The organism is Bacillus sp. KNSH39, from assembly GCF_052656585.1.
Genome location: NZ_JBQXYO010000001.1, coordinates 3,053,906 through 3,260,000 on the forward strand (window position 1 = coordinate 3,053,906; position 206,095 = coordinate 3,260,000).

The window sequence follows — 206,095 nt, forward strand, 5'->3', positions numbered from 1 at the left end:
AATTCTATCTTCATTCCATTCGAAAACAGCAACCATTATCCTTTTTTAGAAGAAGCTGCTCAGTTTACTTCTACTACTCAAACATTTTATAAATCGTTAGTACCATTATTATTAAGAAAACCTAAACACTGATAAAAAGCTCATAGCCTCTATACGACTATGAGCTTTTTTCAAAAGAAATATTTCACACTAAAAACAACTAAAAAAACAAAAGAAATAACCACTAAACCCACATCAAGTAATACCGACTTTTTATCTCTATCTTTTAAACTTACCTTAGAGCTAGAAATGCTTTTAATTACCCAAAAGATCGCAAAAAAGAACCAACCGAAATGATCATTCGTAGAATCTTCATCATAAAACATTTGTATTGCACCAATAATCAATAAGATAAGTACGATATTAGTTCCAATCTTTAAAGTCTTATTTGATTTATTATCTTTTAATATATCCCCCAACATATAGCTCGCTCCCTATGCTCTCCTCTGTTTTGTTTCTCTTTACATTTTAACACGAATTACCTATTTCTTCCTTTTCATTCGAATAACATACAAAAAACCTGCCAATTACTCGGCAGGTATATTACACGTTAAAACGATAACCAGCTCCCCATACTGTTTCAATATATTGCGGGTGAGCAGGATCTCTTTCAATTTTTTCACGTAGCTTTCTAATATGAACGACAACAGTTGCTAAATCACCAGCAGAGTCTAATCCCCAAATGCGTTCAAATAGCTGTTCTTTATTTAATACTTGATTTGGGTTTGTGACAAAGAATGTTAATAAATCAAATTCCTTCGTTGTAAATGCCACTTCTTCATTGTTTATAAAAACTTTTCTCGCCCGTTGATCGATAGAAATTCCGTGGATGTATAGCGTATCACGTTGCTTACTTACATTTCCTGATAATCTTTCATAACGAGAAATATGTGCTTTTACTCTTGCGACTAATTCACTCGGGCTAAACGGCTTCGTTATATAATCATCCGCTCCTAATCCGAGTCCGCGAATTTTATCTATATCTTCTTTTTTTGCTGAAACAAGTAGAATCGGAATATCTTTTACAGCACGTATTTGTTTACAAATTTCGAATCCGTTCATTTTCGGAAGCATAATATCTAAAATAATTAAATCATAGTCTTCTTGCAGGGCTATTTGTAAACCTGTTTCTCCTGAATGCTCTACATCAACTTGGAAATCATTAATTTCTAAATAATCTCGCTGTAATTCTGCAATACTTACTTCATCTTCTATTAATAAAATTCTTTTCAATTTACTCACCACATTCCTCTACTTTTTCCAATGAGAAGAAAATGCTTGTGCCTTTACCAAGCTCGCTTTCCGCCCAAATTTTCCCGCCATGTTCTTCAACAATTTGCTTCGCTATTGCTAAACCAAGTCCACTTCCACCTGTGCTAGAATTCCGCGATTGTTCTGCACGATAAAAACGTTCAAAGATATAAGGTAGCGTATCAGATTCTATACCTGATCCATTGTCCATCACTTTCACAATAACTTTATTATTATTACTCGATACTGTTACAGTAATTTTCTTCTCTTCTTTATCCATGTATTTCACACTATTATGAATTAAATTTGATATAACTCTATTTATCTTTTCGCAATCAGCCGTTACATATAGTGGTGATGCATGTAATTGCAAGTTAACTTCTATACCTTCTTTACTTAAATCCATTTGCATCTCTTCGATTAACTCTTGCATAAACATATTTAATTCAACCGTTTCAAACTGAAAGGGAACTCGATTCAAATCGAGCTTCGAAAACAAAAAGAGTTCATCAATGAGTGTGTCCATATGTTTTGCCTTCGTATGGATAGTTGTTAAATACTTATCCATTTTTTCTGGCGTATTTGCTACTCCGTCCTTTATTCCTTCTACATATCCGATAATTGATGTAATCGGTGTTTTTAAATCATGAGAGATGTTTGAAATAAGCTCTTTTCGATTTTCTTCATACTGTGTTTGCATCTCTATCGATTCTTTTAATCTCTTCCTCATTTCCTCAAATCCTTGATTTAATTGCCCTATTTCATCGTGTGATGTAACTGGTATTTGAAAATCTAAATTTCCTTCTTTAATTTTCTCCGTTGCGCCTTTCAATACAAAAATTGGTTTTATTACACTTCTTGAAACGAGGTAACTTAATAATCCAATGAGTAAAATGGCTAGTAGTAAGAGAGATACAAATAAGATTGGAAATAATTTTTGTGTAAGATCTACAAATGAACTTTGCTTTTTTAATACAAATATACTTCCCTCTTCTTCCTGAGGAAAATAAAAATCAAACTTTACATATCGATAAAATGTATCGCCTAGTTCCGTTGTACCACGACTATTAATATTTGCTGATTCAAATTTCGGAAGGGCTTCTTTTAAAGATACACTTTCAAATACGTTTGAAGCATATGAAAGTGTTTCTCCTTTTCTTACTACTATTTTCACACCCTCTTTTTCTATTGCTGAGACAAACGACTCATCTAACAATTGAGATTGATGCTGTTTAGCTGCTGACTTCAACTCAAGATAGGCATTCTCTTCTTCTGGTGTAAGCGGCTTTTGAATGTAAGAACTTTTATAGAAATTTTTCACTGCTTCCAAGTCACCTGTTATCGAAAAAACGATTAAAAATCCCGCGACTAATATAAGCGTAATGGAAACGAGGATAACAGCAATATAAGAAAATAAAAACCTTGTTTTAATAGACATATCTTAAATCCTCACTTTACCCCGCATTAACGGGCAGTAAGATCCCGACCTCAAAATTCAGAGAAAGCAAAGAAGTTAAGTGGGGGATCAACTGCCCATAAAAGCCCGATTGGTTCAACTAATAATCAGTGGGGGATGAACAAAACCCCCACTGATTAAAGTTTCACTTTATCAAACCTTATTATTTATAAGCATAAAAATATATGTTCAATTACTCAAGCGATTTTATAGTAATTTTAGCGTCAGTTTATAAAAATTTAATGTTCCTATTTTACAGTTGAAATTAGGAGGTTGAAATTCCATGTTCAAAAAAACATTCAGTATGATATGTTGCGTAATTTTTTTACAAGGATGCTCGCAAGAACAAGAAGTAAAAAAGGAGATGACAAACATGGAGACTGCACTACTAGCAGCTACTGAAAAAAATGAAACGAATACTGTTATATCTTTACTAAAAAAAGGCGCAAATATAAATGCGACGGATAGTCAAGGACGCACTCCGCTTATGATTGCTACATACAAAAATGATGTAAAAACCGCAAAGGCGCTTATCAAAGCCGGTGCGGACGTAAATATTCAAGATGACATGAAAAATAATCCCTTTCTATACGCCGGTGCGGAAGGTTACTTAGACATTTTAAAACTAACAATTGATGCTGGTGCAGATCCTACGATTACAAATCGTTACGGCGGAACAGCTCTTATCCCAGCTTCAGAACATGGCTATATTGACGTCATAAAAGAACTCCTCACTCGAACAAATATTGATGTAAATCATGTAAATAACCTGGGATGGACAGCTTTAATGGAAGCCATCGTACTAAGTAACGGAAACGAAACACAGCAACAAGTCATTCGCCTTCTTATTGAGCACGGTGCAGATGTAAATATTCCAGACAATGATGGTGTTACCCCGCTAGAGCATGCTCGCGCTCATCACTTTGAGGAGATAGAGAAGATTTTGTTAGAAGGCCGTAAGTAAAAAGCTAATTTTTGCCTTCCTCCCCCACCCTATGCTACATTTAAGCCGTTACATTAATATTAATAGGGTGGGAATAAACATGAACAAACCTAAAATTGGGATGATTGGACTTGGAAGTATTGCGCAAAAGGCCTATCTTCCAACACTTACAAAAGAAACTGATTGGAATTTTGTAGGGGCGTTTACACCTAACGCAGAGAAAAGAAAACAAGTTTGCCAGCAATACCGAATTCAAGACTTTCATTCTATTGAAATGTTAGCTTCGGAATGCGATGCAATCTTCGTTCATAGTTCAACTGCATCGCATTATGAAATCGTTTCTGAACTTCTAAAAAAAGGGATCGACGTTTATGTTGATAAACCGCTAGCAGCTACAGTGGAACAAGCTGAGCAACTAGTCGAGTTAAGCGAGAAGTATAACCGAAAATTAATGGTCGGATTTAATCGCAGATTCGTTCCTATGTATGTCGCTGCCAAAGAACAGGCTAATGATATTTCATGGATTCGAATTGAAAAGCATCGTACAAATAAAGTCGGGCCATATACGTACGACTTCACTATGTTAGATGATTATTTACACATTGTAGATACCGCTCGCTGGTTAGCTAATGATGACCTTAACGCCGTTCACAATATGATGCAAATCAATGAAAAGAATGAACTTCTTTACGGACATCATACATATACAACTCCAAGTGGACTGTTACTTTCTACTGCAATGCATCGCCATGCCGGTACAAATTTAGAACAAATTGAACTTGTAACGCCAGGGAAAATCATTCGCGTAAAAAATATGAATACATTTGAAATTGAACAGGAAAACTCAGTTTTACAAAGTGGTTCCCCATCATGGGATACGACGTTAAAACAACGTGGTTTTGAAGATGCTGTTCATCATTTTATTGAGTGTGTACAAGGCGATACAAAGCCTGTTGTAGATGGATTAGAAGGATTAAAAACGCAGCAAATGCTACAATCTTTACTAGATGATGTAAACAAAAATTAAAACGGATACATTTTTCAGAATTTACTTTCATTCCCATTCCCTCTTTATTTCTCTCGTAAATTTCTATAGAATATGTTGATAGGAATTATAAATTTCATAATGAATCGTGGAAAGGATGGGATTAACACATGTGGAACGAGTTTAAAAAATTCGCTTTCAAAGGGAATGTCGTTGATTTAGCTGTCGGGGTTGTAATCGGTGCTGCATTCGGTAAAATCGTTAGTTCTTTAGTAAAAGATATCATCACACCATTACTTGGTATGGTATTAGGTGGCGTTGACTTTACAAGTTTACACTTTGGATACGGTAAATCTGCTGTTATGTATGGTAACTTCATCCAAACAATTTTTGACTTCTTAATTATCGCAGCTTCTATCTTTATGTTTGTTAAAGTTTTCAACAAACTAACATCTAAAAAAGAAGAAGAAAAAGAGGAAGAAATTCCAGAACCAACAAAAGAAGAAGAACTTCTTGGCGAAATTCGCGACTTACTAAAACAGCAAAACTCTTCTAAAGATAGAGCATAATTGAACGGATAAAAAGGCATGTCCCCTCGGGACATGCCTTTTCTATATGCTATAACGTTTCCGAATTCATATGAATAAATAAAATAATACCAGCAACCATAAGTACCATAATGCTACCTGCAAATAGTGTAATACCAATAAACATTAAACTTGTGCTCATATCTACTGATACACTTTCAATAAAAATAGAAATTACATACGTGATAAGGGCAATTCCTGCAAGAATACTTCCTGGAACAAATCGCTTTAAACCATTTTGTTTTAACGTCATATATGCAAAAATAGCAGTCATACAAAGCGTAATTATCCAAAGAACGATCATCTCTTTTCCCCCCTCACAAGCCTTTTCTTTCTATTATACATGACATTGCCCTATAATAGTTAAATTTGCACTTATGTGACATATAACAAGGAATAGCCCCATCTATAGCGAAGGCATTATAACATACACTTATACAATAAGGAGGCTTTCATTTGGAATATACTACTACATATAAATTAGAGCTATCCGAACGATTCGATTATGTTACGATTGACTTAGACAAACAGTTTTTTTACATCGAAGTTGTAAATTTACAAAGTAATATAACTGTACTAAAAATATCAATTAACTTGCAAAAAGACGAAATGGTAAATGCAGTCGTACAAAAATACTATCCTGAATACGAATAAAAGCTCACAGCAATCGCTGTGAGCTTTTTTATACTTACTTCGTTGAATCTCTAAATTGGATACGGTGAGGTAAGATAACAGTGTGATCTTCCACTTTTTCTTTGTTCATATACTTTGTTAATAGACGCATTGCTACTGCACCGATATCATACATCGGTTGAACAACTGTTGAAAGCTGCGGACGAACCATTAATGCAAGGCGTGTATTATCGAAACCAAGTACTTCTACGTCAGTTGGTACGTTTAATCCAGCGTCTTGTGCTGCATGGATTACACCTAGTGCCATTTCATCAGAAGATACGAAGATTGCTGTTGGCTTTTCATCATTGCTCCAAAGCTTTTCGAATGCTTCGATACCTGAGTCATATGTGTAATCTCCATCGATTACAAGATTTTCATCATATGAAATACCTGCTTCTTCTAAAGCTTTTTTGTAACCTTGTAACTTCTTCGCGCTTCCCGCTTTATCAATGAAAGGACCAGAGACGAAACCGATACGTTTATGTCCTTGCTCGATAAAGTGCTTCATTGCATCATAAGCTGCTTGTGTATAATCAATATTTACTGATGGCGTTTCATTTTGCTCATCAAATGATGCTGCTAATACAATTGGTACTGGAGATTTTTTAAATTCTTCAATGTGAATGTCTGTAATATCTTCACCCATGAAAACAATTCCGTCCACTTGTTTTCCAAGCATCGTATTTAATAAATGGAACTCTTTCTCTTTGTTTTGGTCAGAGTTACTTAAAATGATGTTATATTTGTACATTGTTGCGATATCTTCAATTCCACGAGCTAGTTCTGCATAAAACGTATTTGAGATATCAGGAATAATAACACCTACTGTAGTTGTCTTCTTACTTGCTAGTCCACGTGCTACCGCATTTGGGCGGTATCCTAAACGATCAATTGCTTCTAATACTTTCTTTCTTGTTGTAGGCTTTACATTTGGGTTACCGTTCACAACGCGTGATACGGTAGCCATTGAAACGTTCGCTTCACGCGCTACATCATATATTGTTACGTTCATCTCATCGCACACTCCTTCTATTTTTGTTATCTATTTTTATGTATCGGTTACTTGAATGAAAAAAAGACATCAACTCTATTTGCAGATGCCACCAATCGTCCCGAGTTCTTCCTTTTACTAATGATACGATAAAAACGCAGGCTCATACAATATTTTCCCGCAAAAGTTTCGAAAAAATTCGCTTCTTTTCTCGTATTTTCGTATTTTTTATGAAAAAAGGGCATTTTTTGTAAAAAAATAGATGTTTCCTTAGTAGAAATCTTATTTTAAGCAGTACGATAGTAAATGAAATTTATATCGGCGATTTTTCGAATATATCGACTGTAACTCGAAATATATCAGCGATTTTCCAAATATATCGACCGCAACTCTAATTATATCAGCGATTTTTTAAATATATCAACTTACCAACAAAAATCGACAATGACAGTCGCTATACAATAGGAGAAAGCTGTTCCAAAATGCCTTTTTGGAACAGCTCATTAAAAGTTTTTATAATTTACTTCCAAATGATTTTAATTCATTCATAAAATCATTGAACTGCGGTATATTCATTTGTTGCGCTGCATCAGATAAAGCTACAGCTGGATCTGGATGTACTTCAGCCATAATTGCGTCTGCACCAATTGCCATCGCTGCTTTTGCAGTTGGTAAGAGAAGGTCACGTCGCCCTGTAGAATGCGTTACATCGACAACGACAGGTAAATGTGTTTCTTTCTTTAAAATCGGCACAGCGGAAATATCAAGCGTATTACGCGTCGCTCTTTCATACGTGCGAATACCTCGTTCACATAAAATAATGTTCCCATTTCCTTTTGCCATAATATATTCTGCCGCATTAATGAATTCTTCAATCGTTGCTGATAGACCACGTTTTAATAATACTGGTTTATTCACAGCACCAGCTGCCCTTAGCAAATCAAAGTTTTGCATATTGCGAGCGCCAATTTGAATAACATCAACGTAATCTAATGACATCTCAATATCATTCGGATTTAAAATTTCACTAATAACAGCCAAATCATATTCATCTGCTACCTGGCGCAAAATTTGTAATCCCTCTAATCCAAGACCTTGAAAATCATACGGTGAAGTACGTGGTTTAAACGCACCACCACGCATTAATTTCAGACCTTGCCCTTTCATTGCTTCAGCAACTTGACGTACTTGTTCATAACTTTCCACTGCACACGGTCCCATAATAAAATGCTGATTTCCGTCACCAATTTTTTCACCATTAATTTCAACAATCGTATCTTCTGTTTTTTTCTTACGAGAAACAAGTAATGCTTTACGATGATCGTCTTCTTGTAATTCTAAACCAGCTTGAAAAATTTGTTTGAAAATATGTTGTAAAGTCGAAGTTTCAAATGGACCATTATTATTCTCTGCAATTAAATCCAGCATATTTCTTTCACGTACAGGATCAAAACGTTTCACACCTTGTACTTCTTTTAAATTACCAACTTCTTGTACGAGACGACCTCTTTCGTTTAGTAACTCTAATATTTGTAAATTAAGTTGATCAATTTCAGAACGTAAACGACCTAATTGTTGTGATGCCATAAGAAAGCCACCTCTTTCAAATTCCTATATGTTACTTTTTTAAGATAATTTATTATAGCTGATACATATACGATTGTCACACGATATACAGCAAGGAATTACTATCAAAAAACATTATATATTTTCATTTAAAATAAAAAAAAGACAGTTTACATACTGTCTTTTTTTACAGGAAGGAAACAAACGGTTTATCACTGTTTTTCTCTTTTATAATAACGGCCTCAATTTTACTCTCGGACTTGATCTGTAATTGTACTTTCGCATCTTTAGGCAATTTGTCTAACATGCCTTGAGCAGCCAATTGGGTAAGAGCCATTAATTCTGTTTTACCGTTATATTTAATAACAATATTCATATTTAATGTATCCATTTGATCTTTCTTATAAGAAACTTTAGCGTTGACTGGAATAAAATCTCCATTAGAAAAACCTTTTATTTCCTTAGCAAAGTTATTTATTTTTGTATTATCTTCTCCATGTGCTTGTGTAAATTCATCAGAAGGATATGAATACGACTTTTCATCGATCGTACTCCAATTTCCAAGGTTCGTATCATTCTTTTGAACAGTAGCACTAGCAATATACGTACCATTTTTTAAAGAACTTGTACTTTCTTGCTTAAAGATAGCAAACGTAATTGGAGATTTGTTATATTTATCATTTTTGTTAATAGCTTCAATAAGTTGTTTAGCAACTTCAGTCCCTTTAGACATAGCCTCTTCATTCGATACACTTGAAGACATAGCTAAGCCAATCATAACACCAGATAAACTTAATTCATTTGAATTCTGTTTTCCGAAATAATCTTGTTCTATAATATTTGTCAAAACTGGCGCTTCTACTTTCGCAACTAGTTCATCAATTAGTTTCTCTGGAATATACTGGTTTAATTGCAGTACGTGACTCTCTGTATCAAATTGCTGCGTTGCAATATTTATTAAACCATTTTCATACTCTGCTAAATCTAATTTAGAATTGGTTTTTATATTAGCTGTATTAATAACCTTTTGTTCTTTTAAAGGAATAACAGTTCTATAATAATCTTTAGAAACAGCAGTTCTCGGAATCATACTTTTTTCTTTTGTATCTTTTTGTATAACTTCATCCTTCTTACTAATCGTATTACTATTGTTACTACAAGCTCCCAGTAATAAACTTACGACTGCGAAGGATAATGCCATTTTCTTCATTACTTAAAACCTACTTTCAACAATCTAGTTATTTAGTTTGAACTATTAATAGTGTACCACTAAATATATTTCAACAAAAACAAAAAAAAGAAGCAAGCACCTTTAGCTTGCTTCTTTTTACTTTATATTCTCTTCTAAAGCATCTTTTTTAATATTCCAATGAGATGTATTCCATACTACCATCCCATCTTTTATGTATAACACTTGCGGTGATTCATGTCTAATACTGTATTGTTCTGCAACACGATTTGACACATCTCTCGCATCTTGTACGTATAAGTAATACGCTGGTACTTCTCTTTCTTCGCTGCAATACGCTTGAAATTCTGTGTATGCACCGTGACTAATTGGGCATGTCGTACTGTGTTTAAAAAGAACATACGGCTCGTTCTTTTCTACTAAGACTTCAAGCTCTTCAATTGTTTCAAGTTTTGTCATATTCATCACGATTCACCTCTCATACGAAATCTAGAGCGTTTCTCTTTCTTTTCAGCTTTTTTCTCAATTCTTTCTAATTTACGCTCTTCTTTTTCAACCTTCTTCTCTTGTCTCGACGCACGGTAATGATTGTATACTTCAATCGCCGCACTGCTCCACTGTACAACTTGCGCTACTTTATCAGCGTTATTTTCAATTTCGTCCGTTACAGAGTCTGATACATTACGAAGCTTCGTATTTAAAGATTGGATTGTCGTTCCAATCCCATCTACACCCGCTACCACTTTATTTAATGACTGTGACTTCTGTTGAATATCATCAGCTAACGCATTCGTTTTATGTAATAATTGCTCTGTCTCTACGCTAATTCCTTGCATTTGTTTTTCTAAACCTTCTAACGTGCTTGCAACGTTTTCTAACGTCTTCTGAACCGATAACAACGTTCTACATACATACACTACTAATACTGCGAAAGCAACCGCGATAATAGCCGCACTTACATATAAAAGAACTTGCATTTCATCACTTCCTTTATCTTTTTCATACTTTCCCCTATTATACAATCATTTTCCGTTTCATTCTAATCCCTATCTCATCATTAGAATTTTCATACTTATTCGTTAACTGTAACATAAATCATTCAACAAATTCCACTAAGTAGGTTACAATAGGAGAGGATACATAATTAGTAGGGAGGCTTTACATATGAAAGATCCACGTATTGAAAAGTTAGCATACAATTTAATTAACTACTCTATCCGCTTACAAAAAGGTGAAAAAGTATTAATTGAAAACTTTGGCTTACAAAAAGAACTTGTAACTGCACTTGTAAAAGAAGCATATGCAGCTGGTGGTTTCCCATTCGTCTCTTTAAAAGATCATCAAGTAGATCGCTCTTTATTAATGGGTGCTACTGAAGAACATTTCGAACAAATCGCTGCATATGAAGCAAGCGTAATGAAAGACATGGACGCTTATATCGGCCTTCGCTCTGGCGATAATATTAATGAACAAGCTGACGTTCCAAGTGAGCGTATGAAAGTTCATGGCCAAACAGTTGGTAAAAAAGTTCATAGAGACATTCGCGTTCCAAAAACACGCTGGGTTGTTCTTCGCTACCCAAATGCTTCTATGGCACAGCTTGCTAAAATGAGTACAGAAGCTTTCGAAGACTTCTACTTTGAAGTATGTAACTTAGACTACGGTAAAATGGATAAGGCGATGGACAGCCTTGTTACATTAATGAATAAAACAGATAAAGTTCGTTTAACTGGTCCTGGAACTGACTTAACATTCTCTATTAAAGACATTCCAGCAATTAAATGCTCCGGTCATTTAAACATTCCAGACGGTGAAGTATACTCTGCACCAGTTCGTGATTCTGTTAACGGTACAGTTTCTTACAACACACCATCTCCTTACAACGGTTATACATTTGAAAATGTACAACTTAAGTTCGAGAACGGCCAAATCGTTGAAGCAACTGCAAACGATTCAGAACGCATTAACAAAATCTTCGATACAGACGAAGGCGCACGCTACGTTGGTGAGTTCGCAATCGGCGTAAACCCATACATCTTACATCCAATGGGAGACATCCTATTCGATGAAAAAATCGATGGCAGCTTCCACTTCACTCCTGGACAAGCTTACGACGATGCATGGAACGGTAACAACTCGAACATCCATTGGGACTTAGTATGCATCCAACGCCCTGAATACGGCGGCGGCGAAATTTACTTCGACGACGTACTAATCCGTAAAGACGGACGCTTCGTTGTAGCTGAATTAGAAGCTTTAAATCCAGAGAACTTAAAATAATAATAAAAACGCTCGGGATTTTTCCGAGCGTTTTTTTTATTAATACTTTAATAACTCTTTCGCCACATCTTCTGGCACTTTAAAACTCATTTTCTTATTTTTCATTTCAACTTCGACATAAGGGACATCTTTATATACTGTCATCGTACCAATTTCATGTAACTCTTTTTTATCTTTACTCGAATCCAATAATTTCGGTGTATCCTCTTGATACATTGTAAATGTTTTCCCTTGCGGAGTATCTAAAGGAGCCGATTGCATTTTCCACTTATCCATTTTCATGACTTCAAACAGCTTTTCAATTTTTTTCTTATCGGTAATTACTTTTTTCTCACTTGAATCAGTAAGTGATTGAATTTCAACTTTTTGTGCCTTTTCTAAGTTCATATCAGCCTTTTCCTTCTTCGCACTACACCCTATTAAAAGAAAGGATGCAGTTAACAGAAGTAAAAATAACATAAGGGCTTTTTTCATTTCTAATCCCCCTAACTACATAGTGCTACTTTTCTCACTTTTTGTTTGCTGAAAATGAAAATAATATAAAAGCGCCACTGCAATAGTACTTATTAATATTGGTATATATAAGGGCAAATCCCATTTCATATATACTCTAGTGCAAATAGCAAGCACCAGTAATATTTCTAAGCAAAACAAAGGTTTTACATATTTCATTTCTTACCCACCATTTCTATTTTCACATGTGGATTTTCTTTTTCGATAAGCGCCAAAAATTCATTCATATCTTGCGGCATCGCAACCATATGTACTTTATATGCATTCGTCGTAATTTCAAGAGACTTTCCGACCTGACGTATAATTCTCACATCTTTTAATACAATATCATCATTTAAAATACCGTACTTTAATACGCCATTTTCTACTTTATGTTTTTTAATAAATACTTCCCAAACGAGTGGTACATTTACAATGAAGCATAAACCCATCCCAATCAACGCTGACATCCAATGCGCTTTATTAGTGAAAAGCATGACAATTGGATATATAAACATAAAAACTAACGTAAGGCAAACGAAAATGACTACTGACTTACTTCTTTGAATTGGAAAGTTCATACCTACACCCCCTAATCCAAATTATACCACTATTTCCATTTTGGTTCATAGAAAAAGGCCATTTCTAAATGACCTTTTACACAATGTACCTATAAAATTTCTTATCTACCTGTAGCACCGGAAAGTTTTTCGGCAACTCGTCTATACTCACACTTTGAAAACCATTCTTTTCATAAAAACGATGTGCCGCTAAAAATTTTACTGTTGTTCCTAAGTAAATATCTTTCAATTTTTTATCCTCAGCCCATGAAATTGCTGTTTGAAGCAACATATGTGATGCGCCCCATTCTTTTCCGCGAAACTCTTTTTGTACGAACATTTTTCTTAGCGCTACTTGATGATTCTCAATATCTAATAAAGCTACTGTTCCAACTACTTTACCATCATAAATTGCTACCCAAAAGTTTCCGTGATCCTTTTGATAGAATGTTTCTATTTCAAGTAAATCAGGTTGCTCTTCTTTCGTAATTGAAACATTATACTCTTTTTGCTGAATATGAACGATAAGATCTACTACTTCCTCTTGAAACGTACTTTCATATGGAACAATACGAATCTTCTCGTTCATCGAATCTCTTTCCATTCTGAAGCTAGTAAACTATATACAGCGATATCATGAAAATGATCATATAGCCATTCTTCATCTCGTAAAATACCATCTAACTTAAATCCTAAACGTTCTGGAATTGCGCGGCTTTTCGCATTTCCAACACCGCACCGAATTTCAATTTTATTCAGCTTTAAATTTTCAAATGCATAGTGAAGTACAGCCTTTACGCTACGCGTCATAATACCTTTCCCGCCAGCATCTTCTGCAAGATAATACCCAAGACTCGTCGCTTTCTTCCCCCAGCTCACTGGATGAATGCCTACCATCCCAACGAGCTTTCCTTTGTAACGTATACCACTTTCAAAACCGTCTCCCTCTGCAAACTTCTTTAACCACATCGGAAAAATTTCATCATAAGCATCAGCAGATTTTGTCCCATCTACCCAAGGGAGCCATTTCCGTAAATGATTACGGTTTTGATCTAATAATTGATATAATTCCTCTTTATGATGTTTTTCTAGTAATTGTAGTTCGATTTCGTCATCTACTCGGAGTGTGAACATGTTTTTTAGTCCCCTTTTTAGTTTTCTTATTATTCTAACACTTAAGGGTGTAAAAAGTTAAATATTAACACTTTTTTGATTTCACATAAAAACACTTACTATATATGATTGATATTTAGATATGAATCATATATAGTTAAAGTATGGAAAAAAATGATAATTTTATAATTCAATTACGTAAAGGTGTTTTTGATCTCGCTATTTTATCCTTAATAGGTAAACAACCTATGTACGGATACGAAATTACAAGTGCATTACAAGAAATCCCTGTATTTCATATCCCCAATGGCTCGATTTATCCTATATTAAATCGAATCACGAAAAACAATTGGGCTGTTTCCTATTGGGAAGAGTCTGGTGATGGCCCAAAAAGAAAATACTATCGCATTACAGACGAAGGGAGAGAAATTTTACATAGTCGCTTACATGATTATGATGCCGTGTATCAAGCTCTAATGTTACTAGCTAAAGGAGAGGATAAAAAATGAACAAGGAACAATTCTTTTCAAATGAACTCATTATTTCTTTCTTACACGATTTTCAGAAAGGTTTAATGAACTTACCTACATCAGCACGCGAACAACATGTGCTAGAAATTAAATCTGATTTATACGAAAATGCATTAAGTAAAGAAAGTGAAGGGATACCATCAGGAGTCATTCCTTCACAAGTGATTGCAGAATTTCTTCCTCCAAAAGAACTAGCAAAGGAAATTGCAGTAGAATATACAGATGTGATTGAAAAAGCACAGCAATCTACGAATACATTTATTAAATACTTTACAGGATTTTCAATTGCTCCACTTGGCGCTCTATCAATACCGATTGTACTTGGTTTTATCAACATTTCAGCTTGCTTGCCATTTTTACTAGCCTTTATCGCGAGCAACATTTGGTTTATTTGTAGAGAAAATCATTGGAATACAAGTCAATTAAAGTTTTTAAAAACAGTTATTTCCTTTAGTACTAGCGTTTTAATTGCCCTTCCATTTGGATTTTTCGCGATTCGAATTATGATAACAAAACAATTCGATCTGTTTTCATTCTATTATTTAATTGGATATGTACTTTTTAGTTTACTATATATCGTTTTCTTAAAACAAAACTATAAAAAGAACAATACGCACCAACATATCAACGCTTTTTAACATATATCTAACACAACAAAAAAGACGCACAGCCAAGCTATGCGTCTTTTCTATTATTTCTCTGCAACTTGAACTTCTTTTACGTAAGCCGCTTCGAATTTTTGGATGTCACCTGCGCCCATGAAAATTAGAACGCCGTTTTTATGTTTCTTTAATACATCCGTTGTTGTATCTGTAATTAATTCTGCACCGTCAATACGCTTTTGCAGATCTTCGATTGTTAATTCACCTTTGTTTTCACGTGCTGATCCGAAAATATCACATAAGTATACTTGGTCAGCTTTGCTTAGGCTTTCTGCGAACTCATCTAAGAACTTTTCTGTACGTGAGAATGTATGTGGCTGGAATACAGCGACAATTTCACGCTCTGGATGTTTTTGACGAGCAGCTTCAATCGTTGCATTAATCTCTGTCGGATGGTGTGCGTAGTCATCGATGATTACTTGCTCTCCCATCGGCTTTTCATTAAAGCGACGTTTTACGCCTTCAAAAGTTGTTAATTGATGTTTTACTGCTTCTACATCAACATTTTCATAATGGCAAAGCGCGATTACTGCTAACGCATTTAATACGCTGTGATTGCCGTATCCTGTAATTTTGAACGTATCATAGTACGTGTTACGAACGAATACATCAAATATCGTACCATCTGTTCTCTTTTGAATGTTGCGTGCTTGGAAATCATTATCTTCTCCAAATCCATAGAAAATAACAGGTACTTTCGCTTGAATTTTTTGAAGTTCTTCATCATCTCCACATGCAATAATGCCTTTTTTCACTTGCAATGCCATCTCTTGGAATGCACTGAATACATCATTGATGTCTGCAAAATAATCTGGATGATCAAAATCAATATTCGTCATAATTGCATAGTCTGGATTATAAGACAAGAAATGACGACGATACTCACAAGCTTCAAATACAAAATACTTACTATTTTCTACCCCATGCCCTGTTCCATCTCCAATAAGGTAAGATGTTGGGTGTGCACCTTGCATTACATGGGCTAACAAACCTGTTGTTGATGTTTTTCCGTGTGCACCAGTTACAGCAACACTTGTGTATTGGCTCATCAGGTCACCTAAGAAATGATGGTAACGATGGACTGGGATGTTTAATTCTTTTGCTGCTACGATTTCTTCATGCGTATCAGGAAATGCATTTCCTGCAATAATCACTTGTCCTTCTTCTACATTATTCTTATTAAAAGGAAGGATCGAGATACTACGCTTTTCCAACGCTGTTTGTGTAAAGAAACGCTTTTCATAATCAGACCCTTGAACAGTATGCTTCATATCATGAAGAATTTGCGCTAATGAACTCATTCCTGTTCCTTTAATTCCTACAAAATGGTAAACTGTCATCTTAAAGAACCTCCAACATTTCGAACTAATACAACGGCCTATCTATAAGACAGTATATGAATCTTTTCTTATTTTGGTAATCATCATACATTTTTGATGTAGTGAAGTTATTCTTTCCCTTCACTTATCAGGATAAACTCGTACGTACTTCTTTATATGTCCATAATAAGTCCATTATAGCAAAAAAGAAGCCGCTATACTATGATAACAGAAAAACTGATAGGGTCAATCACCTATCAGTTTTTCTCTCTTTTACATCTCTTCTCTTTTTTCTAATTGAACACGCTCTAAACGTGGGTTTGGACGATATTTACGACCAGCTTTTGCTTCTGGTTTCCCATTTAGTTCTACATTATCACCAGTAAAGCCAATATTCATTTTTAATAAGCTACTTCCTACCCCGTATATGTCAACAGGTACGTTTTGAGCTTCAAATTCACGAATACGCTTCTCATCAAATCCACCAGTTACAACGATGTCTACATGCTGGAATCCTTCTTCATCAAGTGCTTTACGAAGTGCGAATACAAGCGATGGGTTTACACCACGTGGATCGAATGTTCCAAGTACTTCTGGGTGGCGAATAAAGTATTGATCAATCATCGTGCGGGACGTATCTACACGTACACCTTTTAATGTTGATCCAAATTCACGCGCTACGCGAAGTGCATCTGTAATGACATCATTGTTGTAATCAATTAATACAACTAATTCATCTTCTGGGAATTTCTTATGATATGCTTTTGCCGCTTCCACAACATCACCATTAAACATTTGAATTAATGCGTGAGGCATCGTCCCCATACCACTTTTGCCCCACCATTCATTCATCGCATGCGTCGCTTGTGCGCTCATACCTCCGATGTATGCTGCATAACCGTCACCAGCTTGTTGTGTATAATGATCATCACGGTCTCCCATGAAAATAACTGGTTTTTCTTTATCTACGCTACGCGCAGCTTGGACAACGTTATATACGTTTGTCGCAACCGATGTACGACGAGCTAAAATCCCATCAATGACACCTTCTAAAAATCCGAAATTTTCATAAGGACCATGAATTGTTAACACTGTTTCAAATGGACTAATTTTATCGCCATCTTTTAAAGAGTTAATTTCAAGTTCCTCAGGATTTTTAGCGAATGTTTGTAGCAATGCAATTACTTCATCCGTTCCGCAAAGAACTGCATTTTCCTTTTGGAAAAATTGCATCGTTACAACACTTTTCGGGCGAAATTCTTCGATGATTTCTCTAGTCTTTAAAAAGTAAACGGCAGAGAACCAACCTTCTCCAACACGTTCGTCAAATTTAAATGTTTTATTTGTTAGTCTATTTATTTCACCTTTTAATTTTAATTCAATTTCTTTCATGTCGCTTTACTCCCTACTTTACTATCCAACATTTTCTCTTAGTATACAGCAAAACCGTTTACTATACATTTGTTTCCTGCATAGCGGCAAATTCATCCTCAGAAATAAGGACATCTCTCGGTTTCGTTCCTCTACCTTCAGAAATAATTCCTTGCGATTCCATCTCTTCAATGAGACGTGCCGCGCGATTATAACCGATGCGGAATTTTCGCTGTACAGAAGATGTGGACGCTCCCCCTTGTTCTACAACAAATTGACATGCATCAAGGAACAATTCGTCTTCCGACTCAGCTTGTTCTGTTTTCGCTAATAAATCCTCTTGCTTAAATAAGTAATTCGGCTTCATTTGCTTTTTCACATGATCAACTGTTTTTTCAATCTCATCATCCGATACGTATACACCTTGTACACGAACTGGTTTAGATGTACCGTTCCCTAAGAATAACATATCACCACGGCCAAGTAATTTCTCCGCGCCCCCAATATCAATAATCGTACGCGAATCAACTTGAGATGATACAGTAAACGCAATACGCGTTGGAATGTTTGACTTAATTAAACCTGTAATAACATCTACAGATGGACGCTGCGTCGCTACTAATAAATGAATACCACAAGCACGTGCTTTTTGCGCAATACGACAAATCGCTTCCTCAACATCACCAGGTGCTACCATCATTAAATCGGCTAACTCGTCAATGACAATAACGATATAAGGTAATGTCTCTCCTGGAATTTCTCGCTCACTTACAATCGTATTGTAGCGAGTTAAATCACGAGCACCTGCGTGTGCAAACAATTCATAACGGCGTTCCATTTCCTCAACTGCCCATTTTAATGCAGCTGTCGCTGCTTTTACATCCGTAATAACAGGTGCTACAAGATGCGGAACAGAATTGTATGGTGCAAGCTCAACCATCTTCGGATCAATTAACATTAACTTCACTTCATGTGGTTTCGCTTTATATAAAATACTCGTTAAAATCGCGTTAATACACACACTTTTACCTGAACCCGTTGCACCCGCAATAAGTCCGTGCGGCATTTTTCGAATATCCGTTACAATTGGGTCCCCTGAAATATCAAGTCCAAGCGCAACAGTAAGCGGTGATTCACTCTTTGTGAATACAGGACTTCTTAAAATTTCGCGAAGAAATACTGGCTTGCTTTCTTTATTTGGAACTTCAATTCCAATTGCACTCTTCCCTGGAATCGGCGCTTCAATACGAATATCTTTCGCAGCTAAACTTAACTTAATATCATCACTTAAGTTTGTAATTTTATTTACTTTCACACCTGGGTCTGGCTGTACTTCAAAACGAGTTACCGCTGGCCCTTGCGATACATTAATAACATGTGCGCCAACGTGAAAATTATTAAACGTTGTATCTAATAATTCTTTCTGCTCCTCTAACCATTCTGTATTATCTAACGCTGATTGCTGTGGAATCGACAACAGCGCTAATGGTGGAACAGTATATGTCGGTGGTGTATGCAATACATTTCGCATATCGTTCTCTCTTTGATTTACAACATATGCTTTCTCTTGTACTTCCGTACTTGAAATTGGCTTTTGTACTTGCTCTACCACTACTTGCTGCATTGGTTGCTCTTCCACTTGTGGTTCTGCTACTTGCTGCACTGGGCGCTCTTCCACTTGTGGTTCTACTACCACCTGCTGCACTGGGCGCTCTTCCACTTGTGGTTCTACTACCACCTGCTGCACTGGACGTTCTTCCACTTGTGGTTCTACTACCACCTGCTGCATTGGGTTTTCTTCCACTTGTGGTTCTGCTACTACTTGCTGCACTGGGCGTTCTTCCACTTGTGGTTCTGCTACTACTTGCTGCACTGGGCGTTCTTCCACTTGTGGTTCTGCTACTACTTGCTGCACTGGGCGTTCTTCCACTTGTGGTTCTGCTGCCTCTTGTTGTACTGGCTTATTCTCTACTCGTACATTAGCAGAAGGCTGCATTGCATTTGCTCTAGCTGCATGTCTTTCCATTAATCGTGTTCTATCTTGTTTCAACATAACAACATTAAATGGTACATGGCGTTTTTTCTCACGTTTTGGTTCTTCTTTTTGTACAACTGGTTGCTCTTCTGCGATTGGTGTTTCTTCTACAACTCGTTGCTCTTCTACGACTGGCGCTTCTTCTACAACTCGTTGCTCTTCTGCGACTGGCGCTTCTTCTACAACTCGTTGCTCTTCTGCGACTGGCGCTTCTTCTACAACTCGTTGCTCTTCTGCGACTAGTGTTTCCTCGGCAACTAGTTGTTCTTCTACGACTGGCGCTTCTTCTACAACTGATTGCTCTTCTACGACCGGTGCTTCTTCTACAACTCGTTGCTCTTCTACGACTGGCGCTTCTTCTACAACTCGTTGCTCTTCTGCGACCTGTGCTTCTTCTACAACTCGTCTATTTTCCTCTGTTTCTGCAATTAAAACATTCGCAAAGCTTTGAACATCTTTCTTCGTTTGTTCATCAGCCTCAGCAACATGTATGAATTCACTCTTTTGTTCAATTGCTTCATCTTCTTGCTGAATTTCCTCAAGTGCTACAAATGTCTCTACTACAGGCGCTTTTGTTTCTGCAATCACTTCTGTTTCTTCTGCTTCCGCAATTACTTCCACTTCTTCTGACTCTTCTGTTTCTGCAATTACTTCCACTTCTTCTGACTCTTCTGTTTCTACAATCACTTCTACTTCTTCTGCTTCCGCAATTACTTCCACTTCTTCTGTTTCCATAACTACTTCTTCTGGCTCTTTCGTTTCTGCAATTACTTCCACTTCTTCCGTTTCCGCAATTACTTCCACTTCTTCTGACTCTTCTGTTTCTGTAATTACTTCAGCTTCTTCTGACTCTTTCGCTTCCGCAATTACTTCCACTTCTTCTGACTCTTTCGCTTCCGCAATTACTTCCACTTCTTCTGACTCTTTCGCTTCCGCAATTACTTCCACTTCTTCTGACTCTTTCGCTTCCGCAATTACTTCCACTTCTTCTGACTCTTTCGCTTCCGCAATTACTTCCACTTCTTCTGACTCTTTCGCTTCCGCAATTACTTCCACTTCTTCTGACCCTTCTGCTTCCACTTCTTCAGGTGCCTCTGTTTCCATAACTACTTCTTCAAGCTCTTCCGTTTCTGCAATTACTTCTACTTTTGACACTTCTTCTGGTATTTCCACAATGATTGTTTCTTCAAGTTTTTCTTCTGCTTTGACAATCACTGATTCTTCTGGAGCTTGCTTTTCTACTTCAATAGTAGGTTGTTTTATTTCTGTATTACGTTTAATTTCTTCTGATAATATTGTATCCTCGTGCTCTACTTTAGAAGCTACTAATTCTTCTTGTAGATTGTTTTCGTTTAACACCACTACATCTTTTTCTAGCTTAGCACTTTCCATCTGCTCAGCTACTGTTTTATGAAGTAATTCATCCGCTGAAACTTCCTGCGGTGTACTCATTTCTTTAATCACTTCTTTTTCTTCTACTAAAGGCACTTGGCGTTCAATTTCATAACCGTTTTTCTCTAGCCATTGATCAACTACTGACTTTTCTTCCTTTTTATTCTCTTCATATTGTTGCTCTCCTTGCTGGTTAGCAGCTCTATGACTAGAAGAAGTTGGTACTTGTCCTTCTGAGAAATCAGATAATTTATATCCTTTTTTCTCTAACCATGCATCAACGACTGATTTACCCTCTACAGATATTTCAAGATCTTCTCTTTCTTTTACTTCCTCCTGCTTTTCAACCTTTTTCTCTACTGAAGGACGATTATATCCATAAATTGGCGAAATCATTTCTGTTGGACGAAATGGTCTACGGTTACTCTCTTGCGAAGGTGCAGATGCCTTTTTAACGACAGACTCCCGCACCGGTTCATATTGCACTTCCGGTTCTTCATATGTAGAAACAACCTTTTCCACATACGGTCGTCTGCTTCTTTCCACCTTTATTCCTCTTTGGGCAGTCGGTTCTTCATATGCTACTCCTTGAACAGGTTGTTCTTCAAAGCGATTTACTTCGCTTTCATCCTCTTCATCGAACCCATTATCCGGTACTAAAGGAAAACGGCATTTACCTGCATTCCTACTTGCCATTTGTGCTTCTCTTGCTTCAGTGTAGTGGTTTACACGAGGAATTTTCGGCTGACTTTCAATTTGCTTTGGTACTTCTTTATTCATCGCTGTTTGTTCTTCCTCTTTGTTAAACAGCTTTTTCATCCAATCTAACATGCTTACCACTCTTTCTACTAAATAGTAACATCCTTTATTGTATCAGCATTCGGCAAAAAGTGCAGGTAAAATTAAGCATGTCATATTTATCCACAATATTCTAATTTACGAGTGTTTTCATATGGAAAAACGCAGTCTTACATGTAAGACTGCGTTTAAGCTTTACTCTTCCGATATTCATCTACACTATCCGTTACACTTTGCAATAAAGAATTTACATACTGCGGGTCAGATAATTTTTTATCTTCTTCATAGTTTGACATAAACCCAAGTTCTAATAGTACGCCAGGTACTTTGGACCAATTGAATCCCGAAAGGTCATCCCTGAATTTAATTCCATTTACTTTCACTTGCTGATTTTCTCTCATTTTTTTTACTATCGTTTGAGAGATTTGAAGACTTTCCGCATAAATCTCTTTCGTATACGGACTTCCTTCTGCCGGCGTCAATACAGCGAATCCACTTTGATTCGGATTTTCAGAACCATCTGCATGAAGACGTAAAAATAAATTCGCCTTATGATCATTCGCCAATGTCGCACGTTCTTTATTGCTTATATCAACATCTTGTGACGTTCTCGTCATCAATACTTGCATTCCCTTTGCTTCTAACTTTTCTTTTAATACGAAAGCCATTTCTAATACAAGAACAGCCTCTCTTTTTTTCGTCACAACACCAGTTGTACCATCTGTCACTTTATATTTTTGCGTCGTTGCTCCTGGCCCAATCGGCTCTAAATTTAAATTTGCTTTTTGTTGGTGTCCCGGATCAATAACAACGAGAAACTTTCCTTGTTTTTCATTACTCTCTACTTTTTGTTCATTATTTTGCACCGGTTGCTCTGCTGGCTGTACTGGCGTAGTTTCTTCTTTCTTTTCCTCAGATGATACTTCCTCTTGCTTATGTTCTACTTGCTCATTCGTTTGAATTGCTTGCAATTCTTCGTTTATTTCTTGTTCTTGCTGTTTTTCTACCGGTGCGTCTTCTTTGGTATCTTTGTTTTTCTCTTGTATAGAAGATTTAGTTTCTTTTTTCGGCTGCTCTTGTGAACAACCGGCCATATATATTCCAATGAATGCAATCATGCTCATTATTTTTATATACTTCATACTTCTCTCCCATCACTTTGCACCGGATTCAAAATTTTTCTTATAATTGCCCTATAATCTCATCCATATTTCCAATATAAACTGGCTGCCATTTTTCTGTACCACGTTCTGCAGTATAAACCGGATAAGCGTCATCATCTATATTTACGAAAACTGGATTGCCCATATCCGTTTCATATCCAATTGTAATCCATCCTTCTTGCCACTTTCCGTTTTCTTCACTTATTAATGAATTTTTATGTTTATCGTATCGGTAACCGATTTGTCCTTTTTCTAATTCACTTTCACTAAACACATATATTTCATAAGTACCTAGCTCAATATCTTGCTGTTTTGAAGTTTCAATTCGTTTCAGAAGTTCTGCGATTTTTGGTTGTTGTTTCATAAGTCTATCCCCTTCTATTTTTCTAAATTTTAACTAGATTGTTTATAAAATACAATATAGATTTTGTGAAAAAGGTGACATCCTTATAATATGAATGATTTTTTGAATATATCTGTCAAAACTCTCAATATATCAACAATTTTTCAAATATATCTATCGTAACTCTACATATATCAACGATTTTTCAAATATATCTATCGTAACTCTACATATATCAACGATTTTTTAAATATATCTATCGTAACTCTACATATATCAACGATTCGACACGGAATATCGACTTACCAACAAAAAATGACAAAACAAAAAGAGAGGCTGCCCAAAAGGACAACCTCTCTTTTCTTATATCAATTAAAATTTAAACTCTTGTCCAACTTCAAAGCTATCTTCTAATACAAGAATACCTTTTTCTTGTGGAGCATCTGGAAGCTCTAATTCACGTGCAGAGCAGATCATTCCAGAAGAAGGAACACCGCGAAGTTCTGCTGGTTTAATTAACATACCACTTGGCATTACAGCACCAATTTTTGCAACGACAACTTTTTGTCCTGCATCAACGTTTGGTGCACCACATACGATTTGTAATGTTTCTGTACCGATTTCTACTTTACAGATGTTTAGCTTGTCAGCATTTGGATGCTTTTCTTTTTCAGCTACATAGCCTACAACAAATTTCGGAGAAAGATCTGCTTCTACTGTTTCTTCAAAGCCATTCTTCGCTAAAATTTCGTTGATTTTCTCTACAAGCTCTTTCGTTAATGTAAGGTTGCCTGTTTCTTTTACTTCTAAGTAAGAAGATGCATTAAAGATGTTGAATCCTGCTGTTACATTGCTTTCACGATCATATACGCGTGCAACATCTCCTTTGCGATCAAAAGTACGGTTCTCTAAAGTAATATCTTGTAAGGCAACAATTAAAGTGTCACCAATTCCTTCAAGGTTGTAAAAAACGTTCACTTCGTTCATCCTTTCTCTTTTCCATCTGTCTTCTTCCGATTTTTCGCTAAAATAAAGATTGGTTCAAATTCTCCATCTTCATATACGAATGAAAGTGATGTAATCGGAACATGCCCTTCGGCAAAAAATTTCATTGTCATTTGTGCAATAATATCATAACCGATTTCGTTGACGATATCAGCAATAATTAATACATCTTGGTGAGGAACAGCAACAACCATGTCACCAGAAATCTTTTCACGCATCGATTGTAGTAACGATTCGTTTAAAATACGAGTCGCGTCATACCCATCATTTGTGTTTAAAAAGTAGAATGTATTACCCGCTACTGTGTCTTGTTTAAATTCATAACCTAATGAGCGTGCGTTGAATAATGCCATTTCACGCACTTGCTGTTCTGTAAGTTCTAATTTTTGTAATAGACGCTCATCAATTAGTCGATACGTTTTATTCGAATCTAGCGCGTAGTAAATACGTGTTTCCGCCGTATGATCCGTCATAATAAACGGATTTCCTTCTTCTGCTTGTTTCGGGAAAGAAGTAGAGCGAATAACAGGTAAAATTTTCGCTCCGCTATTTTCTTCTTTATGCATCGCAATTAGCGCTTCTTGTACGTAATAAGCAACTTCTTCAATTGCCTTTTCCTTGTTCACTTCCCATTTTGCCACAACTCCTGGAAGCGATACGTTAATACCTTTTTTGGAGTCTTTTTGTTCAATACGTAAAACTTCTTTCTCACTATCATACTGAAAGTCCCATTCTGGGCGAGATAATTTCTTTATTAACTCATCTTTCATCTTTTTACTTGTCATCTTCATCTCTTTTTTCCTCCCTTCCAAAAAAATAACCTCCCCCGCGAAGGTAGAGGTTGTTTTACAATTCAATTGGCAAATTGCCTTATTTTAAACCTTCAATGAACTCTTCGATTTGTTCTTGTGTTTTACGATCTTTGTTTACATAGCGACCAGTTTCTTCACCTTTATTGTACGCTACAAAGCTCGGAATGCCAAATACGTCTAATTTTACACATAGATCAATAAACTCATCACGATCTACATAGTAAAATGAGAAATCACTATATTTCTCTTCTACTTCTGGCATAAATGGATCTACAAAGCGGCAGTCTGGGCACCATTCTGCTGAGAACATAAAGACTACATTCTCTTCATTTTTTAACTGTTGGAATTGCTCCATGCTTTCTAATGACTTCATCTATATTTCCTCCTCTAACGGGTGCATTTTTCATGTTATAATCTTTCTTTTATACTACCATACATCGCGCACGGTGCAAGGTTTATGCTTGCTTTTTGTCATACTTATATTGCCCAACTAACAACTTAACAACGTGTACAAATAATTCCGTGCGGTCGACATAATCATCTGTAAAAATACCGATAGCACCTTCGTGACTACGAATATCTTTTCGCTGCACAAACTCTTCCATCACTTCGCTTAATTCCTTACCATCTTCAAGAGGTGCTAAAAAATCGTCTGGTAACGTAATACGCGCTCCTCCGGCCACAAATACTTTCCCATCCATTGTTGCTAGCGCGCCCCAGTTACACATAAATAAACCGTGCTCCGTTTTCATTACGCCGCCTTCTAGCCCAATACCAATTGGAGCTTCTCCTTCCTCTAGCGCTCGCTTCGCTCTATTAATCGCTCCTTGCATCGTCTCTTCATCTGAGAAAGGCTGAGCTGATACTCCTGACGGAACAGAAAGAGATGTAATTTCAGCATCTTTCCAAACCTTCTCCACAGCGCCAACCTTCGTTTTATTCTTTGATCCTACTACTACTTTCATTTCGTTCACCTCTATAAAAATTCATCATTCTATTCTAATATCCCTATCAGATACGAATTAAGCATCAACCACTACCACATATCACCAAGTCATCTATTCAGCCTAAAAAAGAAGGTTTTTTCTAGCAACATTACCGTCTTCAAAAACAAAAACAGCCTTCCTCTCACTTCCTACTTGGGGTCTTCATACATCATTCGAACACCAATTAAGCACTGACCATTCCCACTCATGGATGGGTCATCTATTCAATCTAAAAAAAGAAGGTTTTTTCTAACAACATTACCGTCTTCAAAAACAAAAACAGCCTTCCTCTCTTTTCCTATCCAGGGTCTTAATACACCATTCGAGCACCAATCAGGCACTGACCGCTCCCACTCATCGCTGGGTCATCTATTCAAGCAAAAAAAAGAAAGGCCTCTTCAGCCCTTCTTCCTCTCTACGCGTTATTCTTAATTGTCTCTAACGTCGTTTTATCTGTTGTTCTTACAAGCTTCGTAATTAATTCTTTCGCCGCTGCATAATCATCAACATGTAAAATTGAAGCATGTGTATGAACGTAGCGCGCACAAACACCAATTACTGCTGATGGGATACCAGAGTTACTTGTATGTACACGGCCCGCATCTGTACCACCTTGTGAAATAAAGTATTGGTACGGAATGTTGTTTGTTTCTGCTGTATCTAAAATGAATTCGCGTATTCCTCTATGTGTTACCATCGTGCGATCGTAAATACGAAGAAGAGCACCTTTTCCTAATTGACCGAACTGTGTTTTGTCACCAGATGCATCGTTTGCTGGACTTGCATCAAGCGCATAGAAAATGTCTGGTTGAATCATATTTGCAGCGGTTTGCGCTCCGCGAAGACCTACTTCTTCTTGTACAGTAGCACCAGAATATAATGTATTTGGTAATGTTTCGTCTTTTAATTCTTTTAACAATTCGATTGCAAGACCACATCCGTAACGGTTGTCCCAAGCTTTCGCCATAATTTTCTTCTCATTTGCCATCGGTGTAAACGGGCAGATCGGCACGATTTGTTGTCCTGGTTTTACACCAATTTCAATCGCATCTTCATAACTATCTGCACCTATATCAATTAACATATTTTTTATATCCATCGGTTTTGCACGTTGCGCGTCACTTAATAAATGAGGAGGAATAGAACCAACAACCCCAATAACAGGACCATTCTTCGTCATAACTTGTACACGCTGTGCTAATAAAACTTGGCTCCACCAGCCGCCTAACGTTTGAAAACGAAGCATTCCGTTTTTCGTAATTTGCGTAACCATGAAACCTACTTCATCCATATGACCTGCTACAAGAACACGTGGGCCAGTTTCGTCCCCTTTTTTCAGACCAAATACGCTACCTAAACCGTCTTGTACAATTTCATCCGCATATTTGCTTAATTCTTGTTTCATAAAACGGCGTACATCATGTTCAAAACCTGATGCACCTTGTAATTCTGTTAACGTACGAAATAATTGTAATGTCTCTTTATTCACGAAGTCCCCTTCTTTCAAACCTTAGTAGAATACCTCTTTTATTGTAACGAAATTTTCGAAATGTTTCTAGTTTCTTCTTTTTTAGCTGTATTTGCTTTATAATTATTATCGGTACACTATTTTTATTTTATAGAATTGAGGTGAATATATGAGCTGGAAAGGTTTAGTAGCAGGTCTTGGCGTTGGGTTCGCAGCTGGTTATCTCGTTGCAAACAAAGTACAAGAACAATCCCATATTTCTTCAGAAAAAGCATTGAAAATGGTGAAACAAGCATTAAGTCATAAAGGTGAAATTACTGGCTCTTGGGTACATATGGTTCCAGAGACATTTGAAAAATATGATGTCGCATATGAAGTTTATCGCGGCGGTCTTACAACAATGTTAGATGATATACAAGAACGATTTGAATTTTTAGTTGATGCTAAAACAGGTACTGTTTTAGAGGTTATAGCAGCATAAAACGGAGGGTTCCCATTAGGTGAACCTCTTATTTTTTTGAAATTGCGGGTATTGATTAAAATTATATCAGCGATTTTTTAAATATATCGACTTACCGACAAAACCCGACAATAAAAAAGAAGCTGCTCCAATAAATATGATGGAACAACCTCCTATTTTTATGCTTCTATACTCGTTTTCCGTTCTATTTTTTCTACGATATGACCTTCCTCATTCCACTTCACAGCTCGATAATATGCGTCATGGTAAAACGTAAACCATGCCTCTTTTTCAGCACCATACTTCATCCACTTTTGCTTATTTTCAATCGAGGTCATCGGATAATCATCGTATGACATTACCCATAATACATTTTGATGCGCGTGCGTCGGCAATAGGTCTGCTAAATGAAGCATCGTTTCTCCTTGGCTTTCTAAAGCAATAACTGCATGTCCATCACTATGCCCACCCGTATGTGCCATCTTGATTTCATCTGTAATTTCTATTTCTTGCTGGAACGTAACAACTTGATCTACAATTGGCTCCCAATTTTCCTTCCAATATGTATTACGTGATCTAATGTTTGGATTCCTCATTTCATTCCATTCTGTTTCACTTACGTAAACTTTCGCATTTGGAAATGCCGGTACAAGGTGATCATCTTCCCATTTTGTTAGACCAGATGCATGATCAAAATGAAGATGTGTCATCAAGACGTAGTCGATATCTTCAGGCTTTAATCCTAATTTTTCTAATGATTCATAAACCGATGATTCTTCTGTTACACCTTGATTGCGTTTCATCTTCTCATTCAACTTACCGTTTCCTATCCCGGAATCAATGAGCATATTTCCATCTTTTGTTTGCAAAAGTAACGGATCTGTTCGTAAATAAATATGATTTGTATCATTATGTTTATATTTACGTGACCAAAGTACTTTCGGCACGACTCCAAACATTGCTCCTCCATCTAAATGTGTATTCCCGCCTTTTAACCACGTTACTTTTATATCTCCAATTTGTAACTGTTCCATTACACATCCCCCTTTTTAATTAATCTTAACATAAAATTCTGATTATTTTAGGTGTAAAAAAACCTACGCATTACTGCATAGGCTCTGTACGATATTTTGCTTCAACTCGGTAAATACGATGACCTTTACTAGAGAATTTCTCTTCGTATTCAGTCATGATGTTACCTTCAAAGTCGCTGTTATGAAGATCTAAGCTTAAGTACGTTAGTAACATACCATACTCAGCCATACTCATAAGAGAATATTCAAATAAACCTTGGTTATCTGTTTTGAAATGAATTTCTCCGCCTTCTACTAACACTTCTTCGTAATTACGTAAAAATGTTTTATACGTTAAACGACGCTTCGTATGACGTTTCTTTGGCCATGGATCTGAGAAGTTTAAATAAACGCGATCAATTTCACCTTTCGCAAAGAAAACTGTTAAATCTTCAGCATCTTTATTAATTAACTTTAAGTTTGGTAATTCTTCTTCAATTAATTTATCAAGTGCATCTACAACAACACTTGTGAATTTTTCAATTCCAATATAATTAATATGTGGATTCGCTTTCGCCATATCATACATGAAGCGGCCACGACCTGTACCTACTTCAATGTGAATTGGTTGTTCGTTTCCAAATACTTCTTTCCAGCTACCAGCGCGCTCCTCTGGGTTTCCGATTACGATATGTGAATATTCATTAATTCGATCCATTGCATACGGTTTATGTCTTAAACGCATAGATGTTTCCCTCTCTTTACATAGCTATTTTAAAGGAATAATTCCTTCTTTCTTTTTTAATCAATCTACCAAACAAAAAACCAAGTACGTACGAGCACTCGGTCCGTTTCTTTCAAGTATAAGATGTACCATTTTGATAAAAACTACATACAGCATTAAACATTCCATGACGAAACAGCTTTTTCTCTTACATTTGAAGAGAAAAACAATCGAAAGGATGATCCGTTCATGCCAATTAATCAACAACATCAATTAGAAGTGCTGAAAGATATTTTAGTCAACCACCAAAGTGATTGCTGCGGGACAGTTTCAGAATGCGAGCAATTAGAGCGCCTCATTCAATCGTTACTCGCAAACGATAATATAAGTAGTGACGCTAAAACAATGCTAAACGATGTATATTCTTATAGTCAATCGGGTAAATCTTCCTCTAATTTGGACAACCATATTTCCAATAATCAAGAACAACTTACTCAGTGGATTGCTGGAATGGACAATTTTTCTTAAGTATCATTCTGAAGCAAGTAGTTGCTGTAAATATTGATGCCAATATTCAGCTTCTGCTTGCTGTTTTTTTGTTGTATGCCATTGAATAGACAAAATCGTTTGTGCTATCACATACCATCTCATACGCCTAAGCAGCGATTCATCCATTTCAATATCATAGTAACCGAGCCACTCACTCCATTCCTGGCGCGGAATGTACCAATATAATAACATACCGAGGTCTAGAGCTGGGTCAGCAATTACAGCTCCATCCCAATCAATTAAAAACAATTCATCTTCATCCGACAATAGCCAGTTGTTATGATTTACATCACAATGGCATACAACGAATTCATTGTATTCAATAGCTTTTAATGAATCCATTAAATATTGAAGGCCTTGCTGAATTGTTTCATCATCCCTTATATCTCCTCTTAAAACGAGTTGCAGTTGTTGTAATAACTCTTGTGCGTGAAGCGGCTGCTTCCCAAGTCTTTGAATCATCTGTACAAGCGCTTTAGAGGAGTGTATTTTCTTCAACAGTTTCGCAACACGTTCTAGTTTCATATCCTCTGGCTCTAGCTTCTGTCCCGGAAGCCATTTTTGAGCAGAAATTACATCACCATTCGTTACCCTTCTTGTCCAAAGTAATTTTGGAACAATTCCTTCTGCTGACAATACCGCTAAAAAGGGCGATGTATTCCGCTTTAAAAATAACTTCTGTTGTCCGTTTTGCGCAATATATGCATCGCCCGTTACTCCACCAGCCGGTACAAGACTCCACTCTTTTCCTAATAATTGTTCCAACCATTCCATATTCATTACCCGTTAACAAATCCTTATCTTTTATAGTTATGAAAAGAAAAACCGCAACATTTCTACACATGTTGTGGATTCATATATTTTACTGTAAATGAAAAGAAAAATTAGCCTAAGCCAAAAATCCTCTATTTTATTTTACAAAACCTGTCATAGAATGACAACTTATCAAAATCGTCACCTTTGTCAATTCTACATTTATTACATTCTCATCGTCAAGTAGCGATTTGTCACATTATCGTCAATATATACGTGCTAATTGGAGCGAGCTTAAGTTCCTTTCCTCTAAATGAAGAAATTGGCTCTATTTTCGCTTCGTTTTCGTTTACTAACACATGCCACGTTGCTTCTTTCGGAAGTTGCACAGTTTTAGCTTCTAAACCGCTATTAAATAAGACGATAATCTCTTTCCATGGCCCAAACGTTTCTACATGCTCTAGGTGATATGCAAGTATTTCTGTAGATGTTTGTAAAAAAGTCATATGTTTTTTTATAAGGTCTGCGCTTTGTAATCGGAATGCCCCATGCTCTTTACGAATCGCAATTAAACCTTTTATATAGTTAACGGTCTCTATCTCTTTCTCTTTTTGATCCCAATCTAATTGATTGATCTCATCATTTGCATTATAACTATTTTCATTTCCTTTCTTCGTACGATAAAACTCTTGCCCTGCGTGTAAGAAAGGGATGCCTTGTGAAAGAATAACCATTGCGCTCGCTAACAGGTGACGTTTTTTCAAAATCGTTTCTGATTCTTCATTACTGCGCACTAGTTTATCCCACATCGTCATATTATCATGACATTCTACATAGTTAATGCTTTGCGCTGGCTCTAGAAACAGCCCTGTTTCTTTCATACTTAAAAGACTTCCTGCTGCAATATACTGCAAATGATTACAGTCTACATGCCCACCAAATGCAAAACCACGCTTATTTATATGAAATGTACTCCCTTTTATCCCATCACGAAATTGATCATTAAACTGCGCGATATGTGGCATTTTCTTCGCATTATTTAACGTTGCTTTTTCTTTGGCAGGAAGCGGTGTTTGTAAATCCCATCCTTCTCCTAATAACAAAGCATCTCGTTTTATGTTTCGCACTTCTTTTTCTATCATATTCATTGTATCAACATCTAAAATTCCCATTAAGTCGAATCGGAATCCATCGACATTGTATTCAGTAAGCCAATATAAAATAGACTCTACAATGAATTTCCTCATCATTTTCCGTTCAGACGCTATATCATTTCCGACTCCCGTCCCATTAGAAGGCATACCATCTTCACCATGACGAAAATAGTATCCTGGAACAAGCTTTTCAAATGATGATAGCTCTCTTTCATAAACATGATTATAGACAACATCTATAATCACCCTAATACCTTGTTCATGAAATGTTTCAATTAGTTGTTTGCACTCAACTATCCTGTTATACGGATCAGAGGGGTTTGTAGCATAATATCCTGTTGGTGCATTGTAATATAATGGATTATATCCCCAATTATAGGCGGACGAAGGATTCGCCTCATCTACACCACCGAAACAATATAAAGGTAATAGTTCAACATGTGTAACACCTAAATCTTTTATATGAGACAACCCTGTTAATGTCCCATTCCGTCCTGTTGTTCCCTCTTCCATCAATCCTTTATATGTTCCCTTTTGAATTACTCCACTATTTGGATGTATAGTCGCATCACGAATATGCAGTTCATACAATATGGCATCTGTCATTGATTGTAATGTTGGTAATCCCTCTCGTCTTGTTACATTCGTTTTTTCTAAATTGATAACAACACCATGTTTTCCATTTACCGTCACCGACTTTGCATAAGGATCCACAGCTTCGTTCCATATTAAATTAATACAAACAAGAAATGTATAGCGTGCTCCGTCTAAATCACCTTGTAATGTTTGAATCCAAACTCCGTTTTCTCCCCTGTACATTTCATGATCGGTATATTCTTTATCGCTCTTATAAATTCTTACTTTCGCAAGCCTTGCAGTTGGGGCCCATACTTTAAATGTCGTTTCTTCTTTTTGATAAACAGCACCTAAATCTGTACCTTCGTAATAATACTTTTCATCGAAACTTTTTGTTCGAATAACAGCACCTATTTGTAAATCAGTTTCTTCATTCCGTTCATCTCGTACTGTATAATACTTCCCCACATCTAGCGGCTCTTCTATAAAGCACTCATACTTCGTTGCATCTGGAAGCGCAATAGTATGAGCAATCGGTAAATCTTTCACATTACTTCCTTCTTGCAAACGAAATGTCCGACTTGTTCCATACGCATGTGGGAGCAAAATTGTAATTTTATTCATTTCATCTAAATAGGCATCAAATGGACGTTTTACTTTCAACATAAAAAAATCACCATCATTCTCAAAGTTAAAATAAAGTGAAACTTTAATGAGCGAGAAAATTTCTCCATCCTCACTTATTATTAGCCTTCACCAATTAGGCGAGATAAAATGAGCTGCAAATGATAAGGCTTTTCTTATCAACAAGACTCTATACAGTAACTCCATTCTTCTCTATAGTATATTCACCTGCATAAAAAACGTTTTCAACATTCTATTTTTGTAATTTTATTTCAGCAATCGATTTATACTTCGGGGTTTCTTTCACGTGGGATTCGTATAAAGTAATTGTATCTGCTTGAAATGATATTTCAGGCACTTCTTTTATACTTTCTAAACGAAACTTTTCTTCTCCTATCCATTTACGAGCAACGGTAATATGCGGGTGATATGGGCGTGTTTCTAGAGAAAATCCATTTTCTTCACAAATGGCATGTATTTGCTTTTGCAACTGAAACAAATCGTGATTCTCACTTACCTTCGCCCAAAAAATACGAGGCTGATCTTCCCTACCAAACGTTGAAAAACCTTGTAATGTGAACGATAGTTCTTTTGTTTCTGCAATTGTTTTTAATCCATTCTTTATTCCCTCTAATTGTTCCCCCGTTGCACTCCCTAAAAATGAAAGGGTAATATGATAGTCTTCTTTATGTACCCATGAACGAAATTGTAATTCCTCTTGCATATCCTCTTTATAGTTAGACAGCATTTCTTTTATATGATTCGGTAACGTAATTGCGACAAAATAATGCAGTTCCATGTACATCTTCTCCTTCTTTTCTATTGTTGCTTTTCTTTCTTATCTCATTCAGGTAAAAAGAAGCCGCTCTCTAAAATAGAGAGCGGACATTATTTATATATCCATTACTTCGCTAATTCATGAATTGCTTGCGCGTAAATTGCTGTTGCTTTCAATAAGTCTTCAATTTCGATATACTCATCTTTTTGATGCGCAAGTTCTTCTTTTCCAGGGAATAGCGGGCCAAATGCCACACCAGCTTTTAATGAACGAGCATAAGTACCGCCGCCGATTGCTAATAGTTCTGCTTTTTCACCTGTTTGTTCTTCATACACACGTTGTAACGTACGGATTAATACGTGATCTTTATCGACGTGATGTGGGCGAGAATTAGAATAGTCAGCCACTTCAAAACCATGCGTACCAACATATTCTTTCAACTTCACAATTGTTTCTTCAAAGTTAGTTGTAACTGGGTAACGTACGTTTAGCCCTAAGTTACCACCGTTTTCTTTCGTATAAGAAATGCGACCGACATTCACTGTTAACGGACCGCTAATTTCATCTTTGTAAGCAATAGTAGCTTTTTCACCAAAAATATCACCAGTAAATGTTTCTGTTGCAAATGTCGCAAATGCAGTTGCTTTTCCATCAAGTGAAACTGTAGTTAAGAAGTTTGCTAATAATAAACCTGCATTTTCTCCTTTTTCAGGAGTAGATCCGTGCGCTGAAATTCCTTCTATTTGCAACGTCACTGTATTTCCTTCTATAGTCGATTCCCCTATTTTTTTAGCAGTTTGTAAATACTCTTCATATGCTACTGTAAGTGCATTTACATCTTCTCCTGTGATAACTGCTTCTGCAAAATCAGGAACCATATTTAAACGGCGCCCTGAATCAAATGAAACAAGTTCATATGTACCTTTTTTCTCTTCACTACCATTTTGCACAACTTGTATATCAGAAATTCCTTTTTCTGCATTAATAATTGGAAAGTCTGCATCCGGTGCAAAACCAATTGTTGGCATTTCTTCATTTTTAAAGTAGTGATCTACACATTTCCAATTGCTTTCCTCATCTGTTCCTATAATCATACGAACACGTTTTGAAAGAGGTAAGCCTAATTCTTTCACAATTTTCATTGCATAATATGCTGCCATCGTTGGGCCTTTATCGTCAATTGCACCACGTGCAAAAATCTTTCCATCGCGAATATCCGCACTATATGCGGGAGTCGTCCAGCCATCTCCTTCTGGTACAACGTCAACGTGACAAAGAATACCTACTAATTCTTCTCCTTGTCCCATTTCAAGATGACCTGCATATCCTTCTAAATTTTTAGAAGCAAAACCTTCAGCTTCTCCTTTATGTAACATGAAAGATAGAGCTTTTTCTACACCTTCACCGAATGGTGCGCCCTCTTTCGCAGATTCTTCTTCCCATACACTTTTAATTTGTAAAAATTGTTGTGTATCACGAATTAAATCATCTTTTCGTTTTGCAACTTCTTCTGTCCAATTAATCGCTGACATCACGCATCCATCCTTCACTATATTGTTTCTTTCATCATAACAAACAGAAATCTCTTATGCCATACACGAAAACTAAATACCGAACAATTGTAATATTTCAGATATTTCTTATTAGTTTTTCTTTTGTTTTTTCAAAAAAATTTGCAGGAATTTGGCGTTTTACGTAGAATTTTATGTGTTAGTTGACTGACCATATATACAATGTCAACTACCAATATTTTTCTATATGAATATTTGTTAAATTTCTGTAAAATTTAAGTAGATTAAAGCATGAATTTTATCATGTAGAGTACAATGGTAGTAACGACCTTCTTTCCTGAATGGGGTCAAAAAAACTAGTAGAGGAGTGGTTTTCTCTTGAAACCTACAACTACTCGTATGCTAACACGCATTAAATCAATTTATATGTACATCAATGAAAACGGAACGGTAACGACGAAAGACCTTGTAGATGAGTTCGGGATCACACCGCGAACGATACAACGTGATCTAAATGTGTTGCAGTTTAATGAACTCGTGTATAGCCCTTGCCGCGGTAAGTGGACAACAACAGGAAAGAAAGTGAGAATGACCTCATAACGAAAAATAATTGTATGGTAAATAAATACATACCCCTTTCTAATAATTAGAAAGGGGTCTTTTCTGCGCCTATAAAGGTACTACTTTTCAGTATCTACTTGATATGTTTTTAACATTTCTACTTCTTCATCTGTTAGCTCTCGGTATTGTCCAAGTTCTAGTTCTTCATCTAATACTAACGGACCCATCTCTGTTCTCTTTAGGTAGACTACTTTTTTTCCTACCGCTTCAAACATACGCTTCACTTGATGGAATTTCCCTTCCGTAATCACAAGCTCAATTTCAGAAATATCATCGCTTTTCAATATTGTAAGTGCACCTGGCTTTGTTTCATAGCCATCGTCTAAAATAACACCTTTAGCAAATTCTTTTACATCCTCTTCTGTTACTACTCCTGCAACGTGTGCATAATATTTTTTCGGCACATGCTTTTTCGGAGATAATAATTGATGTGATAACTTCCCATCATTTGTTATCAATAAGAAGCCTTCCGTATCGATATCAAGTCGTCCAACTGGGAACGGATCAAAGATTGCATCTTCTAATTCTAATAAATCTATTACTGTTTCATGATTATCATCTTCCGTCGCTGAAATAACACCTTGTGGTTTATGCATCATTAAGTAAACAAATTCTTTGTATTCCACAACTTCACCGTGAATCATAACTTCTTGCTCTTCTACATTTACATGAACTTTCGCATCTTTTACTGGCGTTCCATCAATTTTCACAACGCCATCTTTCAATAATTTCTTTACTTCTTTTCTACTTCCATATCCCATATTTGCTAATAATTTATCTAATCTCACGTTTTTCACCTTCTTTATTTATCATAGAAAAGGGGACGTAATTACGCCCCTCTTGATTTCAACTTTATTTTAAATCTACTACCAAGTTTACGTTGAATTTTATCTAATGCTTCTCCACCAAATACTCTTTCAAGTACTCCTGTGCGAATTGCTAACAATCCGTAAACAAGACCGCCAATACCTGCACAAATCGCAACTGTTATAAGAGCACCAATACGGCCATCAGGCGAAATCATGAAGGATAGAATCCATTGTGATAGTTTTACAGCAACGACCATTATAAGTGTCAGTACTGCAATTTGGAATGTTCTTTTATATACAACACCGAATGAATAGTGTGCGTATTTTTTAATTTGTTGATTTGTGTACCAAACAGAAGCTAAGAAACCAACTGCTGTCGCTAGAATTGCTCCTACTGTACCGAAATAACGAATAAAGATTACGTTACATACAAATTTCAAAATAACGCCCATTATAAGCGCAATAATCGCATGCTTCTGCTGGTTAATACCTTGCAGGATTGCTGCTGTTACTGTAAATAAAGCGAATAACAACGCAACTGGTGCATACCACATTAATACTTGTCCACCTAGTGGATCTGAATCGTAAAACGCAGTATAAATTGGATATGCAAGTGAAGAAATACCGACAACTGCTGGCAATGTTAAAAACATATTTGCCTGGAATGTTTGTGTAATTTGTAATTTCAAATAGCGGTATTGTTTTTCAGTAAATGATTTTGTGATTGCTGGTACAAGCGTTAAACTAAACGCTGTTGCAAGTGATACAGGAATCATAATTAACTTATGCGTCCACATTGTGAAAATACCGAGAGCTCGCTCTGCGATATCACCTTGACCAATCGCCTGCATAATTGAGTTAAATGTCAATGTATCAATTTGTTGATATAAAGGAATTGTTAACCCAATTACAACGTAAGGAATCGCATATGCAAATAACTCTTTAAACAATTGAACGGTGCTTACTGTTGATTCTGGTACAGTTTGTTCAATTAAATATTGATCCAAATATTTTTTACGTTTTAGCCAGTACCAAATTAACACACCGAGTGCTCCAACCGCTGAAACGAACGCAGCAAATGTCGCTACTCCAACTGCTGTTGCAACTGTACCGCCAAGTACTTTAATAACGATAAAACTACCTGCTAATAAAAAGACGATACGAATAATTTGTTCAATAATTTGTGAAACGGTAGTTGGTCCCATAGACTGGTGACCTTGGAAATAACCACGAATTAAACTCGCTGCTGGTACAACAATAAGCGCGAAGCTTACAAGACGAATGATCGTCGTAACTTCTCCTACATTATTGTGTATACTTTGTTTACCAAGCATCGCTTCTGCAAACAATGGCGCCGTCATGTACAGCACTAGGAACGAAAGAACTCCTGTTACTATCATCATAACCATTCCCGAGCGGAACATTCTCCGGCTCGTTTTATAATCGCCAAGCGCATTATATTTGGAAACAAATTTTGAAACAGCAAGTGGCACACCTGCCGTTGCGATACTTAAAAAGATCGTATATGGAATGTATCCATATGTATAGAGCGTTCCGCCTTCTGTTCCTACTAATGCATGAAACGGAAAGACGTAAATCATGCCTAAGAACTTTACTAAAAATGTCCCTAGCGTAACAATAAGCGTTCCGCGCAGAAATTTCGAATCGGACATACAAAAATCCTCCTACATCTACATAAAGTGAAACTATAATTAGTTGGAGACTTCTCTCCTACTCCTTATTAGTTGAACCATTCGAGCATTTACAGGCTAACAGACTCCCTATTTACTTCTCCTAAATCTTGAGGTTTTAGTCTTATCGCCTACAAATGGCAGGATAGTGCTGAACTCTAACTTTTGTATTGTACCACAATTCTCTCATTAAGCAGTACTTCACTCTATTTTTCTTTTAAGGGAAAACATGCTATTCTTTTAGGCAGGAAATGTAGAAAATGAGGTCGATATATTATGCATTATGATGTTATTGTCATCGGCGGCGGTCCTTCTGGGCTAATGGCTGCAATTGGTGCTGCAGAAGAAGGCGCAAATGTCTTACTTCTTGATAAAGGAAATAAACTTGGGCGTAAACTTGCAATTTCTGGTGGCGGACGCTGTAACGTAACGAACCGTCTACCACTTGATGAAATTGTTAAACATATACCAGGAAACGGTCGCTTCTTATACAGCGCTTTTTCTATTTTTAATAATGAAGATATTATTACATTCTTCGAAAATCTCGGTGTTAAATTGAAAGAAGAAGACCACGGTCGCATGTTCCCTGTGTCAAACAAAGCACAATCTGTTGTAGACGCACTTTTAACACGATTAAAAGACTTAGGTGTAAAAATTCGTACAAATACGCCTGTTGAAACGATTGAATATGAAAATGGTCAAACAAAAGCAGTTATACTGCAAACAGGCGAAGTGTTAGAAACAAATCACGTCGTTATCGCTGTTGGCGGAAAATCAGTTCCTCAAACTGGATCTACTGGAGACGGATATGCTTGGGCTGAAAAAGCGGGTCATACAATCACAGAATTATTCCCAACAGAAGTACCTATCCTTTCAAACGAGCCGTTTATACGTGACCGCTCATTACAAGGTCTTGCTTTACGTGATATAAACTTAAGTGTATTAAATCCGAAAGGAAAAGCTATCATTTCTCACAAAATGGACATGCTCTTCACTCATTTCGGCCTATCTGGACCTGCTGCTCTTCGCTGTAGCCAATTCGTCGTGAAAGGACTGAAAAAGTTTAAAACGAATACAATACAAATGAGTATTGATGCATTGCCAGAGGAAAATAGTGAACAACTATTTCAGCGCATGCTGAAACAAATGAAAGAAGATCCGAAAAAAGGAATTAAAAACGTTTTAAAAGGTTATGTTCCTGAACGTTACTTCCTATTCTTATTAGAAAAAAATGAAATTGACGGCAGCGAACAAGCTGGACAAGTTTCTCACGAAAAGATTCGTGCACTTGTGAAAGACTTTAAAGAGTTTACTGTGAATGTAAATGGTACGCAGTCAATTGAAAAAGCATTCGTTACTGGCGGAGGTGTATCCGTGAAAGAAATTAATCCGAAAGAAATGTCTTCTAAATTTACGAACGGCTTATATTTCTGCGGAGAAGTTCTTGATATTCATGGTTATACTGGTGGCTATAATATTACATCAGCCCTTGTTACTGGTAGAATTGCCGGAACGACAGCTGGAGAAAACGCGAAAATGCAGTATTAAAAAAAGAAACAGGGATTCCTGTTTCTTTTTTTTATAGGTACATGAAATTATATGAGCGATTCCACAAATATATCAGCGATTCCGCAACTTATATCGGCTATTTTCCAAATTTATCAGCGATTCTGCAACTTATATCGGCGATTTCCCAAATATATCGACTTACCGACAAGAAACGACAAATATAGGCTCCACTTAACTTCCCATTGCTTTTTTGTTGCTTTATATACCTTAGTACCTTTATATTTTATATTGTTGAATATTTAAAAAAGGGTAAGGGGAAAACAAATGAGAAAAAAAGTCATGATGTCTTTAATGTTAATGACGTTTCTTTCTGCGGTAGAAGGAACGATTGTTAGTACAGCAATCCCTCGTATAACGAGTGATTTGTCAGGCGTCGAACTTGTTAGTTGGGTATATGCAATTTATATGCTTGCAACAGCTGTTTCGACTCCAATATACGGAAAGCTCGCTGATTTATTTGGCCGTAAAAAAGTTTTACTGATCGGAGCTACAATCTTTTTAGTCGGTTCTGCACTTTGCGGAGTCGTTACATCGATGGAACAATTAATCTTCTTCCGCGCGCTTCAAGGTATCGGTGCTGGTGCTGTTATGCCAATCACAATGACGATTATTGGAGACTTATATAGCGAAGCGAAAGACCGCGCGAAAGCACAAGGTTGGATGAGTGCCGTTTGGGGTGTATCCGGTGTTATCGGACCGTTAGTAGGTGGATTTTTAGTTGATTCCCTTTCTTGGCGTTATATTTTCTTCCTAAACGTTCCATTCGGAATTATCGCTTGCTTAATGATTGCAATTTACTACAAAGAATCTATTAAACCTGCTAAGCATCATATCGATTATCTTGGTGCAACAGTCTTCTCATTAAGTACAATCGCTCTACTATATGCATTATTAACAGGTAGCAGTAAGCAAAACTGGGGAGACATGACAATTATCGGCCTATTAATCTTTGCCGCTATTTCATTTATTATTTTCTTATTCATCGAGAAGAAATCTCCGGAACCATTAATTCCGCTAGCACTTTTCTCTAACCGTACATTATCTACGATAAATATATTAACTCTTATTGCTGGCGCAATGATTATTAGTATTACAATGTACCTTCCAATTTGGAGCCAAGGTGTATTAGGGAAAAACGCTACAGAAGCTGGACTTATTTTAATGCCAATTCCTGTTATGTGGACATTTGGCGCTATTTTCTCTGGTAACTTAGTAGGCAAATTAAAAACGAAACAAATCATTTTACTTGGAGCTAGCATTTTATCAGTCGCTACGTTCTTATTATTTACACTATCAACAAATTCACCATCGTTCCTTATTTATGTAGCAGTCGGATTATTCGGCTTAGGAATGGGGCTTGTGACACCGATTTACATGGTAACAATTCAAGCAGCTGTACCAGCTCATACACGCGGAACAGCTGTTGGTTTAAACACATTTATTAATACATTTAGTCAAACGTTAGGTGCTGCAATATTCGGTACAATCTTCAATACGATGATTCACACACGTGGTATTAAAAACCTTGATCTTGTATCTGGCGGACACGGCGGTACTACAGCAAACGTAGTAACCGAATCGCAATCTGCATTAGCATCAAGCGTACACGTCATTTATATGAGCACTTTCGTATTAGCAGTATTTACATTAATTATCGCTTGGCTCTTATTAAAGCCAGCTACACAAACAAGTGAGCAACAATAAAAGGATGACCATTTTGGTCATCCTTTTTATTCTTCATTCTCCACAATATGTTTCAGCATGGATAATTTATTATCCCAAAAACGTTCATAATACGAGAGCCATTGTTGTAATTCTTCTAATGGTTCTGGATGCAAACGATATATCTTCTCTCTTCCGCTTTTTCTTCCACTTACTAAATTCGCTTCTGAAAGAATATGAAGGTGCTTTACAACCGCAGTACGACTCATCGGAAAATGATCCGTTATTTTGGAAATCGGTAACTCTTTGTCACTTAATAACCGTATTACTTCTCGGCGGGTTGGATCAGCAATTGCTTGAAATACATCATATTTCGCTGCTGACGAGGACACTTAGCCTTCGACAACCTTTTTCAGTTTTTCATTTACAATCGCTACCCAACCACCGCTCATTCTATCGCGAATAATAGAGCTCTTCGCATTTGCTTTCGGAAGAATTTCATCAGGATGTTTCCAGCCGCCGTGAATTAACGTAAATTCTGTTTTGTTATCTCCTAAGTCTTTCAAATCAAATGAAACAACCCAGCCATCTGTATCCCATGAGAAAGATAAATGGTTTGGTTCATCAATTTCTAATACTTTACATGGTGATGGCCCAAATGGTGATTGCACATGAAATTCATGTCCTACCTCTAATACAAAATCATTTGGCATAAACCATGACGCAATCCCTTCTGCAGTTGATACTACACTCCATACCTTTTGAATAGACGCGTTAAAAACGATTGTTTGTTTAATATCATTTAATGTATTTTGTTGTTCCATTTTCATTCTCCTTTACTCGGCGTTACAACATAACACCTTTTGGTTATACTTTGATAATATAACACCTTTTAGTTTCATGTCAACGCTAATTCTTTTACTGTTGAGAAATTCTCAACATTTTTTCAACAGGACAAACACCCTCTTAGCATTTCCTCATAATATACTCACAAAGGCAATACAAAATAAAAACTTCTCTCAACATGAAACTCCATCATTCATATTGAAAGAAGCGCCTTACTTATATCATGCGTACTTCGTCTCTCCTCCTTCCCTCAGGGACAATACGCGAGATATGACAAATCAGAAGGAATATGCCCACCATTTGAGTAGGTAGTTATTTCTCTTCTCCTCAACATTTCCTTAGGAGCGAAATGACTACCGACTCACTTTTTTCAAACAAAATAAAAAGGGGTTGAACGCTATGTTCTATTGCATTAACTGCTCTGATATTCACCATGAAAAACATCCAAATGATAAAGTATTCAAAAACGGTTTTTATATTGATCCATTTTTAGGTGATCGTTATCACCTTGGTATGTGTAAAGATGCCCAAAACCATGAAACAGGGGAGCCTCTTTTAACGACAAAGAAATTAGGCACAACCCAATCTATTATGAACGTATTACCGACACATGTTGTCCCAACATAAAACATAAAAAAGAGCTGGGTGAGCCAGCTCTTTTTTATGCTTTATAAACGATCATTGCTGAAAAACAATAAATTTGGTTTTCATCGTCGTTAATAGAAACACCAACTTGATACTTAATATCTACAAAGTTGCTATCATCAATCTTTTTCAAAAACACATTCACAGCGTCTTCTAAGTCTTTTTCGTGACTTTCATCAAATACTTTCACACGAATCATGTTAACACCGTCCTAGATCGCAGCCCTCGGCCGCTTGATTATTGCCACGGTGCGTATCTATGATGCGATAAAACTTTCCATTCTCATATATATATCCGTCTTCTAACACATATTCTTTATCTTCAGTATAGACATAAAACTTACCTATCATAAATTTACTCGTATATAATTCCAAATAATTTTGTCTAAATTTAGCTACAACTTTATTTGTAATATCAATTTTTATTGTGCGCCCCACCTTCTCTCCCTCCTTTGCAAAGAACGGATTTAGGTATATTGTATTAGCGCTTTTACATTTTATGCTTAAAAATAAGTGGATATGCCTTCTTTCTTCACCTGTACTATTTTTCTAAAAAAATCACGATAAATAAGGTCCCAAAAAAAAACATAAAAAAGCACTTTATCTTATTGACTCGAATATAAATATTATGTTATTATATAAAATTTGACATTTTTACATACGTATGCTATCATTAAAAGTGGTTACCACATATGGAGGTGGATGATTTGTTTCAAATTGGTGATAAAATCGTTTATCCAATGCACGGTGCAGGAATCATTGAAGCAATTGAAGAGAAAGAAATATTAGGTACTTCACGTCAATATTGTGTGATACGCATCATTAGTAAAGATATGCAAGTAATGCTTCCGATGGATCAATTAAAAAAATCGGGTATTCGTTATATCGTTGATCGAGGTACGTTAGATGATATACTTCTTGAATTTCAAAACGGGGAGTCAGACCCATCACTCTCATGGAAACAAAGATATACAATGAATATGGAAAAAATGAAAAATGGCAATTTACAAGATAGTGCAGAAGTTGTTCGGGATTTACTTCGCCGCAATAAAGAGAGAGCATTAAATGCGAGCGAAAAACAAATGCTAGATAATGCACGAAAAATGATGATTAGCGAAGTCGCGCTCGTACAAAATGTTACTGAACATCAAGCAACAGAATTTCTTCAAGATACAATTAATCACTAAATTTAAAATAGCTGGCCGCTATTTTTTTTGTAAAAAAAGGACGAAGAGTTTTATCTCTTCGTCCTTTTATATTACCCACGCCCAGCTTGAAACGATGGATATAACGTCATTCCACCATCTGCAAATAGCGTAATGCCCGTTACATAACTCGCCTCTGAAGAAGCGAGCCAAGTTGCTACTGCTGCAATTTCTTCAGGGTTTCCAATATAGCCCATCGGTATCATACTTTCTACGTCAGCACGTTTTTTAGGATCAGCAAACTTTTCTGCATTAATCGGCGTATTAATTGCACCTGGTCCAATATTATTTACTCGAATACCTTTTGGCGCATATTCTAGCGCTAACGTTTCTGTCATCAGTTTAATACCACCCTTACTCGCTGCATAGTGCACAAATAGTGGCCACGGAATTTTCTCATGAACACTAGACATATTAATGACAGAACCTTTAATATCATGTTCTACAAAATATTTAATCGCTTCACGACTTCCTAAAAAAGCACCTGTTAAATTTGTATTAATTACCCTATTCCAATCTTCAAGCGGCATTTCATGCGACGGTACCGCGTTTTCTATCCCTGCATTATTAATCATAACGTCAAGCGTACCAAACTCTTTCACAGCAGATTGAATGAGATTCACAACATCTGATTCGACGGTTACATCACCTTTTACAGCAATCGCTTCGCCGCCTACCTTTTTAATTTCTTCTAACACATCATTCGCTTCTGATTCTCGTGAGCGATAATTAATAACCACTTTCGCTTTTTCCTTAGCAAACCTCACTCCCATCGCTCTTCCAAGACCAGTTGCTGATCCTGTAATAACGACAACTTTCCCTGCTAAATCACTATACATTTCCATACCTCCTTTAACTTTTGGCTATACCTAACATAATTCCGGCTGCGATAATAAAAACAATACCGACAACGATACCCGTTAATTGACGTTTCGTTTTCTTTTCACCTAATATAAGGATCCCACCAAGCGTGGAAATAATAATTCCCATTTGCGATAGCGAGAAACTTGTTGCGACTCCAACACGCGGCTGCGAAATGAATAAAAACATATTTCCAGCTGCCCAAATTAATCCTGGAATAATATTTCGGATTGCATATTTATTAAATGGATGATGTTTAAAGGTAAGCAAAATCCCACCTAACACCATACCAACTGCTTGTGGCAACAAAGCTGACCAACCATCTACGTTAAATAGTCTAATCACTACTACGTAAACTAAATAGCCGACTGTTGAAATTAATAAAATTACGATACCTCTTTTAAAGTTTGCTGCTTGCTCTGCATTCTTTTCTTCTTCACTTTGAAGCGATGTTAAAATAACACCGATAATAATACAAACGAGCGCTAAAATCCCAAGGACGACCGATATTGTCGTGGACCATTCATGAAATACGATAACGCCAAATAAAGTCGTCGCGACTAATTGAAGTCCTGTTGAAATTGGCATCGTCCTCGAAACACCCATTAAATCAATACTTTTCAATTGATTTGCCTGACCAAGCGCCCAAAATAAACCTGACACAACTCCAACTCCGATAACGGTAGGTGTTAATACTGGCTTCATAAAAATATAAACAACAATTGAGAAAATAAGTGCTCCAAACGTTGTTCCGAGCGTTTGACTATACGGTCCCCCGCCCAGTTTTACGTTAAATAGCACAATACTTCCCCAAAATATAGCTGGTAAAATCGCTAAAAATATATCCATCACTCATTACCTTTCTTTACTAAATGCATAGGTTATCACTCTAAGTCATTAGAGTGAGCTTTTATTTTTTCTTTTTCCCGTTCACAAACTTTTTCTGCAATAGCGTCAGAAACATTCTTTTCTCGCTCCACTTTCTTTATCTTTACGTGATCTAAATGGTCTTCCAAAGTAAGCGTAACTTTATCGTTCGGGGGATTATGCGCTCCTTGAAATGTAAGAAATTGTAGCTTCACTTCATACCTAGGAACAAATTCATCTTTCTTGCCGAGACGCTTTATATTTATGACTGAAGCACATTCATATTGATCTTCTGTCACTTGTCTAATAACTGAATAGTACCTATTTGATAATGCACTCTCTAAAAGCTGTTCTCTTGATTCTTTCGCGAAAGAATCACTTGGAGAAGAGAAAAAAGACGCACATAGCATTGTCATAACTACACATATTTTTTTCATAATTCCCTCCTTGTTCTATAGATTAGTGTTCTCAAAACTGCCATAAAAAAACGACTTTCCCTATATAGGAAAGTCGTTTTAATGAATCCAATATTAACCACCGCTCACTGGTGGGATTAGTGCAACAACATCACCAGATTGGACCCTGTCATCTTCATTTGCATATTCTTCATTAATCGCAACCATAATTGGCTCTGAAACTGGTACATTATATTCGTTCGCAACAACATCTTTTAACTGTGCAACCGTAATATTTTCTTTCTCTATTTGTAATTCACTTGTCCCTGCTTCTTCTTGCAAGTGCGCAAATAACAATACTCGAATCATACTTATAGCTCCTTCCCAGGCTCTCCCGCCGGATATGGTGTTTTTTCTAATTGATCACCAATCCATGAGTCACCATCTTCCCAAAACTCCTTTTTCCAAATCGGAACAATTTGTTTTATGCGTTCCATAATATATTCGTTCGCTTCATAAGCCGCTTTACGGTGTGGTGTTGAAACAGCAACAACAACCGCTATATCAGAAATTTGCAACGTACCGATGCGATGTGTAATCGCAACGTGTGTACCTGGCCATTTCTCTTTCACTTCTAATCCGATTTTCTCTAGCATCTTTTCTGCCATCGTTTTATAAGCGACATATTCTAAGTATAATGTACGACGCCCTTTCGTAAACTCTCTAACCGTTCCAATAAATGTTGTAACAGCACCGCATTCACGTCGAATTACTTTCTTCGTTACCTCTTCAATCGAGATTTCTGTATCAATTACTTCATAATATGTATTTGTCATTTCGCACTCCTAACCGTTTGTAAAAACCAGTCTATGTACAACTCTTCTTCTGTTATATGAAATACTTTATATTCTTCTCGTATATTTACTGGGACATCATACCACGTAATAACCGCCACTATATTTTCTACTTTATGTAAAAGCTCAGCATCTTCCGCAGAACGAAGTAACACTACTTTCGGGTAGTTCTCTTTTTTATAGCCCTCTATTAAAATTGTATCCACTTTAAAAAACTCATATAAGCGAATAATTTCTTGCAAGGACCATTTCTTTCTTAGTGAAGAAAGTGAAAGTAATCCAGCACCTTCTACACTACTTACGACAGCACCAGCTTTACGGTGTCTTTCGCTATCTTTTTGCGCTACTTCTGGAAAACCTCCGTGCCCGTGATGTTTAATTGTAGCAACTTTCATTTCGCTTTCGGCTAATGCATGCACAATTTTCTCTACAAGTGTCGTTTTCCCGCTATTTTGATACCCTACTATTTGTAAGATTGAAGGGGCTTCGCCCATGGCCACTCACATCCCTCAGAGTGCTCTAACAATAATACGGATACTTTCATTCCGGTCTCAAATCCTCTCGTTCCTCCGGGTAACACGATAAAAGCATTCGCATCTGCAAGTGAAGATACCGCACTCGATTTATCTAAACCAACCGGCATCGCTTGTAACGCCCCATCCACAATTGTTACGTTCGCTCTTACGAAACGAGTAAATGGATTTGGCTTCGGAAAATCTTTTTGTAAAATAGCATCCGCTCTATATACGTGAGGTTCCTTCGCATACAAATACGTTTTTATAATTGGATGCACAAATAATTCAAAGCCTACATAACAAGCAGACGGATTTCCTGATAAACCAAAGAGTAACTTTCCATCAACTTCAGCTACTGTCGTTACACTTCCGGGCCTCATGGCTATCTTATTAAAGAGTACATTTGCCTGTAATCTTTCATAAATAGCTGGTAAGTAGTCATAATCTCCTACTGATACACCGCCTGTTGTAATTAAAATGTCGACCTCATCCATCGCTGATTGAACAGCTGTAAAACATGCATCTAACTCATCCGCGAGTTGACCATAATAACGAACTTTCCCGCCAGCTTTCATAATTTGAGCTGCGATCATATACGAGTTACTATTTCTAATTTTCCCCGGTTCTAACGGCTCATGTACTTCTAATAATTCACTTCCTGTCGTTACAATACCGACAACAGGCTGTTTTACAACTTTCACCGTGCTATATCCAAACGTTGCTAGTAAGGCCGCAACACCTGGATTAATTGCAACACCTTTCTTAACGAGAACTTGATTTTGTTTTATATCTTCTCCTTTAAACGACACATTGTCACCGTTATTAAAAGGGCGTTTTAACTTCATATATGTTTTCCCGTTCTTCTCAAACCCTTCTGTCAGCTCTAGCATTACGACTGCATTGCAATCTTCTGGAATAGCTGCTCCTGTCATAATGCGAATTGCTTCAAAAGCTCCTACTTCCTCTAAAAAAACGGAACCCGCCCCGATTTCTCCTATTACTTCAAATTCAACTGGATTCTCTTGAGTTGCTTCTTTCGTATCTTCTGCTCGAATGGCGAAACCATCGTAAGGGGAACGATCAAAATGAGGAACGTCATGATCTGAGACAACATCTTCCCCGAGAATTCTCCCGTAACTTTCCGTAATAGAAATTTCTTCTACTTCACCATGCTTCGCATATTTCATTACCCGTTCTACTGCCTCAGCAACTTGAATTGGAATTCGTTTTTCTACCATCGTTTCTCACCTCATATTTGCAATTTTTTTTATCTCGATTAAACTTTATATATTCAATAGAAATTACTTCAAGGAGGAATTCCATGTCTTCATTTACACATTTCAATGACCAAGGACGCGCAAAAATGGTTGATATAAGCGACAAAAAAGCAACCGTTCGAACAGCAATTGCGTGCTCTAGCATTGTCGTTACGAAAGAAATTTACGATAAAATCTCTCACAATGAAATTGGGAAAGGTGACGTATTAGCAGTTGCGCAAATCGCAGGCATTATGGCTGCGAAACGTACTTCTGATATTATCCCAATGTGCCACCCTTTATTATTAAAAGGTGTTGACGTTTCTTTCGATTGGAAACAATCAGAAGAACAATATCGTTTACTCATTGAAGTAAAAGTTAAAACAGAAGGTAGCACCGGTGTTGAAATGGAAGCTTTAACAGCTGCTTCCGCTACCGCTCTTACTGTGTATGATATGTGTAAAGCTGTCGATAAAGGTATGATTATCGGTGAAACGTACTTACTTGAAAAAACAGGTGGAAAAAGTGGAGATTATACGAGAAATTCATAATCCTCTCTCCGTTGAGCCTAAAGGGTTTCCTTTAGGTTCAACCTATATATCTTGCATATAAACTTTTCGCTACATTCATATCATTCGTCCCATGAATGAACGCCCTGCCATCTGTAAATAAAACAAAACGATATTCTTCTACCGGAAATGATAATAAATAAGGTGTCGCCTTTATCTCTACGCTTCTTTGTAAGCGTTTTTTAATTTCTTCTAAATTAAAATTCTTCCGCACACCCGGGCGAATTTGTACTGTATTCCGCCCACATAACACTTCTGTTTTCGTTTGTCCTTCAAATGTTAAACTCGGATATGTACGTAACCTTCCGCAAGATAAACAAGTATCTTTTTTCTGCCTATTCACTTTAAATGCCATCTGTTGATTATTCCAAAGATCAAACGATAACATCGTTTCACGAAGCGCACCAAAGTCTTCTACTAATATTTTCAGCGCTTCCGTAATTTGATGCGCAACTACTAATTGTACTGCCGGTTGTATAATACCAGCTGTGTCACATGTTGCACCGCTCGCTGGATGCTCCATTAAACAGCGAAAACACGGTGTTTTCCCTGGTAAAATTGTATACGTTACTCCGTAGCTTCCGACACACCCACCATATATCCACGGAATATTATACTTTTGTGAAATATCATTAATAAGAAGACGCGTTTCAAAATTATCTGTCGCATCTAATATTAAATCTACATCATTCACTAATTCTTCCATTTCTTGCACCGTTACATCCGTCACAACCGGATTTATTTCCACCTCAGAATTAATCGCTTTTAAATGTTCTGCAGCCGCTATCGCCTTCGGTTTATACTGCTTTGCATCTTCTTCTGTATATAGTTGTTGTCTTTGTAAATTACTCCATTCTACATAATCACGGTCAGCAATCGTTACTTTTCCAACACCTGCTCTAACAATCGCTTCTGCATTTGCCGCACCGAGAGCACCAGCACCAATAATAAGCACATGCTTCTCTCTTATTTTTCTCTGTCCTTCTTCTCCAACACCAGAAAATAATATTTGTCTTGAATATCGCTCCTGCATGCGATAGCCCCCTTTCTTATCCTCCTATATAAGACATTTCGATTTTCGGACGATTTTTTGCACTTTCTTCTGTTCGTTCATCCGAATACCTATCTTTTCTATTCATCCATACATCTTGTATAACACTTAATAACTCCTCATCCGAAAGATTTCCTCTAAGAAGTTCTCTTACATCCAAACCCTCTGTCGCAAATAAGCACGTATAAAACTTTCCATCTGCCGAAATTCTCGCCCTCGTACAAGAGACACAAAATGACTCAGAAACAGATGTAATAAAACCAACTTCAACATTTGTTCCAACGTACCGATATCGCTTCGCAACTTCACCAAAGTAATGCGCTTCAGCTGGCTCAAGTGGATCCATCTTATGAATCATCTCAATCAATTCTCGTTTTGTAACGACTTGATCAAAATTCCACCCATTTGTACTACCAACATCCATAAACTCAATAAACCGAAGCGTGATTCCTTGCTCTTTAAAATACGCAGCCATCGGAAGTACTTGATGATCGTTCATCCCTTTTTTCACAACCATATTTACCTTTACTTCCAGCCCCGCCTCTTTAGCTGCTATAATTCCCTTAATTACCGGTTTCGTATTAATATTTCGACCATTAATATTCTTAAATATGTCGTCATCTATTGCATCTAAACTAACATTCACTCTATGTAATCCAGCTTCTTTTAATGCCTTCGCTTGTTTCGTTAAATGTACAGCATTTGTCGTTAACCCTATATCTATTAGCCCATCAATTTTCACAAGACGTGCAATAAGTTTTGTTAAATCTTTACGAAGTAGTGGCTCACCGCCAGTAATTCTAATTTTTCGTACACCAATGTTAACAAATAATTTTGCCAAACGCTCAATTTCATCAAAAGTTAGTAAAAACTCATCTTTCAAAAAAGCATAATCTGACCCAAATATTTCCGCTGGCATACAATATGTACATCTAAAATTGCAACGATCAATGACAGATATACGTAAATCTTGAAGTGGGCGTCCAAAAAAATCTTTAACCATCTCCTGCATCGCCACCCTCCCTTTCTGCCAAATTTCTTTCTTTTCATTCTATTATAATATATTTTCGAACTGCGATGTTTTTGCTCAAGAGAATAATGTGAAACTTTAAATAATTAGAGGAGATCCACTCCCCTGGTTAACGAGGTTTACTTACAAATACAAAGATAAAAAAACCTTGAAACATAAAAGTTTCAAGGTTTTCTGCTTATTAACTTAATCTAATAATAGTTAGGGTAGCCCCTGGCGTTGCTGTAGATAATGTAGCTACTGCAACTACTCCAAATAACTGTAAGCTAACAGCGGCTCCAGCAGGCAAGTTAGCGATTATTGTTGCACTAAATGAACCAGTAGCCACTGTCGGGGCATTTATCGTTCCCGCAAGCGGACTGCCATTTACAGTTATACGAGAACTTACAAGTAAACCTGCCGTTAAATTAATTGTATAGGCTATATAATAGTTTCCTGCATTCGCAACTGTAAATACAGTATTTCCACCACTAACGGTTATTCCTGGGCCAATATTTTGATTGTTCGGTAACGGTACGTTCGTACCCCCTAATAAAACGGAAATAGCGGTTCCTGATGTATTATTCGCAAACGCATACGTTGCAGTTGTACTAACTCCAGTCGCCCCGGTCGCTCCAGTGGCTCCAGCTCCGGTTGGACCTGTATCTCCAGTTGGACCTTGTGAACCGGTTGCTCCTGTAGCTCCCGTTGGACCTTGGATTCCTTGCGGACCTTGAATTCCTTGGGGACCTTGAATCCCTTGTGGACCTGTCGCTCCGGTTGCTCCTGTAGCTCCCGTTGGACCTTGAATTCCTTGCGGGCCTTGAATTCCTTGTGGACCTGTCGCTCCGGTTGCTCCTGTAACTCCCGTTGGACCTTGAATTCCTTGCGGGCCTTGGATTCCTTGTGGGCCTTGAATCCCTTGTGGGCCTGTCGCTCCAGTTGCTCCTGTAGCTCCCGTTGGACCTTGAATTCCTTGCGGGCCTTGAATTCCTTGTGGGCCTTGTGGGCCGGTCGGACCTATCTCTCCTTGCGGACCTTGTATTCCCTGTGGGCCTTGTGCCCCGGTTGCCCCTGTCGCTCCTTGGATTCCTTGAGGACCTTGTGGACCTTGAATTCCTTGGGAGCCGGTTGGACCTATGTCGCCTTGTGGGCCTTGAATTCCTTGGGGACCTTGTGCTCCGGTTGCCCCCGTTACTCCTTGGATTCCTTGGGGACCTTGAATACCCTGTGGACCGGTTGGACCTATCTCTCCTTGAACACCTTGGATTCCTTGCGGGCCCTGTAAACCCGTCACTCCGGTTGCTCCCGTTGCTCCTGTTGCTCCTGTCACTCCAGTTGAGCCTGTCGCCCCGGTATCTCCTGTTACTCCTGTCGCACCTGTTGCTCCTGTCGGGCCAGGTGGTCCACCTGATGGACCTGTCACTCCTGCCGGACCTGATGGCCCCGTTGGGCCGGTCGGTCCTGCTGGTCCTCCTGACGGGCCAGTCACCCCTGTTGGACCGGTTACTCCTGTTGGACCGGTAGTTCCTTCTCCCGTCGCTCCGGTTGCCCCCGTATCTCCTGTTGCTCCCGTCGGACCTTGCACTCCTTGAATTCCTTGTGGTCCTTGCACTCCTTGTGCACCTGTTGCTCCTTGAATCCCTTGTATTCCCTGCACTCCTTGTGCGCCCATCGGACCTGTTGGACCAATCGCCCCTTGTATTCCTTGCACTCCTTGGGGCCCCTCTGGACCGGTTGCTCCTATTTCCCCTTGTATCCCTTGAATTCCAGTTGCTCCTTGTGCTCCAGTTGCTCCCGTTATCCCTTGCACACCTTGTATTCCCTGTATTCCTTGTGGACCTTGTGGGCCGGTTGCTCCTTGCACTCCTTGAATGCCTTGTATTCCCTGAGGACCCTCTGGACCCGTTGCTCCAACTGGCCCTTGAACACCTTGTATTCCTTGCGGGCCCTGCAGTCCCTCTGGGCCTTCTGGGCCGGTTGGACCTATCTCTCCTTGTATCCCTTGGATTCCAGTTGGACCTTGTGACCCAGTCGGACCTATGTCACCTTGCGGACCTTGGATTCCCTGTGGGCCTTGTGCTCCTGTTCCCCCTGTCGCTCCTTGGATTCCTTGAGAACCTTGTGGGCCTTGAATTCCTTGTGGGCCAGTTGGACCTATGTCGCCTTGTGGGCCTTGAATCCCTTGCGGACCTTGATCTCCTGTGGCCCCCGTTACTCCTTGAATTCCTTGGGGACCTTGAACACCTTGTGGCCCTGTTGGACCTATCTCTCCCTGCACACCTTGGATTCCTTGCGGACCCTGTAAACCCGTCACTCCGGTTGCTCCCGTTTCTCCTGTCACTCCAGTTGAGCCTGTCGCCCCAGTATCTCCTGTTACTCCTGTCGCCCCGGTTGCTCCTGTCGGGCCAGGTGGTCCACCAGATGGACCAGTTACTCCCGCCGGACCTGATGGCCCCGTTGGGCCGGTCGGTCCTGCTGGTCCTCCAGACGGGCCTGTTACCCCTGTTGGACCAGTTACTCCTGTTGGGCCTGTAGTGCCTTCCCCTGTCGCCCCAGTTGCTCCCATATCTCCTGTTGCCCCCGTCGGACCTTGGATTCCTTGAATTCCTTGTGGACCTTGCACTCCTTGTGCACCCGTCGCTCCTTGAATTCCTTGTACTCCTTGCACTCCTTGTGGCCCCATCGGACCGGTTGGACCAATCGCCCCTTGAGCACCTTGCACTCCTTGTGGCCCCTCTGGACCCGTTGCTCCTATTTCCCCTTGTATCCCTTGAATTCCAGTTGCTCCTTGTACTCCTGTTGCTCCCGTTATCCCTTGCACACCTTGTATTCCCTGAATTCCTTGTGGGCCTTGTGGGCCTGTTGCTCCTACCGGTCCTTGAATGCCTTGTATCCCCTGGGGACCCTCTGGACCCGTCGCTCCAACTGGCCCTGGCACACCTTGTATTCCTTGCGGGCCCTGCAGTCCCTCTGGGCCTTCTGGACCTGTTGGTCCTATATCACCCATCGGACCTTGTATCCCTTGAACTCCCTGTGGCCCTGTTTCTCCTGATGGCCCTGGTACTCCTTGTATACCTTGTGGACCTTGATCTCCTGTGGCCCCTGTTACCCCTTGTGGCCCTATAACCCCCTGTATACCTTGTGGACCTTGATCTCCTGTTGCTCCCGTTGCCCCTTGAATACCTTGAACTCCTTGTATTCCTTGTTCACCAGTTACTCCCGTCGGACCAGGAATACCTTGAATACCCTGCGAACCTTCTGGACCTGTTGGCCCAATTGGTCCTTGAATCCCTTGGATTCCTTGCAAGCCCTGTGCTCCCGTACTTCCAGTCGGACCTGTACTTCCCGTTGCTCCTGTTACCCCTGTACTTCCTGTAGCCCCAGTATTCCCCGTTGCTCCAGTCGCACCTGTACTTCCACTCGGTCCACCACCTGGACCTGTCGCACCAGTCGGCCCCGTCGGACCAGGAGGTCCTCCAGATGGTCCAGTTATTCCAGTTGGACCTGTTATTCCAGTCGGGCCTGTTATCCCCTGACCAGTTGCTCCAGTCGCTCCGGTTGCACCTGTATTTCCACTCGGTCCTGGTGTTCCTTGTATCCCTTGTGCTCCTTGTATTCCTTGTGGACCAGTTGCACCCGGTAACCCTTGGACGCCTTGAATTCCTTGAGATCCCTCAGGTCCCGTCGCTCCAATTGGCCCCTGTAATCCCTGTATCCCTTGTATACCTTGTGCCCCAGTCGCTCCCGTTGGACCAATCGGACCTTGTAGCCCTTGCACACCCCCCGGTCCTGTCGCTCCAGTTTCTCCTTGTGGTCCTCTCAATCCTTGTGGCCCCTGCTGTCCTTCTGGTCCAGTTGCACCTATTGGACCAACTGATCCTTGTATCCCTTGCACACCTTGAGGTCCTGTCGGGCCCATCTCCCCCATCGGACCTTGTAATCCTCTTGGTCCTTGAGGTCCTGTTGGGCCTTGTGGACCGGTTGGACCAGTAATCCCTATACCTGTAAATCCAGTTGGAACAGGGGGGAAAGTAGGCCCAATAAGTTCTGGTGGAATTCTAAAATTAGAGCTTAACGAATTTTGCTTCCGATTATTATCACGATTCTTCACACTTTCACCACCTACAAACCGTCTTTTTCATAATAAATAAGCCTCTTCTTAATCTATTTACAAAAATAATTTCCAAGACTATTTTTATTTTAAATAATAAAAACTCCCTTAATTCCTTAAGGGAGTCCTGCAATTGAATCCATATTATCTGTATTAGGGACAGCTTGTGCTATACCCGATGTATTTACACTTTGCCCCATATTTGTTCCTGTTACAGTACCAGCAGGAGTGCCTCTTGTATATGTTGTCGTCACCGAATCACCTGGCTGTAAACAAAGCTTCGTCTCCGTCCCTATTACTGTAACAACATCAACCCAAGTGCACCCCATTGAACCACTATATGATTTCGAAGCAGTAAATGAAGTATCACTCAAATTATCACCGGTAAATATATTCCCAGTGTTATTCACAATAACAAATTCTTTTATATGAGCAGGCATAATTACACTCTACCTTTCCTCTATGAACCTAATGTACGTGTACTTGTTGCTAACGGCGGAAGAAACACTGATGTTCTAATGACTGCTTCTGGCTGTCTTTTCCCATTTAAAAAAACAGCCGCACTCGACCCTCCAGCACCTGCATATACTTTTGCTACAGCTAAAGGCGAGATATCATAACAGTCGCCGACATTAACAGCTCCTGTATTATTCATAATTTTTACTTTACGCAAATTAATCCCCATTTACCCCTCCTCCTTTTTATACTGTATGCAAAAGAAAAAAACTTGAAACAGACTCGTTTCAAGTTTTTAACTATTAACTATTTCGTTTCACCTTCATATTGAAGCATACCGCCAACCATATTCACTGTTTTAAATCCTTGCTCATTTAAATAATGACATACATTTTCACTGCGCATTCCTGAACGACAAATAAAGATATATTCATTCTCTTTATTAAAGAAATCTACTTTATGTGGGATATCGCCCATTTTAATATGTACAGCTTCTGGAATCTTTCCTGCCGCTACTTCTTCATCTTCTCTTACGTCTACTAAAAATAACGTTTCTCCATTTTCTAAACGCTCTTGTACCTCTTCTGTAGTAATTGTTTTAACTTCTGTCATATGTAGTTCCTCCTTATATACAATAAAACCTTTAGTTTCTTTTTCACAAACATTCTCTACCAATTTTAGCACGCAAAAGAAAGAACGCAAAGAATCGAAAAACTATTTCTCAATTTTCTCGCAAAACTTATTCTTTACAAACATAACTCTTGCATTGTATCCTCAATATACTTGTCTTATGAAAGGAGCCAATGAAAATGACACTTTCCCTTTTCATAATGGGCATCATTTTCTTAATCGCTGCAATTATTACTCTTAGTATGAAAAATACTAAAAAAATAAAATCACCCCAAGAAATGTCATTCTTATTTCTATTGCTTAGTATCGCATTCTTCGGTATAGCAATTGCCACATATATTTTCCGTCTACAAATCATGTAAAAAAAGGTGCCTACTACAAACATTGCACCTTTTCCCCATCATTTGTCTTCTAAACAAAACTAGATACTTTCCGATTTAAAAATTCATAAACTTTCTTTTCAAATAAATGAATATCAAATACTCCCGCCATATGCCCATTTATACTTTCTATCTCATACACTTCCGCATACTTCCCTTGTTTTTGCAAAATATCTACCATTTTATAGTTGTAACGAGACGGCTGAAGCAAATCTTGTTTACATGGAATCATAAGTACATTCGCTTCTATGTTAGAAAGAGATTCTTCTAATGAAGAAAAACCATGTGCAATATCATGCAATAAAACTGCCTTTGCAGTATACATCCATGAATTTGCATCTACTAACTCTATACTTCTATATGTCGCTTTATTTATCTCTTTTTCAAATGATGTTAGTGTAGAAAACTTTTCATAAGGTTTTATCTCTATACTATTACGAGGAAATGCCATTTCATAAAAATGCTCATCAAACGCGTTCATAAACATCATTCTATTTGCTAAATGAAGCCCCTTTATCGGCTGCTCTTCTCCATATTTTCCACCTTTCCAACTTGGATCCAGTTGAATTGCTTCAATCGCATTTTGCGCTACGTTTACTGACGTAATAATTGGATTTTGTGGGTTCGTAATAACGCCAATCATCCGCTCTACCATATGTGGATAGTGAACCGTCCATTGTTGTGCAATCATTCCCCCTGCCGACGGTCCAATTACAGCGTGTAACCTTGAAATTCCCATACCTTTTATTAACTCATATTGCATACGAGCTACATCAAGAAATGTAAAAACCGGAAAATCCATAGCATATTCTTCTCCAGTTTCTGGATTAATCGATTTCGGTCCTGTTGTAATCACATATGGATTTCTCACCTGCACATTACAAAGATTATCTGTACATATAACAAAATACTTATTTGTATCAATTGCTTTTCCAGGTCCAATGAGCCCATCCCACCAACCAGACTCCTCATCATGCACTGTATATTTTCCTGCCGCATGACTTGTTGCACTAAAATAATGACAAACCAAAATCACATTTGACCTTTCTCTATTTACCGTACCATATGTCTCGTATCCCATTTGAACAGGAATTTCCCTGCCATTTTCAAACGTAAACCCTTTTAAAACAAACTTCTCCTTTTTTACAATTTGCACAGATTCTCCCTCTTCCCGTTATAGTATGAACTGCTTACTAAAGATTTTTTTCCATGCAAACTAATCTCCTTCTTCTTTTCATAAATAAATGAATAATATACAAAATTAGCCACAAAATAGCACTATATTACAAGATTAAAGAGGGTATACACATGATTTGGAATTGGTTACGTAAGAAAAAAAAATCAAATAAACCAGAAGCAAACGAAACAGATAATCAGGAGCAGCATTCTAACAATGAAGAGGATGATAACAAAGAACAGACTAGAAGTATGAAACATAATAAAGGTAAAAATAGCGAGCAAAAAGATTCTTCTCAGGATAAGCAACAAAGTGCTAAACAAGAGGATTCCTCTCAGGATAAGCAGCAAAGTGCTAAACAAGATGACTCTTCTCAGGATAAGCAACAAAACTCTAAACAGGAGGATTCCTCTCAGGATAAGCAGCAAAGTGCTAAACAAGATGACTCTTCTCAGGATAAGCAACAAAACTCTAAACAGGAGGATTCCTCTCAAGATAAACAACAAGGTGCTAAACAAGAGGATTCCTCTCAGGATAAGCAGCAAAGTGCTAAACAAGATGACTCTTCTCAGGATAAACAACAAAACTCTAAACAGGAGGATTCCTCTCAAGATAAGCAACAAAGTCCTAAACAAGAGGATTCCTCTCAGGATAAGCAACAAAACTCTAAACAGGAGGATTCCTCTCAAGATAAGCAACAAAGTCCTAAACAAGAGGATTCCTCTCAAGATAAACAACAAGTTGCTAAACAAGGTGATTCGTCTCAAGATAAACAACAAAACGCTAAGCAAGATGAACCTTCTCAAAGTAAGCAACAACACTCTAAAGGTAATAGTATTTATGATTTTACGAAACCAGAAAAAGACCGTATCCATTCTTTACAAAATTTAATAAAGAAGCTGAAAAAATCTAGTGATTTTGTGAATTATCATACATCCGACGATGAAACGATGCCTTATTGGATTTCTTACTATCGTCCTTCGCTTGATGGAGAGAAATTACAAAAATATTTAATGCCTACTCTTTTGGAACGACCTAATGCTTCACTAGAAGAGCTGAAAGAACATATTCCAATGAGCGGCATTACAATTACGAACGACTTACAAAAAATTGAGGATATGGTTTTAAAGGGGCATGCGATTATTCAATTGAATCAGCAAGATCAAAAATGTATGCTTGCAAACATTGCAATTGATAATTATCGTGCACCAACCCCTCCTTTAAACGAATCAACTGTTATTGGTCCGCAAGAAGGTTTCGTAGAGGATATTGATACAAACATTAATTTAGTTCGAAAACGTCTTCCTGTTTTAGATTTACAAACAAAAGAAATGATTATTGGCGAGTTTTCAAAAACAAAAGTTGTCATGATGTATTTAGACAACCTTGCTGAAAAAGATAATGTAGATTTTCTAGAAGAGTCATTACGCGCTCTTGAATATGATCAAATTAATGATAGTGCTTATTTACAAGAATTAATGGGTGAAAAATCGATTTTCCCTCTCTATATCAATACAGAACGTACTGATAGAGTTACAAAAGCACTAATTGATGGAAAAATCGCTATTTTTGTTGATGGTTCTCCAAGTGTTTTACTAACACCCGTATCCTATTTTGATTTTTTCATTTCACCAGAAGACTATAACGTCTCCTGGATGTACGCTACATTTTCAAGGATTTTAAGATTAATTGCCGTTCTATTTTCAATTTGCGCTACACCGTTATACGTTGCAGTTTTAAATTATCATTATGAACTTATTCCAAGTGATTTACTTGAAACCTTAATTTTATCAAGAGCACAAGTACCATTCCCACCTTTAATTGAAGCACTCTTTTTAGAACTTGCAATCGACTTACTGAGAGAAGCTGGCGCAAGGTTACCGATGAAAGTCGGGCAAACACTCGGTATTGTAGGGGGTATCGTAATCGGACAAGCATCTGTACAAGCAGGTTTAACGAGTAACATTTTATTAATTATCGTTGCACTATCAGCACTCGCTTCCTTTATTACACCTATTTATAAAATGGGTAATGCGGTTCGATTACTACGCTTTCCTTTTCTTATGTTTGCAGAAATAGGCGGATTGTTCGGGATTTCTCTTGGATTTATCTTTTTATTTACTCATCTCTTTAGACTTACTTCCTTACGTAAGCCGTACGCTTTGTTTTATCCGACAAGGCAACAATCAGTTAAAGATTCTTGGATTCGTTTTCCATTAACAATGATTGATACGAGAGATGTGCAAGCAAGACCACAACATGTAAAAAAAGCAGCGAAAGGAATTTCAACAAAACATAGATCAGATTTTGATGATTGAGAAATGAGGTGCATTGATGAGTAAAGTTCAAGAAAAATATCAAATATCTCCTATCTTTGTTTTCTTCTTAATTCACGGTGCACAGTTTGGTGCTGGAGTTCTCGGATTCGCTCGAATTATCGCAAAGGCCGCTGGATACGACGGATGGATGGGAGTTATAATCACAGGAATTTTCATCCATATTCTTATATGGATGATGTATGTCTTATTAAAAGAAACAAATGGGAATTTAGTTGATTTACATCGGCAAACATTTGGAAAATGGCTAGGAAATGGCATTAGCATCATCTTTATGGCTTATTTTTTAATCGTTAGTATTTCGGTCATCCGAACATATGTTGAAATTATTCAAGTATGGATGTTTCCTACCGCTTCCACCTTTATGTTAACACTCTTTTTATGCTTAGTTAGCTATTACATTATCTCTTCTGGATTTCGTGTAATTACCGGTATTTGCGTCATCTCTGTTGGTGGTACATTAGGATACTTATTTCTAAGCTTATTCGTTTTGAAATATTCACATTGGGATAATTTACTACCTATATTCACACATTCTTTTTCAGACATTTTAAAATCCGCTCAACTGTCAATCTACAGTATGACCGGTTTTGAAATTTACCTCATGGTGTATCCATTTGTGAAAAAGCCTATGCAATCTCATAAATACGCTCAGTTTGGAGCACTATTTTCAAATCTTCTATATTTATTTAGCACCCTTTTAGCCTTTGCATTTTTTAGTGAAAAACAATTGTTAAAAACGATATGGGCCCAACTTTCTATGACCCAAGTCATTCAATTACCATTTATAGAAAGACTCGAATATATTGCAATTTCAGGCTATGCACTCGTTATTATTTCAAGTTTCATCCTCCCTTTATGGGCGTCAATGAGAGGAACACATGAAATATTCCGTGTAAAACAAAGGGGTATTTTAATTGCTTTTATCTTTATCACTCTCATTGTTTCGCAACTTTTAACCAACAGACACGATATTAATAACTTTATTAGTAATGTATCAAAAGTTAGTTTTTGGCTCATTTATGTATACATCCCAATCCTATTTATTATTGTGTGGGTGAAAAGAAAATGGAAAAAATCAAAAGCACAAGCAAATTAATACTTATTTCTTGTATAACATTCTTCAGTCTAATTGGATGTTTACAAAAAAATATTATCGATGATGTACAACTTATTCAAGGAAGCGTTTTTGATGTCGCAAAAGATAATAAAGTAAAAGTGACATTCGTTTGTCCCATTCAGAAAAAAGGAAATAAAGTTCAAGTTTTTGAAGGCAGTGCAAATGCAGTAAAACAAGTAAAAGCAGACACATCTTTAGAGTCTTCTCAACCATTTGCTAGCGGACAAATGCGTGTCGCTCTATATACAATAAGACTTGCCAAAACAGGAATGTCTACTTCATTCGATACATTACTTCGAGATGTGAATATAGGGAACGCTTTATATGCTGCTTTATTAGATGGGAATGGTACTGAACTTTTAAAAGGCAAATATTCGACTTCATACAACGTTGCAATTTATATAAAAAAATTGCTAGAACATAACATGGAGACCGGACCTTTACCAGCGGATAATCTACATATAGGAGCATTTCGCTATTATCAAGAAGGAAAAGACTACTATATTCCCATTCTAAAGAAGCATGGTGATAAAATAAAAATTACCGGAATTGGCCTTTTTAAAAAAGATAAATATATCGGTAAAATTGCGGAAAAAGATATGTTCATATTTAAAGGACTATTAGAGAAACATAAATTAGATTCACATGAATTTAAAACAGATTCTGCGTACGTAATGATTAATAATATTCGTTCTGTTCCAACTTACGATATAAAAATTAAAAACGGAAAGCCTTCTTTTTTCATTCACGTTCGTCTTGATGCACGTATTCAAGAACTATCAAAACAAATTAACTTAGAAAATAACAAGAACACACAAAACATTGAAAAAGATATCCAAAAACAATTAGATAAACAAGCTACTAAGTTAATTAAGCAATTTAAATCTTTAGGCGTCGATCCTCTCGGGCTAGGTGCAAAGTATAAACAACATTATCGCCCATTCAAATTAGAAGAATGGAGACAAATGTATAAAGATGTTCCGGTTCATATAAAATACACCGTAAATATTACAAATTCTGGTGTCATTGAATGAGAAATGATTGAACTCCTCTCTCTAGCATGATACAACGGAGAGAGGAGTTTTTTTATTATCAAATAGAGAGAGAAGATATTTATGGGGGAGCTTATGTCTAAAAAATTAGTAAAGCCTATTTTAAATGGTATTTTATTTCTCGGCGTCTTTTTATTTGCTCATACATACTTAAAAAATGTTTCCTTCACACGTTACTTGCTTGTCGTTATACCAATGTTACTGGTCGGTATTTTTGGCATCGATCTTATTTCATCCCTTTTAATAAAAAAAGAAGAATAACGAGCGAACATCTTATTTCGATAAGATGTTCTTTTCATTTCATAATCACCTTATGTTACAATAAACTTCGGCATAACGTAAGAAAGGATGAAACAACATGACAAACGAAAAAGGTTTAGATAAAGGATACGAACTTGTTGCGAAAATGCATGAAGTATTCGGACATCCTGTGACAAATACTCCAACAAAATTAACAGAAGAACGTGCAAAAATCCGTGCGAGTTTTATGCAAGAAGAGCTAGAAGAATTTCTAGAAGCAACGACTGTTGAAGATCAATATGATGCACTGATTGACCTTATTTACTTTGCATTCGGCACGTTTGCCGAAATGGGCGTACGTCCTGATAAAGGATTCGAAATTGTAAATAACGCAAACATGGCAAAACTATTCCCTGACGGGAAACCTCGATTCCGCGAAGGTGACGGTAAAATTCTAAAACCTGAAGGCTGGCAAGCACCAGAACCACAACTTCGTGCTGAAATTGAACGTCAGCGTCAAGAAGCTGAAAAAAACTGCTAGGATTTCCTAGCAGTTTTTTATTATGTCTTTTTTTCTGGCAATCATTAATGACCCACGTGTCCCGCATGTCCTGCAGCTCCACTAATGCTAGCCGCTCCTGCTGCTGCCCCCGCTCCTCCTGCTCCAATTCCACCTGTCCAAGGAGAAGATTGTTGTTGTTGTTGATATTGCTGATATTGTTGGTGCTGTTGGTGCTGTTGACCTTGGTGTCCATGATGTTGGCCTTGGTGCCCATGATGACCGTGTTGGCCTTGATGACCTTGGTGATGGTGGTGACCTTGGTGTCCATGATGTTGGCCTTGGTGGTGATGTCCATGGTGACCATGTTGGCCTTGGTGAGTTTGATAAAGAACAGCCTGCGGATGCATATGATGGTGGCCGTGGTGATGTACTTGTTGTTGATGATGTCCATGATGGCCATGGTGACCTTGGTGGTGATGGTGGCCATGATGGTGATGGTGGCCATGATGGCCATGGTGACCTTGGTGGTGATGATGTCCATGATGGCCATGGTGTCCATGATGACCGTCGTGGTGGCCATGGTGACCGTAAAAACCTTGTGGATAACCACCTACTCCGCCTGCCACAACACCTACTCCCGGTACCGGAAATCCTGTTTGTACTCCTCCAACGAAAGATGGGAATGTAGTTGGTACGCCTACTGGTACTCCTCCCGCTGCTCCGCCTACAAATGTTGGGATTCCTGTTTGCACTCCAGCTACTGATGATGGAAATCCTCCTGTTAATGTTGGAATTCCAGTTTGTGCTCCAGCTACTGATGTGGAAAATCCTCCAGGTGTTCCACCCATCCAGCTCGGAATTCCGCCATATCCTTGTTGTCCGCCTCCCATTAACATCATTTGTTCATAACTATCCGATCCACCTCCGAAAAAGCCATGTGGTGCATTATTGTCCATCCCTTTCATTCCTTTCACCTCTTCTACTCAATTTAGCCTACCTTTTTTATCATATTTCCTATAGAAAAATAGGTGTTTGTCTGTATTGGAATTCCGCTCTTTTATTTGTACGTATTGGAATAATTGAAAACTTAGACTAGAGTGATCCAGAGATTATTTTCTACACAAAAAAGCTCAGAGTATACATACTCTGAGCTTTTATTTAGAATAAATTAATTTGCAACAACATTAACAAGTTTTCCAGGAACAACAATTACTTTACGAACTGTTTTCCCTTCAATTTGGTCTTGAATTGCTTCAAGTGCAAGTTGTTCCATTTCTTCTTTTGATGCGTCTTTACTCATTGTTAGTTTTGCGCGAACTTTACCCATAACTTGAACAACAATTTCAACTTCATCTTCTACAAGTTTAGACTCATCAAATGTTGGCCAGCTTGCATATGTGATTGTTTCATTGTATCCAAGTTTGCTCCATAGCTCTTCCCCGATATGAGGTGCAACTGGTGCAATCATTTTTACGAAACCTTCTACATATTCTCTTGGAAGTGTTTCAGCTTTGTATGCATCGTTGATGAATACCATCATTTGAGAAATCGCTGTGTTGAAGCGAAGCTCTGCATAGTCTTCTGTTACTTTCTTCACTGTTTGATGGTAAGCTTTTTCAAGCTCTTTATTTGGTGCGTCAGTAATTTTCTCACTTAATTCACCGTTATCTTGAACGAATAGACGCCATACGCGGTCTAGGAAACGACGAGCTCCGTCAAGACCATTTTCAGACCAAGCAATTGAAGCATCTAATGGTCCCATGAACATTTCGTATAGACGAAGTGTATCTGCACCGTGGCTTGCTACGATATCATCAGGATTTACAACGTTACCTTTTGATTTACTCATTTTCTCGTTGTTTTCACCTAGAATCATACCTTGGTTGAATAATTGTTGGAATGGCTCTTTCGTTGGAACTACACCGATATCGTATAATACTTTATGCCAGAAACGAGCATATAGTAAGTGAAGTACGGCATGTTCTGCACCACCGATATAAATATCAACTGGAAGCCATTGTTTTACTTTTTCAGGATCTACAAGTGCTTCGCTATTGTTTGGATCGATGTAACGTAGGTAGTACCAGCAGCTACCAGCCCATTGCGGCATTGTGTTCGTTTCACGACGACCTTTTTTACCAGTCTCAGGATCAACAACATTTACCCACTCGTCAATGTTAGCAAGTGGTGATTCACCTGTACCTGAAGGACGGATGTTTTCTGTTTTCGGAAGAACTAATGGTAATTCCTCTTCTTTCACAGCTGTCATTGTACCATCTTCCCAGTGAATTACTGGAATTGGTTCACCCCAGTAACGTTGACGGCTGAATAACCAGTCACGTAGACGGTACGTTACTTTTTGATTTCCTGCGCTCGTTGCTTCAAGCCATTCAATCATTTTTGCGATTGCTTCTTCTTTATTTAATCCATCAAGGAATGCTGAGTTTACGTGTGCACCATCACCTGTGTACACTTCTTTCGTAATATCTCCGCCTTTTACAACTTCCTTCATTGGAAGATTAAATACTGATGCGAATTCATAGTCACGCTCATCGTGAGCTGGAACTGCCATTACAGCACCTGTTCCGTAAGTTGCAAGAACATAGTCAGCGATCCAGATTGGTAATTTCTCACCGTTTACTGGGTTAACTGCGTAAGTACCAGTGAATACACCAGTTTTCTCTTTCGCAAGTTCTGTACGCTCTAGGTCACTCTTCATTTTTACAGCGTTAATGTAAGCTTCTACCGCTTCTTTTTGTTCTGCTGTTGTAATTTCTGCAACAAGTGCATGTTCTGGAGCTAGTACACAGTATGTTGCACCAAATAATGTATCAGGGCGCGTTGTGAAAACTGTGAATTTCTCGTCTGTACCATCGATGTTGAAGTGTACTTCTGCACCTTCAGAACGACCGATCCAGTTACGTTGCATATCTTTTAAGCTTTCAGGCCAATCAAGCTCATCTAGATCTTCTAATAGACGATCTCCGTAAGCTGTAATTTTTAACATCCACTGTCTCATCGGACGACGCTCAACTGGATGTCCACCACGCTCACTCTTACCGTCAATGATTTCTTCGTTTGCAAGTACTGTACCAAGTGCTGGGCACCAGTTTACAGGTACTTCATCAACGTAAGCTAAGCCTTTTTCAAATAGTTTTAGGAAGATCCATTGCGTCCACTTATAGTAGTTTGGATCTGTTGTATTTACTTCACGGTCCCAATCGTAAGAGAAACCTAATGATTTAATTTGGTTACGGAATGTATTAATATTATGCTCTGTAAATTCAGCTGGGCTGTTTCCAGTATCAAGTGCATATTGCTCTGCTGGAAGACCAAATGCATCCCATCCCATTGGATGCAGAACGTTATATCCTTGCATACGCTTCATACGAGATAAAATATCTGTCGCTGTATAACCTTCTGGATGTCCTACGTGTAAGCCTGCACCTGATGGATATGGGAACATATCTAGTGCATAAAATTTTGGTTTTTCTGTCTCATCTGGCGTACGGAATGTTTTATTCTCTTCCCAGTACCCTTGCCACTTCTTCTCAATTTCTTGATGATTAAAGCTCATGAGATACCCTCCTTGAAATTCTATTTATTTTCACCGCCCAAAATACAAAAAACCTCTCATCCCTAGAAAGGGACGAGAGGTTATAGATTCCCGCGGTACCACCCTAAATTAATGTACAAATATACATTCGCTTAGATCCGTAACGTGGATTAACGGCAATTGCTACTATTAGTTTCACAACTGCAACTCAAAGGCGAGTTCATAACGAAACGTGGATTGACTTGCACCGACCGTCAACTCTCTAAACCAGCTTCTATTACTACTACTCCTTCTCACTGTTATTACACATATAAGTTAAGTGAACTATCCTTCACCTAGTATCTCTTAAGAGCTTACTTAAAGCGAGGACTTCTCGGTTAATCGTTACTCTTAATAACTAACGAATTCATCTTAAGACAGCCGAGCTATCTCCCTTGTTCTAAAGGTTGTTTTATTTAAATATATTCTAAAACATGTTACATGTTCCGTCAAACTAAACTGCAATTTTTTCTTCAACTGTTTCTTCTACTTTTACTCGTTTATCATAAATGCTCGTTGCTATAAGCGCTACTACAAGCATTACCATGATTGCTATAAACAATACTTCCATATTGTATAAATCCACAATTGCTCCGCCAACGACCGGTCCGAACATTTTCCCTACAGTCGCCGCACTATTTACGACACCTTGATAAAATCCTAATTTATCTTTTGGTGCAAGTATATTTGCAATCGTTGGAACCGCAGGCCATACAAATAACTCACCAATTGTTAATGTTACCATCGCAACGAGGAACATCGTAAATTGCTGCGCTTGACTTAACACAATGAATGACGCCGCAAAAATGAAGATTCCAATCATAATTTGCTGTTTTAAAGAACGCTTCATCCAACGAATTAGCATACTAACAAGTGGTTGCGCACAAACAATCATCGCTCCGTTTATCGTCCATAGTAAACTATAGTGACGAAGGCTAATATTCAATTCTTGCATATGTGTTGCAATCGCTCCTTGCCACTGTACGTATGTAACCCAGCATAAAGCATATGCTACACACACGATAAGAAGTGCTTTAAATCCAGGTGTAAGTGACCACCCTTTTTTCGTTTCGACTTCTTTTTGCACTCCTGGCTCTTTCTTGTCTTCCATACCGCGGAATCCAATAAAAGCAATTAAAAAGAAAACAAAGTATAAAATAAAATTCGCTAAGAAAATATAATCAAAACGATACGATGCAACTAATCCACCACATGCTGTTCCGATCGCAATACCAACATTTTGTCCAACGTACATCGCATTAAATGCCCGTCTTCCGCCTTCTGGCCAAACCGTACCAACCATCGCATACATCGATGGGAAGACCATTCCAGAACCGAAGCCGATTAACGCTAGCCATACAACATATAACGGCCAACCGTGGAAGAACACAAGACCTAAAATCGATACAAGTGTAATCACAATCCCTACTAAAGTTGATTTATAACCGCCCCATTTATCAAATAAAACACCGCCGAGCAAGTTTCCGATTACACCAGTAAGCGAATTGATCATTAATACCATTCCGGCCACAGATAAAGATTTTCCTAGGTGATCATGCAAATAAATTGTATTAAAAGGCCATAAAAAAGAAGCACCCGTGACATTAATAATCATCCCAGCTACTAATAGCCATACTTTCCTTGGCATAGTTTCCCCTCCTATTCTATTTTTTTCGTTCATATATATAACAGTAAAATTGTAGTCGTTTTTAAATAGGAAGGCAACTGATTAATAGTTGATGAAATTCAGATAATGGTTCGACGGTAAATGAAATTATACTGATTGCTTCTTGGATTATATCAGCGATTATTAAAATATATCGACTTACCGACAAAAAATGACAACAGTAACAATGTATAAAGAGGCTGCATGAACTTCATGCAGCCTCTTTATACTATCCAACTTCCTTTTCTCGCTTCGCACTTTCTTTAGCGCTCCATTTAAATATTTTATCTAATAAGGAATATATTCTCCCAGATTCTTTCGTTAACAAAGGTCCTAACGATGCTAATATTAAAACATACAAAGCTGAGAATGGTTTAATAGTTGCCATTAAGCCGCCCGCAATTCCAATATTCGCGACGATAATGGAAAATTCTCCGCGTGATACAAGTGTTAAACCGATATTCGTAGAAGCCTTATGCGATAACCCAGCTTTACGCCCCGCAACCATTCCAGCAGTAAAATTACCGATAAGAGTAATGAAAACTGCTCCTAATGCCAACCACACTGCTCCTCCAAGTGAAAATGGGTCTATACTTAAACCGAAGCTGAAAAAGAATATAGCTCCAAAGAAATCACGAAACGGAACAACGAGCTGTTCAATTCGATCACTATGCTCTGTTTCAGAAAAGACGAGCCCCAATAATAATGCTCCAATCGCCTCCGCGACATGAATCGTTTCTGAAAATCCTGCTACAAAGAACAAAATAGCGAATATTACGATAATAAAAATTTCATTGGACGAAATATCTAACATTTTATTTAAAAATCGTGTAGCTTTTCTAGCAACTACAAAGAATAGTAGCATATACCCTACTGCGATTAAAATAGATGTAAGAGCCCCTACAAGTGACGTTGCCCCTCCGAGTACTAATCCTGAAACGACTGATAAATATACGGCTAAAAAGATATCATCAAACATAATGATTCCTAAAATTAGCTCCGTCTCTTTATTACCAGATCTTCTTAAATCAACAATTACTTTCGCAACAATTGCACTCGATGAAATTGTTATGATCCCAGCAATAATTAATGTTTCTAATAAGGGGAAACCCATTATATATCCGTAAAGTAAACCTAATATAAAATTAAGCGATATATGAACAGTTCCCCCAAAAGCAATTGACTTTCCTGATTTAATTAATTTTTTAATTGAGAATTCTAAGCCTAAATAGAATAAGAGGAATATAACGCCAACACGGCCGAGGAAGGAAATAACTTCTCCGCTTTCAATAAATCTTAAATCGATAAGCCCTAAATCTGGGGCATGGGGCCCCACTAGCATACCGAGTATAATGAGAAACGGAATAATCGAGAACTTTAACTTTGCAGCGAGAATAGCTGCAAAAGCGACTAATACTAACGCAGTCCCAACTTCAAAGATTAAAGTATCCATCGATTATGAATCCCCTCCTACTGAAAGCAACTCATTAATAATTCTTTTTACTTCATGTCTTTCACCTGATAGTACGAGCATATCGCCAGCTTCAATGATAGAATCTGGGCCTGGATTAAAGAACTTCTTCATATTCTTTTTCAAAATGGCAATAATCGTTACGTTATATGTGTTTCGGACATGTAAACTACCAATTGTTTTTTGTACGACTGGTGCATTATTTTCCACCTTAAACCACTCAATTGATAATCCTTCAAAGGCCATTTCAATCGTATCTAAAGCTTGTGGTCTATATACCATTCCGCCCAATATAGCTGCAATTTGTCTCGCTTCGGAATCACGAAGAGAGACGCTTGAAATACTCTCCTCATGATCAGCATCAAAATGGTACATTTCTCTTCGGCCATCATCATGAATAACGATAACCATCTTTTCATTACCTTTTGTAATCACTTCAAACTTACATCCAATACCCGGCAGTTCACTCTCTCTAATATTCATATTTTCCGCCTCCTAATTCTTTTAGTTACGGCTTTTATAAATCGACATCAATCTCCGTTTTAAAGGTCTCATCCTTTGAAATACCTAAATACTTTAGCGTCTCTGATGGAGTCGCGTGATGAAAATGTTTTTGCAACAGCGCAATCGCTATCCCTCTTTTGTACGCATGAAATCCGAATGTTTTTCGCATTGAATTCGTTCCGATCTTACCAACAACTCCAACTGCTTCTGCAGCATTATGAATTACACGATACGCTTGTTGGCGCGTAATTGAATTTGGCGTTTTATTAGATTGAAATACGTAATTTTCTCTTTTAACGCCAATAGATTGTACGTAATCTAAAAGCGCTTCTTTTACTTTTGTATTTAAATAAATATCTTGTTTGAATTTTTCATCTTTCACAGGAAGAGTATAAAACTCTTTAACAGTCCCATCTTCATTTAATACATCTTCAAATTTCATGCTAAGTAATTCTGTAATTTTTAATCCTGTGTTAATTCCAATAACAAATAAAAGATAATCTCGCTGGGAGTGCTCTTTTAAATATTTTTTCATAGCCTCAATTTGGCTTATATCTTTTAATGCCTCTACAACTTCCATACATGTATTCTCCTCATCTTATGAACGGTAATTTTCTCATTATGTTGTCCATTTTACCTTATCATGCTATGAGATTTCCATGTGTTATCCATTATTTTCACAATATACTCAGGTGGTTCTGAAAACTTTCAATGTGGAAACTTACGATTGTATAAATACGTTGCGGTAAAAAATGTGGGGATAAAAGTTCAGCATCTTTCTACAGATTGGATTCCTCCTTTCCTTATACAACTACTTCTACTTTTATATTACGTTACTTATTTGCATTATATTATATATTTTAGTAACATTAAAGTGTTTTTTCTGAAAATAATAAAAACCGAGCGTTTTTGCTCGGTTTTTATTATTAATCTTCTTTCGGAAGAACAATTCCTTTATACAATTGAACTGTAATGAAGTAATAAATCGCATAAATAACTACGAAAATTACGATTGGTACCCAAATACGGAAGTACGGATCGATTAAAATAAATCCGAAAATATTCATACCAACTAATACGTGAGCGATACCCACAATTGCTGGGAATAAGAATACTAAGAATAACTCTTTATAAATCGATTTCGTTAATAACTCACGGCGCACCCCGATTTTACGGAGCATTTGATAACGCGTAATATCTTTTGATGCACCAGAAAGAATTTTAAACATAAGACAGCTTGCCATCATTGCTAAGAACGCAATTCCAAGGAAGAATCCCATAAACACTGTTCCGCTCGCAAAGCCGTAGAACATGTCATACATTTGATGTTTACTATTCATTTGTTCAGCTTTTACATTTTTATATTTATCTAGTTGCAACTCGTCAATTTTTTTCCATTCTTTTTCATATGTTAAGAAATCATCTACTTTTCCGATAAATGCTATACCTTCTTTACCATTTATCTCATCGTACATTTTTTGATTTACAATTTTAATTGCATGATCCTGATGTACATAGAATGGTTGGATTGTTCTGAAAGCCTCGTCCCATTCTTGTGGAAGTTCTTTCGCATTCGCATCTTTTTCATTCATTTCTCTAGCAACTGCACCTACTGGTAGTTCCTCTGAGACTTTTTTCGTTTTCACGCCATCCTTCATCGACTTCATATTTTCCATATCTCTTATTACAGGACGATTTTTCTCTAAATCCTCTTTTACATAGTAAACGTATTTATCATCGATTTTGTAACGATATTCATTTTTCTCTTTAAATGTAATACCATTTAAAATTTTCTTTTCTTCAGCCGTTGGATTATGAACTACTGAATCATAAATTTCAAATCCATCAACCATTTTTATAACGTTATTTTTAAACGCCATACCGCCTGAAATTGCACCAGCTCCGAGCGCAACTAACATTGCTACCGTCGCAAGCACCTTTGTTAAGCTATTAATACGGAAATTTAATTGTGCAAATGTAAAAGCGTTAAGTCCTTTTTCACTACGCTTTTTATTACTCTTTAACTTTTTAATAAAGACCGGGAGAAGTGATCCAAACAGCATGTAAGTACCAGCTGTCGTTGTAATTAATGCAATAATGATTCCCATTTCTCTTAGTTTTTCCATGTAAATCATTGATGCATAGCCCATTCCTAATAAAATAACCGCAAGGAATGCAACTACACCTGTCATTTTTCCTTTTACTGCAACACGTTCTGTTTGTGCGTCTGCATGTACAAGTTGCAGGACAGAAATACGTGATAATTTAATACTGTTCATAATTGCCGATAATACAAATAGTGCAAAGAAGAAGATACAAGTAACAGTCATAGATGGCAGATAAAATGCTTTATAGCCTTCACCAGCAAATTCTAATTGTTTCATTAATAATTGACCGATACCTTCTGCAAGTCCTACACCAACTGCAATTCCAATTGCAAGAGACGCGGCGCCTAATACAATTGTCTCAATAAACATAAGTAATGTAACTTTATGCTTTTTTGCTCCTAACATCATATACATACCAAACTCTTTTTGACGAAGAGATAGTAAGAAAGAGTTCGCATACAAAATATAGAAGAACGTTATAATAGCTAGTAAAAATGAACCTGCTTGGAATACAAATCCAATTTGACCAATAGTAGAATTTTCCTTAAGGAAGGCCTCGTTTAACGCTAATGTTTGAAACATATAAAAAATTGAAATGGACATGACAAGACCAACAAGTAAGACGATATAATCTTTCAGCTTACTTTTTAGCCCTGACATGGAAAGTTTAAATAACATGCTCTAGAACCTCCCTTCTTACGCTTTTTGTGTGCCTAAGTCCGCAAGCACATCTAAAATTTCTTTATAAAACTCTTCACGTGTACCGCCGCGGTGAATTTCTTTATATAGCTCACCATCTTGAATGAATAAAATACGCTGACAGTAACTTGCACTGTACGGATCATGTGTAACCATCATAATAGATACGCCTTGATCTTTATTTAAGTTTGTCATCGCATCAAGTAAACTCGTTGCATTTTTAGAATCAAGCGCCCCTGTTGGCTCGTCCCCTAAAATAATTGCCGGCTCATGCACTAAAGCACGCGCTGCTGCCGAACGTTGCTTTTGCCCACCAGATACTTCAGATGGGTACTTTTGAAGTATTTCTGTAATCCCTAACATATCCGCTACTTTCTCGACTTTTGGTCCAATGTTACGTGATGGAACACCTTGCAAGGAAAGTGGAAGTGCAATGTTTTCATAAATAGATAAGTTTTCTAACAAATTAAAATCTTGGAAGATGAATCCTAATTTTTGTGAACGGAAATCAGAAAGCTCACCTTGCTTCATTTTTGTAATATCCGTACCCGCAATTTCAACAACGCCGCCCGTTGCTTTATCTAATGTTGAAATTACATTTAATAATGTCGTTTTACCAGAACCAGATGGTCCCATAATTCCAACAAACTCACCCTCTTGAATTGAGAATGACACACCTTTTAACGCGTGTGATTGGTTCTCACCTTTTTTACCGTACACTTTTTGAACGTTTTTCACGTCTACAACTGGTTTCGTCATATATATCCTCCTACGCTTGTTTTTCCATTACCTATTTTGCGCCTTTTGGAGGTGAACTGCTATTTGTTAACATTACATTTACCTTACACTTTTGTAATATAAAAAAGATAAGTGTGTAAGGTTCGTTGATAAATGAAATTTTATTAGCGATTTCCAATATATATCGGCGATTCGCGAAGGAATATCAACTTTCCGAAAAAGATGAAAATAAAAATGGGCTGTTCCACAAAAAAGGAACAGCCCACTTCTCTCTTTATTTCTTTAAAGGTGTTACCGTCCAATACGTAACAACTCGCCAAATCCATTCTAATGGACCCATTTTAAAGATTTTCATCCAAATTACACTAAACACAATTTGAATTGCATAAATTGCGATACATACATATAACGTCTGCATGTATGTCAAGTTTCCTGCAAAGTTAAATACGCTACCGGCAATTAAAATCATTGCAGTTTGTCCAATATAATTCGTTAACGCCATACGACCGTAGTATTTCAGTGGCGCTAACAATGTTTGAACTGGTTTTAATTGAAGTAATAAAATTAATGCTCCGACATAGAAAGCTGAAATAATTGGTCCCACTGTAACACCAATTTTTAAAAATTGGCCTGCAGCATCCATCGTTCCGTCTTCATTCATCAATATCATATTTACAAATGGGCCAGCAGGCACGTGTCCATATTGATACCATACAGCTGCCACACTTAAAACAAACATAATGCCTGTAAAAATAGCGACTTGCTTTATGTTTTTTGAAAGATTTTCAAATACACGATATTGTCCTGCAGCAAGACCTAATAAAATTAAACCAAGTGGTAATAGTTCTTTAACACCCATTACACTAAAGGCTATTGTCAAAATAAGACCAATTACTAAGTTCACTTGTTTTTTCGCTTTATAAAACGGTAAAACGATTAATCCGCAAATTGCATATAACGTTAACGCTTCTCCAGGCTGAAACATGTAATGAATCAAACCAAATATAAATAATGCAACTACGCGGCGGAAAAATAGAACATATCCATTTTTCCCTTTCGCAATCGCTCTTGTAATGAAGATATAGAATCCCACTCCAAATAAGAATGAGAAAATCGAGAAGAAACGACCTTCTACAAATAAGTATAGAAACCTTTGATAGCTAGCATCTACTGTATTAGGATCTGGAGTTTTAATATTAAGTAGTGCTAAAATATTTACTAAAATAATCCCCAGTAATGCGAAGCCACGAATGTAATCTAACTCATCAATTCGCTTGTTTGTAATATTGTTCCCCATAAAGCAGCTCCTTGTCCAAAATTTAATCCTCCCTTACTCTACTGGAAAAGGACAATTGCAACTATCGGCAAACCTTACAGGAATCTTACATTATTGTCATATAGCAAAATAAAACCAGGTCATATTGCGACCTGGTCTACTCTGATTGTTTCGATTTTTGAGGTTGTCCTTTTTTACTATTACGCTGTTTTACTTGAACAATCGGATCAAGTTCATTCGAAAACTCAGCGTTATGTCCATTTTGCGTTTTTTGTTCTGGGTTATTTTGATCTGAACGTTTCGCCATTACATTCACTCCTTATTAGTGCGGTGTAATAATCATTTGATGTTGCAATTGGCGAATTGCCATACGTGCTCTATTTAACTGCTCACGTTGCTCATCATTCGCATGTTGTTGCATCGTTTGTAAATCGTTATACGCTTGTTCTAATTGCAACTGCGCATCCGAATACTCCATCGTATTATAATGCTCTTGTCTCATACCTTGGTCTAATTGTTCTTTCGCATATTCCACCGCTTGTTCCGCTTGTGTAATATACGATTCAAGTGATTGACGCTCTGCCATAATTGTCCCTCCTTGCTTCAATTCCCCTTTAGTGTGTCCCTTCCATCTGAACCTTATGAGTATGTTATAATGGATTTTGTTTCATTTTGACTCGGCTTAGGAGGGAAAGTAATGAAGGTTCAAAACCCTTTTCCATATACAAACGACAATAAACGTTATCATACATGGAATTATCATTTACGAAATGAATTTGGTGAAAAAATCTTTAAAGTTTCATTAGATGCTGGCTTCGATTGCCCGAACCGTGACGGTACAGTTGCTTATGGCGGTTGTACATTTTGCAGTGCTGCTGGATCTGGTGACTTCGCTGGCGATCGCCGCGATGATGTTATAACGCAATATCATGAAATGAAAGAAAAAATGCGCTCAAAGTGGAAAGATGGAAAATGTATCGCTTATTTCCAGGCGTACACAAATACACATGCACCACTTGAAGTGTTAAAAGAAAAATTCGAACCGCTTCTAGCAGAAAAAGACGTTGTCGGTCTTTCTATTGCGACTCGTCCAGATTGTTTACCGGACGATGTTGTTGAATATTTAGCGGACTTAAATAAACGCACTTACCTTTGGGTTGAACTCGGACTACAAACCGTCCATGAACGTACTGCAAATCTTATTAATCGTGCTCACGATTATCCTTCTTACGTTGAAGGTGTAAATAAATTACGTAAGCACGGCATTAAAGTTTGTTCTCATATTATTAACGGCCTTCCACTTGAAGATTACGACATGATGATGGAAACAGCTCGTGAAGTAGCGAAGCTTGATGTACAAGGAATTAAAATCCACTTACTTCACTTATTAAAAGGAACGCCAATGGTGAAGCAATATGAAAAAGGACAACTCGAGTTCCTTTCTCTTGAGGATTACGTAAGTCTCGTTGTTGACCAACTTGAAATGATTCCAGAAGACGTAATTGTGCACCGTATCACAGGTGACGGTCCGCCTGATTTAATGATTGGTCCAATGTGGAGCTTAAATAAATGGGAAGTATTAAATTCCATTGATGCAGAATTTGTACGCCGCGGAAGCTGGCAAGGAAAATATGCAAATGAGGAGAAACAAAAATGAAATTAGAACGTGTATTACCGTTTGCTCGCTCGCTTCTGCAAACGGCAGTAAAAGAAGGCGATTACGCTGTAGATGCAACTTTAGGAAACGGCCATGACACTTGCTTCCTAGCTGAAATCGTTGGAGATAACGGAAAAGTATTTGGATTTGATATTCAAAAAGAGGCAATTGAAAGCTCAACAACTCGTCTAAAAGAAAAAGAACTTTTCGAACGTACTGTTTTAGTTCACGATAGTCACGATACACTTCTATCCATATTACCAGAAGATGCAAAAGGAAAAGTAACAGGCGCAATTTTCAACTTAGGTTACCTTCCAGGCGGAGACAAGCATATCGTTACAAAACCGAACTCAACAATCTCAGCGATCGAACAATTATTAGAAGTAATGGCACCTGAAGGTATCATCGTCCTTGTTATTTACCACGGACACCCAGAAGGACAAGTAGAACGCGACGCTGTACTTACATTTGCCGAAGAACTAGACCAAAAACAAGCACACGTACTGCGATACGGCTTCATTAACCAGCAAAATAACCCACCATTTATTGTGGCGATTGAGAAGCGATAAAGTGAAACTTTAATCAGTGGGGGCATCCCCACTGATTATTAGTTGAACCAATCGGGCATTTATGGGCAGTTTATCTCCCACCTAACCTCTTTGCTCCAGGCGAATTTTAAGGTGAGAGTTTTACTGCCCGTTAATGCGGGGTAATATATCAACGATTTTTCAATTATATCTATCGTAACTCGGGATATATCAACGATTTTTTCGATATATCTATCATAACTTACAATATATCAACGATTTCTCGGATATATCGATTGTTCGACAAAACATAACAAAAAAAGACGTGCACTCATTGCACGTCTTTTTGTTATTCTCCTATATAATGGATGTAAACATTCTTAAAGGAGACGAAACAATGATCGGAATACTAGCAGGAATGGGGCCAAAATCAACTGGACCATTCATCGATACAGTTGTAGCAGAGTGCCAAACAATATACGGAGCAAAGCATGATATGGACTTTCCTCATATGATGATTTACTCGTGCCCAACACCGTTTTATATGGATCGCCCTATTGATCACGAAGCGATGAAAAAAGCGATTATTGAAGGGGCACAAAAACTCGAGAGTACTGGCGCAAGCTTTATCGCTATGCCGTGCAATACGGCGCATCTTTATTTTGAAGAATTACAGGACTCTCTTTCTATTCCTATTTTGCATATAGTTGATGAAACGTTACAAGCGATTCCTGAAACTGCAAAAAGAGTCGCTCTTCTCGCAACGGAAGCAACTGTTCAAGCTGATATTTACCAAGATGGGATTGCAAAGCGGAATATAGAATACATTCATCATGAAACATGGCAGGAAATGATTAATCAAATTATTACTTGTATTAAATCTGGAGAGATTGAAAAAGCTCACGAATTGTGGAATGCGCTCGTTTTACAATTGAGAGAGGAAGTTGATACCGCCATTATCGCATGTACCGATTTGAATGTGGTGGCGAGTGAGAATTTTGTTGATTCTTCTCAATGTCTTGCGAAAGCGGTTGTTAGGATGTATCTATCAAATACAAAGAAATCTTCATAAACATAGAAAACATCCCTTTTGAAATGTGTTTTATGTTTTATGAAAATCATCCTAAAAACTTTTAACTTTCTTCACAATTCTTTCAAAGTAATCACACTTAATCTCGCTATATTAAATAAGTAGTTATTCATATAGGGAAGGTTAGGGGAACTGAAAGTATGAAAGTAAATCGTTCGCTTCATTACATTTTTTGGCGTTGGCATTTTTATGCTGGGCTTTTTATTACGCCGCTTCTTATTACATTGTCACTAAGCGGAATTGGGTATTTATTTCGGGAAGAGGTTGAGGATTTCATCTATAAAGATTTATATTTTGGGAAGAGCGCTCAAACGGAATCTATTTCGATGTCTGATTCTATTTCCTTAACAGAGAAAAAATATCCACATTATAGCGTGGCGAAAATTAGTGAGTTTAATGGGGATTATAATACGAGACTTACGATTGCAAATGAGTATACTGGGCAACAAAAATATGTGTATTTAGATAGTAATAATCAAATTGTTGGGGATCAAAACGCAAGTGAAACGTTTGCTAATATAATGAGGGAATTACATAGTTCTCTTTTAGTTGGTGGCACTGTCGTAAACTATACTGTAGAACTCGCGGCATGCTGGACAATCTTTTTAATCGTAACCGGATTGTACATGAGTATACGACAATTCAAAAACACACCATCATCCAATAAGCGAGAAAAAGCAAAAAGACGTCATTCTATTATCGGTATTATATTTACAATTCCTCTCTTTCTGCTAGTCGCATCTGGATTGCCATGGTCAGGATTTATGGGGAACCAAATTTATAAAATCGCATCGTCAAATGAATCACTCGGATATCCAAAATTGTACATGGCTCCACCTGAATCAAAGGTAAAAGAATTGCCGTGGGCAACAAGAAAAGAAGCTCCGCCTGAATCAAATTTAAATGAACCGAAAGCAATTTCTGTCGATGAATTACAAAAAGGAATTGAAATAAAGAAGCCATATGTTATTTCACTACCAGCTGATCCGAAAGGTGTATTCACTGTTTCGAAATCGAGCGGTTCTGGTATTACAGGTATGCATGTTGCACCAAATGAAGAGATAACAGCTTACTTTGACCAATATAGCGGGGAGCTCATTTCAAAAACGGACTATCGTGATTATGGATTACTTGCACAATGGTTCACTTACGGTATCCCGCTTCATGAAGGACATTTATTCGGATGGCCAAATAAAATATTATGCTTACTAACGACATTATCTCTACTACTTCTCATTTATTACGGAATAAAAATGTGGTTAGCAAGAAAGCCGAAAGGAAAATTAGCAGCACCTCCAAAACAAAGAGATAAGAAAAGTATATTCGTTTTCTTTATCATGATGGTAATACTAGGCGCTGTCATGCCTTTATTTGGACTATCTGTTTTAGTTATTTTAGCGATTGAACTTCTTATATATGTATTTTCAAAAATACGATCATAATGAAAAGAAAACCACTCTACATGAGTGGTTTTCTTCATCACTGCGCTGTTTTCTTTCGGTACATCTTCCCGTTCCAATAGAAGAATCGTGAAGTGAGGCCTCCGTACTTTACAATGCGCCGTGCCATTTTGTGCATATTCTTTTGTGCTGATACTTTTTGATCTGATAAATAAATACCAAGTAACCCTCGGCTTATAAGGCGATGAAACTTCGCATGAGGCAAATCACCAATGCTCTTCTCCGCTTCTTCTACAAAGTGTTTCATCCGATCTAATATTGCTTGCTCGTTTTCATAATAACTACAGAAATTCAAATCCCCGCCGGCGCGGTCTTCTTCTTGATCAATGAAATAATCAAGTAAGATATGAAGTCCTTGTACGTAAGGGAAGTACCCTTGTCTAATTTTCGCAATATCTTCATCATGTAATTCATCATGAAATGCATATGCTACAAGACAGAAAATTCCAAGTGTAGAACCGGCACATGCTGAAAATTCAAACCAACTCATCTCAGGTAAGTTTTCTTTATGTGCTTCAAACCAATTTTTCAGGCGCGGCTCTCTTTCTTCTAATTTCACGTGTTTATGAATTTGCAAATCACAATAATAACAAGCAAGTTCATGAAGAACAGGAGCAATTTTGTCATAGTGCTTCGTTTTCTTTAAAACATCTTGGCATGTTTCAACAAGTTCATCTAAATAACCACCATCATCTTGATCATCACGATAACGATAATAATTACCGCCACCTTCTACTTCAGGTGATAATGCCATTAACATCGATTCATGCAGTGCGGCAAAATCATTTGGATCAAGTGATGTACTGCGATCACATAAATTATCTAAATAGTCGCTGATCGTTTGATACGCTACGATAAAACGAATACATTCTTCTCGGTGTTCATTTGCTAGCAGAGCTAAAATGCCACCGCCCTCACAATGAAACGTTTTATGCTCAATACTTGCGATTGCCTGACTATGAAGCTCATCATTCGGAATATGGTAGGCACGCTCTTTCCACATCGCTAGCTCATGGTGTACAACCGGAAACACATCACGGTATACTTTCGCCATGAGCGTTATGGGATTACTCGGTACGTTCACTTCTTCCTTCATCTCCTCTATTAAATGTACAAATAATGATTTATTTGTTTGTTTTTACTATATTATTGACATGCATTTCAGTAAATGACTGAATATAACTCAAAATTTCATCACGCTCATACTCATTTAATAACTCGTGATAACAATTCGGCCATTCTTTAAAAGCCTTATCACTTATTTTAACATTATCAAACCAAGTGCGGACACGTGTTTTATCTACAAGTTTATCCTCACAAGCTTGCATTAGCAAGAGCGGAACATCTGGAAAATCATCTATTTTTTTATGAGCGATTTCGATAGACTTAATCAATTCACTATACCAACGTACTGATACTTTGCGCAAGAACAAAGAATCATTCTCCATTGCATCTCTCACTTCGTGGTTACGTGTTGACATTTCCACCGTAAGATTCGTTGCAAATTGCAATTTTGGAGCCACAACATTTAATATTTTTGAAGCAAATTGAAGCGGAGCAGAGGGTCCAGTCACTACCCCTAAACAAGGCGAACTCAAAATAATACCTTCTACATCTTCTCTCTTCGTTTCTTGCATCATACGAATGACAATAAGACCACCCATACTATGACCGAATAGAAAAATAGGTAACCTATACTTTCTTGCTTCTTTCACCCATAGTTTAACTTCCTCTATGTATTCATCAAATGAATCAATATGTCCTCTATTTCTTGAAGTCGTTCCATGTGACGGAAGATCCCCCATCACGACGTGGTAGCCGATATGATTCCACATTTCCGCAACGGCTTCGTAACGTCCGTGATATTCCATTGCGCCGTGCACAATAACAATGACAGCCTTTGCTTCCTCCGCTTCATAATTCCACATACGGCTCTCCTCCATTTCACTCTTTCTCATAATTTGATACACTAAAACTAGTCTCTAGGAAAGGAAGACTTTACATGATATATCCTTACAAAGAAAAAAAACCGAAAATTGCGAGTAGTGCTTTTATCGCTGACTATGTTACGATTACAGGCGATGTTTACGTTGGCGAGGAATCAAGTATTTGGTTTAATACAGTCATCCGTGGTGATGTGTCACCAACGATCATTGGAGACCGAGTAAATGTACAAGACCAATGTACACTCCACCAAAGCCCTCAGTATCCTCTTATCTTAGAAGATGATGTTACAGTTGGGCATCAAGTTATTTTACATAGTTGTCATATTAAAAAAGATGCTTTAATTGGAATGGGATCCATTATATTAGATGGTGCTGAAATTGGCGAAGGAGCTTTTATCGGCGCTGGAAGCCTCGTTTCACAAGGAAAGAAAATTCCACCAAACACGTTAGCTTTCGGTCGTCCCGCGAAAGTCATTCGTGAATTAACAGCAGAAGACCGTAAAGATATGGAGCGTATTCGCACGCAATACGTTGAAAAAGGTCAATATTATAAATCATTACAGAAGTAAATTTCCGCTGCCATAAGATTGGCAGCTTTTTTTATATAAAATCTAACTTTTTCTTTACAAAACATTATTACTCCCTCAACAAAATCTTATTAAAATAAAAGCTAATATCTCCATATATATGTAAACGAGGGAGGAGAATTTTCATGAAGGTCAGTGGATTATATAAAATAGAATGTTACATTTTCAAAGGAATTAATCGCTACTTTGATCAAAAAACATTAAATATCTTTTTCAGCAATATTACTCATATCGGTGGCGCGACTTTCTCCATCGCACTCACACTTTTCTTTTTAATTTTTGCAAAAGGTACTTTACATCAAGCAGCAATTGCAACTGCTATTTCTTTAACAATTAGCCATATTCCTGTACAAATATTAAAAAGATGGTATCCACGAAAACGTCCTTATTTAACAATTCAGGATGCAAAATATCCAGTCCATCCATTAAAAGACCACTCTTTCCCGTCTGGTCATACAACAGCCGTTTTCTCTGTCTTCATTCCATTTATTTGCTATAATCCAAGCTTACTTGCTTTCCTATTACCGTTAGCATTATGCGTCGGTATTTCACGTATTTATTTAGGACTTCACTATCCGTCAGATGTATTCGTCGGTATGTGCCTTGGCACTTGCTCTGGCATCATCTCTTTTTATCAATTCATCCCACTTTTCACATAAAGGAGTGATATGATGAGAGTCGCCATTTTTACCGATACTTTTACGCCACAAGTTAACGGGGTTGCGAAAACGTTAGAGCGATTAACACGATATTTTCAGAAAGAACAGATCGCCTATTCTGTTTTCGCCCCTCAGCATACAGCTGAAGATAATTTTGTAGCGAATGTGAATAAGATGAGAAGTATCCCGTTAACAATATTATATCCAGAATGTCGTTTTTCTTTTCCTACTCCGCGTATTAAACGGGAACTACTTTCCTTTAAACCTGACATTATTCACATTGCCACACCTTTCAACATGGGACTTTGTGGATTGTATTATGCAAAAAAGTTAAACATCCCAGTTGTCGGTTCTTATCATACTGATTTCGATGCCTATTTACGTTATTACAAAATCGAATTCCTCTCCAATATGCTTTGGAACTATTTAAAATGGTTTCATAGTCATATGCAAAAAAATTTTGTACCTTCCTTTGAAACATTACATCAATTAAAAAATAAAGGCTTTCAGACCCTCTCTATATGGGGACGTGGTGTAGATTGCACACTCTTTCATCCAGCTTACAATACAGACCTATTCCGAAAAAAATATAATATTACAGCGAAGTATGTCCTTTCCTATGTTGGACGAATTGCTCCTGAAAAAGATATTGATACGCTGCAACACCTTATCGTTAAAACAGCACATACTCGAAACGATATTCATTGGCTCATCGCAGGAGACGGTCCTCTAGCAACAAGTTTACGTGAAGCTGTTCCGAAAACAAATATCACTTTTACTGGCTATTTACAAGGCGGGGATTTAGCTGAAGCATATGCTTGTTCTAACATAATGGTGTTTCCATCAGCTACTGAAACATTCGGAAATGTCGTACTTGAATCACTCGCATGCGGTACACCTGTTATTGGTGCAAATAGTGGCGGGGTTAAAAATATTATTACAGATGGAAAAACGGGAGTTCTTTGTCCGCCTAAAAATGAAGATGCATTTCTATCATCCATTTATTTTTTATTACAAAATGAAGAAAAACTTGAGCAGATGGGAATAGAATCTTCCTCTTTTGCGAAATCAAAGAGCTGGGATGAGGTCTTTCGTGGCTTGCTTAACCAATATGAAGAAGTCCTTCAGCATAACGCATCAGAGTTGCTTGCTTAAATAGAAAAACTCCCTTCAAAAAACGAAGGGAGTTTATTACATGGTCATAAATTTTAGTTTAATAAATGATACATAAGGTTAAGCATTGTTTTATTTCTATATTAATTATATCAAAAATAAACATAACTAAACAGACTTGTAATAAAAACCCATAAAAATTAATATATGGTTATACAGTGTTTTAACTGTATAATGATTTTAAGAATTCCCCTTAAAATCAACTCACTCACATACCTTTATACAGCAATTGTTCCCCAATTCTGTATATCAAAAAAACCTTTCATTCATTTGAAAGGTCTTTTTGAGCCTGCACATATTCTTCTTTCGTATTTACATTTATAAACCAATCCGCATTCGCTTGTACATCTTCTCCAGAAACATACTTCACATTACATTGTGATAAAAGCTGCCCCATACTTCTTTTTTCTTCCTGAAGTAAAGCATAAATCTTTTCTTTCACGCGGTTATGATACGCCGCAAGTAGCGGTTGTTTTCTTCCATTAATAATAGGTACAACCGCATCATATTCATTGTTCGTTTGCTCTAGTAAAATGGTAAACCATTCATGCGACACGTTTGGTGCATCGCAAGGCATAATAGCGTACCAATCTGCTTCTATGTATTCCATTCCTGATACAATGCCGGCCAGCGGTCCATTCCCTTTATAGTGCGGAATGTCTTCTATAACAGGTACTTGTACGAATTGCTCTACTCGCTCTTTTATATCAGTATGGCTAATTACTACAATGTCTTGCAAAGTATTTCCCATCACTTTCACAATATGCTCAACAAAAGTAGTTCCCTTCCAAATTGCTAACGCTTTCGGCTCACCGAATCTACTCGACATACCACCTGCTAATACAATTCCAGCATACTTACTCATTGGCGATGCAGCTCAAATGTAATATGACCTAATTCCGGTAAAATTAATTTATTCATCGCAAGGCGAACCGCTCCGCTAGACCCTGGCATCGAGAAGACTACTTTGCGCCCAATTGTACCACCAATCGCTCTACTTAACATTGCGCTGCTTCCGATATCTTCTAAATAACTAATCATACGGAACAGCTCACCAAATCCAACAATTTCTTTATCTAATAACGCTGATACTGCTTCAATTGTGACATCGCGTTTCGTAATACCAGTACCGCCATTTGTTAATACAACATCTACATCTTCCTTATGATAACCAGCTAACACTGCTTGCTGAATACTTTCTTTATCATCTTTTACAATTTCATAAGAAGTTACTTTATGTCCCGCTTCTTTTAACAATTCATGTAATAGTTGTCCGCTCTTATCTGTTTCTTCCGTACGTGTATCGGAAATCGTCACGATCTTGCAACGCACTTCTTTTGGAGCTTGTTTTTTATGTTCAGTTACACTCATTTTTTATCTTTCCTTTCTTAAAGACTTTTCTTCATTTTATCATACATACCTTTACACAATTATGTATGAAGCCAATCATGCGCCATGATACAATATAAGTATACTAACCCACAAAAAGGAAAGTGCCCTTTCTTATACTCCTAGACTACACATCTTTAGCTACTCTTTATATTTTCTACATAATAGAATTCAATTTTAAAACTTGTACTAAAAAATAAATTGGAGGTCTACATAGTATGGAACTTTATAAAAAATTAACAACAACATTTATCCTCTTATTCATCGCTTCAATCACTGTCGGCTTTTCCTTAAAAGGCGCAATTCCATACGCTACATTAGTAAGCATTATATTCGCGACACTATTTTTACTAAGTAGTGCATTTTGCGCAGGTAAAGCACGTCAAATGAAAGGTTGATTACATATGTTCCAGAAGAAATCAATCCTTTGTAAATCATGTGAAAAGGAAATACAAAAGGAGGACTTACATTGTTTGAATCAAACCGTATCCAGTTACGAAAGTTTTCCGAAGATGATATTCTAACATATTATAAATGGCATAATGATATAGACGTTATGAGTTCAACTACTCTCACTCTTGATAAACCTTCCCTTCAAGACACAGAAAAACTTTGCCAGCAATTTATTCATTCTTCGGACTCTAAGAGCTATATCATTGAAGAAAAATCTACGCATCTTTCAATTGGTATTACTTCTTTAATTCATATTGATTCGTATAATCGAAACGCTGAATGTATTATTGATATTGGTAACAAGGATTACTGGGGGCAAGGTTATGGGAAGGAAGCTTTCACCTTATTATTGGATTATGCATTTTTAGAATTAAATTTACATCGCCTTTCTTTACGAGTATTTTCTTTTAACGATAGAGCAATTAAATTATATAAATCACTCGGTTTTCAACATGAAGGAACTTGTAAAGAAGCTATATTCCGCAATGGCAATTGGCATGACATTGAACTCTTCGCTTTATTCCAACGTAATTATAAATAAAAAAAGCTTTGCGCTCACCGCGCAAAGCTTTTTTTCATATATTATAGACCAGCTTGCTCTTTTAAAGCTGCTGCTTTGTCTGTACGTTCCCATGATAGATCTACATCAGTACGTCCAAAGTGGCCGTAAGCTGCTGTTTGTTTGTAAATTGGGCGACGTAAGTCTAGCATTTTAATAATACCAGCTGGGCGAAGATCGAAGTTGTTACGAACTAGCTCTACTAGTACGTCTTCAGATACTTTACCAGTGCCGAATGTATCAACTGAAATTGATACTGGTTGTGCTACACCGATTGCGTATGCAAGTTGTACTTCTGCTTTTTCAGCAAGACCAGCTGCTACGATGTTTTTCGCAACATAACGAGCTGCATATGCTGCAGAACGGTCAACTTTCGTTGCATCTTTACCAGAGAATGCACCGCCACCGTGGCGAGCGTATCCACCGTAAGTATCAACGATGATTTTACGTCCTGTTAAACCAGCATCACCTTGTGGTCCACCAATTACGAAGCGGCCAGTTGGGTTAATGAAGAATTTCGTTTCTCCATCCATTAATTCTGCTGGTACTACAGCTTTAATTACGTGCTCTTTTAAGTCGCGATCGATTTCTTCCCATGTAACATCTGGGTGATGTTGTGTAGAAATTACGATAGTATCAACACGTACTGGTTTACCATTTTCATCATACTCAACTGTAACTTGCGTTTTTCCATCCGGACGTAAGTATGATAATGTATCATCTTTACGTACTTCAGTTAAACGGCGAGCTAATTTGTGAGCAAGCGAGATTGGAAGTGGCATTAACTCTTGTGTTTCATTACATGCGAAACCAAACATTAAACCTTGGTCTCCTGCACCAATTGCCTCAATCTCAGCGTCAGTCATTTGACCTTCGCGTGCTTCTAGCGCTTGGTCAACACCCATAGCGATGTCAGCAGATTGCTCATCGATAGATGTTAAAACTGCACAAGTTTCTGCATCGAATCCGTATTTTGCGCGTGTGTAACCAATGCCTTGAATTGTTTCACGAACGATTTTTGGAATATCTACGTAAGTAGAAGTCGTAATTTCCCCCGCTACCAATACTAAACCAGTTGTTACAGTTGTTTCACAAGCTACACGTGCATTTGCGTCTTTTGATAAGATCGCATCTAAAATTGAATCAGAAATTTGGTCACAAATTTTATCTGGATGTCCTTCAGTTACAGACTCAGATGTGAACAGATGACGTTTTTTTGTCATGTGGTAAACCTCCCTACAGTAATTGTATATATTGTACGGAACTCATCCTTAATTTGCCACAAACTGCGACATACATTTATTCTCCCACACAAGCATACAGAAAAACCTTTCCTACTTTACATAGAGGAAAGGTTTAATTTGCTACTTGCATACTGCTTTTTGCCCTTCGCTCTTATCGTTCGAGACCTGTAGCCTCGCACAGGTTTTAGCACCTATTCACCTGTATTTACCACTACAAGTGAGGTTGCTGGGCTTCATCGGGCCTGTCCCTCCGCCAGCTCGGGATAAGAGAGTATCCGTCCCAACCTATACTAAAGAAATGATATTCATTTGTCAATTAATATTCACATTTTCCTGAAAGTTTTTCTCAATACGCCTGAAATGAAATATTAATAGGGAAATAATGCATTCACACAAACAAAAAGAAATAAATAGTATACATTATTTATATAATTGTGTTATACTCTTGTTGGGGATTACGAGAAATATTTCATTAAATGAAAAGGATGGTATATAAATATGAGTACTGTGAATGTCCAAATTGGTTTACACGAATTATTGAACGGAAGCAATGCACAGATTCAACTAAGTGTTCCGCAATTAGTGGAAAAAGTATTAATGCGAAATGAAGGGAAATTAACTTCGACTGGTGCCGTTTCTGCTTCAACTGGAAAATATACAGGACGTTCTCCTAAAGATAAATTTATTGTGAAAGAAGCATCGGTTGCTGACAAAATTGCTTGGGGAGCTGTGAACCAACCGATTTCTGAAGAACATTTTAATAAATTATATACTAAAGTTTTAGAATACTTAAAAGAAAAAGAAGAGTTATTCGTCTTCAAAGGATTTGCAGGCGCTGACCGCAATTACCGCCTACCAATTCAAGTTATTAACGAATATGCATGGCACAATTTATTTGTACATCAATTATTCATTCGTCCAACTGAAGAAGAATTAACAACTCATGAATCAGAGTTCACAATTGTTTCTGCACCGAATTTCAAAGCTGATCCAGCTGTTGACGGTACAAACTCTGAAGCATTCATTATGGTTTCATTCGAAAAACGTATCGTACTAATTGGTGGTACAGAATACGCTGGAGAAATGAAAAAATCAATCTTCTCTATTATGAACTTCTTATTACCTGAACAAGATATTCTTTCTATGCATTGCTCTGCAAACGTAGGTGAAGAAGGCGACGTAGCACTATTCTTCGGTTTATCTGGAACAGGTAAAACAACATTATCTGCTGATCCAAACCGTAAACTAATCGGTGATGATGAGCACGGTTGGTCTGATAACGGTGTATTCAATATTGAAGGCGGTTGCTACGCGAAATGTGTAAACCTTTCTCACGAGAAAGAACCACAAATTTTCGATGCAATCACATTTGGATCTGTTTTAGAAAACGTTATCATTAATGACCAAACACGTATCGCCGACTACAACGATACTACTTTAACAGAAAATACTCGTGCTGCATACCCTATGCATGCGATCGACAATATCGTACTGCCAAGTGTTGCTGGACACCCAAATACAATTATTTTCTTAACTGCTGATGCATCTGGCGTATTGCCTCCAATCAGTAAGTTATCAAAAGAGCAAGCTATGTATCATTTCTTAAGTGGTTACACTAGTAAACTAGCAGGAACAGAGCGCGGCGTTACATCTCCGCAAGCAACATTCTCAACTTGCTTCGGTTCACCATTCTTACCACTTGATGCATCTCGCTATGCTGAAATGCTTGGTGAAAAAATCGAGAAACACGATGCGAAAGTATTCTTAGTAAACACTGGCTGGACTGGTGGCGAATACGGCGTTGGTAAACGTATGAACTTAGGTTACACTCGTGCAATGATTCAAGCAGCATTAAACGGTGAACTTGCGAAAACTGAAACAGCTAAACATGACATCTTCGGTCTTGAAGTTCCACTTCACGTACCAGGTGTACCTGACGAAGTGTTAATGCCTGAACAAACTTGGGCTGATAAAGCTGCTTACAAAGCAAAAGCAATCGAACTTGCAAATGAATTCAAAGCTAACTTCAAAAAGTTCGACAGCGTATCTGAAGACATTATTAACTTAGGCGGTCCAATCGCTTAAATTAAAACTTTTTGTTGGAATAACCCTTTACTCATATGAATAAGTGTCGTGTAACCGTAAAGTTTCGCGTACTCACCGACAAAACCCAATGCGGCTTAACGGTTACACACACTTACATAAAAAAGAAGCTTACGTGAAAACGTAAGCTTCTTTCTATATCTTATATAAAGTGAAACGCTAATCTCTTCATCTGTGACCTAGATTATAAAATTACAGCTTCGAATATATACATTATATCCCTACTCACTACATCTCTCGGGTTTCACATCGTATGGGGCTAAAAAAGGCCCTGACCGCTTCTATTCGTGACTGGATCATCTATTCCATCTAAAAAGAAGTCTTTTATCTTTTTAGCTCTTTGTTAGTTCTTTCTCATCTTTCATGCTATAGTAACCTAAATTCACAACGATTAAGAAATACCCACCCATAATCCCTACTGCAAACGCCCACATAACCATGTGGTGCTCAATTTCGTACATAATAATAGCACCCAAAATGGCAGCTGCAAAACGGTTAAACATACCGAGTGTCGGTGCTTTCGTCTTCTTTACAATACTATCTCCAAGCTTCTCAATTCTTCTGCCTAAAAGCCAAACGCAATACATACTTACAATAAGCCCAATTCCAGCGCCTAAAAAGTGTGCTGAAAACGGTGTTAACATCCAACCTAGTAACAAAATACCTAGTATATAATACGATTGGATTTTAAATGATCTTAGTGACATACTAATCATGCTGTACCTCTCTTCATTCGTTCTTATCTATCCAACAAAAAATTTCTTTCAAATTCATATTCCTTACATTCATTTCATTCAAATTAAAAACAACATAAACAGTATGTTTATGTTGTTTAAATGTTTTTAGAAAATAATATTATACAAGATTTCAAACATCATATTCTCATATTTTGTGACGGTTTTTCAAACTTTTTCCGTCCATTTATGAAAAAAATGATATCAATCTATGAACATACGGATATGATGTAATAAGCACACAAATAAAGGGGGCATCTAATGATTTATTTTTTAATGGCTCTCATTCACCTCATTATCCCTGCACTTATTGGACTTTCATTGTATTGGTACACGAAAAATCATAGCATTTTTTACGCTGTCCTCGGTGTTCTTCTTCCAGGTATTATTCTTATTACACTCTTCCGTATTCCATTTTTAAACTTAATTCCACTTATTACTGCTATCTTGTTTCTCATCTTCTTACCAAAAATAAAAAAATAGGAAAGCAGATCATAGGTGATCTGTTTTCCTATTTTGATATAGGTTCCTCTGCAATAGAATGAACTTTTACTTTCTCCGATTTCACAAACCATAGACCGACAAAAATGATAATTCCACCGATGATTTGTTGAAACGATACATATTCATTTGCCCAGACAGCTGCAAATAGAACCGCTACAAGCGGCGTTATATACATATATACCATCGTATGTGACGCCCCAATTTTTTGAACACCAACATACCACATTACTAGACCAAATACTGTTACAAAGAAAATAGAATATAGTAAAGCAAATAGTGTCATTCCGTGAGTAATGTGAAATGGCATGACAAACACATGTGGACCACTTAACAATAATAGCGGAATCGCACCCACTAATGCAGACCATGCAGTAACACGTAATGCTGAATATTTTTTAATTAATGGTCCTGCTAAAACAGGATAAAGCCCCCAGCATATTGATGTAATAAGTCCAATTCCATTGCCATAAAAAGAACTAGTAAGTGAATGTCCTGCTACTAAAACTAAGGCTGCACCAACAAAGGCAGTCATAGAACCGATTAACTTTCGAGAAGAAAACTTTTCTTGTTTCAAGAAAATCGCAAATGCAGTTGTAAAAATAGGTGAAATAGAAATGAGTAAAGAGGCATTTGTAGCGGATGTATATTTGACAGTTTCCATAAATAACGTTTGATACAGTACAATACCTACAACGCTAACGATAATTAATCTAGGTATATCCGTTCGCTCCATATAAACCGACTTTTCAATACAAAAGGTAAGGAGTAACAGAAGCGGTGCCGCCGCCATCATACGAAGTGCAGTAAACTCAATTGCTGTAAATTCTAAAAGTCCATACTTCGCAATTGTATAGTTAATCCCCCAAATAATAACAACACTTAAAATTAATAACTCAATTCCCCATCTTCTCATGCGTATCCCCTCCGCAAAGAAGATTATACAGAAAATTCAATCACATGTACATTTCATTATGTGAAAAAATCTTTTTATTATATGAAACGTTTTGGTAAATGAAATTATATCGGCGCAACTCCATTTATATCAGCGATTTTTTCAATATATCGACTTATCGAGAATAATAGCGACTTATAAAATAAAAAAAGTGAGTCCAAAATACATTTTGGACTCACCTTTACTATACTCGAACGTGTAATTTCATATTTGGATTATAAAACTGGCTTGGGCTCTTCAACTGAAAAGTTCCTCCACCTTCATGCCAATCAACCGTTAACTTATCGTCCATAAATACAAGCTTTGTACGATCAGCGATAAAATTCATTGTGCTTGATTCAATATCCACATCGCGCTCATCTTTCTCTGCTACAGCTACTAAATCGATGATTCCGCTCATAACACAACCGCAACCTTCATTATCATAAAATAACTTTATATATTTCGCTTCACTTGGAATCGTATCCATAATCTTTTTATATGCTGCTTCTGTTACAGTAACGTACATATGTTAATCTTCATCCTCTCTTCTCTTATCATTCATATATTGTATCACCATTTTTCTTAAAAGTTATATACAGAAAATTAAGACTAATATACAATGTATGTGATAAAGTTTCAGCAATCGAGCTTTTATGAGTAGTTCATGCAGGAGAAAGGATGTTTACTATCTGTGTTCAAACTACAACGATATCCCATGTTATTAGGTGTATTTAGTAGTTTCTTCATTTCTAGCGGAATGCTATTACAGCATGTACTTCCCTATTCTCCTTCTATTAGCTGGATTCTAGGTTTTATTTGTTTCCTATCCGCTTCTTATTTTGCTACGAAGAATACAAACAACTCATAAAGCAAGAATCATCTTAAGGAGGATTATCAAACATGCCAGCCTTAAAAAAAATAGAGCAATCACTCGATCACTTATTCCAAATTGAAAAATACGGAAAAGATAGTGCCTTTAGTCGATTTATCCCAGCCGTATATGATCCTATCAAATTTCCTTGGCAACAATTTTTCGAAGCAAATTTTGTAGATTTATTTAACGGCCTTATGATGCACGGATCTGAAAATGTAAACAAAGTATTTTTAGCTGTATTCCCTACAGATGACGTTCTTGAAACATTCATTTCACAATCCACACCCGGTGATTTACTCTTTATGCATCATCCCCTTGTAATGGAGTGCGGTGATCCGCTTGGAAGATCAGGCCGCGGTTTCTTACCAATTCCTGAAAAATATTTGCAAGGAATAAAAGAAAAACAACTTTCTATATATACATGTCACGTACCAATGGATTTTCATCAAACACATGGAACGAGTATTTCAATTGCAAAAGCATTAAACGCTACTGTAGTGGACGACTTTGCATATGGAGGTCCAGAACAAGAACCAGTTGGCCTTATTTGTGAAATAGATGAAACATCAACAGAAGCACTCCAAAAACATCTAAAACAACTCTTCCAGATTCCTTACACAGACTTCGAAGGTAAACGACATGATTCCATCAAAAAAATCGCAATTATCGCTGGATGTGGCGATGTCGTATCTTTAATGAAGGAAGCAGAAGAAAAAGGTGCTGAAGCATATATTACAGGAGAAATCCATTGCCATATCGATAATGATTACGGCAGACATAAATACTCGCTCATTATGGATTATGTAAAAGAAACGAATATGTCTCTAATTGGTGTGTCACACTCTGCCTCTGAATATTTAGTGAAAGAGACATTGATGTATGATTGGTTTAAAGAGAATTTTGATGTGGATGTTATTTTACTTCCTCAGGAAAAATGGTGGCTCTAACACTACTTAATTCTCCTCCCGCTATCTTTTGAAATCTAGACACAAAAGACGATCTGCCACACAAAATTATAGAATTCATAATATATATATATTAGTTCTATTTTAAAAACTAGATTTTGAAAATATAGAAAGGAGAACATATATGTACCCACGTAATTTTTTTAGTTGCGATGGCAGACGCAACAGCGGCTCTAACGGAAATACTGGACCCACGGGGAACACCGGACCTACGGGGAACACTGGACCCACGGGGAACACTGGACCCACGGGGAACACCGGACCCACGGGGAACACTGGACCCACGGGGAACACCGGACCCATGGGGAACACCGGACCTACGGGTAATGCTGGACCTTCCGGAGCTGGTTTCCAAAGTACTACCACCTTTAGTCTAGCAGCGGCTCCCAACTATAAAAAAGGACAAGTTGTCACTTATACGGGCAGTGGCTATGTTGTAAAAAAAGATGCACCTCAAGGGTTTCCTAATATATCTCCAGATTATATCGTATTAGTAGAAAGTGGACCTACCGGTAGTACCGGGCCTACCGGCATCACTGGGCCTACGGGGAACACTGGACCTACGGGATCTGCCGATAGTGCTTCAGCAAAAAGTATTGTTTTTCAAGGAACAAATGCTGGTTTTCAACGTATAGCGGGTTCTCCTGGAATTGACTCCAATGTTATTCCATATGTCACTGCTGGAGCCGGTAGTATTGTCGGCTTTTCTGCGTCTATAAATATAAATAATTTACCTGCTGCTATTTATACGATTAATATTTGCAGAAATGTCCCAACAAACCTCACAACCCCTTCTTCTAGCTACATCCTATCTACTATTACCTTAACTACTACTGACAAAATTACCGGAACTATGGTATTTTCCATTAAACCAACGGATAGCGGAGCAGGACAAATTCAAGTATTTAATCCTACCCCGGCAGTAGGTCCCGCTACTGTAACTTGGACTAGTATTACAACTGGAAACCCAGTTGCAAGAGGAGATGCTATATCCCTTTATATTACCCCTGGAATTACTGCAAGTGCTGTATATTCTATTTTTCTAATTACCGATATATAGCAATTCATTTCATAAAAAAAGACCCGAAATTCGGGTCAACAAATAGAAATATAAATGAACTACAACAAATAACAGACAAAGCCATTATATATTTTTCATAGTAAAACATCCATTATTTTCTTTTTACACTATCAATATATTATTTTTCGTTATCGTCCTCTTTTTTAGAACGTCTACCTAAGAAGAACACAAGAACTAATAATATAATTAACAGTAGTACTCCGCCGATAATGTAATATAGTGTGTAGTCTTTTTTCGCTTCTACCGCTGTATCATTTAACTTATCAGCTGTCTTGCCTTCAATTGTAAATTTTTTCGTCCATTCCCATTTTTGATCGCCATCAGTAGCTTTCACTTCTACTCGGTACGTTCCTGGATCAAATGCTTTGTTTTCCCAGCTAATAGCGTAATCAAAGTTTGAGTTTGGCGCCATTCTTAAATTTTCTTTTTTCGCTTCAAATAAAACGTCCGTACCTTTTTCTTTATATATCTTTGCATCAACACTTAAATTTTTTAACATTGCTGGCTTTACGTTTTGTAAATTTGCAGTAACGACGTTACGCCCGTTAATTTGTGTTGGCTTTACTTCGTTTAATTTCATGTCTGGTTTTACTTCAGCATCTGTTTCTTTTAAAACAACACCAATTGCGTATGCATATTTATTTTCAATTTGCACACCTTCATCTTTTTTCTTTGCATTCTCATCTTCTTTTTCTTTAAAGTATAAACCACCTAGAATAACACCATCAAACGACTCACTTGGCATTTCCAAGTTTATATCAACTGTCACTATGCTGTTAGCTGGGACTTTCGTTTCTTTTGGCATTTTAGTAATTTTAGAAAACGGATATTTCAAAGTAGAATCCGTTTTTGGTTCTACTGTACTATAATCTGTAATACCATTGCTATTCGTAATTGCTGTATTAGCAAACGATTCTACCACAACTTCTTTATTCGTATCATTTTTCATTTGGACTTGAATTGTTTGCTTTTGTCCAGGTTGCATTTTCAAATCAAAATACGTTTGATTTTTATCAATTTGATTTTCTGGTATAACTGCTGTCACAGCAAATTTCATTTCAGCTGCATATACTGAAAAAGCGTTTATCATGAAGAATGTAATTAATAGTAAGCTAGTAAATAGTTTTTTTACCATCTCTTATGTAGTCCCCTTCATATCCATTTTATAGACAAGAAAGAGATAAGGTTAAAGCCATTCCCTTATCTCTTCTCATTTTCCTCTTTTATCTTAAAATTCCTCTTACCTACATAGGAGCGTCTGTTAGTTCCCAAGTTAGTGAAGTTGTGTATTGTGTTTGTTCTTTTTTCGTTTTACCTGGTACAGATAACTCTACGCTTTGTTTCGCTTCTGTTGCATCTTTACCGAACGTATTTACCCATGTACCCATACCTTGGTTTTCTTTTGCATCGATTAAATCAGATGCTGCACCACTTGGATTTAATGTGATAGATTGTTCTGCTGTTGGTGCGTCGCTACCTGCATTTGATTTCAAAGCTGAATTTTTTAATGTTAATGCCGCGCCATCCAACGCTTTATCATCTGCAGTTTTGAATTGACCATTTTGTTTTACTGTTAAATGCCATCCTGCATTTGTACCACGGTTATCTGTTACTTGAACGTAGTTTGGCACGTCAATTACAGAACCGTCTACTTTTTTCTTTACTTTATCTAATTCTGCAAAATAGATTTCGTTATTCCCTGATGCTTTTTGTGTTTTAAAGTTGAAGTTAGATACATAATCAATACTTAGTGGACCATCTGTACCTTTTTTATCTGGATCAACTGGATCTACAGTTTCATCTGGATTCTCTGGATTAACAACATCAATTTTATCTGTATTTTTCTCGAATTTAATGAATGCTTTTGAATCTAATTTCCCGCCATCTTTCTCAGCTGCAAATGCAGACGTCCCTACTGATACTGATGATAATGTTACCGCTCCAATTAATGCTAATTTTGCTAGTTTCATAGTTTTATACTCCTTTATTTTTTAAAATTCATTTATTCTTAATTTTCAATCTTATACAACCTTAGTTTGGTGTATCTTCTAAAGTCCAAGTTAGCTCAGCTGAATATTTCGCACCTTTTTCTTTTGCTGTCGTACCTGGTACGAATAAGCTCACACTCTGTTTACCTTGTTCTGCTCCTTTACCGAATGCAGTCGTCCAATCACCCATACCTTTATTCTTTGCGGCAGTAGCAATTTCCACCGCATCTCCACCTGGAGCTAACGTTACTTTATTTTTAAATGTGGTAGGTGCATATTGTGCATCAGTTACAGAATTTACAGCTGGGTTACTTAAGCTTAAAGCTGCATTTGTTAACTCACTATTACCACTTTTAAATTGTGCATTTTGCTTTACTTTCAATTTCCATCCTGCATTTGTACCACGGTTATCTGTTACAGATACGAAGTTAGGTACTTCAACTGTTTTGCTCCCTTGTTTCACTTTGTCCAATTTTGCAAAGTACGTTTGATCATTACCAGAGATAACTTGCTCGCCGAAGTGTAAGTTAGAAACGTAGTTAATACTTAATGGACCTTTTGTTCCTTTTTCATGGTCACCAGGGTTCTCTGGTGTAACTTTTTCATTTGGATTTTCTGGATTATTTGGATCTGTTATGCTTGTATCTTCAATAAACATTACATCTGTTTTAGATTTCATATTTGCTTTTTCTTCCGCAAATGCTGAAGTTCCTACTGCTGCAACTGATGTTAATGATACTGCACCAATTAATGCTAATTTTGCTAGTTTCATATGTACCTTCCCCTTTTCTCTGTTTTCATCTATTTTTTATTTTGAATACACTTGCTTTCCCCTAATTCTTTTGAATACATATAGAGATAAAACAATAGAAAACAATCCTATATATTGTTTGAAGTCCCGTGTCTGGCCTCCTGTTTTCGGTAAATATTTATCTCCATTTTTATTTTTATCAACTGTCTCTTTTTTTGGATTTATCTTTGTCGGATCAGTTGATGTATTTGGTGTATAGCTATTCGAAAATGTAATACCTGCTTTTGAATTCGCACTTGTAGCCGTTACTACATTTGCCATAAGAAACGGCACACATATAAATGTGGAAACGATAATACCAACTATTTTTTTCATTACTCTCTCCTTTCTAAAATTTATATATTTCATATATTTTTAGAGAGGAGCATCGGTTAATGTCCATTCTAGCTGTCCGGAATATTTTGTATTTGCTTTGACATTCGGCCCTGGTTTTACTTGTAAATGAATTCCCTCGTTTTCCTTCCAATTTAGTGAAACCTCCTCGTCGTTTTTAGAAGTATACGAGAATGCTTCTATACTAGAAGTACTTAAAGGTGTATCCTTTCCATTTCGTTTGTAAATCAATGCTCCTGTCAATGTGTCATTTTTTGCTGAAGTTAATGGTGTGATTTCCTTTACATATACACTCCATTTTTGCTTTTTAACACGATCATCGGTTACCTTTAAAGGATTTGAGATCGCTTTCGGTGCGTATGTCGTTGTTTTCGATGGAATTGTTAAATCTCCAAAGGTAATTTCTTTTGGTACGTCTACTAACTTTAAAGTTCCATCAACAACAGTAACTGGAACTTGAATTTCCGCTTGTACACCTTGCTTCGTTTCAATTACAACCGTTACAGTATGATTCCCTATTATTTTGGTATCCGGAATATTGATTAACTTCACTACTGATATTGGTTTATCTACATCCAAATTCGTATCTACAGATAAATCTGTCACAAATTTAGAAATATCCATTTTTGTTAAATCTGTTCCTTGCACTACTTTTTGTGGGACTGATTTCCCAATTGGAATACCTTTATACCTTATTTTTGCGATTCCATCTCGATTACTATCTTGCCCATTCTTATCGCCATCTAAATAATTTTTAGCTGACACCGGTATTTCAAGATAACCACCTTTGTAATATTTCATTACATCGGCACCTTTTACAGGAGAACCTGTAATTGTCATCTCGTAAATTTTCCCGTTGAATTCTTCTGTTTTTAGCGCATTTTCTTTCGCAACTGCAGTGACTTTATTGTTTTTCCTACTAATATCAAAGAAGCTACTTACATCATCTCCACTCTCCACATCTTGAATGGAAACATCATTCACAGTAAAATCCTTATTCACTTCACTTTCTAATACAAAAGATTTCGCATAGTGAATATCTTTCGATTGAGCAGGCATATTTTGATATACCTTATAAGAAAGTTGACGGGAATTATCTTCCACAATATCTCCTATTACACTTGGAGCTGGAATTTCAATTTGTGTGATCGCTAATTGGTCGTATGCTACATTAACACCTGAAGCATTTAATCTAACTTCTAGCGGTAATTCTGTTAAATTATCAAATGTAATTGTCATATCTGCTTCTGGAGTAGCTACTGGGCCTGCTGTTCCAGAAAACTCTATTTTATTATTCCCTTTATCTTGATACCTAATTGAACTCGTATCATACACGTATAAATTCGTTAAATGACTACCATCATTACGCAACGTAACATTTTTATAACTATTTATCCTTTTAAAATTCCACATTGCCGTTAATGGTACTTTTTTACTTGTTCCGTGCTCATAAAATTCAAAGGAAGCATTATAAGTTTGTCCTGCCCTTCCGTTCCCATATAATTGTAAAAAGTTTTTTGCATCACCTTTAGTTATTGGTGTTTTAACATCTACAGATGAAGCTGTCATAGATTGAATATTAATACGGACATCAATCCATTTCCCTTGATATTCACCAGCTTTTTTTACTAATACGTACTGTTCTCTATTTGAATTTCTAAATGTATATTGACTTTGACCAGTTCTGTCATCGCTACTACCCTTTACCTCATATGTTACTTGTGGGCTCCAAACAAATCTAAAAGCATATTTACCCGAGATAGAAGGCCCTTCACCTGTTCTATTATTTATTACCTTTACATTTGGATATTTAAGAATACTTGTAACAGGACTAGCAGCTAGTAGAGATTGGCTCTTTAATACCTTCTCAGCTTGAATAGCAGGTAATTCCTGATTATTTTCGTTGACCTTATTGCTCTCTTTTAATTCATTTTCCTTTGATACGAGTTCTTCATTAACCTTTTCTTTCGCTAAAGTCTTCGTTTCTTTTGGAATTTCAGCATTAGTAGCATTTATTTCTTGTTTTTTATTTTCTTCCGATACTTTCACTTTTTCACTGATTTCTTTTTTCACAACTTCCTCTGAAACCTTTGGATTTTCATCAGAAATAGCTACATGTAAAGCCTCTTTTTTCTCTCCAACATGCAGAGAAGGAGATTCAATTTTCTTTTCATTCCCTTCAAACTTCACCATCGGTTCAAATTTGTACTCTCCAGCTTTTTTCATTTGAATGACTACATATACGTCACCGATAGAATGACTTTGTTCATTCTTTTCAATTTTTACAATGTGATCTTCTGTTACTGAAATGTTTTGAATCGCTTTATTGTTTTCATTCATTTTTTTCGTTTCTGCTTCATTAAACAGCTGCTCATTAGATAATTTCAGCTCGATATTAGCATCTTGTTTATTTGTATTTGTAATCTTTAATACTACATTTTCATCAACTTTTATTTCTTGTTTATCCATATGAACGATAAAACGTCCTTGCTCGTCGTTTGTAACCGCATAAACTTTCGTTGCAGAGTAGTCTAGCACACCAACTTGTGTAAATAATATTCCTCCAGCGAGAAGTATACGCCCAAATTTCCCTATTTGTTTTTGCAATGTACTTCCCTCCCTCGCTTCCTATATACCGAATATTTCGAACACTAAATTTATTTTCTAGCTAAATTTACAATCATAGTGTATATTCCTAGAAAATAAAAAGCCTGGTTGCCTTTTCGATTTTCATACATCACAACATGTGTGAAAATCCAAACTGCAACCAGACTATCATAGTAATTTTCATTACCTTAGACTCTTAGCTTTGCGACCTATCCTTTCGAATAGTGTGCCCATTTATTTTTTCTTTTTGAGACAATAAAAAAATCCGGTTGCCTCTTCGATTTTCATACATACAACTATGTGTGAAAATCCAAACTGCAACCAGACTATCATAGTAATTTTCATTACTTTAGACTCTTAGCTTTGCGACCTATCCTTTCGAATAGTGTGCCAAATATAGGTATTTATTTATCGTGTTTTGAATATACCATTAAAACCCAAAAAAGAAAATAGTTTTTTTAGAAAAAAACCATTAATTTTTATAATCTGAATTTTTTCTAGGAAATCCATATTTAAAACTTTCAAAAAACATTTTGATGCTAGAAACACATCATACATTCTTTATCGATAAAATGAGATTTTTACTATACACAAATAGCGAGATAAAATAAAAAAACATCACTTCCAAATAAGTGATGTTTTTTGTGGTTAATGCAGTGGTAACATAACTTCAACCGTCGTTCCAACCCCAACTTCACTTTCAAAACTTATTTTACCGTTGTGGTCTTTAATAATTTTTTCTGTAACTACTAAACCTAGACCAGTTCCTGTTTCTTTCGTTGTATAAAAGGCTTCATTTAATTTTGGAATTTTATCTTTCGGAATGCCGCATCCCTCATCTTTCACTTGAACGATGATTCCATCTTTTACAGTAACTTTAATCGTAATTGTTCCGCCAACTGACATTGCTTCAATTGCATTTTTGATTAAATTAAAAAAGACCTGTTTTAATCGTTTTTCATCACATGTAATTGATGGTAAGTCTTTACTGTAAATACCTTGTATGTAAACTCCTTGTTTTAAAGCTGGCTTTTCCATAACTCGAATAACATAAGAAATAATTTCTTGTATGTTATGAGTTTCTGATTCTAGTGATTTAGATTTCTCAAATCCACTAAGTTCTGTAGCAATTATATGAATCCGATCTACTTCTTGTTTCATAATATCACTATAAATTTTATCCTCTGGATGCTTGTCTGCTTGTTTATTCACAAGTTTTTTTAAGTTTGCTAAAGGTCTTCTAATCTTATAACCAATAACCGTTGCCATCTTTCCAACAGCTGCTAGTTTTTCTGTCTGTTTTATTTCTTTGTCCATCATCTCAAGCGTACGAACGTAAGACTGAACCCTTAAAAATATAATCCAACATATGATAGTAAATACGCTATATAATGCCATTGGGATTAAAACGAGAGAAGATTGAATAATGATTCCTGTAAGAGCATACTTTCCGATAAGTATCGCTGGAACTAACCAGAAATATCTTTTATTCACAAAGATTGGTGCAAACAAAATAAAAAATCCTTCTACTATATTTCCACCGTCAAATTCTGCATCGCTACCATAATAAATCATAATGTTATGGATACAATCTAATACATTATAGCCAATTAGAATAATATACTTTACCGCAAAAGCATTCTTCCATTTCATAAAGTATATTCCAATGCAAAACAATACCACCATCAAAAAGTAAAGCCATAAACCTAAACCATCTTCAAACTCTCCTACACCTTCTTGCTCTCCACCGATTAACGGTACGATAAATTCATAGGCAAGATCATATACGAAAAATATAATAAAAAATAAACTTAAAAATGCTTTCAGCGCCTTTATTTCTTCATTTTTAAATATATAGCCTTTATTCATATGGTAACTCCTAGCTTTTCTTCCACTTGGATTTCAGTATTTCCACACTTCCTTGGGAGAATGATGTCTATTCTCGTTCCAGTATCTTTTTCACTTGAAATATGCAACTCACCAAGGTGCTCGGCGACAATTCGATTCGCTACCGTCAGTCCCAGACCAATTTTATCTTGTTTCGTTGTATAAAAGGCCTCTGTAACACGGGGTAAGTTTTCTTGCTTAATACCATGACCATTATCGATCACACTGATCATTACATATTCTTTCCCTTTATTTTCTAATTGTAAATGTAATATACCACCTTGTCCCATTGCCTCTAAAGCATTTTTTATCGTATATAAAAAGACTCCTCTTATTTTTCGTTCATCACATTCAACTTCTATTGTTTTTTCTTCCACATTAGAAATAAACTGAATGTTTAATTCATCTATTTTTTCACGAAGACTTGTTATTACTTGTAATACAATTTTTCCTACATCATGTTTCTTATAAATAGAAGGTTTGCATGTAGCAACTTCCATTAACTCACTTATCATATTATTCATATTTTCTATTTCAAAAATCATACGTTTATAAATAGGATCCTCTTCATGCTTCTCTCGTTGTAATTGCGTAAATCCTTTTAATGAAGCAAGTGGATTTTTAATTTCATGTCCAACCGTCGCTGCCATTTTTCCGATTACTGCTAATTTCTGTGATTCACTAGCAATCGCAATACTTTCCTTTACAGCTGAAAGATATTGTAAAAATCGGTTTAAAATGATATATGCAGCTATTAACATAAGTGTATACATAATAAGGAACATAAATGCTTTTACTTCCTCTAATACAAATAAATAAATTAAATATTTTCCTACAATAGAGGAAAGTAAAAACACATAGAATTTTTTATTTAAAAATATAGGTACAAAGAAAATGAGAATAATTTCTATTATATTTGTCGCATCAAACGCCGCCTTATTATAAAAAACATACGAAAATATATTAGCGAGTTCTATCCCTATGTATGCAAATATCCATGCATATTTAACAAGGTTTGCCTTCTCTTTTTTCATTAAATATATATTCACGCACAGTATTGCTACTCCGCAAATAACTTGCCATATTATGTTGTATCCCTTATCCATTATTGATTTATCTTCTAATACGATTGCATAGAAAATTTGATATACAATAACAATGACATATAACACCCATAAAAGGATTTTTGCATTTCTTTCTTCTTCTTTATATGATAGAAAACTTTCTTTCACTTCAACACCCCTTCAAAATAATATCTCGAAGAATACCATTTATTATAATAAATGATTTTCATAGACAAACAAAGATAAATCGAACATTTGAGGAAAATCATGCCAACTATGCAATATCTTCATGCTATATACAAGCATAAAAAACATAAACAATAATACGTATATTATGGGAGGTGTTTTTTATGGATGGCAAAAAAAATAAAAAGACCGAACAACTCCAATCTTTCATGCGTGAAAATGAAGGAAAGGAGATGACAACAAATACAGGTATTAAAATTTCAAACGATGAAAACTCTTTAACTGCCAGTGATCGTTTCCGAACGATTAGGCATAGTGCAGGGAACGCCAAATGGACAGTGGGAAGTAAATGATACTTTCTTAACAGGCTCACCACTCTTTTATGATGGATTACTTCTTATCGGCGGAAAGATGGATGATCATTTTCTTAACAACGCAAGTTCATTTGTCGTAGAATCATATAATCACTTTAAGCCGATTGGCTCCTTCCAAAACGGCTCTTCTATTATTCAATCTTTAAATATCGAAGGAAAGCCTGGTGTTTTAATAGAACAAGACTCTACGCGACTAGCAAATAAATTTATTAAAGCTATGACAAAACAACGCTTTTGGGATCGAGTATATTCATAGAATAGGGGGACATTTATGTTTGTTACTGTCGAGAAAGATGTGCATATTTTTGTGCAAGACGTTAATCCTGGTCCAGGTAGTAAGACTGTTTTCTTCGTTCACGGATGGCCTTTAAATCATCAAATGTACCAATATCAACTCAATGTTTTACCTGAGCATGGCTTTCGCTGTATCGCCATGGATATACGAGGGAATGGGCAATCTGATAAGCCATGGACTGGTTACACGTATGATCGATTAGCCGATGATATCGCAATTGTTCTGGAAGCACTTCAAGTAGAGAACGCTACATTAGTCGGTTTCTCAGTTGGTGGTGCTCTTTCTATTCGCTATATGTCTCGCTATAATGGACGCCGCATTTCTAAGCTCGCATTAATTGACGCTGTCTCCCCCTCTTTCGTTAAAAATCAAGAGTCCCCTTACGGTGTACCGAAAGAACAAGCAGATGCTCTCATTAATCAAATGTATGCTAATTTACCAAAATTTTTAAATGATGTATCTTTATCCTTTTTTAATAGAAACTTAGGGGCTGCAACCCTTGAATGGTTTTCTTATCTCGGTATGCAGTCCGCTTCTTATGCCCTTATAAAAATTTTACAAGCAGCTGCAAATGAAGATGTAACGAAAGATTTAAATAAAATTAACGTCCCAACAAAAATCTTCCACGGCGTTCACGACCAACTAATTCCTTACAAAAGTGCTGAGCTTACGCAACAACGAATTAAAAATTCTCAGTTACATGCTCTTACAAATAGTGGTCATGGTTCACCAATCGATCAAGCGGATGAATTAAATAAAGAACTGATAAAATTTTTACAAACATAACAACTGCAATATAAGAATGAAAGTTAACATAATCGTTTTTTATAAAACATAAAATTCACACATTTCTCACAAATACACAAATAAAACGATTATATTTTCATATATACTAAATGTACAAGTAATACTCCCTAAACCCAGCTTGTCTGGTTACCCCGTTAAATACTATGAAAAAAGAACTTGTATCGTTATACAAGTTCTTTTTGTTTCTTTTATTTAAAGAGGATATCTTTACTATATTGATTTCCAACGAGTAAATCATATTGAAGCATTTTATATTGCTCTAACATTTCTTTTTGTTTCTTTGTTAAATCATTGATTACTTCTCCATTTTTATCAACTTTTAATTCATCTCTAAGCACTGGTATTTCCTTGTAAAGTTCCGATAAAAATTGATAAAATAAGGATTTATTTAATCCTGCATAATCAAAAATAAGATTAGAAAAATGAATTGGGCTTACTAAACCTAAATTATCATTTGGCATATCAAAGTTTGCATACATTAATAACGGAGTTTGCGCCATCGCTAAACGTTCGCTCGGTGTTTTTTCATTCGTTATATACCCATTTTCTTTATAAAAAGATTTATTTGTTCCTAATGATGGAAGATGATCTCCAAAGAATACTAATAATGTAGGTCTATCTAAATTATCTAGTTGCTCTATTAAATATTGAAGAGCCTCATCTGAACGTCTTAATCCCTCTGTATACGTCTCTAATTCTCCCTTTGATTCTTCATTTTCTAGACCGGTAATTTCTATTAGGTTTTCACCAAATCGGCCCTCTGTAAATGGAAAATGATTTTGCATCGTAACTGCATGAATAAATGTAGGTTGTTTTTGTTTCTCTAACTCAGCAATTATCTCTTTACTCATCGCTAAATCACTAATATAATCTCCATCAATATCCACATTTTTCATCGTGTCCTCTGCATTAAACTTATCAAATCCTAACACCTTATATACATCGTCACGTTTAAAGAATGTGCGACCAAATGAATGAATTGCACTTGTGTAATAACCTTCTTTCTTCAACGCCGTAGGGATTGATGGAATTTCTTTCTTATTTGTAATGACCTGCTGATATGGTATAGAACCTGGCTTTAACAAACTCATTGAATAACTTGTTAATGCCTCAAATTCAACGTTCGCCGTATTTCCCCCAAATGTAGGAGAAATAGTTTGTCCACCAGGAAAGTTTTCTATATAATGATGTAAATTTGGTACAGGATCTTCACTAAAAGAAAGGTTAGTTACTTTCGTCAGATCCCAAAACGATTCACTCATTACAAAAATAATATTCGGTTTCTCTTTTTTCTTTTGGCTCCCTATATTTCCACTATATTGTTTTTTTATATCGTTTGCTATTTGAAGCATATTTTCTTTAGAATAATTTTTTGGTTTTTCCATAACTGTTGTATCTAAATTGCTAATAAACCCAAGTACAAAACCATTTGAAGCATAGTTCTCATTTTGATTCCACAAAACAAAATCTACACCTGATTTTTGAAATACTTTATTCATAAATGTATTCGCAAAATTACCATACGCATATAGAACAAAAATAGACCCTACTACTAATAAGGCTCTTATTCCTAGATGAATCTTTACATTTTGAATATACCTTCTCATATATATCCCTGCTACAATACAAGCTACGATACTTAAGATAATGACAAAAATATAACTCCAACTAAAATAGTCCATCACCATCGGTATAACAGATTGCATATGCGTAATTTGTGTAAAATCAGAAGGATATAACGGATCACCTCTGAAAATAAGCTTCAAATAATTCACAATACATAAAATGACTAACGTACAGCTCGTTAAAACCATACTTAGAAAAACCTTACCTATTAAATTATATACAAGAATATATATTGCATAAATTACTACAAAACTTAATATAAACTGCATATTATAAAAGTAAATCCAATTCATTGCCTCTATGAAACTCATATTAACTTGCATGACAATATAAAATAACGCTACTGTATGAGCTAGCAAAAATAATATAAAATGCACTCGTAGGGATGCTCTAAGTATAGACATCTCTTTTTTATTGAAATGCGTAATATAAAACGTTATGCCCCATACGAAAATCATCATAACACTTAAAACAAGCTTTTGATTTAAATGATCTTTCATCATGTCTAAATTGAAAACCTTTAAAATCATAAACAGTATAGTTATTACTAATAAAGTCACCATACTACTTATAATGCTAGAAATTAATATATTTCTTTTTGGAAGATGAAAAAGTGTAGAACCATACTTCAATTCATTCCCTCTTTTCTATGTATTAATTTCACCTCGCATCGAAAAAACTATTTGTATTAAAATAACATATATCCTATATTTCGTCTGCAAACTTGCTTCTACTATAAATATATTTCCTTAATACTTCCTTAATCAATAGTTAAATTGTGGCATACAAATTACTCATTCTTGAAAAGCTTAATTTTAGCACTCCACTTTATGATATAATAACTATTTTTTAGAAATCCTTAATGCTATTAAAGATTCCACATGAAAATACGAAAGAATTAATAAACAAGCGTTGTACGTTTTTAACAACTATTACTATAACGAAAAGAACCCGCCACAAGACAGGTTCTTTTCGTTATTTTATGATGAAAGAGAAGATGATTAGCATGTGTATTATATAAAAGGAAGCAGCCATATTTTCCATACGATACATACGAGTACTGTAACTACAAAATCAAAAAAATCTAATCTCGGGCCTTTTTTCATATTCATATGTAGCCACATATGAAACCATTTTATTTTTGTATATTTATGGATGTTTTTCTTTGCAAATCGGTAAATAAGCATTTGCATGATAAAAAATCCGGCCACAAAAATAAATAATAAGATGAGAAATCCAATCACAAAATTCCTCCTATTTTTGTAGCGTTTTTTCTACTATCCGATTTTTCAAAACCCACTCTTCAAACTGGGCACTTCCAAATTCCCAGCTAAGATCGCGAGCATGTACAGAAAAAACGTAATGACCAGCATATTCGTCCATAAATCTCCCTAACTCTACATCGTCTTTCTGAATACCGTATACTCCAAAATTAAAATACACATCCCATACGTCTTCATTCTTTCTCTTATAAGCAATCGATTCCATATCACATTCTGTCCCGAAATAATCAAGATGTAAATGTACGCTATCATCGTATTCGTACTCCATTTTATCACCCCTTATATTTGTACTTCTTTACCACCAAAAAAATTCCTGCTATCTACACTCACATATGGGCGATTACCTACATATCATGCTTGTAGAGTGACTTCTAGGAGGTGTTATATAGTGAAAAAATTAATCGCGATTTTTTGCATCATGTTACTAGCTGTTTTTACTTTTGCTGCTTGTAGTAGTAAAAAAGAAGGTACGAAAGAACAAACTCAAAACATTCGCGTCGGCGAAGTTACCCATTCTCTCTTCTATACCCCATTATATGTTGGGATTGAAAAAGGATTTTTTAAAGATGAAGGACTAAATATTGACCTACAAACAACAGCTGGTGGCGATAAAACGATGACCGCCCTATTATCTGGCGGAATTGATATTGCTCTCGTCGGTTCTGAAACGTCTATTTACGTTCATCAACAAGGAGCGAAAGACCCTGTCATTAACTTTGCACAGCTTACACAAACAGATGGGACATTTTTAGTTTCACGTAAAAAACTAGACTCTTTTAATTGGAATGACGTAAAAGGTGTTACATTTTTAGGACAGCGTAAAGGCGGCATGCCGCAAATGGTTGGGGAATACGTTTTAAAGAAAAATGGCATTGATCCTCGTAAAGATATGAACTTAATTCAAAATATCGAATTTGCTAATATTGCAAATGCCTTTGCATCTGGTACAGGAGAGTTTGTCCAGCTCTTTGAACCGACTGCAAGCATATTCGAAAAAGAAGGTAAAGGTTATATCGTCGCTTCATTCGGAAATGAATCTGGTACTGTTCCTTATACAACATTCATGGCAAAAGAAAGTTTCTTAAAGAAAGATAAAGCTGCTGCTGAAAAGTTCACACGTGCGCTCTATAAAGCACAGCAATGGGTTGATACACATAGTCCAGAAGAGATTGCTGATGCTGTTTCCCCGCTATTTAAAGACACTTCAAAAGACATTACAGTAAAAGTAATTGAACGGTATAAAAAGCAACATTCTTATGCGACAAATCCACTACTAGATGCGGAAGAATGGAAACAGCTCCAAACGATTATGAAAGACGCTGGTGAATTACAAAAAGAAGTCCCACATGAAGCGCTCGTCAATACAAAAATTGCCGAAAGCGTTATTAAGAAATAGAGGCGAAGTGTATGAGTTTTTTACAAATACGTAACGTTTCTCACTGCTTTTTTGCAAAAGAGAATGCCAAACTTATTCTTGAAGATATGAGCTTACAAGTGGAAGAAGGCGAATTTATTTCTATACTCGGCCCAAGTGGTTGCGGTAAAACAACGCTCCTCTCAATCATTGCTGGGTTACTTGATCCAATTGATGGTATTGTCTTTTTAGATGGTGAACCAATTACAACGAAAACATCATCTATGGGATATATGTTGCAGCAAGATTACTTATTCCCGTGGAAAACGATTGAAGAAAATATTATGCTTGGACTTCATATTCGAAGGATTTATGATGAACAAATGAAAGAACATACTTTAAACCTTTTAAAGCAAGTCGGTCTACATGGGGTAGAAAGACAATATCCTCGTGAACTATCCGGTGGTATGCGTCAACGTGCCGCTCTCGTTCGAACGTTAGCAACTGATCCGAAAATTTTATTACTAGATGAACCATTCTCCGCACTCGATTATCAAACGAAATTAAAACTAGAAGAACTCGTTTTCAACTTACTAAATAAATATAAGAAAACATCACTACTTGTTACTCACGATATTGAAGAGGCGATTGCGATGAGTGATCGTATTTATTTACTTCAAGCGAATCCTGGAAAAATCGCGAAAACCTTTATCGTCCCGGAAAGTATCCGTTCTTTATCACCGTTAGAAGCACGCCATCACTACGATTTCCCAGCCCTCTTTCAAGATATATGGAAGGAGCTGGAACGACTTGGATAATATAAAACAACTACATGAACAATTTCGAAAGAAAGAACGCAGGCGTGCTTGGATTGCTCGCTCATTACAGCTTTTACTACTTATTCTTTTCTTTGCACTATGGGAAATAGCTAGCAAAAAAGAATGGATTGATCCTTTACTCTTTAGCTCTCCTTCGAGTATTTGGGATCTCTTCTTAACGAAATGGATCGACGGTTCACTTTGGGTCCACATATGGACGACATTGCTGGAAACAGGAGTAGGCTTCATTCTCGGAACGGTACTCGGTACTATTATTGCCACGTTTCTTTGGTGGATGCCACTTCTAGCCCGCGTACTTGATCCTTACCTCGTCGTCCTAAATGCAATGCCAAAAGTTGCACTCGGTCCAATCATCATCGTTATTTTCGGTCCAAACATTTCATCTTCTATCGCAATGGGAGTAATCATTTCCATCATCATTACCATTCTCGTTATTTACAGTGCATTTCAAGAAGTCGATTCTAACTATATAAAAGTGATGGACACATTTGGCGCAAATAAATGGCAATGTTATAAGCAAGTCGTTCTCCCTGCATCCTTTCCAGCAATTATCTCAACGTTAAAAGTAAATGTTGGTTTATCCTGGGTTGGTGTTATTTTCGGAGAACTTCTCGTTTCCAAACAAGGACTTGGCTACTTAATTAGCTACGGATTCCAAGTCTTTAACTTCACACTCGTCTTACTTAGCGTACTACTCACATGTGTTCTTGCAACTCTTATGTATGTATTTGTTGAGGCATTTGAAAAAATTCTAATTGGAAAAAGAAAAAGAAGCTGACTCAAAACAGTGCGCTATAGTCAGCTTCTTTCTTTTACCTTTTATCACACATTTTCGTTTCATTTGTAATGTTTCCATCCGCAACCGTAACTGTATGGAAACAGTCTTTCACACGTACTGTAACGACATTATCTTTTCGATCTATCACATGATAATCATTAAACTTTTCATTCAAAGCACTACGAATTTGCTCCCCTTCAAAAATCGGAAAACCGTGAGACATTACCCAAATGAGACCAGCAACAGCAAGAATCGTTTTCATACGTTTCATTACCTCCTCGAGAGTAAACTTATAGTCCCTACAACACGCGCATTATAATTGTGTCTAAATTGTGACATTTTTATACTAATTCTCTTTTGTGCCTCCAGTTCCTTCTTCTTTTTGATAAAAATACAGAATTTTCAATTTTATCAACATAAGAAAAAACGCAAAGAATTAAAAATTCTTCACGCTTTTCTTTAACGAAACTATATCGAAAGCATAACTCACATTAGTCTCCACTTTGTTGTTCTATCGTTTTCGAAACATCATATAATCCTGACAGCACTTCCGCTCTCATTTTTACAAGCTCAGGGAACTGATAGAAGAAAGCAATTTTCTTATATTTTAACTCTGTTCCTTCTTTCACTTTTTTTGAATCTTGTAAAATGAACGCTGTAAATGTATCTGCGATATCTTCCGTTACATTTGTTGTTCCATATAGCGATACAAAATCATCATGCTTTTCTTTATAAAATTCAATTTGTGCCTCTTCACTTTCTTCTACTTTCTTTTCTGTCCACTCTTGCTCAATTGGTTTCCAAAATTCATTATAAAATTGGTTAATATACGAACTTTTTCTCACACATCCATTTTTCACGAACACCGTTTTACATTTATTTCGATATGATGAAATGTCTTTCTCTTCATCAAACGCCTCTAAATACTTTCTATCCACTGGTACTTGTTTATGTCCAATCGTTAATAGGTGAGCCGTTTCATGAATTAATGTTTTCATCACTTCATCTATATTCACCCCAGAATCAAGCACGTCTAAACTAAGCACCCAATCTCTCGGGTCATCTATACTTGGCATGACATGGGCAACAACGCCATCATAACCATCCGTTATTAGACCAAATCCTGTTATATTCTCACGATATTTCACTGGGACGAGAGTGCGATACATGTCCCATAAAGTTTCATGATACTCTCTATCTTGTCGCTGACTTAACAAATCATCTTTTGCTACTTCGTCATCTGCAAAAACTTTATTCAATCTCTTACGATCCAATCTCTCAAAATAAGGATCTACAATTTCATCATCATCGATATAATAAGAAGCTAAAAAGAAGTAATTGTCATCCTCTTCTTTTTTCTGTTCCGCCTCTTTCATATTCATACTTTCATACTCTTCTATGTCATAATCCTCTACTTTTTCAAGTTCTGAAAGTTCCTCTATCTTTTTATATACTTTTTGTAATGTTTTATCTCCTATTTGCGTGCACTCTTCTTCTGTTTTACAAATTTCTTTTTCTTTCGTAACCTCGATAGCACTATCGCATCCTGCAACTAAACTGCTTGCTATAATACAACACACTAACTTGCCATACAATTTCTTCATACAATCCCCCATTATTCCATTCTACAAAATATCATAATCATTTTTTTACGAATATGCGATAATTAATTATAAAAACTGCAAGGAGGCTTCCCATGATTCGTGCAATCTTATTCGACTTAGATGGAACACTATTAGATCGGCGCCAATCTTTAGAACAATTTATTTGTGAGCAATATAATCGCTTCGCCTCACATTTGAAGAGTATAGAGAAATCAAAGTATTGTTCTCGATTTCTTGAACTCGATAATAATGGCTATACGTGGAAGGATAAAGTATATGCTACTCTCCTTTCCGAATACAACATTACTACTTTAACGCAAGAGCAACTACTACACGACTATATTACAAACTTCCAACATCATTGTATTCCTTTCAAAAACACGCATGAACTACTTCAACAGTTAAAACAGCGAAACATTAAAATTGGTATTATTACAAATGGTTTTACTGAATTTCAGATGAGCAACCTTCGAGCACTACATATACATACGTATACAAACACCATTCTCGTTTCAGAAGCTGAAGGAATTAAAAAACCTCATCCTGAAATTTTCGAACGTGCTTTGCAAAGACTAGATGTGAAGGCAGAAGAATGTCTTTATATTGGAGATCATCCAGAAAACGATGTGCTTGGTTCTGAACAAGTAGGGATTCTTGGTGTTTGGAAAAAAGATTCGTTTTGGGGTGATTTTAAGCATTCACGTATCGTAGATGATTTGTTGGAGGTGCTTTCGTTTTTAGAGGTGGAGGTGGAGATAAAAATACAATAATAGTAATTAAATTATATCAACAATTTTCACAATATATTGATTTACCGACAAAAAATAATAAGAGGAGGCAGTTGGTCATCTCCCTGTCAAGTAGACAGTAATAAAAAGAGTATTATGCCACGGCCTTTTCCCGATATTCTATCGGGGAAAGGCCGTGAAGTTTTTCTTGGAACCTTTCTGTATTATAGAATTGAATATATTCTTGAATTGCTTGATAAGCCATTTCATATGTTTTTGGGCGCACTAAATACAACTTCTCTGTTTTTAAATGTGAGAAGAATGATTCGATACACGCATTATCAAAACAGTTTCCACGTCTAGAATGACTACCGACAAATCCTAATCTTTCTAACTGCTTTGCGTAAGATTTTGATGTATATTGAAACCCTTGATCTGAATGTAAAAGGGGCTTAATGGATAAGGATTTCCCCTCTAATTGTTGTAATGTAGTTAAAACCAAATCTAAATCATTTCTTCGAGATAGCTTCCAAGCGACAATTTCATTGTTATATAGGTCTAACATGGCTGACAAATAAGCAAACTGGTCTCCAATTCGTACATAAGTAATATCCGTTACATATTTTTGATTTTGTTTGTCCGCTTGAAACTCTCGGTTCAAATGATTTTTAAATATCACCGATGTTTTCCTTCCGTAAAATGGACGTTTTTTCCGGATGATAGATTGGATGCCTAATTCTCTCATGAGACGGCGAACACGTTTATGATTCATTACCATTCCTTCTCGAGCTAAAGCACGAGTCATGCGTTTATACCCATAGTAAGGGTGCTGACGATGAATAGATAAAATATGTTCTTTATGCCACATATCCCTTTTCTGACGTAAACGCTCTACGTTATGATATTTCCGCCATTTATAGTAGCCAGCCTTAGAAACTTCCGCGATTTGAAACAGCCATCGAAGTGGATAGGCTTGGCGTAATGAATCGATAAGAGAAAATCGTTCTTTCTTTAGGACCATTCCTTCCCGTGTAGATTTGGATTGCGCTTTTTTAAATACTCAACCTGCGCCTTCAAATAAGCATTTTCTTCTTCTAGACTATTAAAATTCTTTCGATTCCAGACACCACGTTGATCCTCAAAGGACTCCCCCTGTTGCGCACGTTTTACCCACTCAATAATCTGAGCATCACTCTTCACACCGAGTTGTTCACGAATTTCTCGCAATGATTTTCTCTCTTCTAATCGAAGACGAACTGCTTCTTGCTTTAGTTCTTCTGTATATTTTTGAAATGATTGTCCTTTTCTTGCCATAAAAAAATCCCCTCCAGATAAAACAGTATTGAGTCCATCATATCAGATGGACTCTTTTTTTACTGTCTACCTATAGGGGATAATACCAAGTTGTTCAAAAATGCCTCCTCTTATTATTCATATACTGTAAACTGCGGTTTACTCGGATGATCTTTTACTAGCGCATCATCTGGAAACTTTGAAACTTTTTGATATAAGGCAATGTCGCCGATACACCCTGCTGTTAGTAGAATTCCTAAAAATGAGAGTGGCTCCAGATTCATAGCTAATCCCAATACAATTGGCAAAATTCCAGTTGGTAAAAACGGAAGCATTAACACTTTCTTCATTTGCTTTACTGTAACCGCCTGTTTAGAATGAGCATATGCAACACCTAATTTCCAATTAACGCCCCATTTTAGTTCACTCCACGGAACACCTCCGATATAGCGAAAGCCAATTAAATGTATCGCTTCATGAATACAAACGAGAACCATCATTGCGATAATAAAAAGAAACATCGTTAATAATGTAACTTCGACTTGAACCCCACCTGAAAGAAATATATGCAAATAACCAATTCCAAACGACAAGGAAATTATTATAAAAAATAAAGAAAAGTTTAATTTAACCATCGAAACAGTAACAGTCGTTTCTTTTCTTTTATCCATCTTCCCCCTCCTAAAATGTAAATATACCTTTACAAAATTGTATAATATCCCCAAAATAATGTAAAGATATGTTTACATTTATTCTTACATACAAAAAAAGAAACCGGCTACTTTACTTCGTAAAACAGCCGATTTCTTCTATATGTTTCATCGTACGCGCTAATACGTCATCGCGCATTATAAAGCTAAATTTTCTATTCGTTTTAATGTTGTCAGGAATGTCTTTTAATAAAACAGACCCTTTCGTTTCTTCGTAATGCGTATGTTCTTCTACCGCACTAATTGTTGCAAAATAAATGTTTTTAATGATTATTTTGTCTTTTCCAGATACTTTGTATTGTCCTAAGTAAGTTAAATCAGAAACTATGCCGCCGGTTTCTTCATGAACCTCTCGAACTGCCGCTTCTTCCGGTGTTTCCCCTAGTTCTACTTTACCACCTGGAAATTCAAGACCGCGACGTAAATGATGCGTTAATAACCATTGATCCCCGTACCGGCATACAACCCAAACATGCTTTGGCTCAGGAGAAAATGGATAACGTTCAAACGATAATTGTACAGTGTTGTGGTAATAATCTTTAAATTTGTACATGCCATTACTCCCCTATTGATGGTTACAAGTTTTTCCTACCACAAATTGTAGCATATTCTCGCTTTTCTGCATAATATTATCCAATTACAATCCATTGATTATTCCCATTTGCGCAACTAATTCTTTCGTCTCATGATTTCCTAAATCGTAAATCATTTTATATGCTTTTTGTAGTTGTTCATCATATCGGTCATTATTTGAATCGTGATGATACTCAACAAATGGAACGTGGGAGCGTACAAATGACCCTAAATCTTCTACATACGCTTGATCAAAGTGCTCTCTTAATTCCGTAATTTCCTCATCATTTGCGGAAATCTCAAAATTATACGTATCCGCCGTCTTCACTTGTGAAATTTGACCGTTTCCTATTGATATATAATATGTTTTTTTCGTCTCCATGTAACACCCTTCTTTCATCCTTTTATTTTCTATTGTTTTCATCAATTACAAAATTATGTAAAATAAAGAAAAGGAGGGATTTTATGTTCAAAATATTAATTATCGGTATTATCATCGTCCTAATCATCCTCGTACTCTCCGTCATGACAATTAATAAAGGCTATGCTTATAAACATTCCGTCGATAAACTAGAAGACAATCCTTATACAAAAAAGAATAAGGAGAATTCCTAATATGCTTCGTATACTTCGCATCATAGTAGCACTCACTGTGATCGTTATGTCGGCAATTGGATTATATACAGGTCAAAATAATTCTTTACCTCTTTCACAATTTCTATTAGGGGCTTTAATGTTTCTCATCGCATTTGAACAAATAAAGAAAAGGGAATCAGCAACTGGACTTATTTGTATTATTGCCGGTGCTTTCATTTGGATTGTTCTCATTATTACCTACATAAAATAGAGGAGGTCTTTTATGCTAAAATGGGGACGGATTACTTTATCACTTATTGCCTTATCTATAGCAATCTATGGATTTTTTACTGGTAATAGAGAAATAATCCCTTATATGTTCATCTTTTTAGGAGGTATGGCCCTCACCATAAGTTTAGAGGAAATATTAAAACAGCAAACAGGAGGTAGTGTGCTCGCTCTACTAGCAGGAGCCGCTGCTTTATTTATTGGTTTCACAGAAATATTCTAGTAAATGGTCTAAAGGGGGCTATACGATGCTAACTCTAACTATATTACGGATTTTTTTAGCATTTTTCATGCTTCTCTTACTCACTCTAAGCACTTATGTCCATTTTACCGATAATTTTTCACTTCTCCCATACGTACAATTTATTCTCAGTTGTTCCTTTATTCTTCTAGGAATTAATGAGTATCCCGTATTTTTTCGTTTCTAGTCTCATATTCTTCTTTTTAATATCAAACTCTTTCGCTACATGTAGAATAAAATTCCGATCAATTTAGCATTTATAATTATTTTCTCTCAGTAACTATTTCTTTCTACTTAAGGGGGATTCCATGTTAAAAAACATTCAAATTATAATCGCCACTATCGCTCTTTCTCTCGCCCTATTTAGCTTCTTTGCAAACTTCACTATTCTTTTACCTTACGTGTTTATCCTTTTAAGTATTATGTTTATCCTTTTTGGAATTGATGAAATGAAGAAACGGGAAAAAGCAAAAGCATTTGTTTATTTTCTCGGTTCTGCCTTTGTTTTATATGTTGGAGTATGTAATATATTTTCATAAAAAAGAAGAGTATGTTCGCTCTTAGTACAATAAAAAAACTGCCCTTTCACAGGCAGTTTTCCTTTTTATCCAAACACTTTCTCAAGTTCATCTTTATCTTGGCTTAACCAGAAGTTCATTAAGCGTTGCGCTCCTTCTAAGTCGTGAAGCTTCGCTTGACCACATTGTGTTTCATTTGCAGCTGGAATTTCTGTAATTTGAACCGCATCTTTTAATGTTAGTTCTAATAAATCAATGATTTCTCGTACTGTCGGTGTTCCGCTTACTACAAGATAATATCCTGTTTGGCAGCCCATCGGTGAAATATCGATAATATCAAAATGCGGATAACGATCAATATATTTACGTAAATTAAATGCTAATAAATGCTCTAACGTATGAATAACATCTGGTTTCATTGCTTGTTTATTCGGTTGGCAGAAACGAATATCAAATTTATTTACAATACCGTCACTACCTACATTGTGAACTCCGCAATGTCTTACATAAGGTGCCTTTACAATCGTATGATCTAATTCAAAGCTTTCTACTGATGGCATACAACATCTCTCCCGCTTTTAATTTAATTCCGTTATATCCAATATGATATAACGGAAATGCACATTAGTAAAGTATTATGTACAGTCGTGCTATAATACTTTAAGAATATGCTGAAAAGGAGACCGTTATGAAACAGATTTTTATTGGGATTATACGCTTTTATCAAAAATTCATTTCTCCGATGACACCACCAACATGCCGTTTTTATCCGACTTGTTCTCATTACGGATTAGAGGCGTTTCAAAAACATGGTGCACTCAAAGGTTTTTGGCTTACTTGTAAGCGTATATTAAAATGTCACCCTTTCCACCCGGGAGGATTTGATCCTGTCCCAGATAAAAAGGATGACCAAGTAAATTCTTAATTGTCGTAACCATTCACAACTAAATCTAATTTTCCTGTTTCAGGATCGATAACAAGACCGTGAACAGGTACTTCTTCTGGAAGTAACGGATGGTTGCGAAGTATCGATACGCTATGTTCTACACTTTCTTCTACACTAGAGAACCCTTGTAGGAATCTTTCTAAATCGATTCCAGAATAACGGAGTGTATCTAATTTCTCATTTGTTATACCGCGCTCTTTCATCTTCTCAATTGTACTGCTTGCCTGAATTTTTGCCATACCGCAATCGTGGTGACCAACTACACAAACTTCATCAGCACCAAGTTCATATACAGCAACTAAAATACTACGCATAATACTTCCGAATGGATGTGAGATAACAGCTCCTGCTACCTTAATAATTTTCACATCACCGTTACGCATATTCATTGCTTTTGGTAATAATTCAACAAGACGAGTATCCATACAAGAGATAATTACCATTTTTTTATTCGGGAATTTTCCTGTTTCATACTCTTCGTATTTTTTCTCTTCAACAAATTTCTCATTGTACTGCAAAATCTCTTCTAATGACTTCATAGTAAGGAACCCTCTTTTCTCTCATTTACACTACATAAATAGTGTACCAAAATATGAAAAACTCAAAAAGGATATCGCTTTATAGTAAAAATAAGATATTTTCAGATAATCGACATAATTCTTTCAAAATATACACACAGCTTTGTAACAAGTTTCACATACTTTAAACGTATTTTCACTATAAACTGATTGTAGATAATGTAAAAAAGGAGTGAATATTTATTATGTCCGACGTTCTGTTACTGAGTCGTTTTCAATTTGCAATTACTATTTTTTATCACTTTTTATTTGTACCTTTGACAATCGGACTTGTTATTTTGGTGGCATGTATGGAAACTCAATACGCCCGCACATTGAATCCAACATACCGCAAAATGGCAAATTTCTGGGGTAAATTATTTACAATTAACTTCGTAATGGGGATTATAACCGGGATTACAATGGAATTCCAATTTGGAACAAACTGGTCTGAGTACTCCAAATATATGGGAGACATTTTCGGATCACCTCTCGCAATCGAAGCACTTGTTGCCTTCTTCTTAGAATCTACTTTCATGGGAATATGGTTATTCGGTAAAGACAAAATTTCACCAAAGTTCCGTGCCTTCTGCATGTGGATGGTTGCACTTGGAACAAATATTTCCGCCCTTTGGATTATTACAGCAAACGGCTTTATGCAAAACCCTGTTGGCTACGTAGTACGTAACGGCCGCGCTGAATTAAATGATTTCTGGGCACTCGTTACGAATCCATACGCTTGGAATATGTTCTTCCATACTGTAGTTGGTTGTTATATTGTTGGTGCTTTCTTCGTTATGGCAATTAGTGCCTATCACTTATTACGTAAAAATGAAGTTGAATTCTTCAAAAAATCATTTAAGTTCGGCTTAATGTTAGGCTTATTCGCCGCAACAATTACACCGTTTATGGGACATCAATCTGGTGTATCAGCAGCTAAATATCAACCCGCAAAAGGAGCTGCGATGGAAGCAGTTTGGGAAACTGGAAAAGGACAAGGCTTCTCAATTGTTCAAATTCCTGATGTAAAAAATGAGAAGAACTTTGAATTCCTTACGATTCCAAAACTCGGAAGCTTCTTCTACACAAATTCATTTGATGGCGAAATTGTTGGTTTAAAAGATATTCCGAAAGATGAACGTCCAAATGTTAACCTCGTGTATTATAGCTTCCGCTTAATGGTTGCACTCGGTATGTTCTTTATGGCATTAACTTGGTATGGCTTCTATTTAAACCGAAAAGGAAAACTAGAAAACTCAAAACGTTATTTAAAAATTACAATATGGTCTGTCTTACTTCCTTATATTGCGATTAACGCAGGATGGATTGTCGCTGAAGTAGGTCGCCAACCATGGACAGTATATAAACTAATGCGTACAGCAGAATCTGTATCGCCTATATCTGTCCCGCAAATTTGGTTCTCATTAATTAGTTTAATTTTATTCTACACTTTACTTTTAATCGCAGATGTATACTTAATGCTGAAGTTCGCGAAAAAAGGACCTGCCGCATTAGAAGAACCTGCTACTGAGGGAGGTGTGGCTCATGTCTCATGATATGCTTGCAATCATCTGGTTCGGTTTATGGGGCGTGATTTGGACAGTTTACTTCATTCTTGACGGGTATGCACTTGGTAACGGAATGATTTTTCCTTTCGTTACGAAAGATCGACAAGAACGAAATCAATTACAAGAAGCAATTGGCCCGTTCTGGGGCGGTAATGAAGTATGGTTAATTACAGCTGGTGGCGCAACATTTGCTGCCTTCCCAGTCACATATGCTAATATGTTTAGTTATTTATATACACCGTTATTCTTAGTATTACTTGCACTATTTGCTCGTGCCGCTGGACTGGAATTCATGCATAAAGATGATTCACCAATTTGGCAAAAAACTTGTAAATGGGCATTTGCAATTGGCAGTTTCTTAATCGCCTTTTTATTCGGTGTTACATTTGCTAACTTGTATTACGGACTACAAATCGGAAAAAATGGCTATGAAGGAAATTTACTTAGCTTACTAAACCATTACGGTATTTTAGGAGGGTTGTTCTTCACTGCTATATTTGTCGTATCCGGTGCCCTTTGGGTCATGATTAAAACGACTGGTGAAGTATCTGATCGTGCTTATAAAATCGCAAGGCCATTTTCAATGGCAGCTGCTATTATTTTAGCTATCTTCTATGTAGCGACTGCTAATCGAACAAACTTATTCCAAAACTTTACGGAATATCCGGTACTATTCATTCTTCCAGTACTTGCAATGCTAATGAGTGTACTCGCACTAATTATGGTGTACAAACATAAAATTGGCCTTGCCTTCACATTCGTTTGCCTAACAATCGCAATGTTTATGACAACTGGCTTTGCAGGTATGTTCCCAAGAATGTTACCATCTCGTATTAACGATGCATACAGTACAACGTTATACAACGCAGCCGGTAGTCAATTAAACTTAAAAATTATGTTCTTCGTTGCAATGGTCATGGTACCAATCGTTATTGGATATCAGCTTTGGAGCTACAGTATATTTAAAAATAAAATTCATAAAGACTCTGCTAAAGGGTATCACTAAGGTAAAAAAAGACACTTCATTTGAAGTGTCTTTTTTATACGTATGATTTTCGATAAGATGTTATATTTCTAATCTAACAACTATACTACAGAAGAATCATTAACAGCTCACAGCTAGATTGTATCATAGGGCAACTTCATCATTTTATGCAATTTTACATACTGTACTATAAAGTAAACTGTATCCCCTGATCATTCGCATCATTATCCCATACATCAGCTGTACTAATCCCGCTAAACGTTTGTACTTTCATTCCTGTATTTGATGATCCCGATCCATTATAAGCCTTCGTCTTTTCAATCGGCTGTACGTTATATTTGTCACCTACATTAATTGTTCCATTGCAGTTTTCAATAATAACACCTTCCACAACTGCCGGCATTTTGTCACCCACTTTCATTTCTTTACTTTTATTTTATGAAAATCGCCTAGAAAAATAGCATGTTTCAATAAGAAAAAGCACTCAATTTGAGTGCTTTTTCTTTAAGCATAAAGACAAGTTTGGAGACAGTTGACTTCTTCAAAATTTTATTAGGGGTAATATTTTGAAAAAGAAAGCCTTTCATATGTAGGTTAACACCACTGGAATATATAGTAAATTGATAATATTTATACGGAAGATTGCTAATGTTTAGTATAGATAGTTTACACTATGCTAACAGTGTAAACTATCTATACTAATAAAAAAAGGTGCCTTCAAAAAAGACACCTTTCAAAAACAGACACTATAAAACAGAATTATTTATTGTTATACGATTGTTAGATACAAAAAGTAGAGGGAAATGTTTGTATGAAATTCTGCTTTATAAAGTCTGTCTACAACTTATATTGTAATCCTCTTCATTTGAAAAAAAATATAATATGCACAATTGCATACAAAAAGAAAAAGCACTCTACTGAGTGCCTTTTCAACCATTTTACTTTTAATATATCGCTTTGAATATATTGTAACATACGTATCTATATATTTTATTGAGAAAATTCAAAATCCTTTTTCTTTCATTTTCACTTATAAAATCATGTAATATAAAAGGTATGTCAAATTCTTATACAAGTTGAGGTGTACTATATTTATGATGTATTTCGGAATTATTCCTCTTATATTATTTATTATTTTTCTTATCTCATATTTAAAAGATCCGCGAAAAATAATAAACGGCTTTTTATTTAATGCCTTTATCTGTTTTTTCCTTCTTTTTTGTGTGATTGTATCATTGAACTCAGATAGTGATGTCCTACGCTACATTATATTTTTACCTTTTTTAGCACTTCTCATTATGCTTCCTTTCGGTATTGTTGCTTTAATGTTTGGGCTATTTCTTAATGCTAGAATTTTAATGAAGCGAGAAGGACGACGGTTCACTAACTGTTTAACACTCCTTGCTGCTTTAGGGATGTTATTCTTTATGTTACTCCCTATTATAAATCCAGCAAGTTTGGTTTCATCGCATTTAGAGCCTATTTTTGCAGCTATTTCTCTTATAAGCATATATTTCTTTATACACTTATCTAACTTCTTAAGTGCATATTTTTTATACCAATTCAACAGACCAAGACGTAATCAAGATTTCATCATCGTTCTTGGTAGCGGCTTAATTAATGATAAAGTACCACCTTTACTTGCAAGCCGCATTAATAAAGCGATTGACTTCTATTGGAAACAAGCCGCTGTTAATACACCACCAACAATTATTTTTTCTGGTGGACAAGGTCCAGATGAAGGTCTTCCAGAAGCGGAAGCGATGCAAAGTTACGCTGTTGAAAAAGGAATTCCTCTTGAACATACAGTCCAGGAAAATCGCTCTGTAAACACATATCAAAATATGCTGTTCTCTAAAGAAATTATGGATTCTTTAAAACCAGAAGGTAAATATAAAAGTATTTTTACAACGAATAATTTCCACCTTTTCCGTGCTGGTATATATGCAAGACAAGCCGGTCTTAATAGCCAAGGAATCGGATCAAAAACTGCATTTTATTACTGGCCTAACGCAATGATCCGTGAATATGTTGCGATTGTCGTAATGGGACGCAAGCGCCATATGAAAATATGTGGAACTATTTTAGGTTTCGCTTTATTCGTATCAGTACTTAGTTTTATATTTTCTTAATAGCATCCCATCCTTTGAAAGGATGGGATTTCTTATACTGATTTCAAAAATATTTTAAAGATAATATGGTGATAATATTCCCTGCATACATCCATTAAAGGAGAATTTTTTCAAATTAAATGTTAAAATAAAATTTAGGTGTGAATTACGTAACAAATAAGAAACTAGTTTGAAACGAGGAAATTACATGGAGAAAATTATCAAAAACAAGCCCAATAAGCTAAGAATTGCTTCAAAAGCTTTGATGATTATTATTGGGGCATTTATCACAGCGTACGGATTAGAAGCAGTATTAATTCCAAATAACGTATCAGACGGTGGTGTAACTGGTTTAAGTATCGTTAGTTCAAGATTATTTGGATTGCCATTAGGAGCTCTAATCGCAGTTATTAACATTCCTTTCGTTTGGTTAGGGTATAAGCAAATCGGTAAAAGCTTTGCGATTTATTCTATTATCGGAATTGCTTCATTAGCAGTAGGTACCGTTGTCATGCACGGAATACCAGCTATTATTGAAGGCGATACATTATTAGTTACAGTTGTTGGTGGTATTATCATCGGTTTTGGTATGGGACTAGCATTACGTAACGGTGGGGCATTAGATGGAATCGATATGCTTGCTGTATTGCTTTCTCGTAAGTTACCATTTGGAACGAGTGACCTTATTTTATTCTTAAACATGTTCGTATTTATTTTCGTATCAACGGTATTCGGCCTGCAAGGAGCTATCCTTTCGGCAATTGCTTACTTTATCGCTTCGAAAGTGATTCATATCGTTGAAGTTGGTTTAAGTGGTTCAAAAGCATTTAAAATTATTACAAAAGAGCCTGAATTAATGGTAGAAACAATTCGCGATCGTTTAGGCCGAAGTGCAACATATAACGAAGTATACGGTGGTTATTCAAGAGAGAAGTTTAAAGAAATTTCATGTGTAATTAACCGTTTAGAAGAAAGTAAAATGAAAGAACTTATTAATGAAATCGATCCACACGCCTTTATTACAGTTTATGACGTAGCAGAAGTAAAAGGCGGTAACTTTAAGAAACGTGATATTCATTAATCGTTATGAAAAAGAGGGTGTGCCAAAATTTTGGCACACCCTCTTTTTATTATTAAGTTGCTATCGTTGTCAGTTTTTGTCGGTAAGTCGATATATTTCAATAATCGCTGATATATTTTTACTTCCTCCCTTATGCCTAAATCGTACCACATGAGAGGAATTAATTCCCATAACAAAAAAGACCAAAAAGCAAATTCCACTTTTCGGTCTCTACACTATCTTCTCTTCGTAATTTTTCCTGAACCACCGACCCTCGTTTTCGGAGGAGATGTATTCCTTGGCGGCGTTTTAATAGATGATTTTGGCTTCACATCTGATCCGCTTGAACCGCCTGGTGTTTTTGTAATCTTACCCTTGCTTCCAGTAGAAGGTGGGGGCGTCGTATTACTTCCTTTTTCAGTAATACTTCCCTTATCACCTACTGATGGTTTCGAATCTACATTATCGCCTCGCTTAATGATAGACCCTTTCCCTTCCTTCGTAATTGGAGGTGGGGTTTTCTTTTCTTCTTTTGTAGGTGGTCTCTCTGGAATAACTGGTTTATGATTTTGTCTATCGTTATATCCTCGATAATCACCGTATGATGATTTTCGTGAACCGAATATATCGTTTAATATGCTACCCATAATATATCCTTGCAAGAAGGACGGTTGGTAATTTTGACGGACAAATTCTTTATTACTTATTTCAATTAACGTATCAGATGGTTTCTCTTTATCCTTTTGCAGGTTATAAATCTTATCAGAATAAACGAGGAACATTTGATTTTCGTCTTCTTTAGATGCTTGCTGCGGTTCTCTTTCATTAATGAGTTCCTTTGCGACTTCAGGAACTGACCGATTGGCGGCCCTATACACGTAAGATTCTTGTTTACCTTCCTTGGCAACAGATTCAAGTGGATAACGGTCTTGAATCGACTTTGTCTGCCCGCCTTGACAACCTGATAAGGCATAACCAGCAACAACAAGTAATATAACGATAGCAAGTATAGGGATCACAAACGATTTAATCATGGTAAACAATCGGTTTGACATGATTACGCCCCCTTACGTTGCTCTTATAATTTGTACATCAGCAGGAATGATTGCTTCTCCCTCATACATCATTGTGCGACCATTTTGCCATTCAATACGCAATAATTTTCGATTATCTGATTGGAATTCCCATATATACTGTTCTTCTGAAGCTGAGAATGGAGTTTTTCCCATCACAACAACACGTCCGTTATATTGTTCTTCCATATGATACTCGGTATCATCCATTTCAATTGTCGTCGGAATTTCATCAATTGAATCTAAGCGACCATCAATTGGAGTATATAATTTGTAATACGTATTTTCTCGGTCTTCAATTTTTAAATAACGAATATCTTTTCCATCTTGCAATGTCAAAACAATTTCCTTACGCGAATGCATACTCGTTTTCCCAATTAATTCATACATAACTAATGAAACTTCAATCATATCGCCAGGAGCTAACGTTAAAAGACTCTTTTCCGGCTTCGGTGGCTCTGGGCTTTTCATTATATTTTTAATTCGTTTAAATAAACTCATGATCTACCCCTCCTTTTCTCTTTATAAACAAGCACCTAAAATTAGTGCACCAACAATATGTAATGATCCGGCTAACATCGCATGTGCAACGCTACCTTCTTTCGTACCTTCTTCTAAATCAAGACCAGACATTTTCTTTAATACGAATTCGATAAACATTTCTACCACTAATAAAATAACGAAAGAAACTGCTGATGCAAGAAGTGCTTGCCATAAATCATTTGCTTTCGTTATCGATTGAGATAAAATGTACCCTTGTGCAAATAATTTCATAATAAAACGAGTTGTTACAGCTGTATTTCCATTTTTGATTTCTTTTAAATCATTGTATTTTGTAAAAATTGAATCAACCCACATAATTGCAAATAAAAGTACTGCACTCGCTCCAGTCCATACAAGCATGGCAACTACATTCATCCATGTCATTGCAAAACCTCCTCTAAAATATAATAGAAAACCGACATGAATATATTTAGACATGTCGGTTCATTTGTCTTTATTCTATATTATTTCTCATACTGCTTCATAATACGAGCTAATTCATCGTCAACAGCAGAATTTTTGTTTAAGCTTGCGAATTCATCATCTAATGATTTTTCTTTCTTATAAACTTCACCGCTTGCTTCCGCTTCAGCCTCTAATTGAAGGGCTTTCTCTTCCATACGGCTTAAACCAGCTTTTGCTGAATTTGAATCAAATCCAGACATCGCCTGATTAATATTTTTCTGTGCTTTCGCAGCATTTACACGTGCTACAAGTGTTTCACGTTTATTTTTCAGCTCTGTTAATTGCTTACGCATTTCTTCTAGCTTTAGGCGCAGGTTATCAGCAGCAGCTTTATTTTGCTCGTAGCTTGCTTTATACTCATTCATTTTTTGCTCTGCATTTTGTTTTTCTTCTAATGCACGACGCGCAAGATCTAAGTTATTAGCTTGAACAGCCATATGAGCCTGCTCTTCACGTTTTTTCACAAGTGCTTCTTGCTCTTCAAATAATATTTTGAATTTCTTCTCAAGTGCGATTTGAGCTGCTACACTTTTCTCAGCCTCTTGTACATCGGCTTGCATATCGCGTAAATATTGATCAGTCATCTTAACTGGATCTTCCGCTTTTTCAATTAACGAATACACATTCGACATTGTTAAATCTCTTAATCGTTTAAATACAGACATCTAAATTCCTCCTATGATATACCTCATATTTCAAATTCACTACTTGGAAAACTGAAAAATCTCCCTTTACAGTAAAGAATATTCATTTTACAGCCTATATGTTTATTATAACAAAACTAATATGTCCTTACATGTTATTTCCAAAATACATCCATTATAATATGACATTCTATATACAATATTGTATTTCTAATATATTCTTATTATCCCTCTTTGAAATTAACTTACTTTTGTGCAATTTCACTAAATTACATAAGTGTAATGTTACTGTAAGCTAACTCGATAGTTGCATTCCAATATTTCTTATACACTAATATCAGAAGCAACAAACAAGCTTCTTCGCATGTAAGCAACGATACAAAAATTGTATTTACTATAAAACATATAAAAGGAGAAATCATCATGAAAAAATTAGTAGGAATCGGATTAGCAGCAGCAATTTCACTTGGAGCATTATCAGGTTGTTCTTTATTAGGAGAGAAAGCGAACGGCTTTGTACTGTACGGATCAGAAGAACAAGTTCAGCAAATTACAGATAAAAACAAAAAAGAAGTGAAAGAAAAAGACTTCTATAAAATGAAAATGACAACATTAGATGGTAAAAAAGTTCTTGTAATGGATAAGAAAACTGGTGAAGAACTAGTGAAAAAAGAGTTACTTAGCAAAGTTGATGAAAAAGACAACACGAAACCACTTAATAAATTACCAGCTGTAACAACAGAACAAGGTGTATTATTTGCAAAAGAAAAAGTAGAAAATGCTGCACTTGATGGGGCAAAATTAAAATATGAAGGCAACACAATTATCGGAAGTGGTCGTGCATATACAGATATGTATGCGATTGTCGATGACGCAACTTACAGCAATGTAAAAGGTGATGAAAAATCTGTAGGTGTATTAAAATTTGATAAAGACCCAAGTAAAGAATTCCCTGGTTACAAAGGCGTAGAAGCTTCTCAACTTGTAAAAATTAAAAAGTAAAACAAAAAAGCTTTGCGAAATTCGCAAAGCTTTTTTCTATTTATTATGAGCAATTTGCTCCATATCCGGGCTACAAGTTTGCGACTGACATGACTTATTTAAAGAACATGCCGCGCATTTTCCTTTTTTACTTCTCTTTACAAAATTAACTAACGTATATGCTGCATAACCAAAAATGATAGCTCCAATTATAATATTGACCATCATCACAATACATCTCCTTCTAGAATCCGAGTAAGGATCCAACTTGGTATATAATGAGCGTTAATACATAAGCAACTACGAGTGGATAAACGACTGAGAAAATCGTCCACTTCGCTGATCCTGTTTCACGTTTAATAACAGCTACCGTCGCTAAACACGGAACATATAATAAAATAAAGAACATAAATGCATAAGCTGATAATGCTGTATAATGTGCTCCCATTACATTTCCAAGCACCTCTTCTTTAACTGCATAAATAATTGCCATTGTAGAAACGACAACTTCCTTCGCTAAAAATCCTGTTAAAAGGGATGCTGCAGCTTGCCATGTTCCGAAGCCGAGCGGTGCAAATAGTGGTGCGATAAATCCACCAATCATCGCTAAGTAACTGTCTCCCATATCAACACCAAATCCTGATGGACCTGCATAGTTTAATAACCAAATGACAACCGAACCACCAAAGATGAATGTACCAGCTTTACGAACAAATCCTTTTCCTTTCTCCCACGTGCTTAGCCATAATGTTTTTGCTTGTGGCACACGGTAAGGCGGTAATTCAATTACGAAAATAGACTTTTCCGCTTTCAAAATTGTAAGAGACATAATTTTTGTAACTAATAACGCAAGAACAATCCCTGCAACATATAAAGAAAATACAACAGTCGCCTGACTATGCGGGAAAAATACGCCCGCAAATAATGCATATACAGGTAATCGTGCTGAACAAGACATAAATGGTGTTACTAAAATGGTAAGTAAACGTTCTTTTTCCTGTTCAATCGTTCTCGCAGCCATGATACCTGGAACGTTACATCCAAAACCGATAATCATCGGAATAAAAGCTTTTCCGTTTAAGCCGAAAAACTCCATAATTCTATCCATAACAACTGCAATTCGCGCCATATACCCTGAGTCTTCTAATAATGAAATAAAAAAGAATAGTGCAAAGATTTGTGGTACGAATACTAATACAGCACCAACACCGGCAATAATACCTTCTGTAACTAGTGCTTGAATAAAATCAGAAGCTCCAATACTTGTAAGTCCAGCCGTCACCCAATCCGTAAGCTGGCCACCAAAAAACTCATCTAACATATCCGATAAAGGTGTACCAATCCACGTAAACGTAACCTGAAAAATAAAAAACATAACTGCTAAAAAGATTGGAAGTCCTAAAATTTTATGTGTAATTAATCTATCAATTTTTTCTGAAAAAGGAATTTTTCCTTCTTTCTCATGCTTCATAACATTTGTTTTTAACTTTTCAATATACGCTTCACGAGTTTTGTAAATGTGCTCTTCTAACGTACAATCAAGTCTTCCTTCTAAGCGAGATCGAATGGCTATGAGTTCCTTATAAATTGGTAATGCTTTCATTTCTTTTTCTACTACTTCGTTATTGCTTAAAAATTGAAGTGCTAACCATCTCGGATGCTCGTAATTCGCTGTCTCTAAAAGAGCAATTACTTCTCCAATTCCTTCATCCATTTGTACACCATATGAAATAAGGAATGGCTTTTTCTCTTTTTTGTCATTTTTTTTAAGAGTCGTAAGCAGTTCTTCACAGCCTTTTCCACTTCTTGCAACAACAGGAACGACTGTTACACCTAATAGCTCTGATAATCGTTTTACATCAATGACAATTCCTCTTTGCTTCGCCACATCAACCATGTTTAAACCAATTGAGACTGGCTTACCAAATTCAAGTAATTGCAACGTTAAATGCATATTTCTTTCAAACTGCGAGGAATCTACGATATTTAACATATGATTAAATTCTTCTGTTAATAGAAAGTTTGTTACAACACCTTCATCACGTGAAACTGGATTTAAATCATACACACCTGGCAAATCAATTAATGTTCCTTGTCTATCTTTTAATTTACCAACCTTCTTTTCTACTGTTACACCGCTCCAGTTTCCTACGTATTCATAAGAACCAGTAAGTGCATTAAATAATGATGTCTTCCCTGTATTCGGATTCCCTAGCAAAGCTACCTTATTCACGCTAATTCCACCTTTATCATTTTCGCGTCACAATGACGAATACTAATTAACTGTCCACGACACTCCAATGTACAAGGACCTTTGAACATCGCTTTCTGTTTCAGGCGAAGTTCGCTTCCTTCAGCAAGACCGAAAGCAGCTAGTCTACGCTTTAATAGCTGATCTAAAGACTGAATACTTTTTACTAACACTTTCTCTCCAATTTTAATATCTACTAAGCTCATAACCTTCCCCCTCAGAAGAGAATGATAATTATTTTCAAAAAAATTATACCACACCCAATTTCTCTTGTACTATACCCTTTTGCTTCATATTTATTAACATTTCGCTACAATTCTATTTCAATTATTGTCATACTGTATTCGTTTGCCATTCTCATCCATTTCGCTTACAATAAACAATAACAAATAAAGAATCTCGTTATCACTGGGGGAGCCATGCCGCTGAGAGGGAACACTTCGTTCCGACCCTTCGAACCTGTTAGTTAATGCTAACGCAGGGATTGTGCAAACGTCCGAAATACATACCTCATTTTTATTTACGTATTTCGTATCCTCCTATGATATCTATTCTTTTTTTGTACAACTTGGATTTAGGGGGAGACAACATGCGTAACACCAATTTACAAGCGATGATCGAATCTGCTATTCTTGCAGCCTTCGCCATGATTATCGATATTTTACCATTATCACTTAAACTTCCAACAGGCGGTTCTATCTCATTCGCTATGATTCCTATTTTTATTATTGCTTACCGCTGGGGCTTTAAATCAGCTTTCTTAGGCGGTTTAGTTTGGGGACTATTACAAATTGTCGTGGGAGATGCTTATATTTTAACACCTGTTCAAGCATTCATTGAGTACTTCATTGCCTTTGCTTTTATCGGATTTGCTGGCTTATTCTATCGTCCAATTCAAAAAGCACTTTTAACATCCAATGAAAATAGCTTAGAACAATCAAATTTAGGTAACCGTAAACACAAACATTCATCAAAACAAAATCAGGGTAAGAAAGTCCTTGCTTATATTATCCTTGCTACATTTATCGGTAGCTTTGCTCGCTATTTCTGCCACTTTATTGCCGGCATTATTTTCTGGGGACAATATGCGCCGAAAGGTCAATCAGCTGTGTTATATTCATTAATCGTAAATGGAAGTACAATGCTTGGTTCTTTTATTTTATGTACCGTTTTACTTATATTTTTATTTATCACTTCACCACGATTATTCAAAAGCATCAGTGCTTATCAAATGAATACACAAAAAAAGGGCGCTTAATGAGCGCTCTTTTTTCATATCGTAATATCAATTAAAAATACAATAAATGCGCAAAAGAAAATAAATACCATTATACTTAGCCAATTGCTATGCACGGTTCATCGACTCCTTACATAACCTCATATTCTAAACAAATTATACTGATTAAAAATAAAGATTAGGTAAAGATAATATGAAAATAAATTAAAAAAGCATAGATCATATTGTCTACGCTTTTTTCGGTAAATAGAAATAAAATAATACACCATCTTCTGTATTTTCTGCCCCATATTCAGCATCATGTAGTTCTAAAATATTCTTTGAAATAGCAAGCCCAAGCCCCGTCCCACCTTGTGAACGCTGACGAGCTGTATCCACGCGATAAAAACGATCCCAAATTTTATCTAATTGCTCTTCTTCAATATGAGTACCTTTATTTTCAATGCACACTTTTATACGATTCTTCTCATCTATTGTAGAAATAATAATATCCTCTTTATTTGGTGTATATCGTATAGCATTCGTAATGAAGTTCACGATGACTTGTTCAATCCGGCCTTGATTTGCAATCACTTCAAATGAACTTATATTTTTATGAATATGAAGTTCTTTTTTCTCTATTTCCACAGATAGATGTTCACATATACCTTCAATTACTGTATCAATATAAAACGAATCTTTTTTCATTTTATATGTACCAGATTCAAATTTAGCTAACTCAAGCATATCCAAAATTAACGTATCCATTTTGTCTACTTCTCTCTCCATCGCCTGAAAATAATACTCTTTTTTATGTTCAGCTACCCCATCTTTTAAAATAGAAATACAGCTTTTCATAATACTTAGCGGTGTTTTTAATTCATGTGAAACACCAGAAATGAATTCTTTTCGCGTCTTTTCTAACTTTCTTTCCTTTTCAATATCTTCTTCTAACTGTCCAATATGCGAATGGAGTTTATTTGATAGCACATTAATATTTTTCGATAAATCTCCAATTTCATCTTTCGAAGTAATCGGTATTTTTTCTGTGAAGTCTAAATGCGCTATTTTCTTTGTTGTATCATTTATTTTCAATAATGGCTTTGCAATTTGTTTTGAGTAATAGAACGAAGCTAGAAAAATAAGAACGACTACAAATGCAATGATATAGATATAATAATCTTGCACCATTTGTACAGCTTCATCTACCGGCTGTAAAGAAGCCATCGCATAAATATATGTTACCGATCCGTCTTTTTCTTTTATTGGTTTCATTAATAATTTATATTTTATATCATTCTTTTCGTAGTCCATTGTCTTTGTTGAATACTCTATTTGATTACTCTCTTTTAGTAACACATCCGTTTGAAATTCTTTTATACTATCCAAAAATAAAGTGTTTTTATAAATTGGATTTACGGGGCCTTTTACATCTGGAAACTGTACTTTCGTAACACGCCCTCCTATGTAAACATCTGGTTCTTGAGCAGCTTGCTCCCGAACAGCCGGCTTCTTTTCCTTACCAACTTGTTCCACAGCTGCTTTCTTTTTCTCCTCATTTAATTTACTCATTTTCTCATTAAATGCTTTTTCTAACGGTTTATTAGATCCGCTTAAATTCTGCTTAGATAAAGAAAAAGAAAATGGAATAAAACTATCTTCTTTTCTCACTCCAGAAAAATAAATTTCTTGCCCTAAAAAATGCTCCGATAATTTATTATCAATCTCCTCTATATTGACGAGATTGCCTAAAGGAATTTTAAATATTTGTTGTCCAAAGCTCTTTTGTTGCCTACGATCTATCGTTACCTCAAAATAAAAATCATCTGCATGTTTTAAATTCCCGTTCTTATCTAATGTCGTAATCCACGTATTATTTTCTCTTAAAAAGTCTTGCTCTAGTTTCTGAATTTCTTCTGCATTTCCTGCATGATTTAAATAGTTCTTCTCAAAGGAATTTAAATTCACTTTAATATCTTCCACTTTTCGATTCGCATAATATTGTTTAAAAAATATCGTTTGTCCAATAAATATCGTCGCTAAAATTAACATGCATAATGCTGTTGTAAGAGTAAATAATTTTAGAACAATCCCTTTTCTCATATATTCCCCTCAAATTTATAACCAGTTCGTACTACAGTTGTAATATACTTTGCTTTCTCTCCTAATTTATTTCTTAAATTACGAATATGGCTATTCACCGTTCGATCATCGCCAGCAAATTCATATCCCCAAATTCTTGAAATGAGTTGCTCTCGCGTTAAAACAATTCCTTGATTTTTCATGAAATACGCTAATATTTCAAATTCTGTATGCGTTAAATTAATATCGGTTCTATCTACCGTAACAGTGCGAGACGGAAAATGAACGTGAATACCGTGGATTGATAATGTATCATCTTCATTCTCTAAAAGTTGCTTTGTCACTTTTCTGCTTTCTAATAACCTTTTCGCTCTTGCTAATAAAATTGGCGGACTATACGGCTTCGTCACATAGTCATCTGCCCCAAGTTCAAAACCGAGTAACGTATCGTCTTCATCTACGCGCGCCGTCAGCATAATAATAGGCACCTCGGACGTCTTTCGAATTCTTCGGCAAACAGACCATCCATCGAGTTCTGGCAACATAATATCTAAAATAACTAAATCAACCTCTTCTTCTTCAAATACAACTAAAGCCTCTTTCCCGTCCCTCGCTTCAAACACTACATATTGCTCACTTAAAAAATAATCTTTTAATATTTCACGTAATATGTCTTCATCTTCAACAATTAAAATATTTTTTGACATAATTTATATATCCCCCTCCCGCTTTCAGAAACTATAATTTCACTTTGAATAACTGCCAGTTAACTTCGCCTCGATAATATATCTATCTGGTGCATTCCCTATATAATTAAATGGGTAACAAGTTGTCATTGTTAATATCGGTTCTTCTTTTTTTATAATAACAGTACGATCATCCGCATGAGTAATCCATGTCTTTTGAATTTCATATGTGTACGTTTTATTATCATACTCTAAAACAAGGGTATCCTTTTCTTTCAACTCTCCTAAATCTGTAAATACAGTATCTCGATGTCCACTTAGTACAGTATGTCCCCCTCCAGATGGAGTTGTCGTTAAATCACTAACGAACATACCCACTCCTTTTTTCAAAGTCGTATCATCCGCTCCCCAATATATAGAAAACTTCTTCTTTATTTTCGGTATATGTAACATCGCTACCTTTTCTCCTTCTTTATGCTCTGTTTGAGAAGAAGGCACTTGAGAAGTTACAGGTGTTTCACGAGAAAGTTGAGTATCTTGTATATTTTTAAGACTCTTTATTTCTTCTGCAGTTAATTGCCCGGCAGAGCTTCTTCCTTTATACCATTCCACAGCATAATAGGATCCCATGAATAGCCCTATAGCCATCAATATGATACCGATATAATTGAGTAACTTCATTCTTCATTCCTCCATGCCAAAAATGGTAGGAGTAACCTACCATTTTTAATATATGAAATTATCCCATTCTTTATAGGAAAATATTTTATTTACGCTTTAATCTTATTGCGACGATTCAAACCAAATAATGTACCTACCGCTACAAGACATGCACTTAATCCCATCATTGCTACATTATTTGATGCTGTATTTGGTAATTTTTCACCTTGTACAACTGGCTTTGCTACTTCTTTTTTAGCTACTTCATTCTTTTGCTCGGCTTTTATCGCTGCTTCTTTTTTTGCCATATCGTTTTTTAACTGTTCTTGCGCTATTCTCTTTTTCTCTTCTTCACTTTTTTTCTCAGCTTTTATTGCTTCCTCTTTTTTAGCCATATCACTTTTTTCTTGTACTTGCGCTGCTTGCTTTTTCTCCTCATCACTCTTTTGCTGTTCCTTAATTGCTTCTTCTTTTTTAGCTTTATCTTGTTGCACTTGCGCTTCTTCCTTTGTTACTGTTCCAGTATCTGCACTCGCTACTGAAGAATATCCTACTGTTAAAAGTGCCATTGCACAAATTGGTAATAGTTTCTTTTTCATTTTATTTCTCTCCTTTTATACGTTTTACATCACTTCGCATCGGATGTATCACTAGAATAAACAAGAGATATAAATATAAGATGCAGATGAAATATATTTCATTTAAAGATTTCATTGTAGAAAAAGAAAAAAACATCGCAATATGTACGATGTTTTTTTCGGGTGTGTGTCTCAATTATTTACATGTTACTTTCGCGTGATTTGGAAGTAGAACGGGTTGGAGCGATAACTAATTGTCTCGGCTCAGTTTTCTTGAAGTGATTTTTGACGTTACACTTACGACGTTGAACAACCCACGCTTTAATAGGGTTTGTTAAAATAATCTTTTGCTCTTCGTTAGGGGCCTCTTCTTCAAACCTACAACTCTCGCTCCATTTATTCCATTTCATTGTAAATTTAGAAGAAGAATGATCATCTTCACGATCAAACAAGTGCAAAAAATCCATTTTTCCATCTAGCATTACGGTGTTACTAGTCGCTAAAAAAGAAAAGGTCGTCCAACGTTTCTCCATGCCCTCCTACTCCTTTTTCACATATAGAGTGCCTAAAACTTAATTTACCTAAAATATGCTTGCCTTTTACCTTACACCCATAGTTTATCCAAAATGCTATTATGCAACTATCGATTTGCCTTACAACTACCTTACATTTTTGTAAGAAACAAAAAAACCTTCACTCTATATAATGAAGGTTTCTTACTTTTTATCTATATGATCTCTCATATCATCAAGTCCAGCTTCTTTTAGCTGCGACATCATACCGTGCGAAATTGCTCCTAACACTAAAGTCATTCCAATTAATGAAATACGAATCGCAGGTACATCAATTACGTAAGCCAACAGGCCAAGAACAATTGTTAAAAGTAATGCTTTTATAAATGTTACACTTGTGTACTGTTTCTTCTTCATCATATTCACCCTTTATGGAAGCGTTTTCTTAATATAATTAGTATATCATATCATCAGATGATTTTGTCGTTATCTTTGTAAAAAATTACTATCTCCTTTGACTTTTTCTATTCTATCCTTTACAGTCGAAATGTTCGCAAGTTTTACACTGTAGGAGGATTACAATGAATATTGAAATAAAAGACACTTTAATTTCTGAAGAACAATTACAAGCAAAAGTTAAAGAATTAGCACTTCAAATCGAACGTGACTTTGAAGGAGAAGAAATCGTAGTTATCGCAGTATTAAAAGGTTCATTCGTATTTGCTGCTGATTTAATTCGTCACATCAAAAATGATGTAACAATTGACTTTATTTCTGCATCTAGCTACGGAAATCAAACAGAAACAACAGGAAAAGTGAAACTACTAAAAGATATCGACGTAAACATTACTGGCAAAAACGTAATTGTCGTAGAAGACATTATCGATTCTGGTTTAACACTTCATTTCCTAAAAGACCACTTCTTTATGCATAAACCAAAGGCACTCAAGTTCTGTACATTACTTGATAAGCCAGAACGTCGTAAAGTAGACTTAACAGCTGAGTATGTTGGCTTCCAAATTCCAGACGAATTCATCGTTGGATACGGTATCGACTGTGCGGAAAAATATCGTAACTTACCATTTATCGCTTCAGTTGTAACGGAATAATATAATAAAATAAACTTTCATCAATTACTGGTGGAAGTTTATTTTCTATCACAATTCGTAAAAGACAAAGGGAGAGAAAAAAATGACAAAGACAAAATTTGAAAAAGTACTCCTCATCGTAAATCCGAAAGCTGGACAAGGTGACTTACATACAAATTTAACGAAAATCGTACCACCTCTTGCCGCAGCTTTTCCTGATCTACATATCCTTCATACGAAAAAACAAGGTGATGCAACAAAATATTGCCAAGAGTTTGCTAGTAAAGTAGATTTAATTATCGTCTTTGGTGGTGACGGCACTGTATTTGAATGCACAAATGGCTTAGCACCTCTTGAAACTAGACCTACACTTGCAATCATTCCAGGCGGAACTTGCAACGACTTCTCTCGCACACTTGGCGTTCCGCAAAACATTGCAGAAGCCGCAAAACTTATTACAGAAGAACATATAAAACCAGTTGACGTTGCAAAAGCAAATGGACAACATTTCTTAAACTTCTGGGGGATTGGTCTCGTATCTGAAGTATCAAACAATATCGATGCAGATGAAAAAGCAAAGCTTGGTAAAATCGGTTACTATTTAAGCACAATTCGAACTGTAAAAAATGCTGAAACATTCCCAGTTAAAATTACTTATGACGGACAAGTATATGAAGACGAAGCTGTCCTTGTCATGGTTGGAAATGGTGAATATCTTGGTGGTATTCCATCCTTTATTCCGAACGTAAAATGTGATGACGGAACACTTGATATTTTCGTAGTCAAATCAACAGGTATTCAAGCATTTAAAGATTACATCGGAAAGAAACTATTCGAGGATTCAAATGAAAATGACATCTTCCACGTAAAAGCAAAATCCATTCATATTGAAACGAAAGAAGAAAAAGAAGTAGATACAGATGGAGAAAGTTCGCTTCATACACCTTGTCACATTGAATTATTACCAGGACACTTTACGATGATTTATAATCCTGCGGTTGTGTAAAGAAAAAAACGAGTGCTAGCACTCGTTTTTTCTCTTCTAATCTAGCTATGTCTTTGAATCATTTCTTGTATTTCTTTAACTCTCTCTAAAGTAATTCCATTTCTTTGTTCGATTGCTAAAGGATGCTCGGTTGGCTCTAATTCAACATACGGTGCCGTTCCAACTTCTCTTATATGTACATTTGTTTTTAAATTTAATGTTTCTGGATAAACTGGCATTTCTACAGATAACCACCCAAAATAAGGATCACTATTTTCTCGGCCTCTCTCATCCCACTTTTCTAATACTTCATCATAACTTTCTTTACTAAGTGATACCCAAACAGTCCATATGAAGTTTTCGTGGTAGTCAATGATAGGAAGCTCTAAACAACCTCTAATAAAGTAATGCTCATCGTCCATTACGCAAAGTTCTGATGTTAAATGGAAGCGTTCCTCTCTTTCATGGGGCGCTACCTCGTAATAATAATATGGTGCTTCACTTCCGTAGCATAGAGGTAGTGCAAAACGATGCATTTGTACTTTTTCTCCGGATTTTCTTCTTCTTTTCATTTATTATTCTTTCTCCTATCCTTTTCAGTCACAATCAAACGCTACCCAATTTCTCCAATGCGTGTTAGAATCCTTCTTCACAATAATACGTGGATCTTTCTTCTCTATTGCAGCGGCTACTGATTGGAAGAATTCATTTTCACTTACTTTTTCGTCTTCAACATGTTTCCATTCTTCCGTTTCATACGCTAGTTCCCAATTACCTTCTAAACTGAACTCTTCTAAAATCTCTTCTTTACTCCACCATAATAATGTTCTAACTTCTTCATTAGTAGCAAGCATACGCATAAAGTATGTTGGATAATGCTCTGTCGTTTGTACTTCTATTCCATTATTTATATAATCCTCTTCTGTAAATTCATATTCAAAATGCTGCTCACGAATTTTTAAACTGCCGTTATAAATATTCGGCATAAATTCACCTTCATCATTAAATAACTCATAATTGCCATCATTTAATTGTAAAATGCAATCATCACCCATTGAATGAGTAATTCTATCTCCATATACTTGAATATCATTACATACACCTAATGAACCTACACCAACAAGTTGAAACACCATTAACCAATCCTTAGTATCTTTAAAGAAAAGAGAGAATTTCACTTGCGAAATATCCATATATTCATTATCAAAGGCAGGAAATTCATAGTTACTTTGCTTTTTATCTAATAGTTTTAAAATATCTTTTTGCATATGTATCATCTTCACCCCGATATAAACAAAAATATTTTTTTAATTTCACTAGAGTATAACATAACCATACTTACCTGTGACATTCTAATAAAACTACTAAAAAATAGAAGAATGGCTTGTTTGCATACTCTAGTTCTTTTTATGTACAATGAAGGAAAGAAGTACCTTCATATAAGGGAGAGGACAAACTTTGTTCAACCAACAGTTAGTTAATTTACGCATTGATTTTGCATTTAAACAATTGTTTGGTACGAATGGTAGCGAAGATATTCTAATTGCATTTTTAAATGCTATGTTACAAGAGTCTTTAGAGTCGCCCATTGCTTCTCTACAACTAGAAGATCCACATTTACACAGGGAATATGAAGAGGATAAGTTATCTATTTTAGACATTTCAGCGACATTAGACACAGGAACAAAAGTTAATGTAGAAATACAACTCAATAATAATCACGATATGGTTAAACGCAGTTTATATTATTGGGGAAGGCTATACACATCTCAACTACAAAAAGGGATGCCCTACAGTGCACTTCACAAAACCATCACCATAAACTTACTAAACTTCGCAATGTTTTCGGAACACCCAGCCTTCCATACAACGAGCGTATTATGGAATACACAACAAAAAAAAATCCTGAGTGAAGACATAGAAATCCACATTATAGAAATTCCAAAGTTAACTGAACAATGGCATGAAGAAAAAGTAAATCCGTGGAAAGATCCATTTGTTCGTTGGCTTTTATTGCTTTCAGCAAATGAGGATGAGCACTTAACTAAACTATTGGAGGATATTGCTATGAACCAAGACCCTATTTTACAAAAAGCAATAAATAAATGGGAACGTATGAGTCAGGATTCTTCTTTCCGACAAGCCTATGACGCAAGGGAGAAAGTTTTAATGGATGAAGCAGCAAAATTCGCCCATGCAGAGACAGAAGGAATTAAAAGAGGAATGGAACAAGGAATTAAAAGAGGAATGGAACAAGGAATTGAAAAAGGCATTGAAAAAGGTATTGAAAAAGGCATTCAACAGGGGAAAATTCAAATGATTAAAAATATGTATGATCTTGGTATACCACTTGAAACGATTGCTAAGGCAAGTAAATTAAGTTTGCATGAGATTGAACATATTTTAGGACATAAATAGTCATAAAAAAAGAGCTTGAATAGTTTCAAGCTCTTTTTTATCAACTCTCCTCAATATCATCCAATTGAGTCTTATAACATTCATCACACTCTGGCCTCGTAGGAAGAATCCCTCTTTCATCAGGTAATAAAACCCTCAAAACTTCTCGATCCATCTCTACGAAAGACTTCATAATAATGGGATATCCTTCAATAATATTCGTATACTCAATCCCTTGTTCAAACTTTTTTCCGCTCTTTATTTCTTCTATTATGGTACAAAAAACACTATGCGCGACTTCAGGATCCATATTTAATGCTATTTGTAAATCTTGATGATTAAAGTTATCTCTTAGACCATGTGTATGATAATTAGCATGGATGCCATCAATATCTTCTGCTAATATGCTATGCATGTACCATCCATACTCTTGTAGCATATTTTCTTCCCATTCATCTGCATCCTCTTCTAAATCTTCATCAAACAAATTCGGATCATACCACACGTCCTCGTAATCTCCAGCAATTAAAAATCTCCAACCAGGTGGTAACCCTAAATACTTCTTTATTTCAGGTGCCCATTCATCAATATGTTGAACGTGTAAAGGAAGAAAGAAATCTTCTTCTGTCCCCATTTCTTCACCAGCCCAAATGTACCAACCTGTCGTTCCGTTTTCTATAGGCATTCGTAACCCATTAATCGGAGCGATACCATCTTTCACATTTTGCGCTATTCCTAATTTCAAGTCATTCGGAGATTCTACATACTCCGCTTTATATTTATCACATATACTCCTCTGTTCTTTTATGTATTTTTCCATCCTTTTAGCACACTCCCCAATTTTTGAAAGATAGATTTCTTTGCCGAAGCACTCTCTAACTTCCATACCCCACACGGATTATAAAATGGATCCTCTTGTTCATAACGTTTATCTATATAATGAGATAAAAGATACACTGGAGCATCTTCTGTGAAACTAATTGTATCTCCATCTTTCAAATTAGGTTTTTCCAATATATTATGTAGGTTAAAATCATTTAATAAATCTACAGCTACTTCCGGATCTATCCCTCCGTCTAAAACAACGTCTGGTAGATTAAATGCTTGCATTCCACATGAATAGTAACCGTCCTCTTCATCTCCAACTAAAGTTACAAGGTGCGAATACATCGGGAATATTTCCTTATTCTCTGCAAGCTCTTGCCATTCTTCTTTCGAATAAGCCACACCTGCTGTTTCAACTTTTAAAGCAAGTCCCCCTGCATTTAAAAGTTCCATTCCTACATCAATTACTTCTTGTAATCTCTCTTTATCGTCAACTTTGGCAATAACATACACTATATAAGTATGCTTCTCCAACTCCTGAAGCAATTCTTCATCAAAACGCTCACCACCTGCATAGAAGAAAGCCTCTCTCAAAGAAGGGTCTTGTTCATATATATCAATTTCAAAGCCAATCTCTTTCTCCTTATGGTGCATAACATTTCCCGCTAATATATAGTTACTTTTACTCACAACTTCTTGTATTAATTCTGTTCTATCTTTCCATAAACCAGGTACTCCAATAACGATTTGTGTCTCCATCATATGCACTCCAATTCTCATCTATTTTCAATCTATTCTTTCAATCTTCCAAACTAAATTAGCTGGGATATCTTTCTCTAAAAAGGTTAACATCCATACAGTTTTTCCTTTATCATTCATCAGTAGCACTTTATGATTTAACTTCCAAGCCACTTCACTAACATGATGAAACATCTTATACATATCTTCTTCTCTAATAAGCTTTTCCTTTTTGATTAACCGCCTCGTTCTATACTCTCTTATTTCTAAGTACACGTCAGCATAAGCCACTTCATGCTGACATGTTATACTACATACGTATTTTTTATTCGGACTACTCTTTTTTATATATACGAACTCGTTTCTATAATTCAATTCTAGTATCTTATTCTTCACTTTTTCTAACTCTTCTATATCCCAATCATATTTCACAGCTAAACGCTTCATTTCAACATGAACGATTTGAAGGGCTAATTCTTTTTTCTCTCTATCTGATAAATATGGAAAACCCTTCACACTCTCATACTCCACAAAAACATTCATATATTCAGGGAAAATTCTATATTTCTTCTCCCACTCATCGAGTAATGAAATATCATCCACACAATGAATCAAAATCCCTTTCTCATAATCCATTCTTAACTTTGGCATATGTCGACAATATAAAGAAGTAATACTGCTCGTCTCTTTACCAAAAGAGATGTCTTCATCGTAGTTGCTTGTAGATGTTAACTGTAATGCCTCTATGTTTCTGGTATGCTCTTTTACTTTTAGAAAACTCAATTGTATATCTCTTATAACCGGCATTTGCTCTCTCCTCTTCGCAGTACAACTATGAAATATCTTTGTTAATACGCCTTAATCAATTTCAAGCCAGCCCATTCCCATAGAAAGAAATAACAGTCCGATTACCAAAAAGAGACCCCCAGTTAAAAAATAGAATGGCGCTCCGTGCAATGGATCACTAAATAACTCTATCAAATTTCCAGCTACTACTTTCCATTTCTCTCTCTTTGAATTTTTTTCTTTTAATTCTTTTACAAATCGATAAATACTGAAACTGATTAAAGTGATACCAATTAATAAACATCCTGCTATGATAAGAATTTCCAAATGTAACACTCCATTTAAATACCATTTTCATGCACACCTCATTTTAACTAAAAAAAGCGAAAGAGAACATAATTTTCACTATGCTCTCTTTCGCTTTTTCAAAAACTGTATACCTTATTTTCATTTACTAACAATCCTGAAATAAGAACGAACTGTTAAGCAATAATAACCAATATAAATAACACTATACACCCCGATGCTAATTAGTAACGGAACTGCAATTTCATACGGAATAACTGTCGCTAATCCTTTGAGCGCAAATAAAGTGTGTAATATACCAACTACTAAAGGAATAAAGAAGATAAATCTCATTTGCTTCGCAATGGCTTTTTTCATTTCTGTTTTCGTGACACCGAGTTTTCGAAGAACGATGTAACGTTCACGATCTGCATGTGCTTCTGTTAATTGTTTGAAATAAATAATAGAGCCTGTTGCAAGTAAAAATACAAGTCCTAAGAATATACCACTAAACATCATTAACCCTGACGTTTCAATACCGCTGCGGAATATTGTATAGAAGTCACTGAATTGCTCTCTTCCTTCTGCATCTTCTTCCGATATTACTTTCTTTAATTTCTCCGTTAACACTTTACTATTTCTTTCGTCTTTCACATCAATATTTTTCACAGTATGAGAGCCAATTGTCTTCTTTGCTTGCTCATACACTTCATCCGGAACGACAACTAGAAGTTCATATAAGTTTGTAATGTTTTTTGCTTGTACATCTTTCACTTGTACTGGTGCTACTTCTTCAATTGGGAAGGTAGCTTTTCGATTTTTATATACGCCACTATCTCTCTTACCTTCACTGTACATGCCATCAAATGCATACAATTCGTTCTTCTTTAAATCTAAAGTTTCTTCATTTAAATATTTTGCGATTGTATTAAATGATGATTGTGCGATAAGTTCTGTTGTTCTTGATTGTAATGAAGTGCCATCACTGTATTCTCCTACTACTTTTACCGTCTCTAATTCATATTGATGAATGACTTCATTCTGTCCTTCTTTTAAAATCTCATTTACTTTACGATCTAATTCCATATCTTTCTTTTCATAAGAATAACTAACTGGATGATATTTCTTCGCCTGCATATATGTGTTGTAATACATCGTTACAGAAGTTCCAACCGCCGTTAACGTTACTGCGCTTAATACGGCAATTGTTGCTAACGATTTTGCATTTCCTTTAATGCGGTATAGTAACTGAGACGTCGTAACCATTTTCATTCCGTTATAAAATGCGGATTTTTTATTTCGCACTCTTTTTAATACAAAAACGGTAAAGAACATAAATAATAAATACGTTCCAAGTACTGTCGCTAATAAAATGTAAAGTGCAAGGGGCATAAAGTTATCACCGCTCACATTTTTAATAGCCGTTACTGACAAGAAATAACCTGATCCAATTAATAATAAAGAAATGAAAGCCCTTATTTTCGAACCTTTTGGCATGACTTCGCCTTCGTTATCTGCACGGAATAGCTCGATTAACTTAAATTGATAAATAACGCGGTATCCTTTAAACGATGTGTATAAAATGATGAGACAAAAAATAACTGTTGTATCTATAACCGCTCCAACTGGTACTTCAAAATGAACATTTACATGTAGCTCTAACATATTTAAAAGTAGCTTTAGGAATCCTTTTGAAAGTAAACTACCAATTACAATTCCGATTACTAATGATAATAAACCCATTAACATATTTTCATAAAACAGCATTTTACCTATTTCTTTTTTTCGAATACCGAGTAAAGAATAAAGACCTATTTCTTTCTTACGCTTTCGTGTAAAGAAACCATTCGAATATATAATAAATATTGCAACGAAAATAATGAGCATTACGCTCGCAAGCTGGAATCCTCGTCCAATGTTATCTCCAGCTTCACTTATTTGTGAATTGTATTGCAACGCCTTAAACGTAAAATAAATGACGATGCTAAAAATCATGGAAGCAAAGTATATAAAATAATCTTTAAAATTTCGTTTTATATTACGAAGGGCGATGCTAGATAAGCTCATTTGCCGCACCCCCAGAGATTGAAGACATCATATCAATAATTTGTTGGAAGAACTGTTTTCTTGTCATCTCTTTGCGATGTAATTCTTTATATAACTTTCCATCTTTAATAAATACAACTCGTTTACAATAACTTGCCGCAAACGCATCATGCGTTACCATTAAAATCGTTACAAGATCTTTTTCATTTAATGTCTTCATACTTTCTAATAAATCCGTCGCTGACTTCGAATCAAGCGCACCAGTTGGCTCATCTCCAAAAATCATACTTGGATTTGTTACAATCGCTCTTGATGCCGCGCAGCGTTGTTTTTGTCCGCCTGAAGCTTCATACGGATACTGATTTAAAATATGATCTATCCCAAACTTCTTTGCAATCTCCTCAACGCGAGATTCTACTTCTCTCGCCTTCACCTTTGATAAAGCAAGTGGCAATGCAATATTTTCTCGCACTGTTAACGTATCTAATAAGTTATAATCTTGAAAAATAAATCCTAAATGATTACGGCGAAAAAGTGCCAATTCATCATCATTCATCTTCACAATATCTTTTCCATCAATTAAAATCTCACCTTTTGAAGCCGTATCAATAGTAGAAAGAACATTCAAAAGTGTCGTCTTACCAGAACCAGACGGTCCCATAATACCGACAAACTCTCCTTCTTTCACTTGCAGTTGAATATCTTTCAACGCTTCAAACGTATTCCCGCCTGTATCATATATTTTCGAAATCCCTTTCGCTTCTAACATTGTTTTCATCTATTTGTACCTCCTGTTATAATTCGTGATGTTCTCTTTAAGCAACAGAATTCAGTATAGATACATTTTCTTAACAAATAGTAATGGGGTTTCTTAATATTTTCTTAAAAAGAAAAATCCAAAATCATAAGAATTGATTTTGGATTTAATATAGTTAAAATATTAAATTACATTTCGAACAAAAAGGAGCCGAATTCCCTTTTCTAATTTTCGCATCACATTTTGGGCAATATACATATCGCTCTTCTATCATTTGTCGCTCTATCATATGTAAGGATACTATTCTCATACTGCACATAATCCCAATTAATATAAGGCTAACAATGAGTAGCATACCTCTCGCCCTCCCCCTTTATCATTTTACCATAAAATAACAAACCCGATTCTCTCATCTAGAACCGGGTTTATACTTACAATCCTAACTTCACCTTCGCGCCATCAGGAATTATTTCTTCTTCTATTTGTACCTTATCGTGCACAGACTTTCCTCTCGTAATTACATGCCAGTAGGAACCTTTTTGCAATGTATCCACTCCATCAATTGTTATCTCTTTTTCGTTTCCATCCTTATCATATGTGTTCACTGTGTATGCACGGCCTTTATTTCCACCTAAATCTTTTCCATCGTTATCAATTACCGCATAACGATATTCTAATTTAAGAAACGGATTCATGGAATCTACTGTAGCACTCCCATTTAACAAATATGCCGCTCCTGCTATGATGACAGGTAATGATCCTAAAATAAATCTTTTCATCTATATTCCGCCTTTCATTATGTTTTTCTATAAGACCTTTCTAAGTATAGAGAGCATTTCTTAATAAAAACTCGTGCGGTTTCTTAACTTTTTCTTAATGTCACAGGGCTTTGCATCAGCACTTCGATAAATAAAGCCATATTAATAATAAAAGGAGGCTGCCGCCTCCTTTATTTACTCATCACTGTATTTCTTTTTTGTCTGTAAAAATAAAACACACTCACAATCAATGCAATACTCCCGCCAAAATACAAACCATACTCTATCGCAGCTGCTACAATCCTTTCAATATGTTGTCCAAATAAAGAACCGAGCACAAAATAAACGAGTGTCCAAACAAATCCTGTCGTATAGGAATACAAAGCATATATCCGAAATGACATGTTATTCATCCCAACTAAATACGGTACGATATGTCTTACAACTGGTATGAAATAGCTTGTAACTAACGCGTACTGTCCGTATTTATCAACCATTTCTTGTGATTTTATTAAATACTTCGCTTTTTTCTTTTTCATCAATTTATGGAGTACCTTCGTGCCAAATACCTTCCCTAATATATATCCTAAAGAAAGCCCTGATACAACACCTAAATATGTTAATACAAATGAAGGAACAACACTTAATATACCTACTGAAGATACGAAACCACCACTCATAACAATCATTTCATCGGGAATTGGCATACCGATAATACCTAACCATAAACAGAAAAATAATGCCCAATAACCGTATTGCTCGATATAGGATAATAATTCATGTAATTCCATTATGCATACGCTCTCCTCAGTTCTTTTTTGCAACTAAAGACGTAGGCTGGCGGGAAATTGAGCCATACTTTTTCTAGTGTAATTTCAGGGAAGAAATGCTGTATAAACCCTTTTTTCACAAGTGAATATTGAAATGTAATGAACTCACCATTCTCATGTATCGCTTCCATCGCATTATTTAAAATGCGCTTTGAAACTTCTTCTGGTAAAGAAGTGAAAGGCAACCCTGATAAAACGTAATCAATGCATTCTATATTGAGCTCCTCCATATACTTCTTTATATTTTCAGCTGAACCGTGTACAACAATGACATTCTGCTCATCTTTAAACTTTCTTTTTAATTCTTTGAAAAATACTTCATTAATTTCAATAAGAAGAAATATCGTTTCCTTCTTTTTTCTCTTCATAATCTCTTTCGTAAAAACCCCTGTGCCAGGCCCTAACTCTACAATACATTTCGCTTTATTAAAATCAATTACATCGACCATTTTCTTTGCTAATATTTTTGAACTTGGCGCAATTGCACCAGTATGTTTTGGATGCTTTATAAATTCATGTAAAAATGTAATGAGCTGCATGTAAACCTCTCCTCATTCGTTCGATAGTTTTTAACTTGTGTCTAAGTATAACTATCGTTTCTTAATAAAAATTGAGGAAGTTTCTTAAGATTTTATGAAGAATAAAAAAAACAGCTATCGCGTGTAGCGATAGCTGCCCTTATTACTTCGCACTCACGATCTTATAATAAGAACGAACCGTTAAGAAGTAATACCCAATATAGATGACACCGTATACTCCAATACTAATGAGAAGCGGAATCATAATTTCAAATGGTAATATATTTGATAAACCTTTTAGTGCAAATAAACTGTGTAAAATACCGATTACTAACGGAATAGCGAAGATAAAGCTTACTTGTTTTGCGATAGCTTTCTTCATTTCTTGCTTCGTTACACCAACTTTATGAAGGACAATGTAACGATCACGGTCAGCACTTGCTTCTGTTAATTGTTTAAAGTAAATGATTGAGCCTGTTGCTAATAGGAATACTAATCCTAAGAATAACCCAATAAACATCATTAAGCCTGTCGTTTCAAGCCCCATTTGGAATCCTGTATAGAAATCGTTAAATGGTTTTAAAACTTCTGATTCTCCAGCTGGCATAATGCTTGCTAATTTTGCTGTTAACTCTTTACTATTTCGCTCACCTTTTACATCAATATTTTTTACAGTACGCGTTTCGTTTACTTGTTTCACTTGCTCATATGTTTTATCAGGAACGATTACAAATAGTTCATTTAAATTTGTAAGGCTTCTATTATTTACACCTTTAATTTTTAATTCTTTTGACTCATTTCCAACAGGGAATACAGCTGTATTTCCTGTATAAAGAGGACCAAAATCAAGTTTCTCAATATATAAGCTATCATATACGAAAGCTTCATTCGCACTCAAATTTACAGGTTCTACATCTAAATGTTTCACATGTTTATTAAAGCTTGATTGAGAAATAAGCTGGTACTGATTCGTAACATTATAGTGTGTGTTCAGAACTTGATCAGCTCTTTCACCTTTAAATGTTCCTTTCACAGGAATCATTTCAACTTCTGATTCATATGTGACTGGGTGATTATTCTTCTCTCCAGCAAGTATTTCATTTACTTTTTTATCTAATGCTGCATCTTTTTTCTCATAGGAATAACTATACGGCGCAGCAACTTTTGATTGCGTAAATGTGTTGTAATACATCGTAACTGACGTACCAACCGCTGTTAATGTAACTGCACTTAAAATAGCGATTGTCGCCAATGATTTCGCATTTCCTTTAATACGATATAGTAACTGCGATGTCGTTACCATATTCATACCATTATAAAATGCTGACTTATTATTTCTTGCACGTTTCAATACAAATACTGTGAAGAACATGAACAGTAAATAAGTCCCTGCTACTGTCGCTAATAAAATATATAATGCAACGACCATAAAGTCTGCATACATAACTGCTTTCATGTACATTAGCGCTAAAAAATAACCTGAACCGATTAAGAAAACTGAAATTAATGCCATGATGACAGATCCTTTTGGCATTGCTTCTCCTTCACGTTCTGCACGGAAAAGTTCAATTAACTTAAAGCGATAAATTAAACGATATCCTTGAAGTGATGTATATAAAATAATCACAAAGAAAATAATTGCTGTATCAATAATAGCAGCCATCGGTACTTCAAAATGAACATTTAAATTTAATCCCATCATATTTACTAATAACTCAAGGAATAATTTCGAAAGGACACTACCAATCGCAATCCCGATTACTAATGACATTAATCCCATTAACATATTTTCATAAAAGAGCATTTTACCAATTTGTCTTTTACGGATACCTAATAACGAATATAAGCCAACTTCTTTTTTACGTTTACGTGTAAAGAATCCGTTCGAATATATAATGAACACCGCTACGAAAATGATAAGCATCACACTGGAAACTTGGAACGCTCCGCTAATCTTTTTAGAAGCTTCTGCTGCTTTTTCCATTTGTGAATTATATTGCAGTGCTTTAAATGTAAAATAAATAACGATACTAAAAATCATAGATGCGAAATATACAAAGTAGTCTTTAAAGTTCCGCTGTATGTTGCGGAGGGCAATGCTAGATAAGGTCATCAGCCATACCTCCAGAAATAGAAGACATTACGTCAACAATTTTTTGGAAGAACTGTTTACGCGTCGATTCACCGCGGTGCAATTCTTTATATAGTTCACCATCTTTAATGAAAATAACTCGTTTACAATAACTTGCTGCAAATGCATCATGCGTTACCATTAAAATTGTTGAGTTATCATATTCATTTAATGACTTCATACTTTCAAGTAAATCTGTTGCAGATTTAGAATCAAGCGCTCCAGTTGGCTCATCCCCGAAAATCATACTTGGATTCGTAACGATTGCACGTGATGCTGCGCAGCGCTGCTTCTGTCCACCAGATACTTGATATGGGAACTGACTTAAAATATGATCAATGCCAAATTTCTTTGAGATTTCAAGAACGCGGCGATCAATCTCACTCGCTTTCACCTTTGATAACGCAAGTGGTAAAGCAATATTCTCTTTCACTGTTAATGTATCTAATAAGTTATAATCTTGGAAAATGAAGCCTAAATGATCGCGGCGGAATAATGCTAACTTATCATCATTCATTTTCACAATATCTTTTCCATCAATTAAAATTTCACCGTTCGTCGCATTATCAATTGTAGAAAGAACATTTAGTAAAGTCGTCTTACCAGAACCAGAAGGTCCCATAATTCCAACGAACTCACCTTCTTTTACTTGTAAGTTAATACCTTTTAACGCTGCAAATTTATTACCACCCGTGTCATATACTTTTTCAATATTTTTTGCTTCTAATACTGTTTTCATCTCGACATCCCTCATTTCTTCTATTCTCTATTTTCAACTATATACACTCTCTACTCTTGCCACTATCGATGTTTCTTACACAAACATGACAGTTATGTAAGGCACATAAGTAAAGAAATCAAAAAGTTAACGTAATGAATTAAAGTACTTTGTTACTATAACATTGGGATATCATACCATCCATTCATTCTCCTTACAGGAACATTACAATTTTGTAAGGTAAAAAATGCACCTACAAAGTTGTGCACGAAATGTCGGATGGAGCTATTTCGTTCCTGCTATTCTATGTACAGAGGAGGTCATAATATGGATTCACTTAAAAATATGAATGCTGCAATGCGCTATATTGAAGATAACCTTACGAATGAAATTGATTTTAAAGAAGTTGCGAGGCTAGCTCTTTGTTCTGAGTATCACTTTAAAAGAATGTTTTCGTTTTTAGCAGGTATATCACTATCTGATTATATTCGCTGTAGACGTCTTACTCTCGCTGCCTTTGAACTAAAAAACAGCAATGTAAAAGTCATTGATATCGCTATAAAATATGGATACAACTCACCAGATTCATTCGCTCGTGCATTTCAAAACTTGCACGGTATAACACCTTCAGAAGCCCGAAATAGTAGCCATTCTTTGAAGGCTTATTCACCAATGACCTTCCAATTATCCATTCAAGGAGGAAATGAAATGAATTATCGAATTGAAGAAAAAGAGCCATTTCGAATTATAGGTATTACAAAACGAGTACCAATCGTTTTTAACGGTGTAAATGAAGAAATTGCTTCTATGTGGAAAAGTTTAAACCCAGAGTCTATTCAAACATTAAAATCCCTTTCGAACATTGAACCTACTGGAATTATTAGTGCTTCTACTAATTTTTCTGAAGGAAGAATGGAGGAAAAAGGAGAACTTGATCACTATATTGGAGTAGCCACAACAAAGGATTGTCCAGAGCAATTCGCGCAACTTGAAGTCGCAGCTTCAACATGGGCTATATTTGAAGCTGTCGGTCTATTTCCTGATGCATTACAAAATGTGTGGGGGCGTATTTATTCTGAATGGTTCCCTTCTTCGAACTATGAACTAGCGAAAGGACCGGAAATATTGTGGAATGAACAGAAAGATATATCTTCGCCAAACTTTAAAAGTGCAATTTGGATACCGGTTTTGAAGAAATAAAAAATAAAGCTGCTTTTCCATGAAAGGAAAAGCAGCTTTGTTTACATTTTTAGTTCTTTTTTATAAGCAACATATGAATATACCATCGTACCAACAACCAATACAGCAACAACACTTAACAAACTAATAATTTTCCACATTCCCGGTAGAAATGCCGAAATCATAATTACAATACCGCCAATCATCATAATCTTTGATCCTAACCGATGTGTTTTTCTCCACACTTCCTCACTACTTAACGTCCACGGTGTTTTAATTCCCATGAAGAAGTTCGGTTTACATTGCTGCATATAATTGCCGAGTACTACAAAAAGGATACCTACCATTATGTTCACAGCAATTCCAATTGGAACGTTATACCCTAAAGCATTTGCTAGTGTCATCATATTAATAGTAAATAAGAAAAATAAAATTGCTCCATTAATCCTTCCAAGTGCTTTAGGAAATTTTTTATAGTTCTCGTACCTTGGATCTATCTTAGGCAATACAGTTACTAATGCATATATAAAAAACATAATTGCTACATCAAAAATCATCATTCCTATTTTTGACATATGCCCATTTACTTCGCCATCAATGTTCCAATGACTCGGAACTTCCCCTGGTAAATACGGCCATGCAGTGCACCATGCAATAATCGTTAAAGCAATTAACAATAACGGAAATATATGCTTTTTCATTTCCCCTCTTCCCCCTTATTCGTAAATGTAAACACCCAAGTCAATAAATCTTGAAAGACCGTTGTGTTTAAAGAGTACATAACGAATTGCCCTTTCTTTTCATCTTGAATAAGTTCAGCATTTTTAAGTGCATTTAAGTGGTGTGAAATACTTGGTTTTGTCATATTGAAATGTTCAGCAATCTCACCAGCGGTTAGATCGCCTTCTTTTAATAAGTCTAAAATTTTTCGCCTTGTTGGATCTGCTAATGCTTTGAATGCTTGATTCAATGTCTTTCTTCCTTTCGATAATTAGACATTTAGATATTTATCTAAATATTAAACCAATTACCGTTATTTGTCAATTTCATCCAGCGCCCTTTTTACTTTTCTCACTTTTAACCTATACTGTTTACTAGCTTATCTTTCAACATAATGAAAAGACTTGAAACACATGATACACTATAGCTACAATTGTTTTTTTGAGGAGGAATATACATATGTATAAAATTTTAATCGTTGAAGACGATCCAAATATTTCATCATTACTGCAATCTCACATTCAGAAGTACGGTTATGAGGCTGTGGTAGCGGAGAATTTCGATGATATTATGGAATCGTTTAACGCAGTGAAACCACATCTTGTTTTACTTGATGTAAACTTACCGAAATTCGATGGTTTCTACTGGTGCCGTCAAATTCGTCATGAATCTACTTGTCCAATTATTTTCATTTCAGCGCGTGCTGGTGAGATGGAACAAATTATGGCAATTGAAAGCGGTGCGGATGATTACATTACAAAACCATTCCACTACGACGTTGTAATGGCAAAAATTAAAGGACAATTACGCCGTATTTACGGTGATTATGCACCAAATATTTCTGAACGTATCGTTGAAGTTGAAGGTTTAAAACTATTCCCTGAACGTCCAGAAATTCATTTTGGATCTGAACAAGTTCTTTTAACGAAGAAAGAGGCAATTTTAGCAGAAATGTTATTATCTAAATTCCCTCGTACAGCGAGCCGTGAAGATTTATTAGCTGCGCTTTGGGATGACGAAAGTTTCGTTGAGGAAAATACATTAAACGTAAACATTACACGTCTTCGTAAAAAGTTTAATGAGCTTGGCATTGAGAACTCTATTGAAACAGTACGTGGACTTGGATATCGCTTTAACGCAACTTGGAGTGAATAAGCATGAAGCTATTTTTACGTGATCATTTTGCATTTTTTCTACTGTACGTATTAAACTTCGGTATCATTTTCGTTCTTTATGATGCAGTAGACGGATTTCAAAATAATAAATTTTACTTCGTCGTTTTAAGCCTATACTTATTTATTTGTTTCCTCGCTTATCGTTACGTTCGCAATCGTAGAATGTACCATAGATTAAGTGAGCAACCAGAAAAAATGGAAGATGCGTTTATTGAAAGAGCAACTGCTCCGATGCCTCACGGTGTCAATGAACTCGTACGTACGCAGTACCGTTTATTCCAAAAAGAACTACAATCGTATGAAGTAAAACAACAAGAACATCAATTATTCATTAACCATTGGGTACATCAAATGAAGACACCTGTTTCTGTTATGCAGCTTATGGTGCTAGAAATGGAAGACGAGCATTTAATTCCAAAGTTTAAAAAAGAATTAGAGCGTCTAAACCAAGGGCTTGATATGGCTTTATACATGGCTAGGTTAAATAACTTCCATGAAGATTTCCATGTCGAGACGATTTCATTAAAAGATACGGTAACAAAAAATATTAACGGATTAAAAGAACTATTCATTCGTAATGGTGTCTTCCCTGTTTTAGAAGTCCATTCTGATTTAAAAGTTGCTTCTGATGCGAAATGGCTAAAATTTATCATCTATCAGTTAATGACAAATGCTGTTCGTTACTCTGGGGAACGCGGAAAGAAAGTATTCTTATCTGCTTACCGAAATGGAAAAGATATTATTTTAGAAGTTCGCGATGAAGGTGTTGGTATTCCGCAAGAAGATATTCGAAGAGTATTTGAACCATTTTACACTGGGAAAAACGGTCGCGCGTTCGGAGAATCTACTGGTATGGGACTTTATATTGTAAGTAAAATTTGTGATTATTTAGGTCACTCTGTCAAACTAGATTCTGAAGTTGGTAAAGGAACGACGATTAAAATCATCTTCCACAACGCTGCAAATAATCAAGCAGAACATACGGAGAAGGTGACCGAAGCATGATCGTAACATATGCAAGCAAAATGTATGAGAACTCACTCTCATACATTTTTTGCAATACAACTACTTCTATATCTTCTAGCCGGAGGTATAATCTATGACATTTTGGCAATTTGCATTTAAAAACGTCACGCGCAACTCAAGAGCTTATTTTGCTTACTTTGTAAGTAGCTCCTTTTCCATTGCTGTGTTCTTTTCGTTTGCTGTTTACTTATTCCATCCGAAATTACAAAACTTTGACATGACCTCTGAAATTTCAGGATTAATGATATTTTCAGAAGTAGTAATTGTATTTTTCTCTTTCTTCTTTTTACTATATTCCATTGGTACTTTTTTAAAAGTTAGAAAAAAACAATTTGGTATTTTGACCATTTTAGGAATATCGAGAAAACAATTACATCGTCTTATTTTTATGGAGAATATGTTAATCGGGATTTTATCTATCTTTTTCGGCATGCAGTTTGGAGTTGTTTTTTCTCAATTTTTCTTATTAGTAACAGCCAAACTTACCCATGTTCCAGGAATATATTTATACGGGCCTACTAACGCGTTTATTTTAACAACCATTGTTTTCCTTAGTCTTTTTATCATTGTATCTGCATTCACACCAATGCTTATTCGTACAAAAAAAGCAGTACACCTTTTAAAAACAAATGGTGGAAAACAAAAAGAAAGAAAACCATCCATACTTGTTTCATTATTTGGTGCGATTTGTTTATTTGGTGGTTATGCGTTAGCTGGAAATCCTAAATATTTCGTATCAGTAAGCCCGCAAATCGGTGTTATATATATGGTTTCAAGTATTTTCGTTATCCCAACGCTTGTTACAATTGGAACATATTTCTTCTTTTCACAAATTAGTTTCTTACTTATTTATATTTTAAAGAAAAGAAGGAAGTTTTATATGAAACGGATTAATATGCTTTGGATTTCGGATTTAGCGAGCCGTATTCGAACGAATATTAATATGCTGTTTATTGTAGCGATGCTATCTACAATTGCTTTCACAATGATTACGTTTCTATATGGATTCGGGAAATTTATTAAGCTAGAGGTGAATAGAACTTCTCCTTTTCCAATTTCTTATTTTTCTTATGATGCGAACCCTTTTGTTACAGAGCATTTAAATTGGCTTGAGCAACAATTACAAAAAGAGCATTTCCCCTATCAAAAAATAAAAGCTGATATATATGAAACACCACTAAAAGAAGATAAAGATATAGCTATTTATAATGACGTATACGCAATTAAGCAAAGTGACTATAACAAACTTGCAGATTCTTTACGAATGAAACAACTATTTATGGATGATAACGAAGCATATGTGCTAACAGGGACATCTTATAACACCATATTCAACGAATTTGAGCAAAGCTACAAAAGAGATTACATTACACTCTCTAGTACAAATACGAAATTACGAGTGAAAGGCTATGAGCATGTGAATGCAATTCCATCTGGCTTTTCATATCAAACGATAGTTTTGCCTGATGTTATCGTAAATAACTTACCTAGCACCGTAAAGCATATATCAGCATACAATTACAAAATTCAAAACTGGGAACAGACATATGAAATTGCTGATAATTTTATAGAAAAAGTGCAAAAAGATCGAAATAAATCCCAGTATGAAGGACCTCTTATTCGTTCCTTTGAATCAGCAGGATCGTTATACAAAATAACATCAGGCAGTGCTGCATTTTTCCTAATTGGGACATTTTTAGGAGTTATTTTCTTCATTGGAGCTGGTAGCGTTCTTTACTTTAGAATGTATACGGATTTGACGAACGAACAAGAGAAATATATAACGATTTCTAAAATCGGTGTAACAGATACAGAGATGAAACGATCTGCAACCATTCAACTTAGTATTTTATTTTTCATTCCTTACATTATGGCATCCATTCATACAATGTTTGCAACAAAAATGCTACAAGATGTAATTGGTTTATCTCTGTTCAAAGAGGTTTCAGCCGTTCTTATTATTTTTGGATTCGTTGAAATCGTATTTTTCATATTCATTCGTTCACTTTATATGCAAAAATTATCACAATACACGAGTGGACAAAATATTTAAAACAAACTTGATGAAAAGAGTATTTCTTATGCTCTTCTCATCTTCACCCTATCAGGAGGCTAGGCAAATGACATTTTGGCAGTTTGCATTTAAAAACGTGACGCGGAACGCCAGAGCTTATTTCGCCTATTTTGTAAGCAGTGCGTTCTCCATCGCAATCTTTTTCTCATTTGCAGTTTATTTATTTCATCCTAAATTGCATATGACAGACGTGAATTATTCTCTGAACATATTAATGACAATTTCAGAAGTTGTCATTGTGTTCTTTTCATTTTTCTTTTTACTGTATTCAATCGGGACCTTTTTAAAAGTACGAAAAAAACAGTTCGGGATTTTAACAGTACTTGGCATATCTCAAAAACAATTAAAGCGACTCATATTTATAGAAAATATGTTAATTGGTGCTCTTTCTATATTTTTTGGCATTCAACTTGGAGTTGTCTTTTCACAGTTCTTTTTATTAGTTACCGCCAAAATTACACACGTACCTGGTTTATATTTATATCCGCCTACAAGTGCTATCGTTTTAACTATCATCATCTTTCTTGGGCTCTTCATTCTCGTATCATCTTTTACACCGATGCTCATTCGTACGAGAAAAGCCGTACGTCTTTTAAAAGAAGGAACACAACAAAAAGAAAGAAAAGCATCCGTGCTCATCTCTCTATTTGGTGCGACGTGTTTAATATGTGGATATGCGTTAGCCGCAAATCCGTTGTATTTTATGTCGCTAGGTGACATCATTGGGCTTTTATACGCCGTCTCTAGTATATTTGTCATCCCATCGCTTATTGCAGCTGGAACATACTTTTTCTTTTCACAAATTAGTTTTTTACTTATTCGTATTTTAAAAACGCGAAGAACGTTTTATATGAAACGAATTAATATGCTTTGGATTTCGGATTTAGCAGCGCGCATTCGGACAAACATTAACATGCTCTTTATTGTAGCGATGCTATCAACACTCGCTTTTACAATGATTACATTCTTATACGGTTTTGGGAAATTTACAAAGTTTGATGCAATTAGACAAAACCCTTTCCCGTTTACGTATTTATCGCATACTGAAAATACATTAGCTGATGAACATTTAAACTGGTTAGAGCAGAAATTTAATGAAGGGCACTTTACTTATACAAAATTTAAAACGGATATATATGAGGTATCTTCAGCTGAAGATAACACGCAGCTCTATTACGCAATTAAACAAAGTGACTATAATGTACTTGCTAAAGCATTAAATTTGGAAAAACTCACGGTAAATAAGAATGAATCTTATATTCTTATGAAAGACTTAGATGATCAAGTTATTGGAACACTTCACAATGAAGAAAAGAAAAATACTCTTACACTTACTCAAAACAATTTACAACTACAAGTGAAAGAATATAAAAGTTATAGCCCATTCCCAAACAGCTTAATATACCAATTACTCATACTATCTGATGAAAATGTAGAAGCCTTATCCACAGTTTCCAAACAAATGAGTGTATATAACTTCAAAGTTACAGATTGGGAAAAAGCACATAATATCGGTTCATCGTTTATAACAAAAATCCATAACGATAATGCAGCTATTCAAGCAGAGCACCCACCTTTCCATGCAAGTGAAGCGAGCGATTCTCTATATAAGAAAAAACTAAATGTTGCCTCATTCTTCTTAATTGGTACTTTCTTAGGTGTTATTTTCTTTATCGGTGCTGGTAGTGTTCTTTACTTCCGAATGTATACAGATTTAACAAATGAGCAAGAAAAATATATAACGATTACGAAAATTGGCTTAACTGAGACTGAAATGAAACGTTCAGCGACAATTCAGCTTGCGATTCTTTTCTTCGTGCCTTACATTATGGCATCAATCCATACGATGTTTGCGACAAAGATGCTACAAGAAATATTACATCTCTCGTTCTTCGCTGAAATTACAGTCGTACTTATGATTTTTGGAACAGTTGAAATTTTATTTTTCCTTTTAATTCGTTCCTTTTATATGCAAAAATTATCACAACACATTAAGTTTTAAAAAGTAGAAAGGTGATTACTATGGAAGAAGTATTACACATAAAAAACGTCTCAAAAGTATATGAGGGAAAAGTCCCTCATACTGCTTTAAAAAATATAAATTTACACGTGGATAAAGGTGAATTCGTTGCCATTATGGGACCATCTGGTAGCGGGAAATCTACATTTTTAAACGTTATCTCTACAATCGATTCTCCGACTTCTGGTGATGTCGTGATTAACGGAAAAAAACCGCACACATTTCGTAGAGAGAAGTTAGCTATTTTCCGCCGCCAAGAGTTAGGATTTGTTTTCCAAAACTTTAACCTACTAGATACACTAACAATCGGTGAAAATATCGTACTACCTTTAACATTAGATAATGTTCCATTAAAAGAAATGGATGAAAAGCTTGATAACATTTCAAAAAAGCTTGGAATTGATCATATTTTGGACAAGCGTATTTTTGAAGTTTCCGGGGGACAAGCACAGCGTACCGCAGTAGCACGTGCTGTCATTCATCATCCTTCACTTCTACTTGCCGATGAACCGACAGGAAACTTAGATTCAAAAGCGGCAATTGACGTAATGGAGCTATTTACGAAATTAAATAAAGAAGAAGATGCAACGATTTTAATGGTTACCCATGATCCGTTTGCAGCAAGTTATTGTAACCGTGTTATTTTCATTAAAGATGGAGAGCTTTACAATGAACTACACCGCGGATTGTACCGTGAGAAATTTTATCAAGAAATATTAGATGTTTTAGCATTATTAGGAGGAAGACGTGGATGACATTTTGGCAATTCGCATTTAAAAATGTCTCACGTAATTCGAAAGCATATTTCGCCTACTTTGTAAGTAGTGCGTTTTCTATCATGGTTTTCTTTTCATTTACTGTATACGCGTATCACCCGCGGTTACAAAGTGTACAAAGTTTCCAAGAACGTGATCCTCTAATGAACTTAGCTAGTACAGCACAGCTTGTGATTGTTATGTTCTCGTTCTTCTTTCTCTTATATTCAATTGGAACATTTTTAAATGTACGGAAGCAGCAATTCGGGATACTCACCATTCTCGGTATCTCACAGAGACAATTAAAGAGACTGTTATTTACTGAAAATATGATAATCGGGATATTGTCTATCTTTATCGGCATTCAAGGTGGACTTGTATTTTCTAACTTTTTCTTATTAGTCACTTCGAAATTAACAAACGCGAAAGGTCTCTATTTATATTGGCCAACAGAAGCGATTATCGTTACAACCGTAACGTTTATCATCTTATTTTTAATCGTTTCTACATTTACACCAATGTTTATTCGTACTCGAAAAACAACGAAGCTTATTAAGGGCGTTAACAAAGAGAAGAGCGAAAAAAAACCATCTATACTGATTTCACTATTTGCTTTAACTTGTTTAGGACTATGCTATTATATTGCTGGTTATCCGCAAGGCTACATAACGGAAAAAAATGCACAAAATGGATCTGTATTCTTAATTATGCTATCTATTTTACCGCTTGTAGTAGTTGGGACGTATTTATTTTTTTCACAAACATTTCTTCTCTTTATCTATATTTTAAAGAAACGAAGAAAGTTTTATTTAAAACAAATAAATATGTTATGGATTTCAGATTTAGTTTCTCGTACACGCAGTAATATTAATGTACTCTTTATTGTTTCTATGCTATCTGCACTTGCATTTACAATTATTATCGGGTTATTTGCTGCAAACAATAATACGAAAGCACCCATACTAGAACGATATCCAATACCATTCACCTATACATCAGAAGGTGTTAATGCATTTGAACAAAAGCATATTACTACGATTGAAACTGAACTTACAAATGCTAATTTTCAATATGACAAATATAAGTTTACCGTTTTAAAAGATACAGCTTCAAAAGAATCAATTGCCATTATGAAAATGAGTGATTATAACGCAATAGCACAGCAATTAAACAGACCAAAAATCACTCTCGATTCTTCACAAGTTTATAATATTTCTCGCTATTCACCAGTGTTATTAAATCTCGTGTCTAACCCATTTGCGAAGCAGAACACGATTACACTTGGCTCTAATAAAAAGGAATTTCAAATTAAAGGTTTTATTAATAGAGGAATTGAGCCTCCCTTTGCATTACCTCACTTAATTGTGATGCAAGATGAAGTAATTGAAAATATGATTCCTCATATTGAAACAATTACAGTCTATAACTACTTCGTGGAAAATTGGGAAAATGCAATTGTCCCAACAAAAAATATATTAAAAAGCTTAAATCATGATGCAGAAACCTTGTATGAAGCACATAAAAATGAAGAAGATTTCATTAAACCATTTTATATTTATACAGCTACGGATGAACTCGTTCATAGTAAAGGAAATGCAGTCGCTCAATTCTTTATTTGGGCATTTCTCGGCTTTATTTTCTTTATCGGAGCAGCTAGTGTTTTATATTTCCGTATGTATAATGACTTAACAACTGAAAGACAAAAGTATATTACGATTACAAAGCTTGGCTTAACTGAATCAGAAATGTTTCGCTCTGCAACGATTCAATTAGGAATTTTATTTTTCGTTCCTTATGTCGTTGCTGGTGTTCACACATTATTTGCAGTTAAGTTTTTACAAAGCATGTTTTCTTTCTCCTTATTAAAAGAGACATGTATCGTACTCACCTTTTTCGGGATTATCGAGATCATTTTCTTCTTCTTAATCCGTTCTCTTTACATTAATAAATTATCACAGCATATAAAAATATGAATAAAATAGCCTTGTGCAATATGCACAAGGCTATTTTCAATAGTTTTTAATAATTAGCAGCAATATCCGCCGTAGCCGCCAGCATAACCGCCGTAACCACCATAACCACAACCGCCGCCTCCGCCGAAGCAGCTAGCACCGATGATAATTAATAAAATAAACAATACGATTAGAAGCGCAAAACCGCCTCCGCAACCATGTCTGCGGTTACAATCATCATGTCTGTGTTCACACTTTTCGCTCATTACCCTATTCCTCCTTTAGTATCATTCATAACAAGTTCACCTTGCTCTAAATGAGGGGATTCCATTTATATTATGTTTTCAGGGCGAATAAGAAGCTTGGCTTACCTAAAAACGGGCTTGTTTTAGGAATTGGGCTTTATTAAAAAGCGAATGAGCCTTATCCAGATGTAAGCATAAAACATTTGACATACTCTTAATTTCTTACTAATATTTAATTGAACGACCAATCAATTTTTTGATTATACATTCAAATTATATAAATTAGGAGTTGAATAGCGTGACTGATTCTTTTATTGCAGAGGCTAGGCGTGAACAAATTATTCTTGCATGTATTGATACATTAGAAGAGGTTGGATATAACAACTTAAGCTTAACGAAGGTAGCAAAAAAGGCTAAGATTAGTACCGGACTTATTTCTTATCATTTTAATGATAAGCTTTACCTTATGAATCGCACATTACAATTTTTAGTTGCCAAGCAACATGAATTTATTAGTAATCGAGTGCTATTAGCTCAATCTGAAATAAATAAACTAGAGGCTTTTATTGAAGCGCATTTGGCTTATCAAGAAACTCATTACAAAAATAATATTGCCTTAATTGAGATTGTCTTTAATGCAAGAAATGAAGAGAACGTTCCTTATTACAGAATCGAAGACGACGAAGAGGAGGATGCTCTTAGAACGATGTTATTAGATATTTTGAAGACTGGTCAACAAAATGGCGTGTTTTCCGATTCTTTCCAAACCGACACATTAGCTTCATTTATTTTAGGAGCAATCGAAGAAAGAATGCTGAAGGCAAATTCATCTATATCCATAGAAAATTACTCAGATGAGCTCATAAAAATGGTGAAGAAACTCACTGTTTAAAACATGCCTTGATTAAAAAAATATATATGAAAGGATGAACTACACATGAAAAAGGCATCTGTCATTGGATTAGGTTTTTTAGAAAAATTACTTGCTATAGTAAGTCCCATCCTTTTAGGCGTTATTGGATATTTTTCACCTAAATTAATAGAGATTATAAAAAAGATTCCTCTCTTTTCTGATTCAAAAATTATAGAACTTTTAAATTTTATTAATCCCTTCTGGCTTCCTATTATCCTCATGCTAATTGGTGTTATTGCAGGAATTTTATTTTCTTTAATTATTTATAGTGAAGCTTTAAAAATGAACATTACTTCGGAAAGCATTCACGTGAATAAGGACGATCAAAAGAAACAAATCACCAGATTAAATGTAAAAGCCGTTTTTGTAGATAAGCGTCAAGTGGTTATCATTGATCAAGAAGACCGCGAATGGTTACGTGAAACATCTGACATTACCCCAAGCAAAATTAAAGATACTTTCTTAATGCACGGCTTCCCCTGGGTGGAACAAGATCCTTATAAACATGAGTATAGCTTATGGAAATTAGAGGATGAGCGATTTAATAAAAGCATAAATACTATTTTGTATGAAAGACGCAATGCCCTTCGAGAAGGAAACTCTAAAAAAAAGAAGCATTTACGCAAAGATTTGAATGAGCTAGGAGTCTTTGTCAAAGACGATGGAGAAGATCAGTATGTCCGTTCTATTAAGTAATAGGACAATAGAAAAAAGATATAAAAAGCACCTTGCCCTGTATATTTGTAAGTAACTACGATCAAAAAATAGCAAAACCCACAGAGAAATTGAATTTCTCCTGTGGGTTTTATTAATTAAAATGGACTTTTCTCCCTAAAGAAACATATTCAACACAAGCGCAAAACCAAATGCAATAAATGATAACAATGTCTCGAGTACCGTCCACGTTTTAAACGTTTCCTTCACCGTCAAACCTAAATACTCTTTTACAAGCCAGAACCCTGCATCATTTACGTGAGAAAACATTAATGAACCTGCACCGGTTGCAATAACGAGAAGCTCTAAATTCACACCAGACATGTGCTGAATAACTGGTGAAACAATCCCTGCTGCTGTCGTTAATGCTACTGTAGCTGAACCTGTTGCAATTCGAATTAAACCAGCTACCATGAAAGCTAATACGATTGGTGATAACGAAATATGTTCTGCCATTTGTGCAATAGCTGTTCCAACGCCGCTTTCAATTAATATTTGTTTAAATCCACCGCCTGCACCAATTATTAAAATAATAGAACCGACAGGCAATAAACTTTCATCTGTTAATTTTTTAATCATCTTTTTATTAATACCTTGTTTGATACCAAGTAAATAAAATGCTGCGAAACATGAAATAAGTAAGGCGATTACTGGACTTCCTATAAACACGAAAAATTCAGTCAATTTTTTCGGTAATGAAATATATGGTGCAACTACTGATAAAATCATCAATACAACTGGTAGTAAAATAATAAAGAATGAAACTTTACGACTTGGCAAATCAGTTGAGACAGTCGTAACCCGAATAAGCTCTGGTTCATTTTCAGGTATCACCCTTTTATGTACCCACTTTGCAAATATCGGTCCTGCGATAATGGCTGTTGGTAACGCGATAATTAATGAATATAAAAGTACCTTTCCTAAGTTCGCGTTATAAATACCGATTGCTGTCATCGCCCCTGGATGCGGAGGCACGAGCCCGTGAACAATAGATAATCCTGCAATGACAGGTAACGCAATTAATAATATATTTTGCTTCGTCGTTTTTCGAATGGAAATAACAAGTGGTAATAAAATGACGATCCCCACTTCAAAAAACACTGGAATCCCTATAACAAATCCTGCAAATAACATAGCCCAAGGTAGTTTCTTTACACCGAAAAATCGAATAAAGAAATCTGCCACTTGCATGCCGGCCCCTGAATCGGACATCATTTTCCCTAAAATTGTTCCGAGAGCTAAAATACCAACTAAATGCCCTAGTACACTACCAACACCAGTTTCATAGGCAGTCACTATTTTCGTTAAGTTCAGTCCAGACATGATAGCTAAAAACAAACTCGCAACTGTTAAACTAATAAATGCATGCCATTTCCACCATGATACCCCTAAAATAACAATCGCAATTGCAAGTAACGTGACGATTAATAAGTATATATCCATCTCCCATTCTCCTTACTTTATAAAAAAAGAGGGAAAATCCCCTCTTTTTTATACGTCATAATTCACTACATAATGCTGCATTTCTGTATTGTAGTAGCCTTCGCTATATTCAATTACTTCGCCAACTTCATCGTAAGAATAACGCATGCGTTTTAATAGCGCTGTCCCCTCTTTTTCACCTAGCGCTTCTGCAACGAAACTAGGCGCGAGTCCAACTGCGAATTCATCTCTGAAGTTTTCTAAATGAATACCTCGGTCTTCAACTAAATCATAAAGCGATTGCAAGTCAAAATCCGATAAATCTGAACTTGCCATTCCTGCTGAGAAATAGTGCGTATAATGAATGTACGGTGCATCATTTAACGTATATAAACGTTCAATACGAAAACTCTCCTTACCGAATAATCGAAATGGCACTGTTCCTTCTTCATTCTGCACAATTTCTGCTTTTAGCAATTTCTTCTGTACTTTATATCCTTCTTCCACTAACACTTCAGTAAATTTCTTACCCTTTGACAGTTTTGTCGCAGAAGTATTGCGGATGACTTTCGTTCCTTTACCGCTTTTCTTTTCCAAATATCCTTCTTGAGCGAGTTCTTTAATCGCATTTCGCACTGTAATTTTACTCACTTTGAACTCTTCTTCTAACTGCGGTTCGGAAGGGATATTCGTATGAATCGCATATACACCATGCAATATTCGATCACGAATAATATTTTTTATTTGCAAATATAATGGTCCTTTTTTTCTCGTTACGTTCACCGTTACACCCACTACCTTTCTACATCACCTACTGATGCCGTCATTGCCCGAAGTATATCCTTCTCTGATGACATTGGCGTATCACCGACGATTGTATGTGCTAGCATTCCAGCTGCTGACGCAAATGAAACAGCTTTCTCTGGTGCGAACTCCTTTATCTCGCCATGAATAATTCCGCTCGTATAAGCATCTCCAGCACCTATTCTATCATATACAGAAAACGTAAGTGTTTTTGCAAAAGTGAACGTTCCATCTTTACATATAAACCCGCGAAGCGAATGTGTATTATCACTGTTAATAGAGCGATGAGTACCAGCGATTGTAGCGATATGATACGTTTCAGCTACCTTTGGAATAAGATCAACAAGTTGCGCCTCTCGCTCCGTTTCTTCGGTTTTTATTCCTAAAACAAACATTGCATCTTTTTCGTTCATCATAACGATATCAGCAAGTCCCAGCATTTCTTCATAATGCGGTTTTGCCTGTTCATATCCGTCTTCTCCCCAAAGTGATGGACGATAATTACAATCAAAAACGACGGTTCCTCCGTTTTCTTTAACTGCTCTCGCTAAAGACTTCATATGATGGCGCACCGTATCATTCATCGCAAGTGTAATACCGCAAAAATGAACGATATCAATTTCCTTAGCAATTTCTTCAAATTGGTATATCTCTTCAGACGCCGTATTGAAGCTACTTTCTAGTCGATTCGAATACGTAACGCGGCTTGCACGTGCACCGAATCCATTTTCTAAAAAATACATACCTACATATTTACCACCTCTTGAAACAAGAGAAGTTTGAATTCCTAACTTTTGAATGTAAGATACAGCTGCATCTCCAACCGAATTTTCCGGTAAAGTTGAAATAAGAAGCCCTTCATGCCCTAAGTGAGAAAGTGCCGCTACAACGTTCACACCTGTACCTGAAAATGAGTAATTTAACGTGTTAGCTTGCGACAACAATTCATATCCAGGTACTTGCAGGCGCATCATTACTTCACCGAACGCTGCAATTTTCTTACGCATATTGATCAACTAGCTTCTTCACGACTGCTAATAATTCACGCACATCTTCTACTTTCGTGTTACCAGTTTCTTTATCAATAATAGAAGAGTACACGTGCGGGATAACTTGCTCTACATTTGCCTCAAGCGCAATACGTACAATTGTTTCGAAGTTTTCTTTATCAATTCCGCCTGTTGGCTCTAATGCGAATTCTTCTTCCGCACAAGCTTTCGCAACTGCGCGATATTCTTCTTCATGGGCTAGCCCTTTCATCGGGAAGTACTTCAATGAATTTCCGCCCATATCACGTACAAGTGCAATCGCTGTTTTAATTGGAACGATTGCTTTTTCTTCTCCAGCCGCACTAATTGGGCCAGTAGAAATATTTACGTAACCTACTTTTCCTGTTGGCGATACTAAACTATTAATCCAGCTATCTTTTTCGCCAAGATTTGCACGTGTCGCTCCAACTGAAGGAAACACTTGGTTAATATGGCTACCAGGATAATGCTTCGCAATTTCAGCCACAACTGCCGCTTGGCGATTATCTCCTGCGCCTAGTCCGATTGATACAGCGTCATCAATTTCTTTTCCATATGCTTTCATAGCTGTAACAGCTTCTTCTACTGTTGGATAGTCTTTTGATAACACTCCCACTACTACATAACCTTCTGCTGCTTCAAAAATATCTTTCGCATTTTCTATATTGTTTGCCAATACATTTAATGCTACGCGGCCTTTATAAAAACGTTTTTGAATGTTTGTCATTTTAGTTTCCCCCTACAATTTCTCTCATTTTTTCTTCAATTACATGTATGTCATCACCTTGAAGTGGACGTGGATCGATATCAAAGAACCCTTGTCTTACTCCGTAATCACGTGTGTAAATTGCAATTTCCCCGTCGCGTAATGCAGCCACAACGTCTTTTGCCGATTTATTTAACTCTTTTTCGTTAATATGAATACGTGCTCTAAAGATTGCTCTTCCAGCTTCATCTTGAACGATCGTTACATTTACACCATTTAATTCTTTTAGCGGCATAAGTACTTGTAGCAATTCTTTTTCTTGCTCGCTCTTATCTTCTTTTACTCCGTACTCATCAAGTGCTTGAAGTAAACCAAAAGTTGTTTCTTTCCCAACTTTCATGCTTCTTCCGATACAATGTAATTGCACTTTCAGCCATTCAATATACTTTCTTTTACCGCCCACAATACCAGAAGTAGGTCCTTCAATTGCCTTTGAACCGCTATAAATAGCAAGATCTGAATACTTCACATATTTTTGAATGTCTTCTTCAGCTGCTGCATCCACGATAAGCGGTACGTTATTTCGCTGCGCAACTTCCCATGCTTCTTCAACAGAAATCATATTTTTTTGCACTGCATGATGTGATTTCACATACAGAATCGCTGCTGTATTTTCACCAATTGCATCTTCAATATGCTCTGCTTTCCCTTCATTTGCATAGCCAACTTCTACAAGTTTACCGCCGCCTAAGTAAATCATCGTTTCAACAGGAGCACCGTATTGAACGTTATGACCTTTTAACATAATCACTTCGTTTTTCGCGATTACTTCTTGATGAAGTCTTTCACTTTTACGGCGATTTCCTTCTGTAACGATACCAGCGATAGAAAGCGCAATTCCGCTCGATGCTGAATTCACAACGACCGCTGCCTCTGAATCTAGAATTCTCGCAATATGGTCTCCTGCTTTATCTACTAAATCAGCAATTTCCACATAATTTTGTCCACCATGTTTCATCGCATCCATTACCGTATCTGTAGGAGCAGATACACCTAAAATACTCATTCTACCGCTCGCATTAATTACTCTTTTTAATCCGTACTTAGCATTCAATGAATGACCCATTAATTACAACCCCTTTCGTATCAATCCTTCTTTCAGCAATGCGCTGATCCCCTTCTGAATCAATTAACGTAACCTTCTCATCTTTAACCGTAAATAAAGTTAAGTTTGCAATATCTCCTTCTTGAATACGGCCAAGCTCTGGTTTCTTAAGCCACTCTGCCGCATTTTTCGTAACCGCATCAATCACTTCTTCTAGCGGATAACCTAAGTAAAGGAATTTCGAAAGAACATGAGCCATACTATACACTGGACCGTGTATACGGTTCTTTCGGTAAATATCTGTACTAATTGTATGAAAGGCAATACCGTGACGCTTCGCTGCTTCTGCTACTTTAAAAGAAAAACTAGCATTACCGTGACCAACATCTAAATGTACGCCGCGATTCACTGCATCTAGTAACACAGGTAGCGGTTTTCCTTCTTCATCAAATAAATTATTTTCTTTCCCGTTTAAGTAATGTGTAATAACATCATCTTTTTCTAAAAGAGGTACAACTTCCTCAATGCGAGGAGGCGCTGAACCGATATGTACCATAATCGGTAATGATGTTTCACGGGATAAAGAGCGCGCTACATGCAGCGGTTCAATTCCACTATCACAAACGACGCTTTTACTCATTCTCGCCTTTAACCCAACGATTACATCTTTATACTTTTCTACTGCTTCTATTACTTTCTCTTTATCTATCCATTCCATATTGGATAATTCATCAATTCGTTTCAAACCGATGCGAGAAATATTTAAAAAGGCAAATAAATTTGTCTTTGCCTGTTCTCTACTTTTTACTAAATCTGCAATGCGATCAGCTCCGCAGCTACCCGCATCAACAATTGTCGTTACCCCTTGCTTAACGCCAATTTCATCCACTTCATCGCCATACGGATCAAACTCTGGAAAAGCATGAACGTGTAAATCAATCCAGCCACTCGATACGTAAGTACCAGAGCAATCAAGAACCTTTCCACCCTCACCAGCACCAGCTTTCGTCACCTGTGCGATTTTATTATTTTCAATTACAATGTCAATCTCTTCCCCGTTCACACGTTTCACATTACGTAGTACGAATCGTTCTGTCATTGTACTTCCACCCTTTTCTATAAGAAGCCATAAGAATACGCTTACATTAAAGTTTCATTTTTATATCTCTTTCACACGTTTAGCGTAACACAAAAAAAGGGAGAAGTAAATATAACGTTATAATGTTTAAAAGCGAATAAAAAGATGCTCCTCCAAAATGCTAATAGTATAGGAAATTATATCAACGATTTTTTGAATATATCTATCATAACTTACAATATATCAACGATTTTTCAATTATATCTACCGTAACTCACAATATATCAACGATTCGACAAAGAATATCGATTTACCGACAAAAAACATCAATCCCTTTCTTATATATACGAAGAGGTTGCTCCAAACGGAACAACCTCTTTCTCTATTCCTGAACCGTCACAATAACCCCATCCATATTGTTCCCGGAAATTTCATACTGCTTGTTTGCTGGAACGTTCACTTTCATATTCTCAGAAACTTTATAATAAGAAACAGTATATTTCTTACCTTCGACTTCAGTTGAAATCTCTTTTTCCTCTTTTAAAAACCCTAAATATTCCTCTAGTGTGAAATTCTTTTTTTGCATAATTGCGCTATGAGGTAAGCCTACATAACGTATATGCCATGGCTCATATTGAATGCCTGTAATGTTACTTTTATTTTTCGGATAACGTAATACAAAGCCATGCTTCCATACGTTCTCTTCAATCCATTTTCCTTCAGGCGCTTTCTCCATTTTCTTTTGAGTAGACCCAATGTCCAGTGATAATCCTAAGTTATGTTCACTGTATCCTGCTGGAAGTGCATAATTAGATCCCATTTTTTCATATAGCTGTTTTTGCTCTTGGAAATCTCTATAGCCACTACTAATCAAAAAATGGTTAACACTTTCTTTTCCAGCCGCATCGACAACGTTCAAAAACTTTTTCACAACATCCTTTGATAAACGAAGATTTCTATCAAATATTACATAGCCTCTCACTAATTCACTATTATGATTTACATTTATAATATCAGACCTAATACTATCTTTTTTTACTGGGTAATCCCTGTTAACTAATAATAAATCGCCCTTATAAATTTGTTCCTTCGTAATCTCTTTCCCATCGGTGTTTGCCGCCTTTACTAGCTCATCTTTCCCGATAATTTTAACGTCGATTTCCTTTTGAAATAACGGTGATATATAAACGCCTACACATACTGTGCATACTATAAAAAAAGAAATAAATACCCACTTTTTCATTTCTAGTTCCTCCTTAACGTAACTTACGTATAGAATAGAAAAAACTATTAAAATAAAAAGTGGGGTAAAGTTTAAATTTTTATTAAATTGTTACATTCTCGTCTTTTGGCAATCGTACTTCAAATATCGTTCTAACTACATTGCTCTCAGCAGAAATCGTACCGTTATGTTGCTCGACAATATTTTTCGCAATAAATAGTCCAAGGCCTGTCCCGCCACGGTTCTCAGTTCTTGCTTTATCACCTGTATAGAACATATCAAAAAGATACGGTAAATCTTCTTCCGGGATGCTATCTCCGTAATTCGTAATTTGTACGACAACTTCTCCATTATCAACATACCCATTCATATCAACAAATTGTCCATCATAGCCGTAACGAACGGCATTTGTTAACAAGTTTTCAAATACTCTAGCTAACAATTTTCCATCACCGTGCATCGGTAAATGAGGAGCCACATTCAATCTAGCTTCTAAATGATGTTTTTCTAATAACGGATACAATTCCTCCTCTAACTGTATAAGCAACTCACTTATATCAATCGGCTTTTTATCCAGCTTTAGCATGCCATAATTCATACGTGTAATTTCAAATAGCTCATCAATTAAACTTTCCAGTCTTTGCGATTTTGTATATGCAATTGTGGAGAAATGTTTAATTTGTTCTTTTGTTAAATTTTCATCTTTAAGAATTAAATCTAAATATCCTAACACGGATGTTAATGGTGTTCTTAAATCATGAGCTAAATTCACAACAAGCTGATCTTTACTACTTTCAGCAAAGTCTCCTCTTTCAACAGCTTCTTTTAACTTTTCACTTGCAACATTTATTTCACGCGCGATATTTCCAAACTCATCATTTGATGAAACTTGAACTTTATTCGTAAAGTTACCGTTCGCAAGATGATGAATCCCATTAGAAATTTCATCAAAGTATTTTAAATACGGTTTTGTCAAAAAGAAGAAAAAGATAATAGATAACGGAATAAAGAAAATTAAAAAGAAATTAATGTCTCCAAATTCCCTTACCATTGACCTAAATTGTGCTAAAGGCTCTTCGTAGCGAACCATCGTTTTATAATACAGCTGCAATCCTTTATAAATTATATAAGTTACAGTTGCTGCAAGTACCATACTTAACGCAAATAAGGCAATCATTTTAAATCGAAAACTTTTCATCATATTAGCCATTAAAAGTATAACCTACTCCCCACACTGTTTTTATTAATTTATCCTTTCTTTTATCTTCTCCAAGTTTCTTCCGCAACGTACGAATATGTACCATTACTGTATTTCCACCTTCATAATAATCGTCTGCCCATACGTGCTGAAAAATATTTTCTACATTGTACACTTTCTTCGGATGACTCGCTAATAAATATAAAATATCAAACTCTTTCGGCGTTAATTCAATTTGCTCACCATATACATCAACCGTCCTACGCTCGGGATTAATTACGACTCCGCCTAGTTCTAAAGCAGATTTACTCTCCGCTACTTTCGGTTGATTTAACGTAAAAAACCTACGCAGTTGTGCATTTACACGTGCAACTAATTCAATCGGTGTGAAAGGCTTCGTCATATAATCATCCGCGCCTAGTACAAGACCTGTCACCTTATCAAAGTCCGAAGTTTTCGCGCTTAAAAAAATAATCGGCATATGATGTTTCGTACGAATTTGACGCGTCACCTCATACCCATCCATTTTCGGCATCATAATATCTAAAATTACCAAGTCGATTGGCTGCGTTTCAATAATATGAATTGCCTCTTCTCCATCAGCTGCTTTCACGACGTGGTACCCTTCTTTTTCTAAATGTATCTCAATTAAATCAGCAATTTCTGCCTCATCATCCGCTATTAAAATTGAAATGCGCTTCATTTTACTCCCCCTTTTTCATTCCATTTTTATACGCTCGATTGTAAACTAGTCTATCCAATTTGTACAATACAAAAAGGCTACTCGTTAGAGTAACCTTGGTAAATAAAATTATATCAGCGATTTTCCAATTATATCGACCGTAACTCAAATTATATCAGCAATTATTGAAATATATCGACTTACCGACAATGAACGACAAAATCCTCTCGCTATTTGCGGGCATCCTAATGAAACTTCCATTTACCGCTCAAACACAATCCGCTGCTTCGTAATTTCTTCCAATCTTCCGCGATCTACTTCATACTCAGCATCAACGCTTTGCGGCACCATCACTTTCCCGCCCTCAAGCATCACTTCCGGCCAAATAATATCCTGCTCCCAATGTCTACTAGAAGCAGATATATCTCCTGGAATCGTAAAGTTAGGCAATGACGCAAGAGCAACATTTTGCGCTCGTGAAATCCCCATCTCTACCATACCACCGCACCAAACGGGTACGTTATGTTCCATACAATAATTATGGATTTGGATTGATTCTGTTAATCCGCCCACTCGCCCTGGTTTAATGTTCACAATTTGGCAGCTGCCAAGCGTAATCGCAACGCGTGCATCTTCTAAACTATGAATACTTTCATCTAAACAAATCGGCGTTTCAATTTTCTTTTGCAATTCTGCGTGATCAAGAAAATCGTAATCCGCTAACGGTTGTTCAATCATCATTAATTGGAATTCATCTAGTCGTTTCAGCCTCTCCGTATCCCCTAATGTATATGCTGAGTTTGCATCAGCCATTAACGGGATACCTGGGAACTCTTTACGAATCTCTTTCAATAATTCGTAATCATGCTCTGGCTTTATTTTCACTTTAAAACGCTCGTATCCTTCTTCCGCGTACTTCTCGATTTGTTTTAACATAACTGGAATCGTATTAAGGCCAATTACAACGCCGACTTCAATTTCAGACTTCGTTCCGCCAAGCAATGTCGCTAACGATTTCTTTTGACGCTTCGCATATAAATCCCAAACAGCCCCCTCTATTCCGGCTTTTGCCATTCGGTTTCTTTTTATATGTTGAAATAGACCCGGTACCTCATTCGGATGAGAAATTTCAGCCTTTAATAAATCAGGTATTAAAAAGTCTTGCAGTACATGCAGCGCTGTCTTCACCGTTTCTTCCGTATACCACGGTTCAGAGAATGCAACGACTTCCCCAAATCCAATGTACCCGTCCGTATCCTCTAATTCAATAACGATACTCTCACGCTTTTCGTAAGTCCCGTAGCTTGTAGCAAACGGGATTACGAGTGGCATTTCCGTTATATACAGTGTCGCTTTTTTTATTTCCACCTACATCTCCTCCACTAATTGTCTTAACTCTCGTCTTAACAATTTTTTCGAAGCGTTACGTGGTAATTCCTCTAAGAAACATGCTTTCTTCGGCACTTTATATTTCGCTAATTTCTCCTCGCAAAAATGAAGAATTTCTTCTTCTGTTACCGCCCCGCTTTTCACAACAAAAGCAGCTGGTACTTGTCCCCATTTGTCGTCAGACATACCGACAACGCCAGCTTCCGCTACTGCCGGATGGGAGAGTAACACTTCTTCAATTTGAGCTGGGTATATATTCTCTCCGCCAGAAATAATTAAATCACTGCGGCGATCTAATACGTATAAAAACCCTTCTTCGTCTAAATAACCGAGGTCGCCAGTATGAAGCCATCCGTTTTGAATAGTCTCTCGCGTCGCATCTTCACGGTTAAAGTAACCGCCTGTTACGTTCGGTCCTTTTACTACGATCTCGCCTTCTACTAACGGCGGTACTACTACGCCATCTTTTTCAATACGAAGTTGGCACTGAAATAGTGGTTTTCCAGCTGATCCTACTTTCGTTAACATGTAATCTGCGGATAACGTACAAATTTGCGAAGATGTTTCTGTCATACCGTACGTTTGATATACAGGAATTCCTTTTTCTACACATGCTTCTAATAGTGGTTTTGGCGCTGGTCCTCCGCCAAGTAACATGCATCGTAAAGAAGATGGATATGTCTCTGCCCCAAGTCGCTCTAATAAATCAGTTAACATTTTAGAAACGACAGAAATAATTGTTACTCCTCTCGTTTGAAGTGCTTTATGAATAAAATCAGCATCATATTTCGGAACAAGTAAAATACGCATGCCATACATAATGTTTTTCATTAAAAGAGATAGCCCGCCAACATGGAACATCGGCATGCAGGCTAACCAACAATCATCATCACGAAGTCCTAAATTAAGCGACGAACCGACTGCGCTTGCCCAATGATTGCCGTACGTTAAAATAACGCCTTTCGGTTTGCCTGTCGTCCCAGACGTATAAATAATTGTCATCGCTTCTTCTAAAGAAAACTCTTCTTGTATAGAGGCTTCCTCTTTTGGTCCATTCATCACTTCGGCTAATGAATAAACAGGAACATCTTTAGCATCAAAATCTTGATCCGTTACTAAACAAACAACTTCAGCATCATCCATTTGCCAAAGTAGCTCTTCTCTTGAAAGACGCGTATTTAAAAGCACAGCTACTGCACCTACATAAGATAGGGCGTGAATAACTGTAATCATCTCCATACCATTTTTCATCAGAACAGCCACCTTTTGCCCTCGCTCCACTCCAACATGCGTGAGGTGTTCACAAACAGATACTACTTTTTCATGCAGCTCCATAAAAGTAACTTTCTCTTCCTCTATTTCAATTGCAGTGCGATCTGGTGTTAAAAATGCACGTTGCATTAACCAATTTGGTATCGTCTCCATCATTCATTCTCCTTTCATGAAAGAAAGAGACTTGATATGATATCAAGTCTCTTAGTTGTTTTGTTTCCGGTTTGGTCTTATCCAGCTACGCCTCCTAGCCCCTTCCGTCTAAGAACCTTCCGCACGAGAAAGTAAAAAACACTTTCTGTGCGAAAGAACCTTAGCCTACGAGGCTAAACAGTCGGCTCCGCTTTTAAAACATCCAGCTACAGCAGCTAGAATGCTCGGTGGCTTCACTTCTTCCTACGAGGCAAAAAGCGCCTCTACGTCAGAAGCTCCATCCCCCTCACATTCTGAACGAGCTGCTTTCGCTTTTGGTTTCATCCAGCTACAGCGGCTAGAACAGTCGGTCGTTTCACGCCTTCCTACGAGGCAAAAAGCGCCTCTACGTCAGGAGTTCCAACGCCCTCTTGTTCTAAGCAAGCCGCTTCCGCTTTTGGTTTGATCACGGGAAACGAGGGAATTGACCGAAGTCCGGACTGCGTTTTTCTTTGAATGCGTCGCGACCTTCTTTTGCTTCGTCAGTTGTGTAGTACAATAACGTTGCATCTCCAGCTAGTTGTTGAATACCAGCTAGACCGTCTGTGTCTGCGTTGAATGCAGCTTTTAGGAAACGAAGTGCCATTGGGCTGTTTGCTAAAATTTCTTGTGCCCATTGTACTGTTTCTGCTTCAAGCTCTTCTAATGGTACTACAGTGTTTACTAAGCCCATATCAAGTGCTTCTTGAGCGTTGTATTGACGGCATAGGTACCAAATTTCGCGAGCTTTCTTGTGGCCTACCATACGAGCTAAGTAACCAGCTCCGTATCCACCGTCAAAGCTTCCTACTTTAGGACCTGTTTGTCCGAATACAGCGTTGTCTGCAGCGATTGTTAAGTCACATACGATATGAAGTACGTGTCCTCCACCGATTGCATAACCTGCTACCATTGCGATAACTGGTTTAGGAATTGCGCGAATTAGACGTTGTAAGTCTAATACGTTTAGACGTGGGATTTGGTCATCACCTACATATCCGCCATGACCGCGAACTTTTTGGTCGCCGCCAGAACAGAATGCACGTCCACCTTCACCTGTTAAAATGATAACGCCAACATTTGCATCATCACGAGCTTGTGCAAAAGCGTCGATTAACTCCATTACCGTTTTTGGGCGGAATGCGTTATGTACTTCAGGACGGTTAATCGAAATCTTTGCGATACCATTGTATGTTGAATAAATAATATCTTCGTAATTGCCTTCTTTTACCCATTCAATAGCCATTACAACTACCTCCTTGTATATTTCTGATTTCACCTATAAGCGTGGCTTCCTTCTTGCTGAAAAAAGTATCACTGCATAGTTTTTAGAAATCCCTTTACTATTGTATCAAACTTTTCCGGTTGTTCCACATGAATTGCATGGCCAGCACCATCAATTTTGACAAATTTCGCGTCAGACACGCAGTTTTCGATGTTTTTTAATATGCGGAAGAACTTTTCATCATATTCTCCGTTCATTAAAAGAACAGGTATTTTTAAGTTTTTCAGCTCATCCCACCATGAAGGCTGAGCCCCAGTTCCCATGCCGCGCAAGCTATTTGCGAGCCCTTTTGGGTTGTTAGCAAGTCGTTCTTTTCGCACCGCTTCTTGTACGTTTTTTGCTAAACGTTTTTGCGTTTCAAAAAGCGGAATATTTTCCCACATCGATACAAAAATTTCTATGCCTTCTCGCTCAATTTTATCGGCAAGTCGATCATCTTTTTCACGACGTTCTTTTCTATCCGCTTCGTCTTCGAGCCCAGCTGTACAATTTTCTAATAAAAGAGAGTGTACATAATCTGGATATAGACATGCCATCGTAATCGCCAGTCTTCCTCCCATTGAGTAGCCAAGTATATGTACTTTTTCAATATGAAGGTAATCTAGTAGTTCTTTCATTTGCAATGCCACATTTCGGATATCATAATGCGCAACATCTTCAGGACTCTCCGTCTTTCCGTGCCCAACAAGATCAACTACAATAACTTGAAACTGCTCACTCCATGAAGAGATAAAAGAACGCCACGTTTCCATGCTTCCCGTAAAACCATGAAGAAGTAGAAGTGGTTCCCCGCTTCCGACTACTTCATATTCATACGATACACCTTGCAGCGTTACGTTCATTTTGATTCACCTTGCAACGATGTAGTAATTACGTCCTGTGTTTTTGCCCATAACGTACGGTGCAATGTTAAGTTTTCATCACGATTCGTACAAATTTCCACAACGTGTAAACCTTCTGTCGTCGTTCCTTTTCGAACTTCTTCTCGGAATTGCTCCCAACCATTTACACGGCTAAATGAACCGCCGTACATTTTGACAACATGCTCATAATCAAGTCCAATTGGTGTTCCAAATAATGATTCAAAATGTTCCTTTTTCTCATACTGTGGTAAGAATGAGAAAATACCCCCACCATCATTATTTACAACGACAATTGTTATGTTTAATTCATGTAATTTCGCTGCCAACAGCCCGTTTAAATCGTGATAAAATGATAAATCACCAATTACTAATACAAGTGGATCGCAAATAACGCTTGCTCCTAGAGCTGTCGAAATGATTCCATCAATACCATTTACACCACGGTTTGCCATCACATGGATGTTTTTATCCGATGTGAAGAAGAATGAGTCTGTATCACGAATTGGCATACTATTGCTCGCAAATAACGTTGCGTCTTCTGGTAATACGCGCACAATATCTGTAATAACCTTTCCTTCAAATGCAGTTTCATATGTTTCCATTTCACGAAGCGTTTCCTTCGTTTTTTCGTTTATATGTTGCCACATTAGGGACCAATCATTCTTTTTCATAACTGGCATTTTTTCTATTAATGCCTTGCAGAATTCAATGTCACTTGCTTGTACAACTTCTGTCGCAACAAGAGCTGGATCTCTCCATTGTCCTGATTCATCGACAACGATATGAACTGCTTTTGTTTGTTTTTTTATGAACTGCGTTAATGATTTAGAAACAGGCATACCACCAAAGCGAATTAAAACGTCCGGTTTCCATGTTTCTTTTAACTTTTCATTTCGTAAAAATGTATCATAACAGTCAATTACCATCGTTTTATCGTGGTGTCCGCTACGAATATTAGAAAGTGGGTCTGCTAATATAGGATAGCCAGTTTTTTCAGCTAGTTGCGTTGCAAACATTGCGATTTCTGCATGACTATCATCTCCACAAATAATAAGCCCCTTTTCCATATGTGAAAGGCGCCCTACAAGAGAATCTACATATTCACTCGGCATCACCGCGTTTCCTTGCTGAACTACTCCTGTATATTCACTACGTCCTTTATCCCATAAGCTTTCTAGTGAGAAATCAGGGATAAGTGGCTCGCGAACTGGAAAATTAAGATGAACAGGACCCTGCGGTGCTAAACAAGCATTTGCTACTATACGCTGCGTCGTCATACGAGCGTAATGATACATCGCTTCACTTGCTTCTGGCAGTGCCATCTCTGTAAATTGTTTCACAAAAGTACCGTATAAATTAAATTGATTCATTGCTTGTGGTGCACCCACATCTCTTAATTCATGCGGTCTATCCGCTGTTAAGACGATAAGTGGGATCCTTGAATGAAAAGCTTCACATACAGCTGGATAATAGTTCGCTGCTGCTGTTCCTGACGTACATAATAATGCTACTGGGCGTTTTTTTGCTTTCGCAATACCGAGCGCGAAAAATCCTGCTGATCTTTCATCCACATGTAAATATGTGTTCATTCCTTCGTGTTGTTCCATTAGTAAAGCAATCGGCGTTGACCGTGAGCCTGGACTAATGACAACATCACATACATCTAGACGCGTCAGTTCATCCACGAACGCGCCTAAATAATATGATAATGCTTCTATATGATTGTTCATTTCATTAATTCCTCCAAAGCACCAAGCATCGGTCTAAACTTCAAACTTGTTTCTTCATATTCAAGCTGCGGGATTGAATCAATTACAATACCACAACCGGCAAATAAGGATGCTTTCTCGCCGTTTAATAATCCGCAGCGCAGCGCAACCGCAAATTCACCATTTCCTTCATCATCTATCCAGCCAATCGGTGCACCATACAACCCTCTGTCTAACAATTCAACATCACGGATCAGTTTCATCGCTTCCAAACGAGGTGTCCCGCCAAGAGCTGGTGTTGGATGTAATTCTTCTACCATTGTTAAAAGACTCGCATCGCCTTTTGCTTCTACAGGCGTATATAAGTGAATTAAGTTTTTCGTTGTTAATAAACCTGGGCTTTCCGGAATATTAACGTATTCGCAATGTTCATTTAGTACCGAGCGGATCATGTTAACAACATACCCATGTTCAGCTAAATTCTTTTCATCATGAAGAAGCGCATTACTATTTCGCTTACTTTCTTCTATAGAATGACCATGACCGATTGAACCCGCAAGACACATCGATGTAAATTTCTCATCTTCTTTGCGAATTAATCTCTCAGGCGTCGCTCCTAAGAAGCATGCTCCTTTATAATCAAAAGAAAATACGTAACAATCCGGTTGACCAATGCGAAGTGCTTCTAAAACAAGAGCAGAATCAATCGAATGATTCATCTCTACTTTTAGTTCCCTCGCCAATACAACCTTCTGCACGTTACCCTGCTTCATCTCATCTTGTACTTTTTCAATTGCTTTCATCCAGCCTTTCGGATCCACTTCTACTTTAGAAATAACAGTCAATTTCGATCCGTTTAGCGCACATTTACTCTCTCCCAAAATCTTCTCTTCTAAAGAAATCATTTCGTTAGAAAGAGTTTCTGCACAATCTGTTGCTGAAACAAATGTATTCATCGTTAACCATGCTTTTTCATTTTTTACAGTTAATAAAAATGCTGGTAGTGAAAATGTCGTATCTTTAAATTCTTTCCATAGGTCCGTTTTCTCTTTTTCTGGATCAAATGAAAAACCACCAAATAAAAGCGGACCCGTTCCAAATTCATATTCATCTCTTTGGACAAATGCATTCTCTTTTACTTTCTCCCACTCGTCGCGAGCGGTTTGAAAGCGCTTATGAGAAGAATTTGCTATAGTGAAAACAGAGCCAATTCCTGCAAATATTACATGCTGAGCCGGGTCTGCAAAATAACATCTATTTTCGAATGAAATCCTTTTTCCTGCTGCATAGAACAGAAGCGGATCCACCCAGTCTATTTGTTTTACAAAACTAACCAATGTTTTTTCGTTAGTTGCACGCTTGATAGCTGCAATAAGAACTTCTTGCAAGCCTTTTTGTTTCGTTTGAATCACAATTGTCTCCCCCCTATGGGCGAAAAATAGTCATAATTACGCTTGATTTTAAGATACACCTCAAACGAAAGGCCTGTCAACGTTTAGCATTTCTGAGAAATTCACCTTCTCTTCCTAGAAAATAAACGTTGACACTAAATGATGCTTTTTCTACACTTAGTTGTGTACAATATGTGACCAAAGGAGGATTCAACATGGAAATGAACGTCAAAACGAATTCCTCTCCTACGGCGCCAAAGCCAAGTAAGCAAACAGGCTGGCGCATCTGGTGGAGTTTACTACGTCCCCATACATTAACAGCCGCTTTCGTACCTGTTTTCATCGGAACAGCATATTCGATGCAGGTCGGAGGTATAAATCAAATACATCTTCCTCTTTTCCTTATGATGCTTCTTGCTTGTCTTCTCATTCAAGCAGCAACAAACATGTTTAATGAATACTTTGATTATAAAAGAGGACTCGATCACGAAGGTTCAGTTGGTATCGGCGGCGCTATCGTTCGCGATGGCATTCAGCCAAAAACAGTGCTTAACTTAGCATTTGGATTTTTCGGCATCGCAATACTATTAGGTGTTTATATTTGTATAAATTCTAGCTGGTGGCTTGCTGCAATCGGTCTTGTTTGTATGGCCGTTGCTTACCTTTATACAGGTGGCCCACTTCCAATTGCATATACACCATTTGGAGAGTTGACAGCCGGATTATTTATGGGTGTCATTATTATTGGGATTTCATTCTTTATTCAAACTGGAACTGTAACATCAGAAGTCATTTTACTATCTATTCCAAGCTCCATTTTAATTGGTGCCATTTTACTAGCGAATAATATCCGTGACTTGGATGGCGATAAAGAAAACGGTCGTAAAACGTTAGCAATTCTCGTTGGACGCGAGCGAGCGGTTGGTGTACTTGCTTCGATGTTCATCGTTTCCTACATTTGGACAATTGCTTTAATTATCGTGGGCATCGTATCACCATGGATGCTTATCGTATTTTTAAGTGCGCCGAAAGCATTTAAAGCGACGAAAGGCTTTATCGGCAAAAGCATTCCGATAGAAATGGTACCTGCGATGATTGCAACAGCAAAAACAAATACAATCTTCGGTTTCCTAATGGGAATCGGATTATTACTTGGATACTTTCTATAAAAGGAGCTGCTTATGCGGCTCCTTTTTCATATCTAAAATTCATCTCATAATTCCTACTCTCAACGCTCATACTATGTAAAGAAACTGAATTGTAGGAAGGTGGACGACTATGTTAACTCCACAACAAGTAGGTCAATTTAAATCCATTTTAGAAAAACAAAAACAAGAACTAGAGCAAACGATACAAACTCATGAAAATACAGATCGTGCTTCTGAACGTGACTCAGTAGGAGAACTGTCTAGCTATGACAACCATCCAGGTGATATGGCTACAGAGCTATATGAACGGGAAAAAGACTTCGGGCTTATTGAACTTTGGCATAAACAGCTTGAGGACACGAAACATGCCTTGCAAAAAATAGAAGCGGGTACGTACGGCATTTGCGAAGTGTCTGGCGAAGAGATTCCATTTGAAAGATTGGAAGCAATGCCGACTGCTACAACATGCATCCAGCACGCGACAAATAAGTTAAATATGAATACACGACCAGTTGAAGAAGAAGTGTTGTCTCCTTCTTTCCACAAGCATGATGAGGACGATTCTGTTGAGTACGATGCGGAAGATGCGTGGCAAGATGTCGCAAATTATGGAACATCTGAAACGCCGTCTGATTTAGAAAGACAAGATTCAAAAAACTATAATGGCATGTATGTAAATAGTGAAGAAAACGTAGGCTACGTGGAGGATTTTGAAAACTTTATCGGTACGGATATGTACGGGAAAAACCCACAAGTTTTCGCTACAGAAGAGCATGAAGAATATGAACAAATGCTTGATGATTTTGAAGAACGTACCTTCAAAGGTGAATTATCTTCAAATGAATCTAGTTCCAAAGAATAAAAAAAAGCATTCCGAAAATCGGAATGCTTTTTATCGCTAGCTAATTAGTTTTTTGTAACGTTAGCAGCTTGTGGTCCACGGTTACCTTCAACGATTTCGAAAGAAACTTCTTGACCTTCTTCTAAAGTTTTGAATCCGTCACCTTGGATAGCTGAGAAGTGAACGAATACATCGTCTCCACCTTCAACTTCGATGAAACCGAAACCTTTTTCGCTGTTGAACCATTTAACTTTACCTGTTTGCATGTCATGTACCTCCTAAATAAAAATGAAACTATGAATCCACATGAAAAGGTGGATATAAAGGACATGAATGTATAACAAGCTTACAGCCTTTAATTCAACGTGCTTTATTTCCGTACCACATTATGTAGCTCAATAGTGATTTCACTATATCACGCTATATCCAAAACGTCAAATGAGAACACTTTCATTCCACCATTTTTTTATAATTTTAATATAATGTTGAATTTCCATATTCATATATTATCCCGCCATTTGTGGACAGCTTGATTGGCGGGAGCTGATAATCAGTTTTGGCTGGTTCCACTTTATTTGAAAATTAACAAAACTAAAGTATTCTAATCCTATTAAATTCTGTACAATATAAGTATCTATTACATACGAGGTGAAAAAAATGAGAGCACACGAAATCGAGTATAAGTTATATGGCGATGATATGCAGTTTGTTGAAATTGAGTTAGATCCAGAAGAGAGCGTGATTGCAGAAGCTGGCGCAATGATGATGATGGAAGATTACATAGAAATGGAAACAATCTTCGGTGATGGTTCTGGCCCATCTGGAGGTTTATTCGGAAAATTAATGGGCGCTGGTAAACGTCTCGTTACAGGCGAAAGTATGTTTATGACTGTATTTACAAATACAGGTCACGGCAAGCGCCACGTCTCATTTGCTGCTCCTTATCCTGGTAAAATTATTCCTGTAGATTTAACAGAGTATCAAGGAAAAGTAGTTTGTCAAAAAGATGCCTTTCTTTGTGCCGCAAAAGGTGTTTCCATCGGAATTGAATTTACGAAAAAAATAGGAACTGGTTTCTTCGGTGGTGAAGGTTTCATCATGCAGAAACTTGAAGGTGATGGCCTTGCTTTCATGCACGCAGGTGGAACTGTATATAAACGTGAATTAAAACCTGGTGAGAAACTTCGCATTGATACAGGTTGTCTCGTTGCTATGACAAAAGACATTAACTATGATGTCGAGTTCGTTGGTAAAGTAAAAACAGCTCTATTTGGCGGCGAGGGTTTATTCTTCGCAACATTAGAAGGTCCTGGAACAGTTTGGATTCAGTCCTTAACACTTAGCCGCTTAGCAGCACGTCTTACAAGCCCAGCAGCGCAAAGTACTGGCGAAGGTAGTGTATTAGGTGGACTTGGTCGTTTATTAGATGGGAAAGAGTAAACTGTGCCCTTATGTAGGCATGGCCATCAACTAATAAAATAATAAAATTAAAACACCCTTGCTTGCAGTAATGCAGTGAAAGGGTGTTTTAATTTACGTCTACAAACGAGAAAAAGCAGTTAAAATAAAGTAATAAGGTTTACTTCAGGAAAATAAGGTATATTATATTTGTTGAATAGATTCTCTTTAGAGACAAGAAAAGTAGGTGAACAAAGTGGGAAAATATCAATTGGATTCCAAAAGTCAGGTAGCTGTGGCAAAGTTCCATGAAAAACAGAAACCTGCCAAATTTGATAAAAAGCAACAACTTGAAAAATTGCGTACGGAGTATTTGAAAAAGAAGCAAAAACAAACAGATAAATAATACGTTTTGTTTTTCAAATTTTTCTGTATATAGTGTAAACAAACACAAGAAAATAGGTAAGTTATTCATCGTTCAAATATATACAGGCTATTTTTTCAAACCTCTTACTTATGCAACTAACGCATGCGTCAGTTCATTAAGAATAACTAAAAAAGCCGATTCCTTGAGATGAAAAAGAGTAAACAGTGCCCTTATCAGGCACTGTTTTATTTTGACCTTATAATTTCCTCCACTGATTTAGATAAGCGATACAAGCTATTCCCCACCTCCAAAAGAATGAATCAAGTTCCTCACTGCATATATTAAACTATACTTTTTCTTAAGGAGGGCTTCCTTAATGCGTACTCCTTTATCCTTTGATAAAGACACTGCCATACTGTTAGCTTCTTGTTGTGAGTTAACGTATGAACAATATAAACAAAATGGCATTTTCGAAATACCAGATGGTTTTCAATATGTACAAGGGTTTCAAGGAAAGGCCATTCAAACAACAGAATGGTTCGGATTTATATTAGAATCTGAGGATACAATTATTGTTGCCTTCAGAGGCACTCAAACAGATCCAGATTGGATTATTGATTCTCTCGTCAATCAAAAACCTTATCCTTATGCTTTAAATGGCGGAAATGTCCATAACGGTTTTCTCTCTATTTATGAGTCTTGTCGTGATTCTATTATGGATATGCTCGTATCATTGCCAGCACATAAAAAACTGCTAGCTACTGGGCATAGTCTAGGTGGCGCGCTTGCCACATTACACATATTAGATGCACGTATAAATACTGCCTTCGCACAGTATGGACTTTATACATTCGCTTCTCCAAAAGTAGGAGATATCGCTTTTCGAAATTATTATAAACTACAAGTAGCTAGTAGCTTTCGTTTCGTCAACTTGTTCGATGTCGTCCCACTTCTCCCTCCCCGAAACATAAATTTTAATGATCATGATTGGGAGTATGCACACGTCCATCACAACATGACATTTACAAAAAACACAAAATCCATTACAAATAATCATTCCATTACAACATACAAAACATGTCTGACTTCTCATTTTTAACCAGTAAACAATTGGAAATAAAATATTCGTATACTATAATAATGTATGAAGTTATTTTTGGATGAGGGGACCTTACATGTTAAAATTTATCTTCGCACTTTTTCTTATTGTAATTTTTACGGTTACAGGTTTCTTTACATTTTCATACTTTGCGACAGGAGAGTATGATGGGGCAGGTATCATATATACCACTGTTCCATTTCTTTCTTAAGCAAAATAAATAAAACGAGCTTAATTTTATTAAGCTCGTTTTATTTATTAATATCCATTTTGTTGGTAAATCGATAATATATCTCCCAATATAGCAACCTCTTTAAAACTGTTTAACTGCATTACCGATACCCCAAATTTCATTACTGTACTGCAAAATCGTTCGATCGCTCGCAAAATGACCAGACTGTGCAATATTTAAAATAGACATTTCTAGCCACTTCGTTCGGTTCTCATAAGCTCTACCAACAGCTTCTTGTCTTTCAGCATACGGACCAAAATCTCGCAGAACGAAATATTCATCGTTTTGAATAACGAGAGAATCGTAAATTGCTTCAAATTCAGCTCCCGATTGTGCAAAGAAACCATTTGTTAATTGATCAACTATTTTTTTAATGTGCCTATTGTGGTGATAATAATCACTTGCACGATACCCACCATTTTGATAGTAATGAAGAACCTCTTCGGCCGTTAAACCGAAAATAAAACAGTTATCCTCACCGACCCGGTCTTTTATTTCAACGTTAGCACCGTCTAGCGTTCCGAGTGTAATCGCACCATTCATCATAAATTTCATATTACCTGTTCCCGATGCTTCTTTACTCGCCGTTGAAATTTGTTCACTTACATCCGCTGCTGGGAATATATCTTCAGCTAAAGAAACTCGATAGTTTTCTAGAAAGATAACTTTCATATATTGACTGACATACGGGTCATTATTTACTTTTCTTGCGAGTTCATTTATTAATTTAATAATTTTTTTCGCGTAATAATAGCCAGGTGATGCTTTCGCTCCAAAAATAAAAGTACGCGGATAAAATGTAAAACTAGCATCCTCTTTCAAACGGTTATACAAATATAAAATATGAAGAACATTTAATAATTGTCGTTTATAAGCATGTAATCTTTTCACTTGCACATCAAAAATAGAATTTGGATCAATGGTAATCCCCATTGTATTATGAATACGCTCCGCTAAAATCTCTTTACGCTCTTGTTTTACCTCTGCAAATTTCTCTTGGAAACTCGCATCATATTGAACTAATTGTAGCTCTTGAAGCTTAATCGGTTCTTTCTTCCACTCCGTTCCAATCGCCTCTGAAATGAGATTTGTTAACTGTGGATTTGCTTTCATAAGCCAGCGCCTATGAGCAATTCCATTCGTCTTATTATTAAACTTATCTGGATAAAATTCATAAAACAATCGCATTTCCCGCTGCTTTAATATTTCCGTATGAATTTTTGCTACACCGTTTACGCTATGGCTACCGACAATCGCTAAATGAGCCATTTTCACAAGGTCATGTGCAATAATCGCCATTGCTTCAATACGATCCCACTCATACGGATACTGTTCCCACAGTTCATGACAGAAACGTTCATTAATCTCTTCAATAATCATATAAATTCTCGGTAATAACGGTTTAAAAATGTGAATTGGCCACTTTTCGAGCGCTTCTGATAACGTCGTATGATTCGTATAAGAAATCGTCTGCGTCGTTATGTGCCAAGCTTCTTCCCATGCTAACTTTTCTTCGTCTAGTAAAATACGCATTAGTTCCGGAATTGCTAAAACCGGATGTGTATCGTTAATGTGGATCGCAATTTTTTCATGTAGTTGACGAAGGTCACCATATCTTTCTCTATGCATTCGAACGATATTTTGCAAACTTGCTGATACGAGGAAATACTGTTGTTTTAAACGAAGTATTTTTCCCTCATCATGCGTATCATCTGGATATAAAAACTCCGATACAGCCTCTGTTTCACGCTTATATTTCAAAATATCTTTGCAGTTTTGCGGGAAAGGAACTGGTTCAGCATTCCAAAGTCTAAGTGTATTTACAGTACTCGTCTCATAGCCAACTACCGGCACATCATATGGCACGGCCATAATGACTTCTGCATTTGTATGCCTAAACTCTAAACGCCCGTCAATTTCTAGCGGTTCAACACTGCCGAAATAACTTACTTCTACAGCTTGATCATACCTTCTTACTTCCCATACGTTTTCATGAAGAAGCCACTGTTCTGGAAATTCAACTTGATAACCATCAACAATTTTCTGATCAAACAAACCATGTTTATAACGAATTCCACAGCCGTGTCCTGGTAAGTTTAAAGATGCGAGTGAATCGAGAAAACAGGCTGCTAAGCGTCCAAGCCCACCATTACCAAGGCCTGCATCTGCTTCCACTTCTTCTAACTCTTGTAACGAAATCCCTAGTTCAGATAACCCCTGCTCGCATACATCTCGAATACCTAAATTCAAGATGTTACTTCCAAGCAAACGTCCAAGCAAAAACTCAATAGACAAGTAATACATTTGCTTTTGCTCTCCGGATCGATAACTCTCGTTCGTTGCAATCCATTGACTATTCATATACTCACGTACCATATGGCCGAGTGTATTATATTGATCACGAGTTGTAGAATCTTTAAAACTTTTACCATACATCGTCTCTAACTTTTCTAGAAAAGTTGATTTAAAACTTTCAACATGAGTAAACATTTTTTCACCACCTACATGTTATTCCATGAGACTTTTATACAATTCCTTATAAGCAAGAGCCGATTGCTCCCAGCTATAATCTTCAGTCATCGCTTGTTTTACAAGCTGCTCCCACACTGGTTTATCATGATAGAATTCAATTGCACGATGAATCGTATGCAGCATGTCATGTGCATTAAAATTCGTGAAACTGAAACCATTTCCTTCTCCAGTTTCTTCATCATAAGAATGTACCGTATCGTTTAACCCACCTGTTTCTCTTACAATTGGAATCGTACCGTATGCTAATGCGATAAGTTGTCCAAGTCCACACGGTTCAAACAGCGATGGCATTAAAAACAAATCGCTTCCCGCATACACTTGGTGAGCTAATTCTTCATTAAATCCGATATAAACTTTTACCTTCTCCGGATACTCATATGCCATCCACTCAAAGAATTGCTCATATTCCGAATCACCTGAACCTAAAATAATACATTGTACATCTTCTTCCATTATTTCGCGGAATACAGTACGTACTAAATCAAGACCTTTTTGCTTCGTTAATCTCGTTACCATTGAAATAATTGGTGTATCCTCTTTTTCTGGCAAACCAAAATAACGCTGCAAGGCGCGTTTATTTTCACTCTTTTCATATAATGAATCTGCATCATACTGGGCCTTAATATACGAATCCGTTTCTGGATTATATACGCTCGTATCAATACCATTTACAATGCCGCTAAGCTTATCATTATATTTTCGCAGTAATCCATCTAACTTCTCACCGAAAAATTCATATTGAATTTCTTCCTTATACGTCGGGCTCACCGCTGTAATTTGATCCGAAGCAATAATACCGCCTTTCATAAAGTTTACGTTTCCATAAAACTCTAGCTGCTCACTATGAAAATATTCATCACCAAGCTCTAACAAGTCGTACATCACTTCAGGAGGAAATACTCCTTGGAACTGCAAGTTATGAATTGTATATACCGTTTTAATACGCTCATATAACGGGTTATCTTGATACTTTTCACGAAGTAAGAAATTAACCATAGCCGTATGCCAATCGTGGCTATGAAGAACATCCACTTCAAAATCAAGGTGCGGAATACACTCTAACACCGCTTTTGAGAAATAAGAAAAACGCTCTCCGTCATCGTAATGACCATACAGAGAATCTCTCTTAAAATAATATTCATTATCTATTAAGTAATACGTAATTCCGTCTTGCTCACCTTTTAAAATTCCACAATATTGATTTCTCCACCCAAGAGGGACGTTAATTACTTTATGTAACGTACATCCATCTCTTAACTTTTGCGGAATGAGACTATAATTCGGAAGTATAATACGAACGTCCACTCCTAATTTTTTTAGCTCTTTTGGGAGCGCACCCGCTACATCAGCTAATCCTCCCGATTTCACAAACGGTACACATTCTGATACTGCAAATAAAATATTCACTTGTTGTCCCACTGCGCGAAAAGTTTTTATTACTCCTCTTGCAGCTTCCTCCCTTCGAGTTTTCATTTAAATTAAAACTTTAATCAGTGGAGGAAAAAGCCCCCACTGATTCTTTAGGAATAACTATTAATCGTACTGTTTTGTACGCTTCCTTTTTCTACAACATACGGCTCATCGGCGCTTCCTTTTAATACGACACCGTCGCCAATTTTCACGTCTTTATCAATAATAACACCGTCTATTATACAGTTATCTCCAATTTGGCTCTTTTGCATAATAATACTGTTACGAATAATTGAACCTTTTCCAATTTTAACCGAACGGGAAACAACACTGTTTTCGACTTCCCCTTCAATAATACTGCCATTTGCAATCATTGTATTTTTCACGACTGCACCCTTTAAATAACGAGTTGGTGGCTCATCTTTTACTTTCGTAAAGATCGGTGCTTCTTTCTTAAATAATTGCTTCCAAATAGCAGGTTGCAAAATTTCTAAGCTATGTTTATAGTAACTTTCAATCGAGTCAATAATTGCTACATATCCAGTATGTTCATATGTAGCAATGTGTAATGATTTCCCGCGCTTTTCTCTCACTACATCAAATAAACTGTATTGTTCCACACCTTTATATGACTCAAATAAGTCTAACAATAATTGTTTCTTTAACACGTATGTTTGAAGCGAAACCCCTTCATGGCAAACTTCTGTAATATCAGCTGCCGTATGTATATGTCGCTCTAACACCGCTTGAAAATTTAATGCTGTTACGAGATGGCTATTCGTAATAACAACGTACTCTTCTCTGCTTCTTAGAAAATAATCAATATGTCTTCTAAAGTGTGCAAAAGACCCAAATTCATCTTGGTCACATTGGCAGTTTGGCGGGAATAAAAATAGTCCGTCTCGTTTTCTATCTAAATCCCACTGTTTTCCTGAACCAACATGGTCCATTAACGAACGATTTTTATGGCTTGTAAAAACTGCCACACTATGAATACTAGAATTCACCATATTTGAAAGCATGAAATCAATGAGTCGATAACGGCCCCCAAACGGTAACGCCGCTAGTGAACGATGCCCTGTTACTTTCTTTAAGGAAGGAAAACTTCCCGTTGCATTAATAATTCCTAACATTTTTTCTCCCATTCATTTCATCCCCCTTTTCTATTTCCCTTCAGCAATTAATACTACATCGTCAACATTCTTTTCTGGACGAATGATTGTTCCATCTTCGATAACCATTTCTGATCCAACAATCGCTCTTTCAATCACAACATTTTTACCAATCTTAGCCCCTGGCATAACGACAGAATCAATCACCATACTTCCTTCTTCCACCGTCACTCCTTGGAATAACACAGAATGCTTCACGTCCCCTTCAATGACGCATCCTTCGTTAATAAGCGATTCTTCTACTTTCGCCTTTTCAGCAATATATTGAGGCGGTTCGTTTGGATTGACAGAGTAAATACGCCAATTACGATCGTTTAAATTCAGTGATGTTTCATCGCGAAGCAAATCCATATTCGCTTCCCATAAGCTCTTCACCGTTCCAACATCTTTCCAATATCCTTCAAACGGATACGCCATTAACTTCTTCCCTTCATCCAATAAAAGCGGAAGTACGTCTTTTCCGAAATCGTTACTAGATTCAGGGTTTCTTGCATCCATCTCTAAATACTCTTTCAAAATTGACCAATTAAAAATATAGATTCCCATTGATGCAAGATTACTTCTTGGAAATTGTGGTTTCTCTTCAAACTCAACAATCTCCATTTCTTCATTTGTATTCATAATGCCAAAGCGACTCGCTTCATCCCAAGGTACTTCAATAACAGAAATGGATACGTCCGATTCTTTCTCAATATGGTAATCTAGCATCTTACTGTAATCCATTTTATAAATATGGTCGCCTGATAAAATAAGAACATACTCTGGTTCATATTGACTTAAATAGTTTAAGTTTTGATAAATGGCACTTGCCGTACCTGTGTACCACTTCACACCTGAAGACTCCGCATAAGGAGGTAATACTGTGACTCCACCGCTTACTCGGTCTAAATCCCATGCATTGCCGATTCCGATATAATTATGAAGTTCTAGTGGTTGATATTGCGTTAAAATCCCAACCGTTTCAATACCAGAATTTGCGCAGTTACTTAGCGTAAAATCAATAATGCGATATTTACCACCAAATGGAACAGCTGGCTTGGCTAAATTTTTTGTTAATGCACTTAATCGACTACCTTTTCCCCCTGCTAGTAACATTGCTACGCACTTTTGTTTTTGAGCCATCTTGTTTTTTGCTCCCCTTTCTCGTCTTCACTGGTCGTAATATGGATACGCCAAATGGTGGAATTGTAATCTCTACATGTGCTGCTTGATTATGGTACGGTTCTAGAATCGTCTTAAGACGTTTCTTATTCACTTGCCCCGAACCGCCATATTGCTGTGCATCACTGTTTAAAATCTCGTTATAATACTCGAAATCTGGTACACCTACTTTATAGTTTTCATATGTAGCTTTCGTAAAATTACATACGATAACTAACGCATCCTCTTGTTTATCCCCTTGGCGGATAAACGAGAAAATACTTTGCTCGTTATTATTAGCATCAATCCACTGAAAACCTTCAGGCGAATGATCAAGCTGCCAAAGTGGTTTTGAGCGCTTATACAATGCTATGAGCTCTTTAAAGTAATCATGCATATAACGATGCATTTCAAAATCATGTAAATTCCAATCTAAATCTTCAAGGTCTTTCCACTCATCAAACTGTCCGAATTCCCCTCCCATGAAAAGTAATTTCTTTCCTGGGTGAGTAAAGAAATATCCATATAATAAACGAAGCTGAGCAAACTTATCCCAGTAATCACCTGGCATTTTATTTAATAACGACTTTTTCCCATGAACGACTTCATCATGAGAAAGCGGTAATATGAAGTTTTCAGAGTACGCATATAGCAAAGAAAACGTCATTTTCTCATGAATGTGTTTCCTATATTCAGGCGCACACTCCATATATTTCAGCACGTCATTCATCCAGCCCATGTTCCATTTGTAATTGAATCCAAGCCCACCTTCATACGTTGGAGTTGTTACAAGTGGCCAAGCTGTTGAATCTTCTGCCGTCATAAGAAAATCTTCATCCTCTGCAAACACTGCTTCATTCAACTCTCTTAAAAATGAAACAGCATGCTCATTACTTTGCTCTTGTCCTTCTTTATTCCAGTACAACATGTTCGCAACTGCATCTACTCTGAAACCATCAATATGGAAATATCTCATCCAAAATAACGCATTTGAAATTAAGAAATTACGTACCTCTCTCTTTCCTAAATCAAAATTGACAGTTCCCCATACTGGATTTTCTTGTACATCTTTATCTTTATATTCATAGGTCGGTGTGCCATCAAACAAATATAAACCGTGAGCATCTTTACAAAAATGCCCCGGCACCCAATCTAAAATGACACCGATTCCATATTTATGACATTCGTCGACAAAATACATTAAATCATGCGGTGTACCAAATCTACTCGTCGCTGCATAATATCCCGTTCCTTGATATCCCCAAGAACGATCATATGGATGCTCAACAAGCGGCATAATTTCAATATGTGTAAATTGATGTTCCACCACATATGGAATGAGTTCTTCTACCATTTCCCTGTAAGAATACAGTGTTCCATCTTCTTTCTTTTTCCAAGAACCAAAATGCAATTCATAAACTGTCATCGCTTCTTTATAAATCGATTTTTTCTTTTTCTTACGAGTCCAGTTTTTATCATTCCATTCATATCCCTTTATATCAAAAACTACAGATGCCGTATTCGGTCTTACTTCTGCATATACAGCATACGGATCTGCCTTTAAAATGACGTCACCAGCCAACGTTTCAATCGCATATTTATATATTTCTCCTTCTTCAATATGCGGTATAAACAAGGACCAAATGCCTTCTTCTGTCACTTGTAGCATTTTATGTTGCTCATAATCCCACTCATTAAAATCTCCAACAACACTCATTGCTTTCGCATGAGGAGCCCACACTGTAAATCGTACCCCTTGAATCTCATCTTCCGTCACAACATGTGCGCCAAAGATGTTATAACTTTCATAGTACTTTTCTGTATGAAACTCATCTCGTTTCACTTCTTCACAATTTATTACACTCAATATGCTCACCTCACTTAGATGACAGAATTTTTTATACTTTAACTATTTCTGCGAAAAACTGCAATATCCTTGTTAATTTATAAAAAATATTCGTTTTTTTCTTAAAAACGTTAGTTTTTCTTCACATTTCCGTGTAAAATATCGAATTTTGACGAATATTCATTGAAAACGCTTTATTATCCTTCTATATTTTTATCAATTATTTTTTCTCAACCTTTATTTTATTATGTTTATCCTATTTTTCATGCTATTTTCCACTCAAAATCAAAACAAAATAATCTGTCATAAAAAAATGTTTCTCAATATTTTTTGTCACAATTTTATTGAAATGCGAAATTCATAAGCATATACTTGTTCTCAATAAAGAACATTGTTCTTTCTTAACTACAATTCATAGCGGACTACTATGTTTACTTATTTATCCTTGTTGCGAACGGTTGCTATACAAATTTAACTAGGAGGCTTTCTTATGTCATTAAAACAAAAAGTAGGAATGGGAGTTATCACCGCTTCACTTGGCTTATCCCTTACATTCGGCGGTGTATTCGCCTATTTCAGTGATTCAGAAACATCAAGTAACTCATTTCAAGCTGGAACACTAGATCTTTCTATTAATCCAAGTGTAATCGTTAATGTGAAAGATTTAAAACCAGGTGATTTTATTGAAAGGAACTTCAAGCTTGAAAATAAAGGTACATTGGATATCGCAAAAGTAGCACTTGAAACATCATATGAAGTTACAGATGCAAAGCAAAATAATGACGGTGAAGATTTAGGTGATCACATTATCGTCAAGTTTCTAGTAAATGATGGACAGCCATCTAATCCAAACGATGATCATGAGATTGTGTGGGAAACAAAACTATCACAATTAAAAACTATGAAACCTGAAGATGTCGCTACGTCTCTAGAACGTCATAACTTAATAGATGGTATTAAATCTGGTGAAACAGATTACTTACACGTCCTCTTCTCATTTGAAGATAACGACCAAGATCAAAATAAATTTCAAGGTGATTCCCTGCAGCTAAACTGGACATTCCATACTGAGCAAACGGCTGGCGTGGAGAAATAATTTTTAAAAATATAAATTACCGGAGGCCTATAAATGAAAAAGAAAAATCGTTTTGTTACCGGAATTGTAACAGCTGGCGTTTTGTTTTCAACTGCTATTCCGTTCAATGTACTTGCTGAAAGTCCTATTAACCAAATTGAATCTTCAAATGCTCATTCTATATTATCTAAGCTTTCTAAAGAACAACGCCTGGCATTACAAACGGTAGATGCCAACCCTGGTTTTACAATTTCACCAGATATTAATACGAGTAGTTCTGAGCCTGTAAATATCATCGTAGAATTTCAAACTGCTCCAGTAAAGATTAATGAATTAAAACAAAAAGAAAAAGGATTACAGTCTGCTCCTGAAAATATAAAAGCACGTATTGATCAAGAACATGAAGAATTCGAAAAAGGACTAAAACGTCTTTATCAATTCAGCCCATCAGTAAAATCAGGAAACTTCCAGTCTGTACAAATTAAACGTTCTTATAAGCATGCGATAAATGGTGTTGCGATGACATTACCAGCAAATACAGTAGAAGAATTGTTACGAATTGGCGTTGTAAAACGTATTTGGAAAGATTACGAAGTGAAATTAAATTTACCAAAACAAGCTGAGCAAAAAGCGCCTCAAAAACTAACAGATAGCATCCCGCAAATTGGAGTAGATAAGTTACATAGTGAGGGCATTACCGGAAAAGGAATTAAAGTTGGTGTATTAGATACAGGTATTGATTACAATCATCCTGACTTAAAAGACGTATATAAAGGCTATCGCGCGAAACCTGGTGAGGACTCTAGCAAAGTAGACCTAAACTCAGTAAAGGGTTGGGACTTTATTAATAATGATGCAGATCCAATGGAAACTACTTATTCAGAATGGCAACAATCTGGTGCTCCTGAATTTGATAACCGTGGTTCTTCCTTCTACACAGCCCACGGCACTCACGTAGCAGGTATCGTTTCTGCCCAAAAGAAGAACCAATCTGATTCAGCAGTAAAAGGTGTTGCACCTGACATTGAACTGTATAACTATCGTGTACTCGGTCCATACGGAAGTGGAGATAGTTCAGGTATTATCGCTGCAATTGATAAATCCATTTCTGACGGTATGAACGTTATTAACTTATCGTTAGGTGATGATAGCAACAATCCACTCGATCCAACATCTATCGCTGTTAATAATGCAATGCTTTCAGGCGTTGTTACAGTCGTTGCTGCTGGTAACTCTGGACCAAATCCATCAACACTCGGATCACCAGGTGCTTCACCATTTGCAATTACGGTTGGAGCAAGTGATAGCTCTATTTCCTTACCGAAACTATCAGGTCATGCTGGACAATTACAATTTCCTAACCTAATTCTATTCGGCAAAAACTTCACTGATAAAATAGAAGATTTCAAGGGACAAACTTTACCTATTGAATATGTAGGAATTGGTACGCCTGACGAGTTTAGTAAAAAAGATGTAAAAGGAAAAATCGCTCTCGTTGCACGCGGTACACTGTCATTTGATGAAAAAATTGCTAATGCAAAACAAGCAGGTGCAAAAGCCGTTATTATTTATAACAATGTGGATGGAGAAATTCCTTTCTACGTTGGCGAAAGTACAAAATACATTCCAGCATTCCGCCTAACGAAAGAAGAAGGTGAAAAACTAAAAGCTCAAATCGAACAAGGTAGCACCTCCTTAACTCTCGATGAAATTAATTACATTCAAACAGAAGGCGATCATCTTGCAGACTTTAGCTCACGCGGTCCTGTTACAGCAAATGATGATATTAAGCCTGATATTACAGCGCCTGGTGTCGCTATCCTTTCAACAGTTCCTGAATATATTAACGACCCGCAAGAGGGTGAAAACTACGCTGTTTCCTATGAGCGTATGCAAGGAACATCTATGGCTTCTCCTCATATCGCTGGCGTTGCTGCTCTAATTTTACAAGAACACCCAGACTACTCTCCGTTCGATGTAAAAGCGTCTCTTATGAACACAGCTAATGATTTAAAAGAAAAATATTCCGTATATGAAGTTGGAGCTGGGCGAGTAGATGCTTACAACGCCGTTCGTACAGAAACAAGCTTTAAAGTATTAGATACGACACAAACTGTTGTAAATGATGAAGTAATTGAAGTACCCGAAGAAACTGGATCTATTGCATTCGGTAAGTTTTATCAAAAAGACGGTGAAGCTCTTGAACAAAAACGAAATATAAAAGTAACTAATCATAATAAACAAGAGAAAAAAGAATTTAAAACAGAAATTTCTTATACACCAGCATCGTCTACTATTAACGATGCTGTCGCAAACGGTGTAAAAATCTCTGCTCCAGAAACAATTACTCTTGATGCTGGCAAAACAGGTGAAATTGAAGCAAAAATTAATGTTCCAGCCGGTGTGAAACAAGGCCGATATGAAGGGTACATTCATATTACGAACACAAAAAATAAAGAAGAAACATATCAAATCCCATTCTCTATTCGTGTATCAGAGCCTGGTATTGAAAATGCAATACTATCAAGAAAAGCAATTTCAACTGATACATCTAAATTCAATCCATACGGTGAATCGTATGTTCACGGAGCATTCCAATTAAACAGCGAACTTGAAACGTTAGATCTTATCGTAAAAGATTCCAAAACAAATAAAGCTCTTGGCTTCATTGGAACATTAAACACGAGTGGCCTAAAAACTGATGTGTATTACTACTTAGATTCATTCTTTAATGGAAAAGTGTATCCTTTTACAAATGATCCTGCAAAACCAATCGGTAATGAGAAAATCAACTTACCAGAAGGAGACTACACAATTGAGTTTGTCGGTTATGATAAGGCTGGGAAAGCACGTGTAAAAGGTGATTATGTTGTAATTGATAATACACCACCAGAAGTGAAATTAACTGGATTAAAACCTGGTATTTACGAGTTAAATGAAGAAAATTATACAGTAGAAGATGGCAAAAAAGCACTATGGATTAAAGGAAACGTATACGATTCAAACGTTGATTACTTAAAAGGAAAAGGATTAAACATTACGCAAGAAGCGAATGGCGTTATGTACTATGACTATTCTCCATACTTGCATAAGTTTTTACCGATTAATGCAAATGGCGACTTTAAAGTTGGCATTACACCTGACTCCTTCAGAACGGAAGGTCCAATGAACACAGGCGTATATATTTTCGATTATGCAACTGCAGGTCCTGACTATCCAAACGGTGTAAATAACTACTGGTTTATCCCGCAAGGTGCTCAATATGCAAAAACTAGTTACGATAAAAAAGAATTATATAAAAATGACGAGTTCACAGTAACACTAAACGCGAAACACGTAAAACAATTTGTTGCTGGGCAATTTAATGTAAACTTCCTAGAGAAGAACTTCAAATTTGCAAATGCGAAATTTAATCCTGCTTTTGAAAAGCTACTTTCCCAAAAAGGGGTAACCGCAAAAGTAAATGAACCGAAACTAGAGGCAGGCTCTGTTACAGTTGGCGGAGCTATCGATGACAAAAATTTTGCTGGATTAGATGGTGATTTCCCGTTCATTGATGTAACGTTCAAAGTAGAAAATGATGAGTTTTATGAAGCAAACGCTCAATTAGAATCACCAATTTTTGTTTACTGGAAACAAGGTGAATCAGAACCAAATAGAATGCGTGTACTTCAAGATCAAACATTCTCAGTTATGTCCTTAAACTCATTAGTAGAAGGAAATATTAAACCTGGTGCATTCTTAAATGAACGCGGATATTTAGATGAAAAGTTCGATTATACAAAGCTTGGCGTAAAAGTATATGCGACTGATTCTTACCGTCATAAGTTTGAAGGCTCACTAGATAAATACGGATACTTCAAACTAAATGGACTTCCAGTTAATAAACGCGACTATAACTTATATGTAGAGGTGCCAGGACATTTAACAAGCCGCCTAACAACGAAACTTGGTACTGAAAAAGACGGTAAGTTGCTTGGCCAATATTATTATGCAAGACCTGACGAAAACCTTGCCGGCGATGTAAATGGTGATAAAGTAATCGATATTAAAGATGCTGAAATCATTGCTAGCAACTATGGTAAAAAAGGACTAACTGTAAAAGACGGAGATCTTAATAAAGATGGTATTGTCGACGAAAAAGATATTCGCTTCGTTGAAAAGAACTTCTTGAAAAAAGGGCCAGATGCATCTAAATCACAAACACCTGTAGAAAAATCAAAAAGCGGTACACTGGCAGATATTTTAAAGAAATTAGGATTAACGCCTAAAAAATAATAAAGTGAAACTTTAATCAATTGAGATTTTACTGCCCGGCAAATAGCGGAATAATAAAGAGCACTCTACGTAAAATAGAGTGCTCTTTTTCTATAAACGACCCTTATCCAGCAAAAGGGGTATATTGGGGATATACAAGGGAAACCGGAAAAGGAATTTATATTAAATTATATAAGTTCAGAGGTAAGAAGCAGTTTCCCACCTCTGAACTATTTAGCAATTATTATAGTACTGGTGCCATTGTTTCTTTTAATACTTTTACAGAATGAGCGAACTTCGCTTTTTCATCTTCATTTAGCTCAAGTTCTACGATTTCACGTACACCTTCGCGGTTAATTACAGCTGGAACACCTACGTAAGCATCTTTCTCGCCGTATTGACCTTCAAGGTATGCAGATACAGTTAATACGCTGTTCTCGTTGTTTAAGATTGCTTTAGTTACACGAAGTAGTGACATACCGATTCCGTAGTAAGTTGCACCTTTACGCTCGATGATATGGTAAGCTGCATCACGTACGTTTTCGAAGATTTTGTCTAAGTCTTCTTGTTTGTACTGTTCGTTGTTAGCTAAGATTGTTTCTAATTTTTGTACACCGATAGTAGCGTGGCTCCATACTGGAAGTTCAGTGTCACCGTGTTCACCAACGATGTAAGCATGAACGTTACGTGGATCTACATCTAAGTAGTCACCTAACATGTAACGGAAACGAGCAGAGTCTAAAGTAGTACCAGAACCGATTACGCGCTCTTTCGGTAAACCAGATTCTTTCCAAGTTACGTAAGTTAAAATATCAACTGGGTTAGTTGCGATTAAGAAGATTCCATCGAATCCGCTATCCATAATGCCTCGAACGATTTGTTTAAAGATCTTTGTATTTTTCTCAACTAAGTCTAAACGAGTTTCACCTGGCTTTTGTGGTAACCCAGCAGTGATAACAACTAAATCTGCATCTTTACAATCTGCATAGCTACCGCTCCAAACTTTTGTTGGTGATGGAGAGAATGGTACCGCATGGCTTAAGTCCATTGCTTCCCCTTCTGCTTTTGCTTCATTAACATCTACTAATACGAATTCTTCAGCTACACCTTGGTTGATCATTGAGTAAGCGTAACTACAACCTACAGCTCCTGTTCCTACTAATACTACACGATTGATACCTTTTTTCATGGTAATTTCCCCTCTCTATTGTTCACATATATTTTTTTATGATTGTTTAAGTAATTAATTAAAATACTAATTTAATGTTGTTTAACTTCTTTACATTCATATTGTAGCACGTATTATTGTGAATTACTTCACAAATTATGACCTATTTGTGAACTTTTTCACATAGAGTGTAAAGTTATTGGAATAGGTGTGGAATCCATTTCAATGGAGGCGTTTTCTTTAGATTGTGAAAGGGATTTTCTTGTGGTTTTTGTCGGTAAGTGAAATTATACCAGCGATTTTTAGAATATATCGACCGTAACTCCAAATATATCAGCGATTATTAAAATTTATCGATCGTAACTCAAATTATATCAGCGATTTTTGCAATATATCGACTTACCGACAAAACTCGACAATACTGACAACATAAAAAAGCTGTCTTCAGTAGATCACAGCTATTGAGAGAAAGCAGCTTCTTCTATATATTATTTATTTTCCACAGTAGCTCCCAGATGCATTTTCATCGGTTTCTCCAAGTGTAGGAGGCTACAGCCATACAGCTGGGGTAAAAGTTCAAGTTGAAGTTAATTCCTTCATATTCATACAGGTCCAAATAATTAACATGATTGTATTTACCGCTCTCTATGTACCCAACTGCAACAGCGAATACTTCATATTTCTTCTATTGCATAAAAAAGCAGACTATCCAAAGTCCATTTTTATACAACAAAAAAGAGATAGCAGATTATGCTATCTCTTTTAGTATGACCCGTACGGGATTCGAACCCGTGTTACCGCCGTGAAAGGGCGGTGTCTTAACCACTTGACCAACGGGCCAGTTCTGGCAGAGAAGAAGGGATTCGAACCCTCGCACCGCGTTCGCGATCTACTCCCTTAGCAGGGGAGCCCCTTGAGCCACTTGGGTACTTCTCTATAAATATGGCTCCGCAGGTAGGACTCGAACCTACGACCGATCGGTTAACAGCCGATAGCTCTACCACTGAGCTACTGCGGAACAATTATGGTGGGCCTAAATGGACTCGAACCATCGACCTCACGCTTATCAGGCGTGCGCTCTAACCAGCTGAGCTATAGGCCCATAATTGAAAAGCGGGTGAAGAGAATCGAACTCTCGACCAGAGCTTGGAAGGCTCTTGTTTTACCACTAAACTACACCCGCATTAAATTGTAAATGGTGAGCCATGAAGGACTCGAACCTTCGACCCTCTGATTAAAAGTCAGATGCTCTACCAACTGAGCTAATGGCTCATTTTGAAAGTGGTGCCGACTAGAGGACTTGAACCCCCAACCTACTGATTACAAGTCAGTTGCTCTACCAATTGAGCTAAGTCGGCTTGCGTTTTCAAAATGGTGGCTCGGGACGGAATCGAACCGCCGACACGAGGATTTTCAGTCCTCTGCTCTACCGACTGAGCTACCGAGCCTTTATGTAAAAATGGCGGTCCCGACCGGGGTCGAACCGGCGATCTCCTGCGTGACAGGCAGGCATGTTAACCACTACACCACGGGACCATTTGGTTGCGGGGACAGGATTTGAACCTGCGACCTTCGGGTTATGAGCCCGACGAGCTACCGTGCTGCTCCACCCCGCGATGATAAAATATTTACTTTAGAAAAAATGGAGGAGGTAGAGGGATTCGAACCCCCGCGCGACTCTCGCCGCCTGTCGGTTTTCAAGACCGATCCCTTCAGCCGAACTTGGGTATACCTCCGAGATATATACGTCTAATGGTGGACCTTGTAGGACTCGAACCTACGACCGGACGGTTATGAGCCGTCTGCTCTAACCAGCTGAGCTAAAGGTCCTTTATGGTAGCGGCGGAGGGGATCGAACCCCCGACCTCACGGGTATGAACCGTACGCTCTAGCCAGCTGAGCTACACCGCCATAAATGATATTAATATAAGTGGAGCCTAGCGGGATCGAACCGCTGACCTCCTGCGTGCAAGGCAGGCGCTCTCCCAGCTGAGCTAAGGCCCCATGTTTTTTAGGAATATCGGGAAGACAGGATTTGAACCTGCGACCCCCTGGTCCCAAACCAGGTGCTCTACCAAGCTGAGCCACTTCCCGTTAATAAAAGCGCGCCCGAGAGGAGTCGAACCCCTAACCTCTTGATCCGTAGTCAAACGCTCTATCCAATTGAGCTACGGGCGCATATGGTGCCGAGGGCGGGGGTCGAACCCGCACGGTGGTCACCCACCGCAGGATTTTAAGTCCTGTGCGTCTGCCTGTTCCGCCACCCCGGCATGTCATATTGAAAATTGGAGCGGAAGACGGGATTCGAACCCGCGACCCCAACCTTGGCAAGGTTGTATTCTACCACTGAACTACTTCCGCAAGACATGTATGAGTTATTTAATTAAAAGTGCGGGTGAAGGGAGTCGAACCCCCACGCCAAAGGCGCCAGATCCTAAGTCTGGTGCGTCTGCCAATTCCGCCACACCCGCATATTAATTTATTTAAGAAAAATGGGGCGACTGATGGGAATCGAACCCACGAATGCCGGAGCCACAATCCGGTGCGTTAACCACTTCGCCACAACCGCCATGATTTCTGGTGCCGACTAGAGGACTTGAACCCCCAACCTACTGATTACAAGTCAGTTGCTCTACCAATTGAGCTAAGTCGGCTAAATGGTGGAGGATGACGGGATCGAACCGCCGACCCCCTGCTTGTAAGGCAGGTGCTCTCCCAGCTGAGCTAATCCTCCATTTGCCTGGCAACGTCCTACTCTCACAGGGACAAGGTCCCAACTACCATCGGCGCTAGAGAGCTTAACTTCCGTGTTCGGTATGGGAACGGGTGTGACCTCTCTGCCATCATTACCAGACTGTATTCATTTAAGACAAGAATTATTATAACTCATTTACTTTCGAAAGTCAACAAGTTTTTTATATTCTTTCAAAACTAGATAACATTGCTTCATATTATATGGTTAAGTCCTCGATCTATTAGTATTCGTCAGCTCCACATGTCACCATGCTTCCACCTCGAACCTATCAACCTGATCATCTTTCAGGGATCTTACTAGCTTACGCTATGGGAAATCTCATCTTGAGGGGGGCTTCATGCTTAGATGCTTTCAGCACTTATCCCTTCCGCACATAGCTACCCAGCTATGCCCTTGGCAGAACAACTGGTACACCAGCGGTGCGTCCATCCCGG

Annotated in this window: 212 protein-coding genes, 22 tRNA genes, 2 rRNA genes, 1 pseudogene, 4 riboswitches and 1 other annotated feature (2 of these 242 cut by a window edge); of the genes and pseudogenes, 73 read left to right on the plus strand and 164 right to left on the minus strand. The window is 36.6% G+C overall.

All coding sequences use genetic code 11. From position 1 onward, the window contains the following. A protein-coding gene (locus tag ACUL40_RS15595) for an alpha/beta fold hydrolase (protein WP_137396700.1) crosses the window boundary here: on the plus strand, positions 1–132 show its end. The gene continues 756 nt to the left of window position 1, outside the view; the window shows 132 of its 888 coding nt (coding positions 757–888); the start codon falls outside the window, past its left edge; its stop codon occupies positions 130–132. Between the two features lie 38 nt (positions 133–170). Here the strand turns inward: ACUL40_RS15595 and ACUL40_RS15600 are convergent, their stop codons facing one another. From ACUL40_RS15600 to ACUL40_RS15610, 3 genes are all read right to left on the minus strand, one after another. Beyond that, a complete protein-coding gene (locus ACUL40_RS15600; protein WP_000900161.1) occupies positions 171–461 on the minus strand; it encodes a hypothetical protein in 291 nt (96 codons plus the stop codon). Positions 462–582: 121 nt separating this feature from the next. Then, entirely contained in the window at positions 583–1,272 is a 690-nt protein-coding gene (locus ACUL40_RS15605; RefSeq protein ID WP_074048001.1) for a response regulator transcription factor, read from the minus strand. Between the two features lies 1 nt (position 1,273). Continuing rightward, positions 1,274–2,728 carry a sensor histidine kinase gene (locus tag ACUL40_RS15610; protein WP_000023870.1) on the minus strand — a complete coding sequence of 485 codons (1,455 nt, stop codon included), beginning with the start codon at positions 2,726–2,728 and terminating at the stop codon, positions 1,274–1,276. Between the two features lie 301 nt (positions 2,729–3,029). Between ACUL40_RS15610 and ACUL40_RS15615 the strand changes: the two genes are divergently transcribed. The 3 genes from ACUL40_RS15615 to mscL all read left to right on the plus strand — a co-directional run bounded on the left by ACUL40_RS15615 (position 3,030) and on the right by mscL (position 5,243). Continuing rightward, a complete protein-coding gene (locus tag ACUL40_RS15615) occupies positions 3,030–3,710 on the plus strand; it encodes an ankyrin repeat domain-containing protein (RefSeq protein WP_000475115.1) in 681 nt (226 codons plus the stop codon). A gap of 79 nt (positions 3,711–3,789) precedes the next feature. After that, positions 3,790–4,716: a Gfo/Idh/MocA family protein gene (locus ACUL40_RS15620; RefSeq protein WP_065211786.1), complete on the plus strand. Its 927-nt coding sequence runs from the start codon at positions 3,790–3,792 to the stop codon at positions 4,714–4,716. A gap of 128 nt (positions 4,717–4,844) precedes the next feature. Further along, a complete protein-coding gene (mscL, locus tag ACUL40_RS15625; protein WP_000267011.1) occupies positions 4,845–5,243 on the plus strand; it encodes a large conductance mechanosensitive channel protein MscL in 399 nt (132 codons plus the stop codon). Positions 5,244–5,292: 49 nt separating this feature from the next. Here mscL and ACUL40_RS15630 read toward each other — a convergent pair whose 3' ends face one another. After that, the gene (locus ACUL40_RS15630; RefSeq protein ID WP_000636589.1) at positions 5,293–5,565 is read right to left on the minus strand and encodes a DUF3917 domain-containing protein; all 273 of its coding nucleotides are present in this window, start codon (positions 5,563–5,565) and stop codon (positions 5,293–5,295) included. A 152-nt stretch (positions 5,566–5,717) separates the two neighbouring features. Between ACUL40_RS15630 and ACUL40_RS15635 the strand changes: the two genes are divergently transcribed. Continuing rightward, complete coding sequence (locus ACUL40_RS15635; protein ID WP_002195827.1) at positions 5,718–5,915, plus strand: hypothetical protein; 198 nt, start codon at positions 5,718–5,720, stop codon at positions 5,913–5,915. A gap of 34 nt (positions 5,916–5,949) precedes the next feature. Here ACUL40_RS15635 and ccpA read toward each other — a convergent pair whose 3' ends face one another. From ccpA to ACUL40_RS15660, 5 genes are all read right to left on the minus strand, one after another. Further along, a complete protein-coding gene (gene ccpA / locus ACUL40_RS15640; RefSeq protein WP_001103297.1) occupies positions 5,950–6,948 on the minus strand; it encodes a catabolite control protein A in 999 nt (332 codons plus the stop codon). A 492-nt stretch (positions 6,949–7,440) separates the two neighbouring features. Beyond that, the gene (locus ACUL40_RS15645) at positions 7,441–8,514 is read right to left on the minus strand and encodes a bifunctional 3-deoxy-7-phosphoheptulonate synthase/chorismate mutase (protein WP_000168209.1); all 1,074 of its coding nucleotides are present in this window, start codon (positions 8,512–8,514) and stop codon (positions 7,441–7,443) included. A gap of 166 nt (positions 8,515–8,680) precedes the next feature. Beyond that, positions 8,681–9,703 (minus strand): CamS family sex pheromone protein, encoded by a 1,023-nt coding sequence (locus ACUL40_RS15650; RefSeq protein WP_000738025.1) that lies wholly within the window; start codon positions 9,701–9,703, stop codon positions 8,681–8,683. A gap of 117 nt (positions 9,704–9,820) precedes the next feature. Then, positions 9,821–10,147: a bacillithiol system redox-active protein YtxJ gene (gene ytxJ, locus ACUL40_RS15655; RefSeq protein WP_001057469.1), complete on the minus strand. Its 327-nt coding sequence runs from the start codon at positions 10,145–10,147 to the stop codon at positions 9,821–9,823. Next, entirely contained in the window at positions 10,147–10,659 is a 513-nt protein-coding gene (locus ACUL40_RS15660) for a DUF948 domain-containing protein (RefSeq protein WP_001197720.1), read from the minus strand. Before ACUL40_RS15660 ends, ytxJ begins: the two co-directional genes overlap by 1 nt. Before the next feature lie 187 nt (positions 10,660–10,846). Here ACUL40_RS15660 and ACUL40_RS15665 point away from each other — a divergent pair, with 187 nt between their 5' ends. Next, positions 10,847–11,962, plus strand: coding sequence for an aminopeptidase (locus tag ACUL40_RS15665; protein WP_000654727.1), 1,116 nt, complete (start codon positions 10,847–10,849; stop codon positions 11,960–11,962). Between the two features lie 39 nt (positions 11,963–12,001). On the opposite strand, the gene ACUL40_RS15670 is transcribed toward ACUL40_RS15665, so the two are convergent. From ACUL40_RS15670 to ACUL40_RS15690, 5 genes are all read right to left on the minus strand, one after another. Continuing rightward, on the minus strand, positions 12,002–12,436 hold the full coding sequence (locus ACUL40_RS15670) for a hypothetical protein (RefSeq protein WP_074047998.1): 435 nt from the start codon (positions 12,434–12,436) through the stop codon (positions 12,002–12,004). 15 nt (positions 12,437–12,451) lie between these two features. After that, positions 12,452–12,634: a hypothetical protein gene (locus tag ACUL40_RS15675; RefSeq protein WP_000878355.1), complete on the minus strand. Its 183-nt coding sequence runs from the start codon at positions 12,632–12,634 to the stop codon at positions 12,452–12,454. Beyond that, the gene (locus tag ACUL40_RS15680) at positions 12,631–13,035 is read right to left on the minus strand and encodes a PH domain-containing protein (RefSeq protein ID WP_001010641.1); all 405 of its coding nucleotides are present in this window, start codon (positions 13,033–13,035) and stop codon (positions 12,631–12,633) included. Before ACUL40_RS15680 ends, ACUL40_RS15675 begins: the two co-directional genes overlap by 4 nt. Before the next feature lie 76 nt (positions 13,036–13,111). Then, positions 13,112–13,603, minus strand: a complete 492-nt coding sequence (locus ACUL40_RS15685) for a GNAT family N-acetyltransferase (RefSeq protein ID WP_001003163.1) — start codon at positions 13,601–13,603, stop codon at positions 13,112–13,114. Beyond that, positions 13,600–14,148, minus strand: coding sequence for a GNAT family N-acetyltransferase (locus ACUL40_RS15690; RefSeq protein ID WP_000494681.1), 549 nt, complete (start codon positions 14,146–14,148; stop codon positions 13,600–13,602). Before ACUL40_RS15690 ends, ACUL40_RS15685 begins: the two co-directional genes overlap by 4 nt. A 143-nt stretch (positions 14,149–14,291) precedes the next feature. On the opposite strand from ACUL40_RS15690, the gene ACUL40_RS15695 reads away from it, so the two are divergent. Both ACUL40_RS15695 and ACUL40_RS15700 read left to right on the plus strand, forming a co-directional pair. Beyond that, positions 14,292–14,636 (plus strand): PadR family transcriptional regulator, encoded by a 345-nt coding sequence (locus ACUL40_RS15695; RefSeq protein WP_000414131.1) that lies wholly within the window; start codon positions 14,292–14,294, stop codon positions 14,634–14,636. Continuing rightward, positions 14,633–15,295 (plus strand): HAAS signaling domain-containing protein, encoded by a 663-nt coding sequence (locus ACUL40_RS15700; protein ID WP_001031382.1) that lies wholly within the window; start codon positions 14,633–14,635, stop codon positions 15,293–15,295. The genes ACUL40_RS15695 and ACUL40_RS15700 overlap by 4 nt, the downstream gene beginning before the upstream one ends. Before the next feature lie 53 nt (positions 15,296–15,348). Here the strand turns inward: ACUL40_RS15700 and murC are convergent, their stop codons facing one another. The 10 genes from murC to ACUL40_RS15750 all read right to left on the minus strand — a co-directional run bounded on the left by murC (position 15,349) and on the right by ACUL40_RS15750 (position 28,032). Continuing rightward, a complete protein-coding gene (gene murC, locus ACUL40_RS15705) occupies positions 15,349–16,659 on the minus strand; it encodes a UDP-N-acetylmuramate--L-alanine ligase (RefSeq protein ID WP_097814256.1) in 1,311 nt (436 codons plus the stop codon). A 252-nt stretch (positions 16,660–16,911) separates the two neighbouring features. Then, the gene (locus tag ACUL40_RS15710; RefSeq protein ID WP_000658370.1) at positions 16,912–18,030 is read right to left on the minus strand and encodes a nicotinate phosphoribosyltransferase; all 1,119 of its coding nucleotides are present in this window, start codon (positions 18,028–18,030) and stop codon (positions 16,912–16,914) included. Positions 18,031–18,091: 61 nt separating this feature from the next. Next, positions 18,092–22,267 carry a DNA translocase FtsK gene (locus ACUL40_RS15715; protein ID WP_445423150.1) on the minus strand — a complete coding sequence of 1,392 codons (4,176 nt, stop codon included), beginning with the start codon at positions 22,265–22,267 and terminating at the stop codon, positions 18,092–18,094. A 155-nt stretch (positions 22,268–22,422) separates the two neighbouring features. Then, positions 22,423–23,376 carry an N-acetylmuramoyl-L-alanine amidase gene (locus ACUL40_RS15720; RefSeq protein WP_139020061.1) on the minus strand — a complete coding sequence of 318 codons (954 nt, stop codon included), beginning with the start codon at positions 23,374–23,376 and terminating at the stop codon, positions 22,423–22,425. A gap of 40 nt (positions 23,377–23,416) precedes the next feature. After that, positions 23,417–23,761 carry a hypothetical protein gene (locus tag ACUL40_RS15725; protein WP_000813340.1) on the minus strand — a complete coding sequence of 115 codons (345 nt, stop codon included), beginning with the start codon at positions 23,759–23,761 and terminating at the stop codon, positions 23,417–23,419. A 351-nt stretch (positions 23,762–24,112) separates the two neighbouring features. Next, positions 24,113–24,727: a YtpR family tRNA-binding protein gene (gene ytpR / locus ACUL40_RS15730; protein WP_001006770.1), complete on the minus strand. Its 615-nt coding sequence runs from the start codon at positions 24,725–24,727 to the stop codon at positions 24,113–24,115. Continuing rightward, positions 24,724–25,536 (minus strand): DUF1444 domain-containing protein, encoded by an 813-nt coding sequence (locus ACUL40_RS15735; RefSeq protein ID WP_000784588.1) that lies wholly within the window; start codon positions 25,534–25,536, stop codon positions 24,724–24,726. Before ACUL40_RS15735 ends, ytpR begins: the two co-directional genes overlap by 4 nt. A gap of 79 nt (positions 25,537–25,615) precedes the next feature. Beyond that, on the minus strand, positions 25,616–25,930 hold the full coding sequence (locus ACUL40_RS15740) for a thioredoxin family protein (RefSeq protein WP_000838193.1): 315 nt from the start codon (positions 25,928–25,930) through the stop codon (positions 25,616–25,618). Positions 25,931–26,012: 82 nt separating this feature from the next. Further along, the gene (locus tag ACUL40_RS15745; protein ID WP_000869940.1) at positions 26,013–26,522 is read right to left on the minus strand and encodes a DUF84 family protein; all 510 of its coding nucleotides are present in this window, start codon (positions 26,520–26,522) and stop codon (positions 26,013–26,015) included. A 436-nt stretch (positions 26,523–26,958) separates the two neighbouring features. Continuing rightward, entirely contained in the window at positions 26,959–28,032 is a 1,074-nt protein-coding gene (locus ACUL40_RS15750; protein WP_001031514.1) for a M42 family metallopeptidase, read from the minus strand. A 148-nt stretch (positions 28,033–28,180) separates the two neighbouring features. On the opposite strand from ACUL40_RS15750, the gene ACUL40_RS15755 reads away from it, so the two are divergent. Continuing rightward, positions 28,181–28,492, plus strand: a complete 312-nt coding sequence (locus ACUL40_RS15755) for a PepSY domain-containing protein (RefSeq protein WP_000118541.1) — start codon at positions 28,181–28,183, stop codon at positions 28,490–28,492. Positions 28,493–28,650: 158 nt separating this feature from the next. Here ACUL40_RS15755 and ACUL40_RS15760 read toward each other — a convergent pair whose 3' ends face one another. Both ACUL40_RS15760 and trmB read right to left on the minus strand, forming a co-directional pair. Then, positions 28,651–29,505, minus strand: a complete 855-nt coding sequence (locus ACUL40_RS15760; RefSeq protein WP_000436848.1) for a YtnP family quorum-quenching lactonase — start codon at positions 29,503–29,505, stop codon at positions 28,651–28,653. A gap of 70 nt (positions 29,506–29,575) precedes the next feature. Continuing rightward, positions 29,576–30,229 (minus strand): tRNA (guanosine(46)-N7)-methyltransferase TrmB, encoded by a 654-nt coding sequence (gene trmB / locus ACUL40_RS15765; protein ID WP_001239385.1) that lies wholly within the window; start codon positions 30,227–30,229, stop codon positions 29,576–29,578. 228 nt (positions 30,230–30,457) lie between these two features. Here trmB and ACUL40_RS15770 point away from each other — a divergent pair, with 228 nt between their 5' ends. Continuing rightward, complete coding sequence (locus ACUL40_RS15770) at positions 30,458–30,736, plus strand: YtzH-like family protein (protein ID WP_001122235.1); 279 nt, start codon at positions 30,458–30,460, stop codon at positions 30,734–30,736. Positions 30,737–30,739: 3 nt separating this feature from the next. On the opposite strand, the gene ACUL40_RS15775 is transcribed toward ACUL40_RS15770, so the two are convergent. The 4 genes from ACUL40_RS15775 to pepV all read right to left on the minus strand — a co-directional run bounded on the left by ACUL40_RS15775 (position 30,740) and on the right by pepV (position 36,174). Next, a complete protein-coding gene (locus tag ACUL40_RS15775; protein WP_001986674.1) occupies positions 30,740–31,537 on the minus strand; it encodes a phosphotransferase family protein in 798 nt (265 codons plus the stop codon). A gap of 227 nt (positions 31,538–31,764) precedes the next feature. Beyond that, positions 31,765–33,906, minus strand: coding sequence for a type I pullulanase (gene pulA / locus ACUL40_RS15780; RefSeq protein ID WP_065212201.1), 2,142 nt, complete (start codon positions 33,904–33,906; stop codon positions 31,765–31,767). A gap of 211 nt (positions 33,907–34,117) precedes the next feature. Further along, entirely contained in the window at positions 34,118–34,663 is a 546-nt protein-coding gene (gene thpR, locus ACUL40_RS15785) for an RNA 2',3'-cyclic phosphodiesterase (RefSeq protein ID WP_000418986.1), read from the minus strand. A gap of 104 nt (positions 34,664–34,767) precedes the next feature. Further along, positions 34,768–36,174, minus strand: a complete 1,407-nt coding sequence (gene pepV, locus ACUL40_RS15790) for a dipeptidase PepV (protein ID WP_139020062.1) — start codon at positions 36,172–36,174, stop codon at positions 34,768–34,770. 357 nt (positions 36,175–36,531) lie between these two features. Here pepV and ACUL40_RS15795 point away from each other — a divergent pair, with 357 nt between their 5' ends. Then, positions 36,532–36,753: a DeoR family transcriptional regulator gene (locus ACUL40_RS15795; RefSeq protein ID WP_000805512.1), complete on the plus strand. Its 222-nt coding sequence runs from the start codon at positions 36,532–36,534 to the stop codon at positions 36,751–36,753. A gap of 80 nt (positions 36,754–36,833) precedes the next feature. On the opposite strand, the gene ACUL40_RS15800 is transcribed toward ACUL40_RS15795, so the two are convergent. Both ACUL40_RS15800 and ACUL40_RS15805 read right to left on the minus strand, forming a co-directional pair. Continuing rightward, positions 36,834–37,562: a pseudouridine synthase gene (locus tag ACUL40_RS15800; RefSeq protein ID WP_001234947.1), complete on the minus strand. Its 729-nt coding sequence runs from the start codon at positions 37,560–37,562 to the stop codon at positions 36,834–36,836. 41 nt (positions 37,563–37,603) lie between these two features. Beyond that, the gene (locus ACUL40_RS15805; protein WP_001284028.1) at positions 37,604–39,256 is read right to left on the minus strand and encodes a putative polysaccharide biosynthesis protein; all 1,653 of its coding nucleotides are present in this window, start codon (positions 39,254–39,256) and stop codon (positions 37,604–37,606) included. Positions 39,257–39,550: 294 nt separating this feature from the next. Here ACUL40_RS15805 and ACUL40_RS15810 point away from each other — a divergent pair, with 294 nt between their 5' ends. Then, on the plus strand, positions 39,551–40,822 hold the full coding sequence (locus ACUL40_RS15810; protein WP_445423050.1) for an NAD(P)/FAD-dependent oxidoreductase: 1,272 nt from the start codon (positions 39,551–39,553) through the stop codon (positions 40,820–40,822). Positions 40,823–41,107: 285 nt separating this feature from the next. Then, on the plus strand, positions 41,108–42,547 hold the full coding sequence (locus ACUL40_RS15815; protein WP_065382065.1) for an MDR family MFS transporter: 1,440 nt from the start codon (positions 41,108–41,110) through the stop codon (positions 42,545–42,547). A gap of 26 nt (positions 42,548–42,573) precedes the next feature. Here ACUL40_RS15815 and ACUL40_RS15820 read toward each other — a convergent pair whose 3' ends face one another. Next, entirely contained in the window at positions 42,574–42,897 is a 324-nt protein-coding gene (locus ACUL40_RS15820) for an ArsR/SmtB family transcription factor (RefSeq protein WP_000098837.1), read from the minus strand. Beyond that, positions 42,898–43,329, minus strand: coding sequence for an SRPBCC family protein (locus ACUL40_RS15825; protein WP_000437765.1), 432 nt, complete (start codon positions 43,327–43,329; stop codon positions 42,898–42,900). A gap of 421 nt (positions 43,330–43,750) precedes the next feature. Here ACUL40_RS15825 and ACUL40_RS15830 point away from each other — a divergent pair, with 421 nt between their 5' ends. Continuing rightward, positions 43,751–43,978: a DUF3973 domain-containing protein gene (locus tag ACUL40_RS15830; RefSeq protein ID WP_000498989.1), complete on the plus strand. Its 228-nt coding sequence runs from the start codon at positions 43,751–43,753 to the stop codon at positions 43,976–43,978. A 34-nt stretch (positions 43,979–44,012) separates the two neighbouring features. On the opposite strand, the gene ACUL40_RS15835 is transcribed toward ACUL40_RS15830, so the two are convergent. Next, entirely contained in the window at positions 44,013–44,195 is a 183-nt protein-coding gene (locus tag ACUL40_RS15835; protein ID WP_000621751.1) for a sporulation protein Cse60, read from the minus strand. Between the two features lies 1 nt (position 44,196). Next, entirely contained in the window at positions 44,197–44,433 is a 237-nt protein-coding gene (locus ACUL40_RS15840; RefSeq protein WP_000533806.1) for a DUF2553 family protein, read from the minus strand. 254 nt (positions 44,434–44,687) lie between these two features. Between ACUL40_RS15840 and ACUL40_RS15845 the strand changes: the two genes are divergently transcribed. Next, the gene (locus ACUL40_RS15845; protein WP_000451442.1) at positions 44,688–45,182 is read left to right on the plus strand and encodes a CarD family transcriptional regulator; all 495 of its coding nucleotides are present in this window, start codon (positions 44,688–44,690) and stop codon (positions 45,180–45,182) included. A 71-nt stretch (positions 45,183–45,253) separates the two neighbouring features. Here the strand turns inward: ACUL40_RS15845 and ACUL40_RS15850 are convergent, their stop codons facing one another. From ACUL40_RS15850 to moeA, 7 genes are all read right to left on the minus strand, one after another. After that, positions 45,254–46,039, minus strand: coding sequence for a glucose 1-dehydrogenase (locus tag ACUL40_RS15850; protein WP_000286674.1), 786 nt, complete (start codon positions 46,037–46,039; stop codon positions 45,254–45,256). A 13-nt stretch (positions 46,040–46,052) separates the two neighbouring features. After that, on the minus strand, positions 46,053–46,910 hold the full coding sequence (gene glcU, locus ACUL40_RS15855) for a glucose uptake protein GlcU (RefSeq protein WP_000350861.1): 858 nt from the start codon (positions 46,908–46,910) through the stop codon (positions 46,053–46,055). Positions 46,911–46,945: 35 nt separating this feature from the next. Further along, positions 46,946–47,365, minus strand: a complete 420-nt coding sequence (locus ACUL40_RS15860) for a DUF3888 domain-containing protein (protein WP_000717684.1) — start codon at positions 47,363–47,365, stop codon at positions 46,946–46,948. Between the two features lie 93 nt (positions 47,366–47,458). After that, a complete protein-coding gene (gene moaD, locus ACUL40_RS15865) occupies positions 47,459–47,692 on the minus strand; it encodes a molybdopterin converting factor subunit 1 (protein ID WP_000621778.1) in 234 nt (77 codons plus the stop codon). A gap of 2 nt (positions 47,693–47,694) precedes the next feature. Beyond that, positions 47,695–48,159 carry a molybdopterin synthase catalytic subunit MoaE gene (gene moaE, locus ACUL40_RS15870; protein ID WP_000185942.1) on the minus strand — a complete coding sequence of 155 codons (465 nt, stop codon included), beginning with the start codon at positions 48,157–48,159 and terminating at the stop codon, positions 47,695–47,697. Continuing rightward, a complete protein-coding gene (gene mobB, locus ACUL40_RS15875; RefSeq protein WP_000503325.1) occupies positions 48,156–48,671 on the minus strand; it encodes a molybdopterin-guanine dinucleotide biosynthesis protein B in 516 nt (171 codons plus the stop codon). The genes moaE and mobB overlap by 4 nt, the downstream gene beginning before the upstream one ends. Further along, positions 48,641–49,930 carry a molybdopterin molybdotransferase MoeA gene (gene moeA, locus ACUL40_RS15880; protein ID WP_000229690.1) on the minus strand — a complete coding sequence of 430 codons (1,290 nt, stop codon included), beginning with the start codon at positions 49,928–49,930 and terminating at the stop codon, positions 48,641–48,643. The genes mobB and moeA overlap by 31 nt, the downstream gene beginning before the upstream one ends. Before the next feature lie 83 nt (positions 49,931–50,013). On the opposite strand from moeA, the gene moaC reads away from it, so the two are divergent. Further along, complete coding sequence (gene moaC, locus ACUL40_RS15885) at positions 50,014–50,499, plus strand: cyclic pyranopterin monophosphate synthase MoaC (RefSeq protein WP_000094146.1); 486 nt, start codon at positions 50,014–50,016, stop codon at positions 50,497–50,499. Positions 50,500–50,536: 37 nt separating this feature from the next. Here moaC and ACUL40_RS15890 read toward each other — a convergent pair whose 3' ends face one another. The 6 genes from ACUL40_RS15890 to ACUL40_RS15915 form a co-directional block, all read right to left on the minus strand. Beyond that, complete coding sequence (locus ACUL40_RS15890) at positions 50,537–51,550, minus strand: molybdopterin-synthase adenylyltransferase MoeB (protein ID WP_001158098.1); 1,014 nt, start codon at positions 51,548–51,550, stop codon at positions 50,537–50,539. A gap of 16 nt (positions 51,551–51,566) precedes the next feature. Beyond that, entirely contained in the window at positions 51,567–52,580 is a 1,014-nt protein-coding gene (moaA, locus tag ACUL40_RS15895) for a GTP 3',8-cyclase MoaA (RefSeq protein WP_001157119.1), read from the minus strand. Between the two features lie 199 nt (positions 52,581–52,779). Further along, positions 52,780–56,691 (minus strand): BclA-related collagen-like exosporium protein, encoded by a 3,912-nt coding sequence (locus ACUL40_RS15900; RefSeq protein WP_445423051.1) that lies wholly within the window; start codon positions 56,689–56,691, stop codon positions 52,780–52,782. A gap of 116 nt (positions 56,692–56,807) precedes the next feature. Next, positions 56,808–57,131, minus strand: coding sequence for a hypothetical protein (locus tag ACUL40_RS15905; protein ID WP_001110858.1), 324 nt, complete (start codon positions 57,129–57,131; stop codon positions 56,808–56,810). 20 nt (positions 57,132–57,151) lie between these two features. Beyond that, positions 57,152–57,376, minus strand: coding sequence for a spore germination protein (locus ACUL40_RS15910; RefSeq protein WP_000512470.1), 225 nt, complete (start codon positions 57,374–57,376; stop codon positions 57,152–57,154). 77 nt (positions 57,377–57,453) lie between these two features. Next, the gene (locus ACUL40_RS15915) at positions 57,454–57,759 is read right to left on the minus strand and encodes a rhodanese-like domain-containing protein (RefSeq protein WP_000141207.1); all 306 of its coding nucleotides are present in this window, start codon (positions 57,757–57,759) and stop codon (positions 57,454–57,456) included. Between the two features lie 197 nt (positions 57,760–57,956). On the opposite strand from ACUL40_RS15915, the gene ACUL40_RS15920 reads away from it, so the two are divergent. Next, the gene (locus tag ACUL40_RS15920; protein WP_000175905.1) at positions 57,957–58,139 is read left to right on the plus strand and encodes a hypothetical protein; all 183 of its coding nucleotides are present in this window, start codon (positions 57,957–57,959) and stop codon (positions 58,137–58,139) included. Positions 58,140–58,188: 49 nt separating this feature from the next. Here the strand turns inward: ACUL40_RS15920 and ACUL40_RS15925 are convergent, their stop codons facing one another. After that, positions 58,189–59,313, minus strand: a complete 1,125-nt coding sequence (locus tag ACUL40_RS15925; protein WP_074047369.1) for an alpha/beta fold hydrolase — start codon at positions 59,311–59,313, stop codon at positions 58,189–58,191. Positions 59,314–59,465: 152 nt separating this feature from the next. Between ACUL40_RS15925 and ACUL40_RS15930 the strand changes: the two genes are divergently transcribed. The 5 genes from ACUL40_RS15930 (at position 59,466) to ACUL40_RS15950 (ending at position 64,623) form a co-directional block, all read left to right on the plus strand. Further along, complete coding sequence (locus ACUL40_RS15930; RefSeq protein ID WP_173782228.1) at positions 59,466–61,652, plus strand: spore germination protein; 2,187 nt, start codon at positions 59,466–59,468, stop codon at positions 61,650–61,652. 16 nt (positions 61,653–61,668) lie between these two features. Then, a complete protein-coding gene (locus ACUL40_RS15935; RefSeq protein WP_000049053.1) occupies positions 61,669–62,769 on the plus strand; it encodes a spore germination protein in 1,101 nt (366 codons plus the stop codon). Then, the gene (gerHC, locus tag ACUL40_RS15940; RefSeq protein WP_074047371.1) at positions 62,739–63,824 is read left to right on the plus strand and encodes a spore germination protein GerHC; all 1,086 of its coding nucleotides are present in this window, start codon (positions 62,739–62,741) and stop codon (positions 63,822–63,824) included. Before ACUL40_RS15935 ends, gerHC begins: the two co-directional genes overlap by 31 nt. 93 nt (positions 63,825–63,917) lie before the next feature. Next, a complete protein-coding gene (locus tag ACUL40_RS15945) occupies positions 63,918–64,103 on the plus strand; it encodes a hypothetical protein (RefSeq protein WP_000038781.1) in 186 nt (61 codons plus the stop codon). Between the two features lie 97 nt (positions 64,104–64,200). Beyond that, a complete protein-coding gene (locus tag ACUL40_RS15950; protein ID WP_000180554.1) occupies positions 64,201–64,623 on the plus strand; it encodes a hypothetical protein in 423 nt (140 codons plus the stop codon). Between the two features lie 44 nt (positions 64,624–64,667). Here ACUL40_RS15950 and ACUL40_RS15955 read toward each other — a convergent pair whose 3' ends face one another. From ACUL40_RS15955 to ACUL40_RS16005, 11 genes are all read right to left on the minus strand, one after another. Continuing rightward, entirely contained in the window at positions 64,668–65,549 is an 882-nt protein-coding gene (locus ACUL40_RS15955) for a hypothetical protein (protein WP_079004437.1), read from the minus strand. Positions 65,550–65,752: 203 nt separating this feature from the next. Beyond that, positions 65,753–68,161 carry a leucine--tRNA ligase gene (leuS, locus tag ACUL40_RS15960; RefSeq protein ID WP_445423052.1) on the minus strand — a complete coding sequence of 803 codons (2,409 nt, stop codon included), beginning with the start codon at positions 68,159–68,161 and terminating at the stop codon, positions 65,753–65,755. 65 nt (positions 68,162–68,226) lie between these two features. After that, positions 68,227–68,446 (minus strand) — a binding site (T-box leader). A gap of 187 nt (positions 68,447–68,633) precedes the next feature. Further along, entirely contained in the window at positions 68,634–69,827 is a 1,194-nt protein-coding gene (locus ACUL40_RS15965; RefSeq protein WP_001137561.1) for an MDR family MFS transporter, read from the minus strand. A gap of 247 nt (positions 69,828–70,074) precedes the next feature. Continuing rightward, positions 70,075–71,298, minus strand: a complete 1,224-nt coding sequence (locus ACUL40_RS15970; RefSeq protein WP_000380179.1) for a cation:proton antiporter — start codon at positions 71,296–71,298, stop codon at positions 70,075–70,077. Positions 71,299–71,301: 3 nt separating this feature from the next. Further along, positions 71,302–71,799, minus strand: a complete 498-nt coding sequence (locus ACUL40_RS15975; protein WP_001026053.1) for a cation:proton antiporter regulatory subunit — start codon at positions 71,797–71,799, stop codon at positions 71,302–71,304. 34 nt (positions 71,800–71,833) lie between these two features. Next, positions 71,834–72,400 (minus strand): tyrosine-type recombinase/integrase, encoded by a 567-nt coding sequence (locus tag ACUL40_RS15980; RefSeq protein WP_000454210.1) that lies wholly within the window; start codon positions 72,398–72,400, stop codon positions 71,834–71,836. A gap of 346 nt (positions 72,401–72,746) precedes the next feature. Then, a complete protein-coding gene (locus tag ACUL40_RS15985) occupies positions 72,747–74,606 on the minus strand; it encodes an FtsX-like permease family protein (protein ID WP_000897745.1) in 1,860 nt (619 codons plus the stop codon). Positions 74,607–74,624: 18 nt separating this feature from the next. After that, entirely contained in the window at positions 74,625–75,386 is a 762-nt protein-coding gene (locus tag ACUL40_RS15990; protein WP_000165844.1) for an ABC transporter ATP-binding protein, read from the minus strand. 253 nt (positions 75,387–75,639) lie between these two features. After that, on the minus strand, positions 75,640–76,662 hold the full coding sequence (locus ACUL40_RS15995) for a DUF418 domain-containing protein (RefSeq protein WP_079004438.1): 1,023 nt from the start codon (positions 76,660–76,662) through the stop codon (positions 75,640–75,642). A 136-nt stretch (positions 76,663–76,798) separates the two neighbouring features. Beyond that, a complete protein-coding gene (locus tag ACUL40_RS16000; protein WP_001129340.1) occupies positions 76,799–76,948 on the minus strand; it encodes a hypothetical protein in 150 nt (49 codons plus the stop codon). Between the two features lie 15 nt (positions 76,949–76,963). Continuing rightward, positions 76,964–77,227, minus strand: a complete 264-nt coding sequence (locus ACUL40_RS16005) for a YtzC family protein (protein ID WP_000840869.1) — start codon at positions 77,225–77,227, stop codon at positions 76,964–76,966. Positions 77,228–77,338: 111 nt separating this feature from the next. Between ACUL40_RS16005 and ACUL40_RS16010 the strand changes: the two genes are divergently transcribed. The 4 genes from ACUL40_RS16010 (at position 77,339) to ACUL40_RS16025 (ending at position 81,357) form a co-directional block, all read left to right on the plus strand. Then, entirely contained in the window at positions 77,339–78,298 is a 960-nt protein-coding gene (locus ACUL40_RS16010; RefSeq protein ID WP_000868031.1) for a TIGR01212 family radical SAM protein, read from the plus strand. Then, complete coding sequence (locus tag ACUL40_RS16015; protein WP_079004439.1) at positions 78,295–78,867, plus strand: class I SAM-dependent methyltransferase; 573 nt, start codon at positions 78,295–78,297, stop codon at positions 78,865–78,867. The genes ACUL40_RS16010 and ACUL40_RS16015 overlap by 4 nt, the downstream gene beginning before the upstream one ends. A gap of 355 nt (positions 78,868–79,222) precedes the next feature. After that, entirely contained in the window at positions 79,223–79,897 is a 675-nt protein-coding gene (locus tag ACUL40_RS16020; RefSeq protein ID WP_000579289.1) for an aspartate/glutamate racemase family protein, read from the plus strand. A gap of 158 nt (positions 79,898–80,055) precedes the next feature. Further along, positions 80,056–81,357, plus strand: a complete 1,302-nt coding sequence (locus ACUL40_RS16025) for a PepSY-associated TM helix domain-containing protein (RefSeq protein ID WP_000867835.1) — start codon at positions 80,056–80,058, stop codon at positions 81,355–81,357. Between the two features lie 37 nt (positions 81,358–81,394). Here ACUL40_RS16025 and ACUL40_RS16030 read toward each other — a convergent pair whose 3' ends face one another. Together ACUL40_RS16030 and ACUL40_RS16035 are read right to left on the minus strand one after the other, a co-directional pair. Next, positions 81,395–82,459 carry a tetraprenyl-beta-curcumene synthase family protein gene (locus ACUL40_RS16030; protein ID WP_001102460.1) on the minus strand — a complete coding sequence of 355 codons (1,065 nt, stop codon included), beginning with the start codon at positions 82,457–82,459 and terminating at the stop codon, positions 81,395–81,397. 40 nt (positions 82,460–82,499) lie between these two features. Continuing rightward, on the minus strand, positions 82,500–83,303 hold the full coding sequence (locus ACUL40_RS16035) for an alpha/beta hydrolase (RefSeq protein WP_000267421.1): 804 nt from the start codon (positions 83,301–83,303) through the stop codon (positions 82,500–82,502). A gap of 74 nt (positions 83,304–83,377) precedes the next feature. Here ACUL40_RS16035 and ACUL40_RS16040 point away from each other — a divergent pair, with 74 nt between their 5' ends. From ACUL40_RS16040 to ACUL40_RS16050, 3 genes are all read left to right on the plus strand, one after another. Further along, positions 83,378–83,890: a gamma carbonic anhydrase gene (locus ACUL40_RS16040; protein ID WP_000640188.1), complete on the plus strand. Its 513-nt coding sequence runs from the start codon at positions 83,378–83,380 to the stop codon at positions 83,888–83,890. A 143-nt stretch (positions 83,891–84,033) separates the two neighbouring features. Beyond that, the gene (locus ACUL40_RS16045) at positions 84,034–84,567 is read left to right on the plus strand and encodes a phosphatase PAP2 family protein (RefSeq protein WP_079004440.1); all 534 of its coding nucleotides are present in this window, start codon (positions 84,034–84,036) and stop codon (positions 84,565–84,567) included. A gap of 12 nt (positions 84,568–84,579) precedes the next feature. Then, positions 84,580–85,722 carry a glycosyltransferase family 4 protein gene (locus ACUL40_RS16050; protein WP_001261642.1) on the plus strand — a complete coding sequence of 381 codons (1,143 nt, stop codon included), beginning with the start codon at positions 84,580–84,582 and terminating at the stop codon, positions 85,720–85,722. A 280-nt stretch (positions 85,723–86,002) separates the two neighbouring features. On the opposite strand, the gene ACUL40_RS16055 is transcribed toward ACUL40_RS16050, so the two are convergent. Continuing rightward, complete coding sequence (locus ACUL40_RS16055; RefSeq protein ID WP_000049596.1) at positions 86,003–86,605, minus strand: molybdenum cofactor guanylyltransferase; 603 nt, start codon at positions 86,603–86,605, stop codon at positions 86,003–86,005. Next, complete coding sequence (locus tag ACUL40_RS16060) at positions 86,602–87,111, minus strand: MogA/MoaB family molybdenum cofactor biosynthesis protein (RefSeq protein ID WP_000117124.1); 510 nt, start codon at positions 87,109–87,111, stop codon at positions 86,602–86,604. The genes ACUL40_RS16055 and ACUL40_RS16060 overlap by 4 nt, the downstream gene beginning before the upstream one ends. Positions 87,112–87,347: 236 nt before the next feature. On the opposite strand from ACUL40_RS16060, the gene ACUL40_RS16065 reads away from it, so the two are divergent. Together ACUL40_RS16065 and ACUL40_RS16070 are read left to right on the plus strand one after the other, a co-directional pair. Further along, a complete protein-coding gene (locus ACUL40_RS16065) occupies positions 87,348–87,527 on the plus strand; it encodes a hypothetical protein (protein WP_000424797.1) in 180 nt (59 codons plus the stop codon). 71 nt (positions 87,528–87,598) lie between these two features. Then, positions 87,599–88,123: a GNAT family N-acetyltransferase gene (locus ACUL40_RS16070; protein WP_074047376.1), complete on the plus strand. Its 525-nt coding sequence runs from the start codon at positions 87,599–87,601 to the stop codon at positions 88,121–88,123. Between the two features lie 41 nt (positions 88,124–88,164). Here ACUL40_RS16070 and metK read toward each other — a convergent pair whose 3' ends face one another. Further along, positions 88,165–89,364 carry a methionine adenosyltransferase gene (metK, locus tag ACUL40_RS16075; protein ID WP_000163123.1) on the minus strand — a complete coding sequence of 400 codons (1,200 nt, stop codon included), beginning with the start codon at positions 89,362–89,364 and terminating at the stop codon, positions 88,165–88,167. Positions 89,365–89,533: 169 nt separating this feature from the next. Then, positions 89,534–89,655: riboswitch (SAM riboswitch) on the minus strand. Positions 89,656–89,883: 228 nt separating this feature from the next. On the opposite strand from metK, the gene pckA reads away from it, so the two are divergent. Continuing rightward, the gene (gene pckA / locus ACUL40_RS16080; protein ID WP_000108802.1) at positions 89,884–91,470 is read left to right on the plus strand and encodes a phosphoenolpyruvate carboxykinase (ATP); all 1,587 of its coding nucleotides are present in this window, start codon (positions 89,884–89,886) and stop codon (positions 91,468–91,470) included. Positions 91,471–91,820: 350 nt separating this feature from the next. Here pckA and ACUL40_RS16085 read toward each other — a convergent pair whose 3' ends face one another. Next, positions 91,821–92,204, minus strand: a complete 384-nt coding sequence (locus ACUL40_RS16085; RefSeq protein WP_000624926.1) for an ATP synthase subunit I — start codon at positions 92,202–92,204, stop codon at positions 91,821–91,823. Positions 92,205–92,483: 279 nt separating this feature from the next. Between ACUL40_RS16085 and ACUL40_RS16090 the strand changes: the two genes are divergently transcribed. Then, entirely contained in the window at positions 92,484–92,705 is a 222-nt protein-coding gene (locus ACUL40_RS16090) for a hypothetical protein (protein ID WP_000639042.1), read from the plus strand. Positions 92,706–92,733: 28 nt separating this feature from the next. Here the strand turns inward: ACUL40_RS16090 and ACUL40_RS16095 are convergent, their stop codons facing one another. Together ACUL40_RS16095 and ACUL40_RS16100 are read right to left on the minus strand one after the other, a co-directional pair. After that, positions 92,734–93,639 (minus strand): DMT family transporter, encoded by a 906-nt coding sequence (locus ACUL40_RS16095; RefSeq protein ID WP_001255410.1) that lies wholly within the window; start codon positions 93,637–93,639, stop codon positions 92,734–92,736. A 223-nt stretch (positions 93,640–93,862) separates the two neighbouring features. Beyond that, entirely contained in the window at positions 93,863–94,186 is a 324-nt protein-coding gene (locus ACUL40_RS16100; protein ID WP_000289570.1) for an iron-sulfur cluster biosynthesis family protein, read from the minus strand. Positions 94,187–94,560: 374 nt separating this feature from the next. Between ACUL40_RS16100 and ACUL40_RS16105 the strand changes: the two genes are divergently transcribed. Continuing rightward, positions 94,561–95,481, plus strand: coding sequence for a Nif3-like dinuclear metal center hexameric protein (locus tag ACUL40_RS16105; RefSeq protein ID WP_001111125.1), 921 nt, complete (start codon positions 94,561–94,563; stop codon positions 95,479–95,481). 142 nt (positions 95,482–95,623) lie between these two features. Continuing rightward, a complete protein-coding gene (locus tag ACUL40_RS16110; RefSeq protein ID WP_079004441.1) occupies positions 95,624–96,559 on the plus strand; it encodes a collagen-like protein in 936 nt (311 codons plus the stop codon). A gap of 139 nt (positions 96,560–96,698) precedes the next feature. On the opposite strand, the gene ACUL40_RS16115 is transcribed toward ACUL40_RS16110, so the two are convergent. From ACUL40_RS16115 to ACUL40_RS16145, 7 genes are all read right to left on the minus strand, one after another. Next, positions 96,699–97,715, minus strand: a complete 1,017-nt coding sequence (locus tag ACUL40_RS16115) for a DUF916 and DUF3324 domain-containing protein (protein ID WP_079004442.1) — start codon at positions 97,713–97,715, stop codon at positions 96,699–96,701. A 109-nt stretch (positions 97,716–97,824) separates the two neighbouring features. Beyond that, positions 97,825–98,550 (minus strand): WxL domain-containing protein, encoded by a 726-nt coding sequence (locus tag ACUL40_RS16120; RefSeq protein WP_000761535.1) that lies wholly within the window; start codon positions 98,548–98,550, stop codon positions 97,825–97,827. A gap of 61 nt (positions 98,551–98,611) precedes the next feature. Then, positions 98,612–99,340, minus strand: coding sequence for a WxL domain-containing protein (locus ACUL40_RS16125; RefSeq protein WP_065212187.1), 729 nt, complete (start codon positions 99,338–99,340; stop codon positions 98,612–98,614). Positions 99,341–99,376: 36 nt separating this feature from the next. Then, positions 99,377–99,694, minus strand: a complete 318-nt coding sequence (locus tag ACUL40_RS16130) for a hypothetical protein (protein ID WP_025710008.1) — start codon at positions 99,692–99,694, stop codon at positions 99,377–99,379. A 39-nt stretch (positions 99,695–99,733) separates the two neighbouring features. Beyond that, positions 99,734–102,319, minus strand: a complete 2,586-nt coding sequence (locus ACUL40_RS16135; RefSeq protein WP_065212186.1) for a WxL domain-containing protein — start codon at positions 102,317–102,319, stop codon at positions 99,734–99,736. A 152-nt stretch (positions 102,320–102,471) separates the two neighbouring features. Next, positions 102,472–102,560: riboswitch (cyclic di-GMP riboswitch) on the minus strand. Positions 102,561–102,632: 72 nt separating this feature from the next. Beyond that, a riboswitch (cyclic di-GMP riboswitch) is annotated at positions 102,633–102,721 on the minus strand. Between the two features lie 246 nt (positions 102,722–102,967). Beyond that, the gene (locus ACUL40_RS16140; RefSeq protein WP_001032628.1) at positions 102,968–104,188 is read right to left on the minus strand and encodes an ATP-binding protein; all 1,221 of its coding nucleotides are present in this window, start codon (positions 104,186–104,188) and stop codon (positions 102,968–102,970) included. Then, positions 104,185–105,438 carry an ATP-binding protein gene (locus tag ACUL40_RS16145; RefSeq protein WP_000664890.1) on the minus strand — a complete coding sequence of 418 codons (1,254 nt, stop codon included), beginning with the start codon at positions 105,436–105,438 and terminating at the stop codon, positions 104,185–104,187. The genes ACUL40_RS16140 and ACUL40_RS16145 overlap by 4 nt, the downstream gene beginning before the upstream one ends. A gap of 182 nt (positions 105,439–105,620) precedes the next feature. On the opposite strand from ACUL40_RS16145, the gene ACUL40_RS16150 reads away from it, so the two are divergent. The 3 genes and pseudogenes from ACUL40_RS16150 (at position 105,621) to ACUL40_RS16160 (ending at position 106,911) form a co-directional block, all read left to right on the plus strand. Further along, positions 105,621–105,809, plus strand: a complete 189-nt coding sequence (locus ACUL40_RS16150; protein WP_000348759.1) for a hypothetical protein — start codon at positions 105,621–105,623, stop codon at positions 105,807–105,809. Then, positions 105,742–106,086: pseudogene (locus ACUL40_RS16155) on the plus strand (catalase); the annotation flags it as partial. The gene ACUL40_RS16150 and the pseudogene ACUL40_RS16155, both read left to right, overlap by 68 nt. Before the next feature lie 15 nt (positions 106,087–106,101). Beyond that, the gene (locus ACUL40_RS16160) at positions 106,102–106,911 is read left to right on the plus strand and encodes an alpha/beta fold hydrolase (protein WP_000498279.1); all 810 of its coding nucleotides are present in this window, start codon (positions 106,102–106,104) and stop codon (positions 106,909–106,911) included. A 209-nt stretch (positions 106,912–107,120) separates the two neighbouring features. Here the strand turns inward: ACUL40_RS16160 and ACUL40_RS16165 are convergent, their stop codons facing one another. The 3 genes from ACUL40_RS16165 to ACUL40_RS16175 all read right to left on the minus strand — a co-directional run bounded on the left by ACUL40_RS16165 (position 107,121) and on the right by ACUL40_RS16175 (position 110,109). Beyond that, a complete protein-coding gene (locus ACUL40_RS16165; RefSeq protein ID WP_445423053.1) occupies positions 107,121–109,190 on the minus strand; it encodes an LTA synthase family protein in 2,070 nt (689 codons plus the stop codon). Between the two features lie 381 nt (positions 109,191–109,571). Further along, positions 109,572–109,802: a hypothetical protein gene (locus tag ACUL40_RS16170; protein WP_000578982.1), complete on the minus strand. Its 231-nt coding sequence runs from the start codon at positions 109,800–109,802 to the stop codon at positions 109,572–109,574. A 10-nt stretch (positions 109,803–109,812) separates the two neighbouring features. Continuing rightward, positions 109,813–110,109, minus strand: coding sequence for a DUF3986 family protein (locus ACUL40_RS16175; RefSeq protein ID WP_000455579.1), 297 nt, complete (start codon positions 110,107–110,109; stop codon positions 109,813–109,815). Between the two features lie 120 nt (positions 110,110–110,229). On the opposite strand from ACUL40_RS16175, the gene ACUL40_RS16180 reads away from it, so the two are divergent. The 3 genes from ACUL40_RS16180 to ACUL40_RS16190 are packed head-to-tail and all read left to right on the plus strand — an operon-like array spanning position 110,230 to position 112,812. Beyond that, positions 110,230–111,237 carry an ABC transporter substrate-binding protein gene (locus tag ACUL40_RS16180; protein WP_139372035.1) on the plus strand — a complete coding sequence of 336 codons (1,008 nt, stop codon included), beginning with the start codon at positions 110,230–110,232 and terminating at the stop codon, positions 111,235–111,237. 11 nt (positions 111,238–111,248) lie between these two features. Beyond that, positions 111,249–112,013, plus strand: coding sequence for an ABC transporter ATP-binding protein (locus tag ACUL40_RS16185; protein WP_000009036.1), 765 nt, complete (start codon positions 111,249–111,251; stop codon positions 112,011–112,013). Beyond that, positions 112,006–112,812, plus strand: a complete 807-nt coding sequence (locus tag ACUL40_RS16190; protein WP_079004445.1) for an ABC transporter permease — start codon at positions 112,006–112,008, stop codon at positions 112,810–112,812. The genes ACUL40_RS16185 and ACUL40_RS16190 overlap by 8 nt, the downstream gene beginning before the upstream one ends. Positions 112,813–112,846: 34 nt before the next feature. On the opposite strand, the gene ACUL40_RS16195 is transcribed toward ACUL40_RS16190, so the two are convergent. Both ACUL40_RS16195 and ACUL40_RS16200 read right to left on the minus strand, forming a co-directional pair. Next, positions 112,847–113,074 carry a hypothetical protein gene (locus ACUL40_RS16195; protein ID WP_000849112.1) on the minus strand — a complete coding sequence of 76 codons (228 nt, stop codon included), beginning with the start codon at positions 113,072–113,074 and terminating at the stop codon, positions 112,847–112,849. 229 nt (positions 113,075–113,303) lie between these two features. After that, positions 113,304–114,416 carry a hypothetical protein gene (locus ACUL40_RS16200; RefSeq protein ID WP_063220437.1) on the minus strand — a complete coding sequence of 371 codons (1,113 nt, stop codon included), beginning with the start codon at positions 114,414–114,416 and terminating at the stop codon, positions 113,304–113,306. 92 nt (positions 114,417–114,508) lie between these two features. Here ACUL40_RS16200 and ACUL40_RS16205 point away from each other — a divergent pair, with 92 nt between their 5' ends. Beyond that, positions 114,509–115,186 (plus strand): HAD family hydrolase, encoded by a 678-nt coding sequence (locus ACUL40_RS16205; RefSeq protein WP_445423054.1) that lies wholly within the window; start codon positions 114,509–114,511, stop codon positions 115,184–115,186. A gap of 112 nt (positions 115,187–115,298) precedes the next feature. Here ACUL40_RS16205 and ACUL40_RS16210 read toward each other — a convergent pair. The 4 genes from ACUL40_RS16210 to ACUL40_RS16225 all read right to left on the minus strand — a co-directional run bounded on the left by ACUL40_RS16210 (position 115,299) and on the right by ACUL40_RS16225 (position 118,102). Continuing rightward, positions 115,299–116,458, minus strand: a protein-coding gene (locus ACUL40_RS16210; RefSeq protein WP_445423132.1) for an IS3 family transposase whose coding sequence is annotated in 2 segments (ribosomal slippage) — positions 115,299–116,200 and positions 116,200–116,458 — 1,161 coding nt in all. Because the reading frame shifts where the segments join, the coding sequence is not laid out codon by codon here. A 113-nt stretch (positions 116,459–116,571) separates the two neighbouring features. After that, on the minus strand, positions 116,572–117,108 hold the full coding sequence (locus tag ACUL40_RS16215; RefSeq protein WP_445423061.1) for a DUF3267 domain-containing protein: 537 nt from the start codon (positions 117,106–117,108) through the stop codon (positions 116,572–116,574). Between the two features lie 112 nt (positions 117,109–117,220). Continuing rightward, positions 117,221–117,700, minus strand: a complete 480-nt coding sequence (gene mutTA, locus ACUL40_RS16220; RefSeq protein ID WP_000276385.1) for an antimutator 8-oxo-(dGTP/GTP)ase — start codon at positions 117,698–117,700, stop codon at positions 117,221–117,223. An 84-nt stretch (positions 117,701–117,784) separates the two neighbouring features. Beyond that, a complete protein-coding gene (locus ACUL40_RS16225) occupies positions 117,785–118,102 on the minus strand; it encodes a hypothetical protein (protein ID WP_000448409.1) in 318 nt (105 codons plus the stop codon). An 83-nt stretch (positions 118,103–118,185) separates the two neighbouring features. On the opposite strand from ACUL40_RS16225, the gene ytzI reads away from it, so the two are divergent. The 4 genes from ytzI to ACUL40_RS16245 all read left to right on the plus strand — a co-directional run bounded on the left by ytzI (position 118,186) and on the right by ACUL40_RS16245 (position 119,364). Then, positions 118,186–118,335, plus strand: a complete 150-nt coding sequence (gene ytzI, locus ACUL40_RS16230; RefSeq protein ID WP_000472794.1) for a YtzI protein — start codon at positions 118,186–118,188, stop codon at positions 118,333–118,335. A 1-nt stretch (position 118,336) separates the two neighbouring features. Further along, a complete protein-coding gene (locus tag ACUL40_RS16235; RefSeq protein WP_000944458.1) occupies positions 118,337–118,567 on the plus strand; it encodes a DUF3953 domain-containing protein in 231 nt (76 codons plus the stop codon). Positions 118,568–118,579: 12 nt separating this feature from the next. Beyond that, the gene (locus ACUL40_RS16240) at positions 118,580–118,807 is read left to right on the plus strand and encodes a DUF3953 domain-containing protein (protein WP_000922253.1); all 228 of its coding nucleotides are present in this window, start codon (positions 118,580–118,582) and stop codon (positions 118,805–118,807) included. Between the two features lie 326 nt (positions 118,808–119,133). Further along, positions 119,134–119,364, plus strand: coding sequence for a YczI family protein (locus ACUL40_RS16245; RefSeq protein WP_000916667.1), 231 nt, complete (start codon positions 119,134–119,136; stop codon positions 119,362–119,364). 65 nt (positions 119,365–119,429) lie between these two features. On the opposite strand, the gene luxS is transcribed toward ACUL40_RS16245, so the two are convergent. Next, positions 119,430–119,903 carry an S-ribosylhomocysteine lyase LuxS gene (luxS, locus tag ACUL40_RS16250; RefSeq protein WP_001141371.1) on the minus strand — a complete coding sequence of 158 codons (474 nt, stop codon included), beginning with the start codon at positions 119,901–119,903 and terminating at the stop codon, positions 119,430–119,432. A gap of 128 nt (positions 119,904–120,031) precedes the next feature. On the opposite strand from luxS, the gene yidD reads away from it, so the two are divergent. Next, positions 120,032–120,268 carry a membrane protein insertion efficiency factor YidD gene (gene yidD / locus ACUL40_RS16255; RefSeq protein WP_445423062.1) on the plus strand — a complete coding sequence of 79 codons (237 nt, stop codon included), beginning with the start codon at positions 120,032–120,034 and terminating at the stop codon, positions 120,266–120,268. Here yidD and ACUL40_RS16260 read toward each other — a convergent pair. After that, on the minus strand, positions 120,265–120,828 hold the full coding sequence (locus ACUL40_RS16260) for a beta-class carbonic anhydrase (RefSeq protein ID WP_000838169.1): 564 nt from the start codon (positions 120,826–120,828) through the stop codon (positions 120,265–120,267). The genes yidD and ACUL40_RS16260 overlap by 4 nt on opposite strands. Positions 120,829–121,052: 224 nt before the next feature. Between ACUL40_RS16260 and cydA the strand changes: the two genes are divergently transcribed. Together cydA and cydB are read left to right on the plus strand one after the other, a co-directional pair. Further along, entirely contained in the window at positions 121,053–122,402 is a 1,350-nt protein-coding gene (gene cydA, locus ACUL40_RS16265; RefSeq protein ID WP_001286188.1) for a cytochrome ubiquinol oxidase subunit I, read from the plus strand. Further along, positions 122,392–123,420, plus strand: coding sequence for a cytochrome d ubiquinol oxidase subunit II (cydB, locus tag ACUL40_RS16270; RefSeq protein WP_000017662.1), 1,029 nt, complete (start codon positions 122,392–122,394; stop codon positions 123,418–123,420). The genes cydA and cydB overlap by 11 nt, the downstream gene beginning before the upstream one ends. Positions 123,421–123,586: 166 nt before the next feature. On the opposite strand, the gene ACUL40_RS16275 is transcribed toward cydB, so the two are convergent. Beyond that, positions 123,587–123,820, minus strand: coding sequence for a spore germination protein (locus ACUL40_RS16275; protein ID WP_002001299.1), 234 nt, complete (start codon positions 123,818–123,820; stop codon positions 123,587–123,589). A 673-nt stretch (positions 123,821–124,493) separates the two neighbouring features. Here ACUL40_RS16275 and ACUL40_RS16280 point away from each other — a divergent pair. Continuing rightward, entirely contained in the window at positions 124,494–125,531 is a 1,038-nt protein-coding gene (locus tag ACUL40_RS16280; protein ID WP_000990094.1) for a YdcF family protein, read from the plus strand. A gap of 187 nt (positions 125,532–125,718) precedes the next feature. Next, positions 125,719–126,591 carry a YitT family protein gene (locus tag ACUL40_RS16285; protein WP_000411246.1) on the plus strand — a complete coding sequence of 291 codons (873 nt, stop codon included), beginning with the start codon at positions 125,719–125,721 and terminating at the stop codon, positions 126,589–126,591. Between the two features lie 215 nt (positions 126,592–126,806). Here ACUL40_RS16285 and ACUL40_RS16290 read toward each other — a convergent pair whose 3' ends face one another. The 4 genes from ACUL40_RS16290 to ACUL40_RS16305 form a co-directional block, all read right to left on the minus strand. Next, positions 126,807–127,625, minus strand: a complete 819-nt coding sequence (locus ACUL40_RS16290; RefSeq protein WP_000071199.1) for a DUF4247 domain-containing protein — start codon at positions 127,623–127,625, stop codon at positions 126,807–126,809. Positions 127,626–127,637: 12 nt separating this feature from the next. Then, complete coding sequence (locus tag ACUL40_RS16295; RefSeq protein WP_000051745.1) at positions 127,638–128,144, minus strand: DUF4178 domain-containing protein; 507 nt, start codon at positions 128,142–128,144, stop codon at positions 127,638–127,640. Positions 128,145–128,165: 21 nt separating this feature from the next. After that, a complete protein-coding gene (locus ACUL40_RS16300) occupies positions 128,166–128,570 on the minus strand; it encodes a DUF350 domain-containing protein (RefSeq protein ID WP_000220087.1) in 405 nt (134 codons plus the stop codon). Positions 128,571–128,650: 80 nt separating this feature from the next. After that, positions 128,651–129,316: a PspA/IM30 family protein gene (locus tag ACUL40_RS16305; RefSeq protein WP_000110281.1), complete on the minus strand. Its 666-nt coding sequence runs from the start codon at positions 129,314–129,316 to the stop codon at positions 128,651–128,653. 402 nt (positions 129,317–129,718) lie between these two features. Between ACUL40_RS16305 and ACUL40_RS16310 the strand changes: the two genes are divergently transcribed. Further along, positions 129,719–130,297: a lipoprotein BA_5634 family protein gene (locus ACUL40_RS16310; protein ID WP_445423063.1), complete on the plus strand. Its 579-nt coding sequence runs from the start codon at positions 129,719–129,721 to the stop codon at positions 130,295–130,297. 36 nt (positions 130,298–130,333) lie between these two features. Here ACUL40_RS16310 and ACUL40_RS16315 read toward each other — a convergent pair whose 3' ends face one another. Genes ACUL40_RS16315 through ACUL40_RS16325 form a run of 3 tightly spaced genes read right to left on the minus strand, consistent with a single transcriptional unit; the run spans position 130,334 to position 132,733 of the window. Continuing rightward, positions 130,334–130,504: a FeoB-associated Cys-rich membrane protein gene (locus ACUL40_RS16315; RefSeq protein ID WP_000989598.1), complete on the minus strand. Its 171-nt coding sequence runs from the start codon at positions 130,502–130,504 to the stop codon at positions 130,334–130,336. 16 nt (positions 130,505–130,520) lie between these two features. Next, positions 130,521–132,509: a ferrous iron transport protein B gene (gene feoB, locus ACUL40_RS16320; protein ID WP_445423064.1), complete on the minus strand. Its 1,989-nt coding sequence runs from the start codon at positions 132,507–132,509 to the stop codon at positions 130,521–130,523. Beyond that, positions 132,506–132,733 (minus strand): FeoA family protein, encoded by a 228-nt coding sequence (locus ACUL40_RS16325; RefSeq protein ID WP_000060512.1) that lies wholly within the window; start codon positions 132,731–132,733, stop codon positions 132,506–132,508. Before ACUL40_RS16325 ends, feoB begins: the two co-directional genes overlap by 4 nt. Before the next feature lie 194 nt (positions 132,734–132,927). Beyond that, positions 132,928–133,029: riboswitch (TPP riboswitch) on the plus strand. Positions 133,030–133,116: 87 nt separating this feature from the next. Between ACUL40_RS16325 and thiT the strand changes: the two genes are divergently transcribed. Beyond that, positions 133,117–133,785 carry an energy-coupled thiamine transporter ThiT gene (gene thiT / locus ACUL40_RS16330; protein ID WP_326038557.1) on the plus strand — a complete coding sequence of 223 codons (669 nt, stop codon included), beginning with the start codon at positions 133,117–133,119 and terminating at the stop codon, positions 133,783–133,785. A gap of 207 nt (positions 133,786–133,992) precedes the next feature. On the opposite strand, the gene ACUL40_RS16335 is transcribed toward thiT, so the two are convergent. The 6 genes from ACUL40_RS16335 to ACUL40_RS16360 form a co-directional block, all read right to left on the minus strand. Beyond that, positions 133,993–135,846, minus strand: a complete 1,854-nt coding sequence (locus ACUL40_RS16335; RefSeq protein WP_001225339.1) for a sensor histidine kinase — start codon at positions 135,844–135,846, stop codon at positions 133,993–133,995. Beyond that, complete coding sequence (locus ACUL40_RS16340; RefSeq protein ID WP_000041856.1) at positions 135,843–136,532, minus strand: response regulator transcription factor; 690 nt, start codon at positions 136,530–136,532, stop codon at positions 135,843–135,845. Before ACUL40_RS16340 ends, ACUL40_RS16335 begins: the two co-directional genes overlap by 4 nt. 39 nt (positions 136,533–136,571) lie before the next feature. Further along, complete coding sequence (locus ACUL40_RS16345) at positions 136,572–137,192, minus strand: class D sortase (RefSeq protein WP_326038558.1); 621 nt, start codon at positions 137,190–137,192, stop codon at positions 136,572–136,574. 89 nt (positions 137,193–137,281) lie between these two features. After that, positions 137,282–137,770, minus strand: a complete 489-nt coding sequence (locus ACUL40_RS16350; protein ID WP_016125896.1) for an LPXTG cell wall anchor domain-containing protein — start codon at positions 137,768–137,770, stop codon at positions 137,282–137,284. A gap of 179 nt (positions 137,771–137,949) precedes the next feature. Next, entirely contained in the window at positions 137,950–138,282 is a 333-nt protein-coding gene (locus ACUL40_RS16355) for a hypothetical protein (RefSeq protein ID WP_000415614.1), read from the minus strand. A gap of 183 nt (positions 138,283–138,465) precedes the next feature. Next, positions 138,466–138,681 (minus strand): hypothetical protein, encoded by a 216-nt coding sequence (locus ACUL40_RS16360; RefSeq protein ID WP_002001286.1) that lies wholly within the window; start codon positions 138,679–138,681, stop codon positions 138,466–138,468. 161 nt (positions 138,682–138,842) lie between these two features. On the opposite strand from ACUL40_RS16360, the gene hpt reads away from it, so the two are divergent. Together hpt and ACUL40_RS16370 are read left to right on the plus strand one after the other, a co-directional pair. After that, the gene (gene hpt / locus ACUL40_RS16365; protein WP_001019295.1) at positions 138,843–139,370 is read left to right on the plus strand and encodes a hypoxanthine phosphoribosyltransferase; all 528 of its coding nucleotides are present in this window, start codon (positions 138,843–138,845) and stop codon (positions 139,368–139,370) included. Between the two features lie 82 nt (positions 139,371–139,452). Next, a complete protein-coding gene (locus tag ACUL40_RS16370; protein ID WP_000167893.1) occupies positions 139,453–140,355 on the plus strand; it encodes a diacylglycerol/lipid kinase family protein in 903 nt (300 codons plus the stop codon). A 41-nt stretch (positions 140,356–140,396) separates the two neighbouring features. On the opposite strand, the gene ACUL40_RS16375 is transcribed toward ACUL40_RS16370, so the two are convergent. After that, the gene (locus ACUL40_RS16375) at positions 140,397–140,906 is read right to left on the minus strand and encodes a DUF2199 domain-containing protein (RefSeq protein WP_074047385.1); all 510 of its coding nucleotides are present in this window, start codon (positions 140,904–140,906) and stop codon (positions 140,397–140,399) included. Between the two features lie 24 nt (positions 140,907–140,930). After that, positions 140,931–141,602 (minus strand): DUF7003 family protein, encoded by a 672-nt coding sequence (locus ACUL40_RS16380; protein WP_074047386.1) that lies wholly within the window; start codon positions 141,600–141,602, stop codon positions 140,931–140,933. A 190-nt stretch (positions 141,603–141,792) separates the two neighbouring features. Between ACUL40_RS16380 and ACUL40_RS16385 the strand changes: the two genes are divergently transcribed. Next, positions 141,793–142,752: an Rpn family recombination-promoting nuclease/putative transposase gene (locus tag ACUL40_RS16385; RefSeq protein ID WP_074047387.1), complete on the plus strand. Its 960-nt coding sequence runs from the start codon at positions 141,793–141,795 to the stop codon at positions 142,750–142,752. Between the two features lie 40 nt (positions 142,753–142,792). Here the strand turns inward: ACUL40_RS16385 and ACUL40_RS16390 are convergent, their stop codons facing one another. The 12 genes from ACUL40_RS16390 to ACUL40_RS16445 all read right to left on the minus strand — a co-directional run bounded on the left by ACUL40_RS16390 (position 142,793) and on the right by ACUL40_RS16445 (position 153,144). Continuing rightward, entirely contained in the window at positions 142,793–143,551 is a 759-nt protein-coding gene (locus tag ACUL40_RS16390) for a DUF4262 domain-containing protein (protein WP_000417362.1), read from the minus strand. Next, entirely contained in the window at positions 143,536–144,315 is a 780-nt protein-coding gene (locus ACUL40_RS16395) for a DUF4261 domain-containing protein (RefSeq protein ID WP_000449847.1), read from the minus strand. Before ACUL40_RS16395 ends, ACUL40_RS16390 begins: the two co-directional genes overlap by 16 nt. A 27-nt stretch (positions 144,316–144,342) precedes the next feature. After that, positions 144,343–145,101, minus strand: coding sequence for a hypothetical protein (locus ACUL40_RS16400; protein ID WP_016125892.1), 759 nt, complete (start codon positions 145,099–145,101; stop codon positions 144,343–144,345). 51 nt (positions 145,102–145,152) lie between these two features. Further along, positions 145,153–145,407, minus strand: a complete 255-nt coding sequence (locus ACUL40_RS16405) for a hypothetical protein (RefSeq protein ID WP_000404317.1) — start codon at positions 145,405–145,407, stop codon at positions 145,153–145,155. 120 nt (positions 145,408–145,527) lie between these two features. Further along, positions 145,528–147,432 (minus strand): FtsX-like permease family protein, encoded by a 1,905-nt coding sequence (locus tag ACUL40_RS16410; RefSeq protein ID WP_445423065.1) that lies wholly within the window; start codon positions 147,430–147,432, stop codon positions 145,528–145,530. After that, positions 147,419–148,189 (minus strand): ABC transporter ATP-binding protein, encoded by a 771-nt coding sequence (locus ACUL40_RS16415; RefSeq protein ID WP_000855633.1) that lies wholly within the window; start codon positions 148,187–148,189, stop codon positions 147,419–147,421. Before ACUL40_RS16415 ends, ACUL40_RS16410 begins: the two co-directional genes overlap by 14 nt. Before the next feature lie 154 nt (positions 148,190–148,343). Beyond that, positions 148,344–148,523 carry a hypothetical protein gene (locus ACUL40_RS16420; protein WP_000924676.1) on the minus strand — a complete coding sequence of 60 codons (180 nt, stop codon included), beginning with the start codon at positions 148,521–148,523 and terminating at the stop codon, positions 148,344–148,346. A gap of 76 nt (positions 148,524–148,599) precedes the next feature. Further along, on the minus strand, positions 148,600–148,947 hold the full coding sequence (locus ACUL40_RS16425) for a YxeA family protein (protein ID WP_445423066.1): 348 nt from the start codon (positions 148,945–148,947) through the stop codon (positions 148,600–148,602). Between the two features lie 170 nt (positions 148,948–149,117). Continuing rightward, positions 149,118–149,717 (minus strand): DedA family protein, encoded by a 600-nt coding sequence (locus ACUL40_RS16430; RefSeq protein WP_445423067.1) that lies wholly within the window; start codon positions 149,715–149,717, stop codon positions 149,118–149,120. Then, entirely contained in the window at positions 149,717–150,295 is a 579-nt protein-coding gene (locus ACUL40_RS16435; protein ID WP_001176064.1) for a class I SAM-dependent methyltransferase, read from the minus strand. Before ACUL40_RS16435 ends, ACUL40_RS16430 begins: the two co-directional genes overlap by 1 nt. Before the next feature lie 142 nt (positions 150,296–150,437). Continuing rightward, the gene (locus tag ACUL40_RS16440; RefSeq protein WP_000176150.1) at positions 150,438–152,387 is read right to left on the minus strand and encodes an ABC transporter permease; all 1,950 of its coding nucleotides are present in this window, start codon (positions 152,385–152,387) and stop codon (positions 150,438–150,440) included. Beyond that, positions 152,374–153,144 carry an ABC transporter ATP-binding protein gene (locus ACUL40_RS16445; RefSeq protein ID WP_000859655.1) on the minus strand — a complete coding sequence of 257 codons (771 nt, stop codon included), beginning with the start codon at positions 153,142–153,144 and terminating at the stop codon, positions 152,374–152,376. Before ACUL40_RS16445 ends, ACUL40_RS16440 begins: the two co-directional genes overlap by 14 nt. Positions 153,145–153,450: 306 nt before the next feature. Here ACUL40_RS16445 and ACUL40_RS16450 point away from each other — a divergent pair, with 306 nt between their 5' ends. After that, the gene (locus tag ACUL40_RS16450) at positions 153,451–154,323 is read left to right on the plus strand and encodes an AraC family transcriptional regulator (RefSeq protein WP_074047391.1); all 873 of its coding nucleotides are present in this window, start codon (positions 153,451–153,453) and stop codon (positions 154,321–154,323) included. Positions 154,324–154,364: 41 nt separating this feature from the next. On the opposite strand, the gene ACUL40_RS16455 is transcribed toward ACUL40_RS16450, so the two are convergent. Further along, complete coding sequence (locus ACUL40_RS16455) at positions 154,365–155,003, minus strand: SdpI family protein (protein WP_065212175.1); 639 nt, start codon at positions 155,001–155,003, stop codon at positions 154,365–154,367. Further along, entirely contained in the window at positions 155,000–155,272 is a 273-nt protein-coding gene (locus tag ACUL40_RS16460) for an autorepressor SdpR family transcription factor (RefSeq protein ID WP_001070523.1), read from the minus strand. Before ACUL40_RS16460 ends, ACUL40_RS16455 begins: the two co-directional genes overlap by 4 nt. 209 nt (positions 155,273–155,481) lie before the next feature. Here ACUL40_RS16460 and ACUL40_RS16465 point away from each other — a divergent pair, with 209 nt between their 5' ends. The 6 genes from ACUL40_RS16465 (at position 155,482) to ACUL40_RS16490 (ending at position 164,045) form a co-directional block, all read left to right on the plus strand. Further along, a complete protein-coding gene (locus tag ACUL40_RS16465; protein WP_000276738.1) occupies positions 155,482–156,177 on the plus strand; it encodes a response regulator transcription factor in 696 nt (231 codons plus the stop codon). A gap of 2 nt (positions 156,178–156,179) precedes the next feature. Beyond that, positions 156,180–157,202: a sensor histidine kinase gene (locus tag ACUL40_RS16470; protein WP_000765341.1), complete on the plus strand. Its 1,023-nt coding sequence runs from the start codon at positions 156,180–156,182 to the stop codon at positions 157,200–157,202. 94 nt (positions 157,203–157,296) lie between these two features. Next, positions 157,297–159,276, plus strand: coding sequence for an ABC transporter permease (locus tag ACUL40_RS16475; RefSeq protein ID WP_000145051.1), 1,980 nt, complete (start codon positions 157,297–157,299; stop codon positions 159,274–159,276). A gap of 67 nt (positions 159,277–159,343) precedes the next feature. After that, the gene (locus tag ACUL40_RS16480) at positions 159,344–161,299 is read left to right on the plus strand and encodes an ABC transporter permease (protein ID WP_000145009.1); all 1,956 of its coding nucleotides are present in this window, start codon (positions 159,344–159,346) and stop codon (positions 161,297–161,299) included. A 20-nt stretch (positions 161,300–161,319) separates the two neighbouring features. After that, positions 161,320–162,072, plus strand: a complete 753-nt coding sequence (locus tag ACUL40_RS16485; protein WP_000393250.1) for an ABC transporter ATP-binding protein — start codon at positions 161,320–161,322, stop codon at positions 162,070–162,072. Next, positions 162,069–164,045 (plus strand): FtsX-like permease family protein, encoded by a 1,977-nt coding sequence (locus ACUL40_RS16490; RefSeq protein WP_000144951.1) that lies wholly within the window; start codon positions 162,069–162,071, stop codon positions 164,043–164,045. Before ACUL40_RS16485 ends, ACUL40_RS16490 begins: the two co-directional genes overlap by 4 nt. Before the next feature lie 53 nt (positions 164,046–164,098). On the opposite strand, the gene ACUL40_RS16495 is transcribed toward ACUL40_RS16490, so the two are convergent. Beyond that, the gene (locus ACUL40_RS16495; RefSeq protein WP_001290392.1) at positions 164,099–164,290 is read right to left on the minus strand and encodes a YjcZ family sporulation protein; all 192 of its coding nucleotides are present in this window, start codon (positions 164,288–164,290) and stop codon (positions 164,099–164,101) included. Between the two features lie 277 nt (positions 164,291–164,567). Between ACUL40_RS16495 and ACUL40_RS16500 the strand changes: the two genes are divergently transcribed. Together ACUL40_RS16500 and ACUL40_RS16505 are read left to right on the plus strand one after the other, a co-directional pair. Beyond that, on the plus strand, positions 164,568–165,161 hold the full coding sequence (locus ACUL40_RS16500; RefSeq protein WP_000132248.1) for a TetR/AcrR family transcriptional regulator: 594 nt from the start codon (positions 164,568–164,570) through the stop codon (positions 165,159–165,161). 45 nt (positions 165,162–165,206) lie between these two features. Then, entirely contained in the window at positions 165,207–165,878 is a 672-nt protein-coding gene (locus tag ACUL40_RS16505; protein WP_000710354.1) for a YqeB family protein, read from the plus strand. 135 nt (positions 165,879–166,013) lie between these two features. Here the strand turns inward: ACUL40_RS16505 and gntP are convergent, their stop codons facing one another. The 15 genes from gntP to ACUL40_RS16580 all read right to left on the minus strand — a co-directional run bounded on the left by gntP (position 166,014) and on the right by ACUL40_RS16580 (position 183,242). After that, the gene (gene gntP / locus ACUL40_RS16510; RefSeq protein ID WP_000356167.1) at positions 166,014–167,339 is read right to left on the minus strand and encodes a gluconate permease GntP; all 1,326 of its coding nucleotides are present in this window, start codon (positions 167,337–167,339) and stop codon (positions 166,014–166,016) included. Positions 167,340–167,387: 48 nt separating this feature from the next. Beyond that, positions 167,388–168,113, minus strand: coding sequence for a GntR family transcriptional regulator (locus ACUL40_RS16515; protein WP_000539278.1), 726 nt, complete (start codon positions 168,111–168,113; stop codon positions 167,388–167,390). Further along, positions 168,113–169,129 (minus strand): sugar kinase, encoded by a 1,017-nt coding sequence (locus ACUL40_RS16520; protein ID WP_001227516.1) that lies wholly within the window; start codon positions 169,127–169,129, stop codon positions 168,113–168,115. The genes ACUL40_RS16515 and ACUL40_RS16520 overlap by 1 nt, the downstream gene beginning before the upstream one ends. After that, positions 169,122–169,877, minus strand: a complete 756-nt coding sequence (gene dagF, locus ACUL40_RS16525; RefSeq protein ID WP_065212173.1) for a 2-dehydro-3-deoxy-phosphogluconate aldolase — start codon at positions 169,875–169,877, stop codon at positions 169,122–169,124. The genes ACUL40_RS16520 and dagF overlap by 8 nt, the downstream gene beginning before the upstream one ends. Position 169,878: 1 nt before the next feature. Next, the gene (locus tag ACUL40_RS16530) at positions 169,879–170,982 is read right to left on the minus strand and encodes a DgaE family pyridoxal phosphate-dependent ammonia lyase (RefSeq protein ID WP_023523247.1); all 1,104 of its coding nucleotides are present in this window, start codon (positions 170,980–170,982) and stop codon (positions 169,879–169,881) included. Continuing rightward, positions 170,960–172,060, minus strand: coding sequence for an amidohydrolase/deacetylase family metallohydrolase (locus tag ACUL40_RS16535; RefSeq protein WP_000139930.1), 1,101 nt, complete (start codon positions 172,058–172,060; stop codon positions 170,960–170,962). The genes ACUL40_RS16530 and ACUL40_RS16535 overlap by 23 nt, the downstream gene beginning before the upstream one ends. A gap of 361 nt (positions 172,061–172,421) precedes the next feature. Then, positions 172,422–173,282 (minus strand): M15 family metallopeptidase, encoded by an 861-nt coding sequence (locus tag ACUL40_RS16540; RefSeq protein WP_229174543.1) that lies wholly within the window; start codon positions 173,280–173,282, stop codon positions 172,422–172,424. Between the two features lie 82 nt (positions 173,283–173,364). Beyond that, positions 173,365–174,471, minus strand: a complete 1,107-nt coding sequence (locus ACUL40_RS16545; protein WP_074047392.1) for a sensor histidine kinase — start codon at positions 174,469–174,471, stop codon at positions 173,365–173,367. After that, positions 174,464–175,162 (minus strand): response regulator transcription factor, encoded by a 699-nt coding sequence (locus ACUL40_RS16550; RefSeq protein ID WP_000822489.1) that lies wholly within the window; start codon positions 175,160–175,162, stop codon positions 174,464–174,466. Before ACUL40_RS16550 ends, ACUL40_RS16545 begins: the two co-directional genes overlap by 8 nt. A gap of 240 nt (positions 175,163–175,402) precedes the next feature. Further along, positions 175,403–176,509, minus strand: coding sequence for an o-succinylbenzoate synthase (gene menC, locus ACUL40_RS16555; RefSeq protein WP_000403318.1), 1,107 nt, complete (start codon positions 176,507–176,509; stop codon positions 175,403–175,405). Continuing rightward, complete coding sequence (locus ACUL40_RS16560; RefSeq protein ID WP_065382419.1) at positions 176,510–177,955, minus strand: o-succinylbenzoate--CoA ligase; 1,446 nt, start codon at positions 177,953–177,955, stop codon at positions 176,510–176,512. 445 nt (positions 177,956–178,400) lie between these two features. Then, positions 178,401–179,219 carry a 1,4-dihydroxy-2-naphthoyl-CoA synthase gene (gene menB, locus ACUL40_RS16565; protein ID WP_000963881.1) on the minus strand — a complete coding sequence of 273 codons (819 nt, stop codon included), beginning with the start codon at positions 179,217–179,219 and terminating at the stop codon, positions 178,401–178,403. A 68-nt stretch (positions 179,220–179,287) separates the two neighbouring features. Then, positions 179,288–180,100, minus strand: a complete 813-nt coding sequence (gene menH, locus ACUL40_RS16570; protein WP_001103356.1) for a 2-succinyl-6-hydroxy-2,4-cyclohexadiene-1-carboxylate synthase — start codon at positions 180,098–180,100, stop codon at positions 179,288–179,290. Further along, positions 180,097–181,851 carry a 2-succinyl-5-enolpyruvyl-6-hydroxy-3-cyclohexene-1-carboxylic-acid synthase gene (gene menD / locus ACUL40_RS16575; protein ID WP_001059189.1) on the minus strand — a complete coding sequence of 585 codons (1,755 nt, stop codon included), beginning with the start codon at positions 181,849–181,851 and terminating at the stop codon, positions 180,097–180,099. Before menD ends, menH begins: the two co-directional genes overlap by 4 nt. Beyond that, positions 181,848–183,242: an isochorismate synthase gene (locus ACUL40_RS16580; RefSeq protein ID WP_000616738.1), complete on the minus strand. Its 1,395-nt coding sequence runs from the start codon at positions 183,240–183,242 to the stop codon at positions 181,848–181,850. The genes menD and ACUL40_RS16580 overlap by 4 nt, the downstream gene beginning before the upstream one ends. A gap of 194 nt (positions 183,243–183,436) precedes the next feature. Here ACUL40_RS16580 and ACUL40_RS16585 point away from each other — a divergent pair, with 194 nt between their 5' ends. Both ACUL40_RS16585 and ACUL40_RS16590 read left to right on the plus strand, forming a co-directional pair. Continuing rightward, positions 183,437–184,390 (plus strand): 1,4-dihydroxy-2-naphthoate polyprenyltransferase, encoded by a 954-nt coding sequence (locus ACUL40_RS16585; protein WP_065212167.1) that lies wholly within the window; start codon positions 183,437–183,439, stop codon positions 184,388–184,390. A 109-nt stretch (positions 184,391–184,499) separates the two neighbouring features. Beyond that, positions 184,500–185,231 carry a yteA family sporulation protein gene (locus tag ACUL40_RS16590; RefSeq protein WP_065212166.1) on the plus strand — a complete coding sequence of 244 codons (732 nt, stop codon included), beginning with the start codon at positions 184,500–184,502 and terminating at the stop codon, positions 185,229–185,231. 44 nt (positions 185,232–185,275) lie between these two features. Here the strand turns inward: ACUL40_RS16590 and cspD are convergent, their stop codons facing one another. Continuing rightward, complete coding sequence (cspD, locus tag ACUL40_RS16595; RefSeq protein WP_001193054.1) at positions 185,276–185,476, minus strand: cold-shock protein CspD; 201 nt, start codon at positions 185,474–185,476, stop codon at positions 185,276–185,278. 391 nt (positions 185,477–185,867) lie between these two features. Here cspD and ACUL40_RS16600 point away from each other — a divergent pair, with 391 nt between their 5' ends. The 4 genes from ACUL40_RS16600 (at position 185,868) to ACUL40_RS16615 (ending at position 188,285) form a co-directional block, all read left to right on the plus strand. Further along, positions 185,868–186,650: a TIGR00266 family protein gene (locus ACUL40_RS16600; RefSeq protein WP_001201257.1), complete on the plus strand. Its 783-nt coding sequence runs from the start codon at positions 185,868–185,870 to the stop codon at positions 186,648–186,650. Between the two features lie 214 nt (positions 186,651–186,864). Continuing rightward, a complete protein-coding gene (locus ACUL40_RS16605) occupies positions 186,865–187,014 on the plus strand; it encodes a hypothetical protein (protein WP_000521639.1) in 150 nt (49 codons plus the stop codon). A 337-nt stretch (positions 187,015–187,351) separates the two neighbouring features. Beyond that, on the plus strand, positions 187,352–188,074 hold the full coding sequence (locus ACUL40_RS16610) for a lipase family protein (RefSeq protein ID WP_001260111.1): 723 nt from the start codon (positions 187,352–187,354) through the stop codon (positions 188,072–188,074). A 76-nt stretch (positions 188,075–188,150) separates the two neighbouring features. Next, the gene (locus ACUL40_RS16615; protein ID WP_000911075.1) at positions 188,151–188,285 is read left to right on the plus strand and encodes a hypothetical protein; all 135 of its coding nucleotides are present in this window, start codon (positions 188,151–188,153) and stop codon (positions 188,283–188,285) included. A 102-nt stretch (positions 188,286–188,387) separates the two neighbouring features. Here the strand turns inward: ACUL40_RS16615 and glgP are convergent, their stop codons facing one another. From glgP to glgB, 5 genes are all read right to left on the minus strand, one after another. Then, a complete protein-coding gene (glgP, locus tag ACUL40_RS16620) occupies positions 188,388–190,796 on the minus strand; it encodes a glycogen phosphorylase (protein WP_065212165.1) in 2,409 nt (802 codons plus the stop codon). An 18-nt stretch (positions 190,797–190,814) separates the two neighbouring features. Then, positions 190,815–192,245: a glycogen synthase GlgA gene (gene glgA, locus ACUL40_RS16625; RefSeq protein ID WP_033666648.1), complete on the minus strand. Its 1,431-nt coding sequence runs from the start codon at positions 192,243–192,245 to the stop codon at positions 190,815–190,817. A gap of 113 nt (positions 192,246–192,358) precedes the next feature. Then, the gene (gene glgD, locus ACUL40_RS16630) at positions 192,359–193,393 is read right to left on the minus strand and encodes a glucose-1-phosphate adenylyltransferase subunit GlgD (protein WP_000504168.1); all 1,035 of its coding nucleotides are present in this window, start codon (positions 193,391–193,393) and stop codon (positions 192,359–192,361) included. 18 nt (positions 193,394–193,411) lie between these two features. Continuing rightward, a complete protein-coding gene (gene glgC, locus ACUL40_RS16635) occupies positions 193,412–194,542 on the minus strand; it encodes a glucose-1-phosphate adenylyltransferase (protein WP_000057619.1) in 1,131 nt (376 codons plus the stop codon). After that, a complete protein-coding gene (gene glgB, locus ACUL40_RS16640; protein WP_000111405.1) occupies positions 194,490–196,427 on the minus strand; it encodes a 1,4-alpha-glucan branching protein GlgB in 1,938 nt (645 codons plus the stop codon). The genes glgC and glgB overlap by 53 nt, the downstream gene beginning before the upstream one ends. Positions 196,428–196,896: 469 nt before the next feature. Between glgB and ACUL40_RS16645 the strand changes: the two genes are divergently transcribed. Beyond that, entirely contained in the window at positions 196,897–197,502 is a 606-nt protein-coding gene (locus tag ACUL40_RS16645; protein WP_063220423.1) for a CalY family protein, read from the plus strand. Positions 197,503–197,535: 33 nt separating this feature from the next. Then, entirely contained in the window at positions 197,536–201,759 is a 4,224-nt protein-coding gene (locus tag ACUL40_RS16650) for a S8 family serine peptidase (protein WP_065212164.1), read from the plus strand. Positions 201,760–201,982: 223 nt separating this feature from the next. On the opposite strand, the gene ACUL40_RS16655 is transcribed toward ACUL40_RS16650, so the two are convergent. The 25 genes from ACUL40_RS16655 to ACUL40_RS16775 all read right to left on the minus strand — a co-directional run. After that, positions 201,983–202,927: an L-lactate dehydrogenase gene (locus ACUL40_RS16655; RefSeq protein WP_000715338.1), complete on the minus strand. Its 945-nt coding sequence runs from the start codon at positions 202,925–202,927 to the stop codon at positions 201,983–201,985. Between the two features lie 747 nt (positions 202,928–203,674). Beyond that, a tRNA-Glu gene (locus ACUL40_RS16660) sits at positions 203,675–203,746 on the minus strand. A gap of 5 nt (positions 203,747–203,751) precedes the next feature. After that, a tRNA-Ser gene (locus tag ACUL40_RS16665) sits at positions 203,752–203,842 on the minus strand. A gap of 7 nt (positions 203,843–203,849) precedes the next feature. Further along, positions 203,850–203,924: transfer RNA gene (locus ACUL40_RS16670), tRNA-Asn, on the minus strand. 7 nt (positions 203,925–203,931) lie between these two features. Then, a tRNA-Ile gene (locus ACUL40_RS16675) sits at positions 203,932–204,008 on the minus strand. A 10-nt stretch (positions 204,009–204,018) separates the two neighbouring features. Further along, positions 204,019–204,089 (minus strand) — tRNA-Gly (locus ACUL40_RS16680). Between the two features lie 13 nt (positions 204,090–204,102). Further along, positions 204,103–204,178 (minus strand) — tRNA-Lys (locus ACUL40_RS16685). Positions 204,179–204,188: 10 nt separating this feature from the next. After that, positions 204,189–204,264: transfer RNA gene (locus ACUL40_RS16690), tRNA-Thr, on the minus strand. 14 nt (positions 204,265–204,278) lie between these two features. Next, positions 204,279–204,354: transfer RNA gene (locus ACUL40_RS16695), tRNA-Phe, on the minus strand. A gap of 12 nt (positions 204,355–204,366) precedes the next feature. Further along, positions 204,367–204,442: transfer RNA gene (locus tag ACUL40_RS16700), tRNA-Asp, on the minus strand. Positions 204,443–204,445: 3 nt separating this feature from the next. Next, positions 204,446–204,522 (minus strand) — tRNA-Met (locus tag ACUL40_RS16705). A 27-nt stretch (positions 204,523–204,549) separates the two neighbouring features. Next, a tRNA-Ser gene (locus ACUL40_RS16710) sits at positions 204,550–204,642 on the minus strand. A gap of 17 nt (positions 204,643–204,659) precedes the next feature. After that, a tRNA-Ile gene (locus tag ACUL40_RS16715) sits at positions 204,660–204,736 on the minus strand. A 4-nt stretch (positions 204,737–204,740) separates the two neighbouring features. Further along, positions 204,741–204,817: transfer RNA gene (locus ACUL40_RS16720), tRNA-Met, on the minus strand. 20 nt (positions 204,818–204,837) lie between these two features. Next, a tRNA-Ala gene (locus ACUL40_RS16725) sits at positions 204,838–204,910 on the minus strand. Between the two features lie 16 nt (positions 204,911–204,926). Continuing rightward, a tRNA-Pro gene (locus ACUL40_RS16730) sits at positions 204,927–205,000 on the minus strand. 10 nt (positions 205,001–205,010) lie between these two features. After that, positions 205,011–205,084 (minus strand) — tRNA-Arg (locus ACUL40_RS16735). Positions 205,085–205,087: 3 nt separating this feature from the next. Next, positions 205,088–205,176 (minus strand) — tRNA-Leu (locus tag ACUL40_RS16740). A 16-nt stretch (positions 205,177–205,192) separates the two neighbouring features. Then, positions 205,193–205,267, minus strand: a tRNA-Gly gene (locus ACUL40_RS16745). Positions 205,268–205,296: 29 nt separating this feature from the next. Further along, a tRNA-Leu gene (locus tag ACUL40_RS16750) sits at positions 205,297–205,377 on the minus strand. A gap of 22 nt (positions 205,378–205,399) precedes the next feature. Beyond that, positions 205,400–205,475, minus strand: a tRNA-His gene (locus tag ACUL40_RS16755). 9 nt (positions 205,476–205,484) lie between these two features. Next, a tRNA-Thr gene (locus tag ACUL40_RS16760) sits at positions 205,485–205,560 on the minus strand. A 4-nt stretch (positions 205,561–205,564) separates the two neighbouring features. Next, a tRNA-Val gene (locus ACUL40_RS16765) sits at positions 205,565–205,640 on the minus strand. A 4-nt stretch (positions 205,641–205,644) separates the two neighbouring features. Further along, positions 205,645–205,760: ribosomal RNA gene (rrf, locus tag ACUL40_RS16770) — 5S ribosomal RNA — on the minus strand. Between the two features lie 101 nt (positions 205,761–205,861). Beyond that, positions 205,862–206,095: ribosomal RNA gene (locus ACUL40_RS16775) — 23S ribosomal RNA — on the minus strand (it continues 2,688 nt past the right edge of the window).

Coding starts and splice junctions, on each gene's coding strand:
- ACUL40_RS15600 (WP_000900161.1), bottom strand. CDS start 461: ATGTTGGGGGATATATTAAAAGATAATAAATCAAATAAGACTTTAAAG.
- ACUL40_RS15610 (WP_000023870.1), bottom strand. CDS start 2,728: ATGTCTATTAAAACAAGGTTTTTATTTTCTTATATTGCTGTTATCCTC.
- ACUL40_RS15615 (WP_000475115.1), top strand. CDS start 3,030: ATGTTCAAAAAAACATTCAGTATGATATGTTGCGTAATTTTTTTACAA.
- ACUL40_RS15620 (WP_065211786.1), top strand. CDS start 3,790: ATGAACAAACCTAAAATTGGGATGATTGGACTTGGAAGTATTGCGCAA.
- mscL (WP_000267011.1), top strand. CDS start 4,845: ATGTGGAACGAGTTTAAAAAATTCGCTTTCAAAGGGAATGTCGTTGAT.
- ACUL40_RS15630 (WP_000636589.1), bottom strand. CDS start 5,565: ATGATCGTTCTTTGGATAATTACGCTTTGTATGACTGCTATTTTTGCA.
- ccpA (WP_001103297.1), bottom strand. CDS start 6,948: ATGAACGTAACAATATATGATGTAGCGCGTGAAGCGAACGTTTCAATG.
- ACUL40_RS15645 (WP_000168209.1), bottom strand. CDS start 8,514: ATGGCATCACAACAATTAGGTCGTTTACGTTCTGAAATTGATCAACTT.
- ACUL40_RS15650 (WP_000738025.1), bottom strand. CDS start 9,703: ATGAAGAAAATGGCATTATCCTTCGCAGTCGTAAGTTTATTACTGGGA.
- ytxJ (WP_001057469.1), bottom strand. CDS start 10,147: ATGAATATGACAAAACTTGAAACAATTGAAGAGCTTGAAGTCTTAGTA.
- ACUL40_RS15660 (WP_001197720.1), bottom strand. CDS start 10,659: ATGCAAGTTCTTTTATATGTAAGTGCGGCTATTATCGCGGTTGCTTTC.
- ACUL40_RS15665 (WP_000654727.1), top strand. CDS start 10,847: ATGAAAGATCCACGTATTGAAAAGTTAGCATACAATTTAATTAACTAC.
- ACUL40_RS15670 (WP_074047998.1), bottom strand. CDS start 12,436: ATGAAAAAAGCCCTTATGTTATTTTTACTTCTGTTAACTGCATCCTTT.
- ACUL40_RS15675 (WP_000878355.1), bottom strand. CDS start 12,634: ATGAAATATGTAAAACCTTTGTTTTGCTTAGAAATATTACTGGTGCTT.
- ACUL40_RS15680 (WP_001010641.1), bottom strand. CDS start 13,035: ATGAACTTTCCAATTCAAAGAAGTAAGTCAGTAGTCATTTTCGTTTGC.
- ACUL40_RS15685 (WP_001003163.1), bottom strand. CDS start 13,603: ATGAACGAGAAGATTCGTATTGTTCCATATGAAAGTACGTTTCAAGAG.
- ACUL40_RS15690 (WP_000494681.1), bottom strand. CDS start 14,148: ATGTTCACACTCCGAGTAGATGACGAAATCGAACTACAATTACTAGAA.
- ACUL40_RS15695 (WP_000414131.1), top strand. CDS start 14,292: ATGGAAAAAAATGATAATTTTATAATTCAATTACGTAAAGGTGTTTTT.
- ACUL40_RS15700 (WP_001031382.1), top strand. CDS start 14,633: ATGAACAAGGAACAATTCTTTTCAAATGAACTCATTATTTCTTTCTTA.
- murC (WP_097814256.1), bottom strand. CDS start 16,659: ATGACAGTTTACCATTTTGTAGGAATTAAAGGAACAGGAATGAGTTCA.
- ACUL40_RS15710 (WP_000658370.1), bottom strand. CDS start 18,030: ATGAAAGAAATTGAATTAAAATTAAAAGGTGAAATAAATAGACTAACA.
- ACUL40_RS15715 (WP_445423150.1), bottom strand. CDS start 22,267: ATGTTAGATTGGATGAAAAAGCTGTTTAACAAAGAGGAAGAACAAACA.
- ACUL40_RS15720 (WP_139020061.1), bottom strand. CDS start 23,376: ATGAAGTATATAAAAATAATGAGCATGATTGCATTCATTGGAATATAT.
- ACUL40_RS15725 (WP_000813340.1), bottom strand. CDS start 23,761: ATGAAACAACAACCAAAAATCGCAGAACTTCTGAAACGAATTGAAACT.
- ytpR (WP_001006770.1), bottom strand. CDS start 24,727: ATGAACGAAGTGAACGTTTTTTACAACCTTGAAGGAATTGGTGACACT.
- ACUL40_RS15735 (WP_000784588.1), bottom strand. CDS start 25,536: ATGAAGATGACAAGTAAAAAGATGAAAGATGAGTTAATAAAGAAATTA.
- ACUL40_RS15740 (WP_000838193.1), bottom strand. CDS start 25,930: ATGAAGTCATTAGAAAGCATGGAGCAATTCCAACAGTTAAAAAATGAA.
- ACUL40_RS15745 (WP_000869940.1), bottom strand. CDS start 26,522: ATGAAAGTAGTAGTAGGATCAAAGAATAAAACGAAGGTTGGCGCTGTG.
- ACUL40_RS15755 (WP_000118541.1), top strand. CDS start 28,181: ATGAGCTGGAAAGGTTTAGTAGCAGGTCTTGGCGTTGGGTTCGCAGCT.
- ACUL40_RS15760 (WP_000436848.1), bottom strand. CDS start 29,505: ATGGAACAGTTACAAATTGGAGATATAAAAGTAACGTGGTTAAAAGGC.
- trmB (WP_001239385.1), bottom strand. CDS start 30,229: ATGCGTTTAAGACATAAACCGTATGCAATGGATCGAATTAATGAATAT.
- ACUL40_RS15770 (WP_001122235.1), top strand. CDS start 30,458: ATGCCAATTAATCAACAACATCAATTAGAAGTGCTGAAAGATATTTTA.
- ACUL40_RS15775 (WP_001986674.1), bottom strand. CDS start 31,537: ATGAATATGGAATGGTTGGAACAATTATTAGGAAAAGAGTGGAGTCTT.
- pulA (WP_065212201.1), bottom strand. CDS start 33,906: ATGTTGAAAGTAAAACGTCCATTTGATGCCTATTTAGATGAAATGAAT.
- thpR (WP_000418986.1), bottom strand. CDS start 34,663: ATGGAACTGCATTATTTTGTCGCAATTACGTTACCGAATCATATAAAA.
- pepV (WP_139020062.1), bottom strand. CDS start 36,174: ATGTCAGCGATTAATTGGACAGAAGAAGTTGCAAAACGAAAAGATGAT.
- ACUL40_RS15805 (WP_001284028.1), bottom strand. CDS start 39,256: ATGTCCGATTCGAAATTTCTGCGCGGAACGCTTATTGTTACGCTAGGG.
- ACUL40_RS15810 (WP_445423050.1), top strand. CDS start 39,551: ATGCATTATGATGTTATTGTCATCGGCGGCGGTCCTTCTGGGCTAATG.
- ACUL40_RS15815 (WP_065382065.1), top strand. CDS start 41,108: ATGAGAAAAAAAGTCATGATGTCTTTAATGTTAATGACGTTTCTTTCT.
- ACUL40_RS15825 (WP_000437765.1), bottom strand. CDS start 43,329: ATGGAACAACAAAATACATTAAATGATATTAAACAAACAATCGTTTTT.
- ACUL40_RS15830 (WP_000498989.1), top strand. CDS start 43,751: ATGTTCTATTGCATTAACTGCTCTGATATTCACCATGAAAAACATCCA.
- ACUL40_RS15835 (WP_000621751.1), bottom strand. CDS start 44,195: ATGATTCGTGTGAAAGTATTTGATGAAAGTCACGAAAAAGACTTAGAA.
- ACUL40_RS15845 (WP_000451442.1), top strand. CDS start 44,688: ATGGAGGTGGATGATTTGTTTCAAATTGGTGATAAAATCGTTTATCCA.
- ACUL40_RS15850 (WP_000286674.1), bottom strand. CDS start 46,039: ATGTATAGTGATTTAGCAGGGAAAGTTGTCGTTATTACAGGATCAGCA.
- glcU (WP_000350861.1), bottom strand. CDS start 46,910: ATGGATATATTTTTAGCGATTTTACCAGCTATATTTTGGGGAAGTATT.
- ACUL40_RS15860 (WP_000717684.1), bottom strand. CDS start 47,365: ATGAAAAAAATATGTGTAGTTATGACAATGCTATGTGCGTCTTTTTTC.
- moaD (WP_000621778.1), bottom strand. CDS start 47,692: ATGATTCGAGTATTGTTATTTGCGCACTTGCAAGAAGAAGCAGGGACA.
- moaE (WP_000185942.1), bottom strand. CDS start 48,159: ATGACAAATACATATTATGAAGTAATTGATACAGAAATCTCGATTGAA.
- mobB (WP_000503325.1), bottom strand. CDS start 48,671: ATGGGCGAAGCCCCTTCAATCTTACAAATAGTAGGGTATCAAAATAGC.
- moeA (WP_000229690.1), bottom strand. CDS start 49,930: ATGGTAGAAAAACGAATTCCAATTCAAGTTGCTGAGGCAGTAGAACGG.
- moaC (WP_000094146.1), top strand. CDS start 50,014: ATGTCTTCATTTACACATTTCAATGACCAAGGACGCGCAAAAATGGTT.
- ACUL40_RS15890 (WP_001158098.1), bottom strand. CDS start 51,550: ATGCAGGAGCGATATTCAAGACAAATATTATTTTCTGGTGTTGGAGAA.
- moaA (WP_001157119.1), bottom strand. CDS start 52,580: ATGCAGGAGATGGTTAAAGATTTTTTTGGACGCCCACTTCAAGATTTA.
- ACUL40_RS15905 (WP_001110858.1), bottom strand. CDS start 57,131: ATGCCTGCTCATATAAAAGAATTTGTTATTGTGAATAACACTGGGAAT.
- ACUL40_RS15910 (WP_000512470.1), bottom strand. CDS start 57,376: ATGGGGATTAATTTGCGTAAAGTAAAAATTATGAATAATACAGGAGCT.
- ACUL40_RS15915 (WP_000141207.1), bottom strand. CDS start 57,759: ATGACAGAAGTTAAAACAATTACTACAGAAGAGGTACAAGAGCGTTTA.
- ACUL40_RS15920 (WP_000175905.1), top strand. CDS start 57,957: ATGACACTTTCCCTTTTCATAATGGGCATCATTTTCTTAATCGCTGCA.
- ACUL40_RS15930 (WP_173782228.1), top strand. CDS start 59,466: ATGATTTGGAATTGGTTACGTAAGAAAAAAAAATCAAATAAACCAGAA.
- ACUL40_RS15935 (WP_000049053.1), top strand. CDS start 61,669: ATGAGTAAAGTTCAAGAAAAATATCAAATATCTCCTATCTTTGTTTTC.
- gerHC (WP_074047371.1), top strand. CDS start 62,739: ATGGAAAAAATCAAAAGCACAAGCAAATTAATACTTATTTCTTGTATA.
- ACUL40_RS15945 (WP_000038781.1), top strand. CDS start 63,918: ATGTCTAAAAAATTAGTAAAGCCTATTTTAAATGGTATTTTATTTCTC.
- ACUL40_RS15950 (WP_000180554.1), top strand. CDS start 64,201: ATGACAAACGAAAAAGGTTTAGATAAAGGATACGAACTTGTTGCGAAA.
- ACUL40_RS15955 (WP_079004437.1), bottom strand. CDS start 65,549: ATGAAAGGGATGGACAATAATGCACCACATGGCTTTTTCGGAGGTGGA.
- leuS (WP_445423052.1), bottom strand. CDS start 68,161: ATGAGCTTTAATCATCAAGAAATTGAGAAGAAGTGGCAAGGGTACTGG.
- ACUL40_RS15965 (WP_001137561.1), bottom strand. CDS start 69,827: ATGCCAAGGAAAGTATGGCTATTAGTAGCTGGGATGATTATTAATGTC.
- ACUL40_RS15970 (WP_000380179.1), bottom strand. CDS start 71,298: ATGGATACTTTAATCTTTGAAGTTGGGACTGCGTTAGTATTAGTCGCT.
- ACUL40_RS15975 (WP_001026053.1), bottom strand. CDS start 71,799: ATGAATATTAGAGAGAGTGAACTGCCGGGTATTGGATGTAAGTTTGAA.
- ACUL40_RS15980 (WP_000454210.1), bottom strand. CDS start 72,400: ATGGAAGTTGTAGAGGCATTAAAAGATATAAGCCAAATTGAGGCTATG.
- ACUL40_RS15985 (WP_000897745.1), bottom strand. CDS start 74,606: ATGTTATTTAAACTTTCCATGTCAGGGCTAAAAAGTAAGCTGAAAGAT.
- ACUL40_RS15990 (WP_000165844.1), bottom strand. CDS start 75,386: ATGACGAAACCAGTTGTAGACGTGAAAAACGTTCAAAAAGTGTACGGT.
- ACUL40_RS15995 (WP_079004438.1), bottom strand. CDS start 76,662: ATGGGGAACAATATTACAAACAAGCGAATTGATGAGTTAGATTACATT.
- ACUL40_RS16000 (WP_001129340.1), bottom strand. CDS start 76,948: ATGGCGAAACGTTCAGATCAAAATAACCCAGAACAAAAAACGCAAAAT.
- ACUL40_RS16005 (WP_000840869.1), bottom strand. CDS start 77,227: ATGGCAGAGCGTCAATCACTTGAATCGTATATTACACAAGCGGAACAA.
- ACUL40_RS16010 (WP_000868031.1), top strand. CDS start 77,339: ATGAAGGTTCAAAACCCTTTTCCATATACAAACGACAATAAACGTTAT.
- ACUL40_RS16015 (WP_079004439.1), top strand. CDS start 78,295: ATGAAATTAGAACGTGTATTACCGTTTGCTCGCTCGCTTCTGCAAACG.
- ACUL40_RS16020 (WP_000579289.1), top strand. CDS start 79,223: ATGATCGGAATACTAGCAGGAATGGGGCCAAAATCAACTGGACCATTC.
- ACUL40_RS16025 (WP_000867835.1), top strand. CDS start 80,056: ATGAAAGTAAATCGTTCGCTTCATTACATTTTTTGGCGTTGGCATTTT.
- ACUL40_RS16035 (WP_000267421.1), bottom strand. CDS start 83,303: ATGTGGAATTATGAAGCGGAGGAAGCAAAGGCTGTCATTGTTATTGTG.
- ACUL40_RS16040 (WP_000640188.1), top strand. CDS start 83,378: ATGATATATCCTTACAAAGAAAAAAAACCGAAAATTGCGAGTAGTGCT.
- ACUL40_RS16045 (WP_079004440.1), top strand. CDS start 84,034: ATGAAGGTCAGTGGATTATATAAAATAGAATGTTACATTTTCAAAGGA.
- ACUL40_RS16050 (WP_001261642.1), top strand. CDS start 84,580: ATGAGAGTCGCCATTTTTACCGATACTTTTACGCCACAAGTTAACGGG.
- ACUL40_RS16055 (WP_000049596.1), bottom strand. CDS start 86,605: ATGAGTAAGTATGCTGGAATTGTATTAGCAGGTGGTATGTCGAGTAGA.
- ACUL40_RS16060 (WP_000117124.1), bottom strand. CDS start 87,111: ATGAGTGTAACTGAACATAAAAAACAAGCTCCAAAAGAAGTGCGTTGC.
- ACUL40_RS16065 (WP_000424797.1), top strand. CDS start 87,348: ATGGAACTTTATAAAAAATTAACAACAACATTTATCCTCTTATTCATC.
- metK (WP_000163123.1), bottom strand. CDS start 89,364: ATGACAAAAAAACGTCATCTGTTCACATCTGAGTCTGTAACTGAAGGA.
- pckA (WP_000108802.1), top strand. CDS start 89,884: ATGAGTACTGTGAATGTCCAAATTGGTTTACACGAATTATTGAACGGA.
- ACUL40_RS16085 (WP_000624926.1), bottom strand. CDS start 92,204: ATGATTAGTATGTCACTAAGATCATTTAAAATCCAATCGTATTATATA.
- ACUL40_RS16090 (WP_000639042.1), top strand. CDS start 92,484: ATGATTTATTTTTTAATGGCTCTCATTCACCTCATTATCCCTGCACTT.
- ACUL40_RS16095 (WP_001255410.1), bottom strand. CDS start 93,639: ATGAGAAGATGGGGAATTGAGTTATTAATTTTAAGTGTTGTTATTATT.
- ACUL40_RS16100 (WP_000289570.1), bottom strand. CDS start 94,186: ATGTACGTTACTGTAACAGAAGCAGCATATAAAAAGATTATGGATACG.
- ACUL40_RS16105 (WP_001111125.1), top strand. CDS start 94,561: ATGCCAGCCTTAAAAAAAATAGAGCAATCACTCGATCACTTATTCCAA.
- ACUL40_RS16110 (WP_079004441.1), top strand. CDS start 95,624: ATGTACCCACGTAATTTTTTTAGTTGCGATGGCAGACGCAACAGCGGC.
- ACUL40_RS16115 (WP_079004442.1), bottom strand. CDS start 97,715: ATGGTAAAAAAACTATTTACTAGCTTACTATTAATTACATTCTTCATG.
- ACUL40_RS16120 (WP_000761535.1), bottom strand. CDS start 98,550: ATGAAACTAGCAAAATTAGCATTAATTGGAGCGGTAACATTATCATCA.
- ACUL40_RS16125 (WP_065212187.1), bottom strand. CDS start 99,340: ATGAAACTAGCAAAATTAGCATTAATTGGTGCAGTATCATTAACATCA.
- ACUL40_RS16130 (WP_025710008.1), bottom strand. CDS start 99,694: ATGAAAAAAATAGTTGGTATTATCGTTTCCACATTTATATGTGTGCCG.
- ACUL40_RS16140 (WP_001032628.1), bottom strand. CDS start 104,188: ATGAATAAAGGCTATATATTTAAAAATGAAGAAATAAAGGCGCTGAAA.
- ACUL40_RS16150 (WP_000348759.1), top strand. CDS start 105,621: ATGGATGGCAAAAAAAATAAAAAGACCGAACAACTCCAATCTTTCATG.
- ACUL40_RS16160 (WP_000498279.1), top strand. CDS start 106,102: ATGTTTGTTACTGTCGAGAAAGATGTGCATATTTTTGTGCAAGACGTT.
- ACUL40_RS16175 (WP_000455579.1), bottom strand. CDS start 110,109: ATGGAGTACGAATACGATGATAGCGTACATTTACATCTTGATTATTTC.
- ACUL40_RS16185 (WP_000009036.1), top strand. CDS start 111,249: ATGAGTTTTTTACAAATACGTAACGTTTCTCACTGCTTTTTTGCAAAA.
- ACUL40_RS16195 (WP_000849112.1), bottom strand. CDS start 113,074: ATGAAAACGATTCTTGCTGTTGCTGGTCTCATTTGGGTAATGTCTCAC.
- ACUL40_RS16200 (WP_063220437.1), bottom strand. CDS start 114,416: ATGAAGAAATTGTATGGCAAGTTAGTGTGTTGTATTATAGCAAGCAGT.
- ACUL40_RS16205 (WP_445423054.1), top strand. CDS start 114,509: ATGATTCGTGCAATCTTATTCGACTTAGATGGAACACTATTAGATCGG.
- ACUL40_RS16215 (WP_445423061.1), bottom strand. CDS start 117,108: ATGGATAAAAGAAAAGAAACGACTGTTACTGTTTCGATGGTTAAATTA.
- mutTA (WP_000276385.1), bottom strand. CDS start 117,700: ATGTACAAATTTAAAGATTATTACCACAACACTGTACAATTATCGTTT.
- ACUL40_RS16225 (WP_000448409.1), bottom strand. CDS start 118,102: ATGGAGACGAAAAAAACATATTATATATCAATAGGAAACGGTCAAATT.
- ytzI (WP_000472794.1), top strand. CDS start 118,186: ATGTTCAAAATATTAATTATCGGTATTATCATCGTCCTAATCATCCTC.
- ACUL40_RS16235 (WP_000944458.1), top strand. CDS start 118,337: ATGCTTCGTATACTTCGCATCATAGTAGCACTCACTGTGATCGTTATG.
- ACUL40_RS16240 (WP_000922253.1), top strand. CDS start 118,580: ATGCTAAAATGGGGACGGATTACTTTATCACTTATTGCCTTATCTATA.
- ACUL40_RS16245 (WP_000916667.1), top strand. CDS start 119,134: ATGTTAAAAAACATTCAAATTATAATCGCCACTATCGCTCTTTCTCTC.
- luxS (WP_001141371.1), bottom strand. CDS start 119,903: ATGCCATCAGTAGAAAGCTTTGAATTAGATCATACGATTGTAAAGGCA.
- yidD (WP_445423062.1), top strand. CDS start 120,032: ATGAAACAGATTTTTATTGGGATTATACGCTTTTATCAAAAATTCATT.
- ACUL40_RS16260 (WP_000838169.1), bottom strand. CDS start 120,828: ATGAAGTCATTAGAAGAGATTTTGCAGTACAATGAGAAATTTGTTGAA.
- cydA (WP_001286188.1), top strand. CDS start 121,053: ATGTCCGACGTTCTGTTACTGAGTCGTTTTCAATTTGCAATTACTATT.
- cydB (WP_000017662.1), top strand. CDS start 122,392: ATGTCTCATGATATGCTTGCAATCATCTGGTTCGGTTTATGGGGCGTG.
- ACUL40_RS16275 (WP_002001299.1), bottom strand. CDS start 123,820: ATGAAAGTGGGTGACAAAATGCCGGCAGTTGTGGAAGGTGTTATTATT.
- ACUL40_RS16280 (WP_000990094.1), top strand. CDS start 124,494: ATGATGTATTTCGGAATTATTCCTCTTATATTATTTATTATTTTTCTT.
- ACUL40_RS16285 (WP_000411246.1), top strand. CDS start 125,719: ATGGAGAAAATTATCAAAAACAAGCCCAATAAGCTAAGAATTGCTTCA.
- ACUL40_RS16290 (WP_000071199.1), bottom strand. CDS start 127,625: ATGTCAAACCGATTGTTTACCATGATTAAATCGTTTGTGATCCCTATA.
- ACUL40_RS16295 (WP_000051745.1), bottom strand. CDS start 128,144: ATGAGTTTATTTAAACGAATTAAAAATATAATGAAAAGCCCAGAGCCA.
- ACUL40_RS16300 (WP_000220087.1), bottom strand. CDS start 128,570: ATGACATGGATGAATGTAGTTGCCATGCTTGTATGGACTGGAGCGAGT.
- ACUL40_RS16305 (WP_000110281.1), bottom strand. CDS start 129,316: ATGTCTGTATTTAAACGATTAAGAGATTTAACAATGTCGAATGTGTAT.
- ACUL40_RS16310 (WP_445423063.1), top strand. CDS start 129,719: ATGAAAAAATTAGTAGGAATCGGATTAGCAGCAGCAATTTCACTTGGA.
- ACUL40_RS16315 (WP_000989598.1), bottom strand. CDS start 130,504: ATGATGGTCAATATTATAATTGGAGCTATCATTTTTGGTTATGCAGCA.
- ACUL40_RS16325 (WP_000060512.1), bottom strand. CDS start 132,733: ATGAGCTTAGTAGATATTAAAATTGGAGAGAAAGTGTTAGTAAAAAGT.
- thiT (WP_326038557.1), top strand. CDS start 133,117: ATGCGTAACACCAATTTACAAGCGATGATCGAATCTGCTATTCTTGCA.
- ACUL40_RS16335 (WP_001225339.1), bottom strand. CDS start 135,846: ATGAGAAAAGGGATTGTTCTAAAATTATTTACTCTTACAACAGCATTA.
- ACUL40_RS16340 (WP_000041856.1), bottom strand. CDS start 136,532: ATGTCAAAAAATATTTTAATTGTTGAAGATGAAGACATATTACGTGAA.
- ACUL40_RS16345 (WP_326038558.1), bottom strand. CDS start 137,192: ATGAAGTTACTCAATTATATCGGTATCATATTGATGGCTATAGGGCTA.
- ACUL40_RS16350 (WP_016125896.1), bottom strand. CDS start 137,770: ATGAAAAAGAAACTATTACCAATTTGTGCAATGGCACTTTTAACAGTA.
- ACUL40_RS16355 (WP_000415614.1), bottom strand. CDS start 138,282: ATGGAGAAACGTTGGACGACCTTTTCTTTTTTAGCGACTAGTAACACC.
- ACUL40_RS16360 (WP_002001286.1), bottom strand. CDS start 138,681: ATGATGAAGAAGAAACAGTACACAAGTGTAACATTTATAAAAGCATTA.
- hpt (WP_001019295.1), top strand. CDS start 138,843: ATGAATATTGAAATAAAAGACACTTTAATTTCTGAAGAACAATTACAA.
- ACUL40_RS16370 (WP_000167893.1), top strand. CDS start 139,453: ATGACAAAGACAAAATTTGAAAAAGTACTCCTCATCGTAAATCCGAAA.
- ACUL40_RS16375 (WP_074047385.1), bottom strand. CDS start 140,906: ATGAAAAGAAGAAGAAAATCCGGAGAAAAAGTACAAATGCATCGTTTT.
- ACUL40_RS16380 (WP_074047386.1), bottom strand. CDS start 141,602: ATGCAAAAAGATATTTTAAAACTATTAGATAAAAAGCAAAGTAACTAT.
- ACUL40_RS16390 (WP_000417362.1), bottom strand. CDS start 143,551: ATGGAAAAATACATAAAAGAACAGAGGAGTATATGTGATAAATATAAA.
- ACUL40_RS16395 (WP_000449847.1), bottom strand. CDS start 144,315: ATGGAGACACAAATCGTTATTGGAGTACCTGGTTTATGGAAAGATAGA.
- ACUL40_RS16400 (WP_016125892.1), bottom strand. CDS start 145,101: ATGCCGGTTATAAGAGATATACAATTGAGTTTTCTAAAAGTAAAAGAG.
- ACUL40_RS16410 (WP_445423065.1), bottom strand. CDS start 147,432: ATGAGCTTATCTAGCATCGCCCTTCGTAATATAAAACGAAATTTTAAA.
- ACUL40_RS16415 (WP_000855633.1), bottom strand. CDS start 148,189: ATGAAAACAATGTTAGAAGCGAAAGGGATTTCGAAAATATATGATACA.
- ACUL40_RS16420 (WP_000924676.1), bottom strand. CDS start 148,523: ATGCTACTCATTGTTAGCCTTATATTAATTGGGATTATGTGCAGTATG.
- ACUL40_RS16425 (WP_445423066.1), bottom strand. CDS start 148,947: ATGAAAAGATTTATTTTAGGATCATTACCTGTCATCATAGCAGGAGCG.
- ACUL40_RS16430 (WP_445423067.1), bottom strand. CDS start 149,717: ATGGAATTACATGAATTATTATCCTATATCGAGCAATACGGTTATTGG.
- ACUL40_RS16435 (WP_001176064.1), bottom strand. CDS start 150,295: ATGCAGCTCATTACATTTTTACATGAATTTATAAAGCATCCAAAACAT.
- ACUL40_RS16440 (WP_000176150.1), bottom strand. CDS start 152,387: ATGACCTTATCTAGCATTGCCCTCCGCAACATACAGCGGAACTTTAAA.
- ACUL40_RS16445 (WP_000859655.1), bottom strand. CDS start 153,144: ATGAAAACAGTATTAGAAGCAAAAAATATTGAAAAAGTATATGACACG.
- ACUL40_RS16450 (WP_074047391.1), top strand. CDS start 153,451: ATGGATTCACTTAAAAATATGAATGCTGCAATGCGCTATATTGAAGAT.
- ACUL40_RS16455 (WP_065212175.1), bottom strand. CDS start 155,003: ATGAAAAAGCATATATTTCCGTTATTGTTAATTGCTTTAACGATTATT.
- ACUL40_RS16465 (WP_000276738.1), top strand. CDS start 155,482: ATGTATAAAATTTTAATCGTTGAAGACGATCCAAATATTTCATCATTA.
- ACUL40_RS16470 (WP_000765341.1), top strand. CDS start 156,180: ATGAAGCTATTTTTACGTGATCATTTTGCATTTTTTCTACTGTACGTA.
- ACUL40_RS16475 (WP_000145051.1), top strand. CDS start 157,297: ATGACATTTTGGCAATTTGCATTTAAAAACGTCACGCGCAACTCAAGA.
- ACUL40_RS16480 (WP_000145009.1), top strand. CDS start 159,344: ATGACATTTTGGCAGTTTGCATTTAAAAACGTGACGCGGAACGCCAGA.
- ACUL40_RS16485 (WP_000393250.1), top strand. CDS start 161,320: ATGGAAGAAGTATTACACATAAAAAACGTCTCAAAAGTATATGAGGGA.
- ACUL40_RS16490 (WP_000144951.1), top strand. CDS start 162,069: ATGACATTTTGGCAATTCGCATTTAAAAATGTCTCACGTAATTCGAAA.
- ACUL40_RS16495 (WP_001290392.1), bottom strand. CDS start 164,290: ATGAGCGAAAAGTGTGAACACAGACATGATGATTGTAACCGCAGACAT.
- ACUL40_RS16505 (WP_000710354.1), top strand. CDS start 165,207: ATGAAAAAGGCATCTGTCATTGGATTAGGTTTTTTAGAAAAATTACTT.
- gntP (WP_000356167.1), bottom strand. CDS start 167,339: ATGGATATATACTTATTAATCGTCACGTTACTTGCAATTGCGATTGTT.
- ACUL40_RS16520 (WP_001227516.1), bottom strand. CDS start 169,129: ATGCGTAAGAAAATTGCAGCGTTCGGTGAAGTAATGATGCGCCTGCAA.
- dagF (WP_065212173.1), bottom strand. CDS start 169,877: ATGACAAACATTCAAAAACGTTTTTATAAAGGCCGCGTAGCATTAAAT.
- ACUL40_RS16530 (WP_023523247.1), bottom strand. CDS start 170,982: ATGGGTCATTCATTGAATGCTAAGTACGGATTAAAAAGAGTAATTAAT.
- ACUL40_RS16535 (WP_000139930.1), bottom strand. CDS start 172,060: ATGACAGAACGATTCGTACTACGTAATGTGAAACGTGTGAACGGGGAA.
- ACUL40_RS16540 (WP_229174543.1), bottom strand. CDS start 173,282: ATGAAAAAGTGGGTATTTATTTCTTTTTTTATAGTATGCACAGTATGT.
- ACUL40_RS16545 (WP_074047392.1), bottom strand. CDS start 174,471: ATGGCTAATATGATGAAAAGTTTTCGATTTAAAATGATTGCCTTATTT.
- ACUL40_RS16550 (WP_000822489.1), bottom strand. CDS start 175,162: ATGAAGCGCATTTCAATTTTAATAGCGGATGATGAGGCAGAAATTGCT.
- ACUL40_RS16560 (WP_065382419.1), bottom strand. CDS start 177,955: ATGGAGACGATACCAAATTGGTTAATGCAACGTGCATTTTTAACACCA.
- menB (WP_000963881.1), bottom strand. CDS start 179,219: ATGGCTATTGAATGGGTAAAAGAAGGCAATTACGAAGATATTATTTAT.
- menH (WP_001103356.1), bottom strand. CDS start 180,100: ATGAACGTAACGCTGCAAGGTGTATCGTATGAATATGAAGTAGTCGGA.
- menD (WP_001059189.1), bottom strand. CDS start 181,851: ATGAACAATCATATAGAAGCATTATCATATTATTTAGGCGCGTTCGTG.
- ACUL40_RS16585 (WP_065212167.1), top strand. CDS start 183,437: ATGGAAATGAACGTCAAAACGAATTCCTCTCCTACGGCGCCAAAGCCA.
- ACUL40_RS16590 (WP_065212166.1), top strand. CDS start 184,500: ATGTTAACTCCACAACAAGTAGGTCAATTTAAATCCATTTTAGAAAAA.
- cspD (WP_001193054.1), bottom strand. CDS start 185,476: ATGCAAACAGGTAAAGTTAAATGGTTCAACAGCGAAAAAGGTTTCGGT.
- ACUL40_RS16600 (WP_001201257.1), top strand. CDS start 185,868: ATGAGAGCACACGAAATCGAGTATAAGTTATATGGCGATGATATGCAG.
- ACUL40_RS16610 (WP_001260111.1), top strand. CDS start 187,352: ATGCGTACTCCTTTATCCTTTGATAAAGACACTGCCATACTGTTAGCT.
- ACUL40_RS16615 (WP_000911075.1), top strand. CDS start 188,151: ATGTTAAAATTTATCTTCGCACTTTTTCTTATTGTAATTTTTACGGTT.
- glgP (WP_065212165.1), bottom strand. CDS start 190,796: ATGTTTACTCATGTTGAAAGTTTTAAATCAACTTTTCTAGAAAAGTTA.
- glgD (WP_000504168.1), bottom strand. CDS start 193,393: ATGGGAGAAAAAATGTTAGGAATTATTAATGCAACGGGAAGTTTTCCT.
- glgC (WP_000057619.1), bottom strand. CDS start 194,542: ATGGCTCAAAAACAAAAGTGCGTAGCAATGTTACTAGCAGGGGGAAAA.
- ACUL40_RS16645 (WP_063220423.1), top strand. CDS start 196,897: ATGTCATTAAAACAAAAAGTAGGAATGGGAGTTATCACCGCTTCACTT.
- ACUL40_RS16650 (WP_065212164.1), top strand. CDS start 197,536: ATGAAAAAGAAAAATCGTTTTGTTACCGGAATTGTAACAGCTGGCGTT.
- ACUL40_RS16655 (WP_000715338.1), bottom strand. CDS start 202,927: ATGAAAAAAGGTATCAATCGTGTAGTATTAGTAGGAACAGGAGCTGTA.